The 230,686-nt window shown below is 57.9% G+C and carries 213 protein-coding genes (2 of these 213 running past the window's edge); 113 read left to right on the plus strand and 100 right to left on the minus strand.

Annotated elements, in window-relative coordinates; genetic code table 11:
• The 4 genes from rapZ to yjgA all read left to right on the plus strand — a co-directional run.
• Nucleotides 1–475 carry the 3' portion of an RNase adapter RapZ gene (gene rapZ / locus RVM24_RS10225; RefSeq protein WP_431475365.1) on the plus strand. The gene continues 410 nt to the left of window position 1, outside the view, so 475 of the gene's 885 nt are visible here — the last part of the coding sequence; its start codon lies off the left edge, out of view; the stop codon is at nt 473–475.
• 6 nt (nt 476–481) lie between these two features.
• On the plus strand, nt 482–751 hold the full coding sequence (locus RVM24_RS10230) for an HPr family phosphocarrier protein (RefSeq protein WP_072676726.1): 270 nt from the start codon (nt 482–484) through the stop codon (nt 749–751).
• A 94-nt stretch (nt 752–845) separates the two neighbouring features.
• Nucleotides 846–2,207, plus strand: a complete 1,362-nt coding sequence (mgtE, locus tag RVM24_RS10235) for a magnesium transporter (RefSeq protein WP_106695015.1) — start codon at nt 846–848, stop codon at nt 2,205–2,207.
• A gap of 10 nt (nt 2,208–2,217) precedes the next feature.
• Nucleotides 2,218–2,754, plus strand: a complete 537-nt coding sequence (yjgA, locus tag RVM24_RS10240; protein WP_072676724.1) for a ribosome biogenesis factor YjgA — start codon at nt 2,218–2,220, stop codon at nt 2,752–2,754.
• Nucleotides 2,755–2,780: 26 nt separating this feature from the next.
• Here the strand turns inward: yjgA and RVM24_RS10245 are convergent, their stop codons facing one another.
• The 7 genes from RVM24_RS10245 to RVM24_RS10275 are packed head-to-tail and all read right to left on the minus strand — an operon-like array spanning nt 2,781 to nt 11,889.
• The gene (locus RVM24_RS10245; RefSeq protein WP_286922213.1) at nt 2,781–3,605 is read right to left on the minus strand and encodes a carbon-nitrogen hydrolase family protein; all 825 of its coding nucleotides are present in this window, start codon (nt 3,603–3,605) and stop codon (nt 2,781–2,783) included.
• A 12-nt stretch (nt 3,606–3,617) separates the two neighbouring features.
• Nucleotides 3,618–7,349 (minus strand): YhdP family phospholipid transporter, encoded by a 3,732-nt coding sequence (locus RVM24_RS10250; protein WP_286922214.1) that lies wholly within the window; start codon nt 7,347–7,349, stop codon nt 3,618–3,620.
• A gap of 39 nt (nt 7,350–7,388) precedes the next feature.
• Complete coding sequence (rng, locus tag RVM24_RS10255; protein WP_061331537.1) at nt 7,389–8,870, minus strand: ribonuclease G; 1,482 nt, start codon at nt 8,868–8,870, stop codon at nt 7,389–7,391.
• A complete protein-coding gene (locus RVM24_RS10260; protein WP_106695012.1) occupies nt 8,867–9,469 on the minus strand; it encodes a Maf family protein in 603 nt (200 codons plus the stop codon). The genes rng and RVM24_RS10260 overlap by 4 nt, the downstream gene beginning before the upstream one ends.
• A gap of 4 nt (nt 9,470–9,473) precedes the next feature.
• A complete protein-coding gene (gene mreD / locus RVM24_RS10265; protein WP_072676720.1) occupies nt 9,474–9,950 on the minus strand; it encodes a rod shape-determining protein MreD in 477 nt (158 codons plus the stop codon).
• A complete protein-coding gene (gene mreC / locus RVM24_RS10270; protein WP_286922220.1) occupies nt 9,950–10,816 on the minus strand; it encodes a rod shape-determining protein MreC in 867 nt (288 codons plus the stop codon). Before mreC ends, mreD begins: the two co-directional genes overlap by 1 nt.
• A 29-nt stretch (nt 10,817–10,845) precedes the next feature.
• Nucleotides 10,846–11,889: a rod shape-determining protein gene (locus tag RVM24_RS10275; RefSeq protein ID WP_058092032.1), complete on the minus strand. Its 1,044-nt coding sequence runs from the start codon at nt 11,887–11,889 to the stop codon at nt 10,846–10,848.
• A gap of 396 nt (nt 11,890–12,285) precedes the next feature.
• Here RVM24_RS10275 and gatC point away from each other — a divergent pair, with 396 nt between their 5' ends.
• From gatC to gatB, 3 genes are all read left to right on the plus strand, one after another.
• Nucleotides 12,286–12,573 carry an Asp-tRNA(Asn)/Glu-tRNA(Gln) amidotransferase subunit GatC gene (gatC, locus tag RVM24_RS10280; protein WP_058092033.1) on the plus strand — a complete coding sequence of 96 codons (288 nt, stop codon included), beginning with the start codon at nt 12,286–12,288 and terminating at the stop codon, nt 12,571–12,573.
• A gap of 66 nt (nt 12,574–12,639) precedes the next feature.
• The gene (gatA, locus tag RVM24_RS10285) at nt 12,640–14,100 is read left to right on the plus strand and encodes an Asp-tRNA(Asn)/Glu-tRNA(Gln) amidotransferase subunit GatA (RefSeq protein WP_431475366.1); all 1,461 of its coding nucleotides are present in this window, start codon (nt 12,640–12,642) and stop codon (nt 14,098–14,100) included.
• Between the two features lie 22 nt (nt 14,101–14,122).
• A complete protein-coding gene (gene gatB, locus RVM24_RS10290; RefSeq protein WP_431475367.1) occupies nt 14,123–15,574 on the plus strand; it encodes an Asp-tRNA(Asn)/Glu-tRNA(Gln) amidotransferase subunit GatB in 1,452 nt (483 codons plus the stop codon).
• A 263-nt stretch (nt 15,575–15,837) separates the two neighbouring features.
• On the opposite strand, the gene rimO is transcribed toward gatB, so the two are convergent.
• The gene (gene rimO / locus RVM24_RS10295; RefSeq protein WP_286922217.1) at nt 15,838–17,178 is read right to left on the minus strand and encodes a 30S ribosomal protein S12 methylthiotransferase RimO; all 1,341 of its coding nucleotides are present in this window, start codon (nt 17,176–17,178) and stop codon (nt 15,838–15,840) included.
• Nucleotides 17,179–17,484: 306 nt separating this feature from the next.
• On the opposite strand from rimO, the gene RVM24_RS10300 reads away from it, so the two are divergent.
• The 6 genes from RVM24_RS10300 (at nt 17,485) to RVM24_RS10325 (ending at nt 22,575) form a co-directional block, all read left to right on the plus strand.
• Nucleotides 17,485–17,907 (plus strand): PilZ domain-containing protein, encoded by a 423-nt coding sequence (locus RVM24_RS10300; RefSeq protein ID WP_058092225.1) that lies wholly within the window; start codon nt 17,485–17,487, stop codon nt 17,905–17,907.
• Between the two features lie 164 nt (nt 17,908–18,071).
• Nucleotides 18,072–18,986 carry a sulfate adenylyltransferase subunit CysD gene (gene cysD / locus RVM24_RS10305; RefSeq protein WP_286250991.1) on the plus strand — a complete coding sequence of 305 codons (915 nt, stop codon included), beginning with the start codon at nt 18,072–18,074 and terminating at the stop codon, nt 18,984–18,986.
• 1 nt (nt 18,987) lies between these two features.
• Nucleotides 18,988–20,646, plus strand: a complete 1,659-nt coding sequence (cysN, locus tag RVM24_RS10310; protein ID WP_431475368.1) for a sulfate adenylyltransferase subunit CysN — start codon at nt 18,988–18,990, stop codon at nt 20,644–20,646.
• A gap of 74 nt (nt 20,647–20,720) precedes the next feature.
• Nucleotides 20,721–21,047 carry an addiction module protein gene (locus RVM24_RS10315; protein WP_431475369.1) on the plus strand — a complete coding sequence of 109 codons (327 nt, stop codon included), beginning with the start codon at nt 20,721–20,723 and terminating at the stop codon, nt 21,045–21,047.
• Nucleotides 21,044–21,346 (plus strand): type II toxin-antitoxin system RelE/ParE family toxin, encoded by a 303-nt coding sequence (locus RVM24_RS10320; RefSeq protein ID WP_431475370.1) that lies wholly within the window; start codon nt 21,044–21,046, stop codon nt 21,344–21,346. Before RVM24_RS10315 ends, RVM24_RS10320 begins: the two co-directional genes overlap by 4 nt.
• A 212-nt stretch (nt 21,347–21,558) precedes the next feature.
• A complete protein-coding gene (locus tag RVM24_RS10325; protein WP_374812266.1) occupies nt 21,559–22,575 on the plus strand; it encodes a nucleoid-associated protein in 1,017 nt (338 codons plus the stop codon).
• A 153-nt stretch (nt 22,576–22,728) separates the two neighbouring features.
• Here RVM24_RS10325 and trmH read toward each other — a convergent pair whose 3' ends face one another.
• A complete protein-coding gene (gene trmH / locus RVM24_RS10330) occupies nt 22,729–23,469 on the minus strand; it encodes a tRNA (guanosine(18)-2'-O)-methyltransferase TrmH (RefSeq protein ID WP_431475371.1) in 741 nt (246 codons plus the stop codon).
• A gap of 339 nt (nt 23,470–23,808) precedes the next feature.
• Between trmH and miaB the strand changes: the two genes are divergently transcribed.
• From miaB to lnt, 5 genes are all read left to right on the plus strand, one after another.
• Nucleotides 23,809–25,155, plus strand: coding sequence for a tRNA (N6-isopentenyl adenosine(37)-C2)-methylthiotransferase MiaB (gene miaB, locus RVM24_RS10335; protein WP_431475372.1), 1,347 nt, complete (start codon nt 23,809–23,811; stop codon nt 25,153–25,155).
• Nucleotides 25,156–25,614: 459 nt separating this feature from the next.
• Complete coding sequence (locus RVM24_RS10340; protein WP_106695003.1) at nt 25,615–26,601, plus strand: PhoH family protein; 987 nt, start codon at nt 25,615–25,617, stop codon at nt 26,599–26,601.
• A complete protein-coding gene (gene ybeY, locus RVM24_RS10345; protein ID WP_061331553.1) occupies nt 26,598–27,071 on the plus strand; it encodes an rRNA maturation RNase YbeY in 474 nt (157 codons plus the stop codon). Before RVM24_RS10340 ends, ybeY begins: the two co-directional genes overlap by 4 nt.
• Nucleotides 27,068–27,913, plus strand: coding sequence for an HlyC/CorC family transporter (locus RVM24_RS10350; RefSeq protein ID WP_106695002.1), 846 nt, complete (start codon nt 27,068–27,070; stop codon nt 27,911–27,913). Before ybeY ends, RVM24_RS10350 begins: the two co-directional genes overlap by 4 nt.
• Before the next feature lie 19 nt (nt 27,914–27,932).
• On the plus strand, nt 27,933–29,459 hold the full coding sequence (gene lnt / locus RVM24_RS10355; RefSeq protein ID WP_431475401.1) for an apolipoprotein N-acyltransferase: 1,527 nt from the start codon (nt 27,933–27,935) through the stop codon (nt 29,457–29,459).
• Here lnt and RVM24_RS10360 read toward each other — a convergent pair.
• Nucleotides 29,449–29,994 carry a zinc ribbon-containing protein gene (locus tag RVM24_RS10360; protein ID WP_061331555.1) on the minus strand — a complete coding sequence of 182 codons (546 nt, stop codon included), beginning with the start codon at nt 29,992–29,994 and terminating at the stop codon, nt 29,449–29,451. The two genes, lnt and RVM24_RS10360, sit on opposite strands and share 11 nt — an antisense overlap.
• A gap of 478 nt (nt 29,995–30,472) precedes the next feature.
• Here RVM24_RS10360 and leuS point away from each other — a divergent pair, with 478 nt between their 5' ends.
• The 5 genes from leuS to RVM24_RS10385 all read left to right on the plus strand — a co-directional run bounded on the left by leuS (nt 30,473) and on the right by RVM24_RS10385 (nt 35,851).
• The gene (gene leuS / locus RVM24_RS10365; RefSeq protein ID WP_286920507.1) at nt 30,473–33,058 is read left to right on the plus strand and encodes a leucine--tRNA ligase; all 2,586 of its coding nucleotides are present in this window, start codon (nt 30,473–30,475) and stop codon (nt 33,056–33,058) included.
• Between the two features lies 1 nt (nt 33,059).
• The gene (lptE, locus tag RVM24_RS10370) at nt 33,060–33,638 is read left to right on the plus strand and encodes an LPS assembly lipoprotein LptE (protein WP_286920506.1); all 579 of its coding nucleotides are present in this window, start codon (nt 33,060–33,062) and stop codon (nt 33,636–33,638) included.
• Nucleotides 33,635–34,648: a DNA polymerase III subunit delta gene (holA, locus tag RVM24_RS10375; RefSeq protein WP_286251009.1), complete on the plus strand. Its 1,014-nt coding sequence runs from the start codon at nt 33,635–33,637 to the stop codon at nt 34,646–34,648. Before lptE ends, holA begins: the two co-directional genes overlap by 4 nt.
• 113 nt (nt 34,649–34,761) lie before the next feature.
• Nucleotides 34,762–35,025, plus strand: a complete 264-nt coding sequence (locus RVM24_RS10380) for a hypothetical protein (RefSeq protein WP_061331558.1) — start codon at nt 34,762–34,764, stop codon at nt 35,023–35,025.
• A 190-nt stretch (nt 35,026–35,215) separates the two neighbouring features.
• The gene (locus RVM24_RS10385) at nt 35,216–35,851 is read left to right on the plus strand and encodes an endonuclease (protein WP_106694998.1); all 636 of its coding nucleotides are present in this window, start codon (nt 35,216–35,218) and stop codon (nt 35,849–35,851) included.
• Between the two features lie 270 nt (nt 35,852–36,121).
• Here RVM24_RS10385 and RVM24_RS10390 read toward each other — a convergent pair whose 3' ends face one another.
• The 8 genes from RVM24_RS10390 to bioB all read right to left on the minus strand — a co-directional run bounded on the left by RVM24_RS10390 (nt 36,122) and on the right by bioB (nt 45,366).
• Complete coding sequence (locus RVM24_RS10390; protein WP_106694997.1) at nt 36,122–37,912, minus strand: acyl-CoA dehydrogenase C-terminal domain-containing protein; 1,791 nt, start codon at nt 37,910–37,912, stop codon at nt 36,122–36,124.
• A 220-nt stretch (nt 37,913–38,132) separates the two neighbouring features.
• Nucleotides 38,133–39,932, minus strand: a complete 1,800-nt coding sequence (locus RVM24_RS10395) for an acyl-CoA dehydrogenase C-terminal domain-containing protein (protein ID WP_061331647.1) — start codon at nt 39,930–39,932, stop codon at nt 38,133–38,135.
• 258 nt (nt 39,933–40,190) lie between these two features.
• Nucleotides 40,191–40,910, minus strand: a complete 720-nt coding sequence (locus RVM24_RS10400; RefSeq protein WP_374812280.1) for a putative metalloprotease CJM1_0395 family protein — start codon at nt 40,908–40,910, stop codon at nt 40,191–40,193.
• Nucleotides 40,911–40,926: 16 nt separating this feature from the next.
• Entirely contained in the window at nt 40,927–41,172 is a 246-nt protein-coding gene (locus RVM24_RS10405; protein ID WP_072676701.1) for a flagellar basal body rod C-terminal domain-containing protein, read from the minus strand.
• A 49-nt stretch (nt 41,173–41,221) separates the two neighbouring features.
• Nucleotides 41,222–41,926 (minus strand): dethiobiotin synthase, encoded by a 705-nt coding sequence (gene bioD, locus RVM24_RS10410; protein WP_431475373.1) that lies wholly within the window; start codon nt 41,924–41,926, stop codon nt 41,222–41,224.
• A 177-nt stretch (nt 41,927–42,103) separates the two neighbouring features.
• Nucleotides 42,104–42,943: a malonyl-ACP O-methyltransferase BioC gene (gene bioC / locus RVM24_RS10415; protein ID WP_286251020.1), complete on the minus strand. Its 840-nt coding sequence runs from the start codon at nt 42,941–42,943 to the stop codon at nt 42,104–42,106.
• Nucleotides 42,940–44,127 (minus strand): 8-amino-7-oxononanoate synthase, encoded by a 1,188-nt coding sequence (gene bioF / locus RVM24_RS10420; RefSeq protein ID WP_431475374.1) that lies wholly within the window; start codon nt 44,125–44,127, stop codon nt 42,940–42,942. Before bioF ends, bioC begins: the two co-directional genes overlap by 4 nt.
• A 180-nt stretch (nt 44,128–44,307) precedes the next feature.
• The gene (gene bioB / locus RVM24_RS10425; RefSeq protein ID WP_286922054.1) at nt 44,308–45,366 is read right to left on the minus strand and encodes a biotin synthase BioB; all 1,059 of its coding nucleotides are present in this window, start codon (nt 45,364–45,366) and stop codon (nt 44,308–44,310) included.
• Between the two features lie 51 nt (nt 45,367–45,417).
• Between bioB and RVM24_RS10430 the strand changes: the two genes are divergently transcribed.
• The gene (locus tag RVM24_RS10430) at nt 45,418–46,146 is read left to right on the plus strand and encodes a ComF family protein (RefSeq protein ID WP_106694991.1); all 729 of its coding nucleotides are present in this window, start codon (nt 45,418–45,420) and stop codon (nt 46,144–46,146) included.
• Between the two features lie 193 nt (nt 46,147–46,339).
• Here the strand turns inward: RVM24_RS10430 and RVM24_RS10435 are convergent, their stop codons facing one another.
• On the minus strand, nt 46,340–47,464 hold the full coding sequence (locus RVM24_RS10435) for an NAD(P)/FAD-dependent oxidoreductase (protein WP_431475375.1): 1,125 nt from the start codon (nt 47,462–47,464) through the stop codon (nt 46,340–46,342).
• Between the two features lie 125 nt (nt 47,465–47,589).
• On the opposite strand from RVM24_RS10435, the gene RVM24_RS10440 reads away from it, so the two are divergent.
• Genes RVM24_RS10440 through cmoB form a run of 5 tightly spaced genes read left to right on the plus strand, consistent with a single transcriptional unit; the run spans nt 47,590 to nt 51,192 of the window.
• Complete coding sequence (locus RVM24_RS10440; RefSeq protein ID WP_058092060.1) at nt 47,590–48,012, plus strand: hypothetical protein; 423 nt, start codon at nt 47,590–47,592, stop codon at nt 48,010–48,012.
• Between the two features lie 5 nt (nt 48,013–48,017).
• Nucleotides 48,018–49,037, plus strand: a complete 1,020-nt coding sequence (locus RVM24_RS10445) for a serine/threonine protein kinase (protein ID WP_431475376.1) — start codon at nt 48,018–48,020, stop codon at nt 49,035–49,037.
• A 21-nt stretch (nt 49,038–49,058) separates the two neighbouring features.
• Nucleotides 49,059–49,427 carry a kinase gene (locus RVM24_RS10450; RefSeq protein ID WP_152438701.1) on the plus strand — a complete coding sequence of 123 codons (369 nt, stop codon included), beginning with the start codon at nt 49,059–49,061 and terminating at the stop codon, nt 49,425–49,427.
• Complete coding sequence (cmoA, locus tag RVM24_RS10455) at nt 49,420–50,178, plus strand: carboxy-S-adenosyl-L-methionine synthase CmoA (protein ID WP_106694989.1); 759 nt, start codon at nt 49,420–49,422, stop codon at nt 50,176–50,178. Before RVM24_RS10450 ends, cmoA begins: the two co-directional genes overlap by 8 nt.
• Nucleotides 50,179–50,199: 21 nt before the next feature.
• The gene (cmoB, locus tag RVM24_RS10460; protein ID WP_431475377.1) at nt 50,200–51,192 is read left to right on the plus strand and encodes a tRNA 5-methoxyuridine(34)/uridine 5-oxyacetic acid(34) synthase CmoB; all 993 of its coding nucleotides are present in this window, start codon (nt 50,200–50,202) and stop codon (nt 51,190–51,192) included.
• Between the two features lie 69 nt (nt 51,193–51,261).
• Here the strand turns inward: cmoB and RVM24_RS10465 are convergent, their stop codons facing one another.
• From RVM24_RS10465 to RVM24_RS10515, 11 genes are all read right to left on the minus strand, one after another.
• On the minus strand, nt 51,262–52,557 hold the full coding sequence (locus tag RVM24_RS10465; RefSeq protein ID WP_061331573.1) for an adenylosuccinate synthase: 1,296 nt from the start codon (nt 52,555–52,557) through the stop codon (nt 51,262–51,264).
• Nucleotides 52,558–52,631: 74 nt separating this feature from the next.
• Entirely contained in the window at nt 52,632–53,813 is a 1,182-nt protein-coding gene (locus RVM24_RS10470; protein ID WP_106694987.1) for an ATP phosphoribosyltransferase regulatory subunit, read from the minus strand.
• Nucleotides 53,814–53,987: 174 nt separating this feature from the next.
• The gene (gene hflC / locus RVM24_RS10475; RefSeq protein WP_061331575.1) at nt 53,988–54,863 is read right to left on the minus strand and encodes a protease modulator HflC; all 876 of its coding nucleotides are present in this window, start codon (nt 54,861–54,863) and stop codon (nt 53,988–53,990) included.
• A 3-nt stretch (nt 54,864–54,866) separates the two neighbouring features.
• Nucleotides 54,867–56,057, minus strand: a complete 1,191-nt coding sequence (hflK, locus tag RVM24_RS10480; protein ID WP_106694986.1) for an FtsH protease activity modulator HflK — start codon at nt 56,055–56,057, stop codon at nt 54,867–54,869.
• 84 nt (nt 56,058–56,141) lie between these two features.
• Entirely contained in the window at nt 56,142–57,437 is a 1,296-nt protein-coding gene (hflX, locus tag RVM24_RS10485) for a ribosome rescue GTPase HflX (RefSeq protein WP_431475402.1), read from the minus strand.
• A 92-nt stretch (nt 57,438–57,529) separates the two neighbouring features.
• Nucleotides 57,530–57,781 carry an RNA chaperone Hfq gene (gene hfq, locus RVM24_RS10490; protein ID WP_058092070.1) on the minus strand — a complete coding sequence of 84 codons (252 nt, stop codon included), beginning with the start codon at nt 57,779–57,781 and terminating at the stop codon, nt 57,530–57,532.
• 34 nt (nt 57,782–57,815) lie between these two features.
• The gene (gene miaA, locus RVM24_RS10495; protein ID WP_286922060.1) at nt 57,816–58,862 is read right to left on the minus strand and encodes a tRNA (adenosine(37)-N6)-dimethylallyltransferase MiaA; all 1,047 of its coding nucleotides are present in this window, start codon (nt 58,860–58,862) and stop codon (nt 57,816–57,818) included.
• A 7-nt stretch (nt 58,863–58,869) separates the two neighbouring features.
• Nucleotides 58,870–60,765 carry a DNA mismatch repair endonuclease MutL gene (mutL, locus tag RVM24_RS10500; protein ID WP_286922061.1) on the minus strand — a complete coding sequence of 632 codons (1,896 nt, stop codon included), beginning with the start codon at nt 60,763–60,765 and terminating at the stop codon, nt 58,870–58,872.
• Between the two features lie 20 nt (nt 60,766–60,785).
• Nucleotides 60,786–62,117: an N-acetylmuramoyl-L-alanine amidase gene (locus tag RVM24_RS10505; protein ID WP_061331580.1), complete on the minus strand. Its 1,332-nt coding sequence runs from the start codon at nt 62,115–62,117 to the stop codon at nt 60,786–60,788.
• Nucleotides 62,114–62,611: a tRNA (adenosine(37)-N6)-threonylcarbamoyltransferase complex ATPase subunit type 1 TsaE gene (gene tsaE / locus RVM24_RS10510; protein WP_058092074.1), complete on the minus strand. Its 498-nt coding sequence runs from the start codon at nt 62,609–62,611 to the stop codon at nt 62,114–62,116. The genes RVM24_RS10505 and tsaE overlap by 4 nt, the downstream gene beginning before the upstream one ends.
• Complete coding sequence (locus RVM24_RS10515) at nt 62,608–64,170, minus strand: NAD(P)H-hydrate dehydratase (RefSeq protein ID WP_431475378.1); 1,563 nt, start codon at nt 64,168–64,170, stop codon at nt 62,608–62,610. The genes tsaE and RVM24_RS10515 overlap by 4 nt, the downstream gene beginning before the upstream one ends.
• Nucleotides 64,171–64,301: 131 nt before the next feature.
• Here RVM24_RS10515 and queG point away from each other — a divergent pair, with 131 nt between their 5' ends.
• Complete coding sequence (queG, locus tag RVM24_RS10520) at nt 64,302–65,396, plus strand: tRNA epoxyqueuosine(34) reductase QueG (protein ID WP_431475379.1); 1,095 nt, start codon at nt 64,302–64,304, stop codon at nt 65,394–65,396.
• Here queG and orn read toward each other — a convergent pair.
• Nucleotides 65,386–65,928 carry an oligoribonuclease gene (gene orn, locus RVM24_RS10525; protein ID WP_058092077.1) on the minus strand — a complete coding sequence of 181 codons (543 nt, stop codon included), beginning with the start codon at nt 65,926–65,928 and terminating at the stop codon, nt 65,386–65,388. The genes queG and orn overlap by 11 nt on opposite strands.
• A gap of 420 nt (nt 65,929–66,348) precedes the next feature.
• Here orn and rsgA point away from each other — a divergent pair, with 420 nt between their 5' ends.
• The gene (gene rsgA, locus RVM24_RS10530; RefSeq protein WP_431475380.1) at nt 66,349–67,404 is read left to right on the plus strand and encodes a small ribosomal subunit biogenesis GTPase RsgA; all 1,056 of its coding nucleotides are present in this window, start codon (nt 66,349–66,351) and stop codon (nt 67,402–67,404) included.
• 33 nt (nt 67,405–67,437) lie between these two features.
• Here rsgA and motB read toward each other — a convergent pair whose 3' ends face one another.
• Both motB and motA read right to left on the minus strand, forming a co-directional pair.
• Entirely contained in the window at nt 67,438–68,397 is a 960-nt protein-coding gene (gene motB / locus RVM24_RS10535; RefSeq protein ID WP_061331585.1) for a flagellar motor protein MotB, read from the minus strand.
• 32 nt (nt 68,398–68,429) lie between these two features.
• Nucleotides 68,430–69,281: a flagellar motor stator protein MotA gene (gene motA / locus RVM24_RS10540; protein WP_061331586.1), complete on the minus strand. Its 852-nt coding sequence runs from the start codon at nt 69,279–69,281 to the stop codon at nt 68,430–68,432.
• A gap of 187 nt (nt 69,282–69,468) precedes the next feature.
• Between motA and asd the strand changes: the two genes are divergently transcribed.
• The gene (gene asd / locus RVM24_RS10545; RefSeq protein WP_431475381.1) at nt 69,469–70,335 is read left to right on the plus strand and encodes an archaetidylserine decarboxylase; all 867 of its coding nucleotides are present in this window, start codon (nt 69,469–69,471) and stop codon (nt 70,333–70,335) included.
• An 8-nt stretch (nt 70,336–70,343) separates the two neighbouring features.
• Here asd and epmA read toward each other — a convergent pair whose 3' ends face one another.
• Both epmA and efp read right to left on the minus strand, forming a co-directional pair.
• Complete coding sequence (epmA, locus tag RVM24_RS10550) at nt 70,344–71,315, minus strand: EF-P lysine aminoacylase EpmA (protein ID WP_431475382.1); 972 nt, start codon at nt 71,313–71,315, stop codon at nt 70,344–70,346.
• A gap of 7 nt (nt 71,316–71,322) precedes the next feature.
• A complete protein-coding gene (efp, locus tag RVM24_RS10555; RefSeq protein WP_058092083.1) occupies nt 71,323–71,898 on the minus strand; it encodes an elongation factor P in 576 nt (191 codons plus the stop codon).
• Between the two features lie 45 nt (nt 71,899–71,943).
• Between efp and epmB the strand changes: the two genes are divergently transcribed.
• The 3 genes from epmB (at nt 71,944) to RVM24_RS10570 (ending at nt 77,229) form a co-directional block, all read left to right on the plus strand.
• Entirely contained in the window at nt 71,944–73,047 is a 1,104-nt protein-coding gene (gene epmB, locus RVM24_RS10560) for an EF-P beta-lysylation protein EpmB (RefSeq protein ID WP_431475383.1), read from the plus strand.
• A gap of 178 nt (nt 73,048–73,225) precedes the next feature.
• Nucleotides 73,226–75,037, plus strand: a complete 1,812-nt coding sequence (locus tag RVM24_RS10565; protein WP_058092085.1) for a hypothetical protein — start codon at nt 73,226–73,228, stop codon at nt 75,035–75,037.
• Between the two features lie 173 nt (nt 75,038–75,210).
• Nucleotides 75,211–77,229 carry an EAL domain-containing protein gene (locus tag RVM24_RS10570; RefSeq protein WP_431475384.1) on the plus strand — a complete coding sequence of 673 codons (2,019 nt, stop codon included), beginning with the start codon at nt 75,211–75,213 and terminating at the stop codon, nt 77,227–77,229.
• A gap of 63 nt (nt 77,230–77,292) precedes the next feature.
• Here the strand turns inward: RVM24_RS10570 and serB are convergent, their stop codons facing one another.
• Both serB and parC read right to left on the minus strand, forming a co-directional pair.
• Entirely contained in the window at nt 77,293–78,525 is a 1,233-nt protein-coding gene (serB, locus tag RVM24_RS10575) for a phosphoserine phosphatase SerB (protein WP_061331591.1), read from the minus strand.
• A complete protein-coding gene (gene parC, locus RVM24_RS10580) occupies nt 78,518–80,824 on the minus strand; it encodes a DNA topoisomerase IV subunit A (protein ID WP_431475385.1) in 2,307 nt (768 codons plus the stop codon). Before parC ends, serB begins: the two co-directional genes overlap by 8 nt.
• A 220-nt stretch (nt 80,825–81,044) precedes the next feature.
• On the opposite strand from parC, the gene RVM24_RS10585 reads away from it, so the two are divergent.
• Together RVM24_RS10585 and RVM24_RS10590 are read left to right on the plus strand one after the other, a co-directional pair.
• A complete protein-coding gene (locus tag RVM24_RS10585; RefSeq protein ID WP_061331593.1) occupies nt 81,045–81,281 on the plus strand; it encodes a hypothetical protein in 237 nt (78 codons plus the stop codon).
• A gap of 113 nt (nt 81,282–81,394) precedes the next feature.
• Nucleotides 81,395–83,032 (plus strand): methyl-accepting chemotaxis protein, encoded by a 1,638-nt coding sequence (locus tag RVM24_RS10590; RefSeq protein WP_431475386.1) that lies wholly within the window; start codon nt 81,395–81,397, stop codon nt 83,030–83,032.
• Between the two features lie 33 nt (nt 83,033–83,065).
• Here RVM24_RS10590 and RVM24_RS10595 read toward each other — a convergent pair whose 3' ends face one another.
• Both RVM24_RS10595 and RVM24_RS10600 read right to left on the minus strand, forming a co-directional pair.
• On the minus strand, nt 83,066–83,653 hold the full coding sequence (locus RVM24_RS10595; RefSeq protein ID WP_431475387.1) for a YceI family protein: 588 nt from the start codon (nt 83,651–83,653) through the stop codon (nt 83,066–83,068).
• A gap of 51 nt (nt 83,654–83,704) precedes the next feature.
• Entirely contained in the window at nt 83,705–84,253 is a 549-nt protein-coding gene (locus RVM24_RS10600; protein WP_061331596.1) for a cytochrome b, read from the minus strand.
• A 598-nt stretch (nt 84,254–84,851) separates the two neighbouring features.
• On the opposite strand from RVM24_RS10600, the gene RVM24_RS10605 reads away from it, so the two are divergent.
• Nucleotides 84,852–86,135 carry an EAL domain-containing protein gene (locus RVM24_RS10605; RefSeq protein ID WP_061331597.1) on the plus strand — a complete coding sequence of 428 codons (1,284 nt, stop codon included), beginning with the start codon at nt 84,852–84,854 and terminating at the stop codon, nt 86,133–86,135.
• Here the strand turns inward: RVM24_RS10605 and RVM24_RS10610 are convergent.
• From RVM24_RS10610 to RVM24_RS10645, 8 genes are all read right to left on the minus strand, one after another.
• The gene (locus RVM24_RS10610) at nt 86,123–87,889 is read right to left on the minus strand and encodes an SLC13 family permease (RefSeq protein WP_374812316.1); all 1,767 of its coding nucleotides are present in this window, start codon (nt 87,887–87,889) and stop codon (nt 86,123–86,125) included. The genes RVM24_RS10605 and RVM24_RS10610 overlap by 13 nt on opposite strands.
• Before the next feature lie 95 nt (nt 87,890–87,984).
• Complete coding sequence (parE, locus tag RVM24_RS10615; RefSeq protein ID WP_374812318.1) at nt 87,985–89,880, minus strand: DNA topoisomerase IV subunit B; 1,896 nt, start codon at nt 89,878–89,880, stop codon at nt 87,985–87,987.
• Between the two features lie 100 nt (nt 89,881–89,980).
• Nucleotides 89,981–90,478 carry a protease complex subunit PrcB family protein gene (locus RVM24_RS10620; protein WP_061331600.1) on the minus strand — a complete coding sequence of 166 codons (498 nt, stop codon included), beginning with the start codon at nt 90,476–90,478 and terminating at the stop codon, nt 89,981–89,983.
• Nucleotides 90,475–93,099 carry a S8 family serine peptidase gene (locus RVM24_RS10625; RefSeq protein WP_374812320.1) on the minus strand — a complete coding sequence of 875 codons (2,625 nt, stop codon included), beginning with the start codon at nt 93,097–93,099 and terminating at the stop codon, nt 90,475–90,477. Before RVM24_RS10625 ends, RVM24_RS10620 begins: the two co-directional genes overlap by 4 nt.
• Nucleotides 93,100–93,394: 295 nt before the next feature.
• A complete protein-coding gene (locus RVM24_RS10630; protein WP_106694974.1) occupies nt 93,395–95,446 on the minus strand; it encodes a TRAP transporter large permease subunit in 2,052 nt (683 codons plus the stop codon).
• Nucleotides 95,447–95,461: 15 nt separating this feature from the next.
• Nucleotides 95,462–96,472 carry a putative solute-binding protein gene (locus tag RVM24_RS10635; RefSeq protein WP_106694973.1) on the minus strand — a complete coding sequence of 337 codons (1,011 nt, stop codon included), beginning with the start codon at nt 96,470–96,472 and terminating at the stop codon, nt 95,462–95,464.
• Nucleotides 96,473–96,535: 63 nt separating this feature from the next.
• Nucleotides 96,536–97,600 carry a hypothetical protein gene (locus RVM24_RS10640; protein ID WP_061331603.1) on the minus strand — a complete coding sequence of 355 codons (1,065 nt, stop codon included), beginning with the start codon at nt 97,598–97,600 and terminating at the stop codon, nt 96,536–96,538.
• 281 nt (nt 97,601–97,881) lie between these two features.
• A complete protein-coding gene (locus RVM24_RS10645) occupies nt 97,882–98,502 on the minus strand; it encodes a TetR/AcrR family transcriptional regulator (protein WP_138437157.1) in 621 nt (206 codons plus the stop codon).
• 132 nt (nt 98,503–98,634) lie between these two features.
• Between RVM24_RS10645 and RVM24_RS10650 the strand changes: the two genes are divergently transcribed.
• The 8 genes from RVM24_RS10650 to RVM24_RS10685 all read left to right on the plus strand — a co-directional run bounded on the left by RVM24_RS10650 (nt 98,635) and on the right by RVM24_RS10685 (nt 110,245).
• A complete protein-coding gene (locus RVM24_RS10650; RefSeq protein WP_374812322.1) occupies nt 98,635–100,431 on the plus strand; it encodes an acyclic terpene utilization AtuA family protein in 1,797 nt (598 codons plus the stop codon).
• Between the two features lie 226 nt (nt 100,432–100,657).
• Nucleotides 100,658–101,524 (plus strand): SDR family oxidoreductase, encoded by an 867-nt coding sequence (locus RVM24_RS10655; protein ID WP_286251095.1) that lies wholly within the window; start codon nt 100,658–100,660, stop codon nt 101,522–101,524.
• A 9-nt stretch (nt 101,525–101,533) separates the two neighbouring features.
• Complete coding sequence (locus RVM24_RS10660; protein ID WP_374812324.1) at nt 101,534–103,150, plus strand: acyl-CoA carboxylase subunit beta; 1,617 nt, start codon at nt 101,534–101,536, stop codon at nt 103,148–103,150.
• A gap of 30 nt (nt 103,151–103,180) precedes the next feature.
• Complete coding sequence (gene atuD / locus RVM24_RS10665; RefSeq protein ID WP_072676656.1) at nt 103,181–104,341, plus strand: citronellyl-CoA dehydrogenase; 1,161 nt, start codon at nt 103,181–103,183, stop codon at nt 104,339–104,341.
• 182 nt (nt 104,342–104,523) lie between these two features.
• The gene (locus tag RVM24_RS10670; protein WP_106694969.1) at nt 104,524–105,342 is read left to right on the plus strand and encodes an enoyl-CoA hydratase-related protein; all 819 of its coding nucleotides are present in this window, start codon (nt 104,524–104,526) and stop codon (nt 105,340–105,342) included.
• A gap of 211 nt (nt 105,343–105,553) precedes the next feature.
• Complete coding sequence (locus RVM24_RS10675; protein WP_374812327.1) at nt 105,554–107,524, plus strand: acetyl/propionyl/methylcrotonyl-CoA carboxylase subunit alpha; 1,971 nt, start codon at nt 105,554–105,556, stop codon at nt 107,522–107,524.
• On the plus strand, nt 107,521–108,345 hold the full coding sequence (locus RVM24_RS10680) for an SDR family oxidoreductase (RefSeq protein WP_374812328.1): 825 nt from the start codon (nt 107,521–107,523) through the stop codon (nt 108,343–108,345). Before RVM24_RS10675 ends, RVM24_RS10680 begins: the two co-directional genes overlap by 4 nt.
• 70 nt (nt 108,346–108,415) lie before the next feature.
• Nucleotides 108,416–110,245, plus strand: a complete 1,830-nt coding sequence (locus RVM24_RS10685; RefSeq protein WP_374812330.1) for a long-chain-acyl-CoA synthetase — start codon at nt 108,416–108,418, stop codon at nt 110,243–110,245.
• A gap of 392 nt (nt 110,246–110,637) precedes the next feature.
• Here RVM24_RS10685 and RVM24_RS10690 read toward each other — a convergent pair whose 3' ends face one another.
• Entirely contained in the window at nt 110,638–111,618 is a 981-nt protein-coding gene (locus RVM24_RS10690) for an NADPH:quinone oxidoreductase family protein (protein WP_374812332.1), read from the minus strand.
• A 163-nt stretch (nt 111,619–111,781) separates the two neighbouring features.
• Nucleotides 111,782–112,351, minus strand: a complete 570-nt coding sequence (locus RVM24_RS10695; RefSeq protein ID WP_061331614.1) for a BLUF domain-containing protein — start codon at nt 112,349–112,351, stop codon at nt 111,782–111,784.
• A 223-nt stretch (nt 112,352–112,574) separates the two neighbouring features.
• Here RVM24_RS10695 and RVM24_RS10700 point away from each other — a divergent pair, with 223 nt between their 5' ends.
• From RVM24_RS10700 to RVM24_RS10720, 5 genes are all read left to right on the plus strand, one after another.
• Nucleotides 112,575–113,192 carry a trimeric intracellular cation channel family protein gene (locus tag RVM24_RS10700; RefSeq protein WP_058092112.1) on the plus strand — a complete coding sequence of 206 codons (618 nt, stop codon included), beginning with the start codon at nt 112,575–112,577 and terminating at the stop codon, nt 113,190–113,192.
• Between the two features lie 137 nt (nt 113,193–113,329).
• Nucleotides 113,330–114,628 (plus strand): NCS2 family permease, encoded by a 1,299-nt coding sequence (locus RVM24_RS10705; protein WP_061331616.1) that lies wholly within the window; start codon nt 113,330–113,332, stop codon nt 114,626–114,628.
• A 22-nt stretch (nt 114,629–114,650) separates the two neighbouring features.
• A complete protein-coding gene (locus RVM24_RS10710; RefSeq protein WP_374812335.1) occupies nt 114,651–115,193 on the plus strand; it encodes an adenine phosphoribosyltransferase in 543 nt (180 codons plus the stop codon).
• Between the two features lie 21 nt (nt 115,194–115,214).
• On the plus strand, nt 115,215–115,877 hold the full coding sequence (locus RVM24_RS10715) for a fumarylacetoacetate hydrolase family protein (RefSeq protein WP_072676648.1): 663 nt from the start codon (nt 115,215–115,217) through the stop codon (nt 115,875–115,877).
• A 60-nt stretch (nt 115,878–115,937) separates the two neighbouring features.
• Nucleotides 115,938–117,242 (plus strand): ABC1 kinase family protein, encoded by a 1,305-nt coding sequence (locus RVM24_RS10720; RefSeq protein ID WP_374812337.1) that lies wholly within the window; start codon nt 115,938–115,940, stop codon nt 117,240–117,242.
• Nucleotides 117,243–117,410: 168 nt separating this feature from the next.
• On the opposite strand, the gene RVM24_RS10725 is transcribed toward RVM24_RS10720, so the two are convergent.
• Both RVM24_RS10725 and RVM24_RS10730 read right to left on the minus strand, forming a co-directional pair.
• Nucleotides 117,411–118,088: an SIR2 family NAD-dependent protein deacylase gene (locus tag RVM24_RS10725; protein ID WP_374812339.1), complete on the minus strand. Its 678-nt coding sequence runs from the start codon at nt 118,086–118,088 to the stop codon at nt 117,411–117,413.
• A 32-nt stretch (nt 118,089–118,120) separates the two neighbouring features.
• Nucleotides 118,121–119,524, minus strand: coding sequence for an FAD-binding oxidoreductase (locus RVM24_RS10730; RefSeq protein WP_374812340.1), 1,404 nt, complete (start codon nt 119,522–119,524; stop codon nt 118,121–118,123).
• Nucleotides 119,525–119,711: 187 nt separating this feature from the next.
• Here RVM24_RS10730 and serA point away from each other — a divergent pair, with 187 nt between their 5' ends.
• Together serA and RVM24_RS10740 are read left to right on the plus strand one after the other, a co-directional pair.
• Nucleotides 119,712–120,941, plus strand: a complete 1,230-nt coding sequence (serA, locus tag RVM24_RS10735; RefSeq protein ID WP_061331620.1) for a phosphoglycerate dehydrogenase — start codon at nt 119,712–119,714, stop codon at nt 120,939–120,941.
• A gap of 199 nt (nt 120,942–121,140) precedes the next feature.
• The gene (locus tag RVM24_RS10740; RefSeq protein WP_061331621.1) at nt 121,141–121,425 is read left to right on the plus strand and encodes a hypothetical protein; all 285 of its coding nucleotides are present in this window, start codon (nt 121,141–121,143) and stop codon (nt 121,423–121,425) included.
• An 89-nt stretch (nt 121,426–121,514) separates the two neighbouring features.
• Here RVM24_RS10740 and RVM24_RS10745 read toward each other — a convergent pair whose 3' ends face one another.
• Nucleotides 121,515–122,171, minus strand: coding sequence for an OmpA family protein (locus RVM24_RS10745; protein ID WP_374786872.1), 657 nt, complete (start codon nt 122,169–122,171; stop codon nt 121,515–121,517).
• A 57-nt stretch (nt 122,172–122,228) separates the two neighbouring features.
• Nucleotides 122,229–123,218, minus strand: coding sequence for an alpha/beta hydrolase (locus tag RVM24_RS10750; RefSeq protein ID WP_374812342.1), 990 nt, complete (start codon nt 123,216–123,218; stop codon nt 122,229–122,231).
• Nucleotides 123,219–123,288: 70 nt separating this feature from the next.
• Between RVM24_RS10750 and RVM24_RS10755 the strand changes: the two genes are divergently transcribed.
• The gene (locus RVM24_RS10755) at nt 123,289–124,182 is read left to right on the plus strand and encodes an alpha/beta hydrolase (protein ID WP_374812344.1); all 894 of its coding nucleotides are present in this window, start codon (nt 123,289–123,291) and stop codon (nt 124,180–124,182) included.
• Here RVM24_RS10755 and RVM24_RS10760 read toward each other — a convergent pair.
• From RVM24_RS10760 to RVM24_RS10775, 4 genes are read right to left on the minus strand one after another with little or no spacing between them, the layout of a single operon-like run.
• Nucleotides 124,160–124,438 (minus strand): GIY-YIG nuclease family protein, encoded by a 279-nt coding sequence (locus tag RVM24_RS10760; protein ID WP_374812346.1) that lies wholly within the window; start codon nt 124,436–124,438, stop codon nt 124,160–124,162. The genes RVM24_RS10755 and RVM24_RS10760 overlap by 23 nt on opposite strands.
• Nucleotides 124,431–125,336 (minus strand): DMT family transporter, encoded by a 906-nt coding sequence (locus RVM24_RS10765; RefSeq protein WP_374812348.1) that lies wholly within the window; start codon nt 125,334–125,336, stop codon nt 124,431–124,433. Before RVM24_RS10765 ends, RVM24_RS10760 begins: the two co-directional genes overlap by 8 nt.
• Nucleotides 125,329–126,714 (minus strand): sigma-54-dependent transcriptional regulator, encoded by a 1,386-nt coding sequence (locus tag RVM24_RS10770; RefSeq protein ID WP_374812350.1) that lies wholly within the window; start codon nt 126,712–126,714, stop codon nt 125,329–125,331. Before RVM24_RS10770 ends, RVM24_RS10765 begins: the two co-directional genes overlap by 8 nt.
• The gene (locus RVM24_RS10775) at nt 126,711–128,183 is read right to left on the minus strand and encodes an ATP-binding protein (protein ID WP_374812352.1); all 1,473 of its coding nucleotides are present in this window, start codon (nt 128,181–128,183) and stop codon (nt 126,711–126,713) included. The genes RVM24_RS10770 and RVM24_RS10775 overlap by 4 nt, the downstream gene beginning before the upstream one ends.
• A gap of 220 nt (nt 128,184–128,403) precedes the next feature.
• Here RVM24_RS10775 and RVM24_RS10780 point away from each other — a divergent pair, with 220 nt between their 5' ends.
• Nucleotides 128,404–128,784 (plus strand): DUF4168 domain-containing protein, encoded by a 381-nt coding sequence (locus RVM24_RS10780; protein WP_374812354.1) that lies wholly within the window; start codon nt 128,404–128,406, stop codon nt 128,782–128,784.
• Nucleotides 128,785–128,954: 170 nt separating this feature from the next.
• Nucleotides 128,955–130,010, plus strand: a complete 1,056-nt coding sequence (gene dctP, locus RVM24_RS10785; RefSeq protein WP_374812356.1) for a TRAP transporter substrate-binding protein DctP — start codon at nt 128,955–128,957, stop codon at nt 130,008–130,010.
• Here the strand turns inward: dctP and RVM24_RS10790 are convergent.
• From RVM24_RS10790 to RVM24_RS10800, 3 genes are read right to left on the minus strand one after another with little or no spacing between them, the layout of a single operon-like run.
• A complete protein-coding gene (locus RVM24_RS10790; protein ID WP_106694953.1) occupies nt 130,007–130,810 on the minus strand; it encodes a mechanosensitive ion channel family protein in 804 nt (267 codons plus the stop codon). The genes dctP and RVM24_RS10790 overlap by 4 nt on opposite strands.
• A 9-nt stretch (nt 130,811–130,819) precedes the next feature.
• On the minus strand, nt 130,820–132,031 hold the full coding sequence (locus RVM24_RS10795) for a hypothetical protein (protein WP_058092129.1): 1,212 nt from the start codon (nt 132,029–132,031) through the stop codon (nt 130,820–130,822).
• Between the two features lie 18 nt (nt 132,032–132,049).
• A complete protein-coding gene (locus RVM24_RS10800) occupies nt 132,050–132,889 on the minus strand; it encodes a 23S rRNA (adenine(2030)-N(6))-methyltransferase RlmJ (RefSeq protein ID WP_106694951.1) in 840 nt (279 codons plus the stop codon).
• Between the two features lie 157 nt (nt 132,890–133,046).
• On the opposite strand from RVM24_RS10800, the gene RVM24_RS10805 reads away from it, so the two are divergent.
• A complete protein-coding gene (locus tag RVM24_RS10805; protein ID WP_374812360.1) occupies nt 133,047–134,360 on the plus strand; it encodes an MFS transporter in 1,314 nt (437 codons plus the stop codon).
• Nucleotides 134,361–134,368: 8 nt separating this feature from the next.
• Here the strand turns inward: RVM24_RS10805 and RVM24_RS10810 are convergent, their stop codons facing one another.
• The 3 genes from RVM24_RS10810 to RVM24_RS10820 form a co-directional block, all read right to left on the minus strand.
• The gene (locus RVM24_RS10810) at nt 134,369–134,737 is read right to left on the minus strand and encodes a DUF4870 family protein (RefSeq protein WP_374812361.1); all 369 of its coding nucleotides are present in this window, start codon (nt 134,735–134,737) and stop codon (nt 134,369–134,371) included.
• Between the two features lie 42 nt (nt 134,738–134,779).
• Entirely contained in the window at nt 134,780–136,420 is a 1,641-nt protein-coding gene (locus tag RVM24_RS10815) for a methyl-accepting chemotaxis protein (protein ID WP_374812362.1), read from the minus strand.
• A 216-nt stretch (nt 136,421–136,636) separates the two neighbouring features.
• Entirely contained in the window at nt 136,637–138,670 is a 2,034-nt protein-coding gene (locus RVM24_RS10820) for a PhoX family protein (RefSeq protein WP_106694947.1), read from the minus strand.
• A 181-nt stretch (nt 138,671–138,851) separates the two neighbouring features.
• Here RVM24_RS10820 and RVM24_RS10825 point away from each other — a divergent pair, with 181 nt between their 5' ends.
• Nucleotides 138,852–139,790 carry a 2OG-Fe(II) oxygenase family protein gene (locus RVM24_RS10825; protein WP_374812363.1) on the plus strand — a complete coding sequence of 313 codons (939 nt, stop codon included), beginning with the start codon at nt 138,852–138,854 and terminating at the stop codon, nt 139,788–139,790.
• A 75-nt stretch (nt 139,791–139,865) separates the two neighbouring features.
• Here RVM24_RS10825 and RVM24_RS10830 read toward each other — a convergent pair whose 3' ends face one another.
• Complete coding sequence (locus RVM24_RS10830) at nt 139,866–140,159, minus strand: hypothetical protein (protein ID WP_374812365.1); 294 nt, start codon at nt 140,157–140,159, stop codon at nt 139,866–139,868.
• Nucleotides 140,160–140,238: 79 nt separating this feature from the next.
• The gene (locus RVM24_RS10835) at nt 140,239–140,490 is read right to left on the minus strand and encodes a hypothetical protein (RefSeq protein ID WP_374812366.1); all 252 of its coding nucleotides are present in this window, start codon (nt 140,488–140,490) and stop codon (nt 140,239–140,241) included.
• A 246-nt stretch (nt 140,491–140,736) separates the two neighbouring features.
• Here RVM24_RS10835 and RVM24_RS10840 point away from each other — a divergent pair, with 246 nt between their 5' ends.
• Nucleotides 140,737–142,032 (plus strand): alkane 1-monooxygenase, encoded by a 1,296-nt coding sequence (locus RVM24_RS10840; protein WP_374812368.1) that lies wholly within the window; start codon nt 140,737–140,739, stop codon nt 142,030–142,032.
• A 239-nt stretch (nt 142,033–142,271) separates the two neighbouring features.
• Here RVM24_RS10840 and RVM24_RS10845 read toward each other — a convergent pair whose 3' ends face one another.
• Nucleotides 142,272–143,051, minus strand: coding sequence for a crotonase/enoyl-CoA hydratase family protein (locus tag RVM24_RS10845; RefSeq protein WP_374812370.1), 780 nt, complete (start codon nt 143,049–143,051; stop codon nt 142,272–142,274).
• Nucleotides 143,052–143,476: 425 nt separating this feature from the next.
• Complete coding sequence (locus tag RVM24_RS10850) at nt 143,477–145,279, minus strand: acyl-CoA dehydrogenase (protein ID WP_374812372.1); 1,803 nt, start codon at nt 145,277–145,279, stop codon at nt 143,477–143,479.
• A 310-nt stretch (nt 145,280–145,589) separates the two neighbouring features.
• Here RVM24_RS10850 and RVM24_RS10855 point away from each other — a divergent pair, with 310 nt between their 5' ends.
• Nucleotides 145,590–146,582, plus strand: coding sequence for a GlxA family transcriptional regulator (locus RVM24_RS10855; RefSeq protein ID WP_374812374.1), 993 nt, complete (start codon nt 145,590–145,592; stop codon nt 146,580–146,582).
• Nucleotides 146,583–146,723: 141 nt separating this feature from the next.
• Entirely contained in the window at nt 146,724–146,888 is a 165-nt protein-coding gene (locus tag RVM24_RS10860; RefSeq protein WP_167392899.1) for a hypothetical protein, read from the plus strand.
• Nucleotides 146,889–146,956: 68 nt separating this feature from the next.
• Here the strand turns inward: RVM24_RS10860 and RVM24_RS10865 are convergent, their stop codons facing one another.
• Entirely contained in the window at nt 146,957–149,011 is a 2,055-nt protein-coding gene (locus RVM24_RS10865; protein WP_374812376.1) for an FAD-dependent oxidoreductase, read from the minus strand.
• Between the two features lie 269 nt (nt 149,012–149,280).
• Between RVM24_RS10865 and RVM24_RS10870 the strand changes: the two genes are divergently transcribed.
• From RVM24_RS10870 to RVM24_RS10905, 8 genes are read left to right on the plus strand one after another with little or no spacing between them, the layout of a single operon-like run.
• Entirely contained in the window at nt 149,281–151,584 is a 2,304-nt protein-coding gene (locus RVM24_RS10870) for a putative monovalent cation/H+ antiporter subunit A (RefSeq protein WP_374812378.1), read from the plus strand.
• On the plus strand, nt 151,581–152,006 hold the full coding sequence (locus RVM24_RS10875; protein ID WP_061333098.1) for a Na+/H+ antiporter subunit B: 426 nt from the start codon (nt 151,581–151,583) through the stop codon (nt 152,004–152,006). The genes RVM24_RS10870 and RVM24_RS10875 overlap by 4 nt, the downstream gene beginning before the upstream one ends.
• A gap of 34 nt (nt 152,007–152,040) precedes the next feature.
• On the plus strand, nt 152,041–152,388 hold the full coding sequence (locus tag RVM24_RS10880) for a Na+/H+ antiporter subunit C (RefSeq protein ID WP_058092148.1): 348 nt from the start codon (nt 152,041–152,043) through the stop codon (nt 152,386–152,388).
• Nucleotides 152,385–153,899 (plus strand): Na+/H+ antiporter subunit D, encoded by a 1,515-nt coding sequence (locus RVM24_RS10885; protein ID WP_072676621.1) that lies wholly within the window; start codon nt 152,385–152,387, stop codon nt 153,897–153,899. Before RVM24_RS10880 ends, RVM24_RS10885 begins: the two co-directional genes overlap by 4 nt.
• Nucleotides 153,896–154,369 carry a Na+/H+ antiporter subunit E gene (locus tag RVM24_RS10890; RefSeq protein WP_061333096.1) on the plus strand — a complete coding sequence of 158 codons (474 nt, stop codon included), beginning with the start codon at nt 153,896–153,898 and terminating at the stop codon, nt 154,367–154,369. Before RVM24_RS10885 ends, RVM24_RS10890 begins: the two co-directional genes overlap by 4 nt.
• An 11-nt stretch (nt 154,370–154,380) precedes the next feature.
• Nucleotides 154,381–154,653 (plus strand): monovalent cation/H+ antiporter complex subunit F, encoded by a 273-nt coding sequence (locus RVM24_RS10895; protein WP_058092151.1) that lies wholly within the window; start codon nt 154,381–154,383, stop codon nt 154,651–154,653.
• On the plus strand, nt 154,646–155,065 hold the full coding sequence (mnhG, locus tag RVM24_RS10900) for a monovalent cation/H(+) antiporter subunit G (protein WP_072676620.1): 420 nt from the start codon (nt 154,646–154,648) through the stop codon (nt 155,063–155,065). The genes RVM24_RS10895 and mnhG overlap by 8 nt, the downstream gene beginning before the upstream one ends.
• Before the next feature lie 46 nt (nt 155,066–155,111).
• Nucleotides 155,112–156,758 carry a fatty acid--CoA ligase gene (locus RVM24_RS10905; RefSeq protein WP_286251180.1) on the plus strand — a complete coding sequence of 549 codons (1,647 nt, stop codon included), beginning with the start codon at nt 155,112–155,114 and terminating at the stop codon, nt 156,756–156,758.
• 63 nt (nt 156,759–156,821) lie between these two features.
• On the opposite strand, the gene RVM24_RS10910 is transcribed toward RVM24_RS10905, so the two are convergent.
• The 4 genes from RVM24_RS10910 to RVM24_RS10925 form a co-directional block, all read right to left on the minus strand.
• Nucleotides 156,822–158,075: a D-amino acid dehydrogenase gene (locus tag RVM24_RS10910; protein ID WP_072676618.1), complete on the minus strand. Its 1,254-nt coding sequence runs from the start codon at nt 158,073–158,075 to the stop codon at nt 156,822–156,824.
• A 36-nt stretch (nt 158,076–158,111) separates the two neighbouring features.
• Nucleotides 158,112–158,471, minus strand: coding sequence for a translation initiation factor Sui1 (locus RVM24_RS10915; RefSeq protein WP_061333092.1), 360 nt, complete (start codon nt 158,469–158,471; stop codon nt 158,112–158,114).
• Nucleotides 158,472–158,492: 21 nt separating this feature from the next.
• Nucleotides 158,493–159,020: a DUF4136 domain-containing protein gene (locus RVM24_RS10920; RefSeq protein WP_061333091.1), complete on the minus strand. Its 528-nt coding sequence runs from the start codon at nt 159,018–159,020 to the stop codon at nt 158,493–158,495.
• A 73-nt stretch (nt 159,021–159,093) separates the two neighbouring features.
• Entirely contained in the window at nt 159,094–159,699 is a 606-nt protein-coding gene (locus RVM24_RS10925; protein WP_342630895.1) for a YigZ family protein, read from the minus strand.
• 10 nt (nt 159,700–159,709) lie between these two features.
• Between RVM24_RS10925 and RVM24_RS10930 the strand changes: the two genes are divergently transcribed.
• Nucleotides 159,710–159,904 carry a hypothetical protein gene (locus RVM24_RS10930; protein ID WP_374812381.1) on the plus strand — a complete coding sequence of 65 codons (195 nt, stop codon included), beginning with the start codon at nt 159,710–159,712 and terminating at the stop codon, nt 159,902–159,904.
• On the opposite strand, the gene RVM24_RS10935 is transcribed toward RVM24_RS10930, so the two are convergent.
• The gene (locus RVM24_RS10935; protein WP_374812383.1) at nt 159,881–161,197 is read right to left on the minus strand and encodes a sensor histidine kinase; all 1,317 of its coding nucleotides are present in this window, start codon (nt 161,195–161,197) and stop codon (nt 159,881–159,883) included. The two genes, RVM24_RS10930 and RVM24_RS10935, sit on opposite strands and share 24 nt — an antisense overlap.
• On the minus strand, nt 161,194–161,883 hold the full coding sequence (locus tag RVM24_RS10940) for a response regulator transcription factor (protein ID WP_061333087.1): 690 nt from the start codon (nt 161,881–161,883) through the stop codon (nt 161,194–161,196). The genes RVM24_RS10935 and RVM24_RS10940 overlap by 4 nt, the downstream gene beginning before the upstream one ends.
• A 181-nt stretch (nt 161,884–162,064) precedes the next feature.
• On the opposite strand from RVM24_RS10940, the gene RVM24_RS10945 reads away from it, so the two are divergent.
• The 4 genes from RVM24_RS10945 to RVM24_RS10960 all read left to right on the plus strand — a co-directional run bounded on the left by RVM24_RS10945 (nt 162,065) and on the right by RVM24_RS10960 (nt 165,250).
• The gene (locus RVM24_RS10945; protein ID WP_374812385.1) at nt 162,065–162,442 is read left to right on the plus strand and encodes a hypothetical protein; all 378 of its coding nucleotides are present in this window, start codon (nt 162,065–162,067) and stop codon (nt 162,440–162,442) included.
• 59 nt (nt 162,443–162,501) lie between these two features.
• Nucleotides 162,502–163,668 (plus strand): GNAT family N-acetyltransferase, encoded by a 1,167-nt coding sequence (locus RVM24_RS10950; protein WP_374812387.1) that lies wholly within the window; start codon nt 162,502–162,504, stop codon nt 163,666–163,668.
• A 48-nt stretch (nt 163,669–163,716) separates the two neighbouring features.
• Complete coding sequence (locus RVM24_RS10955) at nt 163,717–164,385, plus strand: hypothetical protein (protein WP_374812388.1); 669 nt, start codon at nt 163,717–163,719, stop codon at nt 164,383–164,385.
• A gap of 94 nt (nt 164,386–164,479) precedes the next feature.
• Complete coding sequence (locus tag RVM24_RS10960; RefSeq protein ID WP_374812390.1) at nt 164,480–165,250, plus strand: DUF3750 domain-containing protein; 771 nt, start codon at nt 164,480–164,482, stop codon at nt 165,248–165,250.
• 141 nt (nt 165,251–165,391) lie between these two features.
• Here RVM24_RS10960 and RVM24_RS10965 read toward each other — a convergent pair whose 3' ends face one another.
• From RVM24_RS10965 to RVM24_RS10975, 3 genes are all read right to left on the minus strand, one after another.
• A complete protein-coding gene (locus tag RVM24_RS10965) occupies nt 165,392–166,732 on the minus strand; it encodes a hypothetical protein (RefSeq protein WP_374812392.1) in 1,341 nt (446 codons plus the stop codon).
• An 85-nt stretch (nt 166,733–166,817) separates the two neighbouring features.
• Nucleotides 166,818–167,129 carry an AzlD family protein gene (locus tag RVM24_RS10970; protein WP_374812394.1) on the minus strand — a complete coding sequence of 104 codons (312 nt, stop codon included), beginning with the start codon at nt 167,127–167,129 and terminating at the stop codon, nt 166,818–166,820.
• On the minus strand, nt 167,119–167,865 hold the full coding sequence (locus RVM24_RS10975; RefSeq protein ID WP_374812396.1) for an AzlC family ABC transporter permease: 747 nt from the start codon (nt 167,863–167,865) through the stop codon (nt 167,119–167,121). Before RVM24_RS10975 ends, RVM24_RS10970 begins: the two co-directional genes overlap by 11 nt.
• 303 nt (nt 167,866–168,168) lie before the next feature.
• On the opposite strand from RVM24_RS10975, the gene RVM24_RS10980 reads away from it, so the two are divergent.
• From RVM24_RS10980 to RVM24_RS10995, 4 genes are all read left to right on the plus strand, one after another.
• Entirely contained in the window at nt 168,169–171,672 is a 3,504-nt protein-coding gene (locus tag RVM24_RS10980; RefSeq protein ID WP_374812398.1) for an indolepyruvate ferredoxin oxidoreductase family protein, read from the plus strand.
• A gap of 65 nt (nt 171,673–171,737) precedes the next feature.
• Entirely contained in the window at nt 171,738–172,838 is a 1,101-nt protein-coding gene (locus RVM24_RS10985; RefSeq protein ID WP_374812400.1) for a Leu/Phe/Val dehydrogenase, read from the plus strand.
• A gap of 91 nt (nt 172,839–172,929) precedes the next feature.
• A complete protein-coding gene (locus RVM24_RS10990; RefSeq protein WP_431473996.1) occupies nt 172,930–174,342 on the plus strand; it encodes a sodium-dependent transporter in 1,413 nt (470 codons plus the stop codon).
• Between the two features lie 155 nt (nt 174,343–174,497).
• Nucleotides 174,498–175,325: a metal-dependent hydrolase gene (locus RVM24_RS10995; RefSeq protein WP_286251204.1), complete on the plus strand. Its 828-nt coding sequence runs from the start codon at nt 174,498–174,500 to the stop codon at nt 175,323–175,325.
• 22 nt (nt 175,326–175,347) lie between these two features.
• On the opposite strand, the gene RVM24_RS11000 is transcribed toward RVM24_RS10995, so the two are convergent.
• The 3 genes from RVM24_RS11000 to RVM24_RS11010 all read right to left on the minus strand — a co-directional run bounded on the left by RVM24_RS11000 (nt 175,348) and on the right by RVM24_RS11010 (nt 178,609).
• Nucleotides 175,348–176,079: a spermidine synthase gene (locus RVM24_RS11000; RefSeq protein ID WP_431473997.1), complete on the minus strand. Its 732-nt coding sequence runs from the start codon at nt 176,077–176,079 to the stop codon at nt 175,348–175,350.
• A 194-nt stretch (nt 176,080–176,273) separates the two neighbouring features.
• A complete protein-coding gene (locus RVM24_RS11005; protein WP_374812405.1) occupies nt 176,274–176,843 on the minus strand; it encodes a DUF1415 domain-containing protein in 570 nt (189 codons plus the stop codon).
• 179 nt (nt 176,844–177,022) lie between these two features.
• Nucleotides 177,023–178,609, minus strand: a complete 1,587-nt coding sequence (locus RVM24_RS11010) for an ABC-F family ATPase (protein ID WP_431473998.1) — start codon at nt 178,607–178,609, stop codon at nt 177,023–177,025.
• 190 nt (nt 178,610–178,799) lie between these two features.
• Here RVM24_RS11010 and RVM24_RS11015 point away from each other — a divergent pair, with 190 nt between their 5' ends.
• Entirely contained in the window at nt 178,800–179,078 is a 279-nt protein-coding gene (locus RVM24_RS11015; RefSeq protein ID WP_022987955.1) for a peptidylprolyl isomerase, read from the plus strand.
• Nucleotides 179,079–179,127: 49 nt separating this feature from the next.
• Here the strand turns inward: RVM24_RS11015 and RVM24_RS11020 are convergent, their stop codons facing one another.
• A complete protein-coding gene (locus tag RVM24_RS11020) occupies nt 179,128–179,958 on the minus strand; it encodes a DUF2059 domain-containing protein (protein ID WP_342630909.1) in 831 nt (276 codons plus the stop codon).
• Nucleotides 179,959–180,048: 90 nt separating this feature from the next.
• Here RVM24_RS11020 and RVM24_RS11025 point away from each other — a divergent pair, with 90 nt between their 5' ends.
• Nucleotides 180,049–180,777, plus strand: coding sequence for a lysozyme-like domain containing protein (locus RVM24_RS11025; protein ID WP_230713133.1), 729 nt, complete (start codon nt 180,049–180,051; stop codon nt 180,775–180,777).
• A 2-nt stretch (nt 180,778–180,779) separates the two neighbouring features.
• On the opposite strand, the gene RVM24_RS11030 is transcribed toward RVM24_RS11025, so the two are convergent.
• The gene (locus RVM24_RS11030; protein ID WP_061333072.1) at nt 180,780–181,679 is read right to left on the minus strand and encodes a LysR family transcriptional regulator; all 900 of its coding nucleotides are present in this window, start codon (nt 181,677–181,679) and stop codon (nt 180,780–180,782) included.
• 128 nt (nt 181,680–181,807) lie between these two features.
• Between RVM24_RS11030 and RVM24_RS11035 the strand changes: the two genes are divergently transcribed.
• Complete coding sequence (locus RVM24_RS11035) at nt 181,808–182,002, plus strand: hypothetical protein (protein WP_061333071.1); 195 nt, start codon at nt 181,808–181,810, stop codon at nt 182,000–182,002.
• A gap of 91 nt (nt 182,003–182,093) precedes the next feature.
• Here RVM24_RS11035 and RVM24_RS11040 read toward each other — a convergent pair whose 3' ends face one another.
• Together RVM24_RS11040 and RVM24_RS11045 are read right to left on the minus strand one after the other, a co-directional pair.
• Entirely contained in the window at nt 182,094–183,776 is a 1,683-nt protein-coding gene (locus RVM24_RS11040) for an AMP-binding protein (RefSeq protein WP_106694917.1), read from the minus strand.
• A 344-nt stretch (nt 183,777–184,120) separates the two neighbouring features.
• Nucleotides 184,121–184,549: an Lrp/AsnC family transcriptional regulator gene (locus RVM24_RS11045; RefSeq protein WP_106694916.1), complete on the minus strand. Its 429-nt coding sequence runs from the start codon at nt 184,547–184,549 to the stop codon at nt 184,121–184,123.
• A 117-nt stretch (nt 184,550–184,666) separates the two neighbouring features.
• On the opposite strand from RVM24_RS11045, the gene RVM24_RS11050 reads away from it, so the two are divergent.
• Nucleotides 184,667–185,746: an arginine N-succinyltransferase gene (locus tag RVM24_RS11050; protein ID WP_061333068.1), complete on the plus strand. Its 1,080-nt coding sequence runs from the start codon at nt 184,667–184,669 to the stop codon at nt 185,744–185,746.
• Complete coding sequence (locus RVM24_RS11055; RefSeq protein ID WP_230713134.1) at nt 185,736–186,542, plus strand: DUF1338 domain-containing protein; 807 nt, start codon at nt 185,736–185,738, stop codon at nt 186,540–186,542. The genes RVM24_RS11050 and RVM24_RS11055 overlap by 11 nt, the downstream gene beginning before the upstream one ends.
• A gap of 24 nt (nt 186,543–186,566) precedes the next feature.
• Here the strand turns inward: RVM24_RS11055 and RVM24_RS11060 are convergent, their stop codons facing one another.
• Nucleotides 186,567–187,226, minus strand: a complete 660-nt coding sequence (locus RVM24_RS11060) for a protein-L-isoaspartate(D-aspartate) O-methyltransferase (RefSeq protein WP_061333066.1) — start codon at nt 187,224–187,226, stop codon at nt 186,567–186,569.
• Between the two features lie 171 nt (nt 187,227–187,397).
• On the opposite strand from RVM24_RS11060, the gene RVM24_RS11065 reads away from it, so the two are divergent.
• The 3 genes from RVM24_RS11065 (at nt 187,398) to RVM24_RS11075 (ending at nt 190,283) form a co-directional block, all read left to right on the plus strand.
• Nucleotides 187,398–188,063 carry a hypothetical protein gene (locus RVM24_RS11065; protein ID WP_138437098.1) on the plus strand — a complete coding sequence of 222 codons (666 nt, stop codon included), beginning with the start codon at nt 187,398–187,400 and terminating at the stop codon, nt 188,061–188,063.
• An 88-nt stretch (nt 188,064–188,151) separates the two neighbouring features.
• Nucleotides 188,152–189,831, plus strand: a complete 1,680-nt coding sequence (locus RVM24_RS11070) for a L,D-transpeptidase family protein (RefSeq protein WP_230713135.1) — start codon at nt 188,152–188,154, stop codon at nt 189,829–189,831.
• On the plus strand, nt 189,831–190,283 hold the full coding sequence (locus tag RVM24_RS11075; protein WP_061333063.1) for a hypothetical protein: 453 nt from the start codon (nt 189,831–189,833) through the stop codon (nt 190,281–190,283). Before RVM24_RS11070 ends, RVM24_RS11075 begins: the two co-directional genes overlap by 1 nt.
• A gap of 29 nt (nt 190,284–190,312) precedes the next feature.
• Here the strand turns inward: RVM24_RS11075 and RVM24_RS11080 are convergent, their stop codons facing one another.
• The 3 genes from RVM24_RS11080 to RVM24_RS11090 form a co-directional block, all read right to left on the minus strand.
• Entirely contained in the window at nt 190,313–191,095 is a 783-nt protein-coding gene (locus tag RVM24_RS11080; RefSeq protein WP_374812409.1) for a substrate-binding periplasmic protein, read from the minus strand.
• Nucleotides 191,096–191,237: 142 nt separating this feature from the next.
• Nucleotides 191,238–192,140, minus strand: coding sequence for a DMT family transporter (locus RVM24_RS11085; protein WP_374812410.1), 903 nt, complete (start codon nt 192,138–192,140; stop codon nt 191,238–191,240).
• A gap of 96 nt (nt 192,141–192,236) precedes the next feature.
• The gene (locus tag RVM24_RS11090) at nt 192,237–192,476 is read right to left on the minus strand and encodes a TIGR02647 family protein (protein WP_106694908.1); all 240 of its coding nucleotides are present in this window, start codon (nt 192,474–192,476) and stop codon (nt 192,237–192,239) included.
• Between the two features lie 183 nt (nt 192,477–192,659).
• On the opposite strand from RVM24_RS11090, the gene RVM24_RS11095 reads away from it, so the two are divergent.
• From RVM24_RS11095 to RVM24_RS11110, 4 genes are all read left to right on the plus strand, one after another.
• On the plus strand, nt 192,660–194,015 hold the full coding sequence (locus RVM24_RS11095) for a dicarboxylate/amino acid:cation symporter (protein ID WP_106694907.1): 1,356 nt from the start codon (nt 192,660–192,662) through the stop codon (nt 194,013–194,015).
• 129 nt (nt 194,016–194,144) lie between these two features.
• Nucleotides 194,145–194,858 carry a lytic transglycosylase domain-containing protein gene (locus RVM24_RS11100; RefSeq protein ID WP_286922351.1) on the plus strand — a complete coding sequence of 238 codons (714 nt, stop codon included), beginning with the start codon at nt 194,145–194,147 and terminating at the stop codon, nt 194,856–194,858.
• A 45-nt stretch (nt 194,859–194,903) separates the two neighbouring features.
• The gene (locus tag RVM24_RS11105; protein WP_431473999.1) at nt 194,904–195,647 is read left to right on the plus strand and encodes a spermidine synthase; all 744 of its coding nucleotides are present in this window, start codon (nt 194,904–194,906) and stop codon (nt 195,645–195,647) included.
• Nucleotides 195,644–196,339, plus strand: a complete 696-nt coding sequence (locus RVM24_RS11110; RefSeq protein WP_286251238.1) for a pseudouridine synthase — start codon at nt 195,644–195,646, stop codon at nt 196,337–196,339. Before RVM24_RS11105 ends, RVM24_RS11110 begins: the two co-directional genes overlap by 4 nt.
• 17 nt (nt 196,340–196,356) lie before the next feature.
• Here the strand turns inward: RVM24_RS11110 and efpL are convergent, their stop codons facing one another.
• The 4 genes from efpL to RVM24_RS11130 all read right to left on the minus strand — a co-directional run bounded on the left by efpL (nt 196,357) and on the right by RVM24_RS11130 (nt 198,808).
• Nucleotides 196,357–196,923, minus strand: coding sequence for an elongation factor P-like protein EfpL (efpL, locus tag RVM24_RS11115; protein WP_058092192.1), 567 nt, complete (start codon nt 196,921–196,923; stop codon nt 196,357–196,359).
• A 74-nt stretch (nt 196,924–196,997) separates the two neighbouring features.
• Nucleotides 196,998–197,495: an acyl-CoA thioesterase gene (locus RVM24_RS11120; RefSeq protein ID WP_072678156.1), complete on the minus strand. Its 498-nt coding sequence runs from the start codon at nt 197,493–197,495 to the stop codon at nt 196,998–197,000.
• Between the two features lie 107 nt (nt 197,496–197,602).
• Nucleotides 197,603–198,301, minus strand: a complete 699-nt coding sequence (locus RVM24_RS11125; RefSeq protein WP_374812415.1) for a crotonase/enoyl-CoA hydratase family protein — start codon at nt 198,299–198,301, stop codon at nt 197,603–197,605.
• 129 nt (nt 198,302–198,430) lie between these two features.
• Complete coding sequence (locus tag RVM24_RS11130; RefSeq protein WP_106694904.1) at nt 198,431–198,808, minus strand: hypothetical protein; 378 nt, start codon at nt 198,806–198,808, stop codon at nt 198,431–198,433.
• Nucleotides 198,809–199,126: 318 nt separating this feature from the next.
• Between RVM24_RS11130 and RVM24_RS11135 the strand changes: the two genes are divergently transcribed.
• Both RVM24_RS11135 and RVM24_RS11140 read left to right on the plus strand, forming a co-directional pair.
• Nucleotides 199,127–200,065, plus strand: a complete 939-nt coding sequence (locus RVM24_RS11135) for a sensor domain-containing diguanylate cyclase (RefSeq protein WP_374812417.1) — start codon at nt 199,127–199,129, stop codon at nt 200,063–200,065.
• Between the two features lie 346 nt (nt 200,066–200,411).
• The gene (locus tag RVM24_RS11140) at nt 200,412–204,941 is read left to right on the plus strand and encodes a DUF2272 domain-containing protein (RefSeq protein ID WP_374812419.1); all 4,530 of its coding nucleotides are present in this window, start codon (nt 200,412–200,414) and stop codon (nt 204,939–204,941) included.
• Here RVM24_RS11140 and RVM24_RS11145 read toward each other — a convergent pair.
• A complete protein-coding gene (locus tag RVM24_RS11145) occupies nt 204,938–205,705 on the minus strand; it encodes a helix-turn-helix domain-containing protein (protein ID WP_106694901.1) in 768 nt (255 codons plus the stop codon). The genes RVM24_RS11140 and RVM24_RS11145 overlap by 4 nt on opposite strands.
• Before the next feature lie 154 nt (nt 205,706–205,859).
• On the opposite strand from RVM24_RS11145, the gene RVM24_RS11150 reads away from it, so the two are divergent.
• The 5 genes from RVM24_RS11150 (at nt 205,860) to RVM24_RS11170 (ending at nt 211,936) form a co-directional block, all read left to right on the plus strand.
• Complete coding sequence (locus tag RVM24_RS11150) at nt 205,860–206,129, plus strand: YiaA/YiaB family inner membrane protein (protein WP_058092198.1); 270 nt, start codon at nt 205,860–205,862, stop codon at nt 206,127–206,129.
• A gap of 4 nt (nt 206,130–206,133) precedes the next feature.
• On the plus strand, nt 206,134–206,838 hold the full coding sequence (locus RVM24_RS11155; RefSeq protein ID WP_106694900.1) for a PspA/IM30 family protein: 705 nt from the start codon (nt 206,134–206,136) through the stop codon (nt 206,836–206,838).
• Between the two features lie 157 nt (nt 206,839–206,995).
• Nucleotides 206,996–210,229, plus strand: a complete 3,234-nt coding sequence (locus RVM24_RS11160; protein WP_374812421.1) for a carboxyl transferase domain-containing protein — start codon at nt 206,996–206,998, stop codon at nt 210,227–210,229.
• A gap of 93 nt (nt 210,230–210,322) precedes the next feature.
• Nucleotides 210,323–211,096 (plus strand): substrate-binding periplasmic protein, encoded by a 774-nt coding sequence (locus tag RVM24_RS11165; RefSeq protein ID WP_374812422.1) that lies wholly within the window; start codon nt 210,323–210,325, stop codon nt 211,094–211,096.
• Between the two features lie 96 nt (nt 211,097–211,192).
• Nucleotides 211,193–211,936 carry a substrate-binding periplasmic protein gene (locus RVM24_RS11170; RefSeq protein WP_106694897.1) on the plus strand — a complete coding sequence of 248 codons (744 nt, stop codon included), beginning with the start codon at nt 211,193–211,195 and terminating at the stop codon, nt 211,934–211,936.
• A 54-nt stretch (nt 211,937–211,990) separates the two neighbouring features.
• On the opposite strand, the gene RVM24_RS11175 is transcribed toward RVM24_RS11170, so the two are convergent.
• On the minus strand, nt 211,991–213,670 hold the full coding sequence (locus RVM24_RS11175; protein WP_374812424.1) for a BamA/TamA family outer membrane protein: 1,680 nt from the start codon (nt 213,668–213,670) through the stop codon (nt 211,991–211,993).
• A gap of 149 nt (nt 213,671–213,819) precedes the next feature.
• Between RVM24_RS11175 and RVM24_RS11180 the strand changes: the two genes are divergently transcribed.
• Complete coding sequence (locus tag RVM24_RS11180) at nt 213,820–214,419, plus strand: sterol desaturase family protein (protein ID WP_374812426.1); 600 nt, start codon at nt 213,820–213,822, stop codon at nt 214,417–214,419.
• On the opposite strand, the gene RVM24_RS11185 is transcribed toward RVM24_RS11180, so the two are convergent.
• The gene (locus RVM24_RS11185; RefSeq protein ID WP_374812428.1) at nt 214,416–215,093 is read right to left on the minus strand and encodes an NAD(P)H-binding protein; all 678 of its coding nucleotides are present in this window, start codon (nt 215,091–215,093) and stop codon (nt 214,416–214,418) included. The genes RVM24_RS11180 and RVM24_RS11185 overlap by 4 nt on opposite strands.
• A gap of 71 nt (nt 215,094–215,164) precedes the next feature.
• On the opposite strand from RVM24_RS11185, the gene arfB reads away from it, so the two are divergent.
• The 8 genes from arfB to thpR all read left to right on the plus strand — a co-directional run bounded on the left by arfB (nt 215,165) and on the right by thpR (nt 221,654).
• Nucleotides 215,165–215,578 (plus strand): alternative ribosome rescue aminoacyl-tRNA hydrolase ArfB, encoded by a 414-nt coding sequence (gene arfB, locus RVM24_RS11190; RefSeq protein ID WP_106694891.1) that lies wholly within the window; start codon nt 215,165–215,167, stop codon nt 215,576–215,578.
• Between the two features lie 170 nt (nt 215,579–215,748).
• Complete coding sequence (locus RVM24_RS11195; protein WP_106694890.1) at nt 215,749–216,594, plus strand: DUF72 domain-containing protein; 846 nt, start codon at nt 215,749–215,751, stop codon at nt 216,592–216,594.
• Nucleotides 216,595–216,660: 66 nt separating this feature from the next.
• Entirely contained in the window at nt 216,661–217,419 is a 759-nt protein-coding gene (gene fabG, locus RVM24_RS11200) for a 3-oxoacyl-ACP reductase FabG (RefSeq protein WP_374812430.1), read from the plus strand.
• A 274-nt stretch (nt 217,420–217,693) separates the two neighbouring features.
• Nucleotides 217,694–218,977, plus strand: a complete 1,284-nt coding sequence (codB, locus tag RVM24_RS11205; protein ID WP_374812432.1) for a cytosine permease — start codon at nt 217,694–217,696, stop codon at nt 218,975–218,977.
• Complete coding sequence (locus RVM24_RS11210) at nt 218,977–219,633, plus strand: PucR family transcriptional regulator (RefSeq protein ID WP_286251276.1); 657 nt, start codon at nt 218,977–218,979, stop codon at nt 219,631–219,633. Before codB ends, RVM24_RS11210 begins: the two co-directional genes overlap by 1 nt.
• A complete protein-coding gene (gene codA, locus RVM24_RS11215; RefSeq protein WP_374812434.1) occupies nt 219,630–220,886 on the plus strand; it encodes a cytosine deaminase in 1,257 nt (418 codons plus the stop codon). Before RVM24_RS11210 ends, codA begins: the two co-directional genes overlap by 4 nt.
• 11 nt (nt 220,887–220,897) lie before the next feature.
• Nucleotides 220,898–221,110 carry a hypothetical protein gene (locus RVM24_RS11220; protein WP_044383963.1) on the plus strand — a complete coding sequence of 71 codons (213 nt, stop codon included), beginning with the start codon at nt 220,898–220,900 and terminating at the stop codon, nt 221,108–221,110.
• Nucleotides 221,111–221,117: 7 nt separating this feature from the next.
• A complete protein-coding gene (gene thpR, locus RVM24_RS11225; protein ID WP_374812436.1) occupies nt 221,118–221,654 on the plus strand; it encodes an RNA 2',3'-cyclic phosphodiesterase in 537 nt (178 codons plus the stop codon).
• 8 nt (nt 221,655–221,662) lie between these two features.
• On the opposite strand, the gene RVM24_RS11230 is transcribed toward thpR, so the two are convergent.
• Entirely contained in the window at nt 221,663–222,055 is a 393-nt protein-coding gene (locus RVM24_RS11230; protein ID WP_374812438.1) for a DUF2784 domain-containing protein, read from the minus strand.
• Between the two features lie 98 nt (nt 222,056–222,153).
• Between RVM24_RS11230 and RVM24_RS11235 the strand changes: the two genes are divergently transcribed.
• The 5 genes from RVM24_RS11235 (at nt 222,154) to RVM24_RS11255 (ending at nt 225,424) form a co-directional block, all read left to right on the plus strand.
• Complete coding sequence (locus RVM24_RS11235) at nt 222,154–222,768, plus strand: TetR/AcrR family transcriptional regulator (RefSeq protein ID WP_374812440.1); 615 nt, start codon at nt 222,154–222,156, stop codon at nt 222,766–222,768.
• A 118-nt stretch (nt 222,769–222,886) separates the two neighbouring features.
• A complete protein-coding gene (locus tag RVM24_RS11240) occupies nt 222,887–223,300 on the plus strand; it encodes a hotdog fold domain-containing protein (RefSeq protein ID WP_143151209.1) in 414 nt (137 codons plus the stop codon).
• Nucleotides 223,301–223,328: 28 nt separating this feature from the next.
• The gene (locus RVM24_RS11245; protein ID WP_374812442.1) at nt 223,329–223,736 is read left to right on the plus strand and encodes a PaaI family thioesterase; all 408 of its coding nucleotides are present in this window, start codon (nt 223,329–223,331) and stop codon (nt 223,734–223,736) included.
• A gap of 78 nt (nt 223,737–223,814) precedes the next feature.
• Nucleotides 223,815–224,018: a DUF3185 family protein gene (locus RVM24_RS11250; protein WP_374812444.1), complete on the plus strand. Its 204-nt coding sequence runs from the start codon at nt 223,815–223,817 to the stop codon at nt 224,016–224,018.
• A gap of 185 nt (nt 224,019–224,203) precedes the next feature.
• Nucleotides 224,204–225,424, plus strand: coding sequence for a PQQ-binding-like beta-propeller repeat protein (locus tag RVM24_RS11255; protein WP_374812446.1), 1,221 nt, complete (start codon nt 224,204–224,206; stop codon nt 225,422–225,424).
• A gap of 42 nt (nt 225,425–225,466) precedes the next feature.
• Here the strand turns inward: RVM24_RS11255 and mtgA are convergent, their stop codons facing one another.
• A complete protein-coding gene (gene mtgA, locus RVM24_RS11260; protein WP_374812448.1) occupies nt 225,467–226,162 on the minus strand; it encodes a monofunctional biosynthetic peptidoglycan transglycosylase in 696 nt (231 codons plus the stop codon).
• A gap of 192 nt (nt 226,163–226,354) precedes the next feature.
• On the opposite strand from mtgA, the gene zigA reads away from it, so the two are divergent.
• Nucleotides 226,355–227,557: a zinc metallochaperone GTPase ZigA gene (gene zigA / locus RVM24_RS11265; RefSeq protein ID WP_374812449.1), complete on the plus strand. Its 1,203-nt coding sequence runs from the start codon at nt 226,355–226,357 to the stop codon at nt 227,555–227,557.
• 6 nt (nt 227,558–227,563) lie between these two features.
• Nucleotides 227,564–227,971: an RNA polymerase-binding protein DksA gene (gene dksA, locus RVM24_RS11270; protein ID WP_374812451.1), complete on the plus strand. Its 408-nt coding sequence runs from the start codon at nt 227,564–227,566 to the stop codon at nt 227,969–227,971.
• Nucleotides 227,972–227,978: 7 nt separating this feature from the next.
• Here the strand turns inward: dksA and RVM24_RS11275 are convergent, their stop codons facing one another.
• The 3 genes in view from RVM24_RS11275 to RVM24_RS11285 are tightly spaced (each overlapping or abutting the next) and all read right to left on the minus strand, a layout consistent with a single transcriptional unit that may run on beyond the window.
• A complete protein-coding gene (locus tag RVM24_RS11275) occupies nt 227,979–229,868 on the minus strand; it encodes a DUF3857 domain-containing protein (protein WP_138437068.1) in 1,890 nt (629 codons plus the stop codon).
• The gene (locus RVM24_RS11280; RefSeq protein ID WP_431474000.1) at nt 229,865–230,305 is read right to left on the minus strand and encodes a hypothetical protein; all 441 of its coding nucleotides are present in this window, start codon (nt 230,303–230,305) and stop codon (nt 229,865–229,867) included. The genes RVM24_RS11275 and RVM24_RS11280 overlap by 4 nt, the downstream gene beginning before the upstream one ends.
• Nucleotides 230,306–230,686, minus strand: partial view of a hypothetical protein gene (locus RVM24_RS11285; RefSeq protein WP_431474001.1) — the 3' portion only. The gene runs 177 nt beyond the window's last position; 381 of the gene's 558 nt are visible here — the last part of the coding sequence; the start codon falls outside the window, past its right edge; its stop codon occupies nt 230,306–230,308.

Below are 230,686 nucleotides of genomic sequence, written 5' to 3' on the forward strand. Positions count from 1 at the left end.
CCTATACATCAACACCACCGGCATGTCGATGTATGAACTGCGCGACATGGTCAAACAGCGAGTGGTCGGGCGTAAGGATCAGGAGCTTGCACTACTGTTCCAGTCATTCGGTTTCAAGCATGGCGTACCGGTCGATTCCGATTACGTCTTCGATGTGCGCTGCCTGCCCAACCCATACTGGGACACCAGCCTGCGCAAATACGTCGGTACCGATCAGCCGGTTATCGAGTTTCTCGAGCGGGAACCTCTCACCAGGCAAATGGTGGACGACCTGATCCGCTTCCTGGATACCTGGCTACCCTCGTTCGCCGACAGCAACCGCAGCTACATGACCATTTCTATTGGCTGTACCGGTGGCCAGCATCGTTCCGTCTATGTCTGCGAGCAACTGGGCCAGCACTTCCGCACCCGATACAACAACGTGCAGGTTCGTCATACTGAACTCCCCCACCTCCAGGCCCGAGGGGAGATCTGATCCAACATGATCTGCCGCCCCGTCACCATCATCAATAAACTGGGCTTGCATGCCCGCGCCACCGCCAAGCTGGTGGCCACCGCCTCCGGCTTTGACAGCCAGGTGCGGATACGCGGCAAGGGCCGGGACGTGGATGCCAAGAACATCATGCAGGTGATGATGCTGGCTGCCAGCCAGGGCACGGATATTGAACTGGTCGCCGACGGCCCTGATGAGCAGGAAGCCATCGAGGCACTCGTAGAACTGATCGGTGATTATTTCGGCGAGGGGGGTTAAGCACACCCTGGTTCGTCATTCACCTACAATCCTTTCTCACCTGACGGCGCTAACTCCGCTATAATGCGACGGTTTTCTGATCGCAGGTGGTTTCATGACCGATATTCTGGAAAAAAGTCAGGCCCGCCAGCGCCTTCGCTCCCTCAGTGAGGCCCTGGACAGTGGTGCGCTCAAGCAGGTTGCCCGAATCCTCAATGGCGGCCTGAGCCCCAGCGATATCGCACACCTGCTGGAATCTTCCCCTCCCCGCCAACGCGCCCTGCTGTGGAATCTGGTCGATAAGCAACTGGAAGGGGAAGTACTCCAATATCTCGGTGACGACATCCGGGCCTACTTCCTGAGCCAGCTGAACGCCCAGGAACTTGCAGATATCATTGAGGATTTTGAATCCGACGACCTGGCCGACCTGCTCCAGCAGTTGCCAGACACGGTGATCCAGGAGGTCCTGGACACCATGGACGAGCAAGACCGGCAGCGGGTAGAGGAAGTACTCTCCTACCCCGAGGACACTGCCGGCGGCCTGATGAATACGGACACCATTACGGTGCGCCCAGATATCAGTATTGACGTGGTACTGCGGTACCTGCGCCGCCACCGCAACCTTCCCCCCATGACCGACAGCCTGATTGTGGTCAGCCGGCGGGACGAATTCATTGGCATGCTGCCCATCACCCGAATGCTGGTATCCAACCCCGCATCCACGGTTCGTGAGGTGATGGACACCGATATCGAGCCGATTCCGGTCACCCTGTCCGACACCAAGGTCGCCACCCTGTTCGAGCGCTACGACCTGATTTCTGCTCCGGTTGTTGGTGACGACAATAAGCTTCTGGGCCGGATCACCATCGATGACGTGGTCGACGTTATCCGGGAAGACGCTGATCACTCGCTGATGAGCATGGCCGGTCTGGACGAAGACGAAGACACGTTCGCACCAGTGATCAAAACCACGCGCCGGCGAGCCGTCTGGCTCGGAATCAACGTAGTGACCGCGTTTACCTCAGCCTCTGTGATCGGTATGTTTGAGGAAACCATTCAACAGGTGGTCGCACTGGCCGTACTCATGCCAATCGTCGCCAGCATGGGCGGCATCGCCGGCAGCCAAACGCTGACGCTAATGATTCGTGGCATGGCCGTGGGCCAGGTCAGCAATGACAACGTGAAATGGCTGCTGAACCGGGAGTTTCTGGCAACAACTCTGAACGGGTTTCTGTTTGCACTGGTGGTGTCTGCAGCGGCCATGGTGTGGTTCAGAGACCCAACCATTGGCCTGGTGATTGCTATGGCGCTGGTCATCAACCTGACCATCGCCTCAATCGTCGGCACCCTGCTGCCGTTAACACTGAAACGACTGAATATAGACCCGGCACTGGCCGGGGGCGTGATCCTGCTCACCACCACCGACGTCGTGGGCTTCCTTTCCTTCCTGGGGCTCGCCACCTATTTTTACGCTTGAGGAGCCAACCATGAGTCAATCCGACAACCACCCGCACCACGAGGAGCTCGAAGAAGATTTCGGCCCGAGCAAATCCCAGATCAAGCGGGAAATGCACGCGCTCCAGGACCTGGGTAAACAGATGCTGGATCTCAATGACGAGCAATTGGCGTCACTGGACATCAGCGACACCCTGAAGGCTGCCATCGTGGAATCACGGCGTATTAATCAGCGCGAAGCACGCCGCCGACACCTGCAATACATTGGCAAGATCATCCGGCAGGAGGATGACCCGGAAGCACTGGCTCGTGCCATTGGCGCATTCAATGCCGGCAGTGAGGAGCACACCCGCCGGCATCACCTGGCCGAGCGCTGGCGCGACAGGATGATCTCCGAAGGCGACAAGGTGGTGGGGGAGTTCATCGATTATTGCCCGGCGGCAGACGTGCAGCACCTGCGCAACCTGGTTCGCAATGCCCGCAAGGAAGTGGAGAAACAGAAGAATACCGGTCAGGCCCGTAAACTGTTCCGGGCCCTCCGGGAGTGGATTGATGACGCAGAGCAGTAAAGCAACCCGCTGAGCGGAGTTCTACGTTAAAGGCGGCGGTGCTCCCAGACCGGCATTCTGGCCCGAACCTGGTTCAGTTTTTCCATATCCAGGTCTGCCACAACCAGGCCTGGGCCCTCATCCAGTTCCGTCACCACCCCGCCCCAGGGGTCACAGATCAAACTGTGGCCATAAGTCTTGCGTCGCTCACTGTTTTGCCCCCCCTGGCCGGGGGCAACCACCCAAACCTGGTTCTCGATGGCCCTGGCTCGAATCAGTGGGTGCCAATGGGCGTCTCCAGTTTGCCAGGTAAAGGCGCTGGGCAGGCACACCCACTCGGCACCCTGTTCCCGCAGCGCCCTGAACAGTTCAGGAAACCGCAAGTCGTAGCACACTGCCATCCCCAGCCGGCCGGCGGGAGTGTCCACGGTAACCACCCGGTCACCTGGCTCGAAGGTATCCGACTCCCGGTATTGGCCATGGGAATCCTCAACCATGGCGTCAAACAGGTGAATTTTGTCGTAACGGGCAACTTCCTCGCCCTGATCGTTGTAAACGATGCAGCTTGCACGCACCCTGTCGGGAACATCAGAGCCATCGGGTCGTGTTGCCAGAGGCATGGAACCACCTACAATCCATAGCCCCAGCCTCTTGGCCTGCTCTGCAAGAAAGCGGCGGATCACCGATTCACCGCCACTTTCCTGCCGACCGCACTCACGCATCTGAGCGGTGGCCAGAACCGCAAAATTCTCAGGTAATACTGCCACTTTCGCGCCTTGGGCGGCAGCATCACGCAACAGCGCCTCGGCCTCGGCCAGGTTACCGGCCAGGTTGTGACTGCTGACCATCTGAATCGCTGCAACTTGGGTCATGCTCCGACTCCTCTACTCACCCGTATCGAAAACCCGACGTAGCTCCACTTTGGGCTCGCTCCAGCTACCGGTGACACTGTAGGTGGCGCTGGTCAACTTGCTTAATGGGTCACCCAGAATTTTGTCCAGTACAAAGAGTGCGCCGCCAATGGGGGCGCTCGCTCCCATCAGTATGGCAGCCAGGGGCAGGTTCTGGGTAACCGGAAGCACCAGCACCAACCGCATATCCAGGCTCTCATCGGCCATATTGGTGGACCCGCTCATCTTGAAAGCCCCCGAAGGCCCCACCAGTTGCAGCTCTGGGTCCAGGGTAACCAGCCCGTTTACAATGACAGCCTTGCCGGAAATGGCATCAAACGCAATGCCCCGCTCATAAAGATCCGAGAAGTCCAGGCGCAGCCGGCGCCAGAGCGTGTCGGTGTTGAGCAGGTTGAAAATTCTGAACAACTGGGCTGAGCCACTTTGCTCCAAAATGACGCCGTCATCCAGACGGACACTGACCTGGCCACTGAGCTGCTTCAGGGCAAATTCATCCGGTCGGCCGGGCCAGTCCAGATCCAGGTCAACCTGGGTCTGCTCATTATTCATTGGAATCGGCGCACCGGTCAGTGCCTCCAGCTCCCGGAGGCGGCCGCCTGAAAGGGTTCCGACAAATCGGCTGGTTTCGCGATCATCAACCACACTCCAACTCATTCTGCCAGTGAGCGCCAGCGTCTCCAGTTGCCCTTCAATTTCCTCGATGTTCAGGCGGAACGGCTGCGGCCGCATGGCGAACTGCCAGCGGCCGGCAGACTCATCGCCCAGCCTGAGGTCCGCGATGGTCACATCAATATCGGGCCAGCTCCCCACGTCCAGAGCTCGAAACGCTTCCAGTTGCTCCTCCAGGGTCAATATCTGCCGGTCCTCCTGGTCTTCACCCCCGGTATCTGAGCGCATCAGACTGAGTCGTTGCAGATCGGCTTCAATCGTTCCCTGCGTGGGCACCATCACCCTGCCCTGAACCCGATCAGATTCCGTGTTGAACACCCAACGATCTCCCAGATCCAGCGCATCGATCTGTATATTCCTGAGACTGTGCCCCGCCAGGTTCAGTTCACGGAGTCCCAGTTCAAAGCCTGACGGTTTCCACAGCAGATCAAAGGCCAACCGGTCCTGCCAGTCCCCCGTCACACGGACACCCTCAGTGTCCGTAGGGTCTATCAGCGCCTGCAACCGGGCCAGATCCGACGCTCCCTTACCCAAAGGCTGCGGCCAGTCCAGTGACAGGCCTTGAAAATCGGAGGTTACCGTTATCCGGGAAGCGCGCTCATCCGCCACGCTCAGCTGTGCCGAATAATCCAGGCTACCCGACATCCCGAGTGCGGAGCCCTCCGGCAACCCGAACTGATGCAAAAACGACGGCAAAGGAACCCGGCCGGTCTGGCGAATAGACAACGCTGCGCCCTTACCTGCCGGGCCCTGTTCTGATTGCTCAAACTCAACAGTCACCGGTTGCCCGAAGAACTCCGCCAGAAGAGGCTGACCGGAGAATCCCCGACGGGTATCGTAGCGGACCTCGCCCTCGATTCCTGCCCAGACCAATCCCGCTGCCGGGTAGGAGATGCTTGCTCCGGAGGTTGCCACCCGTGCGTTCACCGCTGTCTGCTCACCAGCCCCCAGTGGCAGATCAATATTCAGGGCTAACCGGTAGAGCCCCTGATAATCCAGCTCCGTGGCGGCCATTCCGGCCATGTCGCCAAGCGGTGTCTCGGTCATCCAGAACGGCACGCTCTCACCTGGCACATCGGCTTGTGCATCAACCCGTACGCGAGTCGGCCCCTCGCCATCTCCCGGCACAACCCTTACGACGCCCGAGCGCAGTTCCAGCCCGCCTGTCAGGGCCTGTTCCAGAGTGACCAGAGTGTCTGCATTCTGAACCTCAACCCGGCCGCGGGCGCTCTGCACTTCCGGCCAACGTTCGTCGTAACGGACAACACCACGATCGAACTCGTACCACATGGATGAGACAAACGATCCCCGGGGTGCCCCGGAATCGATCCGGCCGTGACCGTAATACTCACCGGCGGTGATATCGGCTTCCATAATGGCAGTTGTTAACCACTGATAGAGCCCGGGGTCCACCACCTTGGCCGGGACAAAATCTGCGAGCATGGACGCATCGCCGTTCTCAACGCCAACGCGCAAGCCCAGGTTATCTTCGCCAAACCGATCCAGCCTTAAATCAAACGCTCCGGTGAGTGTTGTACGGTCGGCGTAGGTAAATCGGAGATCGTCGGCAAATACACGGGTTATCGGGCCGGCCAGCTCCCAGGATACGGTGCCAGCCATCGAATCCAGCGGCCAGCCAGCCTCATAGAGTTTTGGGAAGCCCAGGTAGGCGGGCCCGGTGGTATCGAGGGTTACATGGCCTGAATGCGCCGTCATCAGGATATGGCCATCAAGCCCACGGGCGGCCGGCGCCCCTTGCGCGGCCTCAACCGACACCTGCCGCAATCGACCGGACAGCTGGAAGCCGGCCGGATCTTCCGGCAGCGTCAGGATCACGTCGTCAAGGTAGCCGGATGGCCGGTATTGCTCCAGCGCATGATTGGCCACGGCCGGAAGCAACGGAAGGTTCTGCACAAGCCGCCGGATCGGCGCCAGCGGCACGCCATCGGCAATAAGGACGTTACCTCCGGAATCGGGCTCAAGGCGCAATCCAAAGGGTTGGACATCGTGGTCCAGCCACTGCCACTGCAGTTGCTGGAGCTGTAAGGGACCATCCCGGCGCCAGCCAAAACGAGCCTGGATACTCTCCAGGGGAGCCAGCGACTCCATATTGACCCCGAGCTGCAAATAGGGCGTTTGCACCATCCCCTGAACCTGCTCCAGCTCACCGCTGTCAAAGGTCAGCCAGGCACGCCCGCCCAGATCTGCCCCCTCTACACGAAGACCGCGCCAACTCAGATCGTCCACCAGACCATCAAACAGACGCCCGGAATCGACATCCACATACAACTGGCCGGTAAATTCGCCCCGGAAAAAGTGCTGCCCCACAAGGGCAAAACTGGCGAGCTGGGTCGTGGTTCCTGGCTGCATGGCCCTGCCCGAGGCCTGAAACAAACCACGGCGGTAGACCAGGTCCAGTTGGGGAATATCGAAATGCCGGGTATTGCCTGAACCATCATCAATGCCAAGGCTGATCCGGGTCATGGTCAGCCGCGGATCAGACAGCCAGCGCCCGGCCAGCCTGAGCCAGGTTTGCAGGTCCTGGCCACCGGGGCGGGTCAGGTCGGTCAGCTCATCCGGCGGCTCGAGCAGGTCCAGGCCGGACTGCCGGGCCAGGCTCAGGGTTAAGCCATCGGCTTCAAAGTCCTCGAACACCAAACGGAATCGCAGTACCGATGAAAGAAAATCCAGACGCAGACGCAAGTGCTCAAGCTCGGCAATGGCTTGGCCGGTTTCGGGGTGGTGAACGGTCAGATCAGTAGCGGTTACTGCCGGGTCAAGCCAGTGCCAGCGGGAGGAAAGACGACCAATCCGGACATCCAGCCCGGTGCGATCGGAGAGTTGCTCAGAAAGCTCGCCGGTGAAACGGTCGATATTATTGGTCAGTTGCCTCCCCAATCCAACGTACAGGGCAAACACCACCAGCAAGGCGAAGATAAACCACCAGACTCCGTTTGCCAGGTGCTCCAGTAACTGCGCCAGTTTGCCGGCGCCCCGGCGCGGCTGCTGAGCTTGCTCCTGTTCACGGCCTTGCATCGTAATCGATACTCCTTCGACAGCCCGGTTCAGCGGGCGTCAGAGCAGGACCACATCGTACTGTTCCTGACTGTAGAAGGGTTCTACCTGGAAGCGTATGGTCTTACTGATAAAGGTCTCGAGGTCTGCGACATTGTCGGATTCCTCGTCGAGCAGACGATCAACCACTTTCTGTGACGCCATCACCAGATAGTTCTCAGCTTCATAGGCCCGGTTCACCCGGAGAATCTCGCGGAAAATCTCATAGCAGACGGTCTCTGCCGTTTTCAGGAAGCCCCGTCCATCGCAGATCGGGCAAGGCTCGCACAGCACCTGCCCAAGGCTTTCTGTGGTGCGTTTTCGGGTCATCTCCACCAGGCCAAGTTCCGAGACACCGGTGATCTTGGTTTTGGCATGATCCCGCTCGAGCATCTTCTCCAGCATCCTGTGTACCTGGCGCTGGTGCTCCGGGTCGTCCATATCGATAAAGTCTATGATGATGATACCACCGAGGTTTCTGAGCCTCAGCTGCCGGCTGATGGCACGGGCGGCCTCCAGGTTGGTCTTGAAGATGGTTTCTTCCAGATTCCGGTGGCCGACAAACGCGCCGGTATTGATATCAATGGTGGTCATCGCTTCGGTCTGGTCGATGATGACGTAACCACCGGATTTCAGCTGCACCTTGCGGCTAAGGGCCTTCTGGATCTCATCCTCGACCGAATACAGATCAAAAATCGGCCGCTCACCGGGATAGTATTCAACCTTGTCGGCGAATTCCGTGACGAACTCCTGCACAAACTCTATTACCCGCTGGTAGCTTTCCCGGCTGTCGATGCGCACTTTTTCTGTCTGCGGCCGGATTAGATCCCGAATGGTGCGAATGAACAATGGCAGGTCCTGGTAGACCACGGACGGTGCGGGCGCACTACCAATCCGATCCTGTATGGACTGGCTAAGCCGATGCAGGTAGGCCATATCGGCGATCAGGTCTTCAGCCGCCGCCGCTTCCGCTGCCGTGCGGATAATATAGCCACCCTGAACGTCGTCGCTCTGTTCAGCCGCCTCTTCAATCAGGGTCTTCAGCCGAGTGCGCTCGTTGTCGTCCTCAATCCGCTGGGAAATACCAATATGGCTGACCCCCGGCATAAACACCAGGTACCGGGAAGGAATAGAAAGCTGGGTCGTCAACCTGGCTCCCTTGGTGCCGATGGGGTCCTTGGTGACCTGAACCACGAGCGATTGCCCCTCACGCAACAGGGTGCGGATATCCGGCACGGTTTTCGGGCCATCCGAAGGCTCCTCCGGCCCGGACTGACTGCAGGCAACATCCGAGGCGTGTATGAATGCGGCCCGCTCCAGGCCAATATCCACAAACGCCGCTTCCATGCCCGGCAACACTCGAACCACCTTACCCTTGTAGATATTGCCAACAATACCCTTGCGGCTGGTCCGCTCGATGTAAGCTTCCTGAAGCATGCCGTTTTCGACCAACGCCACCCGGGTTTCCACCGGCGTAACGTTGATGAGAATTTCTTCGCTCATGTTTGGCTCTCCTTACAACTCGGCCAGTTCTGCCAGACCGGAAAACCGGCCTCTGCCAACAACCCGGCGGTTTCCAGGAGGGGCAAACCCACCACCGCGCTATAGCTGCCCTGCAATTCCTGGACAAAGATACCACCCAGGCCCTGAATGCCGTAGCTACCGGCCTTATCCATGGGCTCGCCACTATCAACATAGGCCCGGATCTCGGCCTCGGAAAGGCTTCGAAAGGTCACGTTGGTGACCGACAGGTGCGATTGGCAGACCTCTCCCCGCGCCAGCGCCACCGCCGTCATCACCTGGTGTTGCTGGCCAGACAACCGGGCCAGTGTGGCTTTTGCCTCCGCCGCATCGACCGGTTTCCCCAGAATCTTACCTTGCAAGACCACCGAGGTATCCGAGCCCAGAACCAGTGCGTCAAGATTCTCACCGGCCACTCTTAACGCCTTCTCACGAGCCAGGCGTTCCACATAATGCTCCGCCGACTCACCCTCGGCCACGGTTTCATCAATATCCGCGGGCTGCACCTGGAACGTCAGTCCGATTTGCTGTAGCAGCTCAGCCCGGCGAGGAGAGGCGGATGCAAGAATCAGTGTCTTCATGGTGCTAGCCCAGCTTCCGGTTCAGGCGGTCCAGCAGGCCACTAACAAAGGGCCAGGCGACCGCACTGGTTAATGCTGGCCACAGGTAACTGAACCCCGCCGTATCGGCGCCCAGCAGTTGTTTGATGAAGTGCACCAGCATCTGGTTGATGCCCAACAACAGGAAGACCATAAGGCATTGTTGCGGTAGCGGGTACATTCTCAAGCGCTGATGGATGGTCAGCACCAGGAAAGCAATGAGTGCCATACCCAGCGCGTTGGTGCCCAGGGGGGTGGCCTCAAGCACATCCAGTAATAGCCCGAGACACCAGGCCATCAGAATCCCAAACTGCGCCGGTGCACGGAAGGTCCAGTAAAAAACCACCAAACCCAGCCATTCCGGGCGGAATTCAAACCAGCCTACCGGGAACAGGGATATACTCAACACCAGCGCAAGCACAACGGTCACGAAGAACAGCGGGTAGCTGATGACCGACAGCATCAGTTGGCCTCCTCTTCCGTGGTCTGCGGTTCCGCAGACTCGCGGCGCTCCCGGGACTCTGGCTGAAACACCACCAGCACAAGCCGGCTCTGGTTCAGTCTGGCCATGGGCCTGGCCCGAATCGTCACAAAGGGTTCCCCTGGTTCCTTGGTGATCTGACTGACCTCAGCCACCGGATAGCCCCGGGGGAAACGGCCACCAAGGCCGGAACTGACCAGGGTATCGCCTTCACGTATATCGGCAGTATCCGGCACATGCACCAGTTCCAGCTGATCGACTTCACCATTACCCAACAACACCGAACGCAAGCCGTTTCTGACCACCTCGACGGGCACCGCATGGCTACTGTCCGACACCAGCAACACCCGAGAAGTGAACTGGCTGGTCTGCACTATCTGCCCCATCAAACCCTCGGCATCCAGCACAGCCTGCCCGGTGGTCACACCGTCACTATGGCCTTTATTAATGATGATCTCGTGGGAAAACGGATCGGGTGAAACACCCACCACTTCGCCCACAATCACCCGGTCATCCAATACCTCCGACGAGTTAAGCAGGCGGCGCAATTCATTATTCTCCGACGCCAACGCCGCATACTTCAGCGCACGACGCTCGAGTATCAGCATCCGGGCCTTGAGTTCTTCGTTTTCACTCTGGAGATCTTCACGGCTGACAAAGAGCCCGGAAAACCAGTCACTGAACCGGTAGGGGGCATTGCCCAGCCAGTACACAGGTGCCAGGCCGGTGGCGAGAGTACTTCGAACGGGAGTTAGCTTGTCAAAACGGGTATCGGCAGCGATCAACGCTGCCGATACCAGAATCACAAGAAAGAGCCTGAAGCCGGGTACCGGCCCCTGGACAAAGATGGTCTTAATGGCTTAGCCCTCCCACGGGATTAACCCTCCTGGGAGAACATTCCGATGCCACCGCGATCAATGACTTCCAGCGCCTTGCCGCCACCACGGGCAACACAGGTCAGGGGGTCTTCGGCGATGATCACCGGCAGACCGGTTTCTTCACTGATAAGTTTGTCGAGGCCTCGCAGAAGTGCACCACCACCGGTGAGCACGATTCCGCGCTCAGCGATATCAGACGCCAGCTCAGGCGGAGACTGCTCAAGCGCGCTTTTAACGGTTTGCACGATCTGGGCGAGTGATTCCTGCAACGCGTCGAGAATCTCTTCGCTGTTCAGGGTGAACGCACGGGGCACGCCTTCTGCCAGGTTGCGACCACGCACATCAATCTCGCGGATATCCAGGCCTTCATAGGCGCAACCGATTTCATGTTTGATCCGCTCGGCGGTGGAATCGCCGATCAGGCTGCCATAGTTACGGCGCACGTAGGTAACGATGGCTTCGTCGAACTTGTCGCCGCCAACCCGCACCGATTCAGCGTAAACGATGCCGTTCAGGGAAATAATGGCGATTTCCGTAGTCCCACCACCGATATCGACAATCATGGAGCCGCTGGCTTCTTCAACCGGCAGGCCTGCACCAATGGCCGCGGCCATGGGCTCTTCAATCAGGAACACTTCACGGGCACCCGCGCCCAGGGCAGACTCACGGATGGCCTTGCGCTCCACCTGTGTGGACTTGCTGGGCACACACACCAGTACGCGGGGGCTGGGAGTAATAAAACTGTTTTCGTGCACTTTATGAATGAAGTGCTGGAGCATTTTTTCGGTAACAACGAAATCCGCAATCACACCGTCTTTCATTGGGCGGATGGCGGTTATGTTGCCGGGGGTACGGCCGAGCATGCGCTTGGCTTCGGAACCCACAGCAGCCACCATTTTCTGGGAGCCGCTGGTGCGGATGGCAACAACGGAGGGTTCGTTGAGTACGATTCCGCGTTCACGCACGTAGATTAGGGTGTTGGCGGTGCCCAGGTCGATGGACAGGTCGCTTGAGAAGATGCCTCGGAGTCTTTTGATTAACATTCGTGTTGTTTCAACCTGAGAGTTGCGGTTGCGGATGTAGAAGAATCCGGCAACTTTAGCAGTGGCGCCATTTTCAGGCAAGGCGCCATCCGGGGCGGGAGCTTACCATTCTCACATTTTTGGGCTTGTTTTCAGGCCAATCTTGGTCGCGATTCTGCTAATATAACCGCCTTTATTATCTTCGGGCTCCCGCGCGCCTTTGGTCCGGTGCCCAGATGCTTTTGGGGATAGCTTTCCAAAACACGCTCCTTCGGCACATCCCTGTGACGCTTGGGCTCCGCCATCCATGGCTCCGCACAGTTTTGGAAAGCTATCCCCAAAAGCATCTCCAAACATCGTTCCTGGATTCAGGAAAGTCATTAAATTGTTTTCACACACGCTTTTATTGGAGGCAACGTGAGCATTTCCCGCGAGGACATCGAGAAAGTTGCCGTGCTCGCCCGTATCAAGGTCGACGGCGAGCAGGTTTCGGCTCTGGAGAAGGATCTGGGCAATATTCTGGATCTGGTGGATCAGTTGAGTGCAGCGGATACCGATTCCGTGGAGCCGATGGCGCATCCACTGGATGCCGTACAGAAGCTGCGGCCGGATGTGGTTACCGAGACCAATCAGCGGGAGGCGTTTCAGGCAATTGCGCCGGCGACCGAGGATGGGTTGTACCTGGTACCCAAGGTCATTGAGTGAGTTTTCGGGCCACTGACATTTCCGTGTAACCGGCAGGTTGTCTGACGATCACATATTTCGGGATTGATGATGCATAACAAATCCGTAGCAGAACTTTCCAGGGAACTGGAGAGCGGCAAGATTTCCAGTGTGGAGCTGACTCAGCAGTTCCTGGACCGTCTGAAGACTGAAGACGGCAAGTACAACAGCTTTATTACCATCTCCGACGAGCAGGCGCTGGCTGAGGCGAAGGCCGCTGATGAGATGCGCGCAGCCGGTAAGGCCACGGTGTGGACCGGGGTGCCGTTTGCTCACAAGGATATCTTCTGCACCAGCGGGGTTCGCACCAGCTGTGGTTCGAAGATGCTGGATAATTTTGTGCCTCCTTACGACGCCACGGTAACCGCCAATTTCAAGGCGGCCGGTGCGGTGTGTCTGGGCAAGACTAATATGGATGAGTTCGCCATGGGCTCGTCCAACGAGTCCAGCTTCTATGGCGCGGTAACCAATCCCTGGGGTCTGGCCAGTGGTGACAAGCGGGTGCCGGGTGGTTCTTCCGGCGGTTCCGCCGCTGCCGTAGCTGCGCGGCTGGTGCCGGCGGCGACAGGCACGGATACTGGCGGCTCTATTCGCCAGCCGGCATCGCTGTGCGGCATTACCGGGCTGAAGCCGACTTACGGGCGGGTATCCCGGTACGGGATGATTGCCTTTGCTTCTTCCCTGGATCAGGGCGGGCCGATGGCGCGTACGGCGGAAGATGCGGCGTTGATGATGAACGTGATGGCAGGCCACGACCCGAAGGATTCCACCTGCATCGACCGGGACGTACCGGATTACACCGCCACCCTGAACGAGCCGCTGAAAGGCCTGAAGATTGGCCTGCCGAAGGAATACTTCAGCGACCAGCTGTCTCCAGCCATGGAAGAACAGGTTCGCAACGCCATTCGCGAGTATGAAAAACTGGGCGCGACGGTGAAGGAAGTGTCTCTGCCCAACGCCAAGCTGGCCATCGCGGCTTATTACGTGATCGCGCCGGCGGAGGCATCTGCCAACCTGTCCCGGTTTGACGGCGTGCGTTACGGCTACCGCTGCGACGACCCGAAAGACCTGATGGATATGTACACTCGCACCCGGGCGGAAGGATTCGGCAACGAGGTGAAGCGCCGGATTCTGGTGGGAACCTACGCCCTGTCTGCCGGTTATTTCGATGCCTATTACCTGAAGGCCCAGAAAGTGCGCCGACTGATCCAGCAGGATTTCATCAACGCGTTCAAGGAAGTGGACGTGCTGATGAGCCCTGTGTCGCCAACGCCGGCGTTCAAACAGGGCGAGAAGAACACCGATCCGGTGTCCATGTATCTGGAAGACGTGTTCACCATCGCCATCAACCTGGCAGGCATTCCGGCCATGTCGGTACCGGCGGGGTTTGTCGACGGCTTGCCGGTCGGGCTGCAGATTATCGGGGATTACTTCTCCGAGGCCCGTTTGCTGAACGCTGCCCACCAATTCCAGCAGGTGACCGACTGGCACCAACGTGAACCAAAATAGGCCCGGATTAGGAGACGAACGCATGCAGTGGGATATCGTGATCGGGCTGGAAATTCACGTTCAGCTCGCCACCCAGACCAAGATTTTCTCCGGCTCCAGCACCGCCTACGGTGCCGAGCCCAACACCCAGGCCAACGCCGTTGACCTGGCCATGCCCGGTACCCTGCCGGTACCCAATGAGCAGGCCTTCCGTTATGCGGTGATGTTCGGCCTGGCCACCAATGCTGAAATAGGCCGCCGCTCGGTGTTCGAGCGCAAAAACTACTTCTACCCCGACCTGCCCAAGGGCTACCAGACCACCCAGCTGGCCGAGCCGATTGTCGGCCCCGGCTATGTGGACATCGACCTGGCCGACGGCAGCACCAAACGGGTACGCATTCACCACGCGCACCTGGAAGAAGACGCCGGTAAATCCCTGCACGAGGATTACCACGGCATGTCCGGCATTGACCTGAACCGGGCCGGCACGCCGCTGATCGAGGTGGTGACAGAGCCTGACATGAACAGCGCCGACGAAGCCGTAGCCTTCGCCAAGAAGCTCCATAGCCTGGTGACTTCGCTGGGGATCTGTGATGGCGATATGTCCCAGGGCTCCATGCGCTTTGATGTGAACATCTCCCTGAAGCCGAAAGGCTCTGACACCCTGGGCACCCGCACCGAAACCAAGAACCTGAACTCCTTCCGGTTCATGGAGCAGGCCATCGCCCACGAAGTGGAACGGCAGATGGATATCCTGGAAGATGGCGGCCGCATTGTGCAGGAAACCCGCCTGTACAATGGCGACCGGGACGAGTCCCGGTCCATGCGCACCAAGGAAGAAGCCAACGACTACCGCTACTTCCCCTGTCCTGACCTGTTGCCGGTGGAAATCGACGACGCCTTCATCGAAGACGCCCGCGCCCGCCTGCCGGAACTGCCCGACGCCCGCAAGGCCCGCTTCAAGGAGCAATACGGTCTGAACGACTACGACGCCGGTGTGCTGTCTGGCGACGCCAAGCTGTCTGCGTTCTTCGAAGAAACCGTGGAACACGGCAAAGACGCCAAGCTGGCCGCCAACTGGATTCAGGGCGAATTCTCCGCCCGCCTGAATGCCGACGAGAAATCCGTGGCCGAAGCTCCGATTTCAGGCGCACAACTGGGCGCACTGGTCACCCGCATTGCCGACAACACGGTTTCCTCTGCCGGGGCGAAGAAGGTCTTTGAAGCCTTGTGGTCAGGTGAGAACGACGACGTAGATGCGATCATCGACGCCAAGGGGCTGAAGCAGGTCTCCGATACAGGCGCTCTGGAAGCCATGGTCGACGAGGTGCTGGCCGGTATGCCAGATCAGGTGGCCCAATATCAGGGCGAGGAAGATCCTAAGAAGCGCAAGAAGATGCTTGGCGGCTTTATGGGGCCTTTGATGAAAGCGTCCAAGGGCCAGGGCAACCCCAAACTGTTCAACGAGATTCTTGTTCGAAAGCTTGGTGGTTAAGTTTTGGCTTTGGTGTGGGCCGTTTTGTTTCGGCCCTAGCCTGTTGAGTTTGGGGAGGGGTCGGTTTATTTATGACTACCCCACCGCATGTTGGATCGAGGGCTTGGCGAGGGACTTCTCCCAAAAATCTGGAGCGCCAGGGAAGGCGCGACGAAGCCCTACAGGGACGTATTCACGGGCGTTTTTTGGGAGAAGTCCCCCGCCAAGCCCCAGCCACCAACATCCAGCAGGCTGGGGCCGAAGCCCAAAAACCGCGACAGAAGTCAGACCAAGCGAGCCCAAAGGTCATGCTCGTCAGCGTGCTCCACAACAGCCTGCACAATCTGGCCAGGGACCAAATCGGTTTCGTCGTTCAGGTAAACCATGCCATCAATCTCCGGCGCATCCGCCTTCGAACGACCAATCGCACCCTCTTCATCAACCTCGTCGATGAGCACGTCAATCGTCCTGCCGATTTTCGCCTGCAAGCGGGCAGCTGAAATCTCAGCCTGCTTCGCCATGAAACGGGCCAGCCGCTCTTCCTTGATCTCTTCCGGCACGGCACCTTCCAGCTCATTGGCCCTGGCGCCCTCAACCGGGCTGTAGGTAAAGGCACCCACGCGGTCCAGTTGCGCCTCATCCAGCCAGTCCAGCAGGTACTGAAAATCTTCCTCGGTTTCACCGGGGAAGCCGACAATAAAGGTCGAGCGAATGGTCAGTTCCGGACAGATTTCACGCCAGGTCTTGATGCGCTCCAGGGTCTTGCTGTCGTGGGCCGGGCGCTTCATGGCCTTGAGCACTTTCGGGCTGGCGTGCTGGAACGGGATGTCCAGGTACGGCAGGATCTTGCCTTCAGCCATCAGCGGGATGATGTCGTCCACATGGGGGTACGGATAGACGTAGTGCAAGCGAACCCATACGCCCATCTCACCCAGAGCCTCACATAGGGACTGCATCTTGGTTTTCACCGGGCGGCCCTGCCAGAAACCGGTGCGGTATTTGATATCCACACCGTAGGCGGAGGTGTCCTGGGAGATCACCAGCAGCTCTTTAACGCCAGCGTCTACCAGTCGTTTCGCCTCATCCATCACATCACCGATCGGGCGACTAACCAGTTTGCCGCGCATGTCCGGGATGATGCAGAAGGTACAGCTGTGGTTACAGCCTTCGGATATCTTCAGGTAGGCATAGTGCCTTGGCGTAAGCTTGATGCCCTGCGGGGGTACCAGATCCACGAATGGGTCGTGGTCTTTCTTCGGCGGTACATACTGGTGTACCGCTCCCACAACTTCTTCATAGGCCTGAGGACCAGAGACCGCCAGCACACCTGGATGGGTCTCGCGAATCTTCTCCGCTTCCACGCCCATACAACCGGTCACAATCACCTTGCCGTTTTCGCTGATGGCTTCGCCGATGGCATCCAGGGATTCCTGCTTGGCCGCATCGATAAAACCACAGGTGTTAACCACCACAATGTCGGCATCGTTGTAGGTGGGCACGACCTCGTAACCATCCAGCCGCAATTGAGTCAGGATACGCTCTGAGTCTACCAGGGCTTTGGGGCACCCCAGGCTGATAAAGCCAACTTTTCCGCCCTGAGCAGTGTCTTGTATTTTCTCGGTCATAAAGTTCCGCAGGAATCCCGGAGCCTGGCTCCAAATGTGTGTAGGCGGCGATTTTAACTCACTGGGATATCATCTGCAGCTCTGCACTTCCCACATATGCCACCAAAAAACACGTATAAACGCGAAATGACGCACCAAAATGTGACGCCGTGTTCAGAAAGTTTTAATAAAGCTGCAACAATATACGCACTTACCTTGCTGATTACTTTTTAAGCAGCTACAATTTCAAGCGCTTAAGCGTTCTTCTGGAAGGCAATTATGGGAAAGGCAACGTCGTTCGATACTACTCGCGCCAGAAAAATTAAAATGAAACCTGCACCCGCTAAACAGAATCTCAGAAATCAGCAGCGAGTCGATGTGTCGACCGAGATTACTGTTGAGAAAAGCGACGGCTGCTGCCTGACCTGCAAGGTCTCTAACCTGTCACGTGCCGGTGTTATGATTTCCTGTGATCAGGACGTTGTTCAACAGCTCATTCCCGGCATGCGTGCGCCGGCCCCCGGTCACTGGATTGGCGTGAAAACCCGTTTCACCGTGCCTGTGCTTCCAACGCAACCAGTCACTGTGCTTGCAGATGGCAATATCGTGCACATGCGACGCATTTCAAGAAATGAATTTCAGATCGGTATCCAGTTCAGCGAATTTGAGGGCAACGGTTTCGATTACGTAGACCGCTATGTCGCCAAGCTGCTGGCCGATGCCCGAAAAGCAATGCACGCCCCCCACTGAAACCACCGACACCTGCTCGGTGCCCCCGGAGTCCCTGGCACAAGGGATTCGGCGCCATATTATTAGAACTTAAAATTCTTACCAGAAATCTTCTTATACCCTGCCGCCGCCTGATATAGTTGGTCAACCGATTTACAGCCATCACACAGCCCCTGCGGCAATGGATGACCATGACCACATACAACCTCACTCATCTCAAACAGCTGGAAGCCGAAAGCATCCACATAATCCGGGAAGTGGCGGCCGAGTTCGACAACCCGGTCATGCTCTATTCCATCGGCAAAGATTCTGCCGTGATGCTGCACCTTGCCCTGAAGGCCTTCTACCCTGGGAAGCTGCCTTTTCCGTTACTGCATGTTGATACCACATGGAAATTCCGAGAGATGATTTCGTTCCGGGACAACGTGGCGGAGAAGTTTGACCTCGACCTGATTGTGCACATCAACGAAGAAGGCGTGAAGCAGGGTGTCGGACCCTTCACCCACGGCAGCGCCAAGCACACCGACATCATGAAAACCCAGTCCCTGAAGCAGGCCCTGAACAAGTACAAGTTCGACGCCGCATTCGGGGGCGCCCGCCGGGATGAGGAAAAATCCCGCGCCAAGGAGCGGGTATACTCCTTCCGCGACGAGCACCACCGGTGGGACCCGAAGAACCAGCGCCCGGAGCTCTGGAACATCTACAACGGCAAGGTTAACAAAGGCGAGAGCATTCGTGTGTTCCCGCTCTCCAACTGGACCGAGCTGGATATCTGGCAGTACATCTACCTTGAAAACATCGATATCGTACCGCTGTATTACGCGGCGGTGAGACCAGTGGTAGAACGCGATGGCACCCTGATTATGGTGGACGACGACCGCATGCCGCTGAAAGAAGGCGAGAAGCCTATGATGAAGTCAGTGCGCTTCCGTACGCTGGGCTGCTACCCGCTGACCGGCGCCATTGAATCCGAGGCCAACACCCTGCCCGACATCATCCAGGAAATGCTGCTGGCCACCAGCTCAGAGCGGCAAGGAAGGGTCATTGACCACGATTCAGCCGGCTCCATGGAACAGAAAAAGCGGGAAGGGTACTTCTGATATGTCACACCAGTCTGATTTGATCGCCGACGATATTCTGGCTTACCTGAAGCAGCACGAGAACAAGGAACTCCTGCGCCTGCTCACCTGCGGCAGCGTGGATGACGGCAAGAGCACGCTGATTGGCCGGCTGCTGCACGACACCAAGATGATCTACGAAGATCATATGGCAAGCCTGAAGACTGACAGCGCCAAGATGGGCACCACCGGTGAGAAGCTGGACCTGGCCCTGCTGGTGGACGGCCTGCAGGCCGAACGGGAACAGGGCATCACCATCGATGTAGCCTACCGCTATTTCAGCACCGACAAGCGCAAATTCATCATCGCCGACACCCCGGGCCATGAGCAGTACACCCGCAACATGGCCACCGGCGCCTCCACCGCGCAACTGGCGATCCTGATGATTGATGCCCGCCACGGCGTGATGACCCAGACCCGCCGGCACTCCTTCATCGCCTCCTTGCTGGGCATTCGCCACATTGTGGTAGCGGTAAACAAGATGGACCTGGTGGACTTCAGTGAAGATCGCTTTAACGAGATCCGTGAAGACTACCTGGCGTTCGCCAACAAATTGGGCCTGAAAGATATCCGCTTTGTGCCGATCTCCGCCCTGGATGGCGACAACGTGGTGAACAAGAGCGACAACACGCTCTGGTTTACCGGCCAGCCGCTGATGGAAATCCTGGAAACAGTGGAAGTTTCCCGGGACAAGAATCTGGAACACTTCCGCTTCCCGGTGCAATACGTCACCCGCCCCAACCTGAACTTCCGGGGCTTCTGCGGCACCATCGCCTCGGGCGTTATTCGCCCGGGCGACACGGTGATGGCCCTGCCCTCACGCCGCACCAGTAAGGTCAAGGAAATCGTCACCTTCGACGGCAACCTGAGCGAGGCCTACATCGACCAGGCGGTCACCCTGACCCTGGAAGATGAAATCGACATCAGTCGCGGGGATATGCTGGTAAAGGCAGAAGACGAGCCCGAGGTGCACAACCGGTTCAATGCCAACATTGTGTGGATGACCGACGCGCCGCTGGAAACCGGCCGCCTCTACGACATCAAGCTGGGGCCCACGTTTACCTCCGGCACGGTGAAGAGCATTCATCACCAGACCGACGTAAACACCCTGGAACAGAACCCGAACCCAAGCAAGCTTCAGCTGAATGAAATCGGCCTGTGCGAGCTAACCCTGAACCAGCCCATCGCGTTTGACGCCTACCAGCGCAACCACGCCACTGGCAGCTTCATCGTCATCGACCGGCTGACCAACGTAACCGTTGGCGCCGGCATGATTGCAGGCCTGACCGATGGCCTGGACTCCCTGGACCCGGTTACAGTGGAAGAGCGCGAGCGCCGCCTGGCGCAGAAGCCGGCGATCATCGCCTGCACCGGCAAGCAGGCCCCGCAACTGGCCCTGGCCGTGGAGCGGGCGCTGTTTGACCAAGGCAAGACGGCGGTCGTGGTGACGGAAGAAAACACCGGTGACGCCGACGAACGCCGCCGCGTAGCCCAGCTGCTGACCTCCCACGGCCTGGTGGCTGTGGCCGTAAACCTCGGGTCTGACATTGCCAATGCCAGCGTTTCAGCTGATTCGGAGGCGGATATTCCGGCTGCCGTTGCGGGGCTTCTGCAGGAGTTGGCTCGGAGTCAGCGGATTTAGCTTCGGAGACTGACCTGAGGTATTGATTCCCATACCTTGGCGGGCGGGCTTGCCGGGGTGGGGAGGATTTTTCTTTGGAAAAACAACTCGCTTCGCTCAGACATCTTTTTCCGGCAGAAAAACCCTCCCCCACCCCAGCGCCGACAGAGATTTGGAGTGGTACACTGAAAGAAAGTTTTCAGGTATGGAGCGGAAGGATGACTGCTATTAATCAGATGACTGATATTGAGAAAATCCAGGCTATGGAACAGCTTTGGCAGTCGTTGACTGTGAATAATCAGATGCCCGAACCGCCGGAATGGCACGGCAGGATACTCGCAGAGCGGGCTCAAGCCATTGAAGAAGGTAAGACTCAATACACCTCTCTTGCAGCCATGAAGGAGCGCGGTCCACTACGATGAAACACAGGGAAGTAAGGCTCACGGATGGAGCACTTAAAGACATCGACAACGCTGTAAGCTTCTACAACCAAATTGAGTACGGGCTCGGCCGATATTTCTTCGATTCAATCCTTACTGATATAGAGTCACTCGAATTCTTTGGTGGACTCCATCAGCAGCATTTTGGCCACTACGCGAGCCCCGCAAAACGCTTCCCTTTCGTTATTTATTACAAGGTTGACGAAATATTCGTCGATGTTCGCGCCGTTCTCGACACACGAAAAAATCCTGCAAATTCAGCCCAACGCCTCAAAAGATAGCCATCGAAACCAGGACAAGGATATGCCGGTCGTGGGGTGGTGGTTTATTTTTCTGCCGGAAAAAGATGTCTGAGCGAAGCGAGTTGTTTTTCCAAAGAAAAATAAACCACCACCCCGCGACCCGCCCCCAATCTGGAAAGCTAAAAATGAATCCCACACCAATCCATGGCAAAATCCCCCGCCATCAGAGTTAACCACAGGAGCTGAACACCATGGCCATCAAACACCTGCGCACCGCCTTCGCCAGCCAGTACCAGCCGGGCCAGCCCGCCCGCCTTGTTGCCGGCGAGGCTCAGCAGGAGCCCGGTGGCGATTACGAAGCCCTGCACAAGCAGATGAAGCGCCTGTTCAACAGCAAGCCCGGCAAGAAATACGGCCGCTTTTCGGACGACATCGGCGAATGCCCCTTCAGCGCCTGGTTAAAAGACTACCTGGAAGACAAACAAACCTTCGCCGCCATGACCGACCGCCTGTTCGGCCAGTGGCAGGAACTGCTCAACGGCAGCCAGGAGGAATTCGACGGCCACCTGATGGTGGTGCATGACGCCCTGGCAGATTCGGAAGTGGTGTACCTGTTCATCCTCGAAACCGACGGCGCCATGCGATTTGACGGCAGCCAGAAACTGGACTCAACGGACGTGTTGAGCCTGTCACGCCTGAACCTGGCGGTTCGAATCGAGCTGGATGAATGGCGCAACGAGAACACCAGCGATAACTACATGACGGTGGTTCATGCCCGCGGCACCGGAGACCCCGGCGAGCTATTCCTTCGCCTTTGCGCCTTCACCAACAGCGTGGATGTGGAAAAGGAAACCATGACCTTCCTGGACGCGGTAGAAGCCTTCGCCAAATCCAGCGAACCGGAAAAAGCCGGTGAAGTCCGTGCCAAAGCCTACGAGTTCTGCAAAGACCAGCATGCCCTGGGCGAACCGGTAGCCATCGAGGCCCTGTCCAACTACCTGGACGAAAGCCAGCCCGAGCGTTTCAAAGAATTCGCCAGCAAGAACGCAGAAATGCCCGAAACCGGCGTGCTGCACCCGGACCATCGCAAGGTCAAGAAACTGGTGCGTATTGCCGGCTCTGGTGGAGGTATGAGTGTGTCATTCTCTTCAGATCTGGTGAACCAGGCGGTGTACTACGACCGTGACAAAGATGCCTTGACCATCACCCGACTGCCCAAGGCTTTGCGGGAGCAGTTGCAGCGGTATCTGGAAGCACGGGAGGACTGAGTGTTGTTTTCCTAGCCTGAGAATATTGGGGCGGGTTGCGGGGTGGGTGAATCTTTTTTCTTTGGAAAAACAACTCGCTTCGCTCAGACATCTTTTTCCGGCAGAAAAAGACATCCCCACCCCGCACCGGCATAACATTGTTGCTGACGTCCGTTAGGACTCGTTTGCTTCTATGTTTTCTGGTTGCTCGTCCCATCTGGGGCGATTGGCCCTTATTTTTCTGACTTCCTGCATCCAGCCTACTCCGTCGATCAGTTCGCCGGTTTCGTGGTCGATTGGCGGATACGGCAGATTGCGGTCGTCGCAGTAGCGCTTAACCGTCGGCTGGCACCAGCAGAACAGCAGGCGGTTGTATTCCTCATCCGGCATCCGCCGCTGGTCAAACATACCCGCCAGCTTCCGCTGACGCTGGGCCTCGGAAAGGATAATCGAACAGGCTGAAGACACATTCAGCGACTCCACCATCCCCATCATCGGAATCACAATATGCTCATCCGCCTGCTCGGCGGTCACCGGGTTCACGCCATCCACCTCGTTACCCATGATAATCGTGCACGGCACGGTGTAATCCACCTCCCGAAAATCCACCGCCCGGCCTGACAACTGCGCGGCATACAGCTTGTGGCCCTGAGCTTTCAGCTCCGTCACCGCGTTGTCCATGGTGGGATGGGTATGCGTCGTCACCCAGTGAAAACTGCCACCGGCTGTCTTACGAAATGCCCGAAAACCCTCCTTGGGCCAAACCACATGCATATTGGCCAGGCCAAAGGCATCACAGGACCGGATGATGGCCGACAGGTTTCTGGGTTTGTGCACCTGATCCGTCAACACCCGCAGGTCGGGTTGGCGGGTGTTGAGGACTTGTTTGATTCGGGCGAGGCGTTCGGGGGTCATCGTTTCGTTCACTCTATTGCGATTTCGCCAGACCCACACCATGTCTCACTTTGCGTGGAATCCAGCACTTATGTTCGGGGAGGGTTGTGGCAGTGGCTTTCCTAAACCTTGCGGAGCCATGGATGGCGGAGCAGAGCGTACAGGGAAGTATTCACAGCGTGTTTTGGAAAGCCACTGCCACAACCCTTCTTTCACCCGAACAAAAAGGGCGAAGATGATAACACAGCAAAACCCGAGACAACGGTGGTTGATGTTTAAGCACCCCGTTATAATGTGCAATCCATTTTTGTCAGCGCCCCACACCACCCCGGCGCCAATACACCAAATTACGTGAGACCCATGGCCAAGAAGCTGTTCATCAAAACCCACGGCTGCCAAATGAACGAGTACGACTCTGCCCGCATGGCAGACCTGCTCAAAACCGGCGAAGCGGTTGAAATGACCGACAACCCGGATGACGCCGACATCCTGCTGCTGAACACCTGCTCCATTCGCGAAAAAGCCCAGGAGAAAGTGTTCCACCAGCTCGGCCGCTGGAAACGTCTCAAAAGCAAAAAACCCGATATGATCATCGGCGTCGGCGGCTGCGTAGCCAGCCAGGAAGGCCAGGCCATCCTCGACCGGGCCCCTTACGTAGACATGGTCTTCGGCCCGCAAACCCTGCACCGCCTGCCAGACATGATCACCGAAGTGCGCACCAAGGGTAACGGCGTAGGCGTGGTCGACGTCAGCTTCCCGGAAATCGAGAAGTTCGACAACCTGCCCGAGCCCGGCGCCGACGGCCCCTCTGCGTTTGTCTCCATCATGGAAGGCTGCAGCAAGTACTGCACCTTCTGCGTGGTGCCCTACACCCGCGGCGAAGAAGTCAGCCGCCCGGTGGACGATGTCATCGCCGAAGTGGCCCATCTGGCCGCCCAGGGCGTTCGGGAAGTGAACCTGCTGGGCCAGAACGTCAACGCCTACCGCGGCGACACCCACGACGGCGACCAGATGGACCTGGCAGAACTGATCGAAGTGATCGCCACCATCGACGGCATCGACCGCATCCGCTACACCACCTCCCATCCGGTGGAGTTCAGCGATGCCCTGATCGAAGTCTACGAGCGGGTACCGGAGCTGGTCAGCCACCTGCACCTGCCAGTCCAAAGCGGCTCCGACCGCATCCTCGCGGCCATGAAGCGCGGCCATACAGCGCTGGAGTACAAATCCAAACTCCGCCGCCTGCGCAAGATCCGCCCGGACATCAGCTTCTCCTCCGACTTCATCATCGGCTTCCCGGGTGAAACCGATAAGGATTTTGAGGACACCATGAAACTGATCAACGACATCGGCTTCGACATGTCCTTCAGCTTCATCTACAGCGCCCGTCCGGGTACGCCGGCCTCAGACCTGCCGGACGATACGCCGATGGAGGTGAAGAAACAGCGCCTGAGCATTCTGCAGGATCGACTGAATCAGAACGTCATGGATATCAGCCGCAAGATGGTGGGCTCTACCCAGCGGATACTGGTGACCGGCCTGTCCAAGAAAGACCCTGGCGAGTACGCTGGCCGCACCGAGAACAACCGCATCGTTAACTTCCGCCACGAGAATCCTGAGGTGGTTGGGCATTTCATCGACGTGGAAATCGTCGAGGCCTACGCCAACTCACTTCGCGGTGTGCCTGTTGGTTCTGAGTTTTACTGAGCTTTGGCTCCCATGGTTTCTGGTTTTGGGGGCTTGGTGACAGGGTGAGGGTGCCTCCCAAAAAACGCCCCGCAAGTACGTCCGTGTAGGGCTTCGTCGCGCCTTCCCTGGCGCTCCAGATTTTTGGGAGGCACCCTCACCCTGTCACCGGCAGACTTCACAACGGCATGCCAGACAAATGACGAGCCAGAGCCCGACACCGACCAGTGATTCCGGGATTGCCTTATCCGAACCACTTGTTTTTCGCCCTTTCGGCCTGCACATTGTTTAAACAGGTACAGGGCGGGCAGGGCCGTCAAAAAATCTGGAGCGCCAGGGAAGGCGCGACGAAGCCCTACAGGGATGTATTCACGGGCGTTTTTTTGACGGCCCTGCCCGCCCTGTACCGATAACGTTGCAGCCTGAACAGCCTACTCCCCAACAGCAGAAACCCTGGGAGTAAAACGAAACGGAGCAAGATTGAACACTCACGACACCAGACAATTTGACCTGCACCCGGTGAACCAGCGTCGGCTGGCGACCCTGTGTGGCCAGTTTGACGAACACCTGAAGATGATTGAAAAGCGCCTGCAGGTAAAAGTCGGCCGGCGTGGACACCACTTCCGGGTGGAAGGTCACACCGAAAACGTCGCCGCCGCCACCGAAGTTATCCGGCACCTGTACCGGGAAACCGAAGCCAGCGAAGATATTCCACCGGATACCGTGCACCTGTTTATCCGCGAAACCGGCCTGGAGCGCCTGCCGGATGACGTGCCCTACGACGAAGGCCAGATAACGGTTATCAAAACCCCGAAGCTGACCGCCAAACCCCGTGGTCAGAATCAGCAAAAGTATGTGCATAACATCCGCACCCACGATATCAATTTCGGCATTGGGCCGGCAGGTACCGGCAAGACCTGGCTGGCCGTGGCCTGTGCGGTAGAGGCACTGAAAGACGAACAGGTGAAACGCATCCTGCTGGTACGCCCGGCGGTGGAAGCCGGCGAGAAACTGGGCTTTCTGCCCGGCGACCTGGCCCAGAAAGTGGACCCTTACCTTCGGCCTCTTTACGACGCGCTCTATGAAATGCTCGGCTTTGACCAGGTAACCCGACTGATCGAGAAAAGCGTGATCGAGATTGCACCACTGGCGTTCATGCGTGGCCGTACCCTGAATAACTCGTTCATCATTCTGGACGAGAGCCAGAACACTACCCGGGAGCAGATGAAAATGTTCCTCACCCGGATTGGCTTTGGCTCCACGGCGGTGATTACCGGCGACACCACCCAGGTGGACCTGCCGCGCGGGCAGAACTCCGGGCTGATTCATGCCGCCAGCGTGCTCAGCAAGGTCCCCGGTATTGGCTTTACCCGCTTTGAATCAAAAGATGTGGTTCGCCATCCGCTGGTTCAGCGCATTGTGGAAGCCTACGACTCGTTCGGTGACGGGGGCTCAACCAACCCATGAGCAAACTGACCGTGGATTTCCAGGTAGCTTATGAAAGCACCGGTGTACCCGACGAAACACAGTTCCAGGTCTGGGCTGAAAAGGCATGGCTGGGCGAGGATCCGTCTGAAGTGACGATCCGTATTGTTGGTAACGAGGAAAGTCAGGACCTGAATCACCAGTACCGGGGCAAGGACAAGCCCACCAATGTTTTGTCCTTCCCATTTGAAGCACCACCGGGTATAACGGTGCCATTGGCCGGAGATCTGGTGATTTGCGCGCCGGTTGTTGAAAAGGAAGCGCAGGAACAGCATAAAGAACCTGTCGCCCACTGGGCCCATATGGTGGTGCACGGTATGTTGCACCTCCAGGGCTACGATCATATTGAAGATAACGAAGCCGAGGCCATGGAAGCCCTCGAAGTCCGGCTGCTTGCGCAGCTTGGATTTGCTAACCCTTATGAAGCAGAGGAAACGGAACCAGACTCATGAGCGACGATCAGTCGAGTCGCAGCCAGGGCGGCAAGTCCTGGCTGGAGCGTATATCACAGGCCTTCTCCAGCGGGCCTGAGTCCGTTGAGGACGTGCTGGAGATACTTCGGGACGCAGAGTCCCAGGAAATTATTGACGTCGATTCCATGAGCATCATCGAAGGTGCCATGCAGGTCATCGACATGCGGGTGGATGAGATCATGATCCCCCGTTCCCAGATGATCACCGTCAAAGCCTCCCAGGATCCGAAAGAATTCCTGCCGGAAATCATGTCATCCGCCCACAGCCGTTTCCCGGTCATCGGCGAAAGCCAGGACGACGTGATCGGTGTGCTGCTGGCAAAAGACCTCCTCCCGCTGGCAATCAACAACGAACTGAACTGGACCAGTATCCGGGAGATCCTCCGGCCACCAACATTTGTTCCCGAAAGCAAGCGGTTGAACCAGCTGCTCAAAGAGTTCAAAGAAAACCGCAACCACATGGCGATTGTGGTGGATGAGTACGGCGGCACCGCCGGCCTGATCACCATCGAGGATGTGCTGGAGCAGATCGTCGGCGAGATCGAAGACGAACACGACTTCGACGAGGAAACTCACATCAAGGCCCGGGGCGACGGTACCTACGCCGTGAAAGCCGTCACACCGATCGAAGACTTCAACGAATTTTTCGAAACCATGATGGACGAGGAAGAGTTCGACACCATTGGCGGCCTGGTTCTCAAAGAGTTTGGTCACCTGCCCAGACGGGGAGAAACGGTTGAATTCGGCGGCTTGCAGTTTACTATTGCCAACGCCGATAACCGAGTCATCCGTTTGTTGCAGGTAACGCGAAGTGAATCATGAACCTGGCCTTGGTCGCCCTCTGAATCTGCGGTTTACTGACCACCCCTGGTTTGGCCCGGCAATCCTACTGATTGCCGGCGCACTCCAGACCCTCACCTTTTCACCTTTTCATTTGTGGTGGCTTGGCCCCCTCTCGGTTTTTCTGATTGTCCTGGTAACACTCCACCAGGCCTCGGAAAAACTGTTTCGCGCCGGATGGTTTATCGGCCTTGGCCTGTTCGGTTCGGGCGCAAGCTGGATTTACATCAGCATCAGCGAGCACGGGAACACCTCAGTGCCAGTGGCTGTCCTGCTGATGGTCCTGTTTATAGCAGGGCTGGCGCTGTTCCACGGCCTTGCCTTCTGGTTCTGGGGCAAACTGGCCAAAGAAAGCATGATCCGGCGCCTGCTCCTGTTTCCGGCCATCTGGGTTCTGGGAGACTGGCTACGGGGCTGGTTACTTACAGGCTTTCCCTGGCTATACCTCGGCACTGCCCATACGGACGGACCACTTGGCGGTCTGGCCCCCCTCACAGGCGTACATGGCATCACCTTCTGGATCGCAGTCACGGGTGCGTCTGCCTATGCCATCTGGTGGCTTGTTCTGTCCGGGCACCGCAAATCAGCAGCGGCCACCGCAGTACTCACTCTGCTGCCCTGGTTCCTCGCGCCGGCCATGAAACAAGCCGACTGGACTGACCTGAGCGAACAGCCGGTCACCTTTGCCGCCATGCAAGGCAACATTCCCCAACAGATCAAATGGGACCCGGATTTCCTGCGGGACCAGATTGTGGCGTACCTGGGTATGACCGAGGCCCACTGGCAGCGCGACCTTATTTTATGGCCGGAAACCGCGATACCGATCCCCCAGGACCAGGCAGGCAAGGTGCTTGATCACATCCACGAAGAGCTCGGCGATGAGAGTACGCTGATCACCGGCATTCCCTGGTACGGCTACAGCGATCGTATCGACGACTTCACCTTCCACAACAGCATCATGGCCATTGGCAACGGTGAAGGCATCTACCACAAGCAGAAGCTGGTGCCATTTGGCGAATACGTGCCGTTGCAGGGCATCCTGCGAGGACTGATCGGCTTTTTCGACCTGCCCATGAGCAGTTTCACCCCAGGGCCCAAATACCAGTCTCCACTGGTGGCCAACGGCATCAACATCATGCCGTACATCTGCTACGAAGTAGCCTATCCGGACTTTGTCGCCTTCAATGCCCGTAACTCCGGCTTGCTGCTCACCATCAGCAACGATGGCTGGTTCGGTGATTCCATTGGCCCGTTGCAACACCTTCAACTGGCCCGTATGCGCGCCCTGGAAACCGGCCGCTATATGCTCAGGGGCACGAATAACGGCGTTACCGCGATCATCAACGAAAAGGGCGAGATCACCGAAAGGATTCCGCAGTTCCAACGGGCAGTACTGACCGGTGAGGTCTTCCCCGCCACCGGCAGCACGCCCTACATGCAGACCGGTTCATGGCCAGTGCTGACCCTGGCGGTGATCCTGATCGTGTTTGTAAGGGAGCGGGTGATCCCGAAAAACCCTACTCCTTAGGCGGCCAGCGGCTGGTTACCCGCTCGAAGTAATGGGAACCGCAAGCCTCGCAAGGGTGCAGGTGGCTGGTTTTGGTCAGGCACACCATGTGGTTGCAATTCATGCACCGGAACATACCGGCGGTGGCCACTTCGCCCGAGATATAGTGGCTTATGTCCTGGTTCTCCAGTTTCTGTTTGAGTTCCAGGGTGTCCACCAGGGTTTTGTCGGCCACCGAGAGCAGTCGATCCGCCAGGGTGTGCTCCAGTAACGAGATATCCAGCTGCAACCATTCTTTCAGCCCCTCACCGGTTTCCTCGACAAAGTTCAGCAGGTGCTCCAGGTCCCGCTCGAGGTAGGCGCCGAGCAGGTCGGCTTCCTCACGGGTCATTTCCTCCAGTTCGTATTCAAACTCAACCGCTTTCTGAACTTCTTCCTCCAGGGTCTGAAGTGAGGTTTCCTGAAGCTCATGCAAACGGGTTTGTACCCGTTCAAGCATTCTGTCGTAAGCCTCAAGGGCCTTGCCTGAAAGATGGTTACGTTCTGGTTCTGTCATAGTCTTCCCGCCTGTTTTCCAGTTTTGGTGCAAGGGTCAGGATGTGGTACCTCTTTCCGGGACACGCTGTAAATACGTCCCTGTACGCTTGACTGCAGCATCCATGCTGCAGACAGTCCCGGAAAGAGGTACCACACCCTGCCCCCCGGACATTCTCCCTGCCTTTAGCGAATCGCAGTGGAGCAAGCACTTCTCTCCAAGAGTACACTTCGCAGGTTTGGGGTGCTGCCGGGGATGGCTTCCCGGGACTGTGCGCAGCATGGATGCTGCGCTCAAGCCCCCAGGGATGGGTTTACGGCGTGTCCCGGGAAGCCATCCCCGGCAGCAACCTGCACCAAACCCACGAACAACCTCCTATACGGGAAGTCTGGCACAAGTCTGCGAAATTGGCAGGCTACCTGTTAAGCCTTGGGTGCGTTAGAATGTTCGGCCCTTTCGAACCTCATTTTCACACAGGGTACTTTTGGTAATGGCAGGAATGGACGAACAATACAACCCACGTGATGTAGAGCAGACCGCCCGCGACTTCTGGGAAACCAACGAAACCTTCAAAGTGAAGGAAGAGCCCGGCAAGCCCAAGTACTACTGCCTGTCCATGTTCCCCTACCCCAGCGGCAAACTGCACATGGGCCACGTTCGCAACTACACCATCGGCGACGTGATTTCCCGCTACCAGCGCATGCAAGGCAAAAACGTCATGCAACCCATGGGCTGGGACGCCTTCGGCCTGCCCGCCGAGAACGCCGCCATTGCCAACAAATCCGCCCCCGCCAAGTGGACCCGGGCGAACATCGAATACATGAAGAAACAGCTCAAGCAACTGGGCTTTGGTTACGACTGGGGCCGCGAGCTGGCCACCTGCGATCCCGAATACTACCGCTGGGAACAGTGGTTCTTTGCCCGTCTTTACGAAAAAGGCCTGGTGTACAAGAAAATGTCCACCGTAAATTGGGACCCCGTCGACCAGACGGTTCTGGCTAACGAGCAGGTGGTGGATGGCCGCGGCTGGCGCTCCGGCGCCCTGGTTGAGCAGAAGAAGATTCCCCAGTGGTTTATCCGCATTACCGATTACGCCGAGGAACTGCTGAACGACCTGGACCAGCTGGAAGACTGGCCCGAGCAGGTCAAGACCATGCAGCGGAACTGGATCGGCAAATCTGTAGGTACTGAGCTGACCTTCCCGCTGAAAGACCGGGAAGACGGCCTGACCGTTTACACAACCCGTCCGGATACCCTGATGGGCGTCAGTTACATGGCGGTGGCAGCAGAACACCCGCTGGCCAAGGCTGCGGCTGAACGGCACAGGGATGTCGCTGAGTTTGTCGAGCAGTGCCGCAACAGCAAGGTGGCGGAAGCAGAACTGGCCACCATGGAAAAGAAGGGCATCGACACCGGGTTCAAGGCCATTCATCCGCTGACCCAGGAAGAGGTGCCTGTGTGGGTCGCCAACTTCGTGCTGATGGACTACGGCACGGGCGCACTGATGGCCGTTCCCGGCCATGATGATCGTGACCACGAGTTTGCCCTGAAGTACAAGCTGGCGATCAAACAAGTGATTGCGCCCAATGACAGCCGCGATATCGATGTACAGGAAAATGCCTTTACCGAGAAAGGTGTGCTTGTATCGTCCGGCAAATACAGTGGACTGACCAGCGAGGAAGCCTTCGACGAGATCGCGAAATACCTTGAAGACAACGGTATCGGCAAGCGCACCGTGAACTACCGCCTGCGTGACTGGGGTGTGTCGCGTCAACGGTACTGGGGCGCGCCCATTCCGATGATGACGCTGGAAGACGGCACGGAGATGCCGGTGCCGGATGACCAGCTACCGGTTCGCCTGCCGGAAGATGTCGAAATGGACGGCGTTCAGTCACCGATCAAGGCCGACCCGGAGTGGTGCAAAACCGAATATAACGGTCAGGCGGCCACCCTGGAGACCGATACCTTCGACACCTTCATGGAGTCGTCCTGGTATTACGCCCGCTTCTGCAGCCCGAATTACGACAAGGGCATGCTGGACCCGGCTGCGGCCAACTACTGGCTGCCGGTGGATCAGTACATCGGTGGTATCGAGCACGCCATCCTGCACCTGTTGTACGCCCGCTTCTTCCACAAACTGCTGCGGGACGTTGGCCTGGTAGACAGCTCGGAGCCGTTCAATCGCCTGCTCTGTCAGGGCATGGTGCTGGCTGAGACCTACTATCGGGAAGATGATTCCGGCAAGATTACCTGGATTGCCCCGGCCGATGTCACGGTCGAACGGGACAACAAAGGACAAGTGGTGAAGGCGGTCCACAATGAAGACGGCCAGCCAGTTCAGATCGGCGGCGTCACCAAGATGTCCAAGTCCAAGAACAACGGCATCGACCCTCAGGCCATCATTGACCAGCATGGCGCCGACACCGTTCGTCTGTTCATGATGTTTGCTGCGCCGCCAGAGCAGTCCCTCGAATGGTCTGACAGCGGCGTGGAAGGCGCACACCGCTTCCTCAAGCGGCTGTGGCGCCTGGTCAATGAGCAAACCGCTGGTGGTGAAGTACCCGCCCTTGAGGCTGGCAGCCTGAACAGCGCCCAGAAGGATCTGCGTCGCAAGACCCACGAAACCATTGCCAAGGTCAGTGACGACATCAGTCGTCGCCTTACCTTCAATACGGCGATCGCCGCTGTGATGGAACTGCTGAACGAAGTCAGCCGACTGACAGACAACGAGCCCCAGAGCCTCGCCGTTCGCCAGGAAGCACTGGAGGTGGCGGTTCTGGTGCTGTCGCCCATCGTGCCACACATCAGCCATACTCTCTGGCAGGCCCTTGGCCACTCAGAACCCGTGGTTGATGCCAGCTGGCCGGTTGCCGATGAGAGCGCCATGGTCCGCAGTGAGATTGAGGTTGTGCTGCAGGTCAACGGTAAAGTACGGGCAAAAGAAAGCGTGCCCGCAGACATCGGCAAGGCGGACCTGGAAAAACTGGCGCTGGAGAACGAAAACGTTATGCGCTTCACCGATGGCAAAACCGTGCGCAAAGTCATCGTTGTGCCCGGCAAGCTGGTTAACGTGGTGGCTAACTGATATGCCTTCGGTGCCCTTTTTTCTGAAAGCCCTCCGGCTGCCGTTACTGGCAATGCTGGCAACCGCCACGCTTGCCGGGTGCGGTTTTCAGTTACGGGGCACCTCACCGGTGCCGGCCTCCCTCCAGCCACTGGCGGTAGACTGCCCCGATTCGCTGCCCGGACGGTTCTGCCAGTCGGTGCGGGATCAACTCAGGCTGGGGGGCATTGATCTGCAGGATGCCTCATCGGCGGACTACGTGCTTCGGCTGAGAAGCTACCAGCAGGACCGCCGGGCATCCGCCATTACCGCTCAGGCCGCCGCGGCAGAGTACATACTGCGACATCAAGTCACTATGGAGTTGCTGACCGCAGACCGGATCCCGCTGATCGCGGCAACCGATCTGACCACCAGCGAGACCTATCGTTACGATGAAACCAATGTGCTGGCCAAGCAACGGGAAGAAGAAGAACTCCGGCAACAGCTCGGGGATCGACTGGCACAACAGGTACTCTTCCGGTTGGCGCCGATGAGCCAGGAGCGGATTGACGCGGCCATCGCAGAGTACGAAACAAGCCAGAACCAAGCCGATGCGCCATGAAGACCCAGCCCGGCCAGCTCCCCCAGTTGCTCAAGAAAGGTCTGGCTCCGGTCTACCTGATTTCCGGTGACGAGCCCCTGCTGGTGCAGGAATGCTGTGACCTGATTCGAAAGACGGCCCGGGACTCGGGGTATCAGGATCGCCTGACCTACCACGCCGATCATCAACTGGACTGGAATGCCGTTGCCGATGAATGCAACGCCCTGTCCCTGTTTGCCGAGAAGCGGCGTATCGAGATTCACCTGCCAACGGGCAAGCTCGGTGATGGCCGAAGGGTTCTTGAACAGGTTCTTGAGGCACCGCCTGAAGACGTTATCCTGCTACTCATCAGCGCCAAACTCGACGCCGCAGAAACCAAACGCAAGTGGTACAAGGCTCTGCAAGGCTGCGGTGTCCATGTACCGGTCTGGCCGGTTGAGCCCGATAAATTTGCCGGCTGGCTGCAACAGCGGGCCAGCGGACAAGGCCTGAGCCTTACCCGCGGGGCCCTGGGGATGCTCACGGAGCGGCTTGAGGGGAATCTTCTGGCTGCCAGCCAGGAACTGGACAGGTTGGCGTTACTGACGGCTGGCAAAACCATCGACGAAGAGACTATCGAGCAAGCGGTCCAGGACAGCGCCCGCTTCAATGGCTTTGAGTTGGTCACCGAGTTACTCGCCGGTAAAGCCGCCCATGCGGGAAAGATCATCGGAATCCTGCAGCAGGAAGGTGAAAACCCGCTGGGTTTGTTGAGTGTGCTGGTGCGAGACCTGCACATCATCATCGAACTGAAAACTGCCCTGCCCCCGGGCGACAATCCTTCGGGCTTCCTGAAAAAACGCGGGGTGTTCCAGCCCCGGCGAGCGTCGGCGATCCAACAGGCAGCCCGCCGGCTGAATATGCGCCAACTGCATCAGGCCATCAGCCTTTGCAACACCACAGACCGATCCGCCAAGGGGTTTGATGGTCTTACCCCCTGGCATCACCTCAGGGATTTGTCGGCGGTTCTTGCCGGTGCTCACCCTAACTGATCCAGGTCAATCCAGTGCGAACCTGCGCAAAACCCTGACTTTCACCCTCTTGACAGTTTTTTACATTCCGGCGCATTGTAGACTTCCCAACTCATCAGGGAAGGAGAATCGCTATGAGCCTGCAAGACGAATTCAACAAACTGTCGGAAAAAATCAAGCAGTACCGTGACGAAGCCCGTGTGCAACTGCATCTGGCCAAGGAAGATGTAAAAGATGAATGGGACGACCTTGAACAGGACTGGGATCGCTTCCGCCAGAAACTGGATCAGGTTGTCCATGATGCGGAGAATGCCAGCCATGAGGCGAGAGACACGGCTCGCCAATGGGGAGAAGATCTCAAGACCCGCTATCAGGACATCCGCAACAAAATGAAATAGATTGTTAACGCGTTAACAATTTACAACATGAACGATCCGCACAGGGGCTTCTCTATTTGAGCCTCTGTGCCATACTTCACAGAAAAGAGTGAACACTCCGTCATACTTTTGTCAGATTGTTCATTTTGCCATCAATCGCTCGTCGCGATGGCCACGGTATGCGCCGTGCAATGTGAGGTATAACGGCCCTATGAAAAAAATAACGTTAGTTCCCATCACGCTTATACTCGCCCTCTCAACCACCTTGGTCATTGGCCAGAATACCCGTTTCAGTGATCCAGAGACGGTCGTGAAAGATCAGTTCTGGGGCAATCTCTATGCAAACGGCGGAACGTCGTTTTTCTGTGACGCGCCGTTCACCAGCAAGGGGTTCGTGATGACGGATGGCTATGTCTATCCGCCGGCTGATATCCGCAGCGCGCTGAATTGCGGCACCACAAGCCAATGCAAGCAGGATAATCAATACCGTCAGATTACGTCGGATCTTCACAATATGGTGCCGGTTCGTTCGCGGGTCGAGATGCGGAGGCGGAATGCCCGCTATGAGAATCTGGGCGATGCGACGCGGGCAGATGATTGTGGTATTCGGGAGAGTGCACAATTTTTTGAGCCGCCGGAGCATGTGAAGGGGGATGTTGCCCGCACGATGGCTTACATGGTGGATACTTATGGGCTGCCTTGGCTTGGGGCGACGTCGGTGTTCCAGGAGTGGAATGAGCTGGATCCGCCGGATGATCGGGAGTTGGCGCGGCATCAGCGTATTGCCGAGATTCAGGGTAATGAGAATCCGTTTGTGGTTAATCCTGGGTTGATTAATCGCCTTTGAGGTTTTGATCTCGATTTGGGAGCAAGCACCAGTCAGGGGGTAGCTTTCCAAAACACGCTGTGAATACTTCCGTGTACGCTCTGCTTCGCCATCCCTGGCTACGCAAGGTTTTGGAAAGCTACCCCCTGACTGGCGCCCGTACTCTTGCGATCAACTAAGCAAGGTTTCGGATAGCTTCACCCTGACCAGCGCCCAAACAGTGTTCTTGGAGTCAAAAAAAGCAGGCCACGCGGGCCTGCTTTTTTGTGTCTCGGGACTTTGAAACCTGAATCAGATTTCGTTAGCCGCCAGAGCCATCATCGCATCGCTGCCACTGCGGATGCCTTCGGCCAGAGACACGGTCTTTGGCAGCAGGCGGTCGAAGTAGAAGCGGGCTGTTTTCAGCTTGCCGGTGTAGAAGCCGGAGGTATCGCCCTCGGCTTTCGGGGCGGCGGCTTTGACGGTTTTGGCCCACATGTAAGCCAGGGCGGTGTAGCCGAACATGTCGAGATAGTCGACAGCAGCGGCACCGATGGCGTTGGGGTTGTCGCCGGCTTGTTTGATGACGTGTTCGGTGACGTCAGACAAGCGCTCCAGAGAGGCTGCCAACGGCTCCAGGTAGGGCTTCAGGGCGGCATCGCCAGTGTTCTCTTCGATGAACGAGGCGACGTCCTGCACGAACAGTTCGTACAGCTTGCCCTGGCTGGCAACCACTTTACGACCCATCAGGTCCATAGCCTGGATGCCGTTGGTGCCTTCGTAGATCTGGGTGATGCGGCAGTCGCGTACCAACTGCTCCTGGCCCCATTCGCGGATGAAGCCGTGGCCACCAAAGACCTGCTGGCCGATGATGGTGGTGTCCAGGCCCCGGTCGGTCAGGAAGGCTTTGGCGACGGGAGTCAGCAGGGCAACCATGCCTTCGGCGTGTTTGCGCTGTTCGTCGTTGTCGGAGTACTTGGAGATGTCCAGCCACTGGGCTACGTAGGTGGAGAAGGCACGGCCACCCTCTACGTAGCTCTTCATGGTCAGCAGCATGCGGCGCACGTCTGGGTGTACCAGGATCGGGTCAGCGGCTTTTTCGGGCTGCTGGGCACCAGTGGGAGCGCGGCTCTGGATACGCTCGTTGGCGTATTCACGGGCGCTCTGCAGGGAGGCTTCGGCGGCGCCGATGCCCTGAATGCCAACGCCCAGGCGCTCGTAGTTCATCATGGTGAACATGGCGGCCAGGCCTTTGTTCTCTTCACCAACCAGCCAGCCTTTGGCGCCGTCGAAGTTCATCACACAGGTAGCGGAGGCCTTGATACCCATCTTTTTCTCGATGGAACCACAGCTGAACTGGTTGCGCTCGCCCAGGGAACCGTCGTCGTTCACCATGAATTTGGGCACCAGGAACAGGGAGATGCCTTTCGGGCCCTTCGGCGCGTCCGGAAGCTTGGCCAGCACCAGATGGATGATGTTCTCAGCCATGTCGTGCTCGCCCCAGGTAATGAAGATCTTGGTTCCAGTCACGTTGAAGGAGCCATCGTCGTTCGGCTCGGCCTTGGTGCGGATGATGCCGAGGTCAGTACCGGCGTGGGGCTCGGTCAGGTCCATGGCGCCGGACCATACGCCGGAGTACATGTTGGGCAGGTACTTCTCTTTCAGTTCCTGGCTGCCGTGGGCGTCCAGGGCCAGGCAGGCACCTGCGGTGAGCATCGGGGCCAGGCCGAAGGCCATGTTGGCGCCCTGCATCATTTCTTCAAACTGAGCCACCAGTGTTTTCGGCATGCCCATACCGCCGAAATCGGGGTTGCCGCCGAGGCCGTTCCAGCCACCTTCCACGATGGTCTGGTAGGCTTCTTTGAAACCTTCCGGAGTGGAAACTTCGCCTTCGTTCCACTTACAGCCCTGCTCGTCCGCTTCGCGGTTCAGGGGTGCCAACACGCCACTGGTGATCTTGCCCGCTTCCTCAAGGATCGCGTCTGCGGTGTCGGGATCTACGTTTTCTGCAATCTTGGGCAGTGATGCCCAAAGCGCTGGGGCATCAAATACTTCGTTCAGAACGAAACGCATGTCACGAAGGGGTGCCTGATAATCAGCCATGTAAAACTCTCCAGAAATTCAGTCAGTCACTTGGGGGACATGGAAAACGCCTTCTCGATGAAGGTCTGATAATCCCCCGCTCGGCTATGTGTCCGAAACAAGGTTGTTGTTCTATGGCGCGCTATTCTACCTCAAAACGCGCCCGGGACTCATGAAAAAAGCCCGCCTCCGGACGGAGAACGGGCTTTTTCAGTGCCATCAACCAGATAGCAACCCCGCCTTAGATGGCGAAGGCTTCTTCCGGCATATCCAGCAGGCTGTCAGAGCCGGCCAGCATGGTTTCTGCGTGGGTCTTGGTACGCGGCAGCAGACGCTTGAAGTAGAAGCGTGCAGACTGGACCTTGGCGTTGTAGAACATCTCTTCGGAGGTGCCGTCAGCCATCTTGTCCAATGCTACCTTGGCCATACGGGCCCACAGGTAAGCGAAGACCGCGTAACCGGAGTACATCAGGTAGTCCACCGCAGCGGCACCGACTTCTTCACGGTTCTTCATGGCGGTCATACCAACCTTCATGGTCAGATCGCCCCACTCCTTGTTGATCGCAGCCAGCGGCTCGATGAACTCTTTCAACTGCTCGTTGTCGGCGTTCTCTTTGCAGAATACGTGAACCTGCTTGGTGAACACTTTCAGAGCTTCGCCCTGAGTCATCAGAACCTTACGGCCCAGCAGATCCAGCGCCTGGATACCGGTAGTACCCTCGTAGATCATGCCGATGCGGGAGTCACGTACGTTCTGCTCCATGCCCCACTCAGTGATGAAGCCGTGGCCACCGAATACCTGCATACCCAGGTTGGCAGACTCGTAACCGATTTCGGTCAGGAACGCCTTGGCGATCGGGGTCAGGAAGCCCAGCAGCGCGTCAGCGTGCTTACGCTCTTCTTCGGTCTTGCCGCTGTGAACCACGTCCACTTGCTGGCCAGCCAGGTAGATCAGGGCGCGGGCGCCTTCAGCGACAACCTTCTGGGTCAGCAGCATGCGGCGTACGTCCGGGTGCACGATGATCGGATCCGCGATGCCGTCCGGGTTCTTCGGACCGCTCAGGGAGCGCATGGCCAGACGATCCTTGGCGTAGGCCAGGGAACCCTGGAAGCCAAGTTCAGCAGCACCCAGACCCTGGATAGCGGTACCGATACGGGCAGTGTTCATAAAGGTGAACATGCAGTTCAGGCCCTTGTTCTCAGGCCCGATCAGCCAGCCCTTGGCGCCGTCGAAGTTCATCACACAGGTAGCGTTACCATGGATACCCATCTTGTGCTCCAGGGAACCACAGGATACCGCGTTACGCTCTCCGGCAGAGCCGTCTTCGTTCGGCAGCTGCTTGGGAACGATGAACAGGGAGATGCCCTTGGTGCCTTCCGGTGCGCCCGGCAGACGTGCCAGTACGATGTGGACGATGTTCTCGGCCATGTCGTGCTCGCCGGCAGAGATAAAGATCTTGGTGCCAGTGATGCTGTAGGTGCCGTCAGCGTTCGGCTCGGCCTTGGTACGCAGGGTGCCCAGGTCAGAACCACAGTGCGGCTCGGTCAGACACATGGTGCCGGTCCACTCGCCGCTGATCAGCTTGGTCAGATACGTCTGCTTCTGCTCTTCGGTGCCGTGCTCTTCGATGGTGTTGGTGGCACCGTGGCTCAGGCCAGGATACATGCCCCAGGACCAGTTGGAAGTCCCTACCATCTCACTGACCACCAGGCCGATAGAGTGCGGCAAGCCCTGACCACCGTAGTTGGGGTCAGCCGTCATGGACGGCCAGCCGCCTTCAACATACTGCTGGTAGGCTTCTTTAAAGCCGGTCGGGGTTTTTACACCGTCTTCACTCCAGGTACAGCCTTCCTGGTCACCCACCTGGTTCAGCGGAGACAATACCTGCTCACAGAACTTTGCACCTTCCTGGATGATGGCATCGACCATATCCGGAGTTGCATCTTCGGCACCTTCCAGATTGGCGTAGTGCTGCTCGCTGTTCAGCAGCTCGTTCATTACGAATTTGATATCACGCAGGGGCGCTTTGTACTCAGGCATGGAATCCACCTCGGTTTTCGGACTCGGCTGAAACAGATAACAGCCTTTGGCCTTGGGTTTGCTCAGACACTGCGACACATCGCATCACAGCCTTAATTAAACACTTGTTTGAAACATACGTTTTGCGACACAGAATTGTCAATAGCCTTGGCTAAAAATTGTGTTGCATTGTGTGTTCACCGAAGCGGAAAACACCGCCACAACAACAATGGGAAACCGCCGGAGCTGACGGATTGAGGGATGGAACAGTCAGGTAATTCAGGCAAATAAAGACGTTGGCTCGCCGAACACGCCTTCGGCCCCCTGCATGGCAGAAACGCTGCGGTAGGTTTCGTCGGCCTGGCGGGCGATGCCAGACTGGCCCTGGGCTGTCTCGTCCCGAGCCGATTCGGAACCAGGCGTTGGCTCACGCTCGCCTTCACCGGCCGCCAGCTCAGACTGCGCCTGCAACATGGTCTGCATGGCCTGGGCCGCCACCGCACGATCCTGTGCTGAGGGTTGTGCCGGCGCCATGGCGGCCGCTCGCACCACACGCATTTTCTCGATAGTTGCCTGCGGATCGCCGGCGACCGGGGAGACATCGATGGGGACTTCACCGCCCACGGCGTACTGGGCACCGTCAGGGCCGCGCTGATAGGTAAACGACATAGCTCCGGCGTACTGACCGCCGACTGCCTGGTGCGCCGCCTCATGGGCCCGAACTTCCCGGTCCCTGGCTTTCAGCTCGCTCAGCTGTTTAAGCTCGGCCTCCGTGAGCCCCTGCAGGTCGGCCTTTGCATCCGCGTCACCATCGACAAATCGGGAGGCTGATCTGGCGTCGGAGGACTGCTCAACACCCCGGGTACGATCATCAGCATCGGTAGAGAAGCCTTCACCGGGCGTTGTCGAGGAAACACCACTCGGCGGAATGCTGCCAGTCGCCGACGCGGCACCGGAAACCACCGGATAAACAGGGGGAATCGAGGAAAGGATATTCACGGCTCAGTAGTCAGGGTCAGGCGCGGATGTCCAGGAGTGTTCCCAGAGTTTCGTCAGCCGTCTTCACAACCTGTGCGGACGCCTCAACACTGCGCTCGTAGAGCGTCATTTCAATCAGTGGCTCAGCCAGATTACCCGCACCCTCAGCAGAACCCTGAGGGCCGTCAACACCGCCACGGGCAATCTTCCGGGCCGCATTTTCCATGCCCGCCATGCCATCCTGGATACCTTGGATACCAAGAGAAAGGGTGTTGTTGATCATGTCTAGGCCACCTATGACAACAGATTGACTTATTTACTCACAGATTTGGTCAAATTTCAATCAACGGGCGAATATTCAGGAATCTTGCCAGGACTTTCGGCAACTGGTCAGCCGGAGTGCCATCCAACCACGGCAAAACACCCAGGCATGGTGCCCCGAGGTGCGTTGTCAGATAGTTAAGGGTGTCCTGCTCACAACTCATGACATTCTCTTCGGGGTGATTGGCTACCCAGCCTGCCACGAACAGACCATCGGCCCTGATGGCCTCCGCGGTGAGCATGGCGTGGTTAATACAGCCAAGTTTCAGGGGCACGACCAATACCACATCCAGCCCCAGCTCCCGGGGCACCGCTGCGTAGGTTTCCCGATCGTTGAGGGGAACCCGCCAGCCACCAGCACCCTCAATCAGCATCAGGTCAGCGGGCCGAATCTGCAGGCCACGGCAAAAGCCCACAAGGCGCTGGGCCGTGATGTTCTTGCCCGCCTGTTGCGCCGCAACGTGGGGGGCAATGGCCGGCTCCAGTGCTATGGGGTTGAGGGCATCGTAGGGAAGCTCTTCGGTAATGGCGGCCTGCAACATCAGGGCGTCTTCATTACGCAGTCCATCCGGGGTCTGCTCGCACCCTGACGCAATAGGTTTCATCGCCAGCGTGCGCTTTCCCAGCTGCCGGGCAGCCTCCAGAATGGCAGCAGCAGCGATCGTTTTACCCACGCCAGTGTCGGTGCCTGTTACGAAGTAGGTTTTTTTTGCCATTTTCTGGGGTTCCTGCTGCATCTTTTTGGGGCGCCAAGTGAGTGTGTGGTGCGTCTTTCCGGGACACGCTCAAGACTTCCATGTGCGCTTAGATCGGGCCATCCCTGGCCCTCTATAGTCCCGGAAAGACGCACCACACCCTCACCGCAAACTTTCAAGATTGCCGTCCTTATTCGATCACTGAAAATCGTAATTACTCGGCTTTGACCAGTACAACCAGCCAGCGTGATAACTGGCGATGATCTCGCCATTACCTTGTTTTGGATAAGCAGCACACATCGCCTTGAATCGTCCCGGGGCGGTGATGGTTCTGCGGCGCTCTTCGCCCTTGAACACGGCACCGAGGTGTTTGAGCTCCCGGTTCAGGGCCATGGGGGAGTCATAGGGCAAAGCCAGGGTTGCCGTGTCCAAGGTGGAACCAGGGAGCTGCTGGCCGGTTAATCGCTTCCAGTCCGCATAGCGGGTAAAACGGTTTACATGGGGCTGGCCGGGGTCGGCGTAGGCCCAGGCTTGCTTGAGTTCTTCGAGGGTGCCTTCCAGCAAGGTGGAGATGGCGAGGATGCCGCCGGGTTTGAGGATTCTTTGGCATTCGGCCAAGACGGCTTCCGGTCGGGTGCTCCACTGTATCATCAGGTTGCTGTAGATCAGGTCGGTGCTGTTGTCTGGCAGCGGGAGCTGTTCGGCGTCTGCGTTGAGCCAGCGGATGGTCTCGGAGCTGCAGGCTTTAGCCTGCTGCAACATGCCGGGGGCCAGGTCTGCGCCGGTGATGGCGGCGTTCGGGTATTGGCTTGCCAGTTTGCGGGTGAACCAGCCGGTACCGCAGCCGAGATCCAGGATAGTTGCCGGCTTCAGGTTCTCCGGTATGTTGGCGAGCATGGTGTCGCCCATGGCTTTTTGCAGGCGGGAGGCGCTGTCGTAGGTCTGGCTGGCGCCGCCGAACCCCCGGGCAATGCAGGCTTTACTGCCGGTTCCGCCTTCGGCACGGGTTATTGCCGTCAGATCGCTGTAGGCGCTCATACCGCAACAGGCTCCTGAGCAGCCTGCTCCGGCAACAGGGAGCGGCACTGGGCCAAAGCTTGCAGCAATCGATCGAGTTGCTCTTCAGAATGCGCGGCGCTCAGGGTTACCCGCAACCGGGCCTCGCCTTCCGGCACCGTGGGCGGGCGGATGGCCGTGACCAGTATGCCCTGTTCCTCCAGTGCCCGGCTCAATGCCAAAGCTGCATGGTTATCCCCCACCATAATGGGCTGGATGGGCGTGTGCGACGGCATCAGTTGATAACCCAGCTGCTGCGCCCCGGAACGGAACCGGGCAATCAGTGCCTGCAAATGGGCGCGGCGAGCATCATCCTGCTCAATCAAATCAATACTGGCACAGCTTGCCAGCGCCACCGCCGGCGGCATGGCGGTGGTGTAGATGTAGGTTCGGGCCTTCTGCACCAGATAATCCATCAACACCTCCGGCCCGGCCACAAACGCACCGCTAGTACCCACCGCCTTGCCAAGAGTGCCAATCAAAACCGGCACCTCATCCTCAGACAACCCGGCCTCAAGCACACTGCCCCGCCCCTGGGGTCCAAGCACACCCAAACCATGGGCATCATCCACCACCAACAGGGCATCGTGGGCCTTACACACCCGGGCAAGTTCCTTCAGCGGCGCGATATCACCGTCCATACTGAACACACCATCGGTCACCACCAGCTTGTGCCCCGACGTCTCCGCCAACATCCGCTCCAACGCCGCCACATCGCCGTGGCCATAACGCCGAACACGAGCCCGGCTAAGGATGCAGCCATCAATAATCGACGCATGATTCAAGCGGTCAGAAAAAATCGTATCCCCTCGCCCCGCCAACGCCGAAATCACACCCATGTTCGCCATGTAACCGGTGGAAAAAAACAACGCCGAACTACGCCGGGTAAACGCCGCCAGCCGCTGCTCCAGCTGATGATGGGCATCATGGTGCCCGCACACCAGATGAGAAGCTGCCCCACCCAACCCGGTCTCGGCCAATGCATCACGCAGCGTGGCGATATTGCCAGGGTGATTAGCCAGCCCAAGGTAATCGTTGCTGCAAAACGACAACAGCTCTGCCCCGTCTGTGACCAACTCCGGCTTCTGAGGCCCGGAAACCAGGCGGCGAGAGCGGTACAAGCCATCTCGCTTACGCTGTTCAATCTCCAGGGAAAAATCGCGCATAAATCACCACAGGTCAGCTACAAAGCCATAAGGCCAGCACAGTGATTGACGGTGAAGGCCGGGGAGCCCTTTTCGGGACTATAAAGGGCCAGGGATGGCCCGTCCTAAGCGCACAGGGACGTTTCAAGCGTGTCCCGAAAAGGGCTCCCCGGCCTTTGCCCCACTCCCAAACTGTATTACTCAGGCAGACTCCCGAGTAGCGTCATAAAACATGTGCCGCGTGGCCTCATACTCCACCGCCTCAGCCAACGCCTCAGTCTCCTGCTCCTCGGTAGCACACTGCTCCCGCTGCTCCGGCCGAATCCCCAGCTTGCGGAACAACTGCATATCCGCATCCGCCTCAGGATTGGACGTGGTCAGCAACTTCTCGCCATAGAAAATGGAATTGGCACCCGCCATGAAACACAACGCCTGCATCTGCTCATTCATCTGCTCGCGACCCGCAGACAACCGAACATGGGACGCCGGCATCATAATCCGCGCCACCGCAATCAACCGGATAAAATCAAACGGCTCCAGGTCTTCAACATTTTCCAGCGGTGTACCCTTCACCTTCACCAGCATATTCACCGGCACACTCTCCGGGTGCTGCGGCAGATTCGCCAGCTGAACCAGCAAACCAACCCGGTCATCTTCGTCTTCACCCATCCCCATGATGCCACCACAGCAGACCTTCATGCCCGCCTTGCGCACGTTATCCAGGGTATCCAGGCGGTCCTGGTAGGTGCGGGTTGTGATGATGTGGTTGTAATACTTCTCCGACGTATCCAGGTTGTGGTTGTAGTAATCCAACCCGGCGTCGGCCAGCTCGCGTGCTTCTTCTTCCTTCAGCATGCCCAGGGTCATGCAGGTTTCCATGCCCAGGGATTTAACCTGCTTTACCATATCGAGGACATAAGGCATGTCTTTTTTGGACGGACTGCGCCAGGCCGCCCCCATACAGAACCGGGAAGCCCCTTTCTGCTTCGCCGCCCGGGCTTCCGCCACCACCTTCTCAATCTCCAGCAGCTTTTCCTTCTCCAGCCCGGTGTTGTAATGGCCACTCTGGGGGCAATACTTGCAGTCTTCCGGGCAGGCACCGGTCTTGATGCTCAACAGGGTGCTGACCTGCACTTCGTTTGGGTCAAAGTGCTCGCGGTGCACGGTCTGGGCCCGGAATAGCAAATCGTTGAACGGCAGATTGAAAAGATCCCGGGCTTCCTGAAGTGTCCAGTCGTGACGCAGTGCTGTGGCGGTCATGGCAAAGTCCTGTTAACCTTCGCAAGGTTTTTGGTTTACGGATAAACCGAGATGATAAACGGACTGAACCCGCTGTCAACCTTCATTGAACGAAAGGTTAACAGCGTACAGAGTGGAGGCCGCTGCGTCAGCTGCCTGTCACCCCATGCACACCATGGGCTGTGCACTGGCTGCCGGGACGACCTGCCGGCCAATCGCTGGCATTGCCACAGTTGCGCCCTGCCCCTGGCCTTTGCCACACCGGGTATGCGGTGCGGCGAATGCCAGACACTGCCCCCGCCCTTTTCCCGATCGCTGATTCCCTGGCGCTACCAGTACCCGGTGGATGGCATGATTGGCCGCTACAAGTATCAGGGCCACCGCAAGTTTGCGCGCCCGCTGTTAATCGGTTTCGCCAGCTTTCTGGAACAGCACCTTGAGCCGGAGCAGAAACCGGATGTTCTGATTCCCGCCCCGATGCACTGGCTCAGGCGCTGGCAACGGGGCTTTAATCAGGCCCAGGACATTGCCGAGTTTGTTGGCGCCCGGCTGGACATTCCGGTCGCGGCCGGGGTGGTGCGCCGGTCGCGAAGGGTGAAGGCTCAGCGGAGTCTGAACAGGGCTGCGCGACTGCAGAATCTGCGGGATGTGTTTGAGGTGCGCGGAGTGGTGCCGGAGCGGGTGGCGATTGTTGATGATGTGGTTACCACGGGGGCTACGGTCAGGGTTCTTGCTTCTGCGTTGAAGGAAGCGGGGGCTGGCGACATTCAGGTTTGGGCTTTGGCTCGGACTCCTGGCTAGGAGGTCCGGGAAACTGGTCGGGGACCTTTGTCTGGTGTCAGCAGCGATGAGGTCGCCCTTTCCGGGACACGCTCAAGGCATCCTGCTCGCTTAGGACGGGCCATCCATGGCCCTTTATAGTCCCGGAAAGGGCGACCTCATCGCTGCACTACCGGCTGCGTGGGTTTCCCCGACCACCAAAGGCAGTTCTCCCCTACATCCTACTTTTCTCGTCTAATAGCAGTTTCACCTCTTCGGCTATTGCCAAGCATGATGTCAGTCCCGGTGATTCAATTCCAAACAGATTAACCAGGCCGGGCAGTCCGTGTTGTGCCGGGCCGTCTATGCGGAAATCGAAGAAATCGCCATCGGGTCCAGTAAGCTTCGGGCGAATACCGGCATAGGCCGGTTGAAGGCGGTCTGCATCCAGGCCTGGCCACCATTGCCGGATGCCGTCGGCAAAGGCGTGCACCCGGTCAGGATTCACCGTGTAGTCTTCGTCGGGAATCCATTCCACGTCGGGACCAAAGAGGGCCTGGTTGGCGAGATCCAGGGTGAGGTGGACGCCCAGGCCGCCAGGCTCGGGCAAGGGGTAAATCAGGGTATTGAAGGGGTGTCTGCCTGCATAGCTGAAATAAACGCCACGGGCCAGCCACTGTTCCGGGCGGGCGGTCGCGGGCAGGCCTTGCCATTGCTGGGCCAGGCGGGGTGCACCTAAACCGGCGGCGTTGATGACTTCAGAAGCCTCAAGTTTTACACGCTGGCTGCCACCCAGGGTCAGGGTATGCTTCCCGCCGTCGGATTCTGCGGCCAGCACCGGGCTGTTCAACACCAGTTGTCCGCCAGCATCCTCCAGCTCCCCCAACAGCGATAGCATCAGGCCATGGCTGTCGATAATCCCGGTTTCCGGAGACCACAGACCGGCCCGGGCGTTGATGGCAGAGAGTTGTCGGGTTATGTCCCGGCCATCGCGAAGCTGCAATTCGACGCCATTGCCCGCCGCCTGTGCCTGGATGCCGGAAAGGCGGTCCGTCTGGGCAAGGTTGGTTGCGATGATCCACTTGCCGCATTTGCGATGGCCTACCTTGCGGCTGTCACAGTAGTCATACAACAGTTCACGGCCCCGAACGCAACAATGGGCTTTCAGGGACCCGTGGGGATAATAGATTCCAGCGTGCATAACCTCGCTGTTGCGGGATGAGATGCCCTCGCCGAAGCGGGAGGCCGCCTCCAGCACCAGGACCTCCCGGCCGGTCAGAGCCAGTTGCCGGCCAATGGCAAGGCCAACCACGCCGGCGCCAATGACCACCGTCTGTATGCTAAAACGCTCTTCGCTCACGATTTCTGACCATTTATCGATATCAAACGAGGAAATTACCGCAGATAACCGCTGACTGCATTACCTCTAACCCCAGAACCGTTATACTTCATCCTACGGGTACCAGGACGCACGGAGCAGGGATTATGTCAGACAGGAAGCAGTTCATTACGGTTATGGTGGTTGCCGCGCTGTTCGTTAGCTGGATTGGCTGGCGAGGGTTTGAGGTTATCAGCCTGAACGATCAATTGATGGCCGATAAAACCGTGGCCAGTTACCCATACCAGCACAGGGTGCTCCGGGTGGAAGGGGATACGGCGGTGATCAGCTCGCTGCGCTCCCACTCGGTCTCGACTCAGCAGGCATTGTCTGCGGTGTTCCCGAGCATGCGTCATCTGGCGGACACTCACCGGGACTGGCAAAGGGCGGAGCGTGAGTTGGCGCAGGTCCAGGCCCGGGCCGGCGATATTATTCTGGCAACCTCGGGCGTCAATCGTGTTCGGTGGGAACTGGACGAAAACTGGTATCATCTGCAATCCATGAAATCCCGATACAACACGGCCTTCTGAATTTTATGCAACATGAGCCTCCGGAACTGACAACGTCCACACATCCCTACGATCAACTCACCCCGGAAGTGATCCTGGACGCGCTCGAGGAAGCAGGTTTTGCCGTCAGCGGCCGGCTGTTCGCCCTGAACAGTTACGAGAACCGGGTTTACCAGATAGGGCTGGACGATGGCCCGCCGGTGATTGCCAAGTTCTATCGCCCGGGTCGCTGGAGCGAAGCCGCGATCCGGGAGGAGCATGAATTCTCACTGGCCTTGCAACAAGCCGACATTCCGGTGGTCGCACCGATGGTCATGCCCGGGGGCGATACCCTGGGCCAGCATCAGGCATTTCTGTTTGCGGTTTTCCCCCAGCGCGGCGGGCAGGCACCAGACACCAGCGTCACAGACACGCTGTACCGACTGGGCCAGTGGCTGGGGCAGATCCATAACCTTGGGGCGCTGAAATCCTTCAACCACCGGCCGGGGTTTGACCTGATCCAGGGGTTGGAAGAGCACAATGCGCTGCTGGTCAACGGAGGCTGGGTGCCGGACGACCTGCGCCCGGCCTGGGATAGCCTGATCCCGGATCTGATTGCCGGCTGCCGCCAACGTATGGCAGACGCGGGAACCGTTGATACCCTGCGAATTCACGGAGACTGCCATGCCGGCAACATTCTGTGCCGGGACGAATCCATGCTGTTTGTAGACCTGGATGACTGTCGCACAGGGCCGGCCGTGCAGGACATGTGGCTGCTGCTTAACGGCGAAGCCTCCGAACGCGGGGCGCAGCTCGGCGAGTTGATTGAAGGCTATGAGATGTTCCGGGACTTCAACCGCCGGGAACGACATCTGATTGAGCCCCTGCGGTGTTATCGGCAAATCGCCCATTGCGCCTGGCTTGCCCGGCGCTGGGAAGATCCGGCCTTTCCACGGTTCTTCCCCTGGTTTGCCCAACCCAGATTTTGGTCAGACCAGATCCTGGCCCTTCGCGAACAACTTTCCGCACTTCAGGAACCGGCCATCAGCCTGCCCGGGCAATTCTGATCATCATTCAACGAGGTACCCATGAGCGATAACGACGAAGCCCGTTATACCGTCCGCAGCCTTATTGTGACCGGCATAGCCGCCATCATCGGCACCGTCCTGGTGTTAGAGGCCACCGGCCGCATTGACCATACCGAACACAAGGACCATGTGCCGGTCGGCGACTTCAAGGCTATTCATATCCAGCCCGGCGACAGCTTCCGGATGTCCAGAAAGTCCTCAGAGCTGCACGCTGTGTGCGAGAATGGCTACCTGGCCATCGCCGCCGATGTCGATCCATCCTTTCGGGGCATCCTGGTAGATTACAAGAACCGGGGTGTACGCTGCCAGCGGCCCTCTCCCACGGACCTGGCCCCAGCTAAAGGTTCTGAAGAGGACGGCGATGAGTAAGGGCAAATCCGGGGCACCTGAGCAGCTGACCGACCGCCTGTTCGCTACCGAACGCAACCCCGAGGATTTCCGGTTCGATGCTTCGGTGGCCAGGGTCTTTCCCGACATGATTCGCCGGTCGGTGCCCGGCTACACCACCATCATCCCGATGATTGAGGTGATCACCGAGCAGTACGTACAACCAGCCTCCCATTGCTATGATCTGGGTTGCTCGCTGGGCGCTTCCACCCTGGCCATGCGCCACGGCATTCCTCACCGCGACTGCACCCTGGTGGGTGTCGACAACTCCAGCGCCATGATCGAGCGTTGCGAGCACTACATCGCACTGGATGACCACGAACTGCCGGTTACCCTGCGCTGCGAGGACATTCTCGAAACAGAACTGAGCCGAGCCTCGGTAACCACATTGAACTTTACCCTGCAGTTCGTACCACCGGAGCAGCGGCTGGCCCTGCTTACCCGGATTGCCAAGGCAACCCTGCCAGGCGGCGTACTGATCCTGTCAGAAAAAATCCGCTTTGAATCGGAAACCGAGCAGGATATCCAGACGCGGCTGCACCACGAGTTCAAGCGCGCCAACGGCTACTCCGACCTGGAAATAAGCCAGAAACGGGCAGCCATCGAAAAGGTATTGATTCCGGAAACCCTGGCCGCCCACCGTGACCGGCTGATACAGGCTGGCTTTGATCAGGTACTGGTCTGGTACCAGTGCTTCAACTTTGTTTCCATACTGGCCCTCAAGAACCGCTGATCCCAGGACATAACCGACCCCATGGCACTTTTCGACTGGCGAGCGCACTTTCTCCCGTTCATCGACTTCCTGCAACAGTCCGGGCATGAGCCCTGGGCAGAGCGACTTACCCGCCAACTGATTGCCCGGTTTGAAGACAACCCCCACGGCGACCTGCCCCGCTGGCAAAGCGCACTGGATCTGTTACCCGAGGTGCCCGGTGTTGCCGCTGACCTGAACTGTTCCGCCATTACCCTGTCGGCTCCCGACCCACTGACCCAGGCGCAGAGTGAAAGTCTAGAACAGGGCCTGCGGGGCCTGATGCCCTGGCGAAAAGGCCCATTCGAGTTCTTCGGCACCCACATAGACACCGAATGGCGATCAGACTGGAAATGGGACCGGGTTGCTCCTCATCTGTCAGACCTCCGGGGCAGAACCATTCTCGACGTTGGCTGCGGCTCCGGCTACCACTGCTGGCGCATGGCCGGGGCTGGCGCCGGCCGCGTTGTAGGCATCGACCCCGGTCTGCTGTTCATGTTCCAGTTTCTGGCAGTCAAGGGTTACCTGGGTGAGGTTCCGGTAGACCTGCTACCGGTGCGAATGGAGGACTTACCGGACAGCCTGAAGATGTTCGACACCACCTTTTCGATGGGTGTTCTGTACCACCGTCGCTCGCCCCTGGACCACCTTCTGGAACTCAAGGGCACCCTCCGCCCAGGCGGCGAATTGGTACTGGAAACCCTGGTGGTTGACGGTCCGGAAGGCTTCAGTCTGATGCCGGAAGACCGCTACGGCCAGATGCGCAATGTCTGGTTCCTGCCCAGTTGCCCCACCCTCTTACGCTGGCTGGACAGGACCGGGTTTAGCAATGCGCGGGTGGTGGATGTCAGCGACACCACCACCGAGGAACAACGGCAGACGGACTGGATGCGTTTCAACTCTCTGGCGGATTTTCTCGACCCGAACGATTCGAGCAAAACCGTCGAAGGCTATCCGGGACCCAAGCGCGCAACCATCATCGCCGAGAAGCCCTGACGTAATACCCGAACATAAAAAAAACCGCCTGAGGCGTGACAGCCAAAGGCGGTTTTTTGTTCTTCGAGCTTACTCTCCGAACGGATGGCGCAGAGTAATGGTCTCCACCCGGTCAGGGCCCGTGGAGATAATATCGATCGGCGCTTCAATCTGCTCCTCCAGGAAGCGGATGTAGGCCTTGGCATTCTCTGGCAGCTGGTCAACGGTGGTCAGGCCTACCGTGCTCTCGCTCCAGCCCGGCAGCTCCTCATACACCGGTTCAATATCCTTGTAGCTATCGCAACCAATGGGCGGGCGGGTAATCTCACCATTCGGTGTCTTGTAGCCAACGCACACCTTCACCGTTTCCAGGCCATCCAGCACGTCCAGTTTGGTCAGGCAAATGCCAGACACGCTGTTGATCTGGATGGCGTGGCGCAGGGCCACCGCATCAAACCAGCCACAACGGCGGGAGCGGCCGGTGGTGGTGCCAACTTCGTTACCTTTTACCGCCAGGTGCTGGCCCATGTCGTCAAACAGCTCGGTCGGGAAAGGACCTGAGCCAACACGAGTGGTGTAGGCCTTGGTAATGCCCAGCACGTAGTCCAGGAACATCGGGCCAAAACCGGAGCCCGTGGCGGTGCCGCCAGCGGTGGTGTTGGACGAGGTAACGTACGGGTAGGTACCCAGATCGATATCCAGCAGAGAGCCCTGAGCACCTTCGAACAGGATGTTCTCGCCGCGCTTGCGGTAGTCGTGCAGAATATCGGTGACATCTGCAGACATGGGCAGGATTTCCTCACCCATCTGCTTCAATTCGGCCAGGGCCGCATCGATGTCTTCCGCCTCTTCCTTGAAATACTCGGTCAGCACGAAGTTGTGGTAAGACATGATTTCCCGCAGCTTTACTTCAAAGTCTGCCAGATTGCACAGATCGCCCAGACGCACGCCACGGCGTGATACCTTGTCTTCGTATGCGGGACCAATACCACGGCCAGTGGTGCCAATCTTTTCGTTACCCTTGGCGCGCTCGCGGGCCTGATCAATACGCACGTGGGTACGCAGGATGATCGGGCAGGCCAGGCTGATCTTCAGGCGATCGCGCACGGCCACACCGTTGGCTTCCAGTTCACGGACTTCTTTCAGCAGGGCCTCCGGTGACAACACCACGCCATTGCCAATCAGGCACTGGACATTCTTCCTGAGAATACCGGAAGGGATCAGGTGCAGCGCTGTTTTCTTGCCCTCGATCACCAGTGTGTGTCCGGCATTATGGCCACCCTGAAAGCGCACCACCGCAGCTACTTTGTCTGTCAGCAGGTCAACAATCTTGCCCTTGCCTTCATCACCCCATTGGGTGCCCAGCACAACAACGTTTTTACCCATGATTCTCTCTCAATTCAGACGAGCCGAAGGCTCAAGTCCTGCACATTAATCCAGTGAAACCGACACCTGGCGACTCAGGCCAGTGCCTCGACAACCCACTTACCATCCTTTTTGACCAACTGACGATCACAGCCACGCTCGGCTGGATTGGTGTCAGTGTCATCGGGCAAGGCCCGTACCACCGTTTCCGTCATTCTCAGGCCGGAGATCACACCTTCAAGGGCTGAATCCGTCTCCGCAGGTGCCCAGATGGCACCAGACCTTTTGGACGGACGTTCCCCCAGTGACACCAGGGCCCGGATATCGAGACTGAATCCTGTGGCAGGGCGAGCCCGGCCAAAATCACTGCCGATGGCATCGTAACGGCCGCCTTTGCCCACCGCATCACCATGGCCGGGCACATAGGCCGCGAACACCAGCCCGGTGTGGTAGTTGTAGCCACGCAGTTCGCAGAAATCGAAGCCAAGACTGACCTCTGGATAATCCCTGGCCAGCATCTCTGCCACCCGCCCCAACTGATCCAGGGCCGCATCCAGGGCGGTCGAGGCGCCGCTGAGAATCGAGCGAGCCTCGTCAAGTGCTTCCACGCCCCCGCTGACCCGGGCAAGCTCACGCAGGCGTGCACCGCCCGAACCGGCAGGGCAATCGCCCAGGAGCGCATCCAGTTCAGGCACCGATTTGCGTGCCATGGCATCGAAGACGGCCGCTTCGGTGTCCCGATCAAAGCCTGCCTCGGTGATCAGGCTCTCGTAAATCGATACATGGGCCAGATCCATATGCACACGGCGCAGGCCCGCAACCCGGAGCGCTTCCAGCATCAGACTGATCACTTCAAGATCGGCGGCTTCCGAGGCACTGCCAAACAACTCGCAACCGGCCTGGATCGGCGTTCGGCCGGTCAGCATATGGCGCGGACGGGTGTGCAAGACATGGCCGGCATAACAAAGCCGGGTGATGCCTTCGTGCCCCAGGGTATGGGCATCGATGCGCGCCGCCTGTGGCGTCATGTCGGCGCGCACGCCCATCATGCGACCGGTCAACTGGTCGGTGAGCTTGAAGGTTTGAAGCTCCAGGTCGTGGCCCGTACCGGTAAAGAGGGATTCAAGGTATTCAATGAGCGGCGGGATAACCAGCTGGTAACCCCAGCGCTGGCAGGTATCCATTACATCCCGTCGCAGGGATTCGATCTGTCCGGCCAGCGGCGGCAAAATGTCTTCCACCCCGTCAGGCAGTAACCAGCGATCAGATACAGTCATGAGATTCTGTTGTCCGTTTTTCCCGCGCCGGCAAAACACTCCGGGGGAATGACTCAGGATTTAGGATGCCAGGGGCTGAAAACCCAAAGCAAAACCGGCGAAATTCTACACCGTTGGCAGACACAAAAAAACCGGAATACCGAGGTATTCCGGTTTTTTGATCTTCAGAGCCGATCAGTTGGCGCCCATCGGGTCCTTCAGGAAGCGCATGAATGCGCTGTCGGAATCGATCACCATGATGTCATCCTTGCCCGAGAAGGTATTGCGATAGGCCTGCAGGCTGCGATAGAAGCTGTAGAATTCCTCGTTGGAACCGTAAGCATCTGCGTAGATCTGCGCAGCTTCACGATCACCGGCACCGCGGGTCTGCTCGGCTTCAGCAAACGCTGTGGCCAGAATAACCGTCTGCTGGCGATCTGCATCAGCCCGGATACCCTCGGCCAGCTCCTGGCCCCGGGAACGGAATTCCTGGGCCAGCTTCTGGCGCTCAGCAGCCATCCGGCGGAAGACGTTCTCACTGACCTGCCCCGGCAGCTCAATCGCTTTTACCCGGATATCCAGGACTTCGATACCGAACTCTCCAACCACGTTGGAATTCACCCGGTCACGAAGCGTGTTCATAAGCTGATCCCTCTGGCCGGATACCACTTCGTGCATGGTGCGAACACCGAATTCATCACGCAGGCCATTATCGACCCGAGACAGAATCAGAGACCGGGCCCGGAATTCATCACCACCGGTGGAGCGGTAGAACTGGTCCACGTTACGGATGCGCCAGGCCACGTAGGAGTTTACGTCCAGAGGCTTCTTTTCCACCGTCAGGTACTGGCGAGACGGCAGGTCCATGGTCAATACCCGGATATCGAACTCGCGGATCTGGTCAATCACCGGCACCTTGAAGTGCAGGCCTGCCGGAATGTCGGTCTGAACCAATTCACCGAACCGCAGTTTAACGCCCCGGTGGGTTTCCGGGATGATGTATACACTTGACAGCACAAGCAGGACAACAATCAGAGCGCCTGCAAGGCCCACAACAGCTTTGGGTCCCATAACTTATCTGCTCCTCCGAATGTTGGTGTCCTGACGCGAGCGCAGCTCTTGCAGCACCTGGTCCGTCAGCATGCCGATATCGGCCTGGTTGCTGCCGCCCGATGAGCGGGAGCTGCTTGATGAACCACCAGTGCCTTGCATCAGACGATCCAGAGGCAGGTACATCATGTTGCCGCTGCTCTCGGTATCGATGAAGATCTTGCTGCTGTTCGCCAGCACCTGTTCCACCGCCTGAATGTACATGCGTTCGCGGGTAACCGCCGGCGCAATTTCATACACTTCCAGCAGCTGAGTGAAACGAGAGCTCTCACCTCGGGCACGCTCAACCACTTCTTCCAGATAGGCGTTGGCCTCCTCGATCAGGCGCTGGGCCTGGCCGCGAGCCTCCGGCACGATCCGGTTACGGTAGGTTTCCGCCTCTTCCTTCAGCCGCTGCTCGTCTTCCCGGGCACGCTGCACTTCACGGAAGGCATCCTGCACCGCAGAGGGTGGCTGGGTGCTTTCAACGTTGACCCGGACAACTTCAAGACCCGCGCCATATTCACGAAGAAAGCTCTGCAGGCGCTGCTCGACACGAATAGCGAGTTCAGCACGCCCTTCAGTCAGCACCTCATCCAGAGTGGAGCTACCCACTTCGTGACGCAGGGCGCTGTCCGTGGCAAACGACAGGGCTTCGTTAGAATCCCTGACGTTGAGAACGTAGTCACGGGCATTGCCTACCCGATACTGAACCTGCAGATCAACCGTTACCAGGTTTTCATCCATGGTCAGCATCTGGCCACTGGACTGGGCGGTACGAACGTTGGTTACCCCAACCTTGTACACCCGATCAATCAACGGCACCTTGAACCTCAAACCCGGGTTCTCAGTGGTGCTGTACTCACCAAACCGGAGAACAACAGCCCGTTCCTGTTCGTCTACGGTGTAGAACGACTGAAACACCACATAGCCAAGCGCCAGGATAGCTGCCAGCGCAATGACGGCACCAAACCCGCCAGCACTGCCACCGGAGCTGCTACCGCCGGAATTGCCTGAGTTGCCACCTTTGCCACCCAGCATCCTGTTCAGCTTTTCAAGGCCTTTTTTCAGCGCCTCATCCAGGTCCGGTGGCCCCTGATCATTGCCGCGACGACCACCCCCGGTTCCCCAGGGATCGTTGTCGTTACGGTTTCCACCCGGTTCATTCCAGGCCATAGTTCTCTCCGCTCATGTATTATCGAATGGCTGCAAATACTAGGGATTTATCAACGCCCCGGCAATAGCTTGCGGCTTTCGGACTCATCGAATCTCCAGCCTGAGCGATTCTTCCCTGACACCCGCCCGGCTCAGCAACTGCATCCAGTCCCGGTTTTGCAACCTCACCTCCAGCACTGTATCACCGGTCTCCCGGTGTTCTTCACTCAACACAGAGCCAGCCTCGTGCAGAAGGGCACGAAGCTTGCCATCGGCCGGCCCAAGCAACACAAAGTGATGCACAACGTCCTCCGCCAGCCGTTCAACCAGCGCATCGAACAGAAGCTCAAGCCCCTGCCCGGTCACCGCAGACACCCAGGCCCGAACAGGCACACCATCCTCGTTCCGGTCTATCCTGGGCTCAAATCCATCCAACAGGTCAATCTTGTTGAACACCTGAAGGACCGGTATTTCGTCCGCACCGATCTCCGCCAGCACGCTCTCCACCTGTTCCATGTTGTCATCGCGACGCTCGTCGTGACAATCAATCACGTGCAGCAGTAACGTTGCCTGAGTGGTTTCTTCCAGTGTTGCGCGAAAAGCCTCTACCAGCTTGTGGGGCAAATGCCGGATGAAGCCGACCGTATCCGCCACTACGACCGGACCAATATCCGGAAGTTCCAGACGACGCAAGGTTGGGTCCAACGTCGCAAACAACTGATCAGCAGCATATACGCTGGCTGTGGTGATTCGGTTGAATAATGTGGATTTCCCAGCGTTGGTGTAGCCCACCAGGGACAAGGTCGGAATATCGGCCCGTTTGCGGGCACGGCGGCCCTGGTCACGCTGTTTGCGGACTTTCTCAAGCCGCTTGTGAATAGACTTGATGCGTTCCCGCAGCAATCGACGGTCGGTTTCAAGCTGGGTTTCACCGGGCCCCCGCAGACCGATACCGCCTTTCTGGCGTTCAAGGTGGGTCCACCCTCGAACCAGCCTCGTTGACATATGCTCCAGCTGAGCCAGTTCCACCTGGAGCTTGCCCTCGTGGGTACGGGCACGCTGGGCGAAAATGTCCAGGATAACGCCGGTACGGTCCAGCACCCGACACTTGAGCTCGCGCTCGATGTTGCGCTCCTGACTGGGCCTGAGGGCATGGTTGAAAAGCACCACGTCCGCCTCGCTGGCGGCAACGGCATCGCGGATTTCGTCAAGCTTACCTTCGCCAACAAAAAGCCGGGGGTTGGGCTGCTTGCGGGAGCCTGTCACCATCATCACCGGCTCAACGCCGGCGGAGGTCACCAGTTCCCGAAACTCACCGGGGTCTTCAGTATCATCGTGGGCGGTGAATTCTATGTGAACGAGAACCGCCCGTTCTCCAACGTCAGGACGCTCAAACAAGATAGGTTAAACTCCATAAAAACAAACACCCGCGGCCATTCGAGCTCTCGGGCTGTCCTGGAACGCGGGTGTAGAAACCGGAAACTCCGGAAAGATCAGTCTTCAGACTCACCTTCACCTGCCGGGTTCTGCGGCGGAAGGCGCACATTGCGAGCAGGGACCACAGTGGAAATCGCATGCTTGTAGACCATCTGGCTGACGGTGTTCTTCAGCAGAATAACAAACTGGTCAAAGGATTCGATCTGGCCCTGCAGCTTGATGCCGTTGACCAGAAAGATGGAAACCGGAATGCGTTCCTTGCGCAATGCATTGAGGTAAGGGTCTTGTAAAGAATGCCCTTTTGACATGTGAGTTCTCCTGTTTATAAGTAAGTGCAGATCGTCATTTTTCTGATTTAAATGTGGTGCCAAGGCCGCTTTTTTTCAAGGCATTAACCACCACTTGCGGATCACCGGCGTTCAGCCAGTGAACATTCGGCCATTTTCGCAACCAGGTCAGCTGCCGCTTTGCCAGTTGTCGGGTGGCGGCAACGCCCTTGTCGACGAAAGTCTGGTAATCACAGCTACCCGTCAGATAATCCCACGCCTGCCGATAGCCAACGCAACGCATCGAAGGCATGTCAGGATTGAGATCACCCCGCTTCATCAGAGCACGGACTTCGTCCAGAAACCCTGCCTTAAGCATAGCCTGAAAACGAAGCCCTATACGCCGATGAAGCTCAGAACGCTCGGCTGGAGCCAAGGCAAACTGGAAAACAGTATACGGCAGGCTCGGGGTTTCGTCTGCCTGCCAACGGGTAAAATACGTGTAATCCTCAATACCTGACACCGCCTCCTGTTCAGAAGTTCCCGATTGCGCCTGCCAGATTTCAGAAATGGGTCTGCCCGTCAGGCGAATAACTTCCAGTGCCCGCATCAGCCGCTGGCGGTTATTTGGGTGGATTAGCCCGGCGGCAACGGGATCAAGGCTTGTCAGTTCCCGGTGCAGGTACTCCCAACCGTGCTCTGCCGCCTCCTGCTCGATGCGCGCCCGCAACTCCGGGTTAGCGGAGGGCAAGTCGGACATACCGTGCAACAATGCCTTGAAATACATCATGGTTCCGCCAACCAACAACGGGATGCGGCCGCGGCGGGTGATATCTGCCATCTCGGCAAGCGCATCACGACGAAAATCCGCAGCGGAATAGCTGTCGGCAGGGTCACAGATGTCGATCAGGCGATGAGGTGCTCTGGCCAGTTCTTCGGCATCAGGTTTTGCGGTACCAATATCCATACCCCGGTAAATCATCGCGGAATCGACACTGATGATGTCACAGGGGAGCGTGTCACAGAGGGCGATGGCCATATCGGTTTTGCCGGAAGCCGTCGGCCCCATCAGAAAGATAGCCGGCGGCAGCGCATGCCCCGGTTGGTGCTCAGTGTCCGACATGGAGTGACTAACGCCCCCTCAGGAACAGTTTGTCGAGTTCTGACAGCGTAACCAGAGTCCAGGTGGGGCGGCCGTGATTGCATTGGCCGCTTCGCTCGGTGGCTTCCATGTCACGTAACAGCGAGTTCATTTCCGGAATGGTGAGTTGCCGGTTTGCCCGAACAGAACCATGGCAGGCCATAGTGCCCAGCAATTCGTGAGTGACGGCTTCTACCCGGTCGCTCTGCCCGTGCTCAATCAGATCCGCCAGCACGTCCCGGACCAGTTGTTCGGTGTCGGCGCCCCGCAATAACGCCGGAATCTGCCGCACAGCCAGGGTCTCCGGGCCGATTCGTTCAATTTGCAACCCCAGGTGCTGCAACTCCTCGCCGTGAGTTTCCGCCAGCGCCGCCTCTTTCTGGCTTACCGCCAGTGACAACGGCACCAGCAGGGGCTGGCTTTTCAGATCTTGCTCGGCCAGGGCGTGCTTCATACGCTCATAGGTGATGCGCTCATGGGCAGCATGCATATCAACAACGATCAGGCCAGCCCGGCTCTGGGCAAGGATGTAGATGCCATGTAGCTGGGCGATGGCATAACCCAGGGGCGGCTCTTCATCGGTGTCTCGTGGAGGCGTGACCGCAACCGGCTGGCTGGCATGGTCAGGCCGGGAAGCAACCCCCCCGCCCTCATTCAGGGATTGATAGAACGCCATCTGGTCACTGGCCTTCCATTCCTGCTGCGGCTGGGAAGCCGACCCAACACCAAAGCCGCCTCCGTTGGCATAACCACCAGCTACAGGCGGCGCCTGGTCCGGGAGAGATGCCCCCATCCCAGCTGGATGACCGGCGGGGTTGGCAACAACTGCCTCTGGCTCGCGCCCGAAAGACTGAGCGACCGCACCGCGCAAATGATCATCCGGGCGAACATCAGCCAGAGCCCGGTGCAGGGTGCGGAAGATAAAATCATGGACCAACCGACCATCCCGGAACCGGACCTCGTGCTTGGTGGGGTGCACGTTGACATCGACGGTGGCGGGATCCACTTCCAGATAGAGCACAAAGGCGGGGTGGCGGTTGTTGTAAAGCACATCCCGGTAGGCCTGTCGCACCGCATGGGCGACCAGCTTATCCCGAATGACCCGGCCATTCACGAAGAAGTACTGCAGGTCCGCCTGGCTGCGCGAGAAGGTGGGCAATGCCACCCAGCCCCAGAGCCGCAGGCCGGTCGCTTCCGCGTCAATAATAACGGCGTTGTCTATAAACTGCTGCCCGCACAGCGAACCAATCCGTCGCTCCTTGTCGACCTCCGACTCTGCTGGCCGCAGGCTCTGCACCACACGCTGGTTGTGGCGCAGGGTAAAGCCAGCATCAAATCGGCTCAGGGCCTGCCGGCGAATACACTCTTCCACATGATTGAATTCGGTTTTTTCCGTTCGCAGGAACTTGCGCCGGGCTGGCGTGTTGAAGAACAGGTCACGGACTTCCACGGTGGTTCCCACCGGGTGCGCGGCCGGAGAAAGACGGGCATCCATATCCCGGCCTTCCACCTCCACTCGGGCAGCGGCTTCCTGGGCTTCGGTGCGGGACGTGAGTGCCAGGCGCGAAACGGAACTGATACTGGCCAGGGCTTCACCACGAAAGCCTAATGTACCGACAGCTTCCAGGTCATCGAGGGTCAGGATTTTACTGGTGGCATGGCGGCTGAGGGCCAGCGGCAGGTCGGCTTCGTCAATACCCGAGCCATCATCACGCACCCGGATCAGCTTGACGCCACCCTGCTCCACTTCAATATCAACCCGGCGTGCACCTGCATCCAGCGCGTTTTCCACTAACTCTTTGACGACGGATGCAGGCCGCTCCACCACCTCGCCCGCAGCAATCTGGTTGGCGAGCCGGGGCGATAGCAACTGAATGTGGGGCATATCCGGGAACTACCTCTTGATCAGGATGAGGGGATGCGAATGGTTTGCCCTACCATAACACGATCATCGGTCATCCCGTTAAAGCGCATTAACTCGCTGACGGTGGTCTGGTTCTGCCGGGCCACACCAGACAAGGTGTCACCCCGCTGGATACGGTACCGGCTAACCTGCCCGCCACCTTTCTGATTTTCCTTCTGCCAGGCCAATAGCGTGCCCGGTGGAGGCGTTCGCTGAAAATACTCGTGAATACCGTCCATGATGGCGTTGGCCAGTCGATTGCGATACCACTCGGTGGCCAGGTTCTGCTCTTCTTTCGGGTTCGAGATAAACCCGGCTTCCACCAGTATTGACGGTATATCCGGAGACTTCAGAACCGCGAAGGCCGCCTGCTCAACACCGGGCTTGTGCAACTTGGCAACACCGCCCAACTGCCCCAGCACAGAGCTCCCCACCCCGAGACTGGCATTGATGCTGGCGGTCATGGAGAGATCCAGCAGAACACCTGCCAGCATATCGTCGCGACCGTCCAAAGACACGCCACCAGCACCGCCAATCAGATCAGAGCGATTCTCGCTTTGGGCCAGCCAGCGCGCGGTTTCACTTGTCGCTCCCCGCTGGGACAGGGCAAATACCGATGCGCCACTGGGTTGAGGTGTTCTGAAGGCATCTGCATGCACCGAGACGAACAGATCCGCGTTGTACTTGCGCGCCAGCAACGTGCGATTGCGCAACCCGATGTAATAGTCCCCGGTGCGGGTAAGTTTGGCGGTAAAGCCCGGCTGCTTGTTGATCAGATCCGCCAGGGTTTTGGACATTCTGAGCACAACATCTTTTTCCCGGGTACCTCTGGGGCCGATAGCGCCTGGGTCTTCACCGCCGTGGCCCGGGTCGATCACGATGATGATATCCCGCTTGCCGGCTGAATCCTGAGTCACCGTGGGGCTGGCAGCCCGTTCGAGACGGCTGCCCTTCTCGTCAATCAGGTCGACCACCAGCCGGTGCCCGTATTGCTGATTGGGCTCCAACACAAAACTGCGGGGCTTGATGTCGCTTTTCAGATCCAGTACCACCCTGAGGTCGCTGCCATTGCGCGGTGCGCTGCGGATCCGCTCAATCGGACTGCCACTGAGGTCCACTTTGCTGAAATCCGCTTTCAGGGAGGTATTTTTCAAGTCGATTACCAACCTCGAGGGCCCGGATAGCGCAAACACGTTGTGCTCCACACTACCGGCAGTATCAAGGACGAGGCGCGTGTGGTCAGGCGCGGGCCAGAGCCGCACGCCTTCAATCTGGGTAGCAGCCTGAGCGAGGTTAGCCGCCAGAGCCACCATCAAACACAGAAAAAGTCTCATGAATCAGGCCCTATCAGCTCTATTTGATTCAACAGGGAGGCGCCGAACTCCGATCGGGCACGCAGTACTACCGACCGGCCTTCTCCCTGCCGTTCCAGGTGGATTTCAAGATCCGGCTCTGGCAGAACACCCTCTCCCCGCTCCGGCCATTCAATCAGACAGAAACTGCCGCCCGAAAAGTAATCGCGGATTCCCATGTACTCAAGCTCCTCGGGATCGCCCAGACGGTAAAGATCGAAATGGTATACCGGCGGGTCCAGGTCTTCATAGGGCTCCACAAGGGTATACGTTGGGCTTTTAACCGCTCCCACATGCCCGAGCCCTCTCATTACACCGCGGCTCAGAGTGGTTTTCCCCATGCCTAGATCGCCATCCAGGAACACCACAATGCCCTGATCGGATGCCTTCACCAGCCCGGCAAGCTCACCGCCCAGGCGCTCTGTTTCCGCTTCACTCTCCAGAAACAACCGGCGTTCATTGCCGAAAATGCTCATAACGCCTCCTGGTCGTCACGGCTGTTCACCTTTTCTGCTTCCCACAGCACCTTTGGCAAGGCGCTGATTACATCCGTGGGCGTCAGCCCCATATAGCCATAAGTCTGCACCGCCTGGTCCGCCGAGGCCAGATGCAGAGCCGCAGCCATTGTCGTGGCCTGCTGGGGGTCCTTCAGCTGTGCCAGCAACGCGCCGGCGATGCCGGATAAAACATCGCCCATGCCCCCGGTCGCCAGGCCCGGATTACCACCAGGAACAATCACCGGAAGTGCCGAGCCACTGGCGATAACGGTACCCGCGCCTTTCAGCAACACCACCCCGCCCAGCATGGTTTGCAGCCGGCGGGCTGCAGACAGCCGGTCCGCCTCAACGTCAGCGACATCACAACCCAACAATCGGGCCGCCTCGCCGGGGTGGGGCGTCAGTATATGGCTATCAGACACCACGGGCACTCGCCCGGCCATCAGATTGAGCGCGTCGGCATCCAACACCCGCGGCAGCCCGCTTTGTTCAACCTGTTGCAGCATCTGCTGCCCCCAGGCCAGCTTGCCCATGCCAGGACCACACACCACCACATCGGCTCTGGCCAATAATGGCGGCAATTCTGAGCCATGGATCAACCCGTGCACCATCAAGGACGGGCAGCGGGCAAGCGCAGCCGTAACATGTTCCGGGCGGGTAGCCAGGGTAACCAGACCGGCCCCGGCCCGGGACGCCGCCTCGGCGGCCATGATGCCGGCGCCACCAAAACCCCGGTCACCGGCAACCACCAACACGTGGCCAAAACGCCCCTTGTGGGCATCAAGCGGACGGACAGGCAACTGTTCCTTGCACTGGGCCCAGGACTGCAAGCGGGCAAGCGGCGGCTGGCCACTGCCAGAGATATCGTGGCCGGTATCAAGAGCCTCAAACACTACCTCACCGCAAACACCAGCGCCGACACCCGTGTACAAACCCGCCTTGGCGCCAATGAAGGTCACCGTTACATTGGCCCTAATCACATCACCAGCGGCAGAGCCAGTTGTGGCATTCAGGCCGGACGGCAAATCCACCGCCAATACCGGCAAACCCGATTCATTAACCCGCCGAATCACACCTGCAAAGGGCTCCCGGGGCGAACCCGTCACTCCTGTACCCAGCATCGCATCCACCACCAGGGTTGCAGACGACAGATGTTTTTCCAATCCGTCTTCGCCCAGTTCGCCGATATCTTCAACACTGACACCTTCCGCACGGGCCCGGTTCAGCGCGTTAAGTGCGTCCCCGGCCAACTTACCCGTCGGTGCTACCGCAATGCACCGGGCGGCGATGCCATGCCTGTGAGCATTCGCAGCCACCAAGTAGCCATCGCCGCCGTTGTTACCAGCACCGCAAAGCACCAGAATCGACCCGGGGACAGGCCAGTGACGCAACAACTGGCGAAAGGCCGCCCTGGCAGCGGCCTGCATCAACTCAAAGCCATCAACGCCTTGCTGATCAATCAGGTAGCGGTCAATTGCTCGCACCGAGTCGGCGGAGTAGAGCGCTTCTGGTAGACTGCTTGCATTGCGTATTGGCATTCGCCAAAGCTCCAGCTAAAGAAACCGGTTTAAGAAAACTGGCCAGATACCTGTAAAGAATAGCAAAACAGGGAAAAAGGTCATAACTTAATCAAATTAAATCTTCGCAGGTTACACAGCCGACTTCTCCCATGACGTCAAACCCAGAGCTCCGCTCCGAGCGGCCCGAACATGAGGCACTGCATGCCCTGCCCGACCAGATCCGGGCCTGGGCCAGCGAGCTCGGCTTTGCCGACGCCGGTATCACCTGCGCTGATACCGGGCCCCACGCCGAACGCCTGCAACAGTGGCTGAAAGCCGGCTACCATGGCGACATGGCGTATATGGCAGACCACGGCGACAAACGCTACACCCCCGACTCACTGGTGCCCGGTACCACCCGCGTTATCTCAGTACGGATGGATTACCTGCCCGCTCCGGACAATCCGAAGCAGGTACTGACTAACCGCGAAACCGCCTACGTGACTCGTTACGCCCTGGGCCGGGATTACCACAAACTGATGCGCAAACGGCTGGCCACCCTGGCGGCAAAGATTGATTCCGCGGTCAGCGGCTACGACTACCGAGCCTTCGTAGACAGCGCACCGGTTCTGGAACGCGGGCTCGCCCAGCGGGCGGGGCTGGGCTGGATTGGCAAGAACAACATGCTGATTCACCCCAAAGCCGGTTCATTCTTCTTTCTGGGTGAAATCTTTACCAGCGCTCCGCTGCCGGTAGACCAAGCCTTTGACAGCCAGCATTGTGGCTCCTGCTCCGCCTGCCTGGAGGTATGCCCTACCGACGCCTTCGTTGGCGCTCACTTACTGGATGCCCGCCGCTGCATCAGCTATCTCACCATTGAACTCAAGGGGCCCATTCCGGAAGAGCTGCGGTCAAAGATGGGCAATCGGGTATTCGGCTGCGACGACTGCCAGCTGGTTTGCCCGTGGAACAAATTCAACAAACCTACCCGGGAAAACGACTTTCAGCCCCGGCATGGCCTCGACAATAGCAGCCTGGCCGAGCTTTTTCTGTGGACGGAGGACGAGTTCCTGAAGCGCACCGAAGGCTCGGCCATCCGCCGAACCGGTTATGAAAACTGGCTACGCAACCTGGCGGTCGGGCTGGGCAACGCCCCGAGCACCATTCCGGTGATCGAGGCACTGAAACAGCGGGCCGACCACCCTTCCGCGCTGGTGCGGGAGCATGTGGCCTGGGCGCTACAGCAGCACGGCATTACAGCTTGAAAAAGGTCTCCCGGTAGTGGCGAAGTTCGTCGATGGAATCGCGAATGTCGTCCAGGGCCAGGTGGCTGCCTTTCTTTTTCACGCCATCAAGTACATCCGGGCGCCAGCGGCGGGCGAGTTCCTTGATGGTGGAGACATCCAGGTTACGATAATGGAAGAAGGCTTCCAGCTCGGGCATATACTTCACCAGGAAGCGGCGATCCTGGCCGATGCTGTTACCACACAGCGGTGATTCGCCGGCGGACAGGTACTGTTTCAGGAAGGCCAGGGTTTCTTGCTCCGCTTCGGCTTCGGAGGTTTTGCTATCTTTCACCCGCTGGGTCAGGCCGCTGGCGCCATGGGTGTTGGTGCACCATTCGTCCATGGCATCCAGCAGGCTGTCTGGTTGGTGAATGGCAATTACCGGGCCTTCAGCCACCAGGTTCAATTCTGAATCGGTAATTATCGTGGCCATTTCGATGATCCGCTCTTTCTCCGGATCCAGGCCGGTCATCTCTAGGTCTATCCACACTAAACGGTTGTGGTTGGGCATTGTATATTCCTATGCGGTTTAGTTTGGGTGCTGGTGGAGGTGTGGTGTGGCTTTTCGGAAACCGCTACGAGCACATCCATGTGCGCTTCTCTCAGGCCATCCATGGCCTTCGAAATTTCCGAAAAGCCACACCACACCTCCACATCCATGCTTATTGCTGGCCGCATGTCGAATTGAAACCCACTTTGTAGATCGGGGTGCTGGCCGGGGACACCTTTCCGGGAGTGTCTGAAGCCATGGATGGCTTCAGTCAAGCGCACAGGGATGTGCTCGTAGCGTCTCCCGGAAAGGTGTCCCCGGCCAGCACCTGCACCCAAGTCGGGATCCAGACGGCCATAGGCAAAAGTTCAGAAACTCTGCCTATTGTCCATGATTCACGTATCATGTGACACACCACTTTCCCGGAACATTTGAGAGCCGATGGCCAAGAGAAAACTGAACAAACGCCAACAGTGGCGCATCGAGAAAATCCAGAAGGAACGCACCGAACGGCTGAACCGCAAGGAAAAAGCCGTGGAAGCGCAAGCTGAAGCCGGCGAACTGGGGCCTGAACAGGAAGGCCTGGTGATTGCCCACTATGGCCAGCAACTGGATATCGAAGCGCTGGAAGGTGACGACACCGGGCGTGTGTTCCGGTGCTTTGTTCGAGCCAACATCGACAACCTGGTGACCGGTGACCGGGTGGTGTGGCGGCCCGGAAAAAGCGAGACCGGGGTGATCGTAGCGCGCTGTGAGCGCAACAACCTGCTGCAGCGGCCGGATAACTTCGGCGCCTTGAAGCCAGTGGCGGCGAATATCGATCATATTATCCTGGTGATTGCACCGGAACCGGAGCCTCACGACAACCTTATCGACCGCTACCTGGTGGCCTCGGAAAGCTCCGACATTCCGGCGGTTATCCTGCTGAACAAGACCGATCTTATTACCGACCAGAACCGGGCCCAGATTGATGCGCTGCTGGGTCGCTATGAAGCGCTTGGGTACCAGGTGGAGCGTACCTCTGCCACTGCCTGCGCCGGGCAGCCTGCGCCAGAGGTGGAGTCACTGGTCCGGGACAAAACCAGCGTTTTCGTGGGCCAGTCGGGGGTGGGCAAGTCATCCATCATCCAGACCTTGCTGCCGGATGAACTGCTCCGAGTGGGCGCGGTATCCGAAAGTACCGGCAAAGGCGTACACACCACCACCACGGCGAAGCTGTTTCACCTGCCGGGCGGCGGCAACCTGATTGATTCTCCAGGGATTCGGGAGTTCGGTTTGTGGCACATGACCCCACAGGAAGTGGAGTATGGTTTCCGGGAAATTCGGCCGCTGATCGGGCTTTGCAAGTTTCGCAACTGCCGCCACATGGGAGACCCCGGCTGCGCGCTTGATGCGGCAGCAGAGGCCGGAACGGTGTCGAGGGAACGGCTGAAGAGTTTTCACCGGATTCTGCAAGATATGGCAGAACAACAGTCCCGGGGGCTGAGAATCACCTGAGGCAACAGCCCCGCGCACGGCGCCAGCGGAACGTTACCAGTTCAACTCTCCGGGCGCCGGTTCCGGCCGCTCCTCGAACCAGTCTCCCCGCTCCAGTTGCTCTCTCGCTTCCTGCTGCTGTTCTTCCGTCGGCTGGGTGAGGTCAATCAACGGCTGATCTGACCTGCCCGCGCCGGTTTCAATACTGTCAGCGGCTTTTTTGTTGAGCACGATGATCGAGATCCTGCGGTTCACCGGGGCTGTCGGGTTTTCCTTGTCAAACAATACAGAATCACTCAGCCCCACCACCCGGGCAATCTGCTGAAGACGCACGCCGCCGGCAACCAGGGCTCGCCGGGCCGTGTTGGCACGGTCTGCCGACAGCTCCCAGTTGGTATAACCGGGCCGGCCAACAAATGGCGTGGCGTCGGTGTGTCCGGTAATGCTGAGTTTGTTATTGACCGAACCGAGAGTTCGGGCCAGCTCAAACAGAATGTCCTGGGAATAGTATTTGAGTTCAGCACGCCCACTGTCGAACATCGGGCGGCCAGAGCGATCAACAATCTGGATTCTCAGCCCCTCATCGGTGATGTCGATCAGCAATTGATCCTTGAATTCCTGCAAGGTCTCGCTTTGCTCAATCCGCTCCTGGAGCTCCTGGAACAGCTGTTCCATGCGACGCTGTTCGAGCGTGTCAGCCAGTTGGTCAACCACTTCGTCCTGGATCTGGACAGGGCTTGATTCGATGTCCTGGGTCGCTTCGTTGATAACCGATGCACTACCCCCCAGGTCCACCGGGCTGCGAGCACCGCCTTCCATGAAACCGACAGGGTCTTTGAAATACCCCTCAACCGCCAGTTTCTGTTCGGGAGACGCTGTGGCCGTAAGCCAGAGAACCAGAAAGAACGCCATCATGGCGGTGGCAAAGTCTGCAAAGGCCACCTTCCAGGAGCCACCGTGATGGCCCCCGACCACTTTTTTCTTGCGTTTGATGATGATCGGCTGTTCTTCCACAACTCAACTCCGGGCGATTGGGACGCAGCTCGTCACTTCGAACGAACGTGGTCGTTGAGTTCCTGGAAACCAGGTCGTTTATCCGTGGGTAACGACTTGCGGCCGAATTCAATGGCCATCTGGGGCGCCTGACCAGACACCGTCGCAACAATAGCCGATTTCACACATTCATAAGCCTTCAGCTCGTACTTGGCTGAGTGTTCCATGGAAATCGACATGGGGCCGACAAAGCCATAACCCATCCAGATACCCAAGAACGTACCGACCAGAGCCGCTGCCACACTCAGGCCGATTTTCTCGGGCCCCTCGGTGAGAAAGTTCATGGTGATGACAATACCCAGTACCGCCGCCACGATACCAAGGCCCGGCAAGGCGTCGGCAATCTTGTTGACCGCGTGAGCGGGCTCTTCCAGCTCATGCTGACGACTATCGATCTCGTTTTCCATCATGCCTTCCAGCTCATGGGGCGCCATGTTGCCGGAACTGATAATGCGAAGGTAGTCGGTGATGAAATCCAGAAGATCGCGGGATTTCATGATGGCCGGGTAACGGGTGAAGATCTGGCTGTTTTCCGGGTTGTCGATGTCCTCCTCAATGGCCATGACCCCCTGCTTGCGAGATTTGTCGAACACTTCATATAGCAGGCTGAGCAAATCCATATAGTAGGATTTGTTGAACGGCGAGCCGGTCAGCAACCGCATGAAACCCTGCCCTACCTCTTTCACCGTGTGCATGGGGTTGGCAATGATGAATGACCCAACCGCCGCGCCGCCGATGATCAAGATCTCGGTCGGCTGCCACAGCACCATCAAATGACCACCGTGCAGCACGTATCCGCCCAGCACACTCGCAACAACTATCACCGCACCAATAATCAGCAGCATGAAAAGATATACGCCTTTTGTTATCTCGTTAACGACCGAGGTCAGTCACGGGTTCTCCACCCCGACCGGGGCGAGCTGTGCCCTGATAATAGCAAGGCTCTGAACGAACAGCGAAGGCGTGAAACAATTTCTATACACGGGGCCGCTTTTGTTACACTGCCGCCTCTGTTCTTACCGAGACTTATTGATGTTTGACAAACTGTTCGTACTGAGCCAATACATTACGCCCCAACGCGCTGTCTCTCGCCTGGCAGGTCGCCTGGCAGACAGCACGAGCGCCCCGGCCCTGAAAAACCGCGTTGTTAACTGGTTTATCGGCCGCTACGGCGTAAACATGAGCGAAGCAGCTGAGTCAGACCCTACCGTCTATCCATCGTTCAATGCGTTTTTTACCCGCGCCCTCAAACCCGGCGTGCGCACTGTGGCGGAAGGCAGCGATGTATTTGTCAGTCCGGTCGACGGTACCATCAGCCAACTCGGACAGATCAGTAACGACAGAGTTTTCCAGGCCAAGGGCCAGTCCTTCGGCCTGACGGAAATCCTCGGCGGTGACGACAGCCGGGCTGGGCCGTTCCGCCACGGGGAGTTCAGTACCATTTACCTGTCGCCCAAAGACTATCACCGCATTCATATGCCCATGGCCGGCACACTGCGGGAGATGGTCTATGTTCCGGGCAAGTTCTTTTCGGTGAACCCGGTTACCGCAGCGCATGTTCCCAACCTGTTCGCCAGAAATGAACGTGTTGTCTGCATTTTCGATACCGAGGCAGGTCCCATGGCCCTGGTTCTGGTGGGTGCGATGATCGTAGGCAGCATGGAAACCACCTGGGCCGGCGTAATTGCGCCGGAACCTGCACAGATAACCCGCTGGGTTTATCGGGGCGAAGATGCGATCAGTTTTGAGAAAGGTGAGGAAATAGGCCGGTTCCGCCTGGGCTCCACGGTTGTCCTGGCAATGCCCAAGGGCGCGGTAACCTGGGATGCCAATCAGGTTCCTGGCAAAAGCGTGCGCATGGGCGAAGCGTTTGGCAGGGTAGGCAGCAACAACACCTGAGACCTGGCTCAGGCCCGCTCGACCGGAAACGCCAGCACGTCTTCTATCCGCTCAGCCCCGGTTTTCAGCATCAGCAAGCGGTCCAACCCCAGGGCCACACCGGAACACTCGGGCAGCCCGGCGTCCAGGGCTGCCAGAAAACTCTGATCAACCGCCATTTCCGGCTTGCCCGCGGCTTTTCTTCGCCGGTTGTCCTGTTCGAACCGGGCTCGCTGCTCAACCGGATCGGTCAGCTCCCAGTAACCGTTGCACAACTCAAGCCCGTCGATGTAGAGCTCGAATCGATGCGCTACCGGGTAGCCATCGTCGTCTGAGACAACCCTGGCCAATGCTGCCTGGCTAGCCGGATACCGGGTAATGAACACCGGCCGGCCCCGCCCCAACAACGGCTCAACCTTGAAGCTCATCACCAGGTCCAGGCAATCATCACGCCCCATGCCGGCCAACTGCTCCGGCTCCAGCCATTGCTGACAGTACTGGTACAGGTCGTGATCCGTGATGGCCATCGGATCGATGCCGGCTAGCGTTTGCTGGGCCTCACGGTAGGTCAGCACATCCGGGCGATCACATCCCAGCCAGCCACACACCAGGTCAGCCACTTCGGCCATCATCGCCGTGTCGTCCAGGCCCACCCGGTACCATTCCAGCAACGAAAATTCGGGGTTATGGCGACTACCACGCTCGCCATTACGAAACACCCGGGCAATCTGATAGATACATCCCGAGCCCGCCGCCAGCAGGCGTTTCATGTGATATTCAGGGGAGGTCTGCAACCAGCCGCCAGAAACTCCGGTAGCGTTGACGGCCGCCGCGATACCGTCGAGGTTGATATCGGTGACGCCATGCCGTCCGAGCACCGGCGTTTCGACCTCCAAAACACCCCGCTCTGCAAAAAAGCCGCGCACCCAGGCTAGCTGTTGTGCACGGCTTTTCAGATGCTCCCGCGAGGCAGAAGGCTGCCAGACAGGCTGATCGGTCATTGTCGGATCAGCTGCTCTTGACGCGGTTAACGTACTCGCCAGAGCGGGTGTCTACTTTCAACACCTCACCAATGGTGATGAACAAAGGCACGTTCACCACGGCACCGGTCGACAGTGTCGCCGGCTTGGAGCCGCCCTGGGCGGTATCTCCCTTCATGCCCGGGTCGGTATCCACCACTTCCAGCTCAACAAAGTTTGGCGGTGTGACCGTCAGCGGCGCGCCGTTGTACAGGGTCACGGTGTAAACATCCTGCTCTTTCAGCCACTTGACAGTGTCGCCCACGGCCTTGGCATCGGCAGCGTACTGTTCGAACGAGCCGTCGGTCAGCATGAAATGCCAGAACTCACCGTCGGTGTACAGGTATTCCATGTCCTGGTCCATCACGTCCGCGGCTTCCAGGCTCTCGCCGGATTTGAACGTACGCTCCCAGACCCGGTTGGTCATCAGGTTACGCAGTTTAACGCGGTTGAACGCCTGCCCCTTACCGGGCTTGACGAACTCGTTCTCCAGCATGATACAGGGGTCGCCATCCAGCAAAACTTTGAGACCGCTGCGAAATTCGTTGGTAGAATATGAAGCCATGAAATGTCCACCTGACAGACTGTCGTTAAAATTTCAAAGGTCGCTATGATACAGCGAACCCCTGCCCGTATAGAAGCCCGTAACGAAGAGCCATCATTGATCGCTACCGAACCGCGTCGACAGCCCCACAATTGTGCTAAAGGCTGGCAACAGATTCTGGCAGAATCCGTTACCTGCCCGGAGCAGCTGCTTGGGCGTCTGAAGCTGCCGGCAGAGCCCTGGCTCACGGGTGCCAGCGCGGGCCACCACCTGTTTCCCGTGCGGGTGCCCGAGCCGTTCCTACGGCGAATGACTCCGGGTGACCCCAATGATCCCCTGTTGCGACAGGTACTGCCGCTGGCGGAAGAATCGCGACAACAAGCAGGTTATGTGCGCGATCCGCTGCAAGAGAACAACGCCATCCAGACCACAGGGCTGATCCGCAAGTACCAGAGCCGGGCACTGCTGATGGTAACGGGCCAGTGTGCAATCAACTGTCGCTACTGCTTTCGCCGCCACTTCCCCTATGAATCCCAGCGGCTCGGTCCGAACGACCGCCAGCAGGTTCTGGCGACCCTGAATGCCGCCCCCGAAATTAACGAAGTGATCTTCAGCGGTGGTGATCCACTGGCAGTGAATGATCGGCTACTGGCGCAATGGGCCGAAGCCCTGGCAGGCATACCGCATATCAAGCGCCTGCGAATACACAGCCGGCTACCGGTCGTTATTCCGCAACGGGTGTGCGACGCCCTGCTGGGCTGGCTTGGCAATTCGCCACTTCAGAAAATCCTCGTGGTGCATGTGAATCACCCGGCAGAGCTAGACTCAGACACACGAAAGGCCTTTGCGCGCCTTCGCGAAGTGGGGGTGACCCTGCTCAACCAGAGCGTGATCCTGAAAGGGGTCAATGACTCAGCCAACATCCTGGCCCGGCTGAGTGAAGACCTGTTTGATTCGGGCGTTATGCCCTACTACCTGCACGCGTTTGATCCCGTTGCCGGCGCCCATCACTTTGATGTCAGCGACCAGGCGGCGGCAGCGCTGGTTCGGGCGCTTATGACGCGGCTGCCGGGCTTTCTGGTTCCAAGGCTGGTCAGGGAACTGCCCGGGGAAACCAGTAAAACCCCTGTTTTCACAGGCGATAATCAGGCCAACATCAGCGTAACGTGAGACATGTCGCAAAAGCGGTCCCACTTACACTTGTCAAAGATTGTCAACTCATGATCTTCTCGCTTTTTGTTATTGGTTTGCTATCTTAAAGTTCTATAGGTAAAGACAATAAAAGCATGTATTTTCGACACTTTCGGTCGATACATACTCAAAGCGACTCAAACACTGGCGTGAGATCATGGAAGGCAATATTCTGAAACCTGAACTGAAGGTTCCTGAACAGAAAACCGCAAGCCTGTCGTTTTGCGATACGACACCCAAGGCCTTTCGTCTGTGGATTGACCAGCTACCGATGGCCAACATCGGTGAGGCATCCCGCCAGCTTTACCATGCGATTATTGAACTGAACCACCTGTTTCTGGCGCCGCAGCAACGAATGCAGTTCCTTGAGCTGGTTCGCGAGAAAATTCATTTTGTCTGCAACGAGTTGTCACGCCACTTTCTGGGCCTGGCCATCGCCCTGCCCGAGAAGCAGCGCAAGATTGCCAACCTGGCCCAGGCCCTCCAGTTGCACCTGGCCAGCGGCTATAAACTGTGTGTGCTGGAATATCTGGATAACGGCGGTCTGGAAAAAAATCGCCGCCACGTTGCCGCCGCCGTTCACCGCGCCATATCCGAGCTGGGCGCCACGATTGTCCGTTCGCATCAGCTCTACTGCCCAAGCCCGGCCCTGAGCTGGCTGGAGTGCCACCGTCTGTACCGGTTTGCGCATCGGAACAAACTGGCCGCACTGGAAATCGATGACGACACCCTGACCCATCGCCGCGCCAGTACTGTAGCCGACAGCTACAAACGCATTCTCCTGCTGGGCTGCGCCCGCCCCAATCAACTGCGTCAGGCCGAGCTGACTCAGGTTTACGAGCTGTTCGAGTCCTGGACCGAGTTCTGCCAGTGCGGCCCGGACATTGGAACTGACAGCCTGTTCGTGATCAACATGGAGCTGGACAACCCGCCAGTCTACCGGAGCTTGCTGGAAAACAAACCGGGGGACGAAAGCTTCGGTTTTGACACCAAAGATCTTTCCACGCAGCTGGCCGAGGTGCTGCACGCCAGGCGCAGCCACGAGAAAGATGCTACGCGGCTACAGGTATCGCCCAAAATCAGCGACACCCTGCTGACACATCTCAGCCAGGCGCTGGGTATTCTGGCCAAGCGGAATTTCAACCGCATTTCCAGCCAGGGCACGCTGGAGGTCTGCGTCGGCCTGACGGCCACCCACTATTTCGTAGCTGGTGAAAAGACCTTTGCCGAGTTCCTGAACGGTAACGAAACCATTGATCCCGAGCAGGAAAACCGGTTTATCCGCAATGCCAACCGGAACACGGACGCCTGGGCCGGAGCCCACGACGCGGGCCCAAGTGAAGACAGGTTGCACGCGGCCGATGCACCGATCAACTTCAAGTCGGGTACCGGGGCCGCCATACCCACGGGACAGGAGAAGAGCCGCCCCCGCTCCCATCATGCCCTGCTGATCAACACCAGCCCGGGTGGCTACTGCGTTGCCTGGGAAACCAATGTACCAGCCTCGCTGCAGGCGGGTGAGATTCTTGGGGTACGTGAACAGAAATCCCACCCCTGGAGCATCGCCGTGGTGCGCTGGCTGCGTCAGGTCCGGAATCAGGGCACCCAGATCGGCATTGAGCTGCTGGCCCCAAGCGCCGCACCGTGCGGGGTAAGGCTGATCCAGAAGGTGGGCAACAGCAGCGAATACCTCCGGGGGCTGCTACTGCCGGAGATCAGTGTGGTTAATCAGGCCGCTACCCTCATAACCCCGAGACTGCCCTTCCAGAGTGGCAGTCGCATCTCATTGCTGCACGATGGCCGGGAAGATCAGGGGCAGTTGCTCAAGAAGGTCTCTGCCACCGGCAGCATCAGCCAGTTTGAACTGAAACTGCAGAATCCGGCGGCCCTGGCCAGTCCGAATGGCGCTCCGCCATCAACGCCCGGCGCCACGGAAGACGAATTCGACTCCCTGTGGCCATCACTGTAACGCCAAAGGTCGGAAAGACTGTGAACCACGGCTACTGCCAGGGTTGTTATTGATCGCCAACCCCTGCATCATTCAGCGGAAGTGACCGTATCCATGAGAAGTCTTACGAATGCAGAAAAAACGCGACCGTACACCTGCTGATTCTTGATCCATCTCAAAATGATGCTGAATCCATGGTCAGCCTGCTCCGCAACTCGGGCAAGGCCACCCGGGCACACCGTATAACCTCGGAAGAAGATCTGGAAGAAGCCCTGAAAACCAGTAACTGGGACCTACTGTTGGCCCGGGACCTGGAGCAGGAGTTCGGGCCGGATGACGCCCTGGCCATGGTCAAGCGCATGGACAAGGACATCCCCTTCGTTCTCCTGACCGAGGAAGTCAGCCGGGAAAGAACGGTGAACATTATCCGGGCCGGCGGACAGGATGCTGTGCCGTTCGAGTACAAGGATCTGCTCGTGCTGGTGGTGAAACGCGAATTGGCCGCCCTGGAAGAGCGCCGCCGTCGTCGGGTTCTGGAATCCCACCTGCGTGAGGCCGAACAGCGCTGCCAGCTGCTTCTGGAAAGCTCCAAGGACGCCATCGCCTACATCAACGATGGCATGCACATCTATGCCAACCAGTCCTACATGGAGTTCCTGGGCTACGACGACATTGATGACCTTATCTGCATCCCGGTTCTCGATACCCTGACCCCGGAAAGCCAGGACAAGTACAAAGACTTCATGAAGGCCTTTGCCGATGATGGCAAGGACGGCATGACCCTGAACTGCACCGCACGCCGCAGCGACGATCAGGAATTGAACGTAACCATGTCTGTCTCTGCCGCCACTTATGATGGCGAAGCCTGCACGCAGATCGTATTGCAGCCGGAACACAGCGATGCCGAGCTGGAAGAAAAGCTCAAACAGATCAGCAGCCAGGATCTGCTCACGGGCCTGTATAACCGTCAATACCTGATGGACGCTCTGGCCCAGGCCATTGCCAATGCCGGCAAGAACAACCAGACCGGCGCCCTGGCCTACATCGCCCTGGACAACTTCATAAGTATGAAGGGCCAGGTCGGTATCGCCGGTGCCGATCTGTTGCTGGGTGATCTGGCCTCGCTGCTAAAAGAACAGGCCGGCGAGGAAGTGACGCTGGCCAGGCTGAGCGATGATGCCTTCTGCCTGATGTGCCTGCCCTGCGATGAGAAACATATGGAAGGCATTGCTGAGCGGGTCCGCAAAGCGGTTGAAGATCATCTGTTCGACATCAACGGCAAGACAGTACCGCTGACAGTGTCCATCGGCATAGCCGCGATCACGGAGAATTCGCCCAAGGCAGAGGAACTGATGGGGCGTGCCCATACCGCCTCCGCCGAGGTGAAGAAGCTCGAGGGCCATGAACGGGGTAACGGGATCGTGGTCTATAATCCCGCCCAGTACGAAAGCCTGGATGAAAGCAACTCGGTTGAGGCTATCCTCAAGGCCCTGGACGACAACCGCTTCCGGCTGCTGTTCCAGCCTATCATCAACCTGCGGGGTGAGGGCGAAGAGCATTACGAGGCCTTCGTTCGCATGCTCGACAAAGACAACGAGGAAGTCTCTCCCTACGACTTCCTGCCCCCCATGGGGCCGAGCGATACGGCCATCAAGATTGACCGCTGGGTGATCCTGCAAACCATCAAACAGCTGGCAAGCCACCGGTCACGGGGTCATGACACCAGGCTGTTCCTGAACATCACCGCCGAGACACTGCAGGACAAAACCTTTACGCCCTGGCTCAGCGTTGCCCTCAAGGCGGCTCGCCTGCCGGGAGACTCACTGATTTTCCAGATCCGCGAAGGCGATGCCAACAACTACATGAAGCAGGCCAAGGAGTTCACCAAAGCGGTACACGAACTTCACAGTAAGGTATCCATTGCCCAGTTTGGCTGCGCCCTGAATCCGTTCAACACGCTCAAGCACATTGACGCCGACTACGTGAAGATTGACGGCTCCTTCACGGAAGAAATCCAGAAGAGCGATGAAGCCAAGGAGCAGGTCAAGGAAATGGTCAAGAGCCTGCAGAATGCCGGCAAGCTCACCATCATACCGCTGGTAGAGAACGCCAGTGTACTGGCAACGCTGTGGCAGGCCGGGGTGAACTATATCCAGGGTTATTACCTGCAGGCACCAGTACCGGAGATGAACTACGACTTCGGGGACCACTGACCGGACGCCAATTCCGGATAGAGGAAAAAGGGGCGAGGTGTCAGAACCTCGCCCTTTTTGCATTCACAGGCTGCTGTTCTGGAGGGTCTGATTGGTATCACTTTCGCGAAAACCGATCAGGTACAGAATGGCGTCCAGGCCCAGGGTGGAAATGGAGTGCCGGGCCGATTCCTTGACCAGCGGCTTGGCACGGAAGGCCACGCCCAGGCCCGCCTGGCTCAGCATCGGCAAGTCGTTGGCACCATCACCCACGGCGATGACCTGCTCCCTTGAGATATGCTCTTTTTCGGCAATCTCGAGCAGCAGCTCGGCTTTGCGCTTGCCATCCACAATCTGGCCTTTGACCTGGCCGGTCACCTTGCCGTCGACAATGTCCAGTTCGTTGGCATACACGTAGTCAATGCCCAGTTTTTGCTGCAGGTGGCGGGCAAAGTAGGTAAAGCCGCCAGAGAGAATCGCGGTGCGGTAGCCCAGCGCTTTCAGGCTTCGGATCAGGTGCTCAGCCCCCTCTGTCATACGCAGCCGACCGGCAATACTTTCAAGCACCGACTCATCCAGGCCTTTGAGCAGCGCCAGCCGCTCGGCAAAGCTCTGGCTGAAGTCCAGCTCACCTTGCATGGCACGCTCGGTTATTTCCGCAACCTGCTCGCCCACGCCAGCCTCGTGGGCCAGCTCATCGATCACCTCGGCCTCAATCAGCGTGGAATCCATATCAAACACCACCAACCGGCGGTTTCGCCGGAAAATGGAGTCTTCCTGGAAGGCGATGTCCACGTTCATCTCACCGGCAATATGCAGGAAGTCCGCCCGAAGTTGTTCCAGGTCTGACGGCGTCCCCCGCACCGAAAACTCGACACAGGCAATGCGGTTCTCCCCCTGATTGAGCGACGGGCGTGCAGAAAGGCGGGTAATGTTGTCAATGTTCAGCCCATGCCGGGCCGTAATGGCCGATACCCGGGCAATCTGTTCGGCCTTGATGTCACGGGATAGCAGGGTAACGATGTAGCAGGCCCGGTTACGCCCTTCGGCCCATGCCTGGTATTCCTCCACCGTGATGGGGGCAAAGCGCACCTGAAGGTCCAGGGCATGCAGTCGAAAAAGAACGTCACGGATCACCGGGGACGATTTCGACTCATCCGGGATCTCGATCAGTATGCCCCAGGTCAGGTGGTCGTGAATCACCGCCTGGCCAATATCCAGAATCCGGACATCGTACTGCCCCATGATCCCGGTGATCTCCGAGGTCAATCCGGGCTTATCTCGCCCGGACACATTTACCAGAACCAGCTCACTCACTGTCGGCGCCCTCCACGTCCTGCGCTTCTTCCTGGGCACGGGCCGCAGACGGAATCACATCAATGCCGTCTACCCGCTGGAGCCCTCTGGGCAATTTGTGACCACGCCGGCCACGCTCACCAAGATAATGCTCCAGATCTGCAAAACGCAGACCCAGTTTGCGTTTGCCGGCCTTCACCTCCAGTTGGTCTTCTTCACCGAAGACGGCGGCAGCCACCACATACTCCTCACGATTCTGAACGCGGGCAGAGGGAATGCTGATGATCTTGTTGCCCTTACCCTTGGCCAGTTCCGGCAATTCGCTGAGCGGGAAAACCAGCATCCGCCCCTCGTTGGATATAGCCGCCAGGTAAAGGGTTGTTGCTGTCTCTGGGATCAGCACAGGGGGCATGATTCGGGCCCCTTTGGGCACAGACACCACCGCCTTGCCAGCTCGATTCTTGCTGATCATGTCGTTCAACGAGGTCACGAAACCATAGCCGCCGTCGGTGACCAGCAGCGCTTTACGCTCCGGATTTCCCATCAGCAGGCCAGAGAAGGTCGCCCCGGACGGTGGGTTGATCCGGCCGGTAAGAGGCTCGCCCTGCCCTCGGGCAGACGGCAGACTGTGAGTCATGAGCGCATAGGCACGCCCAGTGCTGTCGAGGAAGATGGCCTGCTGATTGTTTCTGCCCCTGGCAGCCAGCGCAAAGCGGTCGCCAGACTTGTAACTGAGCCCGGACGGATCAATGTCGTGCCCCTTGGCAGCCCGCACCCAGCCTTTCTCCGACAGCACCACAGTGACCGGGTCGTTGGACACCAGGTCAATCTCACTGAAGGCCTTGGCCTCTTCACGGGCGACAATGGGGGAACGGCGGTCATCACCGTAGGTTTCGGCATCCTGCTGCAGTTCGGTCTTGATCAGCTCGCGCAGGCGGTCTTCCGAGCCCAGAATGGCCTGCAGCTCATCCCTTTCCGCGGCCAGTTCGTCCTGCTCACCGCGGATTTTCATTTCCTCGAGTTTTGCCAGGTGGCGCAATTTCAGCTCAAGGATAGCTTCCGCCTGGTCTGCTGACAGGCCAAACCGGGACATCAGTACGGCCTTGGGCTTGTCTTCGGTACGAATGATCTCAATCACTTCATCGATGTTGAGATAGGCAATCAACAAACCTTCGAGAAGGTGCAACCGGGCCAGAACCTTGTCCAGGCGATGTTGCAGACGGCGAGTAACCGTGGTTTTACGGAAGGCCAGCCACTCGGTCAGAATCTGGCGAAGCCCCTTCACACCCGGGCGGCCGTCATTACCAATAACGTTGATGTTAACCCGGTAGGTTTTCTCCAGATCGGTACTGGCAAACAGGTGCGCCATCAAGCCATCCAGATCGATCCGGTTAGAGCGGGGCACAATCACCAGGCGGGTAGGGTTCTCATGGTCGGATTCGTCACGCAGGTCCGCCACCATGGGCAGTTTCTTGCCCTGCATCTGCTGGGCAATCTGCTCCAGCACCCGGTTACCGGATACCTGATGTGGCAGATCGGTAATCACGATCTCGCCACTTTCACGAACCCAGCGCGCTCTCATACGCAGAGAGCCGCGGCCGGTTTCATAGATCTGCCTCAGATCCTTGCGGGGGGTAATAATTTCCGCATAGGTGGGAAAATCCGGCCCCTTGATGTGTTCACAGAGCTGGTCAACGGTGGCTTCCGGGTCATCCAGCAAGCGAATGCAGGCGGCGGTGACCTCTCGCACGTTGTGCGGCGGAATATCGGTGGCCATGCCCACGGCAATGCCGGTGGTGCCGTTCAGCAGGACATGAGGCAACCGGGCTGGCAGAACGGACGGCTCCTCCATGGTGCCATCAAAGTTCGGCGCCCAGTCCACGGTTCCCTGCCCCAACTCACCCAGAAGAACATCGGCAAAGGCAGCCAAGCGGGATTCGGTGTAACGCATGGCGGCGAACGATTTCGGGTCGTCCGGCGAGCCCCAGTTACCTTGACCATCCACCAACGGGTAGCGATAGGAGAACGGCTGCGCCATCAGCACCATGGCTTCATAGCAGGCGCTGTCACCATGGGGGTGGAACTTACCCAGCACATCACCAACGGTACGGGCAGATTTCTTGTACTTGGAGGTGGATTTCAGCCCCAGCTCCGACATGGCATAAACAATCCGACGCTGCACCGGCTTGAGCCCATCCCCTACGTTGGGCAATGCACGGTCCAGGATCACGTACATGGAGTAGTCGAGGTAGGCCTTCTCGGTATAATCCCGTAGCGATACCCTTTCGAAACCTTCATCCGTTGTCTGAAACTCTGGCATAGATGCCTCTTTGCCTTAACTGCCTGTTTTGAAATGCGGCTTTGATGCAGCCCCGATAACCCGGCACAAACACCGGGCAATGTGGCGCACATTATATGGACGCAAGCAACGATACACCAATTTCCAATAGCGGAATTCCCGCATGGAGAGTCTGTAAGGTGCACCGTATTCTCGCCACAGTGAATAGAAAGCCGTTTTATCCCCTGACAAGCGGAAACCTATGAAACCCAATCTCAAAGCCTGCGGGCACGCCCTGGTGACAGCCTTGGTGAACGCCACCCTGGCCGTCGCGCTGATGCTGCTGGTGGAATTCGCCATCAGTGGATCATTCCAGATGCCGGAGCCTTACCTTTGGGCCGGTCTGGTCATCGGCGTTGTCATCTTTATCGCCCAGTTCTGGCGCCAACGGCATCTGTGCCGAACCAGTGAACAATCCGGCAACGTGCAACAACCCTGATTCGTCATCAAATCCTGAGCTAAATCAAGATTCCACCCTCATGTTCAGGGTGACAACGCCCCACCCCCTGCTACGCTTAGCCTCTAGAGCAACAACAATAATCTGGAGGCTGAATGAACGTTTTAAACAATCTGGGGTTGCGCACCAAGATCGCCCTGCCCTTTTTCATCACCGCTCTGGCATTGGTTGTCGCCGGTGGATTCGGCATGCTGACAGCCAAAAACCTGGTGGAAAGCACTGAAGATATTGCCGTTACCTTCCTGCCGTCGGTTGCCGAAATCCTCAACGGTGACCGCGACCTGTATCAGGCTTTAGTTGCTCAGATGATGGTGGTCGACCAGACCCTGAATGGTGAAGACACAACAGACGCCATCGCAGATTTCGAGGAGAACGTGGAGCAGGCACGCCGGCGTTTTACCGACAGCGTAGCGCGGCTACGGGGCACAGGGATCAGCTCTGTGACCGGGGGCTTTGACCAGGCCTTTGACCAATGGGAGCGCTCTGCGCGCCAGGTTCTGGCACTGGCACAGCGGGGGGACGGAACACAAGCCAGAAACCTTGCCGCCACTGAAACCATCGGGCTGTTCCAGCGGCTACGGGCATTCTACGACAGGGCCGAAGGCCATGCGGATGAACAGGCCCAGATTCGCTATGCCGAAGCCCGCGCCGAAGGCACTTCCAGCACCGTAACCATTACCGTTATCACGGTCGCGGCCATCGTTATCAGTATTGCCCTGTTCCTGATTTTCCTCAGACTGATCATCCGATCCATTCAAGCCCTGCGCAGCCAGCTCGATAATATTGCCCAGGGTGAAGGCGACCTGACCCAACGAATACCGGTGGCCGTGGAGGACGATCTGGGGCAACTGGCCAGGAGTTTCAATCAGGTACTGGAGAACCTTCAGGGCATGATCGGCTCAATACAGACCCTGAGCCGGGATCTGGGCCAGGGCGCCACTGAACTGGCGTCTGCTGCGCGGGACAACAACGAGGGCGTTACCCGACAGACCGATTCGATATCCATGGTGGCAACGGCCATCAATGAGATGCAAAGCGCGATCGAAGAAGTTGCCGGGAATGCCTCAAGGGCGGCCGAGATCACCCGGGAAGCAGACCTCAAGGGGCAGAACAGTGCCGAAATCATCCGGAATTCATCCAGGCAGGTGCACCGGCTGGCGGCCCAGATCTCCAAGGCGGTTGGTGTGATCCGCAAGCTGTCTGATGATTCTGACAACATCACCTCGGTTCTGGATGTGATTCGCGGTATCGCCGAACAAACCAACCTGCTGGCCCTGAACGCTGCCATTGAAGCCGCAAGAGCCGGTGAGCAAGGCCGGGGCTTTGCGGTGGTGGCGGATGAGGTGCGAACGCTCGCCCAACGCACACAACAGTCCACCGAGGATATTCAGACCATGATCACAGCACTGCAGACTGGCGTTTCGGATGTGGTCAATGTGATGGAAACCGGCAGTAAAGAAGCAGCTGAGACAGAAAAACTGGCCACCGAAGCGGAGCAGGAACTGCAAGCCATTCTGGAGGCGATCTCCAATATCACCGATGTAAACACCAGCGTGGCATCGGCCACCGAAGAACAAACCCAGGTTGTGGACGAGATCAATCGCAGCATTACCGACATTAACGACCTGGCCGCGGCCAGCGCTGAGCGCTCTCGTGCCATCGATGGGATCAGCGAGTCACTTAAGGACTATGCTTCAGAACTGGAGCAACAGACAGGCAGGTTCCGGGTTTAACCCCGGAACCTGAGACAGAGGTTTCAATCAGGATTACTGACGAATGCCTTCGATGGAGATCTTGATTTCAACGGTTTCAGAGGCTTCACCCAGATCCATCGGAATACCGAAATCCTTCAGACGAAATTCGGTCTCGGCCTCAAAGCCCATACGGTAGCCGCCCCAGGGGTCTTCACCGTGGCCAAGCATTTCGGCTTCCAGGGTGATCTCACGGGTCACGCCGCGCAGGGTGAAGTCGCCGATGATATCAGCCTCGCCGTCGTCATCCACAACCACCCGCTTGCTTTTGAAGGTGGCCTGCGGGAACTCACTCACGTGCAGAAAGTCCTTGCTGCGCAAATGCTTGTCGCGCTCGGCGTGGTTGGAGTCCACACTGGCCGTGTCGATTGTAACGGTGACCGTGCTGTTCTCCGGGTTCTCGGCGTCGTAGGCAAATTCGCCGTCGAAGTCGTTGAACCGGCCATACAGCCAGCTGTAGCCAAGATGGGAAATCTTGAAGGTGATGAACTGGTGGGCGCCCTCTTTATCAAAGGCATAGGTGCCGCTGTGTTCGCTGGCATTGGCATTGGCAGTGCCAATCAGTGCCACTGAAACGGCGGATGCGAGCAAGAGTTTTTTCATGGTCTTCTCCCTGAGTGAGTCATGGTTATCGTTTCGGTCTTCGGATCTGCGTCAACCGCGGCCAAGCATGCGCCTGAGCGTGGCATCCCGATCAATAAAATGGTGTTTCAAGGCCGCCAGGGCATGCAGCCCGGCCAACCCGACCAGTGCCCAGGTGCTCCAGTAATGGACCGCACCCGCGGTGTCCTCCATCCCCCTGATCCGGCCGGTGACTGAAGGCACCTCAAACCAGCCAAATACGCTGATGGACGAGCCATCGGCCGTGGTAATCAGGTATCCACTGATCATGGCTACGAACAGAAGCAGATAGAGCAACCCATGGGCCCCATGGGCGGCAATCACTTCCCACCGCTGATGCTCAGGCAGCGGCCTGGGAGGCGGAGTCACAACTCGCCACAACAGCCGGGCCACCACCACTATGAACAACAGGATGCCAATGCTCCGGTGAATGTGTGGGCCCTGTCGGTACCAAGGGTCATAGTAGGACAGTTCCACCATCCACCAGCCGAGCCCGAACAGGCCAATGACCGCCAGCGCCACCAGCCAGTGCAAACTGACAGCGATCAGACCGTAGGCGGTGTTGGTATTTCGTAATTTCATGATTTGGGAAATCCTCCATCCCTGGACTGAGCCACCCTGTGCGACTGATACGTTTAGGTCAGTCTAGGCCCCGAACTGCCGGGTGAAAATCAAAATATTCTGCCGGGATGCATCAAATTATCTGATCAAGTCTCTGGCGGACACCGGGGCTGGCACTGGCCACTTTGGTCGAATACGGGTTCTACGGATTGTGCAAATTCACAGCAACGCTAAACTTCTCACATACTTTAATTCGCCCCGTCGGGGGCCTCAGTGACCGAGAGGAAACGACATGGAACTGGAATTCGACGAATCCGTAGTAGTACCCAGCAACAATTAATATGCTCCATTCTGAACCCCCGGCCTGCCGGGGGTTCTGCTCTCCAAAGCCCCGCCCCGAATTCCCCATACCAACACAAAGTCACAAACTGTTTCGAGTTTTACCGGTTAAACAGTGGTAATGATTCCTGTTTTTTGGCAATCTGCGCTTTAGCTAAACAGTTAACGCCTTGAAATACAGGCAAACGTGCCAGGGATGTGGGCACTCTGGCTAACAGTTCAGTGGTCAGCACCACAACTGCTGCTCCTGATGCGTTCGTTAAACGGTTCAGACTCGCCTATGTCCCACAGCCTTACCGATATCCTGCCAGCGCCAGAACTGGACCTGCTCTCGCCCATGCTCACTCAGCAAGGAGAGACCTGGACAGCCGATTTCAGAGGGCTAAAGCTCAGAACCGCCCTGCAACCGATTTACAGCATCTCCCACAAACGGACCGTTGGTTATGAGGCCCTGATCCGGGCGTTCGACAACGACAACGCGGCTGTACTTCCCAACCACCTGTTTGAACTTCCGGACACCGACGCTGAAAACCTTCTGCTGGACCGGCTGTGTCGATACCTGCATATTCGTAACTACAGCGGCATAAAAGATCAGCTGAACTGGCTGTTCCTGAACGTATCCCCCCGGGTGGTGACCAGTGGCAGCCAGTCGGATTCGTTCTTTGGGGCGCTTCTGAAGAAAACCGGGCTACCACCCCATCGAATTGTGATGGAGATTGTTGAGCAGCCCACAGACGATGCTGAGAGACTGAAAGATACCGTCGCCTACTACCGGAAACTTGGCTGCCTCACCGCGATCGATGATTTTGGTGCTGGCCACTCGAATTTCGAGCGAATCTGGAACCTGTCGCCAGATATCGTCAAACTGGATCGTACGCTGCTGACCCGCGCCACTGACGATCAGCGGGCACGGCAGATTCTGAATGGCATGGTGTCACTGCTTCACCAGTCGGGATGCCTGGTACTACTGGAAGGCGTGGAAACCCGTGATCAGGCCATGATAGCCATCGATGCTGGCGTGGACTTTGTACAGGGATTCTATTTCCGGCGCCCTTGCCTTGAACTCGGGGAACTGCCCCACACGCCCGCAGACCTCGAAGAATTACTTCAGGAATACAAGAAGCGCAAACAGATCACCCAGGACCCCACACAGCAACTGGTCAACTATTTCAACGGGCCGTTCCGGCGGGCCATTGAACGGCTGCAGGACGGCAGCCTGATGTCACAGGCCTGCTTTGAACTGCTGAACCACCCCGCCGTATCCCGCTGCTATCTCGCGGATGACAAGGGCATCCAGATTGAAGACACCCTGGTCTCCGACTCCGCCATTGAGAAGCGGGACCCCCGTTTCCGGCCGCTGGAGAACACCACCAGCGCCGACTGGTTCCGCCAGCAATACCTGCGCCAGGCCCTGGCTCAGCCTGAGAACCTGCACGTTACAACACCCTACCTGTGCGTAACCGGCGCCTATATGTGCGTCACCCTGTCACTGGCCTACCAGCATAAGGGGCGTTTGCAGGTTTTGTGCTGCGATATCCTCGCCAACCCCCATCAAACACCGTAAACCACAGAAATAACTCCAACCGTCACCAGGCCGATAAAGACATTCATCGGCAAACCAACCCGGATAAAATCGCTGAAACGGTAGCCTCCCGGCCCGAACACCATCATGTTGGTCTGATAACCCAGTGGTGTGGCAAAGCTTGCCGAAGCGGCCATCATCACCGCTATGATAAACGGCTCGGAATCCACGCCCATCGCAGACGTGAGCGATAGCACCACCGGCACAATCAGGACGGCGGCTGCGTTATTGGTGATGACTTCCGTCAGCACTGACACCACCAGGTAAACCAGCAATAACGCCAGCAGGGTGTGGCCATCGCTCAGGCTGAACACCGCACCGGCCAGATAACTCGCCGCTCCCGTCTGTTCCAGCGCTCCGCCCATGGCAAAGGAAGCGGCGATCGTGAGAATCACCGGAACGTCTACCGCTTTCTGGGCCTGGCCAACCGTACAACAGCCGGAAAGGATCATCACGAATGCTCCTACCAGGGCAGCGTTGAGCATCGTCATGATGCCGCAGGCGGCAAGCCCGACCAACACCAGCAAAATGCCCCAGGACAACCAGGCCCGGTCATGGCGCGGCGCTTCTGTCTCAAGGTCGTTGATCAGCAGGAAATCCTTGTTGTATCGCTGCCGGCTGACAAACGCAGGGCGAGCTTCCAGTAACAAGACATCACCGGGTTTCAGGCGAATGTTGCCCAGGTTACCCGGCACCCGTTCACCTCCCCGCGCAACCGCCAGCACCACGGCACCGTAGCGGTCCCGAAACCGGGCATCCCTGATGGTCTGGCCAAGCACATCAGACTGGGGCGACAACACGGCCTCCACCAAACGTCGTTCGGCGCGGTCCTTGCTGAGAGACGGCTCATCATCATGCACCGAAGGCACGATGCCGTTGATCCGCAACAGATCAGAAATTGCCTGGGTATCGCCGGCGAACACCAGGCGGTCACCGCCCCGAAGACGCTCTTCCGATGGCACCGCCGTCACCACGCTGCCATCCCGCTCAATTTCAACCAGGTAGAGTCGATCCAGCTCCCGCAGCCCGGCCTCACCTACGCTTTTGCCGACCAGCGGCCCCTCGAACGCGACCGCCACTTCCAGCGTAAACTCTTTGACCGAGCCGAACTTCTGCTGGTCTTTACGGTCTGGCAACATCCGCGGCAGTACCAGCAACATCACAGCAACCCCGATGATCGCAACCGGCAGCCCAACCTGGGTAATGGCGAAAATTGAAAAGCCTTCTTCACCGGTCAGCTGCTGGTACTGACCATTGACCACCAGGTTGGTACTGGTACCGATCAGGGTGAGCGTTCCGCCGAAAATGGCGGCATAGCTGAGGGGAATCATCAGCTTGGAAGGGGCAATTCCAATCTTGCGGGACCAGGCATGAACGGCCGGAATCATGGTGGCAACCACCGGCGTATTATTCAGGAAGCCACTGAGCAACGTGACTGGTAAGGCAATGCGGGCCTGGGCCCCGCGAACGGTTTTCGGGCTGCCGAGAATGTAGTGCACCAGGAGGTCAACACCCCCGGAATGGTGAACACCGGAGGCCACCACAAACAGGGCAACCACTGTGATCAGCCCCGGATTACTGAAGCCGGCAAGGGCCTGTTCCGGGCCGATGATACCGCTGGCACTCAGCACCACCAATGCCGCCATCATCACCAGATGCGGCGCAAAGCGGCCAGAGCTCATCAGTACCAGGGCGGCACCCGCCAACCCAAGGGAAAACCATCCGTGCCAGTCCATAACTCGGTTATTCCGGTTAGAAAACTGGCAGGATAGCGGCCCTCATCAATTCTGAGAAAGAATAAGTAATGATTTTTATAGCACTGCAGGGAATATCAAACCGCAATATCCGCCATATTGCCGTAGGCTTCCAGCCAAACCCGGCGGTCTGAAGCCCGCTTCTTGCCCAGCAACATGTCCATTCGCTCATCGGTGTCATCACCCTCTTCCAGGGTGAGCATCACCAGGCGGCGAGTGTCTGGCGCCATGGTGGTTTCGCGCAATTGCAGGGGATTCATCTCACCCAGGCCCTTGAAACGGGTCACCTGAACCTTGCCCTTCCGCTTCTCGGCTGCCAGGCGGTCGATAATACCCTGCTTTTCGTGCTCATCGAGGGCATAGAAGGTTTCCTTGCCCAGATCCACCCGGTACAGCGGCGGCATGGCGACAAATACATGGCCGGCAGAAACCAGTGGTCGGAAGTGTTTTACGAACAGCGCGCACAGCAAGGTGGCGATATGCAGGCCGTCGGAGTCGGCATCCGCCAGGATACAGACTTTGTTGTAGCGCAACCCGGTAAGATCCTCTGAGCCCGGATCAACACCGATGGCCACGGCAATGTCGTGAACTTCCTGGGAAGCCAGAATTTCACCGGAATCCACTTCCCAGGTATTCAGGATCTTGCCCCGCAGCGGCATCACCGCCTGGAATTCCCGGTCCCGGGCCTGCTTGGCGGAACCGCCAGCCGAATCACCTTCCACCAGGAACAGTTCTGAACGGGTGGTATCGGCACCGGAGCAATCAGCCAGTTTGCCGGGCAACGCCGGGCCGGAGGTCACCTTTTTGCGGGCCACCTTCTTGCTGGCCCGCAGCCGGCGCTGGGCATTGCTGATAAACAGCTCAGCCAGGGCCTCAGCAATATCGGTGTGCTGGTTCAGCCACAGGCTGAAGGCGTCTTTCACCACGCCGGAGACAAACGCCGCCGCCTCACGGGACGACAGCCGCTCTTTGGTCTGGCCGGAGAACTGAGGCTCCTGCATCTTGAACGACAGCACATAGGCCACCCGCTCCCAGATATCCTCGGGCGACAGCTTGACCCCCCGGGGTAGCAGACTACGGAACTCACAGAATTCCCGCATGGCTTCCAGCAAGCCCGTGCGCAAGCCATTCACATGGGTACCGCCCTGGGCGGTGGGAATCAGGTTGACGTAGCTTTCCATGACGGCATCGCCGCCCTCCGGCAGCCACTGGATCGCCCAATCCACCGCTTCCTTATTACCGGAGAAACTGCCGGTGAAGGGCTCAAGCGGCACGGCTTCGATGTCTGCCAGGGCAGTACGCAGGTAGTCCCGCAAGCCGTCCTCATAGAACCACTCGTCTTTCTCGCCGGTTTTTTCCTGCAGGAATGTCACCACCAGGCCCGGGCACAGCACCGCCTTGGCCCGCAGGTTGTGCCGCAGACGGCTGACGGAGAAATTGGGACTGTCGAAGTATTTCGGATCGGGCGTGAACTTCAGCCGGGTACCGGTGTTGCGCTTGCCAACGGTATCGATCACTTCCAGCTCGGAGGCCTTGTCGCCGTTGGCGAAGGTCATCCGGTGAACCTGGCCGTCCCGCCGGATGGTCACTTCCAGATGGGTAGACAGGGCGTTAACCACAGACACACCCACCCCGTGCAAACCACCGGAGAAGTTGTAGTTGCCTTCGGAGAACTTGCCACCTGCGTGCAGGCGGGAGAGGATCAGCTCTACCCCCGGAACGCCCTCTTCCTTGTGGATATCGACGGGCATGCCGCGACCATCGTCTTCCACACTCAGCGAGTTGTCACTGTGCAGGATCACATCAATCCGGCGGGCATGGCCGGCCAGCGCCTCGTCCACACTGTTATCGATGACTTCCTGAGCCAGGTGGTTCGGCCTTGAGGTGTCCGTGTACATGCCCGGGCGTTTGCGCACCGGGTCAAGACCGCTCAGAACTTCAATGGCATCGGCGTTGTATTGTTGCTGGCTCATAGTGACGGCATGGCTCCGCAAGTGGTCGTTAAAACTGAGCCATAGCTTAGGGATTCGGGCTGAAAGATCAATGTTTGTTTTGTGGCTACGCCAAGTGGTTTTAGTTTCCGAGCTCTTTCAACAACGGCGTTCCAGACAACCCGGATACTTCCAGGCGCTGCCACTGGCTGTCCGCTACCGCAAGCACCGCGCAGGGCGAGGTAATCACCTGCGCCACCATCATGTCCGGCGCGGGCGAATTTACCTTCATGGCCAGTTTCAGGGTTTTCCTGTCCGCCGTGGCAGACTCAAGCCCAACGCTATAACCGGCGGTTGGCTTCTGGCCCAGGGTGACAATCACCAGTGACTCTTTCTCAAGATTAACCTGGCGAATAATACCGGTTGCCATATTCTGCCCGCCAATATCCAGCAATGCCTCCAGTTCCGAACCGGTCCGCACGTGCGCGACGCCTGGTCCGGTCAGGCCACAATGGGCAGACTGGGTTACCTGGCGCACCTGGGGCTGCATGCCGGCGTTTTCACCGCCGGTGGCACTGCAAGCCGTTATCAGGGCCGCTGCCAGCGGCAAGGCAAACAGCCGGGGAATGCGATCTGTCATTGTGTCGTCCTGGGTCGGTTATCACTGTTATTGCGAGCGCTGTCGCGCTCTGGCGTGATCAAACGGTAACCCTGAAACCCCGGCCTGGGCAAGATGTCCGGGGTTTCCGCAGAAATCGTCGGGCGGGTAAAGCTGGTGGTCATCCGGAGATCGGAAAGGCTTTGGCCTTCCTCAATCGTAATTACCTCCCGCAAACCGGAAATCGGGTATTCCGCGCAGGCCTCACCGGGCTGACAGATGATGCCGTCGCCATCAATATCCGTGCCCGCCACCAGAAAGTAGTCGCCCGGACTGACTTCATTGAGCCTGCGAGGCTCCTCTCCATCCCAGGATTCAAAGCGGAAACCGTAGCTGCCATTGGAGGCCTCCACAGCAACCTGGGCCTCGGCCCAATAGAAACCGTCATCATCCGGAGTGGTGTCCACCAGCAGGACGAAGTGGGTGCCGGCGTTGCGGGCCTGTTCGTCGCTGATGAGCTGGGCTATAACGGGGATTCGAACGGACCGCTCCTGATCCGAGTCATAAGTAACCACGACATCGCCCCTGTAGGCAGTATCCGGTTCGATCTCCGACTCCACCAATGATACATTGAATACATACCGCCCGTTCTCAAGGGTCGGTTGGTTTGAGCTGAGCCAGACAAGGTTTTCGGTAAGAACAACGTTGGAAATTGAGCCATCACCAATCTGGTTCAGGGTCACCGTGGCACTTGTCACCCCCTCATTGCTGAGCGAGACCTGGGACGGCGATGGCGACAGAATCGTTACGCTGCCTTCCAGATTTGCCTGAAGCGCCCTCGCGGCATCGAGAACGCCATAACCCAACTGGTCGTTTCGGCTTCCCGGATAATCGGTGAGTTCGCCGCTTTCCAGCAGGGCTCGAACCTCGCTGTAGTTGAGGGTGTCTTTCTGGGCTTTCAGCAGTGCCATGACGCCCGACACATGAGGCGTGGCCATAGACGTACCCTGCAAGCCCGCATAACTGGCAACGAATTGACCGGCCTGCCCCACCGCACTGGTACTCCAGATCAGATCGGCGCGGCCATCGTTATTGCCATCCCGGCTGGCATCTCCGCCGGGTGCTGCGAGATCAATCCAGCTTCCGAAGTTTGAGTAGGACGACAGTCGACCTGCGGCATCCACGGCACTGACCGCCAGCACGTTGGGTGATGCCGCCGGGAACGATTGCGTGGACGTTGCTGAGTTTCCGGCTGCGCCGACAAAGATCATGCCTCTCCCTACCCCAAAGGCAATCGCATCTTCCAGCGCCTGAATCCTCGGCAAGCCACCGAGGCTCAGATTGACCACGTCGGCGCGAGGCGAACTCAAAGCAGGAGATTGGCCTGTCACCCACCGTATAGCATCAATCAGGTCGGTGGAGGAGCCGGTTCCACCTTCTCCCAAAACCCTGACAGGAACGATTGCCGATCCGAAAGCAACCCCTCCAATGCCTTCACCATTAACCACCGCAGCCACCGTTCCAGCAACGTGAGTGCCATGAAACACGTTGGAGCCAACGCTGCTACCCGGATCCCTGGGAAAATCGTCGCCATCGACAAAATCTTTACCATCGACCACATTTTCATCGAGGTCCAGATGCCAGGGGCGAGCGTCTGGATCTTCGCTAAAAAGCCCGCTATCAAGCACTGCAACACGCGCCGTCGTCCCGCCTTCAGGCACCAACTGCCAGGCACCCGGCGCGTTAACCAGATCGTAGTGCCACTGCAAACGGTACAGAGGTTCATCCACCGGCGAGCTCTGCATGCTCGACATCTGATAGTTTGGCACCGCGTCTTTGACACCCGGCATCTGCCGAAGCTGGGTAATCCAGGACAGGGTTTCCGCCTGCATTTGAGTCGCACTGACAGCACGGGAAGACGCCTGGGCAGGCATCCGCATCAACCAGTCCGCGCCGCCCAGGTGCCGCTCAGCGTTGGCCGTGCCGGCGGCCATTGAAGACATAGCCCCAGGGGCACTGGAATCCAGCGTGACGATGGCTTGTTGCGGTAGAAACTGATGATCCGGCCAGTCAAGGCTCAGGCTGTCGAGTTGGGTGTCGGCGGCTTTGACCAGCACGTAGCGGGCAGGGCCGTCTCCGGTCACACTGACTTCAACCGTGTAATTGGCTACAGCAGCAGTATCATCCAACCTGATGCTCACTGAGGGTGTTTCCGGGGAGGTTTGCTCTGGTTGCGGAGTCTCTCCATTTCCACTCACCCGCAACTCAAGCTCCGCAACTCCATCACGGCCGCCAAAATTTCTCAGAATCACCGTTTCACCCGGCCCCATCGGCACGGTGTAGGTATCTACCGGGTCAGCCGCGTAACTGAACAATTGGCCGTTGAGCAACGGATAGGAACCATTTCGCGAACTGACAAACCCGGCAAGAACAAAACTGGCCGGCAGGGTTTGGGCACCCGAAGCAGGGCTGGCATCGGTAAACCGCAACTGATCCATCGTGTCCTGATCAATCCGGCTGCCGGATTCGATACTGATCACACCAGATAAAGGGCCAAGATCAATGGCCGGGGGCTGGGATTCAGAACTTCCGGAACCACCACCGCATCCTGCGAACAACACCACTCCCGAAAGCACAAGATACTGCGGCAATGTTCTTCTCACGGTTACCCTCTTTACCTATTTTTTTATGAACGTCCTTATCCATACGCAGACTATAGAACAAAAGTTCCAAAATCGTTTAATCCCGGCTCGGGTAAAATGAGCGCGAGGATGGAGGAGCAGGTTGGAGGGGCTTTCTGAAACCCTGCGGAGCCATGGATGGCGGAGCGGAGCGTACATGGACGTATTCACAGCGTGTTTCAGAAAGCCCCTCCAACCTGCTCCGTTTGCCGAAGTTAAGCCCAAAACAAGAAAACCCGTGAAGCAGAACTCCACGGGCTTTCGGTCTTCACGCCAACTACAAGGCGTAGAACAGCATCGGCACAAAGGCCACTAGCAGCAAGCTGGGTATCATCACCGCCAGCGGCAACAGCAGGCGCTGGTAACGGTGCCAGAAAGTACCCGTGCGCTCTGCCGCCAGCACTTCAGTCTCACCAACCACCTGCCGCGTTAACAGATGGTTCAGGGCCACAGGCGGGCTCAAGTAACCCAGCTCGAAGGCTACCAGGCACACAATCCAGAAGTGCAGCGGGTCTACGCCAATCTGTATTGCTGGCTGGGCGATGGTGGCCGATACCAGAATCACCGCACCGAACGGGTCCATCACCATGCCGATCAGCGTCAGCATCACTACGATGACCATCATGGCAATCCAGGGGCTGGTCAGGGTCTCCGGGAAAATCGCATGGACAATGTCGGAGCGCTCCAGAATACCGCCCAGGCAGATGGAGAAGCCGATCAGGGCCAGCAGCGCGCCGATGTGAACGGCTGAATCACTGGCAGCATTGCTGCTGCGTTCAAAGAACGTTTGCATCCGGGAAACAGAAAGTTCCTTACTCTCCTTTCCAGAGTCCAACACCACCAGGGCGAGCATCACCAAAGGCAGAATCATCGGCGCACTGTACTCATTGAACTTCAGGCCCAGGACCACCCAGATTGCAAAGATCACAGCGGCGGCAGTCAGTGCATAAGGTACCAGTGGCAACAGTTGTTTCAGCGCAAGACGCAAAGCACCCGGTGCCGGCCTGGGCTTCCAGTTACCTTCGGTCTTGCACACGATGAACGAGAACAGGCTGGCAGACAGAATGAACACCCAGAAGCCCCAGCCGTACATTTCAGAGGTGGTCACTTCTTTGTTCAGTGCTGCGATTACCACAATCAGCAGGCACGGGTTGAGCACCACCCCGAGACTGCCTGACATCGCGGTGGTCGCCAGGGACAACTGCCGCCCGGCACCCGCTTTTCTCAGTTCGTCATACACCACACCACCCACGGCAAGAATAAAAATACCGGAGGCACCCGTGAACGCCGTCGGGAAGGCGGTGGCAAAGATAATCACTGAGGCCAGCATAGGCGCCGGCAGATTGAACGGCTTGACGATGTTCAGCAGCAATTCCGGCACCCGGGTCTGCTTGAGCATCATGCCCACCAGCACATAAAGGCCGATGTTGATGAACATGGAAGACAGGTTCGCCATCATGCCGAAGTAGATCGCCAGGCCCGAAGTGTAGCCGTCCACAAAGAAGAAGTAGGACATGGCTATCAAACCCATCATGCAATACAACGGGATGACCAGGCTCGATGACAAGCTCAGGCTGCCGGGCTTCATGCGCTCGGGTATGTGGAAGAAGCGAATGGCGTTGATCACCATGAACATTCCGAATACACCGGCCCAGGCGTATTGCAAAATCATAGTGTTTTCCGTGCCCGGCGATGTCGATAATCGCCCGAGATAGGCGTTCAGGGACAGCACCATCAAACCGTTGACGATGAACTGCACGCCCTGGCTCAAGCGCCACTCTGACCGGTTGCGGGACAGCCGCAGGGCAATGTGGTCCGCGTCCAGCGCCGAGATCGCAGCAGCCATGGCAAACATGGCGATGAACAGGTACTTGGTCAGTTCAATGTTGTCCAGCAGAAAGCCAGCCAGTCCCTGTTCAAAACTCTTGTAGGCACCCAGTGCCCATGTGGCGTGCTTCTGGTTCTCGGCATACATCAGGTGGCGCTGCTCACACAGGGCCACGTTGCTCTGCAGAGACTGCCTCAGCGCATCCGCATCTGGTGGGGAGCTGAACAAATCGTCCGGATCAGGCTTGTAAGCCTGAATCCTGCGCTCAACCTCGGCATCCACATCCACGAACATATTACAGGTGGGTTCGGTCGCATCCGGGTTCAGCAGATAATAGTTCGGCCAGACCTGCTCACCAATCCACAACATTCTGGAGTGCAGGGAATTCCCCATGCCCAGCAGCAGAGTTGACAGGAGCAAAAGCAGTAGAATAACCCCATGTATCCTGTGTACGGGGTAGAGCGTCCTTGCACCAGAGGCAGTCATCGCGCGCCAGTTCATGTGTTTTCTCTCCGATTATTCCCGGTTGTCAGCCGTGCACTCAGACGCGCCCGGGTTACTGGCGCAGCGAATTTTGCTCAACAGACTCATCATGCGTGGGTCGTACACACTCGGTGCACCGTTCACGCCATCACGCATTTCCAGACGGTTTTCACGGAACATCTCCTGGTAGCCAGTAATGTCCTGGTCCGGAATTCGAATCCATTGCTTTTCAGGGATCGCTTTCTCCTGGCTCTCGATCAGGTTCATCGCCTGCGGGAACATATCCCAGGCCACTTCACGGGATTTCTGCGCGGTGTCATCATCCAGAACGCCTTCGCGGGCAATGATCTGGATAGTCAACTGGGCCAGTGGGTAGTCAACAATACCGCCTTTATCACCGATACCCTTGTATAACTCGAGGGCTTCATAGGCGAACGCTGGCGCATAGGCGGTATCAACGGAGCCGTTATTGAACTTACCAGCGAAGTTGGTGATATCCGATGGAACCACCGTTGCCTTAACGTGATTCACCATATGAATGGCATCACGCTGATAATCGAGAGTGGCCATTCGCTTCCCGGCCAGTTTGCTTGCGGTGTTGATGCTTCGGTCGTTGACGAACAAATACCCCGCACCGGCCGGCACAATCGCCAGCACTTCATAGCCGCCGGACTTCATCAGAGATGCCGCCCTGGGCTGGGCCAGTGTCGCCAACAAGGTTTCCAGGTCATCATAGGTCGGAATGGCGCCAACCGCACTGACACTGCCCGTAAACTTGTTGAACGGCCGAGTCCGGATATCGGTTGCGGCAACGGCGTCACACTGGCCGGCGTTAAAATCACCAACGGCCACACCTTCGTCGGTATAGGGGCGAAGATTGAAGTCCACTCCATGGGCTTTCATTTCCAGGGCGTAGTCTTTGACCAGATTGTATACGTCGCCGTTGGCGCCGATAACGTCAAACACACACATGGAAACTGTCTGGGCTGATGCCAACGGAGCAGCAACGGCCAACGACAGAGCGGCAAGGGATTTACGGATCATGACGACCTCCGGGTCATTCTTGTGTTTATCGTTGAAACTGGGTCAGGGCCTGGCGGCCTGCTCTCAGAGCAGGTCGTCCAGGTCCATGGTTTCGGTATTGGTTCTGGCGCGTTCCGGGCTCATCTTGCCGAAGAAATTGCGCGGCGTGCGGTGACCATATTCGGCAGTCCAGTGCTTGTCTGAGGAAAACTGAACGATGGTTCGAGCCACTTCATCCACCAATCGGTAATCGTCCCATACGTCGATTCGGTCGTCGGCGTCGGCGAAGTGCGCAATGGCATCGGCGAGCACATCAGGGCGTCCAAAGGTTTCAGCAGCTACGATCTGAACCGCGTGGGATGCCCGAATACCCGCATTCACGCCCATTTCGGAGCTGTTCTCAAGCACCTGCCAAGGGTCAGGCGACAGCTCGGGACGGGTATCGGGCAACAGCAACCAGACCAGCGCGCGAACAGCATTGGGCAAACCGCCCCATTTTTCGTTGTCAACACATTGCGCGGCACGCTCTGCCCTCGGCGCTATATTACGAGGCACGCCTGCAAGCGCACCTGAGTTGGAGTCGTTCACGATGGCCTGCATACCGGTCAGAAGCCCCAACAGAAACGTCAGTTCGTCCTGATCGGTAAACAGGAAAGGGCACTCGATGGGCTCGGCAGCCGGATCAAAATCGTAGGCTGCCATGGCCCGAAGATAGGCATTGTATCGGCGCGAGGCCGTAGTGGCGTACAAACGCTTGGCGCGCTCACGGGCGTCTTTTGCAGCAGGCACATCGCCATTGTACTGGGCACGGAGATAGTCCAGTTCTGCGTTCCAGGCACGGTATTCCATGCAATTGCCGGCCAGCAGCATAAGCAGTGACCCGGTGCTGTCAGGCGCGGAGGTTACGCGAGAAAAGGAGTAGACGAGAGGATCAGTACCCTCACCCAGCGCGCACGCCATTTCAGTGTCCGACATCTGCAGCACATAAGGTGTTGCCTCAGACTCTGCGTAGCTGGAGAGCACCATACCCGTCGTCGTATATATGGGGTTGGCGGAGCAGCCGGCCAGGACCATCGCCAGTCCTGCAAGTGCGAACTGTTTGAGCAGGGCCGAACTACGGCCCACTAGGGAAACCTCTGGGTAGAACATAATTTGCCCTGTCTTGCTTTGTTTTTGTCAGTAAGGAATGACGAGTGTTTTTTTATCACATATTCGCGTCGTCAAACCGTGAACCAGAACCTTCACAGCCAACATCCGGGCTGTTCCCCGAGGAACTGGTCTCTACGACGCGAAGAATGCTTTGATTTTTGTCAGACAAGAATGGCTGGAATGCCGAAAATTATATGCCGATCGGGCCAATGGCCTCTAAGGAAAGCACAAAAATTTAAACTAATTGATATAAAACAATAAGTTCCAAAGGTAACCTGTTGTTACAGTCCGAGCATCGCCATGACTTGATCGGTCAACCCGTCCAGCGTCAGTCCACCGCGCTCGGGTTTGTACCAGGTCACCGTCCAGCTCAGCGCTCCGGTCAACATCCGCCTTACGATAAAGGGATCCGCCTTGAGCTGGCCAAGCTCGTTAAGCTCCTCCAAAACAGATAGCCACAGCCCTTCGTATATCTCCCGCAATTCCAGCACCTGGACCTGAGAGCCCTCCGAGAGACTACGCCATTCATAGACCAGCACTGCCATGGCTTCGCCAGTCTGGCCATTAATGGATTCCAGCTCACTTCGCACCAACGCCCGAAGCTTGCCCCGGGGGGACTCCTCGCTGTCGGCTGCCGCCTGCATCAAAGCGGTATTGAGACGGATGGTCTCAACCATAACCGCCTTCAGAATTTCCTCTTTGGTTCGGAAGTGATGGAACAGACTACCGGACTGGATGCCGACGGCTGCCGCCAGATCACGCACAGTGGTGCGCTCATAGCCTTTGTCCCGGAATAACCTGGCGGCTTCCTTTAACAAGCGCCCGCGGGCACTGGCAGGGTCGGAAACGAGCTGTTCGGCAATCAAGGACTGAAGAATCTGGTTCTGGTTCACAAAGGCCATCCGGTTGTCTTGGTGGGACTTTTTATTCTACCCGAGATTTGCCTGTTTACAAACCAAGCGCTTGCTTGGTATTGTCATTGTCAACGTTGGATAACTTCCCGCCGACGCGGGCTTCACAACAAGGCCAAGAACATGTCACACGCCAACAAAACCATCCGCATCGGTTGCTCCGCCGCTTTCTGGGGTGATACCGAAACGGCAGCCGCCCAGCTGGTGCACCGGGGCAACATCGATTATCTGGTGGCCGATTATCTGGCCGAGATCACCATGTCCATCATGGCTGGCCAGAAGATGAAGGACCCCACCCAGGGCTATGCCCGGGATTTTGTGGAAACCGTTATGGCGCCTTTGCTGGGCGACATTAAAGAAAAAGGCATCCGGGTGCTGGCCAACGCCGGCGGCGTGAACCCGGTGGCTTGCCGGGATGCGTTGCAGGCGTTGTGCGAAAAAGCGGGGGTCGATCTGAAAATCGCCCTGGTGCTGGGCGACGACCTGCTGATGAAGAAAAAGAAGCTCGCCGATGCCGGCGTCACCGAGATGACCACCGGCCAGCCCTTCCCCGCCATGATGGTGAGCCTGAATGCCTACCTGGGCGCACCAGGCCTGGTGGCTGCCCTGGAACAGGGTGCCGACATCATTATTACCGGCCGGGTAGCGGACAGCGCGCTGGTGCTGGCGCCGCTGGTGCATGAATTCGGCTGGCGCTGGAACGATTACGACAAACTTGCCCAGGGCAGCCTGGCCGGGCACTTGCTGGAATGTGGCGCCCAGTCTACCGGTGGCAACTTTACCGACTGGGAAGATGTGGCCGACGGCTACGCCAATATGGGCTTCCCCATTGCTGAGATGAGCGCCTCCGGCGACTTTGTAATGACCAAGCCCGAAGGCACCGGCGGTCTGGTCAGCCGGGGCACGGTAAGCGAGCAGTTGGTGTATGAGATTGGTGATCCAAGGGCCTATCTGCTGCCCGACGTTACCTGCGATTTCACCCAGGTTGCACTTGAGGAAATCAGTAAGGATCAGGTTCGCGTTTCCGGTGCCAAAGGTCTGCCACCTACCGACAGCTACAAGGTATCTGGCACCTGGCCGGATGGCTTCAAGTGCACGGTCACCTTTTTGCTCGCTGGCATAAACGCGCCCGCCAAGGCTCAGAAAGTCGCAGAGGCGATTCTTGGCAAAACCTCGGTGATGTTTGTGGAGCGCGGCCTGCCGGATTATTCCGAAACCAGCATCGAGTTGCTGGGTACCGAGACCACTTACGGCGCCCATGGCAAGGGCGATCAATGCCGGGAAGTGGTGGTGAAGATTGCCACCGCCCACCCGAAGAAAGAGGCACTGGTGCTTTTTTCACGGGAAATCGCCCAGGCTGCCACGGGGATGGCACCGGGTATCACCGGCATTGTCGGTGGTCGGCCAACCGTTTGGCCGAAGATTCGTTTGTTCTCTTGCCTGGTACCAAAATCGGAAGTGGCGGTTTCGGTGGATCTGGCAGGCGAGAAGTCTGAGGTGGTGGTGGCTACCGAGGGTGGTTTCGATCCGGGTGCTCTGGCGGCTGAGCCGGAGTCACGGATGGAGGTGGCGGCGGATACCACGGTGCCGCTGATCCAGCTGGCGTGGGCCCGGTCCGGGGATAAGGGTGATCACAGCAATATCGGGGTGATTGCGCGGGATCCGGAGTATGTTCCTTATATTGAGGCGGCGTTGACGGAACAGGCGGTGGCAGATTGGATGGCGCATACGTTGAATCCGGAGTCTGGCAAGGTGACGCGCTGGTCTATGCCAGGGTTGCATGCGTTCAATTTCATGCTGGAGCACAGTCTTGGGGGCGGTGGTGTGGCCAGTTTGCGGATTGATCCGCAGGGTAAGGCGTTTGCGCAGCAGCTTCTGGAGTTTCCTGTGCCGGTGCCTTCGAATTTGGTAGCACAATGAACATTCTAATCACTCTCCGGCGCAAGCTTCTTGCTTGGGGCTCAGGCCCACAACTTGGGTGGCGGCACCCTGGTGGGGGAACGCCCTACAAAAAGCGCTCCTGCGGCACATCCATGTGGCGCTTCGCTCCGGCCATCCATGGCCTACGAGATTTTTGTAGGGCGTTCCCCCACCAGGGCGCTCCGACTTTTTACGTGGATTCTTTGTATTCAGATAAGGAACTTTTATGAGTTATCAGTCTGTTCTTCGCCCGGGCTTGTTTGAAGGCCAGGTGTTTATCGTGACCGGCGGTGGCTCCGGTATTGGCCGCTGCACGGCTCACGAACTGGCGGCGCTCGGTGCCCGGGTTGCGCTGGTGGGTCGTAAGCAGGAGAAGGTAGACGCGGTTAAGGCCGAGATTGAGGAAGACGGCGGTATTGCCAGTGCTCATGCCTGCGATATCCGTGAGGAGGAGTCGGTCAAGGCGACGGTGAAGGCGATTATTGAGACCCACGGTGGGCTGAACGGGGTGGTGAACAACGCCGGCGGGCAGTTTGCGTCTCCGTTGACGGGGATTAACCAGAAGGGTTGGGAAACCGTGGTGCGCACGAATCTGACCGGTGGTTTTCTGATTTCCCGGGAGGCCTATACACAGGCCTTGAGCAAATCCGGCGGTTCGATCGTGAACATTGTGGCGGATATGTGGGGCGGTATGCCGGGCATGGGCCACTCAGGGGCCGCCCGGGCCGGGATGGTGAATTTTACCCAGACGGCGGCGGTTGAGTGGGCGCCGTCCGGGGTTCGGGTGAATGCGGTGGCGCCGGGGTGGATTGCTTCCAGCGGGATGGATAATTACCCGGCTCATATGAAGTCGTGGATTCGCAGCCTGGCGGATGCGGTGCCGATCAAGCGGATGGGTACGGAATCGGAGGTGAGTTCGGCGATCTGTTTCCTGCTTAGCCCGGGGGCGGCGTTTATCAGTGGCGATTGTCTGCGGATTGACGGTGCGGCATCCCAGGGCGGGCGTGTGTGGCCGATGCCGAAGGCGAAGAACAATGAGCCCTATAACGGTTTCCATCGGGCGGTAACGCCGAAAGTATTGAGTGACGACTGAGGATTTCCCATGCAGGTACTGGAAACAACAATAAGCCCCCAGTCCGACGAGTTCCGGGCCAATGTAGAGGCCATGGAAGCCCACATCACCACTTTCCGGGACGTGGAGCAGAAGGTGCTGGACCTGGCAGAATCGGCCCGGGAGAAATTTACCAAGCGGGGCAAATTGCTGCCACGGGATCGCATCAATCGGTTGCTGGATCGTGGCAGTGAGTTTCTGGAGCTGTGCTCCCTGGCCGGTTACAAGATGCACGATGACAAAGACGGCTCCATGGCCGGTGGCGGGATTATTGCCGGTATTGGCAGGGTAGCCGGGGTGCGCTGTCTGGTGGTCGCCAGCAACAGCGCCATCAAGGGCGGAACCATTACCCCCGCCGGTCTGGACAAGACCCTGCGCCTTCAGCAGATTGCTATGGAGAACAAGCTGCCGGTGGTGTCGCTGTCAGAATCTGGCGGCGCCAACCTGAACTACGCCACGGATATTTTTGTGCTGGGCGCCCGGGGGTTTGCCAACCAGGCGCGGATGTCCGCAGCCGGAATTCCCCAAGTGACCGTGGTGCATGGCAACGCCACCGCCGGTGGTGCTTATCAGCCGGGTCTGTCGGATTATGTGATCACTGTGCGCGAGCAGGCCAAGATGTTCCTGGCCGGCCCGCCACTGCTGAAGGCGGCCACGGGCGAGGTCGCCACCGATGAAGAACTGGGCGGTGCAGAAATGCACGCCACCGTGGCTGGCACCGCTGAATACCTGGCCGAAGACGACGCCGATGGCATCCGCCAGGCCCGGGAAATTCTCGGTGCCCTGCCCTGGAATGAAAACCTGCCGCTGCGCCAGGAACCCCAGTGGGATGAGCCGCTGTATCCGGCTGACGAGCTGCTGGGGGTGATTCCTTCGGACGCCAAGAAACCCTACGACGTTCGTGAAATCCTCGCCCGCATCGCCGACGGCTCCCGTTTCCTGGATTTCAAGAACGACTACGACAACCAGACCGTGTGCGGCACCATCCGCATTCAGGGCCACAGCGTGGGCATCATCGGTAACAATGGCCCGATCACACCGGCCGGCTCTACCAAGGCTGCGCAGTTTATCCAGCTGTGCGACCAGGCCGGTACGCCAATCCTGTTTCTGCACAACACCACCGGTTTTATGGTGGGCACGCATTCCGAGCAGAACGGCATCATCAAACACGGGTCCAAGATGATTCAGGCCGTGGCCAATTGTCGGGTTCCGAAGCTCGCGGTGGTGGTAGGCGGTTCCTACGGCGCCGGCAACTACGCCATGTGCGGCCGGGGGCTGGACCCGAGATTCATCTTCGCCTGGCCCAACAGCCGCACCGCCGTCATGGGCCCGGCCCAGGCCGGCAAGGTGATGCGCATCGTGGCTGAAGAAAAACAACGCAAAAGCGGCATCGAGCCGGACGAAAAAACCCTGTCGTTCCTGGAGCAGGCCACAGCCAAGAAACTTGAAGACGGCTCCACCGCCCTGTTCGGTACCGCACGGCTATGGGACGACGGTTTGATCGATCCACGAGATACCCGGCGCGTGCTGGCCATGGCGCTGTCGGTTTGCCGTGAAGCCGAACAAAGACAACTACGACCCAACGTTTACGGCGTCGCCCGTTTCTGATTTCCACACTGATTGACTGGGAGAACAACAATGAAATTCACAGCCGAACACGAAGCCCTCAGAAAAACCGTCCGCGATTTCGTGGAAAAGGAAATCAACCCACACTGCGACGAATGGGAAGAAGCCGGCGAGTTTCCGATTCACGACCTGTTCAAAAAGCTCGGAAACCTGGGCCTGCTGGGCATCCAGAAGCCGGAGGAATACGGCGGCATGGGTCTGGACTACAGCTACAACCTGGTCGCGGCCGAGGAACTGGGCATGGCCAAATGTGGCGGTGTACCGCTGGCCGTGGGCGTGCAGACCGACATGTGTACCCCCGCCATCGCGCGCTTCGGCTCCGACGAACTCAAACGGGACTTCCTGGCTCCGGCCATCGCCGGCGATATGGTGGGCTGTATCGGTGTGAGTGAAGTGGGCGCAGGTTCCGACGTGGCCGGCCTGAAGACCACGGCGAAGAAAGACGGCGATGACTACGTCATCAACGGCTCCAAGATGTGGATCACCAACTCGCCGAAGGCGGACTTCATGTGTCTGCTGGCCAACACCAGCGACGACAAACCCCACAAGAACAAGACCCTGATGATCGTGCCCATGAACACCCCGGGCATCAGCTTCAGCCCACACCTGAATAAGCTGGGTATGCGTTCGTCTGAAACGGCGCAGGTGTTCTTCGACGACGTGCGGGTTCCCCAGCGCAATCGCATCGGTGCCGAGGGCACGGGTTTTATGATGCAGATGCTTCAGTTCCAGGAGGAGCGTTTGTGGGGCGCGGCCAATGTCATCAAGGCTCTGGAAAACTGCGTTACCCAGACCATCGAGTACTGCCGCGAGCGCAAGACGTTTGGTCAGCCGCTGATCGATAACCAGTACATCCACTTCCGCCTGGCGGAGTTGCAGACCGAAATCGAAGCCCTGCGAGCGCTGACGTACCAGGCCTGTGAGCTGCACGTTGAAGGCAAGGATGTCACCAAGCTGGCGTCCATGGCCAAGCTGAAAGCGGGTCGTTTAGGCCGCGAAGTGACGGACGCTTGCCTGCAGTTCTGGGGTGGCAACGGCTACATGTGGGACAACCCCCTGTCACGGGCTTACCGAGATGTGCGGCTGGTCTCCATCGGCGGCGGCGCTGACGAAATCATGCTGGGCATCATCTGCAAGCTGATGGGCACCTTGCCTGGCAAGAAACGCGACTGAGTTTGGAGTCAGGCCTCATGGTCAGGTAGGGCTTGGCGGAGGGCCATGAGGCGGGGATCCCTTTTCGGGACACGCCTACAAGCACGTCCATGTGGGCTCGTTTCGGGCCGTCCGTGGCCCTCAACGGTCCCGAAAAGGGATCCCCGCCTCACAGCCCCGAACATTTTACGTGGAGTCCTTTTATGGAACAGCAATTACCACAGTGTGAAACCCTGATACTTGAAAAACAGGGCCCGACGCTGCTCATTACGATTAACAGACCCGACGTCCGCAACGCCATGAGCCTCCACATGGTCGCGGAACTGTCCACCGTGTTCAGCGAAGTCGAACATGACGACAGCATCCGCGCCGTCGTCATCCGCGGCGCCGGTGGACACTTCTGCGCCGGCGGCGATATCAAAGACATGGCCGGCGCCCGGGGCCAGAAAGCCGGCGAAGGCCGCGACGACCCGTTCTACAAACTCAACCGCGCCTTCGGCCAGATGATCCAGCAGGTCAACGAATCCGCCAAAGTCGTCATCGCCATCACCGAAGGCGCCGTCATGGGCGGCGGCTTCGGCCTGGCCTGCGTCTCCGACCTCGCCATCGCCGGCCCGACAGCCAAATTCGGCATGCCGGAAACCACCCTCGGCGTCATCCCGGCCCAGATCGCCCCGTTCGTCGTTGAACGAATCGGCCTGACCCAGGCTCGGAGACTGGCTCTTCTTGGTTTAAGAATCGACGCAGCGGAAGCCTGCACTCTCGGCATCGTTCACCAGGTTGCAGAATCCGAAGAACAACTGAACGACATGCTGAACCAGGCATTGGAACGCGTTCGCCTGTGCGCCCCGAATGCCACGGCAGAGACCAAAGCCCTGCTGCACCGGGTCGGCCATGAAGCCATGGCCGGTCTTCTGGACGATGCCGCTGAAAAATTTGCGGCCGCTATCCGGGGACCAGAGGGCATGGAAGGCACCATGGCGTTCATGCAAAAGCGTGAGCCAAAGTGGGCAAATAACTAGTCGGTCCACTTAATTAGGGCGGCGTGGGCCATGAAACATGAAGGCTTGCGTCTGAGTTAGCGGGAGCGTTGGTGGTGTGAGGGGCTCTCCAGAAAATCTCGGAGGCCATGGATGGCCGGAGCGAAGCGCACATGGATGTGCTCGTAGCGTTTTTCTGGAGAGCCCCTCACACCACCGACGCGGACGAGCACCAATACAAGAGATTTCGACAATGCTAAAAAAACTACTCATCGCTAACCGTGGCGAAATCGCCGTCCGGGTCATCCAGACAGCCAAGGCGTTGGGCTACCGAACCGTTGCCGTCTACTCCGAAGCCGACGCCAACGCCCTGCACGTTGAACAAGCCGACGAAGCCGTCTGCATAGGCCCGGCACAGGTTGCCGCCTCCTACCTGAACGCCGACGCCATCCTCGATGCCGCCGCCAAAACCGGCGCCGACTGCATCCACCCCGGCTACGGCTTCCTATCGGAAAACGCCAGCTTCGCCAAAGCCATCAAACAGGCCGGCCTAACCTTCGTAGGCCCGCCCGAAAACGCCATCGAACTAATGGGCAGCAAACGCCGCTCAAAAATCGCCATGCAGGAAGCCGGCGTACCGGTGGTTCCTGGATATGAAGGCCCTGGCAAAGGTAACGGGGCCAGCGACGACGAGCTCATCACCGCTGCCAAAGACATTGGCTACCCCCTCATGCTCAAAGCTTCCGCAGGCGGCGGTGGCCGGGGCATGCGCCTGGTGGAAAGCGAAAACGAGCTGGCCGACAACATCAAACGGGCCCGCTCAGAAGCCAAGCAAGCCTTCGGCGACGACGAGCTGATTATCGAAAAAGCCGTCATCGAACCCCGCCACGTGGAAATCCAGGTCTTTGCCGATCGCCACGGCAACGCCGTGTACCTGGGCGAACGGGACTGCTCCGTGCAGCGCCGGCACCAGAAAGTGGTTGAAGAAGCGCCCTCACCCTTTGTTACCCCTGAGTTGCGCAAAGCCATGGGCGAAGCGGCCGTCAAAGCCGCCCTGGCCTGCGGTTACGAAGGCGCCGGCACCGTGGAATTCCTGGTCGACAAAGACCGCAACTTCTACTTCTTGGAAATGAACACCCGCCTGCAGGTGGAACACCCGGTCACCGAACTGATCACTGGTCAGGACCTGGTCGCCTGGCAGCTGATGGTCGCCGAAGGCCGCCCGCTGCCGCTAGCGCAGGACGAGATTGAACTCAACGGCCATGCCATCGAGGTGCGCCTGTACGCCGAAGACCCGGCCAACGGCTTTACTCCACAAACCGGCACCCTGCATCAATTTACCCCGGCAGAAGGGAAAGGATTGCGCTACGACACCGGCGTGCGCTCCGGCGATGTGGTCAGCCCCCACTACGACCCCATGCTGGCGAAAGTCATTGCCTGGGGCCAGAACCGGGACGAAGCTCGCCGCCGGCTGATCCGGGCCCTGGAAGATACCGCCGTATTTGGTGTGACCACCAACCGGCACTTCCTCAGTCGCATTATTGCTGACGACACCTTCGGTGCCGGTGAAGCCACCACCGCGTTCCTGCAACAGGCGTTCAAGGATGATCCATCCCTGGCGCCCCAGCCGCTCACCATCCGTGAACTGGCCCTGAGCGCCTGCGTTCTCAGCTTAAGCGGCACAGGTCAGGAGGGCTGGAGCAACGCCCCGGCTACGGTCATGCCCATGAAGCTGGAAACTCAGGATGACAGCCTGGAACTGCTGGTCCGCCACAGCGGCCACACACTGCAAGTATCCCACGGCGAAGAACATTACGAGCTGCAGCTGCAAAGCCATGAACCTGGCCTGCTATGCATTATCGACAACGGGGTTCGTCAGCGGTGCCAATACTACCGGAGCGGAGATTCCCTATATTTGCAGGCATTCGGGCGCTCCTGGTCAGTTCGGGACATCACCCACCAGCCGGCACAGGGTGCCCAAGGCGCCGGCAGTGGCAAGGTACAGGCCAGCATGGACGGCGGCATCATTGATGTGTTGGTGGCCGAAGGGGATCAGGTTGAACAGGGCCAGACTCTGGTCATCCTGGAAGCCATGAAAATGGAGCACCCGGTGAAAGCCGATCGCAGCGGCACCATCGGCCAATTGCTCGCCCGGCAGGGTGATCAGGTTAAACGGGGCCAACTGCTGGTTCAGGTAGAAGCTAATGAGGAGGCCGACGCATGAGCCGACTCCATCAACGCACCGTGTTCATCACCGGCGGCAGCCGGGGCATCGGCCGCGCCATCGCCCTGGCCTGCGCCCGGGAAGGCGCCAATGTGGTGATTGGCGCCAAGACTGATACACCGCATGCGAAACTACCGGGCACCATCCACACCGTGGCGGAGGAAATCCGCAACGCCGGCGGCCAGGCGCTGCCGCTGGTGCTGGACGTGCGGGATGAACGCCAGGTAAGGCAACGAATGGAAGAAGCCGCCAATCATTTCGGCGGCATCGACGCACTGGTCAACAACGCGGGCGCCATCCGCCTGACTGGTGTCGAAAACCTGAAGGTAAGCCGCTACGACCTGATGCACCAGGTCAATGCCCGGGCGGTGTTCACTTGCAGCCAGGCTGCCCTGCCCTGGCTGAAGGAATCCGGTGGCCACATCCTGAGCCTGTCGCCGCCACTGAACCTGAACACCCGGTGGTTTGCCCAATACGGGCCCTACACCACCACAAAATATGGGATGACCATGCTCAGTATGGGTATGGCGGAGGAGTTCCGACGCTACGACATCGCCGTGAACTGCCTGTGGCCGAAAACGCTGATCGCCACGGCGGCCATCGAGTACGAAGTGGGCGGGCCGCAACTCATGGCCCAGGGCCGCAAACCGGAGATCATGGCGGATGCGGCCATCAGCATTCTCTCCCGCACCGCAGATGAACTGACGGGGCAGGCGCTGATTGATGAAGAGGTGCTTCGTCAGGATGGCATAGAGGATTTTGAACACTACCGGTACACACAGGGCGACAAACCGCTACTGCCGGATCTGTTCCTGGATTAGCCGCGGGGCTCTTTGTGTTGCTCCGCGGTTCAAAACCTATAAAGACAATGACGACTGAAACGGAAGCAACATGAGCCAAGACATCGTAACCGCGCGCGACATCCTACGCAGCCTGCCAACGGTCCTGAAAAAATTCCCCTATGTGGCCAAGGGGCTTTATTACTACCGGCTGAAGGACGACAACAAAGACCTGACGCTGGGCCGGCTGGTTGAACGCAACGCCGACAAATACCCCCAACGCCCGGCCATTCTGTTTGATGACCGCACCATTACCTGGTCAGAGCTCGACGCATGGAGCAACCGGGTTGCCCATTACCTGAAGGACCAGGGGCTGGTGAAGGGCGACGCCATTGCCGTGCTGCTGGATAACCGCCCGGAACTGCTGGCCACCGTGGTTGGCGCCGCCAAAGTCGGCGTGGCCTGCGCCATGCTGAATACGTCACAGAAGGGCAAGGTCCTGGCCCACAGCATCAACCTTATCCAGCCCCGTATGCTGGTGGTGGGCGCTGAACTGGTTGACCACGCCGAGGGCGTGCGTGACTACATCCAGCTACGCCACACCAAGCCCCTGCAGTACCTGGCCGATGCCAATACCCTGAATACGTTTGGTGAAGCACCACAGGGCTACACCAACATGGCGCTCGAAGTCAGCCAGCGGTCTTCCACCCGTCCCATGCTCTCCAACAACGTTACTATGGGCGATACGGCTGTTTATCTGTACACCTCCGGCACCACTGGCTTGCCCAAGGCCGCCCCTGGCTCACACCGCAAGTTTATCCGGGCCTATGGCGGCTTTGGCATGCTGTCCCTCGCCATGGAACCGGAAGACGTTCTCTACTGCACCCTGCCCCTGTATCACGGCACCGCGCTGCTGGTGTGCTGGGGCTCGGTACTGGCCGGCGGCTCCGCCATCGCCCTGCGCCGAAAGTTCTCCGCCAGCGCGTTCTGGGACGACGTCCGGAAATACAACGCCACCACCTTCGGCTACGTCGGCGAACTCTGCCGCTACCTGCTGAATCAGCCCCCCAGCGCACAGGACCGCAACCACGGCCTGACCAAGATGATCGGCAACGGCCTGCGCCCGTCGATCTGGACCGAGTTCAAGGAGCGTTTCGGCATCGACAAAGTGGCGGAGCTTTACGCCTCGTCTGAGGGCAACATCGGCTTCAGCAACTTCTTCAACATGGACAACACCGTGGGCTTCTCCACAGCCCCTTACAAGCTGGTGAAGTACCACGAGGGCACCCGCGACCCGATCCGAAATAGCAAAGGTCGCCTGGAAGAAGTAAAAAAAGGCCAGCCGGGTTTGTTGATCGGCGAGATCAACAAGAAGTGGGCGTTCGAGGGCTATACACAGAAAGACGCCACGGAAAAATCGATCCTTCGCGATGCCTTCAAAAAAGGCGATGCCTGGTTCAACACCGGCGATGTGCTGAAGGAAATCGGCTGCCGACACCTGCAGTTTGTCGACCGCATGGGCGATACCTTCCGCTGGAAAGGGGAGAACGTTTCCACCACCGAAGTGGAAAACATCATCGACGGCTCCGGCATGGTTCAGGAGGCGATTGTCTACGGCGTGGAGATTCCGAACACCAATGGCAAAGCCGGCATGGTGACGCTGGTGCCGCAGAATCCGGAGGCGTCTTTTGATGCGGACAAGCTGTTCGCCTATCTCCAGGACAATTTGCCGCCGTATGCGATACCGGTTTTCGTGCGGGTAACCCACGCCATCGAGAAGACGGGCACGTTCAAGTACCGGAAGGTGGATATTCAGAAGCTTGGCTATTCATTGGACCGTCCCCATGAGGAGGTTTATGCCTGGCTTCCGGGATCATCCGGTTATACGCGGCTTACGTCGGAGTTGGTGGCCGATATCGATGCTGGTGGAGTTCGGTTCTGACTTTTTGTGGTGGGGTCTAGTTCGGCCCTAGCCTGCCGGGTTTCGGGGGTGGTGAGAGTGGGGACTCCCTCCCAAAAAACGCTACGAGCACATCCGTGTGCGCTTCGCTCCGGCCATCCATGGCCTCCGAGATTTTTGGGAGGGAGTCCCCACTCTCACCCTCGAATTTCGGGACAATAGTCGGCAAAAACAGGACTCACCAGCGTCATTATTCGGATGACTATTCCTCGATGCTCGAACGCCGGGTTGGGGACGTCTTCCAAAAAATCTTGAGGGCCAGGGATGGCCCGAACGAAGCGCACATGGATGTGCTCGTAGCGTTTTTTTGGAAGACGTCCCCAACCCGGCGCACACCTGAACCAGAAAGCTAGGAACCCAGCTCAGACCAAAGTTCAGGAACCAACCCGAAGAACGATCTTGCCAGTAGCACGGCGACCAGTTAGGGCTCCCAGAGCCTCGGCGTACTGGTCGAACTCGAAAATTTCGCTGACCTTCGGGTCGATTTTGCCCTCGCTGTACAGCTGCAACAGCTCCATCATGTTCTTCGCACTGGCCTCCGGCTCCCGCTGGGTGAAGCTGCCCCAGAACACCCCGACCACCGAACAGCCCTTCAGCAACGTCAGGTTTGCCGGTACCTTTGGAATATCGCCTGCGGCAAAGCCGATGATCAAGTGGCGGCCGTTCCAGGCCATAGAACGCAGGGCCTGTTCGGTGAAGTCGCCGCCGACCGGGTCGTAGATCACGTCCACGCCCTTGCCTTTGGTGAGTTTCTTCACCGCTTCTTTCAGGGATTCTTCAGAGTAGTTGATCAGCTCATCAGCGCCGGCGGCCTTGGCCACCTCCAGCTTTTCGGCTGTGCTGGCCGCCGCGATTACCTTTGCGCCCATGGCCTTGCCTAGTTCAACGGTCGCCAGACCAACACCACCGCTGGCGCCAAGCACCAGCAAGGTCTCGCCAGGCTGAATGTTAGCCCGCTGTTTCAGCGCATAATAGGAGGTGCCATACACCATCATGAAACCGGCCGCCTGTTCGTAAGGCATGCCGTCTGGAAGGGGCAACAGGTTGGATTCGGGGGCAACCACTTCTTCAGCAAACGCACCCCAGCCTGTGAGGGCCGCTACCCGGTCACCTGGCTTGAAGCGGGTGACTTTCTCGCCCACTTCGAGCACTTCACCCGCCAGCTCGCCGCCCGGTGAGAATGGCATGGGTGGCTGCAGTTGGTATTTGCCCTCTATGATCAGGGTATCCGGGAAGTTGAGGCCCGCGGCCTTCACCCGGATTTTCACGCCCCGGCCCTTGGCCTCCGGGCTTGGGATGTCTTCAATAACCAGGTTTTCGGCAGGTCCGTATTCTTTGCACAGAATGGCTTTCATGATCTCTCCTGATACCTTGGGGCCGATCAGCGTAACTGCAGTGTTCGGGCTCAAGCGGCGTCTTGTTCAGCTTTTTTATTGAATCGCACCAAGCTAAACGCAGTTGCATCATGAAGCAAATCAAGATCGCTTATCGTTTCGTATAAACCACGCTGATTCAGCCCTACAACATAGTCGCGCTGACCGCCAGCGCCACGACCAGGCCCACCGCAGCAACAACCAGCCCGGCTTTAAGGCCTGGTGACAGCGTTTGTGGGGCGGGTGACGTACTGCGGACCGGCTCGTCGTAGTTGACCAGCTTCTGGTCCTGACTGGAGCGGCGGATCAGGTCGATCATTTCTTCACACTGGGTGCTGTCAAAAGCGGATGGATTGAACTCTGGCAAGTGGTGCTTCTGAAGAAATGCCTGAACATCTGCAGAGGCCGGCACGTACTTCATCGACCAGTTTGTGAACGACCGCTCGGCCACCGGCTCCTCGATCAACGTCCGGACATTACGATGCCTTGGGTCCTGAAGAATTCTCTGGTAAGTGTCCCGAACGGCCTCCTCTTCACCCTCCAGATATTGGAAAAAGCGGTTGTCACCGTAATACAGCCCGCCTACAAGCCCTACTTTTCCGTTGTTCCGACGAGACACAAGCAGAATACGGGCAACGTGGGGCTCAACCCCTTTCTCCAGAGGTTTGGCTTCAAAGGTTGCTTCACTGGCGTAGGCAAGGCGAATCAGCGGCATTTATGGTGTACTCCGGATCAATGAGAACAGGGGTCGTTGAACATACGCCATGTCAGGGGCTGGCAGATCACTCTTGAGGTAATTCTGTATCCTGTCTCCGTTCTTCATCATTTCTCGGCACAGGTGGGGTGCCGTCAGGTGAATCCAAGCCCGTTTTCGGCTATCCTTCGCACTCCCGTTTGATCACCCTTGCTTACGTACACTTTCTGCCCCAGAGCCGGCCATGTTCGACATCATCTATACACTTGAAATGATTGGGGTTGTGGCATTTGCCATTTCCGGCATGATTGTCGCTCGTTCGAAGAACATGGACCCCGTGGGCATTTTTGCCATCGGTTTTATTACTGCGCTGGGTGGCGGCACGTTGCGGGATCTGATCATGGATAACCACCCGCTGTACTGGATCAAGCACCAGGAGCAGCCTATCCTGATTCTGGCCATGGCGATTGTATTCAGTTACTGGAGCCGGGCGCACAGCCTCAAGGAATCCCGTATTGTTTTCCCGGATGCCATTGGCCTCGGCATTTTCTCGATTCTCGGCGCCCAGTTGGCGCTGGACCTGGGCCACTCCTGGTTTATCGCGTCCATGCTCGGCGTAATGACGGGCTGCTTCGGCGGCGCACTGCGCGACACTCTGTGCAACGAAGTGCCCTTCATCTTTCGTAAGGATCAGATCTACGCCTCCATCGCATTCGCCGGATGCTGGCTGTACTTTGTGTGCCAGTGGTTCCTGGAAAGCGAGTCTATCGCCCTGACCATCGGCCTGTTGTTCATAGTAACCGTACGCATGCTGGCCGTCCGTTTCGATATCCGGCTACAGCGAGATCACAGCACGGGCTGAACGGTCAATCATTCCCTGGCCTTGGCCTGAGACCCGTGAGCCGGTAAGATTGCCGTTTTTTCACCCAGTTCACGATTTCCGCACGTAAACAGAGTTTCAAACCCCAACCCAGGCATCCCGAGAGGCAGACCCCCGTCATGCTTGAACGACTGTTCCAACTCCAGGCCCACGGCACCAATGTTCGTAAAGAAGTGGTAGCGGGCATTACCACCTTCCTGACCATGGCGTACATCATCGTGGTCAACCCCAGCCTACTGTCCTCCACCGGCATGGATTTCGGTGCGGTGTTTGTTGCGACCTGCCTGGCGGCAGTGATCGGCACCCTGATTATGGGCTTGTGGGCCAACTACCCGATCGCACTAGCCCCGGGCATGGGCCTGAACGCGTTCTTCTCGTTCACAGTGGTAGGCAGCATGGGCTATACCTGGCAGGTGGCCCTGGGCGCGGTATTTCTCTCCGGTTTTCTGTTCTTCCTGCTGAGCATCTTCAAGGTGCGGGAGTGGATCATCAATTCCATTCCCATGTCTTTGCGGTTTGGTATTTCTGCCGGCATTGGCTTCTTCCTGGCCCTGATTGCCCTGAAAAACGCCGGCATTGTAGTGGATCACCCCGCCACGCTGGTCAGCCTGGGTGACGTCATGGTGCCAGAGGCACTGCTTTTCTTCGGTGGTTTTGTGCTGATCTGTGCGCTGTCTTTCCGTCAGATCACCGGTTCTGTGATGATTGGCATTATCGCCATTACCGTGATTGCGATGATGCTGGGCATGGTGGAATACCAGGGGCTTGTGTCTGCGCCACCAAGCATCGCCCCCACTTTCATGCAACTGGACCTGGCCGGCGCCCTTAACGTTGGCATGATCAGCGTGGTGTTTGCCTTTCTGTTTGTTGATCTGTTCGATACTTCCGGCACCCTGGTGGGCGCTGCCCAAAAAGGCGGCCTGCTGGATAAAGACGGCAAGCTGCCGCGCCTGGGCCGGGCCCTGATGTCGGATTCGGTAGCAACCATGGCGGGCTCTGCCCTGGGCACCTCCACCACCACCAGTTATGTGGAATCCACCGCCGGTATCGCGGCGGGTGGCCGCACCGGCCTGACTGCCGTCGTGGTCGCCCTGCTGTTCCTGGCCTGTCTGCTATTCTCACCCATTGCCAGCGTGATCCCGCCTTACGCAACGGCCCCGGCGTTGCTTTACGTTGCCTGTCTGATGGCCAGTGGTCTGAAACTGGTGGACTGGGACGACATCACCGACATCGCACCGGCCATCGTCACCGCCTTGATGATGCCGCTGACGTTTTCCATCGCCCATGGTATTGCCCTCGGCTTTATCACCTACGTGGCAGTCAAGGCCCTGGCCGGCAAATGGTCTGACCTGAACTGGAGTGTCACCACCATCGCCGTTGTCTTCGTTCTGAAATTCATGTTCCTGGATCTGGCGTAAGCCAGGTCCGCACAGGTGAGTTATGGATTATTTTTCCGAGAGTATAAAGAAAGCCATCCGCACCGTGCCGGACTGGCCCAAACCCGGTGTTTCCTTCCGGGATATCACCACGGTTCTGCAAGACAAAACCGCATTTCGCAAGCTGATTGACGCCTTTGTTCACCGCTACCATGGCCAGCATATCGACGCCGTGGCGGCGGTGGATGCCCGCGGCTTTATCATCGGCTCGGCCCTGGCCTACGAGCTCAACGCCTCACTGGTGCTGGTACGTAAGAAGGGTAAACTTCCCTTTGATACCCTGGTGGAAGACTACGAGCTGGAATACGGCACGGCGTCGGTGGAGCTGCACAAGGACGCCTTCAAGCGCGGCGATAAAGTGGTACTGGTAGACGACCTGATCGCCACCGGCGGCACCATGCTGGCCGCTACCCGACTGATTCGCCGTATTGGCGCGGAGATCGTGGAAGTCGCCGCCATGATCGACCTGCCGGACCTGGGCGGTTCGCGCAAGCTGCAGGAAGACGGCCTGCAGGTTTATACTGTGTGTTCGTTCGAGGGAGAATAACCACCGTTAAAGGAGGCGACCATGCCCGATTATCAACATCACTGGAAAGATGGCACACCGGTTCATCTGCCCCTGGGCAAAATCGTGTGCATTGGTCGCAACTACGCTGAGCACGCGCGTGAACTGAACAACCCTGTGCCCGACGAGCCGCTGCTGTTTATCAAACCCTCAACGGCAGCGGTGCACATCACCCGCCCTCTGGACTTCCCCCGCAACCAGGGCGAAGTCCACTTTGAAACTGAGCTGGCCGTGCTCATCGGCCGGCCGCTCACCAACGCCTCTGCCAGCGAAGCCGAGGGTGCTATTCTGGGCTACGGCCTGGCGCTGGACCTGACGCTGCGGGATGTACAAAGCAAGCTCAAGGAGAAAGGCCAGCCCTGGGAGCGGGCCAAGGCCTTTGACGGCGCCTGCCCGCTCTCCCCGTTTGTGGCTGCCGACAAGCTTCCCAAAGGCAACATCCGTTTCACTCTGGACATAAACGGACAACGCCAACAGACCGGCGACACCCGTGATATGCTGAACCCCATTGTGCCGCTGATCGCCCACATGAGCAGCCAGTTCACCCTGCAGCCCGGGGACGTGGTGCTGACCGGAACTCCCAAAGGCGTCGGGCCACTGGTCTCCGGCCAGACCCTGTCGCTGGAACTGGAAGATGTGCTGTTTGTGGAGACAACAGTGGTCTGATTTGCCCGCCTGAACGCATATTCAGGCGAACCACGCGTTTCAGGGGAAACAGACAGGACCATGGCGAAGAAACCAGTTACGTCCCGTACAGGACGCTTCTTCAAACTCGCGGGCATGACCGCCTCCGTGGCGGGCCAGTACGCAGGCCAAAGGGCCCGGCGCATGTTCCGCACGGTCGACGACGAAGGCGCTCGTAGCGAAAGTTACACCCGTATGGCCGGCGAGATTGCCGACACCTTGGGTGAACTCAAGGGTGCAGTGATGAAGGTGGGGCAAATTGCGTCCCAGACCCAGGACTTCCTGCCCAAAGAGTTTTCCCAGGCTCTGGAAAAGCTCCAGAAAGAAGCCCCACCCATGCCTTTCGATGTCATTCTTGCGCAGATGGAGAGCGAGCTGGGCAAACCGGTGGGTGAACTGTTCGAGTACCTGCAGGAAACCCCTTACGCGTCCGCCTCCATTGGCCAAGTCCATCGCGCCCGCCTGCACGACGGCACCGATGTGATCGTCAAGGTGCAGTACCCAGGCGTTGACGAATCCTGTGACTCCGACCTGAAACAGCTACGCCTGGCCCTGAAGCTGGGCGGCCTGCTTAAAATGCCCAAGGAGACCGTAGACCAACTGTTCGGCGAAATCCGCCTGCGCCTGAAAGAAGAACTGGACTACGAAAACGAAGCCCGCAATCTCAAGCTCTTTCACGAATTCCACAAAGACCAGCCCTGGGTCGTTATTCCGGAGGTGGTCGACAGCCACTCTACCCGGCGGGTACTGACCCTGGAGCTGGTTGAAGGCGACCATGTCAGCCAGGTGACCCCGGAACGCTACAGCCAGGAAACCCTCAACGACATCGGCCACCGCATCTTCACCATCATGGCCGACCAGCTGTTCCGCTTCCAGTGCATCCACGGCGACCCACACGCGGGCAACTTTGCCTACCGGCCGGATGGCACCATCATCATGTACGACTTTGGCTGTGTGAAAAAACTGAAGCCGGAGATTGTGGAGGCGTACCGAAAAGCACTGATTGCAGCTCTGGATGAAGACTACCAAGCACTGGATCAATACCTGATCGACCTGGGTGCCCGCGTGGATAACCAACCAGCAGTAGACGAAGCCTACTACGCCATGTGGCGGGACATCCTGATCATTCCGTTCCTGAATGATGAGCCTTACGACTTTGCCGAGGCCGACATCCACAAGCACGTAGCGGCAAAAACCAGCACCGTGTTCAAATACCTGGATTACTTCAAGCCGCCCGTGGAGAGCATCTTTATAGACCGGATGATTGCGGGGCATTACTGGATGTTGAAACGGCTGGGTGTGCAGGCCGCATTTAGAAATGAACTGGAGAAATACCTCCGAAGTTGAGGCCAGAGCCCTGTCGGGGAGGGCCAACTATCGAGCGCAGCGCTGCTATGGGGAAGGCTTTCCAAAACACGCTCCTTCGGCACATCCCTGTGACGCTTGGGCTCCGCCATCCATGGCTCCGCACAGTTTTGGAAAGCCTTCCCCATAGCAGCACTCCCAACATGGGTGCTAGCCCAACATCGTGACCCACTCACTCAAGCCATCACTCGCACCTTTACGAATGACCCTTGCCCTGGAAACCGAGGCCGGCTCGCCGGGATCAATCACGGTGATGGGCACATCGATGTCGACCTCGTAAACCAGTCCGGCAGCCGGGTAGACCTGTAGGGATGTCCCGACAATAAGCAGACGGTCAGCAGTACGAACCACCTCAGCGGCCGCATCCAGCATCGGCACTTCCTCACCGAACCAGACAATATGCGGCCGCAGCTGGGTGCCTCGTTCGCATACATCGCCGGGGTGGATTTCCTTGTAGCCGATGTCGTAGATCAGATCAGGAAAACCAGAGCTGCGGGCCTTGGTGAGTTCGCCGTGCAGGTGTAGCACGTTGGTAGAGCCGCCCCGCTCGTGCAGGTCATCCACGTTCTGGGTAACCACCGTGACTCGGTAGCGGCTTTCCAGCTCGGCCAACAGGCGGTGAGCAGGATTGGGCTGTACCGATTCCAGCTGGTGCCGGCGTTCATTATAGAACCGCAGCACCAGCTCCTGATTGCGGGCAAAGGCCTCCGGCGTGGCCACATCGTAGACGCTGTGTTGCTCCCACAGGCCTCCGCTGTCGCGGAAGGTGGAGAGACCGCTTTCAGCGCTGATGCCAGCGCCGGTGAGCACGACAATGTGTTCCTGCACTCGCCCAAAACCTCGCTTTCAACGAACCGGGATCAATCGAAAATCTTGCCCGGGTTCATGATGCCATTGGGGTCGAACACCTGCTTGATGCCGCGCAGATAGGCAATTTCGGCTTCGCTGCGGGTGTACTGCAAGTATGGCTTCTTGGTCATGCCCACGCCATGTTCGGCGGAAACGCTGCCCTGATAGCGTTCGACGATCTCAAACACCCACTTGTTCACCTGCTGGCATTTCTCGAAGAAATCCTCGTTAGCCATACCTTCAGGCTTGAGTATGTTCAGATGCAGATTGCCGTCACCAATATGACCGAACCAGATGATCTCGAAGTCCGGGTAGTGATCGGTAACCACGCTTTCGATTTCCTGCAGGAAACCCGGCACTTTTGACACCACCACGGAAATGTCATTCTTGTAGGGGGTACGCGGGGCAATCGACTCGGAAATCCGCTCCCGCAGCTGCCACAGGTTCTGGGCCTGGGTTTCGCTCTGGCTGATCACGCCATCCAGTACCCAGCCTTCCTCTACGCAGTGCTCGAACAGCGCCATGGCATCGTCCATCACCTGGTCAGAGACTGCCTCGAACTCCAGCAGCGCGTAGTAAGGTGCTTCTGTTTCAAATGGAGCCTGCACCTGGCCGTGAGCCAGAACGTGGCCCATGGCCTGATGGGAGAAGAACTCGTAGGCGGTCAGGTCCAGCTTGCTCTGGAACTTCTGCAGCACATCCATGGTGTTGGTCAGGTCGCCCAGCCCCAGCACCAGCACCGTCAGGTTGTCTGGCTGGCGGGTGAGCTTCATGGTGGCTTCGGTAATAAAGCCCAGGGTACCCTCGGCACCGATAAACAGATGGCGCAGGTCGTAGCCGGTGTTGTTCTTTTCCAGGTCCTTGTTCAGGTCCAGGATATCGCCCTTTCCGGTGACCACTTTGAGGCCGGCCACCCAGTCGCGGCTCATGCCGTAGCGGATCACCTTGATGCCACCGGCATTGGTGGACAGGTTGCCGCCGAGCTGGCTGGAACCCGCTGAGGCAAAATCCACCGGGTAGTACAGGCCGTTTTCTTCGGCAAAATTCTGCAACTGTTCAGTGACCACCCCAGCCTGGCAACGCACAATGCGGTCGCTGGCGTTGAAATCCAGAATCTGGTTCATGTTGTCGAACGCGACGACCACCTCACCGTTCGCCGCCACCGCACCGGCACTCAAACCCGTGCGTCCGCCTGAGGGCACCAGCGCTATCTGGTTATCATTGGCAAACTTCACCAGCGCCTGCACCTGCTCAGTGGTCTTGGGCAGAACAATTGCTAATGGTTTGGGGGGATAGATCTTGGTCCAGTCCTTGCCGTAGGTGTCCAGGTCGGCCGGGTCCGTCAGCACTTTTCCCGGTGCGTCACCGGCGGCCACCAGCTCGTTCAGGGAAGCAATGATCTGTTCGGAATTCATGGATGCGTCAGTCTCGTCAGGTTTGGGCCGGGCCTGTGGTTCGGCGATTCGCAAGGAATTGATTCAGGCAAACCGGCGCGCTGTGAAAAGTTCCTTTTATGGTATCATACCGCCCCTGTTCTGTGAGCCGGGTTGACGATCCCCGGCCGCGGTCATTTCACGTGACGAAAGGTTCGGAAGCAAGCCCATGTCAAATACGTCTCTCGAAAAGAGCAAAATCCGGATCCTGCTGCTGGAAGGCGTGCATCAATCCGCCATTGATACCCTGAACGCTGCGGGTTACACCAACATTGAGTACCTGTCCCATTCCCTGGGCGAGGAAGAGCTGATCGAGAAGATTGCCGATGCGCACTTCGTCGGTATTCGCTCCCGCACCCAGTTGACCGAGAAGGTATTTGACGCCGCCAAAAAGCTGGTGGCCGTGGGCTGTTTCTGTATTGGCACCAACCAGGTCGACCTGCAAGCCGCCACCCGCCGTGGTGTTGCGGTATTCAACGCACCGTTTTCCAACACTCGCTCCGTCGCCGAGCTGGTATTGGCCCAGGCCATCCTGCTGCTGCGCGGCGTGCCTGAGAAGAGCGCCAAGGCGCATCGGGGCGAATGGCTGAAATCCGCCAAGAACAGCTACGAAATCCGTGGCAAGAAGCTTGGCATCATCGGCTACGGCAATATCGGTACCCAGTTCAGTGTTCTGGCCGAAGGCTTGGGCATGGATGTGTACTTCTACGATGTGGTCTCCAAGCTGTCGATTGGTAATGCCACCCAGGTAGGCACCCTGCAGGAACTGCTGAACATCGCAGACGTGGTTTCCCTGCACGTACCGGAAACGCCGGCCACCAAGTACATGTTCAAGGCCGAGCAGTTCGCCCAGATGAAGCCTGGCTCCATCCTGATGAACGCATCCCGGGGCACCGTGGTCGACATTGACGCCCTGGCCGACGCCCTCCGCTCCGGCAAGCTGCTGGGTGCTGCGGTAGACGTATTCCCCGTTGAGCCGAAGTCCAACGACGAAGAGTTCATCTCTCCGCTGCGCGAGTTCGACAACTGCATCCTGACCCCTCACGTGGGTGGTTCTACCATCGAGGCCCAGGAAAACATCGGTCGCGAAGTGGCCGAGAAGCTGGCCATGTACAGCGACAACGGCACCTCCGTATCCTCTGTGAACTTCCCGGAAGTTGCCCTGCCGTCGCACCCGAACCAGCACCGCCTGCTGCACATCCACGAGAACGTGCCGGGCGTGATGTCCGAGATCAACCAGGTATTCTCCGAAAACGGCATCAACGTGTGTGGCCAGTACCTGCAAACCAAGGAAGACATCGGTTATGTGGTTATTGACGTCGACAAGGCCTACGGTGAACTGGCACTGGAGAAGCTGCGCCAGGTGAAGGGCACTATCCGTTGCAGGGTACTGTTCTGAGCCCAGCACTTGCGCTAAAAAAACCGGAGCCTGGCTCCGGTTTTTTTATGACATTTCGGGCCACAATACCCTGAATTCAGGTGACTTCAACAAAACTTAATCCTGACGCCCTTGAGTTTCCGGCGCCCGAGGCCATGCTGATAGGTACCACTCATTGAAATGGCCGGGGCAACTGCCCGGCCTGACAGGAGAGTTAGCTATGTCACTGAAGGATTCTTTGCAGCGAAAACTGGAAACCCAGACTGAACACTGGAGCAAACAGATCGAAAGCCTGAGAGCCGAGGCCAATGAGAAAATAGCCAAAGCAAAGGACGAAGAAGCTGAGGCCAAGATTCAGAGAGATTTCTCAGAACGCATCCAGGCCATGGAAGACCAGATTGAGACGGCCCGAACCAAGCTGGGCGAGCTGAAAGAGTCTGGCGAGAACCAGCTGGATGAACTCAAAAAACGCATTGATGAGTGGCTGCCCAGCAACACTAACTGATGCCACGATTACTGAGAGCGGATACAAAAAGCCCCGGCCTTAACAGCCGGGGCTTTTTCATTCGGTGATTACCAACCTGCTGCCAGACGTTACTGCATCGGCACCAGGGTCAGCTCAACCCGACGATTCTGCTCACGGCCAGAAGCTGTGTCGTTGGAAGCAATCGGGTAACGCTGACCATAGCCCACAGCGCGAGTCCGGCCCGGCTCAATACCCTGATTCAGCAGGAAGTCACGAACGGATGACGCACGGCGCTCAGACAGCAGCTGGTTGTAGTTCTCGGCACCCGTGCTGTCGGTGTGGCCTTCGATCTGGATGATGGTCTTGTCGAACTCTTTGAGCACCAGTGCCACAGACCCAAGGGTGTCGTTGAAACCCGGGCGGATGGTGGACTGGTTGGTATCAAAGGTGATGTTGCCCGGCATAACCAGTTCAATCTGGTCACCGTTACGCACTACGCGAACACCGGTACCTTCCAGTCTATGGCGCAGTTCGGCTTCCTGGCGATCCATGTAGTAGCCAATACCGCCACCAATAGCAGCACCACCGGCGGCGCCGATCAGGGCACCCTTGCCACGGTCGCTGCGGCTGGAGGTAGCAGCACCCACCGCCGCACCACCGATAGCACCAATGATGCTGCCCTTGGTAGCACTGGAGGTCTTCTCTTCACCAGTGTACGGGTCGTAAGTCATACAGCCACTGAGGCCAACGGTTGCCACTGCAAAGGCAAGAATGGTCTTTTTCACTGTTATCTCCTGTTTCAGTTCCTGATTGGCGGCCACCGCGTGGCACAAACCAATGTGTTATTCCGTGAACGTATCAATAATGGTGTTAAACACCGTCGCCTGCAAATCCTGCGCTTCGTTTACCAGATGATGACGCCCATCCGGGATTCTTTGTTCCCTAACCGAGGCAAATTTATTCCGGATGATCCGCAAATTGTGCTGCCAGTCCACGGTCAGATCCTTTTCCCCCTGGACCACCGTTACCGGAAAGTCCACCGGCCGCGCCGATTCTATATGTGGCACCCATTTACGCAGGGCCGTCACCCAATCCACATGCACGGCCCTGGCCTGGAGGGGATCATGCTCCCGCAAAAAATCCAGAAAGCGGGTGTTGCCACTGTTGGCTCCGAACACCCTCCGCCAGCGGGTCAGGAACGGCTTGACCAGACTGTGCAGAATCTTGGCGCCCAACCACCCCATGGGACGAACCAGTGGCGCCAGCAACACCACCCTGCGGAAATCCGAGGTTTCCCGGTTATGGTGATTCGATAACAGGTAGTCGATCAGAATCGCCCCACCCGTACTCTGTCCTACCGCAAACCAGGGGCCGCGGATTTTATCCCGCACATGGGCCATCACCTCCGACAACACCGCCTGGTATTCCAGAAAGCTACCTATGGCTGCCGGCGTACCGCTGGACAACCCGTGCCCGGGCTGATCGTAGGCCAAGACATCAAAACCGGCCCCAAGGCAGCGGTCAATCAGCTGCGTGTACAGCCCCACATGATCAAAGTAACCATGAAGAATGAACACCGTGCCTTTGGGGGCAGACGACTCCGGCAGCCGGAAGTAATGAACCATCACCTCATGCCGTTCAGCCTTGATGTAACCCTGATGGTAAGTAACCTCCGGGTGCTCTACCCATAAGTCCAGGCCATAAAAACGGCAGTAGGCCTCCATCTCGACACTGAGTTCACGGTTGATGGCCGGATCAAAGGGTTCCAGACGATCCAGCAAAGAATGTCTGTCCCAGTTCGGAATTTCTATGGTATCTGTTTTCCAGTACACGTAGAGTTAAACGCCTGTCATGAATCGAGAATTGTTCGACATCCTAACGCATTCACGAGGGAGAACACAGATGTTCCAGCCGCTTCTTGAAGCCGGGCTGCGCCAGACAATGCAGCGCTTGGTCCGCCCGATGCTCTCGAATGCTGTACCCCTGAAACTGCAACGCCAGCTGATTCGCCAGGCCTACCGGTCGTCCGTACCGCCACGCAGCGCCCGGTTTGTCCGGGACGACCTGGGCGATGTTCCCGTGGTGCGAACCACGGCAACAGCAACGCCATCCGGAACGATCCTCTACCTCCACGGCGGCGGCTACATCATTGGCTCTGCCAGCACCCATCGGGGTATCACCGGGCATCTGGCCAAACTGTCCGGGTGCGAAGTGATTACCCCCGATTACCGCCTGGCTCCGGAACATCCGTTCCCGGCAGCGCTGGATGATGCCGAATCCGTTTACCTGGCGCTGATCAGCCAGGGGCTGTCGGCCAATAGCCTTGCCTTGGCCGGTGATTCGGCCGGCGGCGGATTATCCATCGCTCTGGCGATGAAATTGCGTGACCACAAACACCCGCTGCCCTCCTCGATCACGTGTTTCTCGCCTTGGGTCGATCTCAGCCAGGGCGCGCTCTATCAGCCGGAGCGCGAGCCGGTGTTGCAGGAAAGCTGGACCGCCAATGCCGCCCGAATGTACGCCGGTGACACACCGCTGACCACGCCACTGATATCGCCGGTGTATGGCCAGCTGGATCACTTGCCACCGTTACTGATCCAGGTTGGCAGCGAGGAAATCCTGCTGAACGATGCTACCCGGCTGGCAGATGTCGCCAAGCGAGATGGCGTAGCAGCCCATCTGGAGATCTACAATAACCTGTGGCACGTGTTTCAGGTCCATTGCGGCCAACTGGACCGCGCCACTGAGGCCGTGCAGGTTGCCGCCGACCATGTCAGGACCCATCTGGCAAGCTGAGAGCACCTCTGATAAGCGCTTCCTTACGGGCTTTGGACCAGCGTTTGACCTGCCATTCCAGTTGCGAGGCCCGGCTACGGTTGCCGACCGATGCCTGGAATGCCAGAGTCAAAGGCCCTTTGCCCCGCAGGCTGCGGGCCCCTTTCGGGGCCCCGGCCTGATGCTCTGAGAAGCGGCGTTCCACGTCTGTGGTAATGCCGGTATACAGGCTGCCGGTTCTGGTGCGAACCAGATAAAGGTACCAGCCGTCATCCATGGTCGAGCCCCCGCTGCCTGACCCGAACCTTCTGCTGCTGTAACCACAACCCGGCCATGATCAGCGTCAGCCCGACGTAGGTAGACGGCAAAATGATTTCGCCGAGGATGAAGTAGATAAACACTAACGACAGAAACGGTGAGATGAAGATCAGGTTGCTGACCTTCGCCGTGTTCTCAGCCTTTTTCATAGCCTGGGACCAGAGCACGAAGGCAATTCCCATCTCGAATACCCCAACATAGACCGCCGCTGTCAGGGACCCGCCCAGTGGCAAGTCGAGCCCCACCGTGTACCAGCACGCCAGGGTTATGAACGGCAAGCCAAACAGGAAATTCAGGAACAGGCCAACCACCGGATCACGGGTGTCGCGAGTGGCAATAATCCAGTAGCTGGCCCACACCAGGGTACTGCCCAACGCGAAGGCGACGCCCAGCGGGTCTGAAAAGCTGAGACTGGTGACCGCACCCCGGGTAGCAATCACCACCACGCCGGCATAGCAAACCAGACCAGCAAGGATGTCGATGCGGCGCAGTTTCTGGCCCAGAAAGGGTACCGAGAGATAGGCAAGCACCAGCGCCCAGGTGTAGTTGAGCGGCTGCGCCTCCTGGGCGGGCAGGCGGTCAAAGGCGCCGAACAGGAAGAAATAGTACAGGCACGGGTTGATCAGACCCATCCCAACAGACTGCAGGTACTGCCGCCGGGAAAGTTCAAATACCAGATGCCAACGGCCCTGGGCCATCAGGATTCCACCCATGACCAATACTGAAGCGGCGCAAGCCACCAGCAACATCTGCACCGGAGCCAGCTCGGCCAGGGCCAGTTTGAAGGCGGTTGCCACAGTTGACCAAAGCAGCACTGTCGCCAGACCATAGAGCATGGCCTGTTTCTGATTAGTCATTGGCCGACCCTGTTTCCGTCTCCAGCCAACGGTAGAGTGTGCGGCGGTTGATACCGAGAATCTGTGCCGCCCGGCGTTTATTGCCATCCACCGCCGCCATCACCCGGCGCACATAGTCCTGCTGTAAGGCCTCCAGCGTTGGCCACTCTGACAGATTGACCGAACCCGGTGCCGCCAAAGGCTGGGGAGAGGCCCCCTGACGCTTTCGGATGCGCTCCGGCAAATGCTCCGGTTGAATGGTATCGCCCTCGCAGAAGGTAACCGCCCGCTCAACGGCACTGGACAACTCCCGAACGTTACCAGGGAACGGATAGTCCCGAAGCACTCGAAGGGTCACATCACTGAGTTTGATAAACCCCCGGTTGTGGCGGCGGCAGGCTTCCTTGAGGAAATGCATGGCCAGCAATTCAACATCCTCACCCCGTTCCCGAAGTGGCGGAATACCGAGAGACAGGGTTTCCAGGCGATAGTACAGATCCTCCCGGAACTCCCCCTGCTCCACCGCCTTCATAAGATCAACGTGGGTGGCGGCGAGAATCCGCACATCCACGGTTTCCTCATGATCAGAGCCGACCGGCTTGATGGAGCCTTCCTGAAGCACCCGTAGCAGCTTGGCCTGCAGAGCCAGGGGCATCTCACCAATCTCGTCCAGCAACAAGGTGCCACCACTGGCTTCCGCAAACAGCCCCTTGCGCCCCTGTCTGGCGCCGGTAAAGGCGCCGGCTTCATGGCCAAAGAATTCACTTTCCATCAGGTCCGGCGGAATGCCCGCACAGTTAACGGCCAGAAAGGCCTGCCCGGCCCGATCACTCTGCTGGTGCACTGCCCGGGCCACCAGCTCCTTGCCGGTCCCGCTTTCACCGTTGATCAGAACCGCTGCCTGGCTACGGGCCACCTGCCGGATTTCGGTGCGCAAGCGCGCCATGGCCGGACTGTCGCCCACCAGGCCCAGGTTATTTCCACCGTTCTGACTGGCCTGAATCTCCGCCAACTGCCGGTTGATGTCCGCCTGGGCCAACAGCCGCTTTATCTTGAGCCTCAGGTGGTCCGTCGAAAGTGGCTTGGTCAGAAAATCATCGGCACCGGCTTTCAGTGCATCCACCGCCTGATCGACCGTGCCAAAGGCGGTAATCACGATAAAGGGAATGCCCGGATGCTCTGCCTGCTGAAACGACAGCACCTGCAGGCCGTCGCCATCCGGCAGTCGCAGGTCCGAGACGATCAGGCTTGGCCGTTGTTCCCGCAGCTGCTGCCGGGCCTCATCAACGGTCCCGGCCCGGAGCATGGTGTAACCGTCCATCTCCAGCTCTTCGGCCAGCAACTGGCCCAGGCTCTGGTCATCCTCAACCAGTAATATGGTTGCTACCGAATCACTCATACGCCGGTCTCCCTGGGAAAATACAGACTCATTCGACACCCGCCCAGGCTACTCTCCTCCACACCCACACGACCTCCATGTTCCTTTATGACGCTGTTCACAACGGCCAGCCCCAGGCCGGTGCCCTCGCCAGCAGGGCGGGTACTGTAGAAGGGCTCGAAGATCTTGTCCCTATCCTCAGGCGCAATACCCGGCCCGTCATCCTCTATCCGGATTTCCCAGCAATCATCGGACTGATGGGCCGTTACCCTTAGCCGGCTGCGGGCAGACTGGCAGCCATTACGGATAACATTCAGGCAGGCGAGGCCAACCCGTAGCGGCTCAGCCCGGGTGGGCATGGATTGATCAATGCCTTGGGTCTCAAGCTGACAACGACCGCACCGTTCGTCTTCGGATGCGCGGGCCAGAACGTCTCGCAGAACATCAGACAGGTCCAGTGGTCGCCTGGAGTCTGGCACGTGCCGGAAACAGTCCAGTAATTGCTGAATGATGGTGGTCATCCGCTGCACCTGGTGCTCAATATCCTTAAGGTGCCGCTGTTGATCGTCCGGCAGCCCCGCCCTGGCGAGTATCCGGGCACGGCCCTGAATCACATTCAGCGGCGCCCCCAACTCATGGGCAACCCCGCCGGCGACGCGGCCGATCATGGCCACCTTCTCCTGGTACTCCAGTTGTTCGGCCAGCGCTCTTTCCCGGGCAATCCGGTCTTCGATCTCGGCCTCGGCATCGCCCATGCGCCGGCCCATATCCCGAATACCCCGATGAATCTGTCGCAACTCCCTAGGGCCGGCCGCAGGGGTCGCCAGAAGCCAACGGCCAGGCGCCAGTTTATCCATGTTCTCCATCAATCCATTCACGTGGCGCCCCACAGTACGGTAATGCCCCAGCACCACCACCAGGATGATGGTCATAGCCAGCACAGACCAGATCCCCACCGCCCACCAGCGGCTGGAGGCCACCAGGTCGTGGAAGTCACTGCGCTGCCTGGTCACCTGTAGCAGCCCCTGAATGCGGCCGTCTTCGCCGACCAGTGGCGTGAACTGCGAAAACACCGATTCGCCATCAACCCGCCGGAAAGCACCGCCCAGCTCGCCACTGGCGATGACCCGCTCGGCACTCACGCTGTTGGTGACGTCAGAATCCGCCACCCCAAGGCTCGCCACCCGGTTACCTTCTTCATCAAACACGGACGCCCCGGAAATGCGGCCAATCTGGAAGATGGATTTGAGGGATTCCCCAAGCACCAGTTCGTCTTTCTCCACAAGGGCATTGGACAGGGGGCCGCTGACCGCCCTGGCAACCAGCTCAAGGTCTTCGCGAAGGCGTTCATTCAATGCTTTTTCGACCGCGCCCAAGCCGATATATATCGCAATACCACTGAACATCAGCAGCGGAACCACGATGCTCAGAACCAGCGTCAACTGCAGCGAACGAAACAGGTCACCAATTCGGCGGCCAAGGGAAGCCATGAGCGATTCCTATGTAGAAGTGTCACAGCATTTGTGCCACATGTGGCATTTCGCCACAACCAGGATTACCCGAACGTAATGCTGGAATCAACTCAAGATGCTGTTTTTATTGACTTTATATTTATTTTCGAAAGTTGGCACAGCACTTGTTAAGTCTATTGCGTGTTTCACAAACCGGCAGAACTTCTCAAATTTCTGCCAAACCTCAAGGAGCTTGTTTATGAATAAACTGCTGATTTCCATGACCGCTTCCCTGGCCATGCTCGCGGCTGCACCTGCCATTGCCCAGCAAGATGCTCAGCAAGGCGCTGAATACGCAGACCCAGCGGCCCAGAATGCTCAGGATGCCAACTACAGCGATTCCGAGCTGCAGCAGTTCGTGGAAGCGCAATCCGGCGTAATGGAAGTTCGTGAGGACTACATTGCCAAGATTGAAGCGGCCGATTCCCAGCAAGAGGCCCAGGAACTGCAAATGGAAGCCAACGACAAGATGGTGGGCGTGATCGAGGAAGTCGGCATGGATATTCCGACCTATAACGCCATCGCAACGGCTTACAGCAGCAACCCGGAAGTACGTAACCGCGTTGACTCAATGATGTAAACGAACCCTGCAAACCGGTTCGTCCTTCAGCCCCGCCCCAGGCGGGGCTTTTTATTTCCTGCCCGGTGATATTGCCCCCTCCGGATCTGCCTCCTGAGCTATCTTGTGGTACCTTTTCCGTCAGGAGAAACCGACAGCTTTTCATCTTTCCGGACCGGAGTCCGCCCGCTATGATCAAAAACCACGTCCGCCACTGGCTGGCACTGGCAGCCTGCACCGCGATGCTTTCCGGATGTTCCGACGACCCGTCACCCGGCGACCAAAGCAGCCAGCAAACCATCTCGGAGAAATATCCGATTACCTGGCGTTTTGCCCTGGAGGAAATCGAGGGGAGCGTGCAGCATCAGTACGCGGAGACGTTCCGGGCTCACATTGAGGAACTTTCCGACGGCCGCATTGAAGTGGATGTTTTTCCCTATGGTTCTCTGGGAACATCCACCCAGCTCACCGAGCTGGCCCGCAATGGCTCGGTGAACCTGGCCTTTGCCTCACCCGGCCACCTGGCCGACACGGTTCCGGAATCTGGCATTTTCAACCTGCACTTTCTTATGCCCGAGCAACCGGAAGCCGCGCGGCAGTTGCTGGAAGATCCGGAGTTGATCTCACAGTTCCAGCAGCCCTACCAGCAAACCGGCCTGCAATTACTGGGCTTTATTTCGGAAGGCTGGATGACCTGGACCGCCAATCAGCCCCTGCGCTCGCCAGACGACTTCCAGGGCCTGCGCATCCGTACGATGACGTCCAACATGGCTGCCGAGGCTTACCGTGCGTACGGGGCGGAGCCGGTTCAGACGCCCTATTCCCAAGTCTACAGTGACCTTCAGCTACGCAAGATCGACGGCCAGACCAACCCGGTGTTTGCCATTGAGGAAATGGACTTCCACGAGGTGCAGACCACCCTCACCATGGCACAGGCATCCTATTTTGTCGCCTCGATCGTGTCTAATCAGCAGTGGTACAACAACCTGCCCGAACAGGAACGCACCTGGCTGAACGAGGCGGTGCGGGATCTGGCGGAGTTCGCCTGGGACAGCCAGGAAGCCCTTAATCAGCAGCGACTGGAGCGCATGGTGGAAACCGGCGGAATTCAGGTAATCCGGCTTAACCAGGAGGAGCGGGAACGATTCCGGCAAGCCAGCCTGCCGGTACGGGACAAATACCTTGAACAGACCGGTGAAACCGGCCGTGCCCTTTTGGAATTTGTGGACGGATGGACGCAGCGCTAGGCTGCGTCTGTCACCCGTTTTGACACCATCCGAACGCCTTCCCGGGCGCAGACATCGGCCGCCCTGGCAGTCAGATCCGAGATAAACCGGCTCTGCTCCCTGGGCTCCAATGGGTAGGCCTTGAGGCGATAGCGCATGGCGTCGTCGGTGGCGGAAACGGTCACAATCACCGGCTGATAGGTTTTGGTCAACGGGCAGGTAAACACCACGTCCCGAAACAGCTGCTGCATCCGCGCCACGTTGTGGTTTGGGTCCAGGTGCAGCTCGGCCACACACATCAGGTTGTCGGTGCCGTCATTGCCGTTCGCCAGCAGGGTATTCCACAACAGGCTGTGGGGAATCACGATCACGGTGTCATCCAGGGTGACAATCTCCGCTGCCCGAGTACCGATCGACCTCACCTCACCGTACCGACCGTTCACCTCAATCCAGTCCCCCGGGCGATAAGGCATCTCATAGAGGGTCACAATGCCCGCGATCAGACTGTTGGCGTAATCCTTGAAGGCAAACCCCAGCGCCAGGCCCAGGGCCCCGAAAATTGCCACCATGTTCTCAAAAGACGGCTCCACCAGGATGGGCACCACCGTCACAATGGTCAGCACAATAATCAGTAACCGCAGAAGCGGTACTGACGCCAGCAGGTAAAGCCTGAGTTTGCCCCCGAGCTTCCCCGCGAGGGCCGGAAGCAGCTTCTGCACCAGCATGATCACTAAAGATGCCAGTATCACCACCATCAATGCATTCAGCAACGCGTCAGTAGTGATCGAAGCAAATGTCTCCTTGAAACCGAAATCGCCCATCCAGATCTCCTAGAAACCATCCACGGGATAGCCCCGGGCCTGAAGGTTCTTGCGAACGGCGGAGTACCCCAGTGGGGTGACCCGATACACATCCGATTCAGGTGCTCGGCCAACCAGCTCGGACCGGATTAGCCGGTCCAGAGTCAAGGCAATATCCTGTTTCTGTAGCCCGGTCACCAATGCCACCTGCTCGGTATCAAGGCCGTCGTGCAACAACAAGGCATGCAGAATGTGGCTCGGCTGTCGCCCGGCACTCGCAGGCACCGAGGGCAGGCTGATCTGATCCAGCGGAGCAACCCAGCACCGACGCCCGGCCAGCCGGACAACTTCCTTGCCCGAGTCTTCATCGTCTTTCTCGGGCCGGGCCCGCAAGGTACGTTGCCAGATAGCGAGCGCCACACCCCGGTTGCCCCGAGCAAGGGTTGCCAGGTCCTGGTTAAAGCTGCTGTATTTCAGGTCAGAGTCCTGCCCGGGTGCCGGCAGAACATACAACCCATCGCGGGTCATTCTGGCAGTAACCTGCTGCTCTCCCTGGCCGGACGCCAGGTAATCCAGCCACCGGGTCAATTGCTCACCAGTCAGCGGCGCCAGGGTGTAAGGTGCCAGGCTGAGCTCCGGTGAATACTGGCGCCAGAACTGCCAGCACCAGCTGGAACAGCCAACCATGCCATTACCGGCATGGTCCAGCGCGATGCGAGCGAAGAGTTCCCGAAGCAGATTCAGCCCGCCCGGATGCCTGAGCCAGAAATCCGCAAGTTCCGGAATCACCCAGTCGCCGCCGGACAGTTGTTCATCCCACCAGGCACCAGCGTCCTGCTCTGTCATCAACAGGTTATCCGGAGGTGTCAGCACTCTCCGGGACAGGCAGCGGAGGGCTTCCTTCACCCCGGAAAACGGAGGCGCCACCACAAAGTTCACCTCGCGATGGCTGGCTCCGTCACGGTGTAGCTGATCGAACTGGTCCACCAATACCTGCGCCAGCAATGCGGCATCCGGTTCCGGTGCAAATTCCTTCAGCCGATCCCCAGACAGCATCGGCAGATCATCCAGGCTCTGGAATGCCTGCTCCTCCGGGCTGATACCGGCTCTCAACTGGTCAAGAATGTCCCGAAAGGCGCCGCGGATGGTTTTCTGAACCGAGGTCTCAGGGGTTTTCCATTGGTCCAGCGCAATCAGTCCGCCAGGCAGATACGGGTGGTCTTCTACAACGTCATTCGCCAATGCGATACTCCCGCCAGATTATTCCGGAACCAGCCAGCTCAGGGACTGAGATAAGCCAAGCCCTGCGTCGCCCTGCACATCATCCATCATAGCCATGAAGCGTTGTTCAAAGCCCCAGGGCGGATTCACCACCAACAAACCTGAACCGACCATGCCGCGCTCCGGCGGTTGATCCAGCCGCACCTCATGGCGCAGGATCTTGCGCACGTCGCCTTTTTCCAGCTCGCTGATCAGGCGCTGCTCCAATCCGCTGGTCAGGATGGGATACCAGATAAGATAGACCCCGTGACGGCATTTTTTCCATGCCTTGTGCAAAGTATCCGAAACCTGCTGGTAATCGTCTTTGATCTCATAGGAGGGATCGATCAGGGTCAGCAGTCTTGGCTGGGGCGGCGGCAACTGTCGGACCAGTCCTGCCAGTCCATCCTGCTGCAGCACCCGGACACCGGCATCACGAGCCCAGATTTCCAGGGCTCGCCCCTCGGACGGGTGCAGTTCAAAGGCCGTCACGGAATCACCAGGGCGGGCAAATTCCGCAAACCAGGCGGGAGAACCGGGATAATGGGCCAGGGTTTCACCAGCACCATTATGACGTGCCAACACCTCCAGCATCGGGCGCCAGTCCATTGACGCCAGCCTCTGGCGCATGGCCCACAATCGCTGGATTCCGCTGTCGGCCTCCGCCGTTTTCCTGGCCCGGTCGCTGGCCAGATCGTACATCGCACTGCCGGCGTGGGTATCAAAACAGGCAATCGGGGTCTTTTTCGCCTGCATCATGGCCAGCGCCAGCGTGAGGGCAGCGTGTTTTTGCACATCGGCAAAGTTGCCAGCGTGAAAGGCGTGAAGGTAACTCAGCATATCGGGCTCCTGATCTCAGGCGCCCATTAAGCATCACCTGCCGGGCCCAGGCAACCCTGCTGGAAGCCCGCAGCGTGGCACTTGCACCCTCCAAGCCGGTGATCAGGCACACGGCAACCTGCTATGCTTGCGCTCTTGTGAAATAAGGAGAACAACCTTGCCTGGCCAGAGTAACGCCCCCGTTGACCAGCTGTATGCCCTCATCGCTAACGAAGAAGACGCCAGGGTCTGCAAAGACATTCCCGAGGAGGCCTGTCGGGAGGTACCCAGGAATTTCTTTCTGATTCTTGCGGCCAATGTTTTGACCAAGCTCGGCGACCTTCTGATCAGCCCGAAAACCGTTCTGGCGTGGATGATGAGCGCCGTCGGTGCCCCTGCCCTGGTGGCCTGGCTGGTGCCGATACGGGAATCCGGTTCCATGGTGCCACAAATGGTGATTGCCGCCTGGGTTCGGCGCAAGGCGGTGCGCAAGTGGTTCTGGACGTTGGGTAGCTTCGGGCAATCGGTCAGCGTGGTTGGTATGGCCGCCAGCGTCTGGTTTCTGGAAGGTTATGCCGCCGGCATGGGCATCATTGCAGGGTTGGTGGTGTTCTCCCTGGCCCGGGGCTTTTGCTCAGTGGCGATGAAAGACGTTCAGGGCAAGTGCATCCCGAAAACCCGTCGAGGCCGGTTGTCTGGCCTTGCCACCACCATTGGCGGCTCCCTGACGGTCGCCATGACCGCTCTTCTGTTCTGGGATCGTGGCGATCCAACCCTCGGGTTCTACAGCCTGCTTCTGCTGCTCGCTGCGGTGCTGTGGGTGATCGCCGGTTTTCTGTTTGCCAGTGTGGAAGAATTCCCCGGTGAAACCGGCGGCGGCAACAATGCCATGACCGAAGCCATTCAGAGTTTGTCGCTGCTGAGAGACGATGCGCCCTTTCGCCACTTCGTGGTAACCCGTGCCCTGCTGCTATGCTCGGCCTTGGCGTCGCCCTATTTCGTAGTGCTGGCGCAGAAGCAATCGGATGTCGGCTGGATGCTTGGGGTGTTTCTGTTGGCCAGTAGCCTGGCCAGCTCGGTCAGTGCCAGTTTCTGGGGCTGGGCGGCAGATACCTCAAGCCGGCGGGTCATCATACGGGGCGCAGCCATGGCCAGCGCCGTCTGCCTGTTGGTGGGCTTCAGTGCCTTGATCTTCGGGCCGGGTGTAGGTGGTGCCTGGTTCTACCCCGCCGCATTCTTTGTTCTGAGCATCGCCCATGCCGGCGTGCGCCTGGGGCGTAAAACCTACCTGGTGGATATGGCCGGAGGCAACAAACGCACAGATTATACCGCCGTCAGCAATACGGTGATCGGGGTTCTGCTGCTGGTAACCGGGGGGCTGACCGCCGCGCTGTCGCTGATTTCAGACATCGCGGTGATTATCGTGCTGGGGCTGATGGGCTTTACCGGAATGGTCAGCGCCCTGCGCCTGAAAGAGGTCACCGAAGACTGAGCGTCCCGTTACTCGGGTGCCTTGCCGTCGTTCAGCGCCAGGGCGCCTTTAACAATGCGATAGATCACCCAGATGGCCATCCCCAGAAGGATAAACCAGCCAATAATCACCATCAGGGTAAGGGTGCCGATCACCAGCCACAGCAGGCCAATCCAGAAGGTGCGGATCTGCCAGCGAAAATGGGGCTCAATCCAGGTGCCACGCACCTCATCCATCTTGACGTAGTTGATGATCACCCCGACCAGCGCAGTGATCCCGCCAAGAAAGAATGCCAGTCCCTGCAGAATATAGACAATAATCGCCAGGTTGCGGGCGGAATCCGCCCCCTGCGGTTTGTTCTGATTTGATTCGGCGGGAATAAACTCAGGCTCAGCCACGGGCAACTCCTTTCAACCAAACCCGCAGCATAGCAGCGAACCTCAGTGCCCGGAAGGCCGGTAACCTATCCGGAAACCACCCCAGTGCTTGCCGTTGACATAGATGGGCACCGACAGGTCATGCATGATCTCACCGGTATCGCGCCGGTAGGTTTGCAACAGCATGTCCTGAGTGTGACTGCCACAACGAATACCGGTGCGATCATTGAACAGTCGCTTGCTCCGGCTTTTCACCAGATCCACTTCGGGGTTACCGGTGGGCGGGTGGGCAAAATCCCGATTGTGGGTTGGCACGTAGCCATCCGGGGCGCAGGCAATGGAGAAGACGATGGCATCGTGGGAATTCTTGATGCTCTCCTGCACCGCTGGCAGCACCTGGTCAGTGAAACGGTCGAAGGCGCTGCTGTATTGCTGGGGGTTGGTGTTCGGGATCGACTCTCGTTTCTTCTCGAATAGGGCCGATTCGCTCAGTTTGCCCTGCTGAATGGCCTGCTCAAAAAGCTCACCGATCTGGGCGGCTCCCGCACGCGCCTGATCAAAGAACGATCGGTGGTAACTTTGGCTACTGTTCAACGCAAACGAGGCATTGGCGTTTTCCGCCAGTTCCATCAGGGTAGCCGCCTGGCCCGCCAGAGAAGCCACACTGCTGTCGCTTTCAGCAATATGATCTCGCACCGATTCAATGACAGAGAACACCTGTTCCAGACTCTGCTCATTGGCCTGGTCAATCTCTGCAATACGGGCAACCTGCTGCTGCACCCGGTCGGATTGGTCGCGAATCAGATCCAGCTGCGCGCCAACGCTTTCAACGGATGTCAGCCCCTGCTCCACGGAGCGGGCCAGGTCCTCAATTCGGGCAACGATCAGGGAAGTATCGCCCTGGATTTCTTCCAGGGTTTCCGCCACTTCGCTGGTCGCTTGTGCAGTGCGCCCCGCCAGCTGTCGAACCTCATCCGCCACCACCGCAAAGCCCCGGCCCTGATCACCGGCCCGCGCTGCTTCGATAGCGGCGTTCAGGGCCAGCAGGTTGGTCTGCTCAGCAATGCCCTGGATGGTAGAGGTAACGCCCTGGATCTTGGTGGACTTTTCGTTCAGAGCCTGAATCAGGCTGAGATTCTCGCCCGACTGCTGATGCACAATCCGGACACTTTCAATGGCGGAAACCAACGCCTGGCGCCCCTCAACGCTGACTTCCCGGTTCTGCAACGCCATGGTGGCGGCGTTGGTGGCCTGTTCGGACGACTCACGAACAGACTCGGTTATCTTGCCAGCGTAATCGGCCATCTGGGCGGTTTCTTCCACCTGCCGGTCAAGGCGTTTTTTCACCTGATCCGCCGCGTAGGACACTTCGGCGGCGGAAATGGCGTTCTTGTCGGCACTGTCAGACAAGGTTTCAACCAGCGCCTTGCCGGCACGGGCGTCCTCCAGCAACTGCTGGCATTGGGCTCTCAGGGGGTGATCTTCCGCAAGCGAGCCATCGTTCAGGCCGGCAATACCTTTCTCGATCGGCTCCAGTACCCGCACAATCAGATAACCGGCGGCCACCACCAGGCCAAGCACCAGACCAATCAGCATCGAGGCCGCATCCAGTCCTAACAACGGTGCCACCCACAGACAGACAATGCCGAGCGCAACAGCAATGCCCACCCCCCAAATAATTGCAGCGCGATCGAGTAAGCCCATGGTGCCCTCTTCTTTATCATTGCGTACGCAAACATTTTGTTATTTAAGGCCAGCGTTGAGAGTAAAGAAATGATTCAGGTTAATAACTGCTACTTTAGTGGATTCTGGATGCCACTATTGGCTCCCTGATCAATTTATCGGCACTTTCATAGAAATCTGTAACAAAAAAAACCGCGCCACAAGGGCGCGGGTTTCAGGGCGGAACGTGACGGAGCGTTAGCTGCCGATCTTGCCACCGTCATCCTTTGTGATCACCACCGTGGCAGAACGCGGAATACTGTTTCCGCCGTCTGGCCAGTGGCTGATCAGGTTGCCGTTCTCAAAATCATCACGGCTTGTTGTTGCGCCAGGGTGCTGCACGTTGATAAACATTGTGCGCTGGTCCGGGGTGGTGACAACGCCGGTGATTTCCTGGCCAATAGGGCCTGTCAGGAATCGGCGCAAAACGCCATTGACCGGGTCTGCAGCCAGCATCTGGTTATTACCGAACTGGGCAAAATCGCCACTGTTCTGGACGCTCTCACTGATGTCGGTCTGGATCCACAGACGGGAATCTGCGTCGAACCAAAGGCCATCGGGGTTAACAAATTTCTGATCATCATCCAGACCGGCATTCTGAAACTCCGAATCGTCCTCAGGACCAGCCAGCAGGAAGATATCCCAGTTGAATACCATGGCAGTGCCAGAGTCATTTCCTTCCTGCCAGCGAATGATATGTCCCCAGGGATTGGCAGCACGCGGGTTAGCTTCATCACTCTCTTCCCGGCGGGAGTTGTTGGTCAGTGTGAAGTACACCTCGCGGGTGTTTGGATCTACTGCCCCCCACTCAGGACGGTCCATTTTTGTAGCACCGACCGCATCGGCAGCAGAGCGTGTGCGTACCAACACATCCGCCTGGCTGCTGAAGCCATTCTCAGCAGTCAACTCACCCAAGCCAAAGACCAGGGGAATCCACTCGCCGGTGCCGTCTTCGTTAAACTTGGCGACGTATAAGGTACCAGAATCCAAAAGGTGTCCACCGGCCGTAGCGGCATGATAGGGCTGGGCGCTAACGAACTTGTAGATGTACTCAAAGCGCGCGTCATCACCGGAGTAACAGACAACCGGCTGACCCTCGATTGCAGGAGCAAAGACGACCCCTTCGTGGGCAAAGCGACCCAACGCCGTGCGTTTGACCGGTTTGGAGGCCGAATCGAACGGATCGAACTCCACCATCCAGCCAAAGCAATGGGGTTCATTACGGAAGTCATCCGTTGCGGACGCGCCGGATGGAGTGGCGTTAAATCGGGTGTACTGCTCTTCGCCGCTCTGAGCCAGTTCCCACGCATAGCGGGACGAACCTGAGGAACGAACACCGTAGCGACTCTGGGAATCCGGCTGTTCAGCGGTATTGAGGAAGTAACCCGCCCAATTCTCCTCAGACATCATATAAGTGTTCCAGGGTGTTACGCCATGGGCACAGTTGTTCAGGGTTCCACGGGTTTCGGTACCGGCCGGGCTGAACTGGGTTTTGACAAAATCAGAACCCCGGACGGGCCCGGAAATTTCCATCGCGGTCAGGGCGGTGATCCGACGATTGAACGAATCTCCTTGCACAGGCGCCCACACACCGCTGGCATCACGCTGCACCCGGTACACGGATACACCGTGCGCATTCATTTCACGAAGCACCTGATCGGTATCCCGGGTTGACTCATCAATCATCGGGAAAGAACCGCTGCCGAAGTTCTGACCTTGGGCAGCTTGATGCATGAAGCGGGGTTCGATGTATTCGTGGTTCAGGACAAGCAAACCATCTTCCGAGCTCCCCTCAATCGGGAAGTAATGCATACCGTCGTGGTGGGAGCCGATCTGGGCCGCCTGATCGGCACCGGAATTATCCAGTGAAAACTCAGGGAAAACGCCCTCGTTAGACAAGATCGGGTCGCCCCAGGCGCCAATCACACGAGCAGAATATCCTTCAGGCACGACAATGGAGTCTGCCTCACTCACGGGAACAGCCTTAAAGCCTACAAGGTCAGGCGCCGTTGTCGAACCGCCCGTACCGCCAGAGGAGCTTGAACCTCCGCACCCAGTCAGAGCTGCCCCGCCAAAAACGCCTGCAACGGCAGCTGCAAGACCGCCTTTCAAAACGCCACGACGGGCGAGACGGGCCTCAAGAATAGAGCCGAAGGTGCGATTGCCGGAGTTATTACACTCAGGCTCGTAACCTGGGTCTTGATGAACGGGGTTGAGATTACGCTTATCCATGGTTTCTCTCTCTTTTCGAGTTATGTTTCGGAAACCTGATGGTCGCTATTAATCATTGCGTTTGGTTGACGATGTGATTGCAAGTACTGGTCATATTTATGACAGCGGCTGCAAAGCTTTTGTCACGTATAAACAGGACAATAGGCGAGTAGATAACAAAATCGCGACTCAGGGAGTTTCAATGAAGTTACGCGCTGGTGAGCCATTTCCAGATTTTGTATTGCCGGCGGTGGGTGGAGCAAACAGGCTTTTCTACGAACAATATTGCGGGAAGCCTGCCCTGCTCATCATCAGTGCCTCTCCACAGAGGTTTGAAGCACTGGAGAGGATGGAAAATGCCAACCTCACAATCTTAGTGTTCGGCAAGTCCCGCTTAGGTCCAAGTGGTGGCCCAGTCATTAATTTACCTGAACGCCTTTGTGAAAAGCTGGATGCAAACGCCTCCACGGCGACGAAAGCTGTGTTACTGACTTCAAGATTGAGGATAGAAAAGATCTTCGATACCCCCTCGCCTGAGTTACTGGAAGAGGTGGCAATGCAGGTTGCGCCATTAAGAGAGGTGGGGCGCATCGTCACGGGAGCGGCACCGGTTCTATTCGCAGACTCGATCATCGAGCCAGACCTATCCCTGGCACTGATTGAAATGCATCAATCGGATAACTTCGAGAGCAGAATAAATCGAGGTATCGGCAGCGAGCAGAAGCTAAAAGTCGATCCCCGTGTCAAGTCTCGCTGGGATCATCCGCTAATCGATCAGGGCCTGATACAGCAGCTTACTGCCGAAATAGCACGAGGATTGATACCAGCGATTACACGATCATTCCACTTCAAGCCCACTCGGTTTGAGGGCTACAAAGTTGTGGCCTACAAATCGACCGACAACGGCTGTTTCGGTTTGCATCGGGATAACGTCGCGGAGGAGGTGAGGCATCGGCGCTTGGCTTTGTCAATTAACCTGAACACTGACTTTGAAGGTGGCGAGCTGTATTTCCCAGAGTACTCAACGGATCTTTACCGTCCTGGGGCAGGCAGTGCGCTTGTCTTTTCCGGGAGCTTACTACATGGAGTAAAGCCTGTTACATCGGGCGTGAGGTATGCACTGATCACTTTCCTCTGGTAATACGTTGACGCAAATCAACATCCAGTAAAGCGGCAAGGCACATAAGTGCGCCTTGCCGACCCAGCAACTTCGAGATTACTGCACCATCTCGTCATAACCCTCTTCCATGGCATCACCGGCTTCATCGGCTGCTTCGCCCATTTCTTCACCGGCTTCTTCGGCGCCTTCCTTCATCTCGCCCCAGGCACTTTCATCCTGACCCGTGGCGTTTTCCCAGGTTTCTTCGGCTGAATCGGTGGCATCATCCATCATCTCGCCGGCGTTCTCGCCCGCTCGCTCAAAATCCGCACCTTCGTCGCTTTCAGAACTGCAGGCTGCCAGACCAAAAGTTGCAACCAAAGCCAGTGCGCTCAGTGTGAGCTTGTTCATAACATATCCCTCTGTTGATACATGTTTACGACACCAACAGAGTAGGGCCGATGCGCTTTAGATAGCAATTACCTGCCGATTACTCTTTGGTTAACCGCTGGCCGTCCACCATGATGACATGCTCCACGCCGACCACTTTACCTTTCCCCAATACCAGAAAGTCATGACCGGCGCGGCTCAGGAGGTCGCGGATGACTTCATGCACCACGCATATCTGCCCTGCCGGGTCCCGATACACGATCTCGGCCAGTTGCCGTGACCGCACGTATTCGCGAAGCCTTTCCTGTACGCTCCAGGAAATAACAGATGACGACGGATTAGAGGCACTCATAGTTTCTTCCCTGTTGTTCTTGTTGCAAAGAAGTCTGGACCACAACCACGTGTCTTGCCACCTGACACGACAGACCAATAGAGCAATCCGGATACGCCTGCCTGGGTCAGTTCTCTTGATACCTTATCGAAGAATGTTGTCATTCAGGGCCAACGTCACCACCAACCAAAGACGACTGTTGAACTGCAAGATTGTCAGACATAAATTGATAAAACAATAACCCAAGTACACCACGGAGAGTCAGACATGAATGCCAAAGTGAAAGGGTCCCCGGACTCCCACCAGATCAACGAAACGGTTACTCAGGCTGCCGACGCGCCCGCCACCGGCGAAGCAACCACCTGGAAAGACCCGAAGCGTTATATGTGGCTGCTCGGGCCCGCGCTTCCCGGCATCGGCCTGGCGGCGTTAACAGGCTATGCCCTGGCCCCGAAGAAACTCAAGGCCCTGGCTTGGACTGGTCCGGCCCTGGTGCATGGCATCATTCCCGCACTGGACCGCGCCATCGGTGAGGACAAGAGCAACCCGCCTGAATCAGCAGTGAAGTCCCTGGAGCAGGACAAGTACTACGACCGCATTGTGAAGGCGTTTATACCCACCCAGTACGCCATGACCTTTATGGGCGCCTGGCTTGCCAGCCGCAAGAAAACGCCCCTTGAAGACAAGATCGGCCTGACCCTGACCGTGGGTGCTATCAACGGTGTAGGCATCAATACCGCCCACGAACTGGGCCACAAGTCCAACAAGCTGAATAAACTGATGGCCATGGCGGCACTGGCGCCCACCGGCTACACCCATTTCGTGGTTGAGCACAATTTCGGGCACCACAAGCGAGTAGCCACCCCGGAAGACCCGGCCAGCAGCCGGATGGGCGAGAGTTTCTGGAAGTTCCTGCCGCGCACGGTGTTTGGCGGTATGAAGTCAGCCGTCAAGATCGAGAAGGCGCGGCTTGAGCGGAAGGGCAAGAGTTTCTGGAGCCTGGACAATGAGTTGCTGCAGGGCTGGGCGATGAGTGCCGGATTCTTTGGTGCGACTACGCTGATCTGTGGCCCGAGGGCGGTGCCCTTCCTTGCGGCGCAGGCGGTGTACGGTGCGAGCCTGCTGGAGAGTGTGAATTACATTGAACACTATGGCCTGCTGCGCCAGAAAGACGAAAACGGAAAGTACCAGCGGACTCAGCCGGAACATAGCTGGAACAGTAACCATGTGGTGACCAACCTGTTCCTGTATCAGCTGCAGCGGCATTCAGACCATCACGCGCACCCGACCCGGAGTTATCAGGCGTTGAGGCATTTTGAGAAGGCGCCGCAGTTGCCGGGTGGTTATGCGTCGATGTTGTTGCCGGCTTATCTGCCACAGTGGTGGTACGAGATGATGGATAAGCGGGTGATTGATCACTACGAGGGGGATCTGTCGAAGATCAACTGGGATCCGGATCGCAAGGAGGAGTTGATGGCCCGATATGCTGACTACGCTGCGAAGGTGGCGGCGGAGGCAGTGGCTCGGCGGGCTGATGCTTCTTCTGAGTCTGAAGCGGCCTGAGGTCTGACTGATTTATTGGTTTGATTGCCTGCCCTAGCCTGTTGGTTATGGTGCCGGCTTAGGGTTGGGGCCACCCTTCCGGGAGACGCCGTGAACCCATCCATGGGGGCTTGAGCGCATCATCCCTGCTGCGCACACTCCCGGAAGGGTGGCCCCAACTCGCCGCTTTCGCTTCCGTGGGATAGTCGTTGATCCTACGATTCGCTACGGACGAGATTTTGAATGACGGGCCAATCCAGCTATTTACCTTTGAACACCGCTTCCCTTCTTTCCAGGAATGACTGGATTCCTTCTTTGACATCTTCACTGGCCATGACCGGGCGCAGCTCCGGGAACAGGCGTTCCTTGGCCACTTCCTGGCCGTCGGACACGGCAATCTTGGACGATTTCAGGCTGCCCTGAACGCCTAACGGAGCCGCTTTGGCGATCCTTTCGGCGATTTCCATGGCTTTATTGAACTGTTCACCGGGTTCGACCAGTTCCTGGATCAGGCCCCACTGGTAAGCCTGTTCGGCGGTCCATTCGTCGCCGGTGAGCAGATAACGCTGGGCATTGCCCCAGCCGATTTCACGCTGCAGGCGGATGGTGGCGCCGCCGCAGGCGAATATGCCGCGTTTAACTTCCAGCTGGGCGAAGCGAGTGCCTTTGGCGGCTACGCGGATGTCGGTGTTGAGCATCATTTCGACGCCACAGGTGAAGCAGATGCCCTGAGCGGCGAAGACCACAGGTTTGGTGAGGCCTTCTCCGGTGATGTGGAACGGGTCGAGTTCACCTTCGCCAGGTTCGATACCTTTGCCGTTAGCGAACACGCCGGCCCAGTCGTCCAGTTGCAGGCCGCTGGTGAAGTGGTCGCCTTCGGCATACATCACGGCCACTCGCAGTTCCGGGTCGTTCTGGAGCTGAAAATAGGCGGCAGCGATTTCGTGGTACATGGCCCGGTTCATGGCGTTCATTTTTTCCGGGCGGTTCAGGCCTATTTTCAGGATGTGGCCTTGTTTTTCTATGTTTACCAGTGACATTGGCGTTTTCCTCTGCTTTGGGCGCCTAGCCTGTTTGTTTGGGTGCTCGCACGATCAACGGGTAGAGCTTTCCGGGACACGCTGTGAATACGTCCCTGTACGCTTGACTGCAGCATCCCTGCTGCAGACAGTCCCGGAAAGCTCTACCCGTCGCTCGTGCCTCAAACTTGGCAGTAATGCTTAAATATTAAGTGCTGCTTTCGGTCAGTTTTTGATGACTTAATTCCTACGTCTGCAGAGCCTGCGAAATGCACCAGTGCTCGGGCGCGTTCGGCCGGTGGGCCTTTCCGGGACCGTTGAGGGCCATGGACGGCCCGAAACGAGCCTACAGGGACGTACTCGTGGGCGTGTCCCGGAAAGGCCCACCGGCCGAACGTGCTTACCACCAAAACAGGCAGGCTACGAACAGGACCAAGACTCCAGAACTAGAACCAGTCGGCCTTCATATTCAGACACGTATCATCCTGATTGCGCAGCAACACCAGATCCTGAGCCACAGTGGGTAATTCCCAGTGGAAGAAGTACTGGGCGGCCTGGAGTTTGCCCTGGTAGAAATTGCGTTCGCTGTCGCTGTTGGCAGACGCCAGAGCGTTGGCAGCCGCATTGGCCTGCCGCAACCACATCCAGGCGACGATGATGTGACCAAACAGGTGCAGGTAGCAGCTGGCGTTAGCGAGGGTTTTGTCGACTTCGCCACCCATCAGGGATTTACCCAGGCTTTGGGTGACTTTCACCGCCTGCTGCAGGGTTTCACTGAGGGACAATGCCCACTGCTGGCAACGGTCGGTGGTGGCCGCCTGCAGATCCACCTGCATTTCCTGCATCAGCAACTGCAGGCCATGGCTCTGGTCCTGCCAGATCTTGCGGCCCAGCAGGTCCAGGGCCTGGATGCCGTTGGTGCCTTCGTGTATCGGGTTCAGGCGGTTGTCGCGCCAGCATTGTTCCACCGGGTATTCGCGGGTGTAGCCGGCGCCGCCGTAGACCTGAATCGCCAGGTCGTTGGCTTTGGGGCCGTATTCAGAAGGCCAGGCTTTGATCACCGGGGTGAGCAGGTCCAGCAATTTGCCGGCTTCCATTCGTTTCTGCTCATCCGGGTGGGTGTGCTGGTCGTCCATCAGGCGGGCACCATACAGGCACAGCGCCAGGCCGCCTTCGCTGTAGGCTTTCTGGGCCAGCAGCATGCGGCGCACGTCTGCGTGGTCGATGATCGGCACTTGCGGGCTTTCAGGGTTCTTTTCGCTGGCTTTGCGGCCCTGCAGGCGGTCTTTGGCGTATTCCAGGCTGTGCATGTAACCCCGGTAGCCGATCACGGCAGCGCCAAAGCCAACGCCAATGCGCGCTTCGTTCATCATCTGGAACATGTATTTCAAGCCCTGATGGGGTTCGCCCACCAGATAACCGTGGCAGGGGGCGTCGTCGCCGAAGCTCAGGGCGGTGGAGGTGGTGCCTCGGTAGCCGAGCTTGTGAATCAGGCCGGCGAGGCTGACGCCGTTGCGTTCGCCCGGGTTGCCGTTTTCGTCGACGCGGAATTTCGGGACGATAAACAGGGAGATGCCTTTCACACCGGCCGGGGCGCCTTTGATTTTCGCCAGTACCATGTGAACGATGTTTTCGGTGATGCTCTGTTCACCGCCGGAGATGTAGATCTTGGCGCCTTTGATCAGGTAGTGGCCGTCGTCGGTGGGCGTGGCGGAGGTGCGGATGTCCGCCAGGCTGGAGCCGGCGTGGGGCTCGGTCAGGGCCATGGTGCCGCTGTAGCGGCCACTGAGCATGTTGGGCAGGAATTTTTCCTTCTGCTCGTCGTTGCCAAATACGCGGATAAGGTTGGCGGCGGCGGTGGTCAGGAATGGGTAGCCGGCGGTGCCTGGGTTGGCAGCGGTGAAGAAGCCGTTGCAGGCGGCCATGACGGATTCCGGCAGTTGCATGCCGCCAAGGTCGTAGTCGTAGCGGCCGGCGAGGAAGCCGGCTTCGGCGTAGGCGTCGAAGGCCTGTTTGACGTCTGGCAGCATCTCGACCTGGCCGTTGACGAATCTGGGCTCGTCTTTGTCAGCAGCGCTGTTGTGGTTGGCGAATTTTTCTTTCGCCATTTTGTCGGCGGTTTCGATGACGGCGTCGAAGGTGTCTTTGCTGTGTTCGCTGAAACGCTCACGTTCGGTGAGGGCTTCGGTGTTCATCACTTCGTAGAGCTGGAATGCCAGGTCGCGGCGATCGATCAGGGTGTCGGTCATTCTTGGTCTCCTGTTTATTGCCTCTAGCGTCTCACAGTCTCTGCGGTTGTTGGAATTGTCATTTCTGACTTATTCTTGGTTGAATCCGCCACTCTGACCGGTGATCGACGCCAGAGGGAGTTGGCAAGACGGCCACTGTCGCGGGAGATCCCTTCCGGGAGACGCCGTGGACCCGTCCGTGGGGGCTTGAGCGCAGCTTCCCTGCTGCGCACACTCCCGGAAGGGATCTCCCACGCCAATGGCCTGATTGGGAGGCTGCCGTCATGCCATTCCGAATCATGCTTCCACCCTCCATAGAGGAACAGTTTCCTTGAAAACCGTCACTATCATCGGCTTCAACGGGGCTCTCGCCAGTGCCATCACCGGGATCATCGACTTGTTCCGCCTTGCCGGGGTTACCTGGGCGCGGATTCACGGAGAGCAACCCCACACGCTCTTTAACACCCGGTTGCTGACGGAGAGCGGGGAGCCCTGTCGGTGTATTAATGGGGTGACGTTGCTTGCAGATGGGTCCTGGCAGGAGGTGGACGGGCTTGGACTTGATGATTTGCTGATCATTCCGACCATCGGTGCACCAATTGATGAAATTCTGGCCGGCAATCAGGCACTGGTTAAATGGCTAACGCAGTTTCGGGCGGTGCCGGAAGGTCAGGTTCGGGTGGCGAGTAATTGTACCGGGGCGTTTTTGTTGGCGGCCGCAGGCTTGCTGGATGGACGGGAGGCGACGACCCATTGGGGGTTCGGGGATCAGTTCCGGCGGCGGTTTCCGGAGGTGAAGTTGCTCCCGGAGAAGCTGGTGACGGTGGACGGGCCTGTGGCCTGTGCCGGGGGCGGTATGGCCTGGTGGGATTTGGGGGTGTATCTGGTGGAACGGCTTGCCGGGGCGCAGGTGGCTCGGGAGTTGGCGAAGGCGTTTGTGATTGATGCCGGGCGTACCAGCCAGGCGCCTTACAGTGTGTTGCAGGCCAAGCGGTATCATTCTGATTTGGCAGTGCTTCGGGTACAGGATTGGCTGGAGGCGCATTTTCGGGAGCCGGTGTCTTTGGCGGCTCTGGCCGATGCCGAGGGAATGTCGGAGCGGTCGCTGTTACGGCGCTTTCAGCAGGCGACGGGGGATGCTCCCTCGACCTATCTGCAACTGCTCAGGGTGGAGGAGGCTCGTCGACAGTTGGAGTCTTCACGTCTCGGGCTGGAGGCGATTACCCGGGCCGTGGGGTATGAGGATGTCAGTTCGTTCAGCCGGCTATTTCGCAAGCATACAGGGCTTGCTCCGGGGGCCTATCGGGCAAAATTCAGCCGTTAGTCGGAGCATTCCGGGTTGGATTGCGTCTTTGGTAGTATTCGGCTGGCCCGGGTTATGCATCAGAATAAGTGAGTAGGCGGTTTTTTGCCGTTTTACGTAAATAATTCTGACATAGCCAACCCCTGCGGGGAGGTCGTTCACATGAACACGTCACTGAAGCAAAGCCAGGCCGATATTCTCAGCCGTCTCTACGACATGAAGCGCAAGCAGGTAGAGCACGCCCTGCAGCAGGGTAACAGCCTTCGCTGCCAGGTACTGCAAGCCGAGGCAGAGGCCATCTCCAACGCCCTGAAATCCATTCGGTAGCCCTCTTTACTCCAGACGACTACCAAATGCCATTTATGGTCACCTGCTGACGTTTCCTGTCAGCCTGACTAAAGAGAGGCAGCCACTTCGGTACCCTGCCGGATGGCGCGCTTGGCATCCAGTTCTTCCGCCAGATCAGCCCCGCCGATCAGGTGCGCTTTGACTCCCCCCTGCGTAAGCTGATCAAAAAGCTCCCGATAGGACTCCTGGCCCGCGCAGATGATCACGTTATCCACCGGCAACACTTTGCTCTCTCCGGATTTGCCATCCTTGTCTGTCAGGGTGATATGCAGCCCCTGGTCATCAATGCGGTCGTAACGGCATCCTCTGAGCATCTCCACGTCCCGGTGCTTCAGGCTGCTGCGGTGCACCCAACCTGAGGTTTTACCCAGGCCGGCGCCTACTTTTCCTGTTTTGCGTTGCATCAGGTAAATCTTGCGGGGAGACGCGGTTGCCTCCCGCTCCGCCAGGCCGCCGGGGCCCTCAAACGCAGGGTTCACACCCCACTCGGCCTGCCAGTCGGCCACACTCACCTGCTCGCCCTCGGGCTGTTTGCCAAAGTCGTGAGTCAGGAACTCGCTGACATCAAAGCCGATGCCGCCAGCTCCGATCACTGCAACGGTCTTGCCCACCGGTTTGTTATGGCGAAGCACGTCGAGATAACCCAGCACCTTCGGATGGTCGATGCCGTCAATCTTTGGTGTCCGGGGTTTTACGCCGGTGGCAACGATGACATCGTCAAAGCCCTGCTCAACAAGGTCTGAAGCCTCCACACGGGTTTCAAGCTTAAGGTCAATCTCCAGCAACTCTATCTGGCGCTGGAAGTAGCGCAGGGTCTCGTAAAACTCTTCCTTGCCGGGTATGCGCTTGGCGTAATTAAACTGGCCACCAATTTTGTTGTCGGCTTCGAACAGGGTCACCTTGTGGCCACGTTTGGCGGCGGTGGTTGCCGCTGCCAGGCCCGCCGGCCCGGCACCGACCACGGCCACCCGCCTCACCACCGGGGCAACGGTAAGCACCAGTTCAGTTTCGTAACAGGCCCGGGGATTAACGAGGCATGAAGCGCGCTTGGCCTGGAACACATGGTCCAGGCAGGCCTGGTTGCAGGCGATACAGGTGTTGATTTCATCGCTACGCCCCTGCTCTGCCTTGCGGACAAACTCGCTGTCGGCCAGTAACGGGCGAGCCATAGACACCATGTCAGCCTTGCCGGCGGCAAGGATCTCTTCGCCTTTTTCCGGCGTGTTGATGCGGTTGGTGGTGCACACCGGAATGTCCACCTCGCCGTAGAACTTGGCCGTAACATCGGCAAAGCCACCGCGGGGCACCGAAGTGACAATGGTGGGAACCCGGGCCTCGTGCCAGCCAATCCCGGTATTGATGATGGTGGCACCGGCTTGTTCAATGGCTTTGCCCAGCGTCACGATCTGGTCCCAGGTCTGGCCGCCCTCCACCAGGTCCAGCATGGACAACCGGTAGATGATGATGAACTCCGGCCCTACGGCCTCACGCATGCGGCGCACGATCTCCACCGGCAGGCGCATGCGATTCTCGTAGGGCCCGCCCCACTTGTCAGTTCGATTGTTGGTACGTTCGCACAGGAACTGGTTGATGAAGTAGCCTTCGGAGCCCATCACTTCAACGCCGTCATAGCCGGCGAATTTGGCCAGCTTGGCGGCGTTGACGAAATCGTTGATCTGCCGCTCAACGCCCTTGGTCGACAGGGCCCGAGCCTTGAACGGGCTGATCGGCGCCTTGGTTGCCGAGGCGGACACAATCAGCGGCTGGTAACCATACCGGCCAGCGTGCAGTAACTGGAGGCAGATCTTCCCGCCCGCCTCGTGCACTGCACCGGTCACATGGCGATGCAACAGCGCCGTTGCCCGGTTATTCATCGTTGATGCCAACGGCGCCAGCTGGCCAACCAGGTTGGGCGAAAAGCCTCCCGTTACCATAAGGCCAACGCCACCCTCGGCGCGTTCAGCAAAATACCGGGCAAACTTGTGAATATTCCAGAAACGGTCTTCCAACCCGGTGTGCATGGAACCCATAAGCACACGATTCTTCAGCTCGGTGAAGCCAAGGTCGAGCGGTTTCAGCAAGTTAGGGTAATTCGCAGTCATGATACAGGTCGCCAGAGTGTGATGAATGAACGCTGACTGAGATTAGCACACCCTCTACGACCAAGGTATTACCCGGCGGGAACCTTCTGCTTTATTTACCGTCAGACGGCACCGGTTGCGGAGCACGGTTTACCTTGCCTTTGATCAATCTGTCAGATAGTCTTTCTGGCACCTATAAAGGGCTAAACCATAGATATTCCCTATCAATGAATATCCTGCACCCCGGTGTCGGCATATCGCCGCGGTGCCCAAATGGAGCTTTGACGCACATGCTGTTAGCTGTGTTATCCGGCTTTTTGCTGGCAATTGCCGCCCCTTTCCTACACCGGGTTGCGGGCAAATACATTGGGTGGGTGCTGGCACTTTTGCCGGCAAGCCTTGCGGTTTACTTCAGCACCTTTCTTTCTCAGGTTCAGGATGGGCCGGTGCTGCTGGAGTATCAGTGGCTGCCAGGCCTCGATATCTCCCTGAACTTTCTTGTTGATGGCCTCTCGCTGACGTTTGCCTTACTGATCAGCGGTATCGGTACGTTTATTCTGATCTATGCCGGTTCTTACCTTGCCGGCCACAAGTATCTGGCCCGCTTCTATGTGATCATGCTGTCGTTCATGGCATCGATGCTCGGGCTTGTGCTTTCGGACAACCTGATTACCTTGTTTGTGTTCTGGGAGCTGACCAGCATCACCTCTTACATGCTGATTGGCTTCAACCACGAAGATCTGGATGCCCGAAAGTGTGCATTGCAGGGTCTGTTTGTGACAGTGGCCGGCGGCCTGGCGCTGATGGCCGGGCTGATCATGCTGGCCATAATGACTGGCAGCTACTCCCTCGCGGAAATCCTGGCATCCAGTGAGCCACTGCATCAGCATGTTTTCTACACGGGTGCCGTGCTTTGCATACTCGCGGGCACCTTTACCAAGTCGGCGCAGGTGCCCTTCCATTTCTGGCTGCCAAACGCCATGGCGGCGCCGACTCCGGTCTCCGCTTTCCTGCACTCCGCCACCATGGTCAAGGCCGGCGTTTATTTGATGGCCCGGCTGAACCCCTCACTGGGTGAAGGTGAGCTGTGGAGCCTGATGCTGATGGGCTTCGGCGCTGCCACCATGTTTACCGGTGCCTGGCTCGCGTTTGGCAGTACCGGCATCAAGAAGATTCTGGCCTATTCAACCGTGATGGCCCTTGGCACCCTGACCATGCTGATCGGTGTTGGCACAGAACTGGCCATGACCGCCTTTATCTGTTTCCTGGTGGCCCACTCCCTATATAAAGGCGCGCTGTTCATGCTCGCCGGTGCCCTGGATCATGAAACCGGCACCAAAGACATCACGCTGATGGGTGGCTTGCGCAAATCCATGCCCGCGACAGCGACTATTGCCGCCTTCGCAGCCCTGTCCCTCGCAGGCCTGCCTCCACTGTTCGGCTTTATTGCCAAAGAGTTGATGCTCGAAGCGCTGATTGACGCGCCGGTCTGGAGTGGTGTGCTGCTCTTCGTGACGGTTGCCTCTGCCATGCTGATCGTTGGCGTAGCGGGTCTGGTTGCTATCAAACCCTTCTTTGGCGCCAAGGGAGATACGCCGAAAACGCCTCACGAGGCACCGTTTGGCATGCTCATCGGCCCAGCGGTGCTGACCATTATCGCACTGGTTTTCGGCCTGCTGCCCTTCATCCCGGAGAATGCCCTGATGACCGCTGCGGTTGCCTCGGTATATGGCAGCCCGGTGGATTTCTACCTGGCCCTCTGGCATGGCATTAACGCACCGCTGATGCTCTCCGCAGCCAGCCTGGTCGTTGGCCTGTTGCTGTTCAAGGCCTGGCCGCGCATTCAGCCAACACTATACGCCATTAACTACGCAGGCGGTCGTGTCGGCCCGGAGGCGGGCTACTTCAAGTTCATGGAATGGATTACCGTAGTGGCAAGTTGGCAGACCCGGATGCTGCAGAACGGTGTACTGGGCATCTACATGCTGGTTATGGTTGCCGTTACCTTTGGTCTGGCGGGCTACACCATGCTGGACCAGTATGGCGTGCATTTCACACTTAACCTGGCCGACAGCCACTTTTATGAATGGGGCATTGCGCTCTTGCTGGTCGCGTCTGCGGCGTTTGCCAGCGGCACCCATTCCCGCCTGGGCTCCGTGGCGTCCATGGGGGTTCTGGGCTTTGGCGTAGCACTCACGTTCATCCTGTTCAGCGCACCGGACCTGGGCATCACCCAGCTACTGGTGGAAACCCTGACAGTGATCCTGCTGGTTCTGGTTCTGTTCAAGCTTCCGGAGTTCGTCAACCTGTCTACACCTTTCCAGCGTTATCGGGATCTGGCGGTGGCAATCTTCGGTGGCGTTGTTATCACCCTGATGATTCTGGCGGTGCTGGACATTCAGTACTTCGAATCCATCTCTTCCTATTACGTTGAGAACAGTGCCCCCCTGGCCTATGGCCGGAACATTGTGAACGTGATTCTGGTGGACTTCCGGGCACTGGACACCTTGGGTGAGATCTTCGTGCTGGCACTGGCTGCCCTGGGCGTGTTCTCCATGCTGAAACTGAAAGCGGAGGATCAGCACAAGCCATGAAATCCAACACCATGATTCTGCATACCGCGGCCTTGCTAATCATGCCGCTGCAACTGATGTTCTCGATTTTCCTGCTTTTCCGTGGTCACGATGAGCCCGGTGGCGGGTTCATTGGTGGGCTGGTTGCCTCTGGTGCGTTTGTGCTCTATGCCTTTGCCTTTGGCGCGGAAGCCACCCGTCGGCTTCTTCGGGTTGGCCCGAGAGACCTGCTGGCCGCCGGCCTGCTGATGGGGCTGGCATCCACACTACCAGCATTTTTCTCAGGCCAACCCATGCTGACAGCCCACTGGTGGGACTTACCGCTGCCCGGTGAAGCCTACCTGAAGCTGTCCACACCGCTGATTTTTGACATTGGCGTCTATCTTGCCGTTCTTGGCACCATCATGACCTTTGTGGTTGGCCTGATGGAGTCCGAAGAATGATCTTTTTCCCAGAGCAGAATTCCGGAGGATCTCTATGGAGAGCCTGATGGCGTACGTAGTGGGCATCATGTTCACTGCGGCCTTTTACATGATGCTCAGGCGGTCCATCGTCAAACTGGTTATCGGTTTGATGATACTCAGTAATGCCGCCAACCTGCTGATCTTTGTTGTGTCCGGCATGACCCGTGGCGCGCCGCCGCTGATTGCGGAAGGCGCCAGCGCCCCGGCAGGCATGATTGCAGATCCGTTGCCCCAGGCCCTGATCCTGACTGCAATCGTGATTGCCTTTGGTGTGTTGGCCTTCGCCGTGGTTCTTATCCGCCGAGCTTACGAAGTGGTTGGAACCGATGACCTGGACCAGATGAAGGATACGGACACTTGAGCCCGGAAATCATTCTTCCTGTATTTATTCCCCTGACGGCTGGCGCCCTGTCGCTGGCACTGTGGCGGTCGATTCGCTATCAGCGCATTCTGGGTGTGCTGGCCAATATCCTGTTGCTGTGGAGTGGCATCTGGCTACTGATGTCCACCACCGACCAGGGCTTTGTGACCATGGAAATGGGCAGTTGGCCGGCACCGTTCAGTATTGTGTTTGTGGCCGATGTTCTAGCCGCCATCATGATCGTACTGACCGGGATTATCGGCCTGGCCATCGCTATCTACTCGCTGGCGTCCACGCCCCGGGGCCATGAAAAGTTTGGCTACTACCCGCTGATGCACCTGTTGCTGGCCGGCGTGGCTGGCTCTTTCCTGACCGGCGATATCTTTAACTTGTTTGTCTGGTTTGAGGTCATGCTGCTGGCCTCCTTCGCCCTGCTGACCCTTGGCGGTGAGCGAGCGCAAATGGAAGGGGCCATCAAGTACGTCACCCTCAACCTGTTCTCCTCTGCGATTTTCCTGTCTGCGGTGGGCCTGCTCTACGGCATGGTGGGTACCTTGAACATGGCGGACATCGCGCAGAAAATTGGACAGGTGGAAGACACCGGTATGCTAACGGTGGTTGCCATGATGTTCATGGTGTCGTTTGGCGTAAAAGCGGCGGCGTTCCCGCTGTTTTTCTGGCTGCCAGCGTCTTACCACACACCCCAGGTAGCGGTTTCAGCGCTGTTTGCCGGCCTGCTCACCAAGGTGGGGGTGTATGCCCTGTTCCGGATGTTCACCCTCGTTTTCACCCAGGATGTCGAGTACACCCACAACATCCTGCTTTGGGCCGCCACCCTGACCATGCTGACCGGTGTTCTGGGCGCAGCAGCACAGTTCGAATTCCGACGCATCCTGTCGTTCCACATCGTCAGCCAGATTGGCTACATGATGCTGGGCCTGGCCTTGTTCACCCCGCTGGCCATCATCGGCGGTGTGTTCTACATCATGCACCACATCATTGTGAAGACGAACCTGTTCCTGGTCAGCGGCTTTACCTATCGCCTGCTGGGCAGCTATGAACTGAAAGACCTGGGCGGTGTTTACAAGTACCGCCCGCTGCTAGCGGTGCTGTTCCTGATCCCGGCCCTCTCTCTGGCGGGCATTCCACCGCTGTCAGGTTTCTTTGCCAAGTTTGTGGTGATTCGCGCCGCACTGGAGGCAGAAGCCTACCTGGTCACCTTTGTGGCCCTGCTGGTTGGCCTGTTGACGCTCTACTCAATGATCAAGATCTGGGCGGAGGTGTTCTGGAAGAAGGTACCAGACCACGTCAGGAATACCGAAGAGCTCAAGGGCAAGCTGAACGAAAAACACGCCTGGGCCTACTATCTGCCAATGGTTGGCCTGGCCATCTGCACCCTGATTATCGGCCTGTATGGCCAGCCAATCTATGAGCTGGCAGAGATGTCTGCCGAGCAGCTGATGAACCCGCAGCTCTACATCGAAGCGGTGTTGGGAGGTGATCAGCCATGATCGGATTTTTCTGGAACGTTTGCCTGGCACTGGCCTGGGTAGCCCTGAGCGGTTCGTTCACCGCCTGGAATCTGTTTGCGGGCCTGTTCTTCGGTTACCTGGCGTTGATGGTGCTGCAGAAGCATGTTCCCGCGCTGAAGGGTTATTCCCGGCGACTACCGAGACTGATTTCCTTTTCCCTGTTTTTCATCAAGGAGCTGGTCAAGGCCAACTTCCGGGTGGCGTACGACGTAGCCACCCCCGTCTGGTACATGAAGCCCGGCGTTATTGCCTTTGAGATGGAAGCACACACCGACGCGGAAATCATGTTCCTGAGCAGTTTTATCTCGCTGACCCCCGGCACCCTGAGCCTGGACGTCTCCGATGATCGGCGAGTGCTCTATATTCACGCCATGTTCCTGCAGGACGAGGAGCAGTTGCGCAAGGATCTCAAGGAACTTGAGTTCCGGATTCTCAAGATCATGCGCTGAGGAGCCCAAACGTGCTGGATGTTGTTATCAATATTGTCTATTTCATGCTGTCGGTGGCCCTTCTGTTCGGGTTTATCCGGTTGATTAAAGGGCCATCATTGCCCGACAGGGTGGTTTCTCTGGAACTGATCGCCTCTATCGTGGTCGGTTACGTAGGGGTGCACGCCATCGATACCGGCGTGCCCAGCCTTCTGGATGTTGCCATTGTTATTGCCCTGACAGCGTTCCTGACGGCCGTTGGTTTTGCCCGGTTCCTGGAGCGAGGAGGACCCAAAAGTGAGTGAACTGATAGTTGCCATATTGCTCCTGACGGGTGCCAGCTTCATGATTCTGGCTTCTGTGGGCATCCTCCGGCTTCCGGACCTGCCCACCCGAATGCACGCGTCGACAAAGGCCGGTGCCATGGGTGCCATGATGACCATGGCCGGTGTGGCGGTGTATTTCGCGGATGTGGTGGTGTTTACACGGGCGTTCGCGATTGTGATTTTTATCCTGATCACCGCGCCGATTGCCGCACATGTGATTGGCCGGGCAGGCTACTTCCTGGGCACACCACTTTGGGAAGGCACAGTGAAGGATGAACTCAAAGATAACTACGACGACAAAACCCACAAGCTGTACAGCGGCTTTGAACCCGCTCCGGAAAGCGTGATCCCGCCCAAGCACGAAAAGCGCAGCGAGGATGACGAAGACTGAACAAACAAGAACAACCATCCAACAAGACGTCGAAGAGGTGTAGACCATGGCACAAACCCGCATTCTCCCCGCGGCCGACAACGCTTATCAGTACCCCCTTCTGATCAAACGGCTCCTACTGTCTGGCCCCCGCTATAATCCGGACCAGGAAATCGTTTACGCCAACCGCAGCAAGTACACCTATACCGACCTGGTAGAGCGCATCCACAAACTCGCCAACGCCCTGACAGACGCTGGCGTGAAGCCTGGCGACACTGTTGCGGTGATGGACTGGGACACCCCGCGCTACCTGGAATGTTTTTTCGCTATCCCGATGATCGGCGCCATTCTGCATACCGTTAACGTGCGTTTGTCCCCGGAACAGATCGTGTACACCATGAACCACGCGGAAGACGATGTGGTGCTGGTACATGACGACTTTATGCCGATCATCGAAGGCGTCAAAGACGAAATCAAAACCGTCAAAACCTGGATTCAACTGACCGACAGTGACGGTGCCAAAGCAACGTCTGTCGATACCCACGGCGAATACGAGGCCTTGCTGGCCAAAGCCGACAATCAGTTCGATTTCCCGGACTTTGACGAAAACAGCGTGGCCACCACGTTCTACACCACGGGCACCACCGGCAACCCCAAAGGCGTGTATTTCAGCCACCGACAGTTGGTACTGCACACCCTGGCCATGACCGGCACCATCGCTCACTTCGATGAAATGCCGCTGCTGCGTTCATCCTCCGTGTATATGCCGGTCACCCCCATGTTCCATGTTCACGCCTGGGGTGTGCCCTACGCAGCCACGATGATGGGCATCAAGCAGGTTTACCCGGGCCGCTACGAGCCAGAACTGTTGGTTGACCTGCTGAAAACGCACAAAGTGTCTTTCTCGCACTGCGTGCCCACCATTATGCAGATGATGATGGCCACCGAGTCCATCAAAACGGCCGACCTCAGCAACTGGCATGTACTCATTGGCGGCAGCGCCCTGACCAAAGGCCTGTGTGACGCTGGCGCCAAACTGGGCATCAAGATGTTCACCGGCTACGGCATGTCGGAAACCTGCCCGCTGCTGAGCGCCACCCACATGAAGCCGGAAGATCTGGAGCTACCGCTTGAGCAGCAAACGGCTATCCGGGTGAAAACCGGCATTGCCGTACCGTTGGTTGACCTGGATATTGTCGACCCGGATGGCAACCCGGTTGCCCACGATGGCGAAGCGAAGGGCGAAGTGGTTGCCCGGGCACCGTGGCTGACCCAGAGCTATTTCAAGCAGGCTGACAAGGGCGAGGAACTCTGGGAAGGCGGCTGGTTGCACACCGGTGACGTGGCGAGTATGGAGCCAGACAACACGCTGACCATCAAGGATCGCATCAAGGATGTCATCAAGACCGGTGGCGAGTGGCTTTCCTCGCTGGACCTGGAGAACCTGATCAGCCAGCACCCGGCCGTTGCGGGTGCCGCTGTGGTTGGCGTGCCCGATGAGAAATGGGGCGAGCGGCCGCATGCCCTGGTGACACTCAAACCCGGTGAGCAGGCCGGCGTCGAGGACATCCAGAGCCACCTGAAACAGTTCGTGGAGAGCGGCGAGATCAACAAATGGGCAATCCCGGAGCAAATTGATTTCGTGGAGGATATCCCCAAGACCAGTGTTGGCAAAATCAACAAGAAGTTGATTCGAGACCAGCTCAAGGACTGACCACCTCCGATCTAAAAAAGCCGGCCACTGCCATGCAGTCGCCGGCTCTTTTGTGCCCGGAGATCAGAGCCCGGAGAACGTGAAGTCAACCTCGGGTTTACGCCCTGCCACAATGTCTGCCAATGCCGCTGCGGAACCACAGGAGTGAGTCCAGCCCAGGGTGCCATGGCCCGTGTTCAGGTACAGGTTGGCAAAATGGCTTTTCCCGATATAGGGCACGTTCGAAGGCGTTGCTGGCCGCAGGCCAGTCCAGAACTCGGACTTGTCCCAGTATGCGGCTTCCGGCATCAGTTCCGCTGATCTTCGCACGATAGCCCGGCACCGAGTGTAGTTCAGATCCCGGGTATAGCCATTGAGTTCAGCCGTACCAGCCACCCGTATCCTGTCCCCTAGTCGCGAATAGACCAGTTTGTACTCGTCATCGGTCAAACTGACATTGAACGCCGCGTCCGGGTTCTTGACCGGCACGGTAATTGAGTAGCCCTTGGCGGGGTAAATGTTCAGGAATAGCCCCAGTTTGCGGGCCAGGATGGCACTGAAGCTGCCGAGACTCAGCACATAGCTGTCCGCGCGAAGGATCTGGTGTTTGCCTTCGTTAACGACCTGCACGCCCAGAATACGGTCACCGGCGCGATCAAAATCCAGCACCTCGGTCCCGTACACAAACGTTACGCCGGCCTCCTCACAACGCTTTGCCAACGCCTGGGTGAAGGCCCGGGCATCACCACTTTCATCATCGGCAGTGTATGTGGCTCCGGCAATTCGATGGCGCACTGGCTGTAATGCTGGTTCAATCTGCACCGCCTGCTCCGCATCGATCACCTGTCGGTCACAACCAAGCTCACGCATGATCCGGGCTGGCTCCATGGCCGCATCAAACTCTGCAGGGTTGGTGTAGAAATGAAGGATACCTTTCTCGAGGTGGTCGTATTCGATACCCACATCTCTGCGCAGTGCCTGCAGGCAGTCCCGGCTATAGGTGCCCAAATTAACCATCTGGCGAATGTTATGGGCTGCCTTGGCTGAGGTGCACTGGGTCAGGAAAGACAAGGCCCAGCGCCATTGGTAGGGATCCAGTCGGGGGCGGAATAACAGAGGCGCATCCGGCTGAAACAGCCACTTCAGTACCTTGACAGGCGCCGAGGGATTGGCCCAGGGCTCGGCATGAGACACAGAAATCTGGCCACCGTTGGCATAACTGGTTTCCAGGCCTGACTGGCTCTGGCGGTCGACTACCGTTACCTGATGGCCCTGCTGGTGCAGATACCAGGCCGAGGTAACTCCTACGACACCGGCCCCTAGAACCAGTACATGCATGCGCGCCTCCTCTGAATCGTTGTCTGTAGTGAAACCTCAGCCTCCGGATTTTTTTACCGTCCATCCTTTCTGCTGAAGCAAGGGCACGAGAATATCCCGTTGGTCTCCCTGAATTTCCACCACACCGTCCTTCACTGTACCACCTGTGCCGCATTTGGCTTTTAGCACTTTGGCGTAGGCCTTCAGGTCTTTGTCATCCATCGGGATACCAGTGATCAGGGTGACCCCCTTACCTTTTCGCCCTTTGGTTTCCCGGCTGACCCGAACAACGCCGTCACCCGACGGCCGTTCCGGCTGCCCGCAGGTACAATCAGCGACCGGGTTCCGACACTCCGGGCACATGCGCCCCTGCTCTGTGGAGAAAACCAGGCCGCCTTCCCGCTTTTTCATTCCCATACACCAGCCTCTGCCTGTTGATCAGTTCAGGCCGGGAGGGTATTTGGAAAACATTTCCGAGACAACCTCGTCAATCAACTTGCGCCGGGTTTCCGGTGACTGGTTTTCGTTCAGGTAACGGCGGCTCGCAGCACGCCAAACCACCTCTGAGGAACGTCTATCAGCCAGTTCGACAACCAGCTTGCCCTCGGTGATTTCCCGAACCGGTGGCGGAGCCGATACGCCCCAGCCAAAGTTGCCTCTTCCGAAACCGAAGCCAAGCCCTACACCCACTTGCTCCAGGCGCTCTTCCGGAACGATCTGCCAGGTAACCAGCAGGTCAGCCTCCGTATCAGGAACCCGCTTCATTGCTTTGCGGGTCATTTCGCGCTCTATCGCGGCACGAACCCGACTGTCATCCAGCGACGTGAAGCCGGAATCCTGTTGTCCCGGTGCGTATGCCCAACTGGTGAAGTTTCCGAACACGGTCGCCGAGTTGTAGTCGGTAACCACGTTGCTGGCGCAGCCGGTGATAAATGCGGCCATCACCGCTATGATAAACATTCGCATGGTCTTCTCCTGCGTTAAACACTCATATGGTCCAGTATACGCCCGACCGGGCACTTTCAGTTTGCCACCGGGTTCAGGTTTCCAAACGGTAATCCATCTTCTGCGCATCACAGAACGCTGCAAGCTCACCCGCCCGGATTTCAGGGACCGACACCAACGCATTGACCCGGTCACTGTACCGAATCGACTCAATGTGGCCTTCATGGCCTTCACACCAGTGCCTAAGTGGCTGTTCGTCGGCAAAACCCAGAACCACCTCTGCCTGCACCCGGGACTGCTGTATGGTACGCCCCACCTCCGACAACACACTCTCCGCCGCGCCGGCGTAGGCGCGAACCAGACCGCCCGCACCCAGCTTGATGCCCCCGAAGTAGCGGACAACGATCACCAGTACGTCCCCCATGTCCTTGTGCTGGATCACGTTCAGTATGGGCTTGCCGGCCGTACCGGAGGGTTCGCCATCATCATTCATGGCGGCTTCTGCCGCCGAACCGGGCCGGCCAATCTGGTAAGCCCAACACACATGGCGGGCATCCGGGTAGTCCTGATGGGCACGAGCAACATGTTCCCTGACCTCATCACGGGAGCTTACCGGATACACCCGGGCGATGAAGCGGCTCTTCTTCACTTCCGTTTCTCGCTCAAGGTATCCTGAGGGTACAGGGTAATCTTTACTCATGGAGCAACCTATGACCTCCGAAGATAACGATCAAAACAGTCCTGGTACCGCCGCCCCGGCAAAAATACGCAAAGCGGCCTGCGGCATTCGCTTTGATGAGGACGAGCTGCAAGAAGGCATCGACTTCTCAGCCGCTGAACGCCTTAAACCCGAAGACGAGCCAAAACCTGCCAAAAGGCAGTCAACCACCGATAAAAACGGGTAGCCGGATGGTCACCTGCAGGCCGCCCTCGGAACGGTTCCGGGCCGAGATTGCGCCATCGTGAGCGTTGACAATGTCCCGGGCAATGGCCAGCCCCAATCCCCACCCCTTACCGCCCCGGGATTTATCAGCCCGGAAAAACGGCTCGAACAACTGTTGCAATAACTCGTCTGGTGCGCCGGGGCCATCATCGGCAATATCCAGCTGTATGCTGCCATCCACCAACGCTAATGATGCGTGCACGGATTTCCCCGGTGGCGTGTGGTCCAGCGCATTCTGTAATACGTTATCCAAAGCTCGCTGCAATAACCCCGAATCCCCAAGCACCGACACCGCTCTGGTGTCGTCAGCTGCGATGAGTTTACAGTCCACCCCACGGTGTTCGGCGTAATCGGCCGCATCCCGCAGCACCCGGTTCATCAGCGCCAAAGGTTTCACCGGCTCACGCTCCATCGAACCACCGTTCTCGGACACCCGGTAAAGCGTCAGAATCTGCCCGGTCATGGTTTCCAGTCGCTCGTTCTGGCGCAGGATGCTGTCCATGAGTGCGGGATCAGCGCCGCCGTCACTGGCAAGCTCAATGGCAACCCGCTGTCGCGCCAGCGGCGTTCTCAGGTCATGGGAAATATCACGCAGCAGGTGATTCTGGCGTTCCAGTAACTGACACAGCCGATCGGTCATGGCGTTAAACGCACTGGCCAGCTGACCGACTTCGTCCCGGCGGCGGGCAATCCTGTTCGGAACCCGCAACTGGGTGTCGCCATCCGCGATTGCCTTTGCCGTCGACTCCATGTGGCGCAGAGGCCTGGAAACGAATCGGGCAATCCACCAGCAAGCCAGAGAGATCAGCACGAAGGCCAGACCAAGCTCGACAAACCGGAAGAATTTAGGGTCTAGCCAGCCATCACTGCCCATCCGCGGCCAGGCGACCAGTTGATAGCCTTCTTCCAGAGTGATTACCGCAGGCTTGTTGGGATACCAGCCTGACTGGATGCGTTCCCGAATCTGGCGTGGCAATCGGTGATGCCCCTCTTCTTTTTCGATCAGCATCAGGTGCAGGTCAAGGCGCTCACCTTCGGCTCTCAGAAAACGCCACATCGCCCCGCGATCTTCTCCCAAGCGCAGGGCCAGGGCTTCCCGGGCCAGCTCATGCAATCCTACCTGGCGCTCAATGGCCTGGCGTTCCCGGTCCAGCAGATACCGGGTTGCGAGGTTGCTGGCCACCACGGTAACCGCCATGGCGAGCCAGATTGACAGGAAAATTCGCCAGAACAAAGGGAACATAAAACGCTTCATACTGCAGGCACCCGGTAGCTGTAGCCCAGGCCTCGTATGGTTTCGATTCGAGGAGGATCATCATTGCCGAGCTTCTTGCGCAGGTTGCTGATGTGCATGTCCAAAGTACGATCGTAGGCTTCCAGCCTGCGGCCAAGGGCCCACTGCATCAGGTCGGTTTTGCGCACCACACTGCCGGCGTGGGCCAGCAACACCTGAAGCACCTCGTATTCGGTCGCTGTCAGTTCCAGGGGCGCATCATCCTGATATATTCGCCGTTGGCCGGGCTCCACCCGCAGGTCCCCGTAGGTGCGGGTGGCGTCCACATCGGATTTCTGGTCCCAGGCGATGCGGCGAAGCAGCGCCTGCAGGCGGGCAACCAGCTCGCGGGGATTGCAGGGTTTCGGGATGTAATCATCGGCGCCCACCTCAAAACCGACAATACGGTCGGTCTCGTCGCCCCGGGCGGTCAGCAGAATCACCGGCAGGTGGGTTTGCCCACGAAGTTCGCGCAGCACATCCAGGCCATTGATGTCTGGCAACATGATATCCAGAACCACAATATCGCAATCCTGCCCCAACGCCAGGGCCAGGCCATCCCGGCCATTGGCCGCTTCCCGTACCGTGAATCCCTGATTGGTCAGGTATCTGGCCAGCAGTTCTCTCAGCTCGTCATCGTCTTCGATCAACAATACCCGGTTCTGCATGCTGCTCTCTCGTCTGTTACACGGCCACAGTCTAGCACGGCCGCCAGAGGGTTCTGATCTACCACGTTTTTTCTTTACCGAACCTTTACAACGCCCTGACACCATCTGACCTAGCACGGCGTACCATGGCAGTCATCCGATAACGCCTGACAGGCACAACCGAACCCTAGAGGAAATCGTTATGAAAGCTAAATCATCTCTGCTCACCGCTGGTGTACTGATGGCCACACTGTTTGCCGCCAGCCCCATAGCCATGGCGGACCATCACGGCAACAAGCACAAAGCCGGAAAATGGGACAAACAGGAAATGTGTGAAAACTTCCGCGAAGGCAAAGGCCCGTTCAGCGAAGAAATGCGGGAGAAGTACCAGGAGAAGAGGGAAAAGCGCCAGCAAAAGATGCAGGAGCACCGAGCAGACATGGCCGACCGCCTGAAACTGAACGAAGAACAGCGGCAGATCTGGAGCGAAATCCACCAGGAACGCCAGGAAAAGCATCAGAATCGCCGTGGTAACTGGCAGGAAAAAATGGAAAAGCACTGCGCTAACACCGAGGAGTGATCACCAGCGGGGTTCTGTCGTATGGTATAAGGTCACCGAACCAGGCTTGATCCGACCCCATGACCGAACCCGCTGTCCCTGAAATCACACTAAGCACCTGCGCCAGCATTGCCGACATCCCGGAGCGGGACTGGCAACGGCTGGCCGGTTGCGACAACCCGTTCCTGCGCTATGAATTCCTTCAGGCACTGGAACGCTCAGGCTGCACCCGCACCGAAACCGGCTGGACACCCAGCCACCTGGTATTTCGCGTTGACGGTAAAATTTGTGGTCTCGCCCCGGCCTACCTGAAAAGCCACTCCATGGGCGAATATGTTTTCGACTTCAGTTGGGCGGAAGCCTATCAACGCTATAACCTGCCCTATTACCCCAAACTCCTGATCGCCGTGCCGTTCACCCCATCCCAGGGCCCCCGATTTTTGTTGGAGGAAGGCTTCCGCGAGCAGCTCACGCCGGCGATGCTCGACTCGCTTCTGACCGACCTGACCGAACAACTTGGCGCGCATTCCTGGCACCTGCTGTTCCCGGACACCGCGGACCAGGCTCTATTACAGCATGAGGACGAACTGCACCGTATCGGATGCCAGTTTCACTGGCACAACCACGGCTATGAAGGATTTGACGATTTCCTGGCGGCGCTCACCTCCCGCAAGCGCAAATCCATTCGCAAAGAACGCCGGCACGTGGCTGAGCAGGGCATCCACTTCCAGCATTTTCACGGGCGGGATATTTCAGATCAGGTACTGTCGGCCTTCTACGTGTTCTACCAGGCCACCTACCTCAAACGCGGCCGCCCACCCTACCTGAACAAGCTGTTCTTCGAGCAATTGCGGGAGACCATGCCAGAACACCTGCACCTGATCATGGCGGTTCGCGAAGGCCAGCTGATTGCCGGCGCCCTGTTCCTGGCCAGCGACACCACCCTGTATGGCCGTTACTGGGGCTGCCTGGAAGAATACAACCACCTGCATTTCGAAACCTGCTATTACCAGGGCATTGAACTCGCCCTGACACTCGGGCTCCAGCACTTCGATGCGGGCGCACAGGGAGAACTCAAACTGGTGCGGGGCTTTGAACCCATCATTACCCATTCCTGGCACGGTATCCTGCACCCGGGGTTTCGAGAGGCTATCCAAAGCTTCACACACGAAGAAGCAGAGCATGTGATAAGTTACTTTAACGACGCGCAATCCGCCCTGCCATTCCGACAGCAGGAGCCGGATTAGCCTCTATACTGTAACCTCAGTACGGGAATTCGACGGAGGTCGAACGCCATGGACACTGGCCAACTGGGCAATTTTCTCTCATCAGATCATCTGCCGTTACTGCTCTCGGCTGCGGCCATACTGCTTGCCTTGGGCACCATCCTGTTCACCGCCAGCGCCCGGCGTCGGCACCGGGAGGAGTTAACAACCCTGCGTGAGCGGGCCGACACCCTCTGGCGGGAGGTCGACGAGTTTCGGGTAGCGCAGTTCAACCGAACGGGCGAGTCCGGTTCATCACCACACATGTCCTCTTTGTTTGACGAAGCCCGGTACCGCACTGAAAAAGAAGCCTATGACAAACTCTGGCCACAGGTGTGGCACCTGTACGAGCGCCTGGGCATGTTCCTCAGGGCCGTCGAAGCCGGTGAGGCATCGGGGGAATTGAGGCTGGAAGCCCGCCATGCAGCCCTCGAAGCCCGGAATCTTCTGAACAGAAATCGCCCATTCTGCAGCGACGTGGTCGACGGGCTCGCCACCCGACTGATTGATACCGAAATCAAGGCACACCTGGCAGCCTGCCAGCATCTTGACCTGCTGAAAGATGTCTCCAACACCTCGTCCAGCCATGACCGACGGGTGTTGCAGGACAAATGCCACAGCCTGCACGAAGGCGATGCCCGGGACCTGATCAACCAGCTGGCATCAACCATCCGCGAAAGAAGTATCCGTAACTCATAGAGTGCGACCCGGGTTATATTGCTCTGCCCAAGGGTGATCCGGAACTTATTTGCTCGGGTACAGTCTGTGAAACCTCCTCATGACGGACACGCCAATGACACGACTATTGAAGTACTCTGGCTGGTTTCTGGGCGCCCTGTTGCTGCTGTTCTCCGGCCCCCTGCTGCTGGCAGCCACCGGCACCCAGCCAGAACGAAATGCCTGGCAAACTGCCAGCCGTGACAGCGCTGGTATAGCGCCGGCGGCGGCAGACACCCCCGAGGCCATCGTTCAGGTATACGGCGCCCGGGCCTGGAGCTGGCGCGGCTATTTCGCGGTGCATACCTGGGTAGCCACCAAAGAGGAAGGCGCCGATCACTACAAGGTGCATGAGGTCATTGGCTGGCGCCAGCACGTAGTCAGCTCCCGCCCGGACGATCCGGACCGCCACTGGTTCGGTGCCCGGCCAGAGTTGTATGCAGATATTCGGGGCGATGAGGCCAAGGCACTGATTCCCGACATCTACGAGGCGGTGCAGTCATACCCGTACATTAACGAATACGAGGCCTGGCCCGGCCCGAACAGCAACACTTTTGTCGCCTGGGTGGTTCGGGAGACTCCCGGTCTGAACGTGGCGTTACCCAATCACGCCATCGGCAAGGACTATCTGGGCAGCCGTGTGGGGGCAGCAACGCCCGGTGGTGCCGGTTACCAGCTTTCGCTGGGAGGCTATGTTGGTGTTCTGGCGGGCGTCCGGGAAGGCGTGGAGCTGAACATTCTGGGATTGTCGCTGGGTGTTAATCCCTTGGCGCTCGGCATCAAATTACCTGGGATTGGTGAGCTGGCTCTGCGTAATACCAATCCTATGCCGGAGGCTACGCCTTAGTTTGGGAGACGGCCGGGGAGCGGGTAAGCCTCCCAAAACACGCTCCTTCGGCACATCCATGTGGCGCTTGGGCTCCGCCATCCCTGGCTCCGCACAGTTTTGTGAGGCTTACCCGCTCCCCGGCCTGCATCGATGATGGCCCTATAGCTTTGCAAACTCTAGATACCGACTGGCCGCCTGCTTTTTCTCATCCTGAGAATTCAACAATTCCAGGCGTAGCCGGTCGATCAACTTCAGATAGTCATCCAGCGGTGATTTCTTTTTGCCCTGATCCTTGGAAGCCTCGATAAAGTCCTGCTGCTTCTTGCGAATTTCGTTTAGCTTTTCCAGAGCGTTCTGGATGGCTTCAATGCGGGCATTTACCGGACCATTACCGTTAGAGTTCCCGTTTCCGTTGCCATTGGCGGCTTCATTACCACCGCGCACGCCAAGGAAGGTGCTCTCCGCCGGTGCGGACTCGGTATTCTGCTCCGCCAGGTCCAGCTCTTCCAGGGTACGCACCTCACCGTCTGTGGTCAGGTAAATGCCAGAAGCCTTGATCTGGCCCAGGGGAACGCCCTGCGGGTTGGTCAAGGTAAACTGATCCTCTACGCTGCCAACGTAGAGAGCCTGAACGCCAACTTCCTCCAGAGACCGCAAGGCACCGCCGCCATCGGCGGTTTGTACCCAGACCGACAGGGATTTGAAAACTTCGTCGTTGGCGTCAATCCAGCGGTTGCCGTCGTCATCATACTTGGCGAGTTCGCTGAAACCGGAACCGGTTTGGGGACCAAACAGCTCGGAGCCGTCGTCCACTTTGCCATTACCGTTGCGGTCAAACACCAGGTAACCGCTGCCAGCACCCAGGCTGGCAAACTGGCTGGTCTGGCCGTCGCCGTTCATGTCAAATTCGAACAACGTGTCGGTCAACCGCGCGGTGGAAGCGCCGAAGTTGATCACCAGTGGATCGGTCAGCGGGCGTTCCTGAATCTGGATCAGTTCGGAGTATTCGTAAGTGCGTGACTGTGACTGGCGCAGCGACAGCGTGAAGTCGATAGTTTCACCATTCTGCAGGGTAATGCTGCCGGTGGAGGCAAAGCTGCGATTCTCACTTTCCGAATAGAACATGTAGCGGCCAGCCGTCACCGACAGACTGCCCTGGGATTCACCCACAGCCTCGCCTCCCAGCGCAGCCCGGCTCACGGTCAGGGCCTGCTGGCCTAGCAGGAACAGGTCCGAGGATTTTTCAATCAGCTCGGCACTGGTGAACGAGGCAGTGCGATCGGCACTGCTCACCTGGCTGGCACTGCTGAACGCCAGCTGTTCCTGGCTGCTATAGCGGTAGGCCGCCTGCCGGAACAAAGACAACTCAGTGGCGCCGGCCTGCAATCCCTGTTGGGGTAAACCCGCGTTCTGCTGGGTAATGCGCAACTGGCTACTGTCCATAGCCTGCACCTGGCGGGTACTGTTCTGAAACAGGGAAATCTGACTGGATGAAATCATGGTGTTCGTACCTCGACTGACCTGTCAGTGTATCGGCACATCACCGGAAAACTTGAGCAGTTTTTAACCAGCCAGATTCAGAGACTTAGTTGAGATACCGCACCAACGCGGCAGCCATAAGGCCCAGGGTAATGGCCGGCAGGGGTTTGCGGATGGCCAGCATGGCAACGCCGGTGGTCACCAGCGCAGCCAGGGCTCCCAGATCGCCAGTCACCGCCATGGGCACAATAATGGCAATCAGCACCGAGCTCGCCATGGTGTTGATGAAACTCTCAACCCGCGGGCTGATGCGCAGGAACGACATGATGAACACCCCGCCGAAACGGGTTACGAGGGTCACCACTGCCATGATGGCGATCAACGCCAGAACACCCAGGGTTGTGGTTTCAATCGCCATGCCGGGCCTCCGGTTTGGTTACCCGGTCTTGGGCTCCGGGTTCCAGCCAGAACAGTCCGATCACACCACCAGCCAGTGCACCCACCACAACGTGCATATTGGGCGGCAGCCATTTCCACGCCGCCAGCGAAGCAGCACCTGCCACCAGCCAGGCCACGAGAATACGCGGCGATTTCTTGCCACCGAGGGCCATGGCCAACAGAAAGCAGCCCAGTACCATATCCAGGCCCAGTGCTCTGGGGTTCTGTAGCAGGCCACCGAAGTACACACCCAACCCGGTACCGATCATCCAGGCCAGCCAAAGCACCAGCCCACCACCCAGGATCACCTCAAGATTGCGCCGCCCACTCTGATACTCCTGCGCCGAGACCGCCCAGTTGGCGTCTGTCAGCAACAGCAATAGTCCGTAGCGCTTGCCCGGCGAGACGTCTTTGAGCATGGGGTACAAAGAAGCGCCCATCAGCAGGTGCCGGGAGTTGATGGCAAACACCACGGCAATCATTGGCAGCACCGAGACTTCGGTGCCCCACATGTCCACCGCGGCGAACTGGGAGGCACCGGCGAACACGGTGGTGCTCATCAGGATGGATTCAAGCGGCGACAAGCCCTTCTGGATGGCCGCCAGGCCAAAGGCAGCACCAAACGCCACCACGAACAATGAGATGGGAAGTAAACGAAAAAACTCAGCTCGCACCCTGTGCGGCTGAAATTGGTAAGGATATAAACTGGCAGACATTACGAGAAACTAAGCCGGAACCGCCAAAACGCGAATAGGTAATAACCGCTAGCCCGGAATTATTTTTCCTATTTTGCTCAATCAGTTATATGAATAAATCACACTTTTGCGAACTCGGTCGTCCCACCCTTGTTGACGTGAACGTAAACTTATTCTAGTTTGTTTTTCGTCCAGCCCCAAAAGGGCAACCCGGCCAATCCACCGGGCAGGACTGATGAAATCGAACATCCGGCCAAAAGCCGGGATTACAAAAACAAGACAAACCTACCGCCGCGATCCGGCCAGGTGGGAGAGGATTTCAACATGTCTGATCTTTTACGCTCCCCAAAGGGGCTGCGTCCCGTCAGCCTTGACGATGTCTGGGAAAAAGATGCCGGTTCGGTCTACATGAACGGCAGCCAGGCCCTGGCGAGACTTCCCCTGCTCCAAGCCCAACTCGACCGCAAGAACAACCTGAACACCGCAGGCTTTATCTCTGGCTATCGCGGATCTCCCCTTGGTGGTTTTGACAAGGTTCTGTGGAAAGCCCGGGACCACCTCAAAGAAAACAACATCCATTTTTTACCCGGGGTGAATGAAGACCTTGGCGCCACCGCTGTCTGGGGCAGCCAGCAGGTCAACATCTTTGAAGGTGCCCGTTACGACGGCGTGTTTGCCCTCTGGTATGGCAAAGGCCCGGGTGTGGACCGCACCGGTGATGTGTTCAAGCACGCTAACGCGGCGGGCACCTCCCGATTTGGTGGGGTACTGGCCGTCGCTGGCGACGACCATGCCTGCAAATCTTCCACCCTGCCCCATCAAAGTGATTATGCATTTCTGGATGCGGGTATGCCGGTGCTCAACCCCGCCGGCATTCAGGACATTCTGGATCTGGGCCTCTACGGCTGGGCCATGTCGCGGTTTAGCGGCTGCTGGATTGGCTTCAAAGCCCTGGCCGAAAACATGGATTCGTCCATTTCTGCCAACCTGGATCTCAGCCGGATCAACATCCGCATTCCCACAGAGTTTTCGATGCCGGAAGGTGGACTGAACTCCCGCTGGCCAGACAAACCCATGGCGCAGGAGGAACGACTGCACCGCCATAAGCTGGAAGCCGCCAAGGCCTTTTGCCGGGCCAACCGCCTGGACCGCACGGTGCTTTCGGTTGAACAGCCCCGGCTGGGTATCGTCACCACCGGCAAAGCCTACCTGGATGTGATCCAGGCGCTGGCAGACCTCGGCTTGGGCGATGAGGAGCGTGAAGCCATCGGGCTGGCGGTTTACAAGGTCGCCATGCCCTGGCCTCTGGAACCCGAGGGCATGTTTGAGTTTGCCTCGGGGCTGGAGGAAATTCTGGTGGTCGAGGAAAAACGGGGACTGATTGAAGAACAGATCAAGACCCAGCTTTACACCTGGCAGGATGGCCGACGCCCCAATGTCATCGGCAAGCGGGACGACCAGGGTAACGACCTGCTACCAACCATCGCCGAACTGACACCGGCCATGGTGGCACGGGCCATCGCCTCCCGCCTGGATGGCCGTTATTGCAACGATAAACTGCAACAGCGTCTCGGTTTCCTGACCGAAAAAGAAAACAGTCTGGCGCAACCCCGGGAGCGACTGGAGCGGACTCCGCACTTCTGCTCTGGCTGCCCCCACAACACCTCCACCCAGGTACCGGAAGGAAGCCGCGCCCTCGGCGGCATTGGCTGTCACTACATGGCGACCTGGATGGAACGGGGTACCGACACCTTCACGCAGATGGGTGGTGAAGGCGTCACCTGGCTTGGCCAGGCACCGTTTACCAACCAGAAACACGTGTTCCAGAATCTGGGCGACGGCACCTACTTTCACTCAGGCGTACTGGCCATTCGCGCGGCCATCGCCTCCGGTGCCAACATCACCTACAAGATTCTCTACAACGACGCCGTGGCCATGACCGGCGGCCAGCCGGTGGATGGCACCCTGACGGTGCAGCAGATCAGCCATCAGCTGTATGGTGAGGGCGTGCGACGTATCGCGGTGGTCAGCGACGATATCGACAAATACCCGTCGCGGGCCGATTTCGCGGACCGCACCACCTTCCATCACCGGGACGACCTGGACGCCCTGCAACGGGAAATGCGTGAGATCGAAGGCTGTTCGGTGATCATCTATGACCAGACCTGCGCGGCCGAAAAGCGCCGACGCCGCAAGCGCGGCACCATGGAAGACCCAAACCAGCGCGTGATGATTCACTCGGACGTGTGCGAAGGCTGCGGTGATTGCGGTATCCAGTCCAACTGCCTGTCGATTCTGCCTAAAGACACAGACGCCGGGCGCAAACGCACCATTGACCAGTCCTCCTGCAACAAGGACTTCTCCTGCGTGCGCGGTTTCTGCCCGAGCTTTGTCACCGTCAAAGGCGGCAAACTGAAGAAGCCAGCCGGCGTCAGCTCAGACGTGGACTTCCCTGAGCTTCCGGAACCCACGCCGGTCACCGGCAATAATCCTTACGGTATTCTGCTGACCGGCGTCGGCGGCACCGGCGTGGTGACCGTCAGTGCCCTGCTGGGCATGGCAGCCCACCTTGAGGGCAAAGGCGTCTCAGTGCTGGACCAGGCTGGCCTGGCCCAGAAGTTCGGCGCTGTCGTCAGCCATATCCGCATCAGTGACCGGCAAGATAACATCCATGCCGTGCGGATTCCCGCCGGCGAGGCCGACCTGATGATTGCCTTTGATCTGATGGTCGCCGCCACCGACGATGCCCTGGCCAAACTGGATAATCGTTTCTCACGGGCGGTGGTCAATACCGAGCAGGCCATGCCCGCCGCCTTTACCCGAGACCCGGACATCCAGTTCCCCGGTGAATCCATGGAGCAGACCGTCAAGGAAGCCTGCCGGCCCGATGGCAGCTGGTTCCTCAATGCCGGCGACCTTGCCAAAGCTCTAATGGGTGACGGCATGGCGGTCAACCTGTTCACCGTCGGCTTCGCCTGGCAACAGGGGTTGCTGCCGCTCAGTGCCGCAGCCATAGAGCGGGCCATTGAGCTTAACAACGTGGCGGTCGACAAAAACAAACAGGCCTTTCTGTGGGGCCGCCGGGCTGCCCATGATCTGGAGCGGGTGATGGCCCTGGCGTTCCCGAAACCCAAAGGCACACCTGTGCAGGTAATGGAAACCACGGATCAACTGATCAAACGCAACATGGAACACCTGAGCGAGTACCAGAACACTGCCCTGGCCAAGCGTTATGAAAGGCTGGTGCGCCAGGCGGAACACACCATCTCCCAGAAACTTGGCCGGGACCCACTGCTGTTCCGGGCCATCGCCGACAACTACGCCAAGGTACTGGCCTACAAAGACGAGTACGAAGTGGCGCGACTGTTCAGCAATGGCAGCCTGCGCAAGCAGCTGGAGGAGCAGTTCGAGGGCGACATTGAGCTGGAATTCAATCTGGCACCGCCCCTGCTCAGCCGGAGCAAAAATGGCGAACGCCCGAAGAAACACACCTTTGGTCCCTGGATGGAAACCGTGTTCGCCTGGCTGGCAAAAGCCCGAAGCCTGCGAGGCACGCCCCTGGACCCCTTCGGATACACCGCGGACCGCCGCCTGGAGCGCAAGATCATCCGGGAATACGAGGCCGATGTGGCGTTCCTGCTCAAACACCTGAGCAAAGACCACGCCGATGCCGCGCGAAACCTGGCCAGCCTGCCCGCGAAGGTCCGCGGTTACGGCCCGGTCAAAGAAGCGGCCTATCATGCCACCCGAAAAGAACGGGCGCAGTACCGGGCTGAACTGAACCCCGGTGAACGGGCACACCAACAAATCGCCAACGCGGCGGTCTAAAACAAAAACAGCCGCCGCAGGCCCCACAAGGGTAGCGGCCGGCCACGGAACAGAGGTGAAACGCCATGAACGTATTCAGCCATCCGGAGTTCGATCACCACGAACACCTGTCTTTTGTCTGCGACGCCGAAACCGGCCTGAAGGGCATCATTGCCATCCACAATACGTCACGGGGTGCAGCACTCGGCGGTTGCCGAATGTTCCCCTACGCAAGCGATGAGGAAGCGTTGCGGGATGTGTTGCGACTGTCCCGGGGGATGACCTATAAATCGGCCCTGGCCAATCTCGACCTGGGCGGCGGCAAGTCGGTCATCATCGGCGACCCGCGAAAGCACAAGACCGAAGCCCTGCTCGAAGCCATGGGCAGGCACCTGGAAAGCCTCGGCGGCCAGTACATCGCCGCGGAAGACTCCGGCACCAGCGTGCCAGACCTGAAAGTGATGGGCCGCCATACCCGGCACGTGGCCGGCGTAACCACCCGCACCGGGTTTGACGGCCAGCCCAGCACGGGCGACCCTTCGCCGGTAACCGCCTACGGCACCTTTATTGGCCTTAAAGCAGCCGTAAAGCACAAGCTCGGCACGGATAATCTGACCGGCCTGAAGGTGGCCATCCAGGGCATTGGCAATGTTGGCTTCCGCCTGGCCCGCTACCTGAAAGAGGCCGGTGCAGAACTGTGGGTCACCGACATTCACGCCGATAACCTCAAGCGCGCAGTGGACGAGTTTGGTGCAACGCCCGTTGGCTCCGATGACATCCTGAGCCTGCCGGTGGATGTTGTAGCCCCCTGCGCCATGGGTGCAGTGCTGAACGACCAGAGCATTCCGGGCATCCGGGCGGCCATCGTTGCCGGCGCCGCGAACAATCTCCTGGACCGCCCCGAACATGATGCGGCCCTCAAACACCGGGGCATCCTCTACGCTCCGGATTTCGCCATCAACGCCGGCGGGATCATCGATGTATTCTACGAACGCACCGGAGGCTCACCCGAGCAAATCCGCGCCCACGTAGACACCATCGGTGACACCCTGTCGGAAATATTCCAGCGCTCTGATCGCACCGGGCTCCCCACCGGTGAGATCGCCAATGAACTGGCAGAAGAGCGCTTCCGAAAGCACGCCGCGGGTGCTGGGCTGGCGCCCAGGCGGCTGGCTTGCGCCGGGTGACCTGACACCGGTGCTTCCCCTTGGGGGCCGCAGGGTTCTGCGGCTCCCCTTTTAACCCCTGAAACAAAAACAACACCTTCGGGAGATCACTATGTCTGTCACTTCATCCGGCTCCGCCACCTATTCGGATGCCCTTGAGGGCTCCAATGCAAAACGAGGGCTATGGTCCTCACGGTTCGCGTTTATTCTGGCTGCCACCGGCTCCGCCGTCGGGCTTGGCAATATCTGGAAGTTCCCCTACGTTACCGGCGAAAACGGTGGCGGCGCCTTTGTGCTGGTGTACCTGCTGTGCATCGCCGTTGTCGGCATCCCCATCATGATGGCGGAAGTCATGATCGGCCGCCGGGGTGGTCGCAGCCCGGTCAACAGCATCCGACTGATTACCGAACGGGACAGACTTAAACCAGCCTGGAAACTGGTAGGCGCCATCGGCGTTCTTGCTGGCTTTTTAATACTGTCGTTCTACTCGGTGATTGGTGGTTGGGCAATATCCTACGTGGGCACAACCGCCAGCGGGCAGCTGGCCGGGCAATCCGCCGAAGCCGTGGGTGCCATTTTCTCCGGTTTGCTGAGCAATCCGTCCACCCTGCTGCTCTGGCACACGGTGTTTATGGCCCTGGTGATGGTGGTCGTCGCCCGGGGCGTCCGCTCCGGCCTTGAACGGGCGGTCAGTATCCTGATGCCGGCACTGTTCGTGCTGTTGCTGATGGTCGTGGGCTACGCCATGACCACCGGCCACTTCGGCCAGGCCGCAGCGTTCCTGTTCCAGCCCGACTTCTCCAAGCTGACCACCTCCGGCGTCCTGGTTGCCCTTGGTCATGCATTCTTTACCCTGAGTCTGGGCATGGCGGTGATGATGGCCTATGGCTCTTATCTGCCGAAGAAGATCTCCATCGCCAAGACCTCCATCACCGTCTCCGTGATCGACACCGGTGTAGCGCTGCTGGCAGGTCTGGCAATCTTTCCCATTGTCTTTGCCAACGGCCTCGAACCCGGTGCCGGCCCTGGCCTGATTTTCCAGACACTGCCCCTGGCCTTCGGGCAGATGCCCATGGGCACCCTGTTCGGCACACTGTTCTTCGTATTGCTGATTTTCGCCGCCTGGACCTCCGGCATCTCCCTGCTGGAGCCCATCGTGGAGTGGCTGGAAGAACAGAAGGGCATGAACCGGACCATCAGTACTCTGGCCGCCGGCGGCGTGTGCTGGGCCCTGGGCATTGCCTCCGTTCTGTCACTGAACCTTTGGGCCGACGTTGCTCCGCTGGGCTTCATTCCCATGCTGGAGGGCAAAACCATCTTCGACCTGCTTGACTTCTTCACCGCCAACATCCTGTTACCGCTGGGTGGCCTGCTGGTCGCGCTGTTTGCCGGCTGGGTGATGTCCCGCCAGGCCATGGAGAACGAACTGTCGCTGTCACCGGGCATGTTCAACCTGTGGTTTATCACCATGCGGTTTATCACCCCTGTGGCCGTCGCCATCGTCTTTATCTACAACCTGATGTAACCCATTGCCCGGGCAGCGCGCTGCCCGGGCACTTTTATGCCGGCCTTGGCGAACGCCATGCCAATTGATAAACATCTGTCCCTTTCTGACCGGACATTTACGGCTCTTGGCGCGTAATGTGTGATTGTTAGACAAACACAATCGAGGCAGTCGCTATGTCAGCAGTCACAGCATCTTTTCCGGTACGCCGTCAGGACTTTGGTTTTGAGGATGTACCGCGCCACTGGGTCGACAGTGACCCGTTTATGACCCACCTGTTCAACGCCCTCTCCGCACTTTTCCCAGACGGTGAGCGCTTCTTCGTGGACAGTGTTCGGGCAGTACGTGACCAGATCAACGACCCTCAGTTGCAGAAGGACATCAGCGCCTTTATCGGGCAGGAGGCCATGCACGCGAAGGAGCATGGCCACTTCAACGAGGGTGCCATCAATCAGGGTTTCGATATCAAGAAACTGGAAGGCTGGACCCGAGGCTTCCTGTCCGCGAAAGACCTGCCGCTGCTCAACAACAAGCGGGTGCATCTGGCTGCTACCGTTGCCCTGGAGCACTTCACCGGCATCCTCTCAGCGCAGCTGCTGAAGCGCGAAGACCTGGTGAATGCCATCGACCCGTCCATGCGAACCCTGTGGGCCTGGCACTGTGTCGAAGAGAACGAACACAAAGCGGTGGCCTTCGACACCTATGAAAAACTCTACGATAAAACCGTAGTGGACTACGCCATCCGCATGGGTGTCATGGCGTTGATCACAACGCTGATCATGGTAGCCATCCACTCGTTCATTTTTGAGCTGATGCGCGAAGACAAGCAGTTACTGAATCTGAAGTCCTGGGCCAAAGGTCTGAACCGTGTGTGGGGCCGCAAGGGCATGTTCACCGCGATCATTCCGGAGTACCTGGATTACTTCAAACCAGACTTCCACCCCTGGCAGCACGACACCGAGTTCCTGCTGCACAAATGGCGCAAGCAGCTGAACTTCGCCTGATGCCCGCGCCTGCTCGCCGGACTCAGTCCGGCTTGCGGGCCACGTAGACGGTGTTGAATGATTCGCGGTTCTGGAAGGTGTTGTAGAAGCTGACAACGTGGCAGGCTACGTCGGTAAACACTTCCCGCAGAGTCGCCATGAATTCATCGTCCTCACCTTCGTTGGACCACATGGCAAACACGCCACGGGGTTTGAGTTGCCGGGCCATTAGGCGGAGGTTGTTGGCGGTGTAGAAGCTGGCACTGGAATCGTGCAGCAGCGCTCTGGGAGAGTGGTCGATGTCTAGCAGAATGGCGTCGAACTGTTTGCCCGGTGCTTCCGGGTCGAAGCCGCCGGTTTCGGGGTCTGCGATGGCGAGGTCGAAGAAGCTGCCGTGTATGTAGCGGTTGCGGGGGTCGGCGTTGAGGTCTTTGCCGAGGGGCACTTTTTCTTGCTGGTGCCAGCCGATGACGGGTTTCAGGTATTCGACCACGAGCAGTTCGCTGATGCGCTCATGCTTGAGAGCGGCCACGGCGGTGTAGCCAAGGCCGAGTCCGCCCACAACAACACTGAGCTTGTCGCCTTCGGTTTCGCCCAGGCCGATGTCTGAGAGGGCCACTTCGGCGTCGACAAACATGCTGGACATGAGGAATTCTTCGCCCAGTTTCACTTCGTAGATATCCCGGTCACCCAGTGCCGGAATCCTGCGGCGGCGCAGCGTGATTTCCCCGATCACCGAGGGCTGGCTGTCAATTTGTTCGAAAAGCAGTCCCATAGTCTTTGACTCTTATTCTGGAATTTCACGAGCGCGCATCTTCGGGAGTTACCATCACCCAGCCTGATAGACCGTGCTGTCGCAGTTGGGGTAAGGCTTTCAAAACACGCTCAAGCACATCCATGTGGCGCTTGGGCTCCGCCATCCCTGGCTCCGCACAGTTTTGAAAGCCTTACCCCAACCGCTCCTGTCGTCTACTCCCCTGCCCGCTCCTGGGCAGAGACGTTCAGACAATTTGCGAGAATACTCCGCATCTTCTCCGCACCCAGCTCATTCATCAGTGCGATATTCCGATCAGGAATCCCGTCCACATCCGGATGGCTATCAATCGCCGCCTCCAGACTCGCTTCCCGCAACAAGTGCAACATGGGGTACGGAGACCGGTTGGTGTAATTCTCAGCAGCCCCCGGCTCGGTTTCGGCGAACTGGTAATCCGGGTGGAAACTGGCGATCTGATAAACACCCTCCAACTCCAGGTAGGCCAGCAACGCATCGGCAGCGTCCAGAAACTCGTTGTAGGCGTAGAAATCCTGCAGAACACCCGGGTGTATCAACAACGTGGTTTCGATCTCCGGTTCGTCTTCCAGACGCTGTAATTCCCCATGCAGGGCTTGGAGAAGGTCGTCCTCGTTGTTGGCATCTGTCACGGTAAACCGAACCCGGTTCTTGACCAGTTCCCGTTTGGCGAAGGGGCAGAGGTTGTAGCCAACGACTACGTCTTCGACCCACTGACGGGTGGCGTTAATGACCTGAGATTCGTTCAAAATAGTTGCCTTTACTTGTTTCTGAATACAGCTCCGAAGTCAGAGCGCGGGTGTGGGTTGGGCCTTCCAAAACTGTGCGGAGCCATGGATGGCGGAGCTCAAGCGTCACACGGACGTGCCGAAGGAGCGTGTTTTGGAAGGCCCAACCCACACCCGTGCCGGCACCCCATGCTTGATACTTAAACGTAGCCCTGACTCCGAAGATAATCATCATAACTGCCGCTGAAGTCGGTAATCCCATCCGCCTTCAACTCGATGATCCGGGTCGCCAGCGACGAAACAAACTCCCGGTCATGGCTGACGAAAATCAGCGTGCCCGGATAATTCTCCAACGCCAGGTTCAGCGCCTCGATGGACTCCATATCCAGGTGGTTCGTCGGCTCATCCATCAACATCACATTCGGCTTCTGCAGAATCAGCTTACCAAACAGCATCCGCCCCTGCTCACCACCGGAAATCACCTTCACCGACTTACCAATGTCATCCCCGGAGAACAGCATCCGCCCCAGGGTTCCGCGCACCAGCTGTTCACCACCGGTGGTCCACTGCGCCATCCAGTCGGTCAGGGTATCGTCCCGGGCAAAATCGGCGGTGTGGTCCTGGGCGAAGTAACCCACTTCGGCGCTGTCGGTCCACTTTACCTCGCCGGCATCAGGCTCGTAGGCGCCTGCCAGGCACTGCAGCAGTGTGGTTTTACCGATGCCGTTCGGGCCGATAATAGCCACCCGCTCTCCCGCCTCAATCTGCAGATCCAGGTTTTTGAACAGGGGGCCTTCATCGAAGCCCTTGGTCAGGCCTTTCAGGGTGACCGCCTGACGGTGCAGTTTCTTGCCCTGCTCGAAGCGGATGAACGGGCTCACCCGGCTGGACGGCTTCACTTCTTCCAACTGGATCTTGTCGATCTGGCGGGCGCGGGAGGTGGCCTGCTTGGCTTTCGAGGCGTTGGCCGAGAAGCGGCTGACGAACTGCTGAAGTTCGGCAATCTGGGCCTTTTTCTTGGCGTTGTCTGACAACATGCGCTCGCGGGCCTGGGTGGCGGCAGTCATGTATTCGTCGTAATTGCCCGGGAACAGGCGCAGTTCACCGTAATCCAGGTCCGCCATGTGGGTGCACACACTGTTCAGGAAGTGGCGGTCGTGGGAGATAATGATCATGGTGCTGTTGCGGGCCACCAGGATGTTTTCCAGCCAGCGGATGGTGTTGATATCCAGGTGGTTGGTAGGCTCGTCCAGCAGCAGCACGTCCGGGTCGGAGAACAGGGCCTGGGCGAGCAGCACGCGCAGTTTCCAGCCGGGGGCCAGGGCGCTCATGGGGCCGTTGTGCTGTTCCAGCGGAATATCCAGGCCCAGCAGGAGTTCGCCGGCGCGGGATTCGGCGGTGTAGCCATCCATTTCGGCGAATTCCACTTCCAGGTCCGCCACCGCCATGCCGTCTTCTTCGCTCATTTCCGGCAGGGAGTAAATACGGTCCCGCTCTTTCTTCACGCGCCACAGTTCCCCATGGCCCATGATCACGGTGTCCATCACCGTGCATTCCTCGTAGGCGAACTGATCCTGGCGGAGTTTACCGAGGCGGATGTTGGGCTCCAGCATCACCTGGCCGGCGGACGGCTCCAGGTCGCCACCGAGGATTTTCATCAGGGTGGACTTGCCGCAGCCATTGGCACCGATCAAACCGTAACGGTTGCCGTTGCCGAACTTGGCGGATACGTTTTCAAACAGGGGCTTGGCCCCGAATTGCATGGTGAGATTGGCGGTGGAGATCAAGAAAAGAACCTGTCAGCGTGAGGGCCGGCAACAAGCCGGCAAATAAAAGCCGGCATTGTACAGGTTTGGGCGCAAGACTGTGAGGCCGCAAAAACACGGATAAAAAGGGCTTGCCAGCAGCACGCTGTGCGGGCAGCATTCGTGTCAGACGTTTCCGTCCATTCCTCCATCCGACAACAGGAACTTGACCATGGCACAAGCAACTGCACGCCACATTCTGGTAGACAGCGAAGCAAAATGTGAAGAACTGAAGAAGGCTATTGAAGGTGGCCAGGATTTCGCCGAAGTGGCGAAACAGCATTCCTCCTGCCCGTCCGGCCGTAACGGTGGCGACCTGGGTTCATTCGGCCCTGGCCAGATGGTTCCCGAGTTTGACAAGGCCGTGTTCAGCAGCGACCTGAACACCGTAATTGGGCCGATCAAGACCCAATTTGGCTATCACCTGCTGGAAGTGACTTCCCGCAGCTAAGCCAGTGCAACTGCTGCCTGCGCTTGACTGCGCAGACAGCAGGCGTTGGTTATCGGGATTCGCCTGTCCCGAAATTCCTGAACCGCGCCAATTGGCTACCGATGGTTTCAATCGGGTCCGTAATAGACGCCTGAATGCTCTCTGTGACCACCTCGGTAAAGCGTTTACCCGACTCACTCTCCAGAAAGTCCAGATACAGGCCCAGTTCCTGAACACTGATATCCCGGTAGGTGTACAAATAGCTGTCGTATACCTGTTGCCCAACCATGCCCTGCAACATCCCACGCTGGTTCTCCAAACGCTGACGTAACCGCTCGTAATGCACCGAGTCACTGCTCAGGGCCGCCATGGCCGTTGCCAAACCCAACTGCACGGCAATGGTAGTATCCACTGTGGTTTCCGTTGCTCGGGAAGCCCGGTCAAAACGGTCAAACAGCTTTTCCCGGGTGGTGCCCTTGTAAGCTTCGTTCAGCTCTCCGGCGCGGCTTCGTACCTCTGACCAGGCGGCAGGTGCAGACGCTGCTATCTCCGCACGGGATATCTTCTGCGCAACAGGCGTCTGGTACCAGGCATGAACCTCCTCAAGCTGTTTGTTCGTCAGCGACTCATCAAGGCTGGCTACCAGCTTTCGCTCGATATCTTCTGCACGATAGCTACTACTGACCACATAACCGATAGTATCCGCCACCATCGGCGGCACCTGGCCGCTCTGTTTGAGACCGTCACGAATACCCTGGCTCATCATGGCCGGGTACTGGCCCACGATGTCATCAATGGGCGATGCCGCCAGAACGTCACGGGCATCCGTTGATGCATGGGCCGTCCCCGACAACAAAAGCCCGGCAACTAAAAGAGGTTTAACTAGGGTGATCAGTCTCATTTCTCTATTATCCTGTTACTGCAATGGCCCTGTTTATGACACGCCCGAAGCCATTACGGCAAGTGCCCCAAGGCCTTTGGAGATGACAGTTTGGTAGGGAAGTGGCGCAGAAGAACCCGAAAATCTCGAAATATCCGCAACAAGCGGTTTAATGTATGGCGCTCCCGCCTGAGCTGGTATGGCCTGCCTTTACTGGGGCTGGTGATCGGCACCTGGGCCACCCTGCGTTTCAGCCTGCTGGCCCCGGAACCTCCGGCCAACCCGGAAAACATCTGTGAGATCTTCAGGGAGCATACGGTGTGGTACGACTATGCCCGGGCCTCCGAGGAGAAATGGGGCACCCCCATCGCCACGCAACTGGCTTTCGTCTATTACGAATCGTCGTTCCGGAGCCATGCCCGGCCGCCCCGCACCCGGCTTTGGGGACTGATTCCCTGGAAGCGCCCCACCACTGCCTACGGTTATGCCCAGGCTCTTGACCCCGCCTGGGGCGAATACCTGGTGGCCAACGACGCATCCTGGCGAACCGTGCGCACCGACATGCAATACGCCCTGGATTTTGTCGGCTGGTACAACCACCTCAGCAACCGCCACCTGGACATCCCGTTCAGCGCACCCAGGCAGCTTTACCTAGCCTATCATGAGGGCCGGGGCGGCTACGCCCGGCGTTCCTACGAACAGAAACCAGCCATACAGTCCCTGGCCCAAAGGGTTCAGAACCGCGCCTTCCGCTACGACAACCAGTTAAAGCAGTGCGAAGCGGAGTTCCAGTGTTGGCGCTGGTACCAGTTCTGGCCGTTCTGCAGGGCAGACGATTAGGTTCAGAGCGACGCGCTTATCTCAATGGCAGACTCCAGAGCTTTCAGGCGTTCAACCAGAAACTCCATGACGATGCGCACCCGGGCCATCTGCTGGGTATCCTGGTTTACGTGCAGCCACAAATCCACGCTCTCGCCCTCCAGCGGGTCTGATAACCTGCGCAGCTCTTTCGCGGCTTCGCCCAGATAGCAGGGCAACACCGCCAACCCCGCTCCGGACCTGGCCAGGGTTGCCATGGATTGCAGGCTGTTGCAGCGAATCACCGAGGAGACGTTCTTCAGGTGCTTCCGGTACCAACGCCCGGTCGCCAGATGGCTGAAACTCTCATCCGGCAGTATCCATGTGCAGTCTTCCGGGTGGTTCTCGATATCCATATTGCGGTGTCGGCGGCAGTATCTGGCGGCCCCGTAGACGGCGGAATCCACAGCGGCAATGCGCTCGCCCTCCAGGGTCGCCTGGGGTTTATTCTCCGGCCGCAAGGTCAGGTCTGCTTCCCGGTGGCTGAGGTTCGCCACATCGTTATCGGTCAGCACCTCCAGTTCAATATCCGGATAGGCGTGAACCAGTTCCGCCAGGATCGGCCCGAGCAGCTCATTCATCATGGCGTCTTCCGCCGCCACCCGAACCTTGCCCACCGGCGCAGCGTCGTCACCGACCAGCTTACGTTCCAGATTTTCCACATCGGTCGCCAGCCGCTGGGCCTCCCGAAACGCCATTTCGCCAACCGGGGTGAGCTGCAAACCATCCCGGTTGCGTTCGAAAAACTGCACACCCAACGACTCTTCCATCTGATCAAGTCGTCTTAAAACAGTGGTTTGGTGTACACCCAGCAATTCACCGGCTTTCGCCAGCGTTCCACCTATTGCCAGAGCCCGTATATATCGAAGATAATCCCAGTCCATAGTTACTGCATATTCGCAACGTGAGTACGGATTTTAACGTATTCAAACTGCAAATAAGAACTCCTAGAATAGTCGTTAAATTAAAGATAGATCGCTAATTAATCCACCAGACAAAGGAGGAAGGCGCTATGACCAAGAGCCATATCGCAACCGTAAACCCGCTGCCGTCAAGTATCCTCCACAACAGTACCGAGGTCAGGCGCCAGTATACCCGTGCTGCTGCACAGCAGGCGATGCAGTTTTTCAGCCGTAAGGTGCGGATTTTCAACCGCAAAGCCGCTGCGGTCGCCCCAGACATGCCCCAGGTACAGGGCGGTCACTGAGATTACCGGAACCCGGTAACCGAAGCACAAATAAAAACGCCGGCATGTTTCCATGCCGGCGTTTTCTTATGGTGAGGGTTTAACGCCCTGATCAGAACTCCCAGATCACCTTACTCTTCTTACCAAACCACTCGTCCATCTTCTGATTGTAGAAGTCCTCGATCACATTGCGCTTGATCTTCATGGTCGGCGTCAGCATGCCGTTTTCCATGGTCCAGGGCTCCTTGACCACCACCACGAAGGCCACTTTCTCATGGGCTTCGCTCTGGGCGTTGACGGCATCCAGCTCCCGGGCCAGTTCCTGTTCCAGCTCCGCCCGGTCACCACCACGATCCAGTTCATCCCGGGCCTCTTCTGACAACAACACCATCAGGCACGGCTGAGGCTGGTTGGCGCCGGCCACACACACCACTTCGGCTTTCGGATGATTGAACCGGTTCTCAATTGGCACGGGCACTACGTATTTGCCCTTGGAGGTTTTGAACAGATCCTTCACCCGGCCAGTGATACGCAGGCAACCATCCTGGTCGATTTCACCCATATCGCCGGTTTTGAGAAAGCCGTCATCGGTCAGGTCCTCTTTGGTCTTCTCTTCGTTCTTGTAGTAGCCGAGCATCTGACCGGGGCTCTTGACCTGAACCTCGCCACCTTCGCCAATGCGGTGAGTAACACCAGGGTTCGCCATGCCGACCGTACCCACCTTGGCCTGGCCGGGGCGGTTGGCGTGGGAGTAACCGAAGTTCTCCGACATGCCATACACTTCCAGCAGTTCCAGACCAAGGCCCCGATACCAGCCGATAATCTCTCCAGACAACGGTGCCGCGCCCGTCAGGGCGGCCCGACAATGGTCCAGGCCCAGCTGTTTGAGCACCTTCTTTTTAACCAGCGAGTTCAGGATCGGAATATTGAACAGGATTTTCTGCTTCTTGGGCGGCAACTTGGCATTCACGCCCAGATAGAACTTCATCCACAGGCGCGGTACCGAGAAGAACAACGTGGGCCGGGCCCGCTGCAAGTCTTCCTGGAAGGTATCCAGAGAGTTGGCAAAGTACAGGTGGAAACCGTAGTAAAGGGACTGGGTTTCAACCGCTGCCCGCTCCGCCACGTGGGCCAGCGGGAGGTAAGACAACATGCGTTCGTTGGATGACACTGGGAACAGTTGCTGCAGGCCATCGGCCACCGAAATCATGGTGCGGAAGCTGTGCATCACGCCCTTGGGCCGGCCGGTACTGCCAGAGGTGTACACGATGGTGGCCAGCGCATCCGGATCAGGCAGTTTCGGCTCAGCCGGTGATTGCTCTTTGATGATCTCCTGCCATTTGGGAGTGTCATCGCGCGGCGACAAAGGCAGAGACACGATGGGCAGGTCAGCAGGAATATGATGCTTGATGTCGTTCCAGCCGTCGGCCGTACCGTCAAGCTTACCCAGGAACAACAGTTTAGCCTCGCTGTGTTCAAGAATGTAAGCGGCTGTTTCACCATTCAGGGTCGGGTAAAGCGGCACGCTGACATGACCGGCTGCCCAAATGGCCAGATCCGACAGTATCCAATGCGCGCTATTCTTGCCCAGGATTCCGATATTGCTGTGCTCCGGTAGACCAAGGCTGTTCAGGTAAGCGGCCATCCGGGACACCTGGTCAGCGGCCTGCGCCCAGGTAATGTCTTCCACCCGGCCATCCGGGAACGGCTGGGTAAGGTAAACGTTATCGGGAGTGTGCTGGGCCCAGTAGTACAGGCAGTGCAAAGACGTCTGCTTTTGTGGGTCTATAGCCATGGTGGCTCCTTGTTGTTGTTATCTTCGGTTGTCTGGAATCGCTTTTTATTGTTGCATTCATACTAGCCAACTTTCCCGCGTGCTCAATAGCAATAAACATCCCGGGCGTTGACCATTTAGCTCGAAGCTGAGACGCACCTCCCAAAATATTACGTGACATCCATCAAGTCTGGTCTAGATTGAGAAGTACCGCGTATTGATAACCAATACCACAAGAGACTGTCGCTCTATGAGAACCTCGACTCGCTCTGCTTTGATTTTCCCCGCCTGGGCCGTAATTCTCATCGGATCTGGCGCCTTTCTCTACACCGCCTACGCGGGTTTTCTTGGTTCCTGAGAGCCGACTAGCGCCTGAAACGGGTCTCAAGCACGACCGCTGAGTTAGTCCGCTCAACTCCTTTTAGGTTCCCGATGTCATCCAATACACGGCTCAACTCCTCCAGCGATTGGGCCTGGACGATGGCAATCAAGTCGTACTCACCACTGACCGAAAACAACTGGCAGACCTGAGTAATTTGCTCCAGTTCGGCGTTGGTGCGAGCGGTAAGTTTCTGGTGCACCTTGACCGACACATGGGCCTCCACCTGGTTGGCAGCGTACTCACCGCCCAGCTGTAAGGTATAGCCGCGAATGATTCCCTGCGCCTCCAGTTTCGCCAGTCTGTTTTGTACGGTGGAACGGGAAACATGCAACCCCTTGGCCAGGTCAGTCACACTGGCGCGAGCATTCTGCCGGAGCAGTCCCAACAATTTCTGGTCTTGCATACTAATCATTTTGATTACCTGATTCGTCAATATGGCTAAATTCTAGACCATATCGACCAATTTGAATCTACAGATCGGCATAACCAGCCGCCATACTGGACCTAAACAACGTTCAGGATGTCGGCCATGTTGATCCGCCCTATCACGCTTCGGGATCTTGATCCCCTTTATCAGATTGCCGTTGAATCCGGACCGGGATTCACATCCCTGATGCCAGACCGGGACGCGCTGGCACAGAAGATCGAGCATTCCATGAAGAGCTTTGAGCGGCGCGTAGACAATCCCACAAACGAGCAGTATCTGTTTGTACTTGAGGATGAGCACAGCCATGAGATCATGGGCACAACTGGCATCCAGGCCAGTGTTGGGCTCGACCGGCCGTTGCACCACTTCAAACGCGACAGAACGATCGGGCCAGCAGGCCTCGCGAGGGAAACCCTGACCCGTTGCGAGCACTACGCGGGCTGCACCGAAATCTGTTCGCTGTACCTTCGCCCGGACTATCGCCAGGCCAATGCCGGCAAACTCCTGTCAAAAGTCCGGTTTCTGTTTATGGCACTGCACCCCGAGCGTTTTGCAAACACCGTGATAGCAGAGATGCGGGGGGTGTCTGACACTCATGGCCACTCGCCTTTCTGGAACTGGCTGAGACATCAGGTGGTCGATCTGGATTTTTCCACGGTAACGCAACTCTCCGCCCAGAGTGATGCTCGCTTTCTGGAACAACTTGTTCCCCCTGGTCCGTTCGACATTGCAGACATGACCATTGAAGCTCAGGCAGTCATCGGCCAGGTTCACCCGGACACCCGCCCGGCGCTACACTTGCTGAAACAGGAAGGATTCCGGCATCGTGGACTGGTGGATCTTTTCGATGCCGGGCCGACCATTGAATGCGCACGGGATGCCATTACCAGTGTTCGCAACAGCGGGCTATACCGGGGTTTATATGGCGGCACCCGGATTACCGCCCACACCGGGTTCCCCTTGATTGTGGCCAACGGCCAGTGTTCCGGATTCCGTGCGACGATCATCGATTCGCTGTCAGGGGGAGACGAGCCGGAGCAAGTTCCCCTACCGACTGGCATTCAGCGGAAGCTGGGCTTGAATGGTGGAGACCCGGTGTGCGCACTACCCCTGGTCAAAAACCGCCCCACACTGAACACAAGTGAGATGAGTGCTCACCAGGAGTTCCGTCATGCACAATGATCTGAACGCGCTTTTTTCCCGGCTCTGGCAATCCTATCGACGGGTGACGCCCTCGGCTGAGCGTATTCATCAGTTGCTGGGCGAACGCGAAAGCCACCCCATCGTGAATGATCACATTGCACTGCGCACTTTTAACCTGGCCCCGGTACGCCTGGACAAACTGGCCGGCCACTTTCTCAAGCTAGGCTATCAGCCGGGTGGCGAATATCATTTTGAAGCCAAAAAGCTCTACGCACGGCATTACGAGCACCCTGACCCGGATGTTCCCAAGGTGTTCATCTCTGAGCTACTGGTGGATCAATGTTCAGTGCAACTGCAGGCCATCGTTTCTGACCTTGTGGCCCAAACGAATCCGGGCGCGGTAGATGCCGATGATTTTCTGACTTCCGGCCGCCACTGGAAACTGGATTACGGCACTTACCGTTCACTTCTGGAGGAAAGCGAATACGCTGCATGGACCGCAGCCTGGGGTTATCGAGCCAACCATTTTACGGTCAGTATCAATCATCTTGAGAGCATCAAAACCGTTGCGCAGATCAACCAACTGCTCAAAGACCACGGCTTCGCCATAAACACCTCCGGGGGTGAAGTAAAGGGGTCACCTCAGGAACTGCTCGAGCAATCCTCCACCCTGGCAGACCGGGTCGCCCTGGAGTTCACTGATCAGGTGGCCACGGTACCCAGCTGTTTCTATGAATTCGCCCTGCGCTATCCGAAACCGGATGGCAACCTGTACTCCGGCTTTGTGGCGGCGTCTGCAGACAAGATCTTCGAGAGTACCCATGCGTCAAACTGACTTCGGCGCCTCCTGGCACTGACGTCAGGACCATCCCTGCTCACCCAACAGGGGCACGAACCGGACATCACCGAAGTCTTCGCGCTCGAAGTCAGCATCCGTCCGGCGGGTAATACACACCAGCCGCTGCACGGAATGCTCCGACCCCACCGGAATAATCAACCGGCCACCGACGGCAAGCTGCTGTTTAAGGGTCTCAGGTACGGCGGGAGCACCTGCAGCAACACAGATGCCATCAAAGGGCGCAGCCTCCGGCCAACCAAGGGTTCCGTCGCCGCAGCGAACATGCACCTGGCTGAACCCCGCCCGCTCCAGGTTCCTCCTGGCCTGCTCTGCCAACTCAGGAATCCGCTCGATACTGAAGACCTCCAGGGCGAGGCTGGCCAAAACGGCTGCGGCATAACCCGATCCAGTCCCAATATCCAACACCCGTTCCCGCCCCTCCAGCTGAAGCGCCTGCGCCATCAGCGCCACGATATAGGGTTGGGAAATTGTCTGCCCCCAACCAATCGGCAAGGGGTAATCTTCATAGGCTTCGCCCGCCAGATGCTCGGGAATAAAGCGTTCTCGGGGCACCCTGTCCATGGCTTCCAGCACTCTTGAATCGAATATCCCCCTGCCGGCAAGCTGATACCGAACCATGTCTGCGCGCAGGTTGTTGAAATCCGGAACCCGTTCATTCATCACCGGCCCCTCCCTGATTACCCGTCGTTACAAAGCCATAACGCTTTTACAACAGCGCAAACTTTAACCACTGTCTACTTTTTACCCACAGGTTACTCCTCTGCACGGATGAGGAGAACCAAAAACAAAAATAACGGCGAGGGTTTAACCCTCACGCTCAGGGAGATAATCATGTCTACATCTGTCGACCACCTGATGGAACGCACCCAGGATGCCAGCGATCTGCTCGCCGATATCGTGCCATCAGCCATTACCCTGGCCACCATGCTCCGACATCGCCAGATGGCAGCCTGGCTAAGGGCTGAGTTTGACGGATACCCCGATATAGACAAAGCACCACCTTATCGGCTCGACCTGCCCGGACACATCGTTGCCAAATCCCCGCAGTATGGCTGGATTCCTGCGCCGGTCAATGACACCCAAACCAAGGAGTTCGGGCACCTGAACCTGATGGAAGGGGTAAAAGAGCTCGAACATACCTGTTTAAGCTGCAAAAAAGGCAATGGCAATCGGGTGTTGCTGGATAAAGAGGCCATGTCAGACCTGCAAAAGCAGATTAATCTCAGTGCCGAACTGGCCATCAACCTCAGCCGGGAGGTTTACTGCCGGCTACTCCGAACCCTTCGGGCAGCGCTCTATCTGTGGGCCGAGCAGCTGATGGACGCTGGTATCTCTGGCGATCACAACCACTATAGTCCGGAGGAACGAAAGCTGGTCTCGCATCTTGATAGCCCAGAGGCTTTCTGGCGCAAAGCCATGCAGGAACTGGACACAGTACCGGTGGCAGATGTTCGGGAGCTTGGCTTTCTGGAACGCATGTTTGGCCGGGCCGGCTAAGTCAGAAAAGCCACGTAAAGACCAAAAGGCTATACTGGAGGACACGCGAACCGATTGAATCGTCTATAAAGGAGCCAGGAGCGCCACTATGAGAGACGCACGATGGAAGTATCTCAGATCACGCGGCCTGGCTCTGATTCTTCTACTGGCATGCCCCCCCGTCTTCAGTGACGATAGCATCATCAATCGCATAGAAGCCCTTCAGGCCGGGCATCCTGTCACGGTTCTCGACGCACCGATACTTGCAAAGGAGGCCCTGACCCGTTTCTACGAGCTCAGGGAATTTGACCTGGCCTGGGATTCCTACAATGCCCGACGTCAACTGGCCCAGGCCATCAGTGAGGTGGCTGATCAGGGTTTAAATCCGCTGGATTATCACCACGAAACGATTGCCGCCCTGGCCCTGCAACCGACGGATCAGGTCGAGGAAGAAGTGCGGGCCGATCTGGACCTGGTACTGTCAGACGCATTCCTGTTGCTTTCCTCCCATTTGCAGGCGGGGAAAGTCAACCCGAGGACCATTCACGCTGAATGGACCGCCAATCGCCAGGATCTGGAAACCCACACCGTGCTTGCACAAGCACTGGACACCAATTCCGTTTACCAGACCCTGCAACAGCTAAAACCTTCAGCGCCAGCCTACCAGAAACTGGTCACGGCGCGCCGCACCCTAACCGCATTGCTGGGGCAGCCCTGGCACGAACTCGCCGCCACTCCCACACTCCGACCGGGAGACAACGACCCGCGCATCCCCGAGATACGTCGTCGGCTTGCCCTTCTTGGCGATATCCCGAGTGCCGACCATGATCGCCCGGATGCCTACGATGCGTCGGTCGAAAGTGATAGCTACGACGACGAGCTGTTGATCGCCCTTCCCGCGTTCCAGGCCCGGCATGGCCTTGAACCGGATGGAATCATCGGGCGCCAGACTTTTGCTGCCCTGAATAGATTACCTGTCGAGCGCATCCGCCAACTGGATGCCAGCCTGGAGCGTTGGCGTTGGTTGCCGGACGATCTAGGTGATACCTACGTACTGGTCAACATCGCCGGCTTCGAGATGACCATGGTACGCTCCAGTGAGGAAATCCTCCGCCAGCGGGTGATCGTCGGGCGCCCTTACCGCCAAACCCCGGTATTCAGTGACCGCATTCGCTACCTGGTATTCAACCCTACCTGGACCGTCCCACGGAAGCTGATGATCCAGGACCAGCTACCAATTATCCGCAGCGATCCCGGCTACCTTGAGCGCATGAATTTTAAGGTCTATCGGGGATGGGGCGCTGATCGCGTGGAAGTGGACCCGGCTACTATCGACTGGCACACTCTGTCTGCCAACAACTTCCCGTACCAGCTGGTTCAGGAACCCGGGCCGATGAATGCGTTGGGACAGATAAAATTCATGTTCCCCAACCAGTATGATATTTACCTGCACGACACCCCGGGGCAGGCCCTGTTTGGCCGAGCTGAACGAACGTTCAGTTCCGGCTGTATCAGGGTTGAGCGGCCTTTTGAATTAGCGGAGCATCTGCTGGAAGGTAACAGCAACTGGTCGCGGGCGAATATAGACCGGGCCATTGAACTCAGAGACCCAGTCAATGCGATGCTGAGAACGCCGATACCGGTTCATCTGCAATACTGGACGGTGTGGGTTGATCAATCAGGAGTGATACAGTTCCGGAACGACATCTATGGACGAGATCAGCGGCTGATCGACGCGCTCCGTTCAGATCCCCAAGGCGCGCTGATGCCAACACCACGGAGGCCTTGATGACGAGAGTAGCTTTACTGACTGCCCTTATGCTGATCCTGACAGCCTGCCAGAATCTGCCAGATCGCCAGGAGGGTCTGGACAGCGACGTAGCGTTTCTCAAAGCTCACCACTGCCTTGAGGAATCCGTGGACGACGTCAACCGCATTCACTTCGGCCCTTGCCTGAAAGTTATTGAAATCAACGGTCAGGCACCGGTAGTCAGGGACGACGACTTTATCGAGCTCCCCCTTCGACAGCCTCTCACCATAGGCACAAGTTGCGTTTATCGACACGCCGATGGCACGCCGATACCCGCCACCGTTGAAACTGCCGACTTTCAGGTGCGTGCGGACACCTTCACCCGTGGCGGCCAGAGGTGGTACCTGCATGCCCACAAGCAGGCCCGCAGGGTGATTGGCTGCGAGCCCACGCTATCTCGCTCAGTTCACCCCACCCGGAGCACAGACTGAACTGCCCACCGGCCTGCCCCAACCAGGGATCATTCGTACCGGGCAACAATGGCGTCCAGCTCACCCTCGCTGCGGGCGCCGTCCAGCGCTTTCTGAAGATCCGCCACAATGCCCGGACTGGTTTCCAGACTGATGGCCAGATACATCGGGGTTTCCCGAAAAACCAACACAGGCTTAAGGCCGGTAATGCCATGTTCGTCTTCAGCAACCAACGGCCCCACAAGGCCATCCGTTACCCACAGGTCGGCCTGGCCCAGCGCCAGACGGCGGGGATTCACATCGCCCGATGTATTCATGATCACGTTAAATCCCTGATCCACCAGGTACTGCGACATGACATCGCCCCGGTAGCCGGCAATTCTCAGGTCTTTGGCATCATCCAGAGTGGATAGTGTTATATCGGAGTCTGGAGCCGCAAACAGGGTCCATTCGATGGATGCCAACGGGCCCACCCACTGGAACAGCTGCTCCCGTTCATCGGTGCGCGCCGTACAGAACAGACCATGGTTTTCACGACCCTGCACCCAGTCGTAGGCGTAGCTCCACGCACGCATTTTCATCTGCACATCGTAATCTACCCTTGCCAGCATGGCTTTCACCATATCGGTGCAGATACCGGTGATCTGGTCCTCGTTGTGGGCAAAGCCCTCACCTGAAACAGAGGCGTTATAAGGAGGATAATGTTCGGTAAAGATATACAGCCGCTCAGAAGCCTGAACCGTGGCACTTGAGGCCGCTAGCGTTAATCCGACGAACAATGCCCCCGTAACGTTTCGCAGGGCGTTTCTGGCTGATGCGATGACAACGTGCATGTTTTTTTCCTTTTGGCTGGCAATCGTTGGTATGACGCAAAAATAGGCAGAGTTGGAAGTTTGTGCCAATCGATATGGCAGTTTATGACAGCACAACTCCGTAGTCCGTATCCGGCATTGAAAGTTCCGTGTCAATACGTAACTAGCCCGACCTGGCTTTTCGTGGCCCTGGAGCAACAACCAGGGCCACGCCAGCCACCGCAACAACCCCGCCGGCCATGGCCATTGGCCCCAAGCGCTCATCAAACAGGATAAACGCCTCCAGTGCCGTGACCGGTGGCACCAGGTAGAACAAACTCGCCACCTGAGAGGCTGCGCCGCGTCGAATCAACCACATCAAAAGCAAAATGGCACTGACCGACAGGCCAAACACCAGCCAGCCAAGGGCCAGCTTGAACTGCAGCGACCATTCCACACTTCGGGACTCCAGCACCATCGCACCAACACCAAACAAAACGGCCGCTGCGGTGTACTGAATCATGGTGCCGGATACCAGATCAACCGACGTGCCAAACCGTTTCTGGTAAACGGTGCCAATGGAGATTCCGATCAGCGCCAGCCCTGCCCAGACCAGTGTCAGCCCGGGTAGCCCGGTATCGCCGGTGCTGGTTCCTCCAAACTTTTCTGCGATCACCAGAGCAACACCCGCAAGCCCCAAAACCAATCCCGCCCACTGCTTTCCCGAAACCGCCTCACCTAGAAACACCACAGCAGCCAGCGCTGTTACCAACGGCTGCAAACCCACAATGAGCGACACCAATCCTGACGACATACCCTGATCAATGGCGTAGAACACCCCTCCCAGGTAGCAGCCATGCACCAGAATACCGGTGACAGCCACATGACCAGCGCTGCGCCAGCCCGGCCATCGGGCACGCATGACGATGGCCAGGACTGCCAGCGGTATTAACGTGAGCAACATCCGGATAAACAACAACGTAAAAGGCTCTGCATACGGCAGGCCGTACTTGGCACCAATGAAACCGGTGCTCCAGAGCCAGACAAACAGGGCAGGAACAAAAAAGGAAAAGAAAACCGGGGGCATGGATAAAGGCTCGGGTGATGTGAATCCAGGCAGCAGACTATACCCTGCCAGAACCCGGCCAGACAGACACAGAACTCCGCTAACCAACCATTACAGTCAGGCGCTCGTCAACATCGACTGCAATTTCTGGGTAAACTCAACGGCCTCGCAGCCCAAAGGGGTCAGATAACCCCCGTCTTTCTGGCTGATCAGACCTTTTGCAAACAGTGACTCTGCCGCTCGAACCGTTTCAGGCGCCGCCGTATGGGCATGCACCTTGATACCCTCCTGAGTAGAAATCGAGGGAAATTGCAGCAACAGGTTCAGCTCAGCAAGATGGTTCGGAGAGAACGGCATAAAAGCTCCTTATCGTTCGAATTATCTGCAGTTTAGCTTAAATACCGGAGCGCCATGGCGGAATTAAGAAGAAATTGATCCAGGTGCATATTTTCCCTGAATATCCTATTGTTACGTTCACCACTTCATTATTTTAATTGCACAAAGCTGGCACTGGCTGATCGCAACACGGACATGTTGACCATGGATAACACGAACGGCCAGCAGGCCGACTACTACCCCCGCCCCCTGCGTCACCTGAGCGTCTACCTGGCCACACTGGTTAAAGGCAGGCTCTGGCTCAAGGTGCTGATTGGCATGGGACTGGGCCTTGTGGTGGGCACCCTGCTCGGCCCCTCTGTTGGACTGGTCGAGCCGGAAACCGGCACGCTGATCGGCAACTGGCTGGCCTTTCCCGGGCAACTGTTCCTCGCCACCATCCAGATGATTGTGATACCGCTAGTGATAGCCTCGGTGGTAAGAGGCCTGGCCGCCAGCGACAACCTGGAACAACTGCGCAAGATGGGCGTCCGGGTTACCCTGTTCTTTGTCATCACGACAGCGATTGCAGCGACCATTGGCCTCTGGGTGGGCGGCCTTGTTAACCCGGGCGATCTGATGACCGGCCTGACGGCACCGCCTGTCGATGCTGTGCCGGTTGCCGCCGACATCCCCGGTCTGGATGCAATCCCCCAGACTCTCATTGGCCTGCTGCCCGGCAACCCGCTCGATGCCATGGTGGAAGGGCAGATGCTGCAGGTGGTTATTTTCTCTATCATCATCGGCGTTGCACTGGTCAGTATGTCGGGGGACAAGGCCAAGCCGATGCTGGACCTGCTCGACTCCCTGCAACAAATCTGCATGACGGTGGTTCGCTGGGCGATGCGCCTGGCGCCCTATGCAGTCTTCGGATTGATGGCACAACTGACCACCACGCTCGGGTTCCGTGCGATGCTGGGCATGGCCTCCTACGTTGCCACGGTACTGCTTGGCCTGGCCATTTTGATGGTTTTCTACCTCGCCCTTCTCAAGCTCCTCGCAGGGGTGCGGCCACTTCAATTCCTGAAAGACACCCGCGATGTGTTGCTGCTGGCCTTTTCAACCTCCAGCTCCGCCGCCGTCATGCCACTGTCTATTCGCACCGCGGAAGACAAACTGGGTGTGCGGCCTTCCGTTTCCCAGTTTGTCATTCCCCTGGGTGCCACCATCAACATGAACGGTACGGCGCTCTACCAGGCCGTGGCCACAGTGTTTCTCGCCCAGGTTTATGGCATTGATCTGAGCGTTGGCAGCATGGCGCTGGTGGTAGCCATGGCCGTAGGTGCATCCATCGGTTCGCCCGCTACACCGGGGGTCGGTATTGTCATACTCGCCATGGTGCTTCAATCAGTGGGCGTGCCGCCCGCAGGTATTGCCTTGATTATGGGCGTGGACCGGATACTGGATATGTGCCGCACCGCCATCAACGTGACCGGTGATCTGGTCGCTTGCCGGCTGATGGAAAACTGGTCGGGCAAACGATTACCAGACCAACCCGAACCGGTGCCCGATGAGGCCTGAGGCCCACAGTAAGTTTGTGACCCCATGAACAATCGGTATCATCAAGGCACGAAACTCCTACACTTACAGGGGCATCTACCGCGATAATATCGGCAGATTGTCATGCAGAATAAACGTACCGGGTCTTTGATGAATTTAAGCGGTATCTCCCTACTGGCCAGAATAACGATCGCCCTTCTCACCGGATTCGTTCTGGCGACCGGCATCGCCCATGCCGACAGCATCCAGCGCATTGTCCATCCGGATGGCCGGGTAGAATTCACCAACGTGAAAAGCCCGAGCCAGCCCCGGGCTTCAACCCGCAACGAAACCGTGTACCGCTACACCGATGAGCACGGTGTGGTCGCGTACAGCGGCCAACGGCCCAGCACAGAAGACGTCGAGGTTATCCGGTTTCACTGCTACGCCTGCGACCCGGGTTCCAAAGTAGACTGGCACAAAACCCCTCTGTTCGTGAGTCCGTTCCGGGATGAAATCCTGACAGCCGCTCAGGAGTTCGATGTCGACCCGGCTCTGGTTCGGGCGGTCATTCATGCCGAATCTGCGTTCAACCCGAAGGCCGTGTCGCCGGTCGGTGCCCAGGGCCTTATGCAGTTGATGCCCGGCACCGCAGATGAACTGGGCGTGAGAGACCCATTTGCCATTGAAGACAATATACGTGGTGGGGTCGATTACCTTGCCCGCATGCTCAAACGCTTCAATGGCGATGTCCGGCTGGCAACCGCCGCTTACAACGCCGGCCCTGGCGCCGTCGGGCGCTTCAATGGCATCCCACCCTACGCGGAAACCAAGGCCTACGTCGAACGGGTCGGCATTCTGCACCAACGCTACGCCAGCAACTGATGGGCACGATTATCAAGCGCCCTGAAATCAAGGGCGATATCGTGCATGTGGCAAGCGACCCCCCATGGCAACATCCTGGTGATCGATGACCGCAAGCACCGGATTCTGAGCTTTGATTCGGTGTTTGAGCAAAGCAAGATCTTGCGCGCATCCCCCAACGTGCCAGTGCATGAATACAACCGCGCCATGCTGCTGCCAATCGCTTTTGCCTCACCCGGCAGGGTAACGGTGCTGGGCCTGGGTGGTGGCGTACTGGCCCATGGTCTGTTCACGCTGCTTCCGGACAGCATCATTGATGTGTATGAACTTCGGCGAAAGGTTGCGGAAATCGCAAAGGACTGGTTTGCACTACCCGAATCAGAACGGCTAAGGGTGCATATTGCCGACGCCCGCCTGGCCGTCGACCAGCTACCCGAAGCCAGCACCGATATGATCCTGACGGACCTGTACAGTGCTGACCGTATGAGCCCGGCGCAAAGCCAGCGGCAGTTTATCAAAGCCTGCAGCCGGGCATTATCCTCTACCGGCTGGCTGGTTCTTAACTACCACCGAATGCCGGAACCAGATGGCAATCTGCTGCGGGAACTCAAGCGCCAGTTCCCGTTACTTCTGGTGTTCAAGAGCCGGACCAACAATTGGGTGATCTACGGGCGCAAACAGGACTTTGACCCCTGGTCCATCGACAAATCCCGGCTGACCGCCCTGGAAGAGCGCCTGCCCATTGGCTGGCGGAAACTGATCAAGAAGCTGAGCCGGCTGGTGCCGGCCGTTACCCCAAGCGAGCCATGAAGCTCTCCCGTATTATCAGCAACCAGAACGGTGTCAGTCGTCGCCATGCAAGACAGCTTCTGGCTTCTGGCCGGGTGAGCGTGGACGGCCAGAGGTGTCAGGACGGCGCAGAGGAGGTTTCCCGGTTTCAGGAAGTCAGAATTGACCAGAACATCATCCAGCAAGCCGAACCCGCTTATTACCTGATGCTCCACAAACCCGCCGGCTACCTGAGCGCCACTCAGGATGACCAACACCCGACCGTCATGGAACTGATTGCGCCGGAAATACGGGAGCACTTGCACATCGGCGGCCGCCTGGACCGGGCCAGCACCGGGCTTCTTATTCTGAGCAGTGACGGGCTATGGTCCCGCCGGCTCACCGAGCCTGCCATCAAACTACCGAAAACCTACCGGGTCACAACCGCGTCACCCATCAGCCCTGAAACGGCCACGCGCTTTGCCGAGGGCATCTGGTTTGAATACGAACAGCTGACAACGTCCCCTGCCCGGTTGGAGCAACTGAATGACCGCGAGGCTCGGGTAACCATCTTTGAGGGGCGGTATCACCAGGTAAAGCGCATGTTCCACGCGGTCGGCAATCGGATCACATCACTGCACAGGGAAAGCATGGGCAGCCTGGTACTGGACCCGGAACTTCCTGTTGGTGGGTATCGTCACCTCAGCGGCGACGAAATCAGCTCCGTCGGCTGACGGAGCTGATCAAAACATCAGGCGCGGCTGAGGAACTTACGCTCTTCCACGTTCACCTTGATGCGATCACCGGTAGAGATGTGCTCAGGCACCTGAACCACCAGGCCGGTGGTCAGGCGGGCTGGCTTGGTGCGAGCCGTTGCCGAACCGCCCTTGATAGACGGGTCGGTTTCTTCAATGGTGAGCTCAACGGTCGGCGGCAGATCAATGGCCACCGGCGTTTCACTGACCAGAATCGCCATCACGCCCTGGGTATCCTCGGTGATGAACAACAGCTCGTCTTCAATGGCGCTTTTATTCAGCATGTACTGGGTGAAGTCTTCGTTATCCATGAACACGTACTCGTCGCCATCGGCGTAGGAGAACATGACCGGACGACGCACCAAATCCGCCAGATTCAGCATGTCAGAGTCTTTAAAGGTCTCATCCAGCTTCTGGTTAGTCACTACATCGTACATGCGCATGCGGTACAAGCTGCCGCCAGCACGGCCCTGAGGTACCGAGCGCTCGATATCCTTCACAAAATAGACGCGTCCGTCGTATTCAACGGCCTGGTTCTTCTTGATCTCACTCGCTTTAGGCATAACATCCGATTCCGATAAAAAGGGTTTTCTGTGGCGCTGATATACCATGACTGGAATCAATAAGCGATAGTCTCTCAGCCATTTGCTTTTGAAAGCGCGTCTCGCGTTCTCAGCCGCCCTTCCCGGCGAATTTCGGCTTTCTCGTAACGACGAATCTGGTCTTTCGTTTCCGGAATCACCGGTGGCACCTCAACAGGCCGATCGTTCTTGTCCAGGGCCACAAAGGTGAAAAATGCGGAAAGGATGTGGCGGGTCTCACCGGTATAGCTGTTCTCGGCCTCTACACGGGCACCAATCTCCATCGACGAGCCCCAGCTGCGGTTCAGAGACAGATTGAATAGCAGTGTGTCATTCCCCTTGGCAGGGGCCCGGAAGTGGATGGAATCCACCGCAGCAGTCACGCAAACATGGGCCGAATGGCGCTCTGCCACCACCAGAGCCAGGCGATCACACTTGGCCATGATCATGCCGCCAAACACTGTGTTGTGTGAGTTCATATCGTTGGGGAAAACCTTGTACACATGCTTGTCGATGGCGGATGCCGCCACCGGCTTACCCGGCTTTTCAGACATTTCACTCGCCCCCTCTCGTGTTTACCCACAAACTCTGCGAAACCTCTTCTGGCCTGGCTGTTCAGAATCAAACCTGCCAGCCAGTTCCAGAAAGAGGTGGGCTCGGGTTAACCCATCAGATCAAAGTGAGCAGCGTCCTGTTCGATGCAACGGTCCAGCTGCGCCAGGTAATCGCCTTTCACCTTCAGCTTGGTTTGCTTATGCGCATTCAGGTTGAGCTGCTTCATCTGAGTTGCAACCGCTACCGCTCGCTCCATCAGCTGCTCAGGAGCCACCGCCTCATCCAGGAAACCAGCCGCAACGGCACCTTCCGGGTTAAAAATCTCGGCATTCACCACCGAACGGTAGAAATACGGCGCCGGCATACGGTGGCGGGCGATCTCGATACCAGCGTGGTGCATGGTCATACCGATAGCCACTTCGTTCAGGCCCAGCTTGAAACCGCCCTCTACGCCAATGCGGTAATCCACAGACAACAGGATAAACGCACCCTTGGCGATGGCATGGCCACTGCAAGCACCAATCACCGGGAGCGGGAACGCCGCCAGGCGACGGGTCAGGGTTGAGCCCACCTTCACCAGCGCCATTGCTTCTTTCGGGCCTTTCTGCATTTCTTTAAGGTCGTAGCCGCCGGAGAACATACCCGGCTGGCCAGTCAGAATCACAATGGCCTTGTCTTGCTCGGCCTGGTCCAGAGCGGCATTCAGCCCGGCAAACACGTCGTGGCTCAAGGCATTGGCTTTGCCGTTGTTCAGGCTGATGGTGGCAATGCCGTCGTTCAGTTCGTAGCTTACGAGTTCAGTCACCTGTGCATCCTCATCTACTGCGTTTTATTAAAGTGAGTGTTTGTTAACATCAGAATCCCAAGATTGTGGGCGATCTGGGGCATCAGGTAAAGCCCTGATCATCGCCATGCCACCGCCGCGCACCAACGGTCATGGCCGAACAATACCGCCCTGGGGCACCAGGCAATTCATCATCGAGATAGAGACATCCCGGAACATCGCCTCGGAGGTCACCCGGTCCGGGAAGTTGTCGTACACAGCCCGGCGGCAGGTGGACGTTCGGGATTGCGCACGCTTCTCGCAATCGTTAACTGCGTCACTGCCGGCAGGCTGCCCTATCGCCTGCGCGCAAACCTCCGGAATCTGGGTAATTGCCCAGTCCACCACGTCACTGCTTTTGGCAGGGTTAGCCTGAAGATTGGCAAAGCGGGCGGGATCGGTCGGATCAGAGGATTCCTGAGTCTGGCCCCAGAACACGTAGACGAGGGCAACAGACACCATGGCAACCGTAACAATGGGGAACTTCATTAACGCTTTCCGTTTATGCGGCGACAACGCCGGGTGATAGACATGCAGGCAGCCTACCCCAAGCGGCTTCGTCATGCATCACCCAAGGTTACGCACAGAATCTGTGGATAACTTTGTGCGTAGCGCAAGGATAGCCGGCCTGAGCCCAATAGAACCGGGGGTTCAAGCAATATGGCCGCAAAATGACCGGGTCATAATTTATCCACCGAAGAGTAGCTTCCCTCCAGACGCCAATGCCCTATACTGCGACATATCCCATACTCTCAAATCCATCCACCGAAGACTCCACCCCGAGTAGCCAAGCCTGGAGGTACGGTCGTGAAAAACAAACCTGAAGAACTGGCCACCGACAGCTCGGTCTACAAAACCCTGCTGGAGTCTACCAGGGCCATACCCTGGAAGATCGACTGGAAAACCATGAAGTTTGCCTATATCGGCCCCCAAATCGAAGCACTACTGGGCTGGACACCGGAAAGCTGGCAGAGTGTGGAAGATTGGGCCACCCGCATGCACCCGAATGACCAGGGCTGGGTCGTGGATTTCTGTGTCGCTCAATCCAAGTCAGGCATTGATCACGAAGCTGACTATCGGGCACTGCACAAAGATGGTCACTACGTCTGGATTCGGGATGTGGTGCATGTTTCCCGCGATGAGAATGGAGAGGTCGAAGCGCTGATCGGTTTCATGTTCGACATCAGCGAGCGCAAGAAAACCGAAGAAAAAGTCGTGGCCTTGCAAAAAAAGCTCGAGGAATATTCATTCCAGGACGGCCTCACCGGCGTAGCGAATCGCCGAATGTTTGATTCATTCATGGACGAGGCCTGGCATAGTGCCCTGAGAAACCATCAACCTCTCTCAGTGCTGCTTTTGGATATCGATAACTTCAAGCAATACAACGATCTTCATGGTCACTTGCAAGGGGATGAGTGCCTTAAACGTATAGCCAAAGTGCTCATGGGTGCTGCAACGCGTTCTAAGGACTTTGTTGCCCGTTTTGGTGGCGAGGAGTTTGTCATCGTTCTGCCGGAAACCAATCCTGCGGCAGCACTGAAAGTTGCCGAGCGGTGCCACCAACATCTCCTGCGAGAACAGATTGCCCATGGGAACAATAGCGCAAGCCAGCTGGTCACGCTAAGCATCGGCGTCGGCACAATCACACCGGCCCGAAATGATTCACTCAATGACTTTCTGGAGCTTGTGGATCAGCGCCTGTACGAGGCGAAACACCAAGGCAGGAACCGCATCGTGGCAGCCTGAAGCCACCACTCCACCGAAAAAGTCATGTAAGCCATGACGACACAACGTATTTTCCGACAGGGAATCGTTACAAAAAAATCCCGGTTCAACGTTTACAAATTCCGAGTCCAACACAACACTTGCCACTGAAGTCGTCAACCAGCAGCTGTAATCTGGTTGTTTTTTGTACGGAAAGCCATGCATCCACGGTCACCTTGCTTCGATATCTGGCCGTATGCTGAGGAACTGAACGACAAGGTTGTCTTGCCGCAGGGAAACGTCCAGCGGCACCGGTTGTATTGTCTGCATCGCCCGCCCGGCAAGGGGCCCACCCACCAGGATGCACAATCAACCGAAAGGACACATCATGCCCAATCAACTGTGGTTAAGGATTGAACCCGAAAAGGCCATCAACAGCGCAGACGCTGAATCGCTTCAGGTCCGTGTCAGCTACGAGATCTCGATCCAGACCGAAGACAAGCAGAATGATAGTCATCCTGCCAGCGACATTATCAGACTCGATCGCCATGCCAGTGCAGAAAGCAAACTCGAACCCGTCCTCCTGAGCAAGCCCATCCACGCGCGACTGGAAAGCCGACAGGGCCAGGAGCTGGCAGACCTGGGCGAGATTGATACCGGGCCCGGCAAGAAAGGGGAACCCGTCACCCTCGTCATTCCTGCAGAGCCCCTGAAGCATGCCCTTGAGCGCAACAACCCGGAGCAGCAACCGGTGCTGGAACGATCCGGTCGTTTTGTCACGCTTGGCCAGGTCGACAGCAGGTTCGATGACTATTCACTGAGTGTCGACCTGATCGATACCGAGGCAAAATATCAGGCAATTTCCAGTCTACTGGAACAAAACGCTGACAACGGCACCAACGCACGTTCAGCCGAAGTGGCTCTGGATACCCATACGGCCGGCCATCTCGGGGCATTGTCACTGACAGGCGCAGACCTCAAATTCGATGGCAGTTTTCATGTAAAGCGTCCCTTCAACGCCGGTACTGAAGCCAATGGCTGGATCTGGGTGTTGAACGGACCAAAGTTGATTGTCGGTTACCAGTCCGACGGCTCCGTTTATACCCCATTGCGGGACCTCCGCATCATGCTGCCCTGGCAAGATCCGGTGAGCGATGGCGAGGAACAGGTTAACGGATCGTGCTGCAATAATGGTCATCCGCCCCTGAACATGGACGAAGACAGCCTGCTGAACGATCCGGACCTGTTCAGCGACGACCCCGGCTCATTTTGTCGGCCTTTCAGCAACCCGGCCCGCATTCTGGGCGAACGCCGTTTTCAGACCGTCTTCCGGGTGGAGCAGCCTGAGATCGAATCCACCTCCAACACCAAACCGGATTACCGGGGACTGATCGCCCCCAGGGATGCCAATGAGTTCCGAATGATGTCCACCGCCATGGTGGCCAGCGAACAACCGGACAGTGAGGCCGCCGGCGTTAGCCGGGCCAGGTTCGCCATTGACACTGCCAGTCTGCAGCGTTTCCTGCCCAAAAACCCCGGCGTATTCATGCCGCCCATTAAAGCCATTGATTTCCTGCCACTGCCCAAACTCCCCTGGCTGAACAAGCGGCAACCTGTGAGCGCCCGAAACCCCATCGACTGGGACGGCGACACCACCAAATATCAGGCTCTTTCCGTGGCGGGTGGCCACATCATGGAATGGCGAGTGCAGTGGCGATCCAACGGCTATTCCCTGGGCGATGTGGCGCATACCCTTACCCTGGCACCACGGCAAACCCGCCGGATTGTGAAACTGGATTGGCGACGCCGCGAAGCGAGCATCCGGCGCGAGACCAGCCAGTTTGCGGAAGAGGTTTCCCAAAGCACGTTCAGCGACCGGGATTACCACAACGCCGTTCGCTCCAACCTGAACGAATGGAGCAAGGGCGGCAGCAGTTCCAAAACCACCGGTGTGGCAGGTGGCATCGGGTTTGCGCTCGGCCCGGTGGTGATTGGTGGTGGTGCCGCCCACGGCCGGGCCAGTTCCAGCAGCTGGCAACAGGGTGGCCGCAGCGTGTCGGCGGCAGAGGAACAAAGCCTGAGAGACGCCATCCGCCAGTTCGGTGATTCCTTGCGCCAATACGAATCCACAGTGGTGAACGAAGTCAGTCAGGACGAATCGATTGAAGGCGTTTCGGAGGTGGTCCGCAACCCCAACTACTGCCACTCCCTGACCGTCATTTACCATGAGATTCTCCGACATATCCGCGTAGACACTGTACTCGCCGGCGTGCGCGAATGCCTGTTTGTACCCTTCGCGATTCGGCCGTTTACCTTTTCCCGTGTGATTCGCTGGCGCGATGTGTTCGAGCGCTACCTGCAAAAGCGCGACCTGCGTTGGGCCTTGAAATACACCGAAGACATTCAGAACCACTGGCAGGGCTCCGATGTTCCAGCCGGCCCCCGCAAGGCCCAACCCCTGGAAAGCCTGACCGGAACCATTTACATCAAACTGGGCATCGAGCGCCCGCGAGACGAGGTGGTATCGGATCAGATCGACGACCAGCTAAGCGAAGAAGGTGCCGTCGGCGAGAAAATCACCACGCGGGTGTGGCAGGCCTACGCCAACATCCTCCCCATACCGGTAGGCCAGATTGTGGCCCGTATCCGTGGCTTCTCTGCCTCCCAGCGGGATGCCTATTTTCAGCGGGAAATCGCACCGGCGATGGCACGGCGATGGGTTGACCGACTGCGCCTGGACAGCCAGAACGGCGAACTCGAAGGCACCGATTTCACCCTGGTGGGCGAATACCGGTTCAACCGCACGGTGCGAGTTGATTTCAACGTGCCATCGGAGGCCCTGGCCGGGAACAAACGGGAGGATATCGCCAAGCTGATTCTTTCCGCCACCGAGCACCTACCCAAAGGTTCCGTGGCAAATGTGACCAGTGCGAACATTCATTTTCACACCAGCCATTACGAGCGACGTATCAGCTCACCACGGGGTACGGATGACCTGATCTCCCCTCCCGCCTGGGATGACAACGAAACCGATCGCCCGGCCCCGAGCGAGAGCGCCACGCTGTCTTTCCGGCCGTCTAACTGGGAAGAGCAGAATATGCGGCTGGAAGCTGAGAAAGCGAACCGCAAGTTACTGGAACACATTAACGACAACCTGCACTACTACCATAAGGTGATCTGGTGGACCATGGACAGGGACGAGCTGTACATGCTCCTGGACGGCTTCGCCATATCCCCCAGCGATGGTCGCTCGATCGCCTCCGTGGTTGAACGTGAACCCATTGCCATCATGGGCAACACACTGGTGTTCAAGGTGGCTGCTGGCGCGTTCCTGGGCATCAACGGCCATGAAAGCTATGAAGATGCCTTCCGCTACTACAAGGGCGAAGGCGCGCCGGCGATGCCCATGCGAATCAGCCTGCCCACCGATGGCCTGTACGCGCAGGCCATCATGGACGAGTGCAACGCCTGTGAAGAGCATGAAGGCTCAACCGACTGGGTGCTGAAAGATGAAGACCCGGCCCTGGCCGACTTCCCGGGCAACTTCTTTGATTCTCGCCGCAGCCAACCGCAAGACATGACCCCCACCAACATGCCGGATTCCATCATTAACCTGCAGAATGCGCCTGCCGCACCAGCCCCTCAGGGATTTGGCGACATTCTTGGAGCCGTGGCAAACAGCAACGCCTTCCGCGACATGGCTGGCCTTGAGGGCACCCAGAAGAACGCTTTGGGTGCGCTGAATTCGGCGGCCAACCTGGCCGGTCAGTTCGGCGGCTTTGCATTACAGACCCGACTGGCGGAACTGCAGGCAGAAAAGGACGCAGGCGCAAACTTTGACAAGAAACGCGCCGCCATAGACCGCGCCGTTGAAAAGGGTTCCATGTCAAAACAGGATGGCGAAGCGGCTTTGCGCAAACAGGCAGAGCAAATGGGGCAAAAAGCCGCCGATGGCGTCTCTGACCGCGCCAAATCCATTGTTGAGCAATTCGGTAAAGATCGGGATGTGTCGGTCACCGAGCAAGACGCTGGGGGCATTCGCACAGTGAGTGTGGGCAAGGGTTTGCAGCTCGCATCGTTCCGGCCAGATGCTGACGTTGAAGCCCTCGAACGGTCTCTGGCGAATCAAAAGATTATTGAGCGCTATAACCGCGGCACCGCCTGGAAACGGGACATTGTTGCCAACGCGGAAGCGGAGGAAACTGCCTGGACCAACGACGACGGGACCAAGAAGCAAGAAGGTACTGAATTGGCGAAGCTCCAGGATTACTTCGGAGCTATTGGCCAGTGGGCCGTGGATCAGTTCGCGGAGGACTCGCGAGACAATGAAGCCGCCTGGAGTGCCGCGTTTATTTCCTACGTCGTCAAGAACGCCGGCGTAAAGCCCAGCCATGGGTTCAGTCCCAGCATCCGGCACATGACCTACATTGTAGAGGCACTGGTGAACCGAAAGAACCGGGATCTGGACAGGCCGTTCTGGCTTTACAAAGCAGAAGACCTGTCACCTCAGGTCGGCGACATCCTCTGCAAGCCCTGGAACGAGACCCCTTGCGCCAATCTCACATTGGCCGGGCTGGAGAGCCAGTTCATCGAAAAGAAAGCCAGCGGCGAATACGCCATCAAAGGAACGCCAACCGGGCATTCCCACACCGATGTGGTCGTCCGGCGTTTCTCCGATGACGGGACCGATTACATCGAAACCCTTGGTGGCAACACCCGTGATCTGTCTGGCGTAGCTCACACCGTTGGCCGCCGACGTTGGCGCCTCAGTGCGAATGGCCGGGTAGACGCGTGTGTCGATCGCAATAACGAGGTAATCGAAGACTGCCCGCCATTTGCGTTCATCCGGATTGTACACCCGACAACGCAGCAACTGCTCGACGCAGCCGCCGATGAGGAGGGAGGAGTCAGTGTCTAATTCCGTGTAACACCGGGATACGCCTTCCTCGCCTCTGGCCGCCGGAGGCTTGCGAAGGCGTCAATTTCCCACGGCCGCATGGCCATCAGCAAGCTGACTCCGAAACGCTGTTCCAAAGGCAGAGCCAGGTCTTCCTCATGGCAATGACGAAACTCAAGGGCCAGACGTTTCAGTTTCTGTTGCACGGATTCGTTCGATTGGGGCGACAGCATACCGCTTACAAAAAGCCGCATCTCACCCGGCTGGTGGAATCGACATTTCAGGAAATCCTGCTGAACTTCCGTTTCAAAAAACCGCTGGATTGGCCCCCGGGGTTGCCAGGCGAAGTCGTGGCTGACCAGTAATTTGATTCGGTTACCGGGCAACAACTCCACCAGTCCCATGCGATCAAGCCGGGCCAGATAGCGGATTAACTCCGGCTCCTCTATCTGATAGTTCTGGAGTATCTCGCCAAACTGCCAGCGGTTCATGGCACACACCGCCACCAGCAACAGGCGCAGGTCAGACACCAGCTCCCGTTCCTGTTCTTCGCTCAGCTGTTCAACCCGGGGCTCGGGGGCCAGCTTGCGGACCAGATCGGTGATCTCCATCCCCATCAGTCCACATACCTGGTCCAGGCGCTTCAAGGAGAACTGACGATCTGAAAACAACCGTTTCACACTGGCCTCTGACAACGCCAGCGCCTGTGCCACATCCTGGTAGGTCAGCCCGTGTGCCCTGAGTTGGCGTTTCAATTCACTGACAATCGCGCTGGTTTGCGCCATAACCGTCCCCTTTCTTACCAGCCACTCAGCCAAACGTATCAATATACAATACCCAATGTATAGGACATTACTACCTTTATAGAAAACCTCGCCCGCCCTCCCTGGTTCACGCACAGTGGAGCCGTTCCAACAACAACGTCATCAGGAGTTAATCATGGACAGCGAACTCAAAAGCAATTCCGCCGGGTGGGTATTCTTTGTGAAGGTTTCCTTTGCTATCGCGCTTTTTGCGGCCGCCGCCGGCGTGGTGTTGGCACCGGTGGATCTGGTGCTCAAAGGCTACATGGCCATCAGCGCCCTGTTTCTTGTCAGCACCACCATCACGCTTTCAAAAACCATCCGCGACGAACACGAGCACCAGCGCATCGTCAACCGCATCTCCGAGGCACGCACCCATCAACTGCTGAAAGAATACGGGGAGTAACACCATGAGCATCTGGCGCAAACTGGACACCCTGTTCCGGGCATCGGCCCAGGAGCCGGTAGCAAAACTGGTGGATGCCAACGGTATCCGGATATTCGAACAGGAGCTGCGCGATGCAGAACAGGCCATCGCCCGCTCCAAGCGGGAACTCGCCTGCCTGATGGCGGAAAAAACCCGGCTGGCCAGGGACAACGAACACCTGAGGGCCACCATCGATAAACGGGAGCATCAGGTAACCGAAGCGCTGGAGAAGAACGAGGAAGAGCTGGCGCTGGAGCTGGCCAACCTGATCGCCGAAGATGAACCACTTCTTGAGCGCCAGCAACAGCAGCACGACAAACTGCAGCAGCAGGAAAACCGGTTGCGCAAACAGCTGCGGGACTCTGGCCGGGCGCTCAAGCATTTCCACAGTGAACTCCGGCTGGCCAGGGCCAACCGCCACGCAGAGCAGGTTAACCGCCAACTCCGCGGACACGCACGGGGGCTGAGCAGTCACATGGAAGACCTCAATCAATCCGTTTCCCGCATTCAGGCAAGACAGGCCGAAGCGGAGGATATCGAGGCGGCGTTGACAGAGCTGGACCGGGAACAGGAGGACGAAACCCTGGACTCGAAACTGAAAGCCGCCGGCATCAGCAACGGAAAGAGCAGTGGCGAACAGGTTCTCGCGAGAATTCGTTCGCGGTCCTCTGCAAACGCCAAAGGATGACCTCACCTCGCCACCGACAAGAACCCTATAAGCAGAAGCTCATCACTTCTGCTTATAGCTAACCTTCAATAAAATTCATTTGCCTCATCATTGCCCGCTTCCTAGGATGGAGACATCCAAAAACCAGAACAAGAACCTGTCTCCGGGATGAAGCGCCATGACGTTCAGATCTGTCCTAATCGCTAACCGCGGTGAAATCGCCATTCGCATTGCCCGCGCCTGCGGCGAGCTGAACATACGAACCGTCAGCGTGTTTGCCGAGGACGATTCAAACGGCCTGCATACCCGCCAGTCAGACGAATCCGTGCCCCTGAAAGGTCGTGGTGTGAAAGCCTATCTGGACATGGAACAACTGATTACCGTGGCCAAGGCCCACGAGTGCGACGCCATTCACCCCGGTTACGGATTTCTGGCGGAAAACGCCGAGTTCGCTCGCCAATGTGAGCAGGCAGGGTTGATGTTCATCGGACCGGCGCCGGATGTGCTGGAATTGTTCGGTAATAAATCCTCTGCCAGGGCCCTGGCAGAGCGCTGTCAGGTGCCCTTGGTCAACGGTATCAACAGCCCGGTTAGCCAGGAGGCGGCAGAAGCCTTTCTGGCCCAGCATGGCGCCCTGATGCTCAAGGCGGTTGCCGGTGGCGGCGGGCGCGGCATTCGCGCGGTGACCAGCAAGGGCGAGTTGGAACAAGCCTTCAGCCGCTGCCGATCTGAAGCACAAGCTGCCTTTGGCAATGGTGATCTGTATGTTGAACAACTGATTGCCCGCGCCCGCCATATTGAAATCCAGATTCTTGGGGATGGCACCGGCGCCGTCTCCCACCTGTGGGAACGGGACTGCAGCATCCAGCGGCGCAACCAGAAACTCATCGAACTGGCCCCGAGTCCGGGCCTCGACCCGGTGCTCCGGGACGAAATGATCAACTGTGCCCTGGTCATGGCAAAAGCGGTCAACTACCGAGGGCTCGGCACCTTCGAGTTTCTGGTGGACGAAGATCAACCCGGTCGGTTCTACTTCATGGAAGCCAACCCGAGGGTTCAGGTAGAGCATACCGTCACCGAGGAAGTCACCGGCATTGACCTGGTCCAGACCCAGCTGAAGCTTCTATCTGGCCAAACCTTATCTGAACTGGCCCTGGACACCCCGCCGGCCGTGCGCGGCGTGGCCATTCAGGCCCGGATCAACGCCGAAACCCTTCGTTCCGATGGCACCACCATGCCCGCAGCGGGCACGCTCACGGCCTATGAGCCGCCAACAGGGCCCGGCTTGCGGGTGGATGGTTCAGGTTATACGGGCTACGCCATCAATCCCGCCTATGACTCCCTGCTGGCGAAGCTGATCGCCCACGGCCCGGACTACCCATCGGCTCTTCGACGGCTTTATCGTGCTCTGTGTGAATTCCGACTGGACGGCGTGGCCAACAACATCGGACTGCTACAAAACCTGCTGCACCACCCGGCCGTCAAAGCCTGGCAAGTCAACACTCGATTCGTGGAAAACCAGCTTTCAGAGCTTGCCCCCTCAACGTCTGAAGGCAAGCACCCGAGGCATCACTTCGACAGAACAGAAGCGACGCACGACACAAAACTGAACACACCATCATTACCTGCCGGTGCCATCAGCATCGCAGCGCCCAGTGCAGGCACGCTCGCGAGTGTTGAGGTCCGGGAAGGCGACACCATTGCAGCGGGCCAAACCGTTGCCGTTCTCGAAGCGATGAAGATGGAATTCATCGTGCAAGCCGGGCAATCCGGTATCGTTCAAACCCTCCTCGCGGTGTCAGGCTCAACGGTAACTGAGGGTGAAGCTTTGCTGATCCTGGAACCCTCAGAGGTCAGCGATGACACCATTCAAACCGAGCAGACCATCGACCTCGATTACATCCGGGCTGATCTGGCGGAGGTCTTCCAGCGCCACGATGCGTTAACCGATGAGCATCGTCCCGACGCGGTCGCAAAGCGCCGCCGTACCAGTCAGCGAACGGCCCGGGAAAACGTCGAGGATCTGCTCGACCCAGACAGCTACAACGAATACGGGGCACTGGCGCTGGCTGCCCAACGGCGTCGCCGGTCGGTGGATACACTGATTGAACTAAGCCCCGCGGACGGGCTGATCACCGCCATCGGCACCGTCAACGCCGAGCGCTTCGGCGCCGCAGCCGCCGGTTGCGCCACAATGGCTTACGATTACACCGTGTTTGCCGGCACCCAGGGACTGGCAAACCACCGGAAAACGGACCGGCTACTTGCCCTGGCAGAACAGTGGCGATTTCCGCTGGTGCTGTTTGCCGAGGGTGGCGGCGGCCGCCCATCCGATACCGACACTAACGGCGTGTCACACCTGGATTGTCAGAGCTTTGTCAGCATGGCTCGGCTCTCGGGCAAGGTGCCAACCGTCGGGATTGTTTCCGGCCGTTGCTTTGCCGGCAACGCGGCCTTGCTGGGATGTTGCGACACCATTATCACTACCCGGAATGCCAACCTGGGCATGGCAGGTCCGGCAATGATAGAAGGCGGCGGCCTGGGCCGATATGCCCCCGAGGAGATCGGGCCGGTTTCCGTGATGGGGCCCAATGGCGTGATCGATGTGGTGGTCGAAAATGAGGCCGAAGCTGTCGCCGTGGCCAAGCAGTATCTGTCTTATTTTCAGGGCTCACTATCGGAATGGACCTGCGCAGATCAGCGCAGGCTTCGCCATCTGATTCCCGAGAACCGCATGCGCGTTTACGACATCCGGGAAGTCATCCAAACGCTCGCTGATGACGACAGCGTTCTGGAGCTCCGCCGCCAATTTGCGCCCGGGTTAATTACCGCGTTCATTCGAATTGAGGGCCGCCCCATGGGCCTGATCGCCAACAACCCTATGCATCTGGGAGGCGCCGTCGATGCTGCAGCGGGCGATAAGGCGAGCCGTTTCATGGAACTCTGCAACGCTCATAAGCTACCTATTCTGTCGTTGTGCGATACCCCGGGGTTTATGGTTGGGCCTGAGGCGGAAACACAGGCCACCGTGCGTCGCGTCTCCAACATGTTCCTGGCCGCAGCCAAACTATCGGTGCCCTTCTACACCGTGGTTCTGCGCAAGGCTTACGGACTTGGCGCACAAGCCATGGCCGCCGGCAGCCTGCTGACGCCCTTTTTCACGGCCGCGTGGCCAAGCGGAGAGTTCGGCCCCATGGGGCTTGAAGGGGCGGTGCGCCTGGGGTTTGCCAAGGAGCTGGCAGCCCAACCAGATGACGCAGCTCGCAAGAAGATGTTCGATGGCCTGGTCGCCAAGGCTTACGAACAGGGCAAAGCCATCAACGTCGCCAGTTATCTGGAAATCGATGCGGTCATAGATCCCAAGGACACCCGTGCATGGCTGGCAAGAGGGATCTTAGCGGCCGGACATTGAAACTGGGAATACCCGGAAAAGGCTGCTATTTTCTAAGTTAATCGCCTGCTTCCCGGCCCACGGTTATTCGCGGGCCGCTCCCGGAGCCTAGAAATGAAACGATACCTGACCATGCTGCTGGTATCGCTGTTTACATGGATTGAGGCAGTCACCGCAGATGATACACAACACCTGAGCATAGCGGTTGGTGACTGGCCGCCGTATTTTGATCAGGAGGCACCCGATCAGGGGATTGTCGCCCAATTGCTGCGAGATGTGTTTGCCGAGGAAGGCTTTACGGTCTCCTACCACTTCCTCCCCTGGAAGCGAGCTTACTATGAAGCCGCAATGGGCAAACACGATGCCACGGCGGTATGGATGCATGCGGAGGAACGTGAGCAGGACTTCACCTTCAGCGACCCGGTCCTCAAAGAGCGGTTCGTGGTTTTTCACCTGAAAGACCAGCCGGTCAGTTGGTCCAGGGTCGAAGACCTGTCTGACCTCAGACTCGGCGGCAGTATTGGTTACAGTTACGGTTCGGCTTTCGATCAAGCCGTAGAGGATGATCTGCTTAGTATTGAATGGGTCGCCAGTACCGTGCTGAATTTCCGCAGGCTCCTGTTCGACCGCATCGATGCGTTCCCCGAAGAGATCAACGTGGGCTATCACATTTTGCGTCGTGAACTTGACCCGGAGGAAGCCAGCCGCATTACCCACCACCCCCGCCCTCTTCTCGAGAACGAAAGTTTCGTGTTGTTTCCCAAAACACGACCAGACACCGCACAACTGACAGACCGCTTCAATGAACGACTGCAGGCGTTCCGTGATAGTGGCCGTTATAACCACTACTTCGAATCCCACAGCCAGGCTTCTGCTGGGTCAAACTGAAAATGTAAAGCCGGGGATTCCACAGTACCCGACTGGCTACACCTGCCATAACCTACCGCGCTCCAGAATTTCTCCCCCATAAGATGGAGCGTGTTCATGAAAGGGAAAATCGGGCTGATTGTTGCCCTCATGCTGACCTCAGGCTGCGCAACGGCCAACGAAGAACTCCGGATCTACACGGAACAATACCCCCCTTACAACATGACCACGAATGGTCAACCGTTTGCACACTCGGAACGGGATATCACAGGACTATGCACTGATGTCCTCAAGGCGGTACTCGAACAAAGCAGCCTGAAGTACAGCATCAAGCTGAGGGACCTGAGCTACGGAATCAACCGGAGCGAGCAACACCCCAATCATGGCATCTATTGCGTCTCCAAAACCGCTGACCGGGAGCCTGCGTTTGACTGGGTTGGACCACTAGCCAGTATCAAATGGACGCTCTTCGCGAAAGCCGGCACCACTATCCGACTGAGCAAACTGGAAGACGCCAAGAACTATCGCATTGGCGGTTATCGCGGCGATGTCATGACCACGTATCTTGAAGAGAAGGGCTTTAATGTGTCCGCCATCAGCACCAACGGCCTGAATGCCCGGCGCCTTGAGCAGGACCAGATCGACTTGTGGGTAGCCGATGGCCTGGCTGGCCCCTACCTTGCCGCAGATGCCTCAGATGTGACAGATCTGGAGCAGGTTCTGGTGTTCCGGGAAACCCCGATGTACCTGGCCGTGAACAAGAGCACAGACCCAGACATCCTCAAAGCCCTGAACCAGAGCTTCCAGGCACTGGTCAACTCAGGTGAAATCGAGACCATCTCCCGCGCTTACGGTTTTTGATTCTGCATCTCCCGGTGGCCCGTCTGCCACCGGGAGAGCCACCGTCAACCAGAATCAGAACCGGCTCCTCCCCCGCAGCAACACCTGTAAAGCATCAATGCTGTCGTCCCCATCCAGGGGAAACGCCAGATCAAAGTGCAACATTCTCTGTACTTCAACTCTGCTGGATGCCAACCTCAAGCCAACCCCAACATCCCTCAACACGCCACCGTCCGGCCCGTTACTCTGACCGTCAGCAAACCAGGCGCGGCCAGCATCAACGAACACAACCCCGCCCATCCGAAACAACTTGAAAGGATGCCAGTCGGGGAAGTACCGGCGCTCGAGTGTCCACAAAACCCTTCGGTCCCCTTGCTGGTATTCACTGGGATAGCCACGAAGCCCGTTTTCACCTCCAATCAACAGTTGTTGGTCGGCGGTCAGGTTACGAGCAGCGGTAAACGCAAGACTCGTGTACCAGCCGGTCCAACGAACGGACCCACCGTGAAAGTACTCCAGGCTGAGGGTGCCCAGGAGATTCTCCACGCGTTCTTGATCGAGCCGATAGGTGCCGCTCTGATTCAGGCCGTAGCTGGCGTAGTTGGTTTCCGTCGCCAGCAACGAGTCCTGAAAACTCATGTTCAGAACAACCCGATCTTCCGTTGCCCCCAACCCTGAGCCTGAATAACCCAATTCCGTGCGCCACAAGAAACCATCCCGAACGTCTTCAACCCGCTGTAAACGGGTCAGGTTGGTCATCTCGCGAAAACGGTTCTGGCGGTAATCAAAACCAATCCATGGATAGCTCAGGGTTCGATCATCCGGCAACACATCCAGGGCAGGCTGATCAGGTAACGACTGAAATCCGAACGCCTCGTAGCGATACCCCGCCAGCAGGCGGAGCTGCCGCTCGTTGCGCTCAGCCAGGCGCCATCCGCCATCAACACTGAAATACTCCCGGCTACGGCGATAATCGGCGATGGCTTGCGCCCCCACGTAACGGGACTCCTCCCGGACATCGTCCACGCCAGCCAAGCCAAAGCGCCAGTTGGTGCGCTCGCTGAAAAATGGCCGTTCCAGATAGGCGCTCCGCCCCCTCCCATCACTGCGGTCATCGTAGGAAAAACCCGCCTGCCAGTGAGAGCCAGCGACATTGGGATCGTCCACAAACAAACTGGTTTCGGAGCGGTCCGGGTCCTTGGTGTAGGAAATTCCCAGGCTCTTACCGGAACCCAGGAAGTTCGGATCGGAGATGCCCGCATTGGTGGTATTCTCGCCACCGGATCTGGTCAAACCCAGGGTTGGCAGTAGTGTCCAGGTATCCCGCGCCAGAACACTCACCTCCACCTCATCCCCACAAAGGCGGGTAACCCCCACCCAGGCCGCTGTCAGATATTCCCGCTGCCGCAAGACCCGCTCAGACTCTTCCAGCAACCCGGGACTGTAGATGTCGCCCTCAAAAAACACCAACTGGGAACGAAGGGCCGACTCCCAGGTCGGTGTGTTGAGTGTATTGAGGGCGCGGTAAAGGAAGTTATCCTGCTTTGGGTCGCTGGTATCAAAAATGGGGCGCTGAATGATTCGAATGCTGCCAATTTTCGCACCCGGGGGAATCACGAGATTGCTCTGGCGCGCCAGCTGATCCCGTGGTTTGTCCAGATCAATCATTTCCGGCTGGATGTCACTGACAGTACACGCCTCGTCTGGCGACTCGGCCCCGAGTGCAGGACCGGCCAGAATCAGACTGGTCGCCAACAGCCCCCTCCGGCAAACGATCACTGCTTTGCTGACTGCCCGTACTGTCATATCCCGCCAATGAAACCGCCAACCTGGCGCAAATTAATAAAAGGATTCATCCGAAGCTATGACAGGATAGAACAACAATCACAAAAAGAGGCCAGACCATGATTGGTTTTCCCATCGCCCTGATCTTTGCCAACGGCTTCGAATGGTACGCCCACAAGTACATCCTGCATGGCACGCCCAGGCCTGGGCAGCCGCGCTACAGCCCAATCCCCAAATCCATGAAGAGCCACTGGCAGCACCACAAAATCGTGCGCACCACCGATTACCAGGATGATGGTTACGCGGAAGGCCTGAGCAACTGGCGCACCCGGGATGAAGTTATTTCTTTGCTCAAGCTCACCGCCATTACCTCCCTGGCGATGCCGGTGGCCCCGTTTTTTACCCTGGGCACCTACTACGCCGCTGCTCGTTATTTTTACGTACACCGGCGCTCTCACCTGGAACCGGAGTGGGGTAAAAAAGCGATACCCTGGCACTACGACCACCACATGAACACCAACCAGGATGCCAACTGGTGCGTAACACGCCCCTGGTTCGACTACATCATGGGCACCCGGGTAATCGCCAACGAGGCCATGGCCGAGTCTAACCCGCTGGGCATTCGTTTACCCGAGATCGTTGAAAAGCCACTGAACCAAGCCTGCCGAAGGCTCTTTCCAAAGCGCTTCGAAAGGTTGAATCAAGGGCAGCTCGTTTAACTCTTTGTGGCCAATCTCCGGATATCGTCGTACTCCCGAACCTTAATTGCGGCTCGGGAGTTTTCGGCCCCGGTAAACTCGATTAGCTCATTCACCATCGCCTCGGCAACTGTCTCCGCCTCGATGGCGCGATACTTGTGCAGTGGTCCAATCAATGCGCGGTTGGCCAGCGGCATTACGGCCATCCCCAACGCTTCACCGGTACGGTGTTCCTTCCTGTCGCCCAGCAACAAGCTTGGGTGATAAATGGCAAGATAATTGAACCCAAGACCTCGCACCGCATCCTCCAGCTCGCCTTTCACGCGACTGTAGAAAACCGTGGACCGGGACGAGGCCCCTATGGCAGACATCAGGATCAATCGGTTCACGCCCGCCGCCTTGGCTAGTTTGGCCGCCCTATAGGCGTAATCGTAATCCACCTTACGGAATGCTTCTTGCGAGCCCGCTTTCTTGATCGTGGTGCCCAGGCAGCAGATCAAGGCATCAACCTTGAAGATAGCAGCATGGGACTCCAGGGTCTCAAAGTCGACTACATGCTCCGCCAGCTTCGGGCTATCAATACCCAGTGAACGGCGCACCGGCACCACCACGGATGAGACACCGGTGTGCTTTAGCAACTTTTCGACCACCAGGCGCCCGGTCAGGCCTGTGGCTCCCAATACCAGAACGTTCATGACATACCCCTGAAAATTGATTAGGCTCACCGTAACACCAGAATCCACTTTCTGCAGTTAAATGGAAGCCCATGCTGAAAATCTCCAACGCCGTTGAACTGGCGGACTGGGAAATTGAGATCACCCAGATACGCGCGCAAGGCGCTGGCGGGCAAAACGTCAACAAGGTGGCATCCGCCGTTCACCTCCGCTTCGACATCCTCAACTCCAGCTTGCCGCCTTTCTACAAGGAACGGCTGATGGCATTATCAGATCAGCGCATCAGTAAAGACGGCATCATCGTGATCAAAGCCCAGTCTTTCCGAACTCTTGAACTAAACAAGGAGGATGCGCTGGAGCGACTGAAAGAGCTCATTCAGGAAGCGGTAAAACAAAAGAAGGCCCGGCGCCCAACCAAGCCTACCAAGGGGTCACAACGGCGGCGAGTGGACAGTAAAACGAAAAAGGGCAAAACCAAGGCGCTCCGGGGAAAAGTTCAGCTTTGACGGTCTGTTTTACCCACAACATCTGTGGATAACTTTGTTAGGAACGAAAGGATAGGCAGTGCAAACCCTTTAACCACAAGGGCTGGTGGAATGCGTAGGTTATTTGATCAACCGGTTCATCCGCCCGCCTTAAGTGATCAATTTATCCACAGCACAGCAACGGAAGAGCGATGGCATTGCCCTACTTTATTGGCTGCCCTCAATGGCAAGACCCGAACTGGAACAGCCAACTGCCACCCGCCGGCACGCCTCTGGCACGATATGCCCGGGTATTCAACACCGTTGAGGGCAACACCACCTTTTACGCCAGCCCCAGCCGCGAACAGTGCCAGCTATGGCGGCAGCAGGTTCCGGACAACTTTCGATTCCTGTTCAAACTGCCTAAAGCCATCACCCACGAACGCTTCCTGAGCGGCGCTGACGATGAACTCGAGGCCTTTCTGTCGCTGATTGAACCGCTAAATGATGTGCTTGGCCCCATGTTGCTGCAACTACCAGCAGGCTTCGGCCCGGAGCGGCTGGATCAACTCTGGCGCTTTCTGGATACCGCACCGGAATTTCTGGACTGGACCGTAGAAGTTCGGCACCCGGCGTTCTTTGCCAAGGGTGAGGAGGAGCGTGCCCTGAATCAAGGCTTGCGGGCCCGCAAGCTCGCCCGGGTTGTACTGGATAGCCGGGCGCTGTTCTCGGCAACGCCCGACTGCGAATCAACCGTCGATGCCCAGCGCAAGAAGCCCCGAGTTCCGGTGCACATCCTCCCCAGCGATGCATCGCCGGTGATTCGCTACATAGGGCATCCCGACCTTGAGACCAACCGGGCATTTCTCGCACCCTGGGTGCAGCGAGTGGCAGCCTGGGTAGCGGCTGGCACTCAGCCCTATGTCTTCATGCACATGCCCGACAACGGCCACGCAGTGGCACTGGCCTCGCTCTGGACGGAGCTTCTGCGGGAAAAGCTTCCGGAGCTGGAGCCTCTGCCAGTGAACGTTTCAACGCCGCAAATCGGGCTGTTCTAGAAGCTCGAGACAACTTCCACTAAGCTCTATCGAACAACGCGTAATCTGAGCACAAGGAGAAGATATATGTTCAGCCTGGAAAATCGTGTCGCACTGGTGACCGGTGGAGAACATGGTATCGGCAAAGGTATTGCCGGGGTGCTACATAAAGCCGGAGCCAAAATCGTGATTGGCGGTATTGATGAAGCAGCCGGCCAGCAAGTAGCCAACGAACTTGGTGGGCTGTTTCTAAAGCTGGACGTGACACGGCAAAGTGATTGCCAATCTGCGATTGCCGAGATTGAAAAGCAGTTCGGGCAGTTGGACATACTGTGCTCAAACGCCGGCATTTTCCCGCAGGCCAACCTGGACGAAATGACCGAGGCCCAGTGGGATCAGGTACACAACGTCAACTTGAAAGGCACGTTCTTCATCGTACAGGCTGCCATGGCACACATGAAGAAACGGCGTTACGGCCGCATCGTGCTGACATCTTCCATCACCGGCCCGGTCACTGGCTTCCCGGGCTGGAGCCATTATGGCGCCAGCAAGGCAGGCCAACTGGGGTTCATGCGCAGCGCTGCCCTGGAAGTGGCCAATAGCGGCATCACCATCAACGCGGTGATGCCCGGTAACGTGCTGACAGAAGGTCTTCAGGCGCAGGGAGAGGAATACCTCAACCAGATGCGTGCTGCCATTCCCACCCATACGCTGGGAACCCCTGACGACATAGGCCACGCCGCCTGTTTCCTGGCCTCCGAGGAGGCCCGCTACATCACCGGGCAGCAAATCATTGTTGATGGCGGGCAGGTTCTACCCGAATCTCCGGACGCAATTCCGGGTTGACCTTCACGGCACACTACACCGAAGGTTTTAGCTACGTGACATTAAAGCCCGTAGGGAGTCCCTGGCGGACTCCCGGTGCACCATAATTATGCCCGCTCCCCAAAACCGCACCAACTCCACGCAAATCTGCTAATCCATACCTGCTTCAGCACCACCTTTTGTGCACTTTGCACAAGCTCAGCCCGATGGTTACTCACTTTTATGCCAACAAACCACAAATGGCATAAACGTTGCGAACACTCCATATGTTGATAGACAACTCGGAGTGAACCTCATGGCAACCCAAACAAGCTCACAAGAACAGGACTACCCGCTTGGCCCGGTACCACTGGATAAACGAAAAAGTGTCTGGTCTATGGGATTGGTGCTTCTCGGCTTTACCTTCTTCACCGCCACCATGTGGGCCGGCGGCAGTGTCGGGGTCGCCTTTGATTTCCCTACCATGTTGATGGTGCTCGCCGCCGGTAATTTGCTGCTAGGAATTTATGCCGCCATGCTTGGCTATATCGCGGCAAAAACCGGGTTGAACACCGCCTTGATGAGCCGGTTTACCTTTGGTGAGCTGGGCAGCAAACTCTCCGACTTCATTCTTGGCTTCACCCAGATTGGCTGGTACGCCTGGGGAACGGCCACCATGGCGATACTTCTGGTCAAGCTGACAGGCATGCCCGAGGGCATGACCACGCCTTTGATGATTCTGTTCGGTTTTGCTTTCTGCGTAACGGCATTTATCGGCTATCGGGGTCTGGAATGGCTATCTCGGGTGGCGGTACCCGCCATGATCATTCTGGTCGCCGTGAGTATGACGATTGCCACATCGGATGCCGGCGGGCTTAGCGGTTTGCTGTCCATCACGCCAGCCAGCGAGATGACCGTAGCGGCTGCCATTACCCTGGTATTCGGCACCTTTGTCAGTGGCGGAACACAGGCCACCAACTGGACCCGCTTCGCCAAATCAGGCAAAACGGCCGTCATTGCCACACTATTGGCATTCTTCCTGGGTAACGGCCTGATGACCCTGATCGGCGCCTTTGGTGCCCTGGTTTATCAACAGGCAGACATTGTCGACATTATGGTGGCGCAAGGACTGGCAACGCTGGGTATCCTGATGCTGTTCCTTAACCTGTGGACCACCCAGGACAACACCGTCTATAACTTTGCCGTGGCCGGCTGCAACCTGGTCCGCACCCGCAGCCGAAAACTGGTCACTGTTGTGGGCGCCGGCATAGGCACGGTTCTGGCCGTGATGGGCATGTATCAGTGGCTGATTCCCTTTCTTGTACTGCTGGGTACGTTTATCCCGCCCATCGGCGGTGTCATCATGGCCAGTTACTTTATTGGCTATAAACGCCAATACCCGGATCTGGCTACCGCATCACTACCTGCGTTCAACCTGCCTGGCCTTGCCGCTTACGCAATCGGCTCCGCCGCTGCCTATAGCTCACCCTGGATTGCACCAATCGTCGGCGTACTCGTAGCCGCTTTGAGTTACAGCGTGATTCTGGTGGTCGGCCAGGCAGTACGTGAACGGCGGGCACTGGTTATGGGAACCGCCTGATGGCACTTCGCTGCAACGACATTCCGGGACTTCCCGGGCTCGACGCAATTCGGCTGCGAGGTGGCAGTGCAGCCGCCACCAACCCGGTACGCTGGCCCTACCTCGCGGAGAATCGCTCCTTCAAAGACTGGGTTAAAGGTGGCGAACTGGTATTTGTAACCGGCATCAGCCGCCATCGCAGCCCACAGAATCTGGCGGAATGCCTGTATGAGGGTAAGCAGTGCAACGTAGCCGGGCTGGTGGTTCTTACCGGGGATGCGTACATTGGTCAGCTACCCAAAACACTGTGCGCACTGGCCGACGATCTGGCACTGCCATTGTTTGAGCAGCCCTATTCTTTGCCGATGGTTGAAGTGACTGAAGTCATCGGCAGGGCTATTGTGATGTCAGAACATACCGGCACTGAATCATTTGATGCCGACAACCTGGCCAGCTCGACCGACCTCATAGAGGCGTGGATCCAGTGCCTCGGTAACCAAAGCGCCATGGCAAAGTTGCTGGGCTGCCATCGGAATACCATTCGCAACCGAATAAACCAACTCACCGACAGCCTATCGCGGGAAACTGACAAAGCAGACGTTTTCAAATCCAGGCTATTGGCCCATCTGCTTTTAAAGCCTGCACCATCTGCGCAGCAGAATCAGGAGACGAAATGACCAAATCACTGAATGCTATCGTTAATGCCCGCTTACCGGGCAAGGAGGGCCTGCATAAACTCACCATTGCCGATGGTCGTTTTACAGACATACACCCAGTACCTGTACAAACTCCCGCCGGAAACAACGAACTTGATGCTGCCGGCAACCTGGTTACCCCGGCATTCGTTGAGCCTCACATTCACCTTGATGCTGCCATGACCGCAGGTGAACCAAGATGGAACCAGAGCGGGACCCTGTTTGAAGGCATCGAGTGTTGGGCCGAGCGCAAGGCGATGTTGTCCCGTGAAGATGTCATCAACCGAGCCACCGAAACCCTCAAGCTGTTTGCTGCCCACGGTATTCAGTATGTTCGTACGCATGTCGACGTTACCGACCCCAGCCTGACAGCCCTCAAAGCCATGCTGGAAGTTCGCGAGCAGACAGCCGGATTGGTTGATCTTCAAATCGTGGCGTTTCCACAGGAGGGCATTCTCTCCTTCAGGAATGGTCGAGAACTGATGGAAGAGGCTGTGCGGTTGGGCGCCGATGTGGTGGGCGGCATCCCCCACTTCGAGTTCACCCGGGATTACGGCGTTGAGTCAGTGCGCTGGCTGATGGAACTGGCCCACAAGAACGACCGACTGGTGGACGTGCACTGCGATGAAATCGACGACTCGGAATCCCGGTTTCTGGAAGTGCTCGCCGCCGAAGCCCTGCGCCTGGACTACGGCTCAAGGGTAACGGCCAGCCACACCTGTGCCATGGGTTCGTACAACGATGCCTATTGCAGCCGCCTGTTCCGCCTGCTGAAAAAATCCGGCCTGCGGTTCCTGTCCATGCCTACCGAAAGCCTTCACCTGCAAGGCCGTTTCGACGGCTACCCGAAACGCCGCGGCCTGACCCGCGTACCAGAACTGCTGGACGCCGGCCTGAAAGTCGCCTTCGGTCAGGACTCCATCCGCGACCCCTGGTACCCCATCGGCAATGGCAACATGCTGCGCACTCTTGATGTAGGGTTGCATGCCTGCCACATGCTCGGTATGAGCCAGATCGAGCGATCCCTGGAACTGATTACCGACAACGGTGCCGCTGCGCTGGATCTGAAAGAGTACGGTATCGCCAAAGGACTGCCGGCACGGTGCATTGTTCAGCAGGGTCAAACGCCTTATGAGGTTTTGATGGGACAACAACCGGTACTGGCGTCTATTCGGGATGGGAAATTGCTGATCAAGAGGGATATCATCAAGTACGATACTGACCTGTGCCTTTGAGGAGAATGCCAATGATTGACGAGGACACCCTGACAGCACTGAAAACCGCGTTCACCTTCATGCCCCAGCCGGTCGAGATCAACCGCTACGAATACGGCGACGACGCCGACCGCATTCTGGCGCAGGTGAACTTCGTCCGGGAGGTACTGGTCAGTCACGGCATTGACCCGGAGGAAGTCGCCGGCGAGATTAATCCGGACACTTCCCCCAACTCCTGTTACTGAACGCCTTATGCCAAGGCTGTTTTTCGGGCTTGAGATTCCCGAGGCCATCAAGACGAGCCTCCTGCAAATCAAAACACAAGTGGCGGGAGCCCGTTGGCAAAGCCGCGGGCAACTGCACCTGACCCTGGCGTTCCTTGGCCAGGTAGAAGATCAGCAGGTGGCCGTGGCCCGTGATCTGGCGAGGGGAGTTACCCAATCGGCCTTTGAGCTTAATGTGCAGGGGCTGGGGTGTTTCGGTTCTCCGGAAAAACCCAAGATCCTCTGGGCGGGCGTATCTCCGGAGAATGAACTCAGAGAGCTCCAGAAAAATCTGGCAACCGCGTTGACCGACAACGGGTTCACACTCGAAAACCCGAGCTTCAAACCGCATATCACGCTTAGCCGTTTTCGACATCCGGCGGGTTCGGTGGCCTCGCTGCTTGAAAGCCACCAAGGCACCCTGTTTGGATTGATGCCGGTTCAAGACTTCGTACTTTACAAGAGCACACCTGGGCCAGGAGGCTCCGTTTATACCGTTACTGAGCGGTTTACCTTGCAACCCTGATACTGCTTTCAGCGTCGGGGCTTTACCAGAAACCAGCTTGCCACAACCAACGTCCCAAACAGGGTATAGACCAGAATAAAAACCCAGTCCGGCGCGTTGTAGTACAGAATGGTTTCCAGCCAGTGCTGAATGAACGAGCCCTCATAACCACCCTGCCCGGCCTTGGCTCGCAGTTCCATTTCCCAGATCGTCAGCGGGCACAGCACGCCAAGCCAGGCCTGAAGCACGACAATACCAATAACCACAAGGTGGCTTAGCCGGAACCAGAGATTTCGAACCCAATGCCACTGGCGAAAGTAACCGACCAGGGTAGCCACCAGACCAAAGATGACAAACACAACCAACAGGGTGTGAAACACTAGCAACAAGTCTGCAAGTATCTGAAACCACTGAGCGTTCATAAACACCTCCCTCAGCACCGAACCCGCCCCACAAACCGCGACAACCGGCAGAAGATTTCTCTAGAATAACCTTCTAAATACCATGACATGAGAAACCCATGCCGCTGGACGCTTTTGACCGTGTTTTACCCGGTGCCCGCAAAGCCAACAAACGCCATATACTTCGCTGCGCGCTGACCTGCTTTCTTGAGCACGGCCTTGAATCCACCACCATTGATATCATCCGCCAGCGTTCCGGGGCCAGTGTTGGCACCCTGTACCACCATTTTCACAACAAAGAGGGCCTGGCCGCAGCGCTGTTTTTCACGGCCCTGGACGATCACAGGGCAAACGTATGGCCAGAGATAGAAGCCGCAGGTACCACTCGACAGGTTATTGAAGCGCTGGTTACCCGTTACATGGATTGGGTTACCAACGAGCCGGAACTTGCTCGCTTCATGTTTCTGGCGCGGGCCAGTGTGGCAGCAGGCCCCTACCGGGAGGAACTGACGCAAAGGAACCGTGAGCAATACGGTGTGATTCACCGTTGGCTGGCTGAGGGTCAAAGCCAGGGCGACATTCGATCCCTGCCACGGGAAACCTATGCCTCCCTGCTGCTTGGGCAGGCTGAGAACTACTGTCGGGCCTGGCTGGCCGGACGGGTGCCAACGCCGCCTTCAGAACACACCATGCTCTTTGCAGAGGCCGCCTGGCGAGCTCTCTCAAAAAACTAGAATATTATTCTAGAAATAAATTCCAAATATTGGCACTATCTCCTGACCGCCCTTTTCTAGCGTAGGAGAATGCATTGTGAATGTTGTCAGCCTCTACAACCGGCTTAGCCGTCTGCCCATGGGCAAAACCCTGTTCAGTCGTGCGGTCTGCCAGACCGCACCGTACTTCTCCAGCATCTCACCAACGGTAGAGACTCTTGCCCCGGGCCGCTGCGTGGTCACCATGAAAAAACGCCGAAAGGTCACCAATCACCTGAAAACCGTTCATGCGATTGCCATGTGCAACATGGCGGAACTGGCCGGCGGGTTGCTCACCGACGCCTCAATTCCCAAGGGGGCACGCTGGATTCCCTCTGGCATGACCGTCAAATATCTCAAGAAGGCCAAAACCGACCTCACTGCTACCGCCGACGGCTCCAGCCTCGACTGGTCCGAGGAGGGTACGGTCAGGGTGCCTGTCTCTGTGACGGATACCTCTGGCCAGGAGGTGTTTCATGCCCTGATCGATATGAACATCAAACATACCCGCTAACCGGCGCACCGCACAGGAGGAACCCGCCATGGGGGAGCTTTTCGAATTTGGCAAACAGATCCTGGCCCAACAACCGTTCAGCGTACTATTGGGCACTGAGTTGAAAGCATTTGAACCTGGCAAAGCGGAACTGAGCCTGATCGTGAAAGAAGAGCTCAAGCAACAGCACGGTTTTGTCCACGGCGGAGTGGTCAGCTACCTCGCTGATAATGCACTGACCTATGCCGGAGGTTCGGTTTTGGGGGATTCAGTCACCTCCGAATACAAAATCAACTACCTCCGCCCAGCTATTGGGGACCAGTTGATCGCCAGGGCACGGGTACTCTCTTCTGGCAAGCGCCAGGCCGTGTGCCAGTGCGAGATTGTGGCGACGGATAACGGCGAAGAGAGGATGGTCGCCGTGGCTCAAGGTACCATTACCAGGGTGGCGAGCTGACGCCCGGCGTATCTATACTCCTAGTTGACTAATAGGTCGCCATGAACAATTCATTAGAATGTCAGCGGGGAAACTGCAATGGGAAGTTCAAAACTGGTCGGTGTCGTGTTAGTGGTGGTAGGCGTTGTCCTGCTCTACTTTGGCTATCAGTCCAGCCAGGCTGTTGGCAATCAGGTTACCGAAGCGCTGACCGGTCGCTTCACGGATGAAACCATGTGGTATCTGATCGGTGGTGCAGCAGCAACCGCAGCGGGCGTGTTTCTGACGTTTGTGAAAAAATAGCGAGATTCCCGACTGGGAACGCCGCTCCTGACTCCCTACCGGCATTGTCGAGCAACCTAGTGTGTATTACCTAATTCCCTTCAATAGACTTTCGACCCCTGCTTACCAAGCCAATCCAAGAACAACATCGCTTCCGTGAGCGCAGTAACCCATGGAAATCTATTGATACAACGGAGTGTTGTTCTATGCGCACTATTGCAAGAAAGAAAACCCTTACCCTTCTGTTCTCCCTGGTTCTGATCGCCGCCTGTACCGCAACCATCAAGCCCGAGTGGACCGCACTGTATAACCACAAAGCCAACGTGGAACCCGATCGCCTGACCTGGCTGGAAGATCTTTCGGTCAACAGCTACGGTGATGTCATGGTCGCAGGTACGACCATTCGCACCGGTCTGGCCAATCGAGTGCAGGATATTCTGCTTGTCCGTTACTCCGATAACGGCCAACGGCTCTGGGCGGTCGATTTCGATCTGGCCACCGGGGACTACCGCAGTGACGACAGCGCCCTTGCCATGGTTATTGATGGCCAGGACAACGTGTACATCCTGGCCAATCAGTTCAAGGTTCTCGATGAAAATACGTCGTCTGCCGGTGCCTGGCTGATCAGCGCTGATGCCAATGGCAACGAACGCTGGCGCTATAAGCTCAGTGACAACAGCGAAATGCGCGCGTTGAGTCTCAGCAACGACATGCTTTACGTAACCGGGCCCAACACCCGGGTATTCAATCTGGAGGGCACGCCTCTGCTGCACATTGAGCATCCGGAGCATACCGCGCACTCGGTAACCGCCAGTGCCAACGGTAATTTCGTCGTTGCCAGCGGCCAGGCTGTCAGCCTGTTCAACGCAAACGGAGAGCAAGTTTGGCAGCAAACCGGTGTAACCGGTGAGTACCCGGCCGGCGAAGTCATCTTCACCATGAACGGCGACATCGTGGCGACCAACCTGCTGGCAGACAACGGTGGCGCCCGCATTTCCCGCTACACGCCGGCCGGCGACAAGCTGTGGACCAGAACCTTCGACGCGGCTTACAAGAGTTACGGCTTGCCCGGGCCAGCCCTGGTGTTCGAGGACTATCGTGGCGACCTGCTGCTGACGTCTTCCAACTCTGATGGTCACCGTATCGTTAAACTCGACAGTGCCGGCAGGACCGTCTGGAATAAAACATCGCGCAACGGGATCATTAAAGATGCCGCCTTGAAAGGGTCTGACCTGTTTGTGGTTGGCGGTGGTTTCAACGCCAAGTACGAAAGCGACGGCAGCCGCGTGGCGGAATCAAAAGTAGACCGTAGCGTGCAGATTACCACCGGCAGCGTTGCCATTGATGGCAACAAGCTTTACGCCGGCTATAGTGCAGAGAACAATGGCAGCTTTGCACTCCACCTGTCACAGTACCTGGACCGGTAAAAATTGCAGGAACTGAATAGCCGACTGCGATGCAGCCGGCTATTACAGCCCCTCAAGATACCGCAGCCCGGAAAGCTGGGCCATTTGCCGTTGAATCCAGTCGACCCTTTCCTGCACATAGGCCGACGGAGAGTTCACGCTCAGAACCTTCGGGTTTGGTAAAACAGCGGCCAGGCGTGCAGCCTGGGCCTGGGAAAGATAACGTGCCGGCTTGCCAAAGTAGGCCTGGCTGGCCGCCTCCACACCGTAGATACCCGGGCCGAATTCCGCGATATTCAGATACACCTCAAGCACTCTCTGCTTGGGCCAGAGGCCGTCGATGGTAACGGCCAGGCCCGCCTCAATGGCCTTGCGAGCAAAGCTGCGCCCGTTCCACAGAAACAGATTCTTGGCGGTTTGCTGGGTGATTGTGCTGGCGCCCCGCAGCCCCTCCCCCGCCTTGTACTCCGACACAGCCTTACGGATAGCATCCACATCCACGCCACGATGATGGGGGAACCGTTGATCTTCACTGGCCACCACCGCCAGCGGCATCCACGGAGAAATATCCGACAGCGGCACCCACTCATGCCGTAACGGCCGGGGCGGGTTATCGAGTTGATACGCCAGCATAAACGCCGACGTGGGAGGGTTCACAAAGCGGAACAGCAGAATAGCCAGCAACAGCAGTGCGATAACGACACCGAGCGCCATCGCCACCAGACGCAACGATTTGCGAACAAAAGACCTCTTGGCCATAACCAGAACCTACCCACCGCCATTGGCTGAACACGAACAAACAGGCCGTACATGTTAGCCGACACGACAGGCTTTGGCGGTTACCATCTGGAAAGCCTGGGAGAGAAGCGCTGAATATCGACGTAGCTAATGTTATGTTATAACATATACATTAACGAGAACCGAAACTCCGACCCTTTCAGGAGAAGATCAATGCCGCTCACAGAAAAACGACTTCCGGTTACTGTTCTATCGGGCTTTCTCGGTGCCGGGAAAACCGCGGTACTGAACCACATCCTGAACAATCGCGACGGCAAGAGAGTGGCGGTCATCGTCAACGACATGAGTGAAGTCAACATTGACGCCGCCCAAGTACAACAGGAAGTCACGCTGAATCGCTCGGAAGAGAAGCTGGTGGAGATGAGTAATGGCTGCATTTGCTGCACACTGCGTGAAGACCTGTTAATCGAAGTGCGCAAGCTGGCCGCAGAAGGTCGCTTTGACTGCCTGGTAATCGAGTCCACAGGAATTTCAGAGCCACTGCCCGTAGCCGAAACCTTCACCTTCGCCGACGAAGATGGCGTCAGCCTGTCGGATATCGCGCGGCTCGACACCATGGTGACTGTGGTGGATGCGGTTAATTTCCTGAAAGACTATGACGAGGCACAATCGTTACAGGAAACCGGAGAAAGCCTCGGCGAAGAAGATGAACGCAGCGTGGCGGATCTGCTGGTAGACCAGGTGGAGTTCAGCGACATTCTGCTGATCAGCAAAACCGATCTGGTGTCCCCAGACAATCTGGCCAGGCTCAGGGGCGTGCTGCGCAGCCTGAATTCTGAAGCAGAGATCCTCCCCATCGAACAAGGCGCCGTGCCGCTGGACAAAGTGCTCAATACCAATCGCTTCAGCTTTGAACGCGCCCAGCAGGCGCCCGGCTGGCTGAAAGAAATGCGCGGTGAGCATATTCCGGAAACCGAGGAATACGGCATTTCCAGCTTCGTCTACCGGGCCCGCCGCCCGTTCCACCCGGCAAAGTTCTATGATTTCCTGCACCAGGGCGTCTCAAGTGGAAAGCTGATTCGCTCAAAAGGTTATTTCTGGCTCGCCACCCGCCCGGAGTTTGCCGGCAACTGGAGCCAGGCGGGCGGCATTGCCCGTCACGGGTTTGCCGGAATGTTCTGGAAAGCAGTACCGGAAAAAAACTGGCCCGAAGACCCGGAGTATCGCCAGGCGATTATGGAAAGCTGGATAGAGCCATTCGGCGATATGCGCCAGGAGCTGGTGTTTATCGGCCAGAATCTCGACCAGGACAGCATCACCCGCCAACTGGACGAATGCCTGTTGGATGAAGAGCAGCTGCTGGCCGGAAAGTCTTTCTGGAAAACGCTGAACGATCCGTTTCCGGCCTGGGACTAACATCAGATGACACTGACAAAAGATGAGTTGTTAAAGGCGCCCGCCGACGAGTACATGAACGAGGCGCAGCTGGCGTTCTTCCGACAGTTGCTCGAAGACCTGCGCCAGGAAACCATGGACAACATTGAAGCGGCAAAGCAACAGCTGGCCAGCCCTCCGGAAATGAACGATGAAGCAGACCGGGCCTCATATGAGGAGGAATCCCGGCTGGCCCTGCGCATAGTCGACCGGGAGCGCCGCCTGTTGCCGAAAATAGATGCGGCGATGAAGCGCATTGCCAACGGTGACTATGGGTACTGCCTGGAATCTGGCGAGCCCATCGGGATACCCAGGCTGCTGGCACGGCCCACCGCGGAGTTATGTGCCGAGGTGAAAACCCTGAACGAGCAAAAGGAGCTTAACTTTCGCCACTAACTCCCAATTAAAGCACTTCGCCTGAAAAACTGATCCGGGATTCTCTTACCAGCACATCCAGAAACCGATTGAATCGGTCAACCTCTCCCTGAGGAACGGATTGCTCAGGGATCTCAAGCTCAGTGACGACATCCAGAGTCTGGTTACCACGTCGTTGCACATGGCGCACCATACGTCCGAAATCGTTTGAGTAGTCAAACTCCGGTGTCAGGGTCGTCAGGGACCAGGCTGCACCCACGTCAAACCGATAGGTTGTCGTTACTTGTAATCCCGGGAAGCGGGCAGCACGCCCGTTTTTTTCAAGATAAAGACTATGGATCTCCTGATTCAGCCAGGCACTTTGCTCAAAATAGGACATGGCTTCCTCCGGATTCAGAAACGGATCAAACTCAGTATCCGACCGAACGCTGACTTCCGGGGCCAACGATTCAAATCCGACGAACTCGAATGCCGGCTCCACCGTATCAGCCACCTGCTCTTGATAGTTCTGCACGGCCCATTCCCTTCGGCTATCGGAATCCATTCCAGAGAGGAAGCTACGAAAAATCCCCGCATACTCACCGATATAGGTTCGTTTCTGCTGTTCTGTTGCTCCCCCCTGCCCCGTGAAGTTCAACTCGCTGTTCACGCGAACTTTCCAGCGAAAGGGTGCAACGGCAATTTCATCGGGTTCCGACCCCGGCTCCAGTTTCAACGCCACTTTGCCCTGAATCCAGGCGGGGGTGTGGAGCCAGTCTGTATGGGCATCTGTCGCGTCCAGGCAGTGTGTGTTTCCCTCCAGCTCAAAGCACACCACCATATGGTCGAAATACCGCATACTGGGAACCGTAAGCCGGGACGGATCATTCCTTTGTGTCGCCACCAGAACAGGAAAGGCCTCAACACCAATCAGCTTCAATAAATGGTGAAGCACAGCCGATTTGTCTTTGCAGTCTCCATACCGTGAGGAGAGCGTGGAGGCGACAGAATGGGGCGTTACCGCATGGCCAAGCTCCGACATGGACACGTACCTGATATCCCTGGCTACGAATTCATGAATCCTGGCAATCTGCTCAGACTGCGTTAGCCTACCGGTCTCAAGTTCCACCAGAAGCTCGTCGCTACCACGGGTATCGGCCAACGCCTGATCAAATGCCGATCGCGCACGATCAATAACCGCATCCCAGCCTTTCGCTTCGCCGACGATCAGGTGGTCTACTTCGTCGGCCCAGCTAACCTCGCCGGCAAACCGAACCGCAGGAATATCCGCACCCAAGCACGATAGTCCGTTATTGTCACCCTCGCATGATATCCAGTGCCCGCCAACGTCCCAGTCAACCTGCTCATCCTCCGGCCACTCCACCGTCAGGGCCCAGTGACTGACAGGCACCATAATCTGGGACGAGTAGATATCAGTCCAACCCATCTCCAGGCGAGATCGGTCTGTCACAATCTCGTACTCGAGCATTGCGATGCTACCCGCTCCCAGGCCAGGCAGCGCTACCACTGCCTGACGCCGGTCTGTAAACGTGTTGCCGTTATCTACATTGGTAATTTTCAGGTTGTCTGCTTCAAAGGCGTGCAAGCGCCCTTTTGCGTCGATAGACGCAGCGAGGTGAATGGTCACTTGATCGGTCTGCTCATCAAAGTAGATGCGATCGGTTCCGTTATTCTGCACATCCGTGCTGGAAGGGTAATACCAAACGTCCCTCACCCGTCGGCGAACCGTATCTTTATCGACCTTGATATCGGTTTTGAACTCCAGGCGCGTTAACTCGCCCGGTAGATCGTCCTTACCGCGAAGCCCGGAAGCCAGTTCATGAAGCGCCGAAAATTCGGAGCTATTCCACTGTATGGCGGGCTTGGCCCAGACACCCGAAGAGAGCACCAAAAACGGCGCCAGTAGTAGCCACCTCATAACGCTTCAAACTCCTCAGTCATTCGAAGCAGCTCCGGCTTCCGCCGTTGGTACGTCGCGGCAGGAGTCGTCATATGAACGATAAGTTCGTAGACGCCGTGTTCGCTCTCAACAATCCCTGTTGTCCACATAGAAGGCGTGTTCAAGTCCATACCCGTGCAGGTGATTTGGGTTGAAACGTTAAGACTGTCCCCGGAAAACTGTCGAAATTCCTCGCAGCCAGCTCTCCTGAGACTGCCGTAGAGTGTCTGCCGCCGGTTATGTGCAAGCTCCTCAAGAGACATCCCCTCGTAGTGGTACACAATGGCCCAAATGTCCTCAGCCGGCCCACGTATTTCGAGTAGCGCCTCGTCCTGGGCGAAGGTACCCGGACTGACCCGAACCCAGCCTTCCGTTGGCACCGGAAACTGAAAACGCCCCTCGGCATCGATGTACACTTATCCACCGGCCAATTCGTCGATGTCATAAACCCCAAGAGCGCCAAGACTCAGGTACGGCAAGGCGATGAAGGTGACACAGACCATGGGCACTGCAATCAACCATTCCCACCATTTATAACCGCGACCGGCATCGCCAACCGGCGGGTTATCAAGGTTTCGCTTCAGTGTGTTGAACCGCGCTTCCAGAATGGTGAACAAAGCCCCCCAGACCAACATAGCAAACACGAATGTCCACAGCGGAGTGGCAATTCGTTCCTGAACATTAAAAAAGGCGGAGACCAGTATTACGCCCGTTATCCATACGTAGCGACTCGCGCCCCAGGCAGGCACCCTGTTTGCCTGCTCAAGCTCGCGGAGATAACGAGTCAGCCTGGGTAA

Origin of the sequence: Marinobacter sp. KM021 (assembly GCF_050707965.1) — a bacterium.
Taxonomy (GTDB): domain Bacteria; phylum Pseudomonadota; class Gammaproteobacteria; order Pseudomonadales; family Oleiphilaceae; genus Marinobacter; species Marinobacter shengliensis.

Excerpts from the sequence above, each read along its gene's own strand:
- RVM24_RS10685 (WP_374812330.1), top strand. The coding sequence starts at position 108,416 with ATGAGCCAAGACATCGTAACCGCGCGCGACATCCTACGCAGCCTGCCA.
- RVM24_RS10935 (WP_374812383.1), bottom strand. The coding sequence starts at position 161,197 with ATGAAGCGTTTTATGTTCCCTTTGTTCTGGCGAATTTTCCTGTCAATC.
- RVM24_RS11090 (WP_106694908.1), bottom strand. The coding sequence starts at position 192,476 with ATGCCGTTCTCTCCGAACCATCTTGCTGAGCTGAACCTGTTGCTGCAA.
- RVM24_RS10245 (WP_286922213.1), bottom strand. The coding sequence starts at position 3,605 with ATGACCCAAGTTGCAGCGATTCAGATGGTCAGCAGTCACAACCTGGCC.
- RVM24_RS10770 (WP_374812350.1), bottom strand. The coding sequence starts at position 126,714 with ATGAGTGATTCGGTAGCAACCATATTACTGGTTGAGGATGACCAGAGC.
- RVM24_RS10565 (WP_058092085.1), top strand. The coding sequence starts at position 73,226 with ATGGAAGGCAATATTCTGAAACCTGAACTGAAGGTTCCTGAACAGAAA.
- leuS (WP_286920507.1), top strand. The coding sequence starts at position 30,473 with ATGGACGAACAATACAACCCACGTGATGTAGAGCAGACCGCCCGCGAC.
- efp (WP_058092083.1), bottom strand. The coding sequence starts at position 71,898 with ATGGCTTCATATTCTACCAACGAATTTCGCAGCGGTCTCAAAGTTTTG.
- asd (WP_431475381.1), top strand. The coding sequence starts at position 69,469 with ATGTTTGACAAACTGTTCGTACTGAGCCAATACATTACGCCCCAACGC.
- RVM24_RS10645 (WP_138437157.1), bottom strand. The coding sequence starts at position 98,502 with ATGGCCTTTGTGAACCAGAACCAGATTCTTCAGTCCTTGATTGCCGAA.
- RVM24_RS10720 (WP_374812337.1), top strand. The coding sequence starts at position 115,938 with ATGGCGAAGAAACCAGTTACGTCCCGTACAGGACGCTTCTTCAAACTC.
- bioB (WP_286922054.1), bottom strand. The coding sequence starts at position 45,366 with ATGACCGCCACAGCACTGCGTCACGACTGGACACTTCAGGAAGCCCGG.
- RVM24_RS10590 (WP_431475386.1), top strand. The coding sequence starts at position 81,395 with ATGAACGTTTTAAACAATCTGGGGTTGCGCACCAAGATCGCCCTGCCC.
- efpL (WP_058092192.1), bottom strand. The coding sequence starts at position 196,923 with ATGCCTAAAGCGAGTGAGATCAAGAAGAACCAGGCCGTTGAATACGAC.
- RVM24_RS10945 (WP_374812385.1), top strand. The coding sequence starts at position 162,065 with ATGAAAGCTAAATCATCTCTGCTCACCGCTGGTGTACTGATGGCCACA.
- RVM24_RS10450 (WP_152438701.1), top strand. The coding sequence starts at position 49,059 with ATGAGCGATAACGACGAAGCCCGTTATACCGTCCGCAGCCTTATTGTG.
- RVM24_RS11110 (WP_286251238.1), top strand. The coding sequence starts at position 195,644 with ATGAAGCTCTCCCGTATTATCAGCAACCAGAACGGTGTCAGTCGTCGC.
- tsaE (WP_058092074.1), bottom strand. The coding sequence starts at position 62,611 with ATGAGCATTTTCGGCAATGAACGCCGGTTGTTTCTGGAGAGTGAAGCG.
- RVM24_RS11075 (WP_061333063.1), top strand. The coding sequence starts at position 189,831 with ATGACGAGAGTAGCTTTACTGACTGCCCTTATGCTGATCCTGACAGCC.
- RVM24_RS10585 (WP_061331593.1), top strand. The coding sequence starts at position 81,045 with ATGAAACCCAATCTCAAAGCCTGCGGGCACGCCCTGGTGACAGCCTTG.
- RVM24_RS10655 (WP_286251095.1), top strand. The coding sequence starts at position 100,658 with ATGAGTTATCAGTCTGTTCTTCGCCCGGGCTTGTTTGAAGGCCAGGTG.
- RVM24_RS10620 (WP_061331600.1), bottom strand. The coding sequence starts at position 90,478 with ATGACAGATCGCATTCCCCGGCTGTTTGCCTTGCCGCTGGCAGCGGCC.
- codA (WP_374812434.1), top strand. The coding sequence starts at position 219,630 with ATGACCAAATCACTGAATGCTATCGTTAATGCCCGCTTACCGGGCAAG.
- RVM24_RS11220 (WP_044383963.1), top strand. The coding sequence starts at position 220,898 with ATGATTGACGAGGACACCCTGACAGCACTGAAAACCGCGTTCACCTTC.
- hflC (WP_061331575.1), bottom strand. The coding sequence starts at position 54,863 with ATGGGACCCAAAGCTGTTGTGGGCCTTGCAGGCGCTCTGATTGTTGTC.
- RVM24_RS10650 (WP_374812322.1), top strand. The coding sequence starts at position 98,635 with ATGTCACACGCCAACAAAACCATCCGCATCGGTTGCTCCGCCGCTTTC.
- RVM24_RS10600 (WP_061331596.1), bottom strand. The coding sequence starts at position 84,253 with ATGAAATTACGAAATACCAACACCGCCTACGGTCTGATCGCTGTCAGT.
- gatA (WP_431475366.1), top strand. The coding sequence starts at position 12,640 with ATGATGCATAACAAATCCGTAGCAGAACTTTCCAGGGAACTGGAGAGC.
- RVM24_RS11085 (WP_374812410.1), bottom strand. The coding sequence starts at position 192,140 with ATGCCCCCGGTTTTCTTTTCCTTTTTTGTTCCTGCCCTGTTTGTCTGG.
- RVM24_RS10260 (WP_106695012.1), bottom strand. The coding sequence starts at position 9,469 with ATGAAGACACTGATTCTTGCATCCGCCTCTCCTCGCCGGGCTGAGCTG.
- RVM24_RS11055 (WP_230713134.1), top strand. The coding sequence starts at position 185,736 with ATGCACAATGATCTGAACGCGCTTTTTTCCCGGCTCTGGCAATCCTAT.
- RVM24_RS10680 (WP_374812328.1), top strand. The coding sequence starts at position 107,521 with ATGAGCCGACTCCATCAACGCACCGTGTTCATCACCGGCGGCAGCCGG.
- RVM24_RS10840 (WP_374812368.1), top strand. The coding sequence starts at position 140,737 with ATGAATGCCAAAGTGAAAGGGTCCCCGGACTCCCACCAGATCAACGAA.
- bioD (WP_431475373.1), bottom strand. The coding sequence starts at position 41,926 with ATGGCAAAAAAAACCTACTTCGTAACAGGCACCGACACTGGCGTGGGT.
- mreD (WP_072676720.1), bottom strand. The coding sequence starts at position 9,950 with ATGCTGTCGGTCATCAGCTACCCGCTGTTCTTCGTGACCGTTGTGCTT.
- RVM24_RS11275 (WP_138437068.1), bottom strand. The coding sequence starts at position 229,868 with ATGAGGTGGCTACTACTGGCGCCGTTTTTGGTGCTCTCTTCGGGTGTC.
- RVM24_RS10875 (WP_061333098.1), top strand. The coding sequence starts at position 151,581 with ATGAAATCCAACACCATGATTCTGCATACCGCGGCCTTGCTAATCATG.
- cysN (WP_431475368.1), top strand. The coding sequence starts at position 18,988 with ATGTCACACCAGTCTGATTTGATCGCCGACGATATTCTGGCTTACCTG.
- lptE (WP_286920506.1), top strand. The coding sequence starts at position 33,060 with ATGCCTTCGGTGCCCTTTTTTCTGAAAGCCCTCCGGCTGCCGTTACTG.
- thpR (WP_374812436.1), top strand. The coding sequence starts at position 221,118 with ATGCCAAGGCTGTTTTTCGGGCTTGAGATTCCCGAGGCCATCAAGACG.
- rng (WP_061331537.1), bottom strand. The coding sequence starts at position 8,870 with ATGAGCGAAGAAATTCTCATCAACGTTACGCCGGTGGAAACCCGGGTG.
- fabG (WP_374812430.1), top strand. The coding sequence starts at position 216,661 with ATGTTCAGCCTGGAAAATCGTGTCGCACTGGTGACCGGTGGAGAACAT.
- gatB (WP_431475367.1), top strand. The coding sequence starts at position 14,123 with ATGCAGTGGGATATCGTGATCGGGCTGGAAATTCACGTTCAGCTCGCC.
- RVM24_RS10595 (WP_431475387.1), bottom strand. The coding sequence starts at position 83,653 with ATGAAAAAACTCTTGCTCGCATCCGCCGTTTCAGTGGCACTGATTGGC.
- RVM24_RS10380 (WP_061331558.1), top strand. The coding sequence starts at position 34,762 with ATGAGCCTGCAAGACGAATTCAACAAACTGTCGGAAAAAATCAAGCAG.
- RVM24_RS10250 (WP_286922214.1), bottom strand. The coding sequence starts at position 7,349 with ATGCAAGGCCGTGAACAGGAGCAAGCTCAGCAGCCGCGCCGGGGCGCC.
- hfq (WP_058092070.1), bottom strand. The coding sequence starts at position 57,781 with ATGTCAAAAGGGCATTCTTTACAAGACCCTTACCTCAATGCATTGCGC.
- RVM24_RS10915 (WP_061333092.1), bottom strand. The coding sequence starts at position 158,471 with ATGGGAATGAAAAAGCGGGAAGGCGGCCTGGTTTTCTCCACAGAGCAG.
- RVM24_RS10940 (WP_061333087.1), bottom strand. The coding sequence starts at position 161,883 with ATGCAGAACCGGGTATTGTTGATCGAAGACGATGACGAGCTGAGAGAA.
- RVM24_RS10700 (WP_058092112.1), top strand. The coding sequence starts at position 112,575 with ATGTTCGACATCATCTATACACTTGAAATGATTGGGGTTGTGGCATTT.
- RVM24_RS10755 (WP_374812344.1), top strand. The coding sequence starts at position 123,289 with ATGTTCCAGCCGCTTCTTGAAGCCGGGCTGCGCCAGACAATGCAGCGC.
- RVM24_RS10390 (WP_106694997.1), bottom strand. The coding sequence starts at position 37,912 with ATGGCTGATTATCAGGCACCCCTTCGTGACATGCGTTTCGTTCTGAAC.
- RVM24_RS10990 (WP_431473996.1), top strand. The coding sequence starts at position 172,930 with ATGTCTGTCACTTCATCCGGCTCCGCCACCTATTCGGATGCCCTTGAG.
- RVM24_RS11130 (WP_106694904.1), bottom strand. The coding sequence starts at position 198,808 with ATGAAGTTCCCCATTGTTACGGTTGCCATGGTGTCTGTTGCCCTCGTC.
- mtgA (WP_374812448.1), bottom strand. The coding sequence starts at position 226,162 with ATGGCCAAGAGGTCTTTTGTTCGCAAATCGTTGCGTCTGGTGGCGATG.
- RVM24_RS11045 (WP_106694916.1), bottom strand. The coding sequence starts at position 184,549 with ATGATTAGTATGCAAGACCAGAAATTGTTGGGACTGCTCCGGCAGAAT.
- RVM24_RS11095 (WP_106694907.1), top strand. The coding sequence starts at position 192,660 with ATGGATAACACGAACGGCCAGCAGGCCGACTACTACCCCCGCCCCCTG.
- trmH (WP_431475371.1), bottom strand. The coding sequence starts at position 23,469 with ATGACCCCCGAACGCCTCGCCCGAATCAAACAAGTCCTCAACACCCGC.
- cmoA (WP_106694989.1), top strand. The coding sequence starts at position 49,420 with ATGAGTAAGGGCAAATCCGGGGCACCTGAGCAGCTGACCGACCGCCTG.
- hflK (WP_106694986.1), bottom strand. The coding sequence starts at position 56,057 with ATGGCCTGGAATGAACCGGGTGGAAACCGTAACGACAACGATCCCTGG.
- cysD (WP_286250991.1), top strand. The coding sequence starts at position 18,072 with ATGACCATGACCACATACAACCTCACTCATCTCAAACAGCTGGAAGCC.
- RVM24_RS10960 (WP_374812390.1), top strand. The coding sequence starts at position 164,480 with ATGACACGACTATTGAAGTACTCTGGCTGGTTTCTGGGCGCCCTGTTG.
- ybeY (WP_061331553.1), top strand. The coding sequence starts at position 26,598 with ATGAGCAAACTGACCGTGGATTTCCAGGTAGCTTATGAAAGCACCGGT.
- RVM24_RS10880 (WP_058092148.1), top strand. The coding sequence starts at position 152,041 with ATGGAGAGCCTGATGGCGTACGTAGTGGGCATCATGTTCACTGCGGCC.
- RVM24_RS11170 (WP_106694897.1), top strand. The coding sequence starts at position 211,193 with ATGAAAGGGAAAATCGGGCTGATTGTTGCCCTCATGCTGACCTCAGGC.
- RVM24_RS10440 (WP_058092060.1), top strand. The coding sequence starts at position 47,590 with ATGTCAGACAGGAAGCAGTTCATTACGGTTATGGTGGTTGCCGCGCTG.
- bioC (WP_286251020.1), bottom strand. The coding sequence starts at position 42,943 with ATGAGCGCCTACAGCGATCTGACGGCAATAACCCGTGCCGAAGGCGGA.
- RVM24_RS11015 (WP_022987955.1), top strand. The coding sequence starts at position 178,800 with ATGGCACAAGCAACTGCACGCCACATTCTGGTAGACAGCGAAGCAAAA.
- rsgA (WP_431475380.1), top strand. The coding sequence starts at position 66,349 with ATGGCCAAGAGAAAACTGAACAAACGCCAACAGTGGCGCATCGAGAAA.
- cmoB (WP_431475377.1), top strand. The coding sequence starts at position 50,200 with ATGGCACTTTTCGACTGGCGAGCGCACTTTCTCCCGTTCATCGACTTC.
- RVM24_RS10300 (WP_058092225.1), top strand. The coding sequence starts at position 17,485 with ATGAAACCTGCACCCGCTAAACAGAATCTCAGAAATCAGCAGCGAGTC.
- RVM24_RS10630 (WP_106694974.1), bottom strand. The coding sequence starts at position 95,446 with ATGAACTGGCGCGCGATGACTGCCTCTGGTGCAAGGACGCTCTACCCC.
- miaA (WP_286922060.1), bottom strand. The coding sequence starts at position 58,862 with ATGTCGGACACTGAGCACCAACCGGGGCATGCGCTGCCGCCGGCTATC.
- RVM24_RS11155 (WP_106694900.1), top strand. The coding sequence starts at position 206,134 with ATGAGCATCTGGCGCAAACTGGACACCCTGTTCCGGGCATCGGCCCAG.
- RVM24_RS10715 (WP_072676648.1), top strand. The coding sequence starts at position 115,215 with ATGCCCGATTATCAACATCACTGGAAAGATGGCACACCGGTTCATCTG.
- RVM24_RS11210 (WP_286251276.1), top strand. The coding sequence starts at position 218,977 with ATGGCACTTCGCTGCAACGACATTCCGGGACTTCCCGGGCTCGACGCA.
- RVM24_RS10730 (WP_374812340.1), bottom strand. The coding sequence starts at position 119,524 with ATGAATTCCGAACAGATCATTGCTTCCCTGAACGAGCTGGTGGCCGCC.
- RVM24_RS10705 (WP_061331616.1), top strand. The coding sequence starts at position 113,330 with ATGCTTGAACGACTGTTCCAACTCCAGGCCCACGGCACCAATGTTCGT.
- RVM24_RS10980 (WP_374812398.1), top strand. The coding sequence starts at position 168,169 with ATGTCTGATCTTTTACGCTCCCCAAAGGGGCTGCGTCCCGTCAGCCTT.
- RVM24_RS11160 (WP_374812421.1), top strand. The coding sequence starts at position 206,996 with ATGACGTTCAGATCTGTCCTAATCGCTAACCGCGGTGAAATCGCCATT.
- RVM24_RS11185 (WP_374812428.1), bottom strand. The coding sequence starts at position 215,093 with ATGAACGTTCTGGTATTGGGAGCCACAGGCCTGACCGGGCGCCTGGTG.
- RVM24_RS10995 (WP_286251204.1), top strand. The coding sequence starts at position 174,498 with ATGTCAGCAGTCACAGCATCTTTTCCGGTACGCCGTCAGGACTTTGGT.
- codB (WP_374812432.1), top strand. The coding sequence starts at position 217,694 with ATGGCAACCCAAACAAGCTCACAAGAACAGGACTACCCGCTTGGCCCG.
- zigA (WP_374812449.1), top strand. The coding sequence starts at position 226,355 with ATGCCGCTCACAGAAAAACGACTTCCGGTTACTGTTCTATCGGGCTTT.
- orn (WP_058092077.1), bottom strand. The coding sequence starts at position 65,928 with ATGCCCAACCACAACCGTTTAGTGTGGATAGACCTAGAGATGACCGGC.
- dksA (WP_374812451.1), top strand. The coding sequence starts at position 227,564 with ATGACACTGACAAAAGATGAGTTGTTAAAGGCGCCCGCCGACGAGTAC.
- RVM24_RS11100 (WP_286922351.1), top strand. The coding sequence starts at position 194,145 with ATGAATTTAAGCGGTATCTCCCTACTGGCCAGAATAACGATCGCCCTT.
- RVM24_RS10850 (WP_374812372.1), bottom strand. The coding sequence starts at position 145,279 with ATGACCGACACCCTGATCGATCGCCGCGACCTGGCATTCCAGCTCTAC.
- RVM24_RS10870 (WP_374812378.1), top strand. The coding sequence starts at position 149,281 with ATGCTGTTAGCTGTGTTATCCGGCTTTTTGCTGGCAATTGCCGCCCCT.
- rimO (WP_286922217.1), bottom strand. The coding sequence starts at position 17,178 with ATGACCGAGAAAATACAAGACACTGCTCAGGGCGGAAAAGTTGGCTTT.
- mgtE (WP_106695015.1), top strand. The coding sequence starts at position 846 with ATGACCGATATTCTGGAAAAAAGTCAGGCCCGCCAGCGCCTTCGCTCC.
- RVM24_RS11245 (WP_374812442.1), top strand. The coding sequence starts at position 223,329 with ATGGGGGAGCTTTTCGAATTTGGCAAACAGATCCTGGCCCAACAACCG.
- yjgA (WP_072676724.1), top strand. The coding sequence starts at position 2,218 with ATGAGTCAATCCGACAACCACCCGCACCACGAGGAGCTCGAAGAAGAT.
- RVM24_RS10230 (WP_072676726.1), top strand. The coding sequence starts at position 482 with ATGATCTGCCGCCCCGTCACCATCATCAATAAACTGGGCTTGCATGCC.
- RVM24_RS11040 (WP_106694917.1), bottom strand. The coding sequence starts at position 183,776 with ATGGCTATAGACCCACAAAAGCAGACGTCTTTGCACTGCCTGTACTAC.
- RVM24_RS10405 (WP_072676701.1), bottom strand. The coding sequence starts at position 41,172 with ATGATCAACAACACCCTTTCTCTTGGTATCCAAGGTATCCAGGATGGC.
- RVM24_RS10445 (WP_431475376.1), top strand. The coding sequence starts at position 48,018 with ATGCAACATGAGCCTCCGGAACTGACAACGTCCACACATCCCTACGAT.
- RVM24_RS10820 (WP_106694947.1), bottom strand. The coding sequence starts at position 138,670 with ATGGATAAGCGTAATCTCAACCCCGTTCATCAAGACCCAGGTTACGAG.
- RVM24_RS10790 (WP_106694953.1), bottom strand. The coding sequence starts at position 130,810 with ATGGGCGATTTCGGTTTCAAGGAGACATTTGCTTCGATCACTACTGAC.
- parE (WP_374812318.1), bottom strand. The coding sequence starts at position 89,880 with ATGAGCCAGCAACAATACAACGCCGATGCCATTGAAGTTCTGAGCGGT.
- RVM24_RS10385 (WP_106694998.1), top strand. The coding sequence starts at position 35,216 with ATGAAAAAAATAACGTTAGTTCCCATCACGCTTATACTCGCCCTCTCA.
- RVM24_RS10470 (WP_106694987.1), bottom strand. The coding sequence starts at position 53,813 with ATGACTGTATCTGATCGCTGGTTACTGCCTGACGGGGTGGAAGACATT.
- RVM24_RS10970 (WP_374812394.1), bottom strand. The coding sequence starts at position 167,129 with ATGGCGATTGAAACCACAACCCTGGGTGTTCTGGCGTTGATCGCCATC.
- RVM24_RS10360 (WP_061331555.1), bottom strand. The coding sequence starts at position 29,994 with ATGACAGAACCAGAACGTAACCATCTTTCAGGCAAGGCCCTTGAGGCT.
- RVM24_RS10890 (WP_061333096.1), top strand. The coding sequence starts at position 153,896 with ATGATCGGATTTTTCTGGAACGTTTGCCTGGCACTGGCCTGGGTAGCC.
- RVM24_RS11195 (WP_106694890.1), top strand. The coding sequence starts at position 215,749 with ATGGCATTGCCCTACTTTATTGGCTGCCCTCAATGGCAAGACCCGAAC.
- RVM24_RS11060 (WP_061333066.1), bottom strand. The coding sequence starts at position 187,226 with ATGAATGAACGGGTTCCGGATTTCAACAACCTGCGCGCAGACATGGTT.
- RVM24_RS11240 (WP_143151209.1), top strand. The coding sequence starts at position 222,887 with ATGGGCAAAACCCTGTTCAGTCGTGCGGTCTGCCAGACCGCACCGTAC.
- epmB (WP_431475383.1), top strand. The coding sequence starts at position 71,944 with ATGATACAGCGAACCCCTGCCCGTATAGAAGCCCGTAACGAAGAGCCA.
- RVM24_RS10350 (WP_106695002.1), top strand. The coding sequence starts at position 27,068 with ATGAGCGACGATCAGTCGAGTCGCAGCCAGGGCGGCAAGTCCTGGCTG.
- RVM24_RS10800 (WP_106694951.1), bottom strand. The coding sequence starts at position 132,889 with ATGCTGAGTTACCTTCACGCCTTTCACGCTGGCAACTTTGCCGATGTG.
- RVM24_RS11165 (WP_374812422.1), top strand. The coding sequence starts at position 210,323 with ATGAAACGATACCTGACCATGCTGCTGGTATCGCTGTTTACATGGATT.
- RVM24_RS11145 (WP_106694901.1), bottom strand. The coding sequence starts at position 205,705 with ATGGCGCAAACCAGCGCGATTGTCAGTGAATTGAAACGCCAACTCAGG.
- holA (WP_286251009.1), top strand. The coding sequence starts at position 33,635 with ATGAAGACCCAGCCCGGCCAGCTCCCCCAGTTGCTCAAGAAAGGTCTG.
- RVM24_RS10825 (WP_374812363.1), top strand. The coding sequence starts at position 138,852 with ATGAAGTTACGCGCTGGTGAGCCATTTCCAGATTTTGTATTGCCGGCG.
- RVM24_RS10815 (WP_374812362.1), bottom strand. The coding sequence starts at position 136,420 with ATGGGCTTACTCGATCGCGCTGCAATTATTTGGGGGGTGGGCATTGCT.
- parC (WP_431475385.1), bottom strand. The coding sequence starts at position 80,824 with ATGCCAGAGTTTCAGACAACGGATGAAGGTTTCGAAAGGGTATCGCTA.
- RVM24_RS10465 (WP_061331573.1), bottom strand. The coding sequence starts at position 52,557 with ATGGGTAAAAACGTTGTTGTGCTGGGCACCCAATGGGGTGATGAAGGC.
- RVM24_RS10835 (WP_374812366.1), bottom strand. The coding sequence starts at position 140,490 with ATGAGTGCCTCTAATCCGTCGTCATCTGTTATTTCCTGGAGCGTACAG.
- RVM24_RS11250 (WP_374812444.1), top strand. The coding sequence starts at position 223,815 with ATGGGAAGTTCAAAACTGGTCGGTGTCGTGTTAGTGGTGGTAGGCGTT.
- mutL (WP_286922061.1), bottom strand. The coding sequence starts at position 60,765 with ATGCCCCACATTCAGTTGCTATCGCCCCGGCTCGCCAACCAGATTGCT.
- RVM24_RS10925 (WP_342630895.1), bottom strand. The coding sequence starts at position 159,699 with ATGAGTAAAGATTACCCTGTACCCTCAGGATACCTTGAGCGAGAAACG.
- RVM24_RS11140 (WP_374812419.1), top strand. The coding sequence starts at position 200,412 with ATGCCCAATCAACTGTGGTTAAGGATTGAACCCGAAAAGGCCATCAAC.
- RVM24_RS10865 (WP_374812376.1), bottom strand. The coding sequence starts at position 149,011 with ATGACTGCGAATTACCCTAACTTGCTGAAACCGCTCGACCTTGGCTTC.
- RVM24_RS10430 (WP_106694991.1), top strand. The coding sequence starts at position 45,418 with ATGATAAACGGACTGAACCCGCTGTCAACCTTCATTGAACGAAAGGTT.
- RVM24_RS10695 (WP_061331614.1), bottom strand. The coding sequence starts at position 112,351 with ATGCCGCTGATTCGCCTTGCCTACGCCAGTGAAGCAACCTTTGAAGCC.
- miaB (WP_431475372.1), top strand. The coding sequence starts at position 23,809 with ATGGCCAAGAAGCTGTTCATCAAAACCCACGGCTGCCAAATGAACGAG.
- queG (WP_431475379.1), top strand. The coding sequence starts at position 64,302 with ATGACGTCAAACCCAGAGCTCCGCTCCGAGCGGCCCGAACATGAGGCA.
- RVM24_RS10640 (WP_061331603.1), bottom strand. The coding sequence starts at position 97,600 with ATGTTCTACCCAGAGGTTTCCCTAGTGGGCCGTAGTTCGGCCCTGCTC.
- RVM24_RS10910 (WP_072676618.1), bottom strand. The coding sequence starts at position 158,075 with ATGCATGTACTGGTTCTAGGGGCCGGTGTCGTAGGAGTTACCTCGGCC.
- atuD (WP_072676656.1), top strand. The coding sequence starts at position 103,181 with ATGAAATTCACAGCCGAACACGAAGCCCTCAGAAAAACCGTCCGCGAT.
- RVM24_RS10610 (WP_374812316.1), bottom strand. The coding sequence starts at position 87,889 with ATGGACTGGCACGGATGGTTTTCCCTTGGGTTGGCGGGTGCCGCCCTG.
- RVM24_RS10905 (WP_286251180.1), top strand. The coding sequence starts at position 155,112 with ATGGCACAAACCCGCATTCTCCCCGCGGCCGACAACGCTTATCAGTAC.
- RVM24_RS10325 (WP_374812266.1), top strand. The coding sequence starts at position 21,559 with ATGGCCATCAAACACCTGCGCACCGCCTTCGCCAGCCAGTACCAGCCG.
- RVM24_RS10660 (WP_374812324.1), top strand. The coding sequence starts at position 101,534 with ATGCAGGTACTGGAAACAACAATAAGCCCCCAGTCCGACGAGTTCCGG.
- RVM24_RS10765 (WP_374812348.1), bottom strand. The coding sequence starts at position 125,336 with ATGACTAATCAGAAACAGGCCATGCTCTATGGTCTGGCGACAGTGCTG.
- RVM24_RS11065 (WP_138437098.1), top strand. The coding sequence starts at position 187,398 with ATGTCTACATCTGTCGACCACCTGATGGAACGCACCCAGGATGCCAGC.
- RVM24_RS11230 (WP_374812438.1), bottom strand. The coding sequence starts at position 222,055 with ATGAACGCTCAGTGGTTTCAGATACTTGCAGACTTGTTGCTAGTGTTT.
- serA (WP_061331620.1), top strand. The coding sequence starts at position 119,712 with ATGTCAAATACGTCTCTCGAAAAGAGCAAAATCCGGATCCTGCTGCTG.
- RVM24_RS10920 (WP_061333091.1), bottom strand. The coding sequence starts at position 159,020 with ATGCGAATGTTTATCATAGCGGTGATGGCCGCATTTATCACCGGCTGC.
- RVM24_RS10955 (WP_374812388.1), top strand. The coding sequence starts at position 163,717 with ATGGACACTGGCCAACTGGGCAATTTTCTCTCATCAGATCATCTGCCG.
- RVM24_RS10780 (WP_374812354.1), top strand. The coding sequence starts at position 128,404 with ATGAATAAACTGCTGATTTCCATGACCGCTTCCCTGGCCATGCTCGCG.
- RVM24_RS10845 (WP_374812370.1), bottom strand. The coding sequence starts at position 143,051 with ATGTCACTGGTAAACATAGAAAAACAAGGCCACATCCTGAAAATAGGC.
- RVM24_RS10320 (WP_431475370.1), top strand. The coding sequence starts at position 21,044 with ATGAAACACAGGGAAGTAAGGCTCACGGATGGAGCACTTAAAGACATC.
- RVM24_RS10515 (WP_431475378.1), bottom strand. The coding sequence starts at position 64,170 with ATGCCAATACGCAATGCAAGCAGTCTACCAGAAGCGCTCTACTCCGCC.
- motA (WP_061331586.1), bottom strand. The coding sequence starts at position 69,281 with ATGCTGCTGATTATTGGTGCGGTGATAGTTGTTGCGAGTGTGCTGGGC.
- RVM24_RS10670 (WP_106694969.1), top strand. The coding sequence starts at position 104,524 with ATGGAACAGCAATTACCACAGTGTGAAACCCTGATACTTGAAAAACAG.
- RVM24_RS11120 (WP_072678156.1), bottom strand. The coding sequence starts at position 197,495 with ATGTCTGAAAAGCCGGGTAAGCCGGTGGCGGCATCCGCCATCGACAAG.
- RVM24_RS10505 (WP_061331580.1), bottom strand. The coding sequence starts at position 62,117 with ATGAGACTTTTTCTGTGTTTGATGGTGGCTCTGGCGGCTAACCTCGCT.
- RVM24_RS10605 (WP_061331597.1), top strand. The coding sequence starts at position 84,852 with ATGTCCCACAGCCTTACCGATATCCTGCCAGCGCCAGAACTGGACCTG.
- arfB (WP_106694891.1), top strand. The coding sequence starts at position 215,165 with ATGCTGAAAATCTCCAACGCCGTTGAACTGGCGGACTGGGAAATTGAG.
- RVM24_RS10635 (WP_106694973.1), bottom strand. The coding sequence starts at position 96,472 with ATGATCCGTAAATCCCTTGCCGCTCTGTCGTTGGCCGTTGCTGCTCCG.
- RVM24_RS10830 (WP_374812365.1), bottom strand. The coding sequence starts at position 140,159 with ATGAACAAGCTCACACTGAGCGCACTGGCTTTGGTTGCAACTTTTGGT.
- RVM24_RS11000 (WP_431473997.1), bottom strand. The coding sequence starts at position 176,079 with ATGGGACTGCTTTTCGAACAAATTGACAGCCAGCCCTCGGTGATCGGG.
- RVM24_RS10760 (WP_374812346.1), bottom strand. The coding sequence starts at position 124,438 with ATGGATGACGGCTGGTACCTTTATCTGGTTCGCACCAGAACCGGCAGC.
- RVM24_RS10775 (WP_374812352.1), bottom strand. The coding sequence starts at position 128,183 with ATGGCTTCCCTTGGCCGCCGAATTGGTGACCTGTTTCGTTCGCTGCAG.
- RVM24_RS10975 (WP_374812396.1), bottom strand. The coding sequence starts at position 167,865 with ATGTCTGCCAGTTTATATCCTTACCAATTTCAGCCGCACAGGGTGCGA.
- RVM24_RS11235 (WP_374812440.1), top strand. The coding sequence starts at position 222,154 with ATGCCGCTGGACGCTTTTGACCGTGTTTTACCCGGTGCCCGCAAAGCC.
- RVM24_RS11105 (WP_431473999.1), top strand. The coding sequence starts at position 194,904 with ATGTGGCAAGCGACCCCCCATGGCAACATCCTGGTGATCGATGACCGC.
- RVM24_RS10965 (WP_374812392.1), bottom strand. The coding sequence starts at position 166,732 with ATGATTTCATCCAGTCAGATTTCCCTGTTTCAGAACAGTACCCGCCAG.
- RVM24_RS10675 (WP_374812327.1), top strand. The coding sequence starts at position 105,554 with ATGCTAAAAAAACTACTCATCGCTAACCGTGGCGAAATCGCCGTCCGG.
- RVM24_RS10690 (WP_374812332.1), bottom strand. The coding sequence starts at position 111,618 with ATGAAAGCCATTCTGTGCAAAGAATACGGACCTGCCGAAAACCTGGTT.
- RVM24_RS11080 (WP_374812409.1), bottom strand. The coding sequence starts at position 191,095 with ATGCACGTTGTCATCGCATCAGCCAGAAACGCCCTGCGAAACGTTACG.
- RVM24_RS10860 (WP_167392899.1), top strand. The coding sequence starts at position 146,724 with ATGAACACGTCACTGAAGCAAAGCCAGGCCGATATTCTCAGCCGTCTC.
- RVM24_RS10570 (WP_431475384.1), top strand. The coding sequence starts at position 75,211 with ATGGTCAGCCTGCTCCGCAACTCGGGCAAGGCCACCCGGGCACACCGT.
- epmA (WP_431475382.1), bottom strand. The coding sequence starts at position 71,315 with ATGACCGATCAGCCTGTCTGGCAGCCTTCTGCCTCGCGGGAGCATCTG.
- dctP (WP_374812356.1), top strand. The coding sequence starts at position 128,955 with ATGATCAAAAACCACGTCCGCCACTGGCTGGCACTGGCAGCCTGCACC.
- RVM24_RS10930 (WP_374812381.1), top strand. The coding sequence starts at position 159,710 with ATGACCTCCGAAGATAACGATCAAAACAGTCCTGGTACCGCCGCCCCG.
- RVM24_RS11070 (WP_230713135.1), top strand. The coding sequence starts at position 188,152 with ATGAGAGACGCACGATGGAAGTATCTCAGATCACGCGGCCTGGCTCTG.
- bioF (WP_431475374.1), bottom strand. The coding sequence starts at position 44,127 with ATGCGCGATTTTTCCCTGGAGATTGAACAGCGTAAGCGAGATGGCTTG.
- RVM24_RS11050 (WP_061333068.1), top strand. The coding sequence starts at position 184,667 with ATGTTGATCCGCCCTATCACGCTTCGGGATCTTGATCCCCTTTATCAG.
- RVM24_RS10740 (WP_061331621.1), top strand. The coding sequence starts at position 121,141 with ATGTCACTGAAGGATTCTTTGCAGCGAAAACTGGAAACCCAGACTGAA.
- RVM24_RS11020 (WP_342630909.1), bottom strand. The coding sequence starts at position 179,958 with ATGAGACTGATCACCCTAGTTAAACCTCTTTTAGTTGCCGGGCTTTTG.
- RVM24_RS11255 (WP_374812446.1), top strand. The coding sequence starts at position 224,204 with ATGCGCACTATTGCAAGAAAGAAAACCCTTACCCTTCTGTTCTCCCTG.
- RVM24_RS11030 (WP_061333072.1), bottom strand. The coding sequence starts at position 181,679 with ATGGACTGGGATTATCTTCGATATATACGGGCTCTGGCAATAGGTGGA.
- RVM24_RS10395 (WP_061331647.1), bottom strand. The coding sequence starts at position 39,932 with ATGCCTGAGTACAAAGCGCCCCTGCGTGATATCAAATTCGTAATGAAC.
- RVM24_RS11150 (WP_058092198.1), top strand. The coding sequence starts at position 205,860 with ATGGACAGCGAACTCAAAAGCAATTCCGCCGGGTGGGTATTCTTTGTG.
- RVM24_RS11180 (WP_374812426.1), top strand. The coding sequence starts at position 213,820 with ATGATTGGTTTTCCCATCGCCCTGATCTTTGCCAACGGCTTCGAATGG.
- RVM24_RS10710 (WP_374812335.1), top strand. The coding sequence starts at position 114,651 with ATGGATTATTTTTCCGAGAGTATAAAGAAAGCCATCCGCACCGTGCCG.
- RVM24_RS10950 (WP_374812387.1), top strand. The coding sequence starts at position 162,502 with ATGACCGAACCCGCTGTCCCTGAAATCACACTAAGCACCTGCGCCAGC.
- RVM24_RS10275 (WP_058092032.1), bottom strand. The coding sequence starts at position 11,889 with ATGTTAATCAAAAGACTCCGAGGCATCTTCTCAAGCGACCTGTCCATC.
- RVM24_RS10985 (WP_374812400.1), top strand. The coding sequence starts at position 171,738 with ATGAACGTATTCAGCCATCCGGAGTTCGATCACCACGAACACCTGTCT.
- RVM24_RS11035 (WP_061333071.1), top strand. The coding sequence starts at position 181,808 with ATGACCAAGAGCCATATCGCAACCGTAAACCCGCTGCCGTCAAGTATC.